The 230,686-nt window shown below is 53.3% G+C and carries 213 protein-coding genes, 4 tRNA genes, 2 pseudogenes, 2 riboswitches and 1 other annotated feature (1 of these 222 only partly in view); of the genes and pseudogenes, 89 read left to right on the top strand and 130 right to left on the bottom strand.

From position 1 onward, the window contains the following. Both mtfA and FD428_RS08585 read left to right on the top strand, forming a co-directional pair. Positions 1 to 523, top strand: partial view of a DgsA anti-repressor MtfA gene (mtfA, locus tag FD428_RS08590; RefSeq protein ID WP_012131863.1) — the 3' portion only. 275 nt of this gene lie to the left of the window's left edge; 523 of the gene's 798 nt are visible here — the last part of the coding sequence; its start codon lies beyond the left edge, outside the window; its stop codon occupies positions 521 to 523. 100 nt (positions 524 to 623) lie between these two features. Then, positions 624 to 699 (top strand) — tRNA-Asn (locus FD428_RS08585). A 37-nt stretch (positions 700 to 736) separates the two neighbouring features. Here the strand turns inward: FD428_RS08585 and cbl are convergent. Beyond that, entirely contained in the window at positions 737 to 1,687 is a 951-nt protein-coding gene (gene cbl, locus FD428_RS08580; protein WP_024130225.1) for an HTH-type transcriptional regulator Cbl, read from the bottom strand. A 101-nt stretch (positions 1,688 to 1,788) separates the two neighbouring features. After that, positions 1,789 to 2,706, bottom strand: coding sequence for a nitrogen assimilation transcriptional regulator NAC (gene nac, locus FD428_RS08575; RefSeq protein WP_047462844.1), 918 nt, complete (start codon positions 2,704 to 2,706; stop codon positions 1,789 to 1,791). Between the two features lie 327 nt (positions 2,707 to 3,033). On the opposite strand from nac, the gene FD428_RS08570 reads away from it, so the two are divergent. After that, positions 3,034 to 3,109 (top strand) — tRNA-Asn (locus FD428_RS08570). A 98-nt stretch (positions 3,110 to 3,207) separates the two neighbouring features. Here the strand turns inward: FD428_RS08570 and FD428_RS08565 are convergent. The 3 genes from FD428_RS08565 to FD428_RS08555 are packed head-to-tail and all read right to left on the bottom strand — an operon-like array spanning position 3,208 to position 6,024. Next, a complete protein-coding gene (locus tag FD428_RS08565) occupies positions 3,208 to 4,218 on the bottom strand; it encodes an iron ABC transporter permease (RefSeq protein ID WP_114848161.1) in 1,011 nt (336 codons plus the stop codon). After that, entirely contained in the window at positions 4,215 to 5,171 is a 957-nt protein-coding gene (locus FD428_RS08560) for an ABC transporter substrate-binding protein (protein ID WP_114848162.1), read from the bottom strand. The genes FD428_RS08565 and FD428_RS08560 overlap by 4 nt, the downstream gene beginning before the upstream one ends. 19 nt (positions 5,172 to 5,190) lie before the next feature. Then, positions 5,191 to 6,024: an ABC transporter ATP-binding protein gene (locus FD428_RS08555; RefSeq protein ID WP_223849104.1), complete on the bottom strand. Its 834-nt coding sequence runs from the start codon at positions 6,022 to 6,024 to the stop codon at positions 5,191 to 5,193. Positions 6,025 to 6,252: 228 nt separating this feature from the next. Between FD428_RS08555 and shiA the strand changes: the two genes are divergently transcribed. From shiA to FD428_RS08525, 6 genes are all read left to right on the top strand, one after another. Beyond that, positions 6,253 to 7,569, top strand: coding sequence for a shikimate transporter (gene shiA, locus FD428_RS08550; RefSeq protein WP_114848164.1), 1,317 nt, complete (start codon positions 6,253 to 6,255; stop codon positions 7,567 to 7,569). A 117-nt stretch (positions 7,570 to 7,686) separates the two neighbouring features. Then, positions 7,687 to 9,141 (top strand): AMP nucleosidase, encoded by a 1,455-nt coding sequence (locus FD428_RS08545; RefSeq protein ID WP_012131819.1) that lies wholly within the window; start codon positions 7,687 to 7,689, stop codon positions 9,139 to 9,141. A 15-nt stretch (positions 9,142 to 9,156) separates the two neighbouring features. Further along, positions 9,157 to 10,935, top strand: a complete 1,779-nt coding sequence (locus FD428_RS08540) for an aminopeptidase P family protein (protein WP_114848165.1) — start codon at positions 9,157 to 9,159, stop codon at positions 10,933 to 10,935. Positions 10,936 to 11,097: 162 nt separating this feature from the next. Next, positions 11,098 to 11,766 (top strand): epoxyqueuosine reductase QueH, encoded by a 669-nt coding sequence (locus tag FD428_RS08535; protein WP_114848166.1) that lies wholly within the window; start codon positions 11,098 to 11,100, stop codon positions 11,764 to 11,766. Between the two features lie 357 nt (positions 11,767 to 12,123). Beyond that, the gene (locus FD428_RS08530; protein WP_114848276.1) at positions 12,124 to 12,603 is read left to right on the top strand and encodes a GNAT family N-acetyltransferase; all 480 of its coding nucleotides are present in this window, start codon (positions 12,124 to 12,126) and stop codon (positions 12,601 to 12,603) included. Between the two features lie 154 nt (positions 12,604 to 12,757). Next, the gene (locus FD428_RS08525; protein ID WP_309544897.1) at positions 12,758 to 13,336 is read left to right on the top strand and encodes a GNAT family N-acetyltransferase; all 579 of its coding nucleotides are present in this window, start codon (positions 12,758 to 12,760) and stop codon (positions 13,334 to 13,336) included. A 286-nt stretch (positions 13,337 to 13,622) separates the two neighbouring features. Here the strand turns inward: FD428_RS08525 and FD428_RS08520 are convergent, their stop codons facing one another. The 3 genes from FD428_RS08520 to FD428_RS08510 all read right to left on the bottom strand — a co-directional run bounded on the left by FD428_RS08520 (position 13,623) and on the right by FD428_RS08510 (position 15,745). Beyond that, entirely contained in the window at positions 13,623 to 14,318 is a 696-nt protein-coding gene (locus tag FD428_RS08520; RefSeq protein WP_114848167.1) for a hypothetical protein, read from the bottom strand. Positions 14,319 to 14,639: 321 nt separating this feature from the next. After that, positions 14,640 to 15,419, bottom strand: coding sequence for an SDR family oxidoreductase (locus FD428_RS08515; protein ID WP_110494092.1), 780 nt, complete (start codon positions 15,417 to 15,419; stop codon positions 14,640 to 14,642). Next, positions 15,419 to 15,745, bottom strand: coding sequence for a nuclear transport factor 2 family protein (locus tag FD428_RS08510; RefSeq protein ID WP_047462801.1), 327 nt, complete (start codon positions 15,743 to 15,745; stop codon positions 15,419 to 15,421). Before FD428_RS08510 ends, FD428_RS08515 begins: the two co-directional genes overlap by 1 nt. Positions 15,746 to 15,835: 90 nt before the next feature. On the opposite strand from FD428_RS08510, the gene FD428_RS08505 reads away from it, so the two are divergent. Next, a complete protein-coding gene (locus tag FD428_RS08505) occupies positions 15,836 to 16,162 on the top strand; it encodes a helix-turn-helix domain-containing protein (protein ID WP_110494091.1) in 327 nt (108 codons plus the stop codon). Between the two features lie 174 nt (positions 16,163 to 16,336). Here FD428_RS08505 and FD428_RS08500 read toward each other — a convergent pair whose 3' ends face one another. After that, on the bottom strand, positions 16,337 to 18,070 hold the full coding sequence (locus FD428_RS08500; protein ID WP_162790481.1) for an ABC transporter ATP-binding protein: 1,734 nt from the start codon (positions 18,068 to 18,070) through the stop codon (positions 16,337 to 16,339). A 301-nt stretch (positions 18,071 to 18,371) separates the two neighbouring features. Between FD428_RS08500 and FD428_RS08495 the strand changes: the two genes are divergently transcribed. Continuing rightward, positions 18,372 to 18,845 (top strand): cold-shock protein, encoded by a 474-nt coding sequence (locus FD428_RS08495; RefSeq protein ID WP_047462794.1) that lies wholly within the window; start codon positions 18,372 to 18,374, stop codon positions 18,843 to 18,845. 127 nt (positions 18,846 to 18,972) lie between these two features. After that, a complete protein-coding gene (locus FD428_RS08490) occupies positions 18,973 to 19,512 on the top strand; it encodes a DUF2058 domain-containing protein (RefSeq protein ID WP_012131810.1) in 540 nt (179 codons plus the stop codon). A 101-nt stretch (positions 19,513 to 19,613) separates the two neighbouring features. On the opposite strand, the gene FD428_RS08485 is transcribed toward FD428_RS08490, so the two are convergent. The 3 genes from FD428_RS08485 to FD428_RS21825 all read right to left on the bottom strand — a co-directional run bounded on the left by FD428_RS08485 (position 19,614) and on the right by FD428_RS21825 (position 21,421). After that, positions 19,614 to 19,689: transfer RNA gene (locus tag FD428_RS08485), tRNA-Asn, on the bottom strand. Between the two features lie 87 nt (positions 19,690 to 19,776). Beyond that, a complete protein-coding gene (locus FD428_RS08480) occupies positions 19,777 to 21,267 on the bottom strand; it encodes an EmmdR/YeeO family multidrug/toxin efflux MATE transporter (protein ID WP_012131809.1) in 1,491 nt (496 codons plus the stop codon). A 1-nt stretch (position 21,268) separates the two neighbouring features. Beyond that, entirely contained in the window at positions 21,269 to 21,421 is a 153-nt protein-coding gene (locus tag FD428_RS21825) for a DUF5951 family protein (RefSeq protein ID WP_153257545.1), read from the bottom strand. 6 nt (positions 21,422 to 21,427) lie between these two features. Between FD428_RS21825 and FD428_RS08475 the strand changes: the two genes are divergently transcribed. From FD428_RS08475 to FD428_RS08455, 5 genes are all read left to right on the top strand, one after another. After that, positions 21,428 to 21,503, top strand: a tRNA-Asn gene (locus FD428_RS08475). Between the two features lie 225 nt (positions 21,504 to 21,728). Then, positions 21,729 to 23,816 (top strand): TonB-dependent siderophore receptor, encoded by a 2,088-nt coding sequence (locus FD428_RS08470; protein WP_110494089.1) that lies wholly within the window; start codon positions 21,729 to 21,731, stop codon positions 23,814 to 23,816. Continuing rightward, positions 23,816 to 24,829: an ABC transporter substrate-binding protein gene (locus FD428_RS08465; protein WP_110494088.1), complete on the top strand. Its 1,014-nt coding sequence runs from the start codon at positions 23,816 to 23,818 to the stop codon at positions 24,827 to 24,829. The genes FD428_RS08470 and FD428_RS08465 overlap by 1 nt, the downstream gene beginning before the upstream one ends. Then, a complete protein-coding gene (locus FD428_RS08460; RefSeq protein ID WP_110494087.1) occupies positions 24,759 to 25,508 on the top strand; it encodes a trans-aconitate 2-methyltransferase in 750 nt (249 codons plus the stop codon). The genes FD428_RS08465 and FD428_RS08460 overlap by 71 nt, the downstream gene beginning before the upstream one ends. Before the next feature lie 32 nt (positions 25,509 to 25,540). Continuing rightward, positions 25,541 to 26,518, top strand: a complete 978-nt coding sequence (locus tag FD428_RS08455) for an iron ABC transporter permease (protein WP_172958466.1) — start codon at positions 25,541 to 25,543, stop codon at positions 26,516 to 26,518. A gap of 86 nt (positions 26,519 to 26,604) precedes the next feature. Here FD428_RS08455 and FD428_RS08450 read toward each other — a convergent pair whose 3' ends face one another. Further along, entirely contained in the window at positions 26,605 to 27,168 is a 564-nt protein-coding gene (locus FD428_RS08450; RefSeq protein ID WP_110494086.1) for a flavin reductase family protein, read from the bottom strand. 243 nt (positions 27,169 to 27,411) lie between these two features. Here FD428_RS08450 and FD428_RS08445 point away from each other — a divergent pair, with 243 nt between their 5' ends. From FD428_RS08445 to FD428_RS08430, 4 genes are all read left to right on the top strand, one after another. Then, entirely contained in the window at positions 27,412 to 28,536 is a 1,125-nt protein-coding gene (locus tag FD428_RS08445; RefSeq protein ID WP_162790482.1) for a YbdK family carboxylate-amine ligase, read from the top strand. A gap of 337 nt (positions 28,537 to 28,873) precedes the next feature. After that, complete coding sequence (locus tag FD428_RS08440; RefSeq protein WP_024130212.1) at positions 28,874 to 29,242, top strand: NlpC/P60 family protein; 369 nt, start codon at positions 28,874 to 28,876, stop codon at positions 29,240 to 29,242. Beyond that, on the top strand, positions 29,242 to 29,745 hold the full coding sequence (locus tag FD428_RS08435; RefSeq protein ID WP_012131801.1) for a YbjP/YqhG family protein: 504 nt from the start codon (positions 29,242 to 29,244) through the stop codon (positions 29,743 to 29,745). Before FD428_RS08440 ends, FD428_RS08435 begins: the two co-directional genes overlap by 1 nt. A gap of 117 nt (positions 29,746 to 29,862) precedes the next feature. Beyond that, positions 29,863 to 30,135 (top strand): hypothetical protein, encoded by a 273-nt coding sequence (locus tag FD428_RS08430; RefSeq protein WP_049011709.1) that lies wholly within the window; start codon positions 29,863 to 29,865, stop codon positions 30,133 to 30,135. A gap of 88 nt (positions 30,136 to 30,223) precedes the next feature. Here the strand turns inward: FD428_RS08430 and dctP are convergent, their stop codons facing one another. Further along, positions 30,224 to 31,279, bottom strand: coding sequence for a TRAP transporter substrate-binding protein DctP (dctP, locus tag FD428_RS08425; protein ID WP_168190565.1), 1,056 nt, complete (start codon positions 31,277 to 31,279; stop codon positions 30,224 to 30,226). A 48-nt stretch (positions 31,280 to 31,327) separates the two neighbouring features. Continuing rightward, on the bottom strand, positions 31,328 to 31,918 hold the full coding sequence (locus FD428_RS08420; protein WP_114848170.1) for a nuclear transport factor 2 family protein: 591 nt from the start codon (positions 31,916 to 31,918) through the stop codon (positions 31,328 to 31,330). A gap of 110 nt (positions 31,919 to 32,028) precedes the next feature. On the opposite strand from FD428_RS08420, the gene FD428_RS08415 reads away from it, so the two are divergent. Continuing rightward, positions 32,029 to 32,931 carry a LysR substrate-binding domain-containing protein gene (locus FD428_RS08415; protein ID WP_114848171.1) on the top strand — a complete coding sequence of 301 codons (903 nt, stop codon included), beginning with the start codon at positions 32,029 to 32,031 and terminating at the stop codon, positions 32,929 to 32,931. Here FD428_RS08415 and ldtA read toward each other — a convergent pair. From ldtA to pduF, 23 genes are all read right to left on the bottom strand, one after another. After that, positions 32,906 to 33,838, bottom strand: coding sequence for a L,D-transpeptidase (gene ldtA / locus FD428_RS08410; RefSeq protein ID WP_137675735.1), 933 nt, complete (start codon positions 33,836 to 33,838; stop codon positions 32,906 to 32,908). The genes FD428_RS08415 and ldtA overlap by 26 nt on opposite strands. A gap of 109 nt (positions 33,839 to 33,947) precedes the next feature. Beyond that, a complete protein-coding gene (gene cobT / locus FD428_RS08405) occupies positions 33,948 to 35,006 on the bottom strand; it encodes a nicotinate-nucleotide--dimethylbenzimidazole phosphoribosyltransferase (RefSeq protein WP_047462767.1) in 1,059 nt (352 codons plus the stop codon). A 25-nt stretch (positions 35,007 to 35,031) separates the two neighbouring features. Next, complete coding sequence (cobS, locus tag FD428_RS08400; protein WP_114848172.1) at positions 35,032 to 35,775, bottom strand: adenosylcobinamide-GDP ribazoletransferase; 744 nt, start codon at positions 35,773 to 35,775, stop codon at positions 35,032 to 35,034. Further along, complete coding sequence (cobU, locus tag FD428_RS08395) at positions 35,772 to 36,317, bottom strand: bifunctional adenosylcobinamide kinase/adenosylcobinamide-phosphate guanylyltransferase (RefSeq protein ID WP_047462761.1); 546 nt, start codon at positions 36,315 to 36,317, stop codon at positions 35,772 to 35,774. The genes cobS and cobU overlap by 4 nt, the downstream gene beginning before the upstream one ends. After that, positions 36,314 to 37,834, bottom strand: coding sequence for a cobyric acid synthase (locus FD428_RS08390; RefSeq protein WP_114848173.1), 1,521 nt, complete (start codon positions 37,832 to 37,834; stop codon positions 36,314 to 36,316). The genes cobU and FD428_RS08390 overlap by 4 nt, the downstream gene beginning before the upstream one ends. Further along, positions 37,831 to 38,646, bottom strand: coding sequence for an energy-coupling factor ABC transporter ATP-binding protein (locus FD428_RS08385; RefSeq protein ID WP_012131791.1), 816 nt, complete (start codon positions 38,644 to 38,646; stop codon positions 37,831 to 37,833). The genes FD428_RS08390 and FD428_RS08385 overlap by 4 nt, the downstream gene beginning before the upstream one ends. Before the next feature lie 8 nt (positions 38,647 to 38,654). After that, a complete protein-coding gene (locus tag FD428_RS08380) occupies positions 38,655 to 39,332 on the bottom strand; it encodes an energy-coupling factor ABC transporter transmembrane protein (protein ID WP_047462753.1) in 678 nt (225 codons plus the stop codon). After that, positions 39,319 to 39,600: an energy-coupling factor ABC transporter substrate-binding protein gene (locus tag FD428_RS08375; protein WP_012131789.1), complete on the bottom strand. Its 282-nt coding sequence runs from the start codon at positions 39,598 to 39,600 to the stop codon at positions 39,319 to 39,321. The genes FD428_RS08380 and FD428_RS08375 overlap by 14 nt, the downstream gene beginning before the upstream one ends. Before the next feature lies 1 nt (position 39,601). Then, positions 39,602 to 40,339 carry a cobalt ECF transporter S component CbiM gene (gene cbiM / locus FD428_RS08370; protein ID WP_012131788.1) on the bottom strand — a complete coding sequence of 246 codons (738 nt, stop codon included), beginning with the start codon at positions 40,337 to 40,339 and terminating at the stop codon, positions 39,602 to 39,604. Then, complete coding sequence (locus FD428_RS08365; RefSeq protein ID WP_012131787.1) at positions 40,336 to 41,049, bottom strand: cobalt-factor II C(20)-methyltransferase; 714 nt, start codon at positions 41,047 to 41,049, stop codon at positions 40,336 to 40,338. The genes cbiM and FD428_RS08365 overlap by 4 nt, the downstream gene beginning before the upstream one ends. Then, positions 41,046 to 41,840 carry a sirohydrochlorin cobaltochelatase gene (locus FD428_RS08360; protein ID WP_012131786.1) on the bottom strand — a complete coding sequence of 265 codons (795 nt, stop codon included), beginning with the start codon at positions 41,838 to 41,840 and terminating at the stop codon, positions 41,046 to 41,048. Before FD428_RS08360 ends, FD428_RS08365 begins: the two co-directional genes overlap by 4 nt. Before the next feature lie 10 nt (positions 41,841 to 41,850). Continuing rightward, positions 41,851 to 42,636, bottom strand: coding sequence for a cobalt-precorrin-6A reductase (locus FD428_RS08355; RefSeq protein ID WP_049011681.1), 786 nt, complete (start codon positions 42,634 to 42,636; stop codon positions 41,851 to 41,853). After that, a complete protein-coding gene (locus tag FD428_RS08350; protein WP_012131784.1) occupies positions 42,633 to 43,358 on the bottom strand; it encodes a precorrin-3B C(17)-methyltransferase in 726 nt (241 codons plus the stop codon). The genes FD428_RS08355 and FD428_RS08350 overlap by 4 nt, the downstream gene beginning before the upstream one ends. Next, a complete protein-coding gene (gene cbiG, locus FD428_RS08345) occupies positions 43,358 to 44,413 on the bottom strand; it encodes a cobalt-precorrin 5A hydrolase (protein WP_047462746.1) in 1,056 nt (351 codons plus the stop codon). Before cbiG ends, FD428_RS08350 begins: the two co-directional genes overlap by 1 nt. Then, positions 44,394 to 45,167 carry a cobalt-precorrin-4 methyltransferase gene (locus FD428_RS08340; protein ID WP_114848174.1) on the bottom strand — a complete coding sequence of 258 codons (774 nt, stop codon included), beginning with the start codon at positions 45,165 to 45,167 and terminating at the stop codon, positions 44,394 to 44,396. Before FD428_RS08340 ends, cbiG begins: the two co-directional genes overlap by 20 nt. Next, positions 45,160 to 45,729: a decarboxylating cobalt-precorrin-6B (C(15))-methyltransferase gene (locus tag FD428_RS08335; protein ID WP_047462740.1), complete on the bottom strand. Its 570-nt coding sequence runs from the start codon at positions 45,727 to 45,729 to the stop codon at positions 45,160 to 45,162. Before FD428_RS08335 ends, FD428_RS08340 begins: the two co-directional genes overlap by 8 nt. After that, complete coding sequence (locus FD428_RS08330) at positions 45,719 to 46,324, bottom strand: cobalt-precorrin-7 (C(5))-methyltransferase (RefSeq protein WP_047462737.1); 606 nt, start codon at positions 46,322 to 46,324, stop codon at positions 45,719 to 45,721. The genes FD428_RS08335 and FD428_RS08330 overlap by 11 nt, the downstream gene beginning before the upstream one ends. Next, entirely contained in the window at positions 46,318 to 47,457 is a 1,140-nt protein-coding gene (cbiD, locus tag FD428_RS08325) for a cobalt-precorrin-5B (C(1))-methyltransferase CbiD (protein WP_012131779.1), read from the bottom strand. Before cbiD ends, FD428_RS08330 begins: the two co-directional genes overlap by 7 nt. Further along, positions 47,454 to 48,086 carry a cobalt-precorrin-8 methylmutase gene (locus tag FD428_RS08320; protein ID WP_012131778.1) on the bottom strand — a complete coding sequence of 211 codons (633 nt, stop codon included), beginning with the start codon at positions 48,084 to 48,086 and terminating at the stop codon, positions 47,454 to 47,456. Before FD428_RS08320 ends, cbiD begins: the two co-directional genes overlap by 4 nt. Positions 48,087 to 48,098: 12 nt before the next feature. Continuing rightward, positions 48,099 to 49,058 (bottom strand): adenosylcobinamide-phosphate synthase CbiB, encoded by a 960-nt coding sequence (gene cbiB / locus FD428_RS08315; RefSeq protein WP_047462732.1) that lies wholly within the window; start codon positions 49,056 to 49,058, stop codon positions 48,099 to 48,101. Beyond that, entirely contained in the window at positions 49,055 to 50,434 is a 1,380-nt protein-coding gene (locus FD428_RS08310) for a cobyrinate a,c-diamide synthase (protein WP_114848175.1), read from the bottom strand. The genes cbiB and FD428_RS08310 overlap by 4 nt, the downstream gene beginning before the upstream one ends. 98 nt (positions 50,435 to 50,532) lie before the next feature. Then, positions 50,533 to 50,707: riboswitch (cobalamin riboswitch) on the bottom strand. A 298-nt stretch (positions 50,708 to 51,005) separates the two neighbouring features. After that, positions 51,006 to 51,917: a regulatory protein PocR gene (gene pocR, locus FD428_RS08305; protein ID WP_047462728.1), complete on the bottom strand. Its 912-nt coding sequence runs from the start codon at positions 51,915 to 51,917 to the stop codon at positions 51,006 to 51,008. Positions 51,918 to 52,122: 205 nt separating this feature from the next. After that, entirely contained in the window at positions 52,123 to 52,932 is an 810-nt protein-coding gene (pduF, locus tag FD428_RS08300) for a propanediol diffusion facilitator PduF (RefSeq protein WP_047462725.1), read from the bottom strand. A 523-nt stretch (positions 52,933 to 53,455) separates the two neighbouring features. Here pduF and pduA point away from each other — a divergent pair. The 21 genes from pduA (at position 53,456) to FD428_RS08195 (ending at position 70,230) form a co-directional block, all read left to right on the top strand. Next, positions 53,456 to 53,740, top strand: a complete 285-nt coding sequence (gene pduA / locus FD428_RS08295) for a propanediol utilization microcompartment protein PduA (RefSeq protein ID WP_001183618.1) — start codon at positions 53,456 to 53,458, stop codon at positions 53,738 to 53,740. Then, positions 53,737 to 54,549, top strand: a complete 813-nt coding sequence (pduB, locus tag FD428_RS08290) for a propanediol utilization microcompartment protein PduB (RefSeq protein WP_112001953.1) — start codon at positions 53,737 to 53,739, stop codon at positions 54,547 to 54,549. Before pduA ends, pduB begins: the two co-directional genes overlap by 4 nt. 18 nt (positions 54,550 to 54,567) lie before the next feature. Then, positions 54,568 to 56,232 (top strand): propanediol dehydratase large subunit PduC, encoded by a 1,665-nt coding sequence (pduC, locus tag FD428_RS08285; protein WP_047462720.1) that lies wholly within the window; start codon positions 54,568 to 54,570, stop codon positions 56,230 to 56,232. 10 nt (positions 56,233 to 56,242) lie between these two features. Further along, positions 56,243 to 56,917 (top strand): propanediol dehydratase medium subunit PduD, encoded by a 675-nt coding sequence (gene pduD / locus FD428_RS08280; protein WP_047462718.1) that lies wholly within the window; start codon positions 56,243 to 56,245, stop codon positions 56,915 to 56,917. A gap of 14 nt (positions 56,918 to 56,931) precedes the next feature. Then, the gene (gene pduE / locus FD428_RS08275; protein ID WP_012131768.1) at positions 56,932 to 57,450 is read left to right on the top strand and encodes a propanediol dehydratase small subunit PduE; all 519 of its coding nucleotides are present in this window, start codon (positions 56,932 to 56,934) and stop codon (positions 57,448 to 57,450) included. Positions 57,451 to 57,465: 15 nt separating this feature from the next. Further along, on the top strand, positions 57,466 to 59,298 hold the full coding sequence (locus tag FD428_RS08270; RefSeq protein ID WP_114848176.1) for a diol dehydratase reactivase subunit alpha: 1,833 nt from the start codon (positions 57,466 to 57,468) through the stop codon (positions 59,296 to 59,298). Continuing rightward, positions 59,288 to 59,638, top strand: coding sequence for a glycerol dehydratase reactivase beta/small subunit family protein (locus FD428_RS08265; protein ID WP_114848177.1), 351 nt, complete (start codon positions 59,288 to 59,290; stop codon positions 59,636 to 59,638). Before FD428_RS08270 ends, FD428_RS08265 begins: the two co-directional genes overlap by 11 nt. Positions 59,639 to 59,657: 19 nt before the next feature. Then, positions 59,658 to 59,933 (top strand): propanediol utilization microcompartment protein PduJ, encoded by a 276-nt coding sequence (gene pduJ / locus FD428_RS08260; RefSeq protein WP_004853788.1) that lies wholly within the window; start codon positions 59,658 to 59,660, stop codon positions 59,931 to 59,933. Between the two features lie 24 nt (positions 59,934 to 59,957). Then, the gene (locus FD428_RS08255; protein ID WP_047462701.1) at positions 59,958 to 60,422 is read left to right on the top strand and encodes a BMC domain-containing protein; all 465 of its coding nucleotides are present in this window, start codon (positions 59,958 to 59,960) and stop codon (positions 60,420 to 60,422) included. A gap of 11 nt (positions 60,423 to 60,433) precedes the next feature. Beyond that, positions 60,434 to 61,066 (top strand): phosphate propanoyltransferase, encoded by a 633-nt coding sequence (locus FD428_RS08250; protein WP_012131764.1) that lies wholly within the window; start codon positions 60,434 to 60,436, stop codon positions 61,064 to 61,066. Continuing rightward, entirely contained in the window at positions 61,063 to 61,554 is a 492-nt protein-coding gene (gene pduM, locus FD428_RS08245; protein WP_114848178.1) for a microcompartment protein PduM, read from the top strand. The genes FD428_RS08250 and pduM overlap by 4 nt, the downstream gene beginning before the upstream one ends. Before the next feature lie 3 nt (positions 61,555 to 61,557). Next, positions 61,558 to 61,833, top strand: a complete 276-nt coding sequence (locus FD428_RS08240) for a EutN/CcmL family microcompartment protein (protein ID WP_047462697.1) — start codon at positions 61,558 to 61,560, stop codon at positions 61,831 to 61,833. A gap of 10 nt (positions 61,834 to 61,843) precedes the next feature. Then, positions 61,844 to 62,851, top strand: a complete 1,008-nt coding sequence (gene pduO, locus FD428_RS08235; protein WP_114848179.1) for a two-domain cob(I)yrinic acid a,c-diamide adenosyltransferase PduO — start codon at positions 61,844 to 61,846, stop codon at positions 62,849 to 62,851. Then, a complete protein-coding gene (pduP, locus tag FD428_RS08230) occupies positions 62,848 to 64,233 on the top strand; it encodes a CoA-acylating propionaldehyde dehydrogenase PduP (RefSeq protein ID WP_114848180.1) in 1,386 nt (461 codons plus the stop codon). Before pduO ends, pduP begins: the two co-directional genes overlap by 4 nt. A 10-nt stretch (positions 64,234 to 64,243) precedes the next feature. Continuing rightward, positions 64,244 to 65,356 carry a 1-propanol dehydrogenase PduQ gene (locus FD428_RS08225; protein WP_114848181.1) on the top strand — a complete coding sequence of 371 codons (1,113 nt, stop codon included), beginning with the start codon at positions 64,244 to 64,246 and terminating at the stop codon, positions 65,354 to 65,356. Beyond that, positions 65,353 to 66,708, top strand: a complete 1,356-nt coding sequence (locus tag FD428_RS08220; protein WP_071258874.1) for a 4Fe-4S dicluster domain-containing protein — start codon at positions 65,353 to 65,355, stop codon at positions 66,706 to 66,708. Before FD428_RS08225 ends, FD428_RS08220 begins: the two co-directional genes overlap by 4 nt. 2 nt (positions 66,709 to 66,710) lie before the next feature. After that, positions 66,711 to 67,265: a propanediol utilization microcompartment protein PduT gene (pduT, locus tag FD428_RS08215; protein ID WP_114848182.1), complete on the top strand. Its 555-nt coding sequence runs from the start codon at positions 66,711 to 66,713 to the stop codon at positions 67,263 to 67,265. Next, positions 67,265 to 67,615 carry a propanediol utilization microcompartment protein PduU gene (gene pduU, locus FD428_RS08210; protein ID WP_047462685.1) on the top strand — a complete coding sequence of 117 codons (351 nt, stop codon included), beginning with the start codon at positions 67,265 to 67,267 and terminating at the stop codon, positions 67,613 to 67,615. The genes pduT and pduU overlap by 1 nt, the downstream gene beginning before the upstream one ends. Positions 67,616 to 67,619: 4 nt before the next feature. Continuing rightward, positions 67,620 to 68,072, top strand: a complete 453-nt coding sequence (gene pduV, locus FD428_RS08205; protein ID WP_012131755.1) for a EutP/PduV family microcompartment system protein — start codon at positions 67,620 to 67,622, stop codon at positions 68,070 to 68,072. Next, positions 68,057 to 69,271 carry an acetate/propionate family kinase gene (locus tag FD428_RS08200; RefSeq protein ID WP_114848183.1) on the top strand — a complete coding sequence of 405 codons (1,215 nt, stop codon included), beginning with the start codon at positions 68,057 to 68,059 and terminating at the stop codon, positions 69,269 to 69,271. Before pduV ends, FD428_RS08200 begins: the two co-directional genes overlap by 16 nt. 92 nt (positions 69,272 to 69,363) lie before the next feature. Continuing rightward, positions 69,364 to 70,230 carry an L-threonine kinase gene (locus tag FD428_RS08195; protein WP_049009208.1) on the top strand — a complete coding sequence of 289 codons (867 nt, stop codon included), beginning with the start codon at positions 69,364 to 69,366 and terminating at the stop codon, positions 70,228 to 70,230. Between the two features lie 33 nt (positions 70,231 to 70,263). On the opposite strand, the gene FD428_RS08190 is transcribed toward FD428_RS08195, so the two are convergent. The 4 genes from FD428_RS08190 to dacD form a co-directional block, all read right to left on the bottom strand. Further along, complete coding sequence (locus FD428_RS08190) at positions 70,264 to 70,599, bottom strand: DUF496 family protein (protein WP_024130204.1); 336 nt, start codon at positions 70,597 to 70,599, stop codon at positions 70,264 to 70,266. A 172-nt stretch (positions 70,600 to 70,771) separates the two neighbouring features. Beyond that, positions 70,772 to 71,830: an FUSC family protein gene (locus tag FD428_RS08185; protein ID WP_012131751.1), complete on the bottom strand. Its 1,059-nt coding sequence runs from the start codon at positions 71,828 to 71,830 to the stop codon at positions 70,772 to 70,774. A gap of 143 nt (positions 71,831 to 71,973) precedes the next feature. Continuing rightward, complete coding sequence (sbmC, locus tag FD428_RS08180; protein WP_012131750.1) at positions 71,974 to 72,441, bottom strand: DNA gyrase inhibitor SbmC; 468 nt, start codon at positions 72,439 to 72,441, stop codon at positions 71,974 to 71,976. 248 nt (positions 72,442 to 72,689) lie between these two features. Further along, the gene (gene dacD / locus FD428_RS08175) at positions 72,690 to 73,856 is read right to left on the bottom strand and encodes a serine-type D-Ala-D-Ala carboxypeptidase DacD (RefSeq protein WP_114848184.1); all 1,167 of its coding nucleotides are present in this window, start codon (positions 73,854 to 73,856) and stop codon (positions 72,690 to 72,692) included. A gap of 230 nt (positions 73,857 to 74,086) precedes the next feature. Between dacD and sbcB the strand changes: the two genes are divergently transcribed. Then, positions 74,087 to 75,511, top strand: coding sequence for an exodeoxyribonuclease I (gene sbcB, locus FD428_RS08170; RefSeq protein WP_114848185.1), 1,425 nt, complete (start codon positions 74,087 to 74,089; stop codon positions 75,509 to 75,511). Between the two features lie 118 nt (positions 75,512 to 75,629). On the opposite strand, the gene FD428_RS08165 is transcribed toward sbcB, so the two are convergent. From FD428_RS08165 to FD428_RS08150, 4 genes and pseudogenes are all read right to left on the bottom strand, one after another. Further along, a complete protein-coding gene (locus FD428_RS08165) occupies positions 75,630 to 76,991 on the bottom strand; it encodes an APC family permease (RefSeq protein ID WP_024130202.1) in 1,362 nt (453 codons plus the stop codon). Then, positions 76,981 to 77,043, bottom strand: a complete 63-nt coding sequence (gene yoeI, locus FD428_RS08160) for a membrane protein YoeI (protein WP_099433339.1) — start codon at positions 77,041 to 77,043, stop codon at positions 76,981 to 76,983. Before yoeI ends, FD428_RS08165 begins: the two co-directional genes overlap by 11 nt. A gap of 161 nt (positions 77,044 to 77,204) precedes the next feature. Further along, a pseudogene (locus FD428_RS08155) lies at positions 77,205 to 78,189 on the bottom strand (LysR family transcriptional regulator). 41 nt (positions 78,190 to 78,230) lie between these two features. Next, entirely contained in the window at positions 78,231 to 79,055 is an 825-nt protein-coding gene (locus FD428_RS08150; RefSeq protein ID WP_114848186.1) for an SDR family oxidoreductase, read from the bottom strand. Between the two features lie 175 nt (positions 79,056 to 79,230). On the opposite strand from FD428_RS08150, the gene hisL reads away from it, so the two are divergent. From hisL to hisIE, 9 genes are all read left to right on the top strand, one after another. After that, positions 79,231 to 79,281, top strand: coding sequence for a his operon leader peptide (hisL, locus tag FD428_RS08145; RefSeq protein ID WP_001364200.1), 51 nt, complete (start codon positions 79,231 to 79,233; stop codon positions 79,279 to 79,281). Then, positions 79,257 to 79,381, top strand: a sequence feature (His leader region). (Overlaps the previous gene by 25 nt.) A gap of 46 nt (positions 79,382 to 79,427) precedes the next feature. After that, a complete protein-coding gene (gene hisG, locus FD428_RS08140; protein WP_024130200.1) occupies positions 79,428 to 80,327 on the top strand; it encodes an ATP phosphoribosyltransferase in 900 nt (299 codons plus the stop codon). Between the two features lie 5 nt (positions 80,328 to 80,332). Beyond that, positions 80,333 to 81,637 (top strand): histidinol dehydrogenase, encoded by a 1,305-nt coding sequence (gene hisD, locus FD428_RS08135; protein WP_114848187.1) that lies wholly within the window; start codon positions 80,333 to 80,335, stop codon positions 81,635 to 81,637. Further along, on the top strand, positions 81,634 to 82,713 hold the full coding sequence (hisC, locus tag FD428_RS08130; RefSeq protein ID WP_058669369.1) for a histidinol-phosphate transaminase: 1,080 nt from the start codon (positions 81,634 to 81,636) through the stop codon (positions 82,711 to 82,713). The genes hisD and hisC overlap by 4 nt, the downstream gene beginning before the upstream one ends. Then, positions 82,710 to 83,777 carry a bifunctional histidinol-phosphatase/imidazoleglycerol-phosphate dehydratase HisB gene (gene hisB / locus FD428_RS08125; RefSeq protein WP_047462654.1) on the top strand — a complete coding sequence of 356 codons (1,068 nt, stop codon included), beginning with the start codon at positions 82,710 to 82,712 and terminating at the stop codon, positions 83,775 to 83,777. The genes hisC and hisB overlap by 4 nt, the downstream gene beginning before the upstream one ends. Then, complete coding sequence (gene hisH, locus FD428_RS08120; protein WP_071258894.1) at positions 83,777 to 84,367, top strand: imidazole glycerol phosphate synthase subunit HisH; 591 nt, start codon at positions 83,777 to 83,779, stop codon at positions 84,365 to 84,367. Before hisB ends, hisH begins: the two co-directional genes overlap by 1 nt. Beyond that, complete coding sequence (gene hisA / locus FD428_RS08115; protein WP_012131736.1) at positions 84,367 to 85,104, top strand: 1-(5-phosphoribosyl)-5-[(5-phosphoribosylamino)methylideneamino]imidazole-4-carboxamide isomerase; 738 nt, start codon at positions 84,367 to 84,369, stop codon at positions 85,102 to 85,104. Before hisH ends, hisA begins: the two co-directional genes overlap by 1 nt. Then, on the top strand, positions 85,086 to 85,862 hold the full coding sequence (hisF, locus tag FD428_RS08110) for an imidazole glycerol phosphate synthase subunit HisF (protein WP_110494068.1): 777 nt from the start codon (positions 85,086 to 85,088) through the stop codon (positions 85,860 to 85,862). Before hisA ends, hisF begins: the two co-directional genes overlap by 19 nt. Continuing rightward, positions 85,856 to 86,467 carry a bifunctional phosphoribosyl-AMP cyclohydrolase/phosphoribosyl-ATP diphosphatase HisIE gene (hisIE, locus tag FD428_RS08105; RefSeq protein WP_114848188.1) on the top strand — a complete coding sequence of 204 codons (612 nt, stop codon included), beginning with the start codon at positions 85,856 to 85,858 and terminating at the stop codon, positions 86,465 to 86,467. Before hisF ends, hisIE begins: the two co-directional genes overlap by 7 nt. A 79-nt stretch (positions 86,468 to 86,546) precedes the next feature. On the opposite strand, the gene wzzB is transcribed toward hisIE, so the two are convergent. From wzzB to FD428_RS07950, 31 genes and pseudogenes are all read right to left on the bottom strand, one after another. After that, positions 86,547 to 87,530 carry an LPS O-antigen chain length determinant protein WzzB gene (wzzB, locus tag FD428_RS08100; protein ID WP_114848189.1) on the bottom strand — a complete coding sequence of 328 codons (984 nt, stop codon included), beginning with the start codon at positions 87,528 to 87,530 and terminating at the stop codon, positions 86,547 to 86,549. A gap of 146 nt (positions 87,531 to 87,676) precedes the next feature. Continuing rightward, positions 87,677 to 88,843: a UDP-glucose 6-dehydrogenase gene (ugd, locus tag FD428_RS08095; protein ID WP_047462643.1), complete on the bottom strand. Its 1,167-nt coding sequence runs from the start codon at positions 88,841 to 88,843 to the stop codon at positions 87,677 to 87,679. A gap of 236 nt (positions 88,844 to 89,079) precedes the next feature. After that, positions 89,080 to 90,486, bottom strand: a complete 1,407-nt coding sequence (gndA, locus tag FD428_RS08090; RefSeq protein WP_058669375.1) for an NADP-dependent phosphogluconate dehydrogenase — start codon at positions 90,484 to 90,486, stop codon at positions 89,080 to 89,082. A gap of 149 nt (positions 90,487 to 90,635) precedes the next feature. After that, positions 90,636 to 92,072 carry an undecaprenyl-phosphate galactose phosphotransferase gene (locus FD428_RS08085; RefSeq protein ID WP_012131730.1) on the bottom strand — a complete coding sequence of 479 codons (1,437 nt, stop codon included), beginning with the start codon at positions 92,070 to 92,072 and terminating at the stop codon, positions 90,636 to 90,638. A gap of 14 nt (positions 92,073 to 92,086) precedes the next feature. Further along, positions 92,087 to 93,235: a UDP-galactopyranose mutase gene (gene glf, locus FD428_RS08080; protein ID WP_047462637.1), complete on the bottom strand. Its 1,149-nt coding sequence runs from the start codon at positions 93,233 to 93,235 to the stop codon at positions 92,087 to 92,089. Between the two features lie 12 nt (positions 93,236 to 93,247). Beyond that, positions 93,248 to 94,237: an acyltransferase family protein gene (locus tag FD428_RS08075; protein WP_047462633.1), complete on the bottom strand. Its 990-nt coding sequence runs from the start codon at positions 94,235 to 94,237 to the stop codon at positions 93,248 to 93,250. A gap of 23 nt (positions 94,238 to 94,260) precedes the next feature. After that, entirely contained in the window at positions 94,261 to 95,022 is a 762-nt protein-coding gene (locus tag FD428_RS08070) for a DUF4422 domain-containing protein (RefSeq protein WP_012131727.1), read from the bottom strand. 13 nt (positions 95,023 to 95,035) lie between these two features. Then, entirely contained in the window at positions 95,036 to 96,316 is a 1,281-nt protein-coding gene (locus tag FD428_RS08065; protein ID WP_012131726.1) for an MATE family efflux transporter, read from the bottom strand. Next, on the bottom strand, positions 96,316 to 97,392 hold the full coding sequence (locus FD428_RS08060; RefSeq protein ID WP_114848190.1) for an EpsG family protein: 1,077 nt from the start codon (positions 97,390 to 97,392) through the stop codon (positions 96,316 to 96,318). Before FD428_RS08060 ends, FD428_RS08065 begins: the two co-directional genes overlap by 1 nt. After that, positions 97,380 to 98,690 carry a hypothetical protein gene (locus FD428_RS08055; RefSeq protein WP_012131722.1) on the bottom strand — a complete coding sequence of 437 codons (1,311 nt, stop codon included), beginning with the start codon at positions 98,688 to 98,690 and terminating at the stop codon, positions 97,380 to 97,382. Before FD428_RS08055 ends, FD428_RS08060 begins: the two co-directional genes overlap by 13 nt. A 363-nt stretch (positions 98,691 to 99,053) precedes the next feature. Continuing rightward, on the bottom strand, positions 99,054 to 99,947 hold the full coding sequence (gene galF / locus FD428_RS08050) for a UTP--glucose-1-phosphate uridylyltransferase GalF (protein WP_012131721.1): 894 nt from the start codon (positions 99,945 to 99,947) through the stop codon (positions 99,054 to 99,056). 165 nt (positions 99,948 to 100,112) lie between these two features. Further along, positions 100,113 to 101,516 carry a colanic acid biosynthesis protein WcaM gene (gene wcaM / locus FD428_RS08045; protein WP_114848191.1) on the bottom strand — a complete coding sequence of 468 codons (1,404 nt, stop codon included), beginning with the start codon at positions 101,514 to 101,516 and terminating at the stop codon, positions 100,113 to 100,115. Positions 101,517 to 101,527: 11 nt separating this feature from the next. Beyond that, positions 101,528 to 102,748 carry a colanic acid biosynthesis glycosyltransferase WcaL gene (gene wcaL, locus FD428_RS08040; RefSeq protein WP_114848192.1) on the bottom strand — a complete coding sequence of 407 codons (1,221 nt, stop codon included), beginning with the start codon at positions 102,746 to 102,748 and terminating at the stop codon, positions 101,528 to 101,530. Beyond that, the gene (gene wcaK, locus FD428_RS08035) at positions 102,745 to 104,025 is read right to left on the bottom strand and encodes a colanic acid biosynthesis pyruvyl transferase WcaK (protein ID WP_012131717.1); all 1,281 of its coding nucleotides are present in this window, start codon (positions 104,023 to 104,025) and stop codon (positions 102,745 to 102,747) included. The genes wcaL and wcaK overlap by 4 nt, the downstream gene beginning before the upstream one ends. Before the next feature lie 109 nt (positions 104,026 to 104,134). Beyond that, positions 104,135 to 105,613, bottom strand: a complete 1,479-nt coding sequence (gene wzxC, locus FD428_RS08030) for a colanic acid undecaprenyl disphosphate flippase WzxC (protein WP_110494065.1) — start codon at positions 105,611 to 105,613, stop codon at positions 104,135 to 104,137. Positions 105,614 to 105,622: 9 nt separating this feature from the next. Next, positions 105,623 to 107,017 (bottom strand): undecaprenyl-phosphate glucose phosphotransferase, encoded by a 1,395-nt coding sequence (gene wcaJ, locus FD428_RS08025; RefSeq protein WP_114848193.1) that lies wholly within the window; start codon positions 107,015 to 107,017, stop codon positions 105,623 to 105,625. A gap of 54 nt (positions 107,018 to 107,071) precedes the next feature. Continuing rightward, a complete protein-coding gene (gene cpsG / locus FD428_RS08020) occupies positions 107,072 to 108,442 on the bottom strand; it encodes a colanic acid biosynthesis phosphomannomutase CpsG (protein WP_012131713.1) in 1,371 nt (456 codons plus the stop codon). Between the two features lie 148 nt (positions 108,443 to 108,590). Then, positions 108,591 to 110,027 carry a mannose-1-phosphate guanyltransferase gene (gene cpsB / locus FD428_RS08015; protein ID WP_012131712.1) on the bottom strand — a complete coding sequence of 479 codons (1,437 nt, stop codon included), beginning with the start codon at positions 110,025 to 110,027 and terminating at the stop codon, positions 108,591 to 108,593. 3 nt (positions 110,028 to 110,030) lie between these two features. Then, the gene (wcaI, locus tag FD428_RS08010) at positions 110,031 to 111,254 is read right to left on the bottom strand and encodes a colanic acid biosynthesis fucosyltransferase WcaI (protein WP_047462609.1); all 1,224 of its coding nucleotides are present in this window, start codon (positions 111,252 to 111,254) and stop codon (positions 110,031 to 110,033) included. A gap of 86 nt (positions 111,255 to 111,340) precedes the next feature. Further along, positions 111,341 to 111,814, bottom strand: a pseudogene (locus FD428_RS08005) (GDP-mannose mannosyl hydrolase); the annotation flags it as partial. Between the two features lie 2 nt (positions 111,815 to 111,816). Next, positions 111,817 to 112,782: a GDP-L-fucose synthase gene (locus FD428_RS08000; protein ID WP_047462602.1), complete on the bottom strand. Its 966-nt coding sequence runs from the start codon at positions 112,780 to 112,782 to the stop codon at positions 111,817 to 111,819. A gap of 2 nt (positions 112,783 to 112,784) precedes the next feature. After that, complete coding sequence (gene gmd, locus FD428_RS07995; protein WP_114848195.1) at positions 112,785 to 113,906, bottom strand: GDP-mannose 4,6-dehydratase; 1,122 nt, start codon at positions 113,904 to 113,906, stop codon at positions 112,785 to 112,787. Positions 113,907 to 113,929: 23 nt separating this feature from the next. Further along, positions 113,930 to 114,484 carry a colanic acid biosynthesis acetyltransferase WcaF gene (wcaF, locus tag FD428_RS07990; protein ID WP_114848196.1) on the bottom strand — a complete coding sequence of 185 codons (555 nt, stop codon included), beginning with the start codon at positions 114,482 to 114,484 and terminating at the stop codon, positions 113,930 to 113,932. Positions 114,485 to 114,499: 15 nt separating this feature from the next. Continuing rightward, positions 114,500 to 115,246, bottom strand: coding sequence for a colanic acid biosynthesis glycosyltransferase WcaE (gene wcaE / locus FD428_RS07985; protein ID WP_012131706.1), 747 nt, complete (start codon positions 115,244 to 115,246; stop codon positions 114,500 to 114,502). 12 nt (positions 115,247 to 115,258) lie between these two features. Next, the gene (gene wcaD / locus FD428_RS07980; RefSeq protein ID WP_012131705.1) at positions 115,259 to 116,479 is read right to left on the bottom strand and encodes a colanic acid polymerase WcaD; all 1,221 of its coding nucleotides are present in this window, start codon (positions 116,477 to 116,479) and stop codon (positions 115,259 to 115,261) included. Beyond that, positions 116,454 to 117,671, bottom strand: coding sequence for a colanic acid biosynthesis glycosyltransferase WcaC (wcaC, locus tag FD428_RS07975; protein WP_047462595.1), 1,218 nt, complete (start codon positions 117,669 to 117,671; stop codon positions 116,454 to 116,456). Before wcaC ends, wcaD begins: the two co-directional genes overlap by 26 nt. Further along, positions 117,668 to 118,156 (bottom strand): colanic acid biosynthesis acetyltransferase WcaB, encoded by a 489-nt coding sequence (wcaB, locus tag FD428_RS07970; RefSeq protein WP_049011279.1) that lies wholly within the window; start codon positions 118,154 to 118,156, stop codon positions 117,668 to 117,670. Before wcaB ends, wcaC begins: the two co-directional genes overlap by 4 nt. 2 nt (positions 118,157 to 118,158) lie before the next feature. Continuing rightward, positions 118,159 to 119,001: a colanic acid biosynthesis glycosyltransferase WcaA gene (gene wcaA, locus FD428_RS07965; RefSeq protein ID WP_114848197.1), complete on the bottom strand. Its 843-nt coding sequence runs from the start codon at positions 118,999 to 119,001 to the stop codon at positions 118,159 to 118,161. Positions 119,002 to 119,115: 114 nt separating this feature from the next. Further along, complete coding sequence (wzc, locus tag FD428_RS07960) at positions 119,116 to 121,278, bottom strand: tyrosine-protein kinase Wzc (RefSeq protein ID WP_114848198.1); 2,163 nt, start codon at positions 121,276 to 121,278, stop codon at positions 119,116 to 119,118. Positions 121,279 to 121,280: 2 nt separating this feature from the next. Next, entirely contained in the window at positions 121,281 to 121,724 is a 444-nt protein-coding gene (wzb, locus tag FD428_RS07955) for a low molecular weight protein-tyrosine-phosphatase Wzb (RefSeq protein ID WP_012131700.1), read from the bottom strand. A 5-nt stretch (positions 121,725 to 121,729) separates the two neighbouring features. After that, entirely contained in the window at positions 121,730 to 122,869 is a 1,140-nt protein-coding gene (locus FD428_RS07950; RefSeq protein ID WP_012131699.1) for a polysaccharide export protein, read from the bottom strand. Positions 122,870 to 123,560: 691 nt separating this feature from the next. On the opposite strand from FD428_RS07950, the gene FD428_RS07945 reads away from it, so the two are divergent. Beyond that, positions 123,561 to 125,144: a TerC family protein gene (locus FD428_RS07945; protein ID WP_058669389.1), complete on the top strand. Its 1,584-nt coding sequence runs from the start codon at positions 123,561 to 123,563 to the stop codon at positions 125,142 to 125,144. Between the two features lie 84 nt (positions 125,145 to 125,228). On the opposite strand, the gene asmA is transcribed toward FD428_RS07945, so the two are convergent. The 3 genes from asmA to udk all read right to left on the bottom strand — a co-directional run bounded on the left by asmA (position 125,229) and on the right by udk (position 128,418). Beyond that, on the bottom strand, positions 125,229 to 127,082 hold the full coding sequence (gene asmA / locus FD428_RS07940) for an outer membrane assembly protein AsmA (protein WP_012131693.1): 1,854 nt from the start codon (positions 127,080 to 127,082) through the stop codon (positions 125,229 to 125,231). A 21-nt stretch (positions 127,083 to 127,103) separates the two neighbouring features. Continuing rightward, a complete protein-coding gene (gene dcd / locus FD428_RS07935) occupies positions 127,104 to 127,685 on the bottom strand; it encodes a dCTP deaminase (protein ID WP_012131692.1) in 582 nt (193 codons plus the stop codon). Between the two features lie 91 nt (positions 127,686 to 127,776). After that, on the bottom strand, positions 127,777 to 128,418 hold the full coding sequence (gene udk / locus FD428_RS07930; protein WP_024130192.1) for a uridine kinase: 642 nt from the start codon (positions 128,416 to 128,418) through the stop codon (positions 127,777 to 127,779). Positions 128,419 to 128,745: 327 nt separating this feature from the next. Here udk and FD428_RS07925 point away from each other — a divergent pair, with 327 nt between their 5' ends. After that, positions 128,746 to 132,075 carry a diguanylate cyclase gene (locus tag FD428_RS07925; RefSeq protein WP_114848199.1) on the top strand — a complete coding sequence of 1,110 codons (3,330 nt, stop codon included), beginning with the start codon at positions 128,746 to 128,748 and terminating at the stop codon, positions 132,073 to 132,075. On the opposite strand, the gene alkA is transcribed toward FD428_RS07925, so the two are convergent. Beyond that, a complete protein-coding gene (gene alkA, locus FD428_RS07920) occupies positions 132,043 to 132,912 on the bottom strand; it encodes a DNA-3-methyladenine glycosylase 2 (RefSeq protein WP_104868465.1) in 870 nt (289 codons plus the stop codon). The two genes, FD428_RS07925 and alkA, sit on opposite strands and share 33 nt — an antisense overlap. Positions 132,913 to 133,047: 135 nt before the next feature. Between alkA and yegD the strand changes: the two genes are divergently transcribed. Beyond that, positions 133,048 to 134,400, top strand: a complete 1,353-nt coding sequence (yegD, locus tag FD428_RS07915; protein ID WP_114848277.1) for a molecular chaperone — start codon at positions 133,048 to 133,050, stop codon at positions 134,398 to 134,400. A 99-nt stretch (positions 134,401 to 134,499) separates the two neighbouring features. Here the strand turns inward: yegD and FD428_RS07910 are convergent, their stop codons facing one another. Further along, a complete protein-coding gene (locus FD428_RS07910; RefSeq protein WP_114848278.1) occupies positions 134,500 to 134,559 on the bottom strand; it encodes a type I toxin-antitoxin system Ibs family toxin in 60 nt (19 codons plus the stop codon). A gap of 280 nt (positions 134,560 to 134,839) precedes the next feature. Between FD428_RS07910 and FD428_RS07905 the strand changes: the two genes are divergently transcribed. The 8 genes from FD428_RS07905 (at position 134,840) to yegS (ending at position 148,566) form a co-directional block, all read left to right on the top strand. Beyond that, on the top strand, positions 134,840 to 136,087 hold the full coding sequence (locus FD428_RS07905) for an MdtA/MuxA family multidrug efflux RND transporter periplasmic adaptor subunit (RefSeq protein ID WP_114848200.1): 1,248 nt from the start codon (positions 134,840 to 134,842) through the stop codon (positions 136,085 to 136,087). Then, positions 136,087 to 139,209 carry a multidrug efflux RND transporter permease subunit MdtB gene (gene mdtB, locus FD428_RS07900; protein WP_114848201.1) on the top strand — a complete coding sequence of 1,041 codons (3,123 nt, stop codon included), beginning with the start codon at positions 136,087 to 136,089 and terminating at the stop codon, positions 139,207 to 139,209. The genes FD428_RS07905 and mdtB overlap by 1 nt, the downstream gene beginning before the upstream one ends. Further along, positions 139,210 to 142,296, top strand: coding sequence for a multidrug efflux RND transporter permease subunit MdtC (gene mdtC / locus FD428_RS07895; protein ID WP_049008043.1), 3,087 nt, complete (start codon positions 139,210 to 139,212; stop codon positions 142,294 to 142,296). Next, entirely contained in the window at positions 142,293 to 143,708 is a 1,416-nt protein-coding gene (locus FD428_RS07890; RefSeq protein ID WP_114848202.1) for an MFS transporter, read from the top strand. The genes mdtC and FD428_RS07890 overlap by 4 nt, the downstream gene beginning before the upstream one ends. Further along, positions 143,705 to 145,108: a two-component system sensor histidine kinase BaeS gene (baeS, locus tag FD428_RS07885; RefSeq protein ID WP_114848203.1), complete on the top strand. Its 1,404-nt coding sequence runs from the start codon at positions 143,705 to 143,707 to the stop codon at positions 145,106 to 145,108. Before FD428_RS07890 ends, baeS begins: the two co-directional genes overlap by 4 nt. Continuing rightward, entirely contained in the window at positions 145,105 to 145,827 is a 723-nt protein-coding gene (gene baeR, locus FD428_RS07880) for a two-component system response regulator BaeR (RefSeq protein WP_012131679.1), read from the top strand. The genes baeS and baeR overlap by 4 nt, the downstream gene beginning before the upstream one ends. Positions 145,828 to 146,036: 209 nt before the next feature. Beyond that, positions 146,037 to 147,398 carry a tRNA 5-hydroxyuridine modification protein YegQ gene (yegQ, locus tag FD428_RS07875; RefSeq protein WP_012131678.1) on the top strand — a complete coding sequence of 454 codons (1,362 nt, stop codon included), beginning with the start codon at positions 146,037 to 146,039 and terminating at the stop codon, positions 147,396 to 147,398. A 268-nt stretch (positions 147,399 to 147,666) separates the two neighbouring features. Next, positions 147,667 to 148,566, top strand: a complete 900-nt coding sequence (gene yegS / locus FD428_RS07870; protein WP_012131675.1) for a lipid kinase YegS — start codon at positions 147,667 to 147,669, stop codon at positions 148,564 to 148,566. 78 nt (positions 148,567 to 148,644) lie between these two features. Here yegS and FD428_RS07865 read toward each other — a convergent pair whose 3' ends face one another. The 4 genes from FD428_RS07865 to dalD form a co-directional block, all read right to left on the bottom strand. After that, positions 148,645 to 149,307, bottom strand: a complete 663-nt coding sequence (locus tag FD428_RS07865) for an HAD family phosphatase (protein ID WP_114848204.1) — start codon at positions 149,305 to 149,307, stop codon at positions 148,645 to 148,647. 48 nt (positions 149,308 to 149,355) lie between these two features. After that, on the bottom strand, positions 149,356 to 150,633 hold the full coding sequence (locus tag FD428_RS07860) for an RbtT/DalT/CsbX family MFS transporter (RefSeq protein WP_012131672.1): 1,278 nt from the start codon (positions 150,631 to 150,633) through the stop codon (positions 149,356 to 149,358). Between the two features lie 67 nt (positions 150,634 to 150,700). Further along, entirely contained in the window at positions 150,701 to 152,164 is a 1,464-nt protein-coding gene (gene xylB, locus FD428_RS07855; RefSeq protein WP_012131671.1) for a xylulokinase, read from the bottom strand. Between the two features lie 9 nt (positions 152,165 to 152,173). Further along, a complete protein-coding gene (gene dalD / locus FD428_RS07850; RefSeq protein WP_114848205.1) occupies positions 152,174 to 153,541 on the bottom strand; it encodes a D-arabinitol 4-dehydrogenase in 1,368 nt (455 codons plus the stop codon). 210 nt (positions 153,542 to 153,751) lie between these two features. On the opposite strand from dalD, the gene FD428_RS07845 reads away from it, so the two are divergent. Continuing rightward, entirely contained in the window at positions 153,752 to 154,693 is a 942-nt protein-coding gene (locus FD428_RS07845) for a sugar-binding transcriptional regulator (RefSeq protein WP_012131669.1), read from the top strand. On the opposite strand, the gene FD428_RS07840 is transcribed toward FD428_RS07845, so the two are convergent. Beyond that, positions 154,690 to 155,721: a substrate-binding domain-containing protein gene (locus FD428_RS07840; RefSeq protein WP_114848206.1), complete on the bottom strand. Its 1,032-nt coding sequence runs from the start codon at positions 155,719 to 155,721 to the stop codon at positions 154,690 to 154,692. The genes FD428_RS07845 and FD428_RS07840 overlap by 4 nt on opposite strands. Positions 155,722 to 155,885: 164 nt before the next feature. Between FD428_RS07840 and FD428_RS07835 the strand changes: the two genes are divergently transcribed. Together FD428_RS07835 and FD428_RS07830 are read left to right on the top strand one after the other, a co-directional pair. Then, positions 155,886 to 156,635, top strand: coding sequence for an SDR family oxidoreductase (locus FD428_RS07835; protein WP_024130189.1), 750 nt, complete (start codon positions 155,886 to 155,888; stop codon positions 156,633 to 156,635). An 11-nt stretch (positions 156,636 to 156,646) separates the two neighbouring features. Then, complete coding sequence (locus tag FD428_RS07830) at positions 156,647 to 158,254, top strand: FGGY family pentulose kinase (protein WP_114848207.1); 1,608 nt, start codon at positions 156,647 to 156,649, stop codon at positions 158,252 to 158,254. A 61-nt stretch (positions 158,255 to 158,315) separates the two neighbouring features. Here the strand turns inward: FD428_RS07830 and fbaB are convergent, their stop codons facing one another. Further along, positions 158,316 to 159,368: a class I fructose-bisphosphate aldolase gene (gene fbaB, locus FD428_RS07825; protein ID WP_012131665.1), complete on the bottom strand. Its 1,053-nt coding sequence runs from the start codon at positions 159,366 to 159,368 to the stop codon at positions 158,316 to 158,318. A 252-nt stretch (positions 159,369 to 159,620) separates the two neighbouring features. On the opposite strand from fbaB, the gene FD428_RS07820 reads away from it, so the two are divergent. From FD428_RS07820 to FD428_RS07810, 3 genes are read left to right on the top strand one after another with little or no spacing between them, the layout of a single operon-like run. Further along, the gene (locus FD428_RS07820) at positions 159,621 to 160,898 is read left to right on the top strand and encodes a nucleoside permease (RefSeq protein WP_047462559.1); all 1,278 of its coding nucleotides are present in this window, start codon (positions 159,621 to 159,623) and stop codon (positions 160,896 to 160,898) included. Beyond that, complete coding sequence (locus tag FD428_RS07815; protein WP_047462557.1) at positions 160,895 to 161,899, top strand: ADP-ribosylglycohydrolase family protein; 1,005 nt, start codon at positions 160,895 to 160,897, stop codon at positions 161,897 to 161,899. The genes FD428_RS07820 and FD428_RS07815 overlap by 4 nt, the downstream gene beginning before the upstream one ends. Continuing rightward, a complete protein-coding gene (locus tag FD428_RS07810; RefSeq protein ID WP_071258943.1) occupies positions 161,896 to 162,861 on the top strand; it encodes a PfkB family carbohydrate kinase in 966 nt (321 codons plus the stop codon). Before FD428_RS07815 ends, FD428_RS07810 begins: the two co-directional genes overlap by 4 nt. Here the strand turns inward: FD428_RS07810 and FD428_RS07805 are convergent. The 3 genes from FD428_RS07805 to thiM are packed head-to-tail and all read right to left on the bottom strand — an operon-like array spanning position 162,835 to position 165,211. Continuing rightward, a complete protein-coding gene (locus tag FD428_RS07805; protein WP_012131660.1) occupies positions 162,835 to 163,581 on the bottom strand; it encodes a GntR family transcriptional regulator in 747 nt (248 codons plus the stop codon). The genes FD428_RS07810 and FD428_RS07805 overlap by 27 nt on opposite strands. A 44-nt stretch (positions 163,582 to 163,625) precedes the next feature. Then, positions 163,626 to 164,426, bottom strand: coding sequence for a bifunctional hydroxymethylpyrimidine kinase/phosphomethylpyrimidine kinase (gene thiD / locus FD428_RS07800; RefSeq protein WP_114848208.1), 801 nt, complete (start codon positions 164,424 to 164,426; stop codon positions 163,626 to 163,628). Beyond that, complete coding sequence (gene thiM, locus FD428_RS07795) at positions 164,423 to 165,211, bottom strand: hydroxyethylthiazole kinase (protein ID WP_071258948.1); 789 nt, start codon at positions 165,209 to 165,211, stop codon at positions 164,423 to 164,425. The genes thiD and thiM overlap by 4 nt, the downstream gene beginning before the upstream one ends. Positions 165,212 to 165,242: 31 nt before the next feature. Then, positions 165,243 to 165,340, bottom strand: a riboswitch (TPP riboswitch). 281 nt (positions 165,341 to 165,621) lie between these two features. Between thiM and rcnB the strand changes: the two genes are divergently transcribed. Further along, entirely contained in the window at positions 165,622 to 165,942 is a 321-nt protein-coding gene (rcnB, locus tag FD428_RS07790) for a Ni(II)/Co(II) efflux transporter accessory subunit RcnB (RefSeq protein WP_024130186.1), read from the top strand. Between the two features lie 73 nt (positions 165,943 to 166,015). On the opposite strand, the gene FD428_RS07785 is transcribed toward rcnB, so the two are convergent. From FD428_RS07785 to apbC, 6 genes are all read right to left on the bottom strand, one after another. After that, positions 166,016 to 166,996, bottom strand: a complete 981-nt coding sequence (locus FD428_RS07785) for a fimbrial protein (protein WP_114848209.1) — start codon at positions 166,994 to 166,996, stop codon at positions 166,016 to 166,018. Between the two features lie 12 nt (positions 166,997 to 167,008). Then, positions 167,009 to 169,495, bottom strand: coding sequence for a fimbrial biogenesis outer membrane usher protein (locus FD428_RS07780; RefSeq protein WP_114848210.1), 2,487 nt, complete (start codon positions 169,493 to 169,495; stop codon positions 167,009 to 167,011). Positions 169,496 to 169,509: 14 nt separating this feature from the next. Then, a complete protein-coding gene (locus FD428_RS07775; RefSeq protein WP_110494039.1) occupies positions 169,510 to 170,190 on the bottom strand; it encodes a fimbrial assembly chaperone in 681 nt (226 codons plus the stop codon). Positions 170,191 to 170,254: 64 nt separating this feature from the next. Beyond that, positions 170,255 to 170,788: a fimbrial protein YehD gene (gene yehD / locus FD428_RS07770; protein ID WP_112001920.1), complete on the bottom strand. Its 534-nt coding sequence runs from the start codon at positions 170,786 to 170,788 to the stop codon at positions 170,255 to 170,257. A 278-nt stretch (positions 170,789 to 171,066) separates the two neighbouring features. Further along, entirely contained in the window at positions 171,067 to 171,348 is a 282-nt protein-coding gene (locus tag FD428_RS07765; protein WP_024130185.1) for a YehE family protein, read from the bottom strand. Between the two features lie 274 nt (positions 171,349 to 171,622). Continuing rightward, positions 171,623 to 172,732 carry an iron-sulfur cluster carrier protein ApbC gene (gene apbC / locus FD428_RS07760; RefSeq protein ID WP_114848212.1) on the bottom strand — a complete coding sequence of 370 codons (1,110 nt, stop codon included), beginning with the start codon at positions 172,730 to 172,732 and terminating at the stop codon, positions 171,623 to 171,625. A 165-nt stretch (positions 172,733 to 172,897) separates the two neighbouring features. On the opposite strand from apbC, the gene metG reads away from it, so the two are divergent. Next, positions 172,898 to 174,931, top strand: a complete 2,034-nt coding sequence (gene metG / locus FD428_RS07755; RefSeq protein ID WP_012131649.1) for a methionine--tRNA ligase — start codon at positions 172,898 to 172,900, stop codon at positions 174,929 to 174,931. A 102-nt stretch (positions 174,932 to 175,033) separates the two neighbouring features. Here the strand turns inward: metG and FD428_RS07750 are convergent, their stop codons facing one another. From FD428_RS07750 to FD428_RS07740, 3 genes are read right to left on the bottom strand one after another with little or no spacing between them, the layout of a single operon-like run. Beyond that, positions 175,034 to 175,504 carry a DUF1456 family protein gene (locus FD428_RS07750; RefSeq protein ID WP_012131648.1) on the bottom strand — a complete coding sequence of 157 codons (471 nt, stop codon included), beginning with the start codon at positions 175,502 to 175,504 and terminating at the stop codon, positions 175,034 to 175,036. 46 nt (positions 175,505 to 175,550) lie between these two features. Next, a complete protein-coding gene (gene btsR / locus FD428_RS07745; RefSeq protein WP_012131647.1) occupies positions 175,551 to 176,270 on the bottom strand; it encodes a two-component system response regulator BtsR in 720 nt (239 codons plus the stop codon). Further along, positions 176,267 to 177,952: a sensor histidine kinase gene (locus FD428_RS07740; protein WP_012131646.1), complete on the bottom strand. Its 1,686-nt coding sequence runs from the start codon at positions 177,950 to 177,952 to the stop codon at positions 176,267 to 176,269. Before FD428_RS07740 ends, btsR begins: the two co-directional genes overlap by 4 nt. Positions 177,953 to 178,174: 222 nt before the next feature. Between FD428_RS07740 and mlrA the strand changes: the two genes are divergently transcribed. Further along, positions 178,175 to 178,906, top strand: coding sequence for an HTH-type transcriptional regulator MlrA (gene mlrA / locus FD428_RS07735; protein WP_012131645.1), 732 nt, complete (start codon positions 178,175 to 178,177; stop codon positions 178,904 to 178,906). Between the two features lie 109 nt (positions 178,907 to 179,015). Then, the gene (locus FD428_RS07730; protein ID WP_047462533.1) at positions 179,016 to 179,123 is read left to right on the top strand and encodes a protein YohO; all 108 of its coding nucleotides are present in this window, start codon (positions 179,016 to 179,018) and stop codon (positions 179,121 to 179,123) included. Here FD428_RS07730 and FD428_RS07725 read toward each other — a convergent pair. From FD428_RS07725 to bglX, 5 genes are all read right to left on the bottom strand, one after another. Beyond that, positions 179,104 to 179,835, bottom strand: coding sequence for an ABC transporter permease (locus FD428_RS07725; RefSeq protein ID WP_114848213.1), 732 nt, complete (start codon positions 179,833 to 179,835; stop codon positions 179,104 to 179,106). The two genes, FD428_RS07730 and FD428_RS07725, sit on opposite strands and share 20 nt — an antisense overlap. Further along, the gene (locus FD428_RS07720; RefSeq protein WP_024130184.1) at positions 179,819 to 180,766 is read right to left on the bottom strand and encodes an ABC transporter ATP-binding protein; all 948 of its coding nucleotides are present in this window, start codon (positions 180,764 to 180,766) and stop codon (positions 179,819 to 179,821) included. The genes FD428_RS07725 and FD428_RS07720 overlap by 17 nt, the downstream gene beginning before the upstream one ends. Next, entirely contained in the window at positions 180,759 to 181,916 is a 1,158-nt protein-coding gene (locus tag FD428_RS07715; protein ID WP_114848214.1) for an ABC transporter permease, read from the bottom strand. The genes FD428_RS07720 and FD428_RS07715 overlap by 8 nt, the downstream gene beginning before the upstream one ends. 24 nt (positions 181,917 to 181,940) lie before the next feature. Next, the gene (locus tag FD428_RS07710) at positions 181,941 to 182,858 is read right to left on the bottom strand and encodes an ABC transporter substrate-binding protein (protein WP_114848215.1); all 918 of its coding nucleotides are present in this window, start codon (positions 182,856 to 182,858) and stop codon (positions 181,941 to 181,943) included. A gap of 201 nt (positions 182,859 to 183,059) precedes the next feature. Beyond that, the gene (bglX, locus tag FD428_RS07705) at positions 183,060 to 185,357 is read right to left on the bottom strand and encodes a beta-glucosidase BglX (RefSeq protein WP_047462528.1); all 2,298 of its coding nucleotides are present in this window, start codon (positions 185,355 to 185,357) and stop codon (positions 183,060 to 183,062) included. A gap of 251 nt (positions 185,358 to 185,608) precedes the next feature. Here bglX and dld point away from each other — a divergent pair, with 251 nt between their 5' ends. Further along, positions 185,609 to 187,339: a D-lactate dehydrogenase gene (dld, locus tag FD428_RS07695; protein ID WP_024130181.1), complete on the top strand. Its 1,731-nt coding sequence runs from the start codon at positions 185,609 to 185,611 to the stop codon at positions 187,337 to 187,339. A 110-nt stretch (positions 187,340 to 187,449) separates the two neighbouring features. Here the strand turns inward: dld and pbpG are convergent, their stop codons facing one another. Further along, on the bottom strand, positions 187,450 to 188,385 hold the full coding sequence (pbpG, locus tag FD428_RS07690; RefSeq protein ID WP_012131638.1) for a D-alanyl-D-alanine endopeptidase: 936 nt from the start codon (positions 188,383 to 188,385) through the stop codon (positions 187,450 to 187,452). A 230-nt stretch (positions 188,386 to 188,615) separates the two neighbouring features. Beyond that, complete coding sequence (locus FD428_RS07685; RefSeq protein ID WP_012131637.1) at positions 188,616 to 189,203, bottom strand: Yip1 family protein; 588 nt, start codon at positions 189,201 to 189,203, stop codon at positions 188,616 to 188,618. Positions 189,204 to 189,366: 163 nt separating this feature from the next. Here FD428_RS07685 and FD428_RS07680 point away from each other — a divergent pair, with 163 nt between their 5' ends. Then, positions 189,367 to 189,936, top strand: a complete 570-nt coding sequence (locus FD428_RS07680; RefSeq protein ID WP_049011492.1) for a DedA family protein — start codon at positions 189,367 to 189,369, stop codon at positions 189,934 to 189,936. Between the two features lie 68 nt (positions 189,937 to 190,004). Here FD428_RS07680 and mdtQ read toward each other — a convergent pair whose 3' ends face one another. The 7 genes from mdtQ to FD428_RS07645 all read right to left on the bottom strand — a co-directional run bounded on the left by mdtQ (position 190,005) and on the right by FD428_RS07645 (position 197,722). Continuing rightward, positions 190,005 to 191,441 (bottom strand): multidrug resistance outer membrane protein MdtQ, encoded by a 1,437-nt coding sequence (gene mdtQ, locus FD428_RS07675; RefSeq protein WP_114848217.1) that lies wholly within the window; start codon positions 191,439 to 191,441, stop codon positions 190,005 to 190,007. 290 nt (positions 191,442 to 191,731) lie between these two features. After that, positions 191,732 to 192,670 carry a tRNA dihydrouridine(16) synthase DusC gene (gene dusC / locus FD428_RS07670; RefSeq protein WP_114848218.1) on the bottom strand — a complete coding sequence of 313 codons (939 nt, stop codon included), beginning with the start codon at positions 192,668 to 192,670 and terminating at the stop codon, positions 191,732 to 191,734. A 66-nt stretch (positions 192,671 to 192,736) separates the two neighbouring features. Continuing rightward, positions 192,737 to 193,930, bottom strand: a complete 1,194-nt coding sequence (locus FD428_RS07665) for a 3-hydroxybenzoate 6-monooxygenase (protein WP_012131632.1) — start codon at positions 193,928 to 193,930, stop codon at positions 192,737 to 192,739. Positions 193,931 to 193,944: 14 nt separating this feature from the next. Next, positions 193,945 to 194,589, bottom strand: a complete 645-nt coding sequence (gene maiA / locus FD428_RS07660) for a maleylacetoacetate isomerase (protein ID WP_114848219.1) — start codon at positions 194,587 to 194,589, stop codon at positions 193,945 to 193,947. A gap of 8 nt (positions 194,590 to 194,597) precedes the next feature. After that, the gene (locus FD428_RS07655) at positions 194,598 to 195,299 is read right to left on the bottom strand and encodes a fumarylacetoacetate hydrolase family protein (RefSeq protein WP_012131630.1); all 702 of its coding nucleotides are present in this window, start codon (positions 195,297 to 195,299) and stop codon (positions 194,598 to 194,600) included. Positions 195,300 to 195,314: 15 nt separating this feature from the next. Continuing rightward, entirely contained in the window at positions 195,315 to 196,352 is a 1,038-nt protein-coding gene (gene gtdA / locus FD428_RS07650; protein WP_114848220.1) for a gentisate 1,2-dioxygenase, read from the bottom strand. A gap of 11 nt (positions 196,353 to 196,363) precedes the next feature. After that, positions 196,364 to 197,722: an aromatic acid/H+ symport family MFS transporter gene (locus FD428_RS07645; RefSeq protein ID WP_058669418.1), complete on the bottom strand. Its 1,359-nt coding sequence runs from the start codon at positions 197,720 to 197,722 to the stop codon at positions 196,364 to 196,366. A 126-nt stretch (positions 197,723 to 197,848) separates the two neighbouring features. Here FD428_RS07645 and FD428_RS07640 point away from each other — a divergent pair, with 126 nt between their 5' ends. The 6 genes from FD428_RS07640 (at position 197,849) to FD428_RS07615 (ending at position 202,119) form a co-directional block, all read left to right on the top strand. Beyond that, the gene (locus FD428_RS07640) at positions 197,849 to 198,757 is read left to right on the top strand and encodes a LysR substrate-binding domain-containing protein (RefSeq protein WP_024130178.1); all 909 of its coding nucleotides are present in this window, start codon (positions 197,849 to 197,851) and stop codon (positions 198,755 to 198,757) included. A 129-nt stretch (positions 198,758 to 198,886) separates the two neighbouring features. Further along, positions 198,887 to 199,285: a CidA/LrgA family protein gene (locus FD428_RS07635; protein ID WP_012131626.1), complete on the top strand. Its 399-nt coding sequence runs from the start codon at positions 198,887 to 198,889 to the stop codon at positions 199,283 to 199,285. Next, positions 199,282 to 199,977: a CidB/LrgB family autolysis modulator gene (locus FD428_RS07630; RefSeq protein WP_071258980.1), complete on the top strand. Its 696-nt coding sequence runs from the start codon at positions 199,282 to 199,284 to the stop codon at positions 199,975 to 199,977. Before FD428_RS07635 ends, FD428_RS07630 begins: the two co-directional genes overlap by 4 nt. A 129-nt stretch (positions 199,978 to 200,106) precedes the next feature. Then, positions 200,107 to 200,991, top strand: coding sequence for a cytidine deaminase (gene cdd, locus FD428_RS07625; RefSeq protein WP_104868449.1), 885 nt, complete (start codon positions 200,107 to 200,109; stop codon positions 200,989 to 200,991). Between the two features lie 166 nt (positions 200,992 to 201,157). After that, entirely contained in the window at positions 201,158 to 201,877 is a 720-nt protein-coding gene (gene sanA, locus FD428_RS07620) for an outer membrane permeability protein SanA (RefSeq protein ID WP_012131623.1), read from the top strand. A gap of 2 nt (positions 201,878 to 201,879) precedes the next feature. Then, complete coding sequence (locus FD428_RS07615) at positions 201,880 to 202,119, top strand: DUF2542 family protein (protein WP_071258985.1); 240 nt, start codon at positions 201,880 to 201,882, stop codon at positions 202,117 to 202,119. Between the two features lie 59 nt (positions 202,120 to 202,178). On the opposite strand, the gene mglC is transcribed toward FD428_RS07615, so the two are convergent. The 6 genes from mglC to folE form a co-directional block, all read right to left on the bottom strand. After that, positions 202,179 to 203,189: a galactose/methyl galactoside ABC transporter permease MglC gene (mglC, locus tag FD428_RS07610; protein ID WP_012131621.1), complete on the bottom strand. Its 1,011-nt coding sequence runs from the start codon at positions 203,187 to 203,189 to the stop codon at positions 202,179 to 202,181. 15 nt (positions 203,190 to 203,204) lie between these two features. After that, on the bottom strand, positions 203,205 to 204,725 hold the full coding sequence (mglA, locus tag FD428_RS07605; protein WP_114848221.1) for a galactose/methyl galactoside ABC transporter ATP-binding protein MglA: 1,521 nt from the start codon (positions 204,723 to 204,725) through the stop codon (positions 203,205 to 203,207). A gap of 78 nt (positions 204,726 to 204,803) precedes the next feature. Further along, on the bottom strand, positions 204,804 to 205,802 hold the full coding sequence (mglB, locus tag FD428_RS07600; RefSeq protein ID WP_012131619.1) for a galactose/glucose ABC transporter substrate-binding protein MglB: 999 nt from the start codon (positions 205,800 to 205,802) through the stop codon (positions 204,804 to 204,806). A 279-nt stretch (positions 205,803 to 206,081) separates the two neighbouring features. Then, positions 206,082 to 207,122, bottom strand: a complete 1,041-nt coding sequence (gene galS / locus FD428_RS07595; protein ID WP_012131618.1) for an HTH-type transcriptional regulator GalS — start codon at positions 207,120 to 207,122, stop codon at positions 206,082 to 206,084. 152 nt (positions 207,123 to 207,274) lie between these two features. Then, positions 207,275 to 208,432 carry a DUF418 domain-containing protein YeiB gene (gene yeiB, locus FD428_RS07590; RefSeq protein ID WP_047462500.1) on the bottom strand — a complete coding sequence of 386 codons (1,158 nt, stop codon included), beginning with the start codon at positions 208,430 to 208,432 and terminating at the stop codon, positions 207,275 to 207,277. 14 nt (positions 208,433 to 208,446) lie between these two features. Beyond that, a complete protein-coding gene (gene folE / locus FD428_RS07585) occupies positions 208,447 to 209,115 on the bottom strand; it encodes a GTP cyclohydrolase I FolE (protein ID WP_012131616.1) in 669 nt (222 codons plus the stop codon). 337 nt (positions 209,116 to 209,452) lie between these two features. Between folE and fghA the strand changes: the two genes are divergently transcribed. Next, complete coding sequence (gene fghA, locus FD428_RS07580; RefSeq protein WP_114848222.1) at positions 209,453 to 210,289, top strand: S-formylglutathione hydrolase; 837 nt, start codon at positions 209,453 to 209,455, stop codon at positions 210,287 to 210,289. On the opposite strand, the gene FD428_RS07575 is transcribed toward fghA, so the two are convergent. After that, positions 210,290 to 210,667 carry a helix-turn-helix transcriptional regulator gene (locus tag FD428_RS07575; RefSeq protein WP_024130176.1) on the bottom strand — a complete coding sequence of 126 codons (378 nt, stop codon included), beginning with the start codon at positions 210,665 to 210,667 and terminating at the stop codon, positions 210,290 to 210,292. A gap of 4 nt (positions 210,668 to 210,671) precedes the next feature. Beyond that, positions 210,672 to 212,039 carry an L-serine ammonia-lyase gene (locus FD428_RS07570; RefSeq protein ID WP_114848223.1) on the bottom strand — a complete coding sequence of 456 codons (1,368 nt, stop codon included), beginning with the start codon at positions 212,037 to 212,039 and terminating at the stop codon, positions 210,672 to 210,674. A gap of 216 nt (positions 212,040 to 212,255) precedes the next feature. Between FD428_RS07570 and serB the strand changes: the two genes are divergently transcribed. The 3 genes from serB to FD428_RS07555 all read left to right on the top strand — a co-directional run bounded on the left by serB (position 212,256) and on the right by FD428_RS07555 (position 216,795). Beyond that, positions 212,256 to 213,143, top strand: coding sequence for a phosphoserine phosphatase SerB (gene serB, locus FD428_RS07565; RefSeq protein WP_047462487.1), 888 nt, complete (start codon positions 212,256 to 212,258; stop codon positions 213,141 to 213,143). A gap of 32 nt (positions 213,144 to 213,175) precedes the next feature. Beyond that, the gene (locus tag FD428_RS07560) at positions 213,176 to 214,498 is read left to right on the top strand and encodes an MFS transporter (protein WP_012131609.1); all 1,323 of its coding nucleotides are present in this window, start codon (positions 213,176 to 213,178) and stop codon (positions 214,496 to 214,498) included. A gap of 311 nt (positions 214,499 to 214,809) precedes the next feature. After that, on the top strand, positions 214,810 to 216,795 hold the full coding sequence (locus FD428_RS07555) for a ligand-gated channel protein (RefSeq protein ID WP_024130173.1): 1,986 nt from the start codon (positions 214,810 to 214,812) through the stop codon (positions 216,793 to 216,795). A 141-nt stretch (positions 216,796 to 216,936) separates the two neighbouring features. On the opposite strand, the gene lysP is transcribed toward FD428_RS07555, so the two are convergent. Both lysP and yieE read right to left on the bottom strand, forming a co-directional pair. Further along, the gene (gene lysP / locus FD428_RS07550) at positions 216,937 to 218,406 is read right to left on the bottom strand and encodes a lysine-specific permease (protein ID WP_012131607.1); all 1,470 of its coding nucleotides are present in this window, start codon (positions 218,404 to 218,406) and stop codon (positions 216,937 to 216,939) included. A 384-nt stretch (positions 218,407 to 218,790) separates the two neighbouring features. Continuing rightward, complete coding sequence (yieE, locus tag FD428_RS07545) at positions 218,791 to 219,654, bottom strand: DNA-binding transcriptional regulator YeiE (RefSeq protein WP_114848224.1); 864 nt, start codon at positions 219,652 to 219,654, stop codon at positions 218,791 to 218,793. A 119-nt stretch (positions 219,655 to 219,773) separates the two neighbouring features. Between yieE and FD428_RS07540 the strand changes: the two genes are divergently transcribed. From FD428_RS07540 to FD428_RS07530, 3 genes are all read left to right on the top strand, one after another. Next, on the top strand, positions 219,774 to 220,823 hold the full coding sequence (locus tag FD428_RS07540; protein WP_012131604.1) for a YeiH family protein: 1,050 nt from the start codon (positions 219,774 to 219,776) through the stop codon (positions 220,821 to 220,823). Between the two features lie 115 nt (positions 220,824 to 220,938). Beyond that, positions 220,939 to 221,796, top strand: a complete 858-nt coding sequence (nfo, locus tag FD428_RS07535) for a deoxyribonuclease IV (protein ID WP_012131603.1) — start codon at positions 220,939 to 220,941, stop codon at positions 221,794 to 221,796. 2 nt (positions 221,797 to 221,798) lie between these two features. Further along, the gene (locus FD428_RS07530) at positions 221,799 to 222,893 is read left to right on the top strand and encodes a sugar kinase (protein ID WP_024130172.1); all 1,095 of its coding nucleotides are present in this window, start codon (positions 221,799 to 221,801) and stop codon (positions 222,891 to 222,893) included. A 93-nt stretch (positions 222,894 to 222,986) separates the two neighbouring features. On the opposite strand, the gene FD428_RS07525 is transcribed toward FD428_RS07530, so the two are convergent. The 6 genes from FD428_RS07525 to fruB form a co-directional block, all read right to left on the bottom strand. Beyond that, positions 222,987 to 224,237 (bottom strand): NupC/NupG family nucleoside CNT transporter, encoded by a 1,251-nt coding sequence (locus FD428_RS07525; RefSeq protein ID WP_104868442.1) that lies wholly within the window; start codon positions 224,235 to 224,237, stop codon positions 222,987 to 222,989. Between the two features lie 86 nt (positions 224,238 to 224,323). Further along, positions 224,324 to 225,259: a pseudouridine-5'-phosphate glycosidase gene (locus FD428_RS07520; protein WP_012131595.1), complete on the bottom strand. Its 936-nt coding sequence runs from the start codon at positions 225,257 to 225,259 to the stop codon at positions 224,324 to 224,326. Continuing rightward, positions 225,247 to 226,188 (bottom strand): pseudouridine kinase, encoded by a 942-nt coding sequence (locus FD428_RS07515; RefSeq protein WP_012131594.1) that lies wholly within the window; start codon positions 226,186 to 226,188, stop codon positions 225,247 to 225,249. Before FD428_RS07515 ends, FD428_RS07520 begins: the two co-directional genes overlap by 13 nt. 358 nt (positions 226,189 to 226,546) lie before the next feature. Next, on the bottom strand, positions 226,547 to 228,238 hold the full coding sequence (gene fruA, locus FD428_RS07510; RefSeq protein ID WP_104868440.1) for a PTS fructose transporter subunit IIBC: 1,692 nt from the start codon (positions 228,236 to 228,238) through the stop codon (positions 226,547 to 226,549). 16 nt (positions 228,239 to 228,254) lie between these two features. Continuing rightward, positions 228,255 to 229,193: a 1-phosphofructokinase gene (gene fruK / locus FD428_RS07505; RefSeq protein ID WP_012131592.1), complete on the bottom strand. Its 939-nt coding sequence runs from the start codon at positions 229,191 to 229,193 to the stop codon at positions 228,255 to 228,257. Next, a complete protein-coding gene (gene fruB / locus FD428_RS07500) occupies positions 229,193 to 230,323 on the bottom strand; it encodes a fused PTS fructose transporter subunit IIA/HPr protein (RefSeq protein WP_110494021.1) in 1,131 nt (376 codons plus the stop codon). Before fruB ends, fruK begins: the two co-directional genes overlap by 1 nt. Positions 230,324 to 230,686: the final 363 nt, after the last annotated feature.

Genomic DNA, 230,686 nt, shown 5'->3' with positions numbered 1-230,686 from the left:
CTACCCTGTGCCTTTTGTTGTGGATGATGAATGGGAAGATGATATTGGTCTGGTGCATAACCAGCGCGTTGTCCAGTCCGGGCAAAGCTGGCAGCAAGGCCCAATAATTCTGAACTGGCTTGATATCCAGGACTCCTTTGATGCGTCCGGCTTCAATCTGATTATCCATGAAGTGGCGCATAAACTTGATATGCGCAATGGCGACCGGGCCAGCGGCATCCCGTTGATTCCTCTGCGCGAAGTGGCCAGTTGGGAGCACGATCTCCACGCGGCCATGAACAATATTCAGGATGAAATTGATCTTGTGGGTGAAACCGCATCCAGCATTGATGCTTACGCAGCAACCGACCCTGCTGAATGCTTTGCGGTTCTGTCAGAATACTTCTTCAGCGCCCCGGAACTGTTCGCCCCGCGTTTCCCGGCATTGTGGCAACGTTTTTGTCAGTTTTATCGCCAGGACCCCTTACTGCGACTGCGTGATAACCCAGAAGAGGACAATATACCGACATCACACGTCCATTAAATCGTGGTTTTGAAGATTAATTAACCAATTGAAATGACGTGCGAATTTTACTGTTGACACGTTACAGAGCGGTCAGTATTATTCGCCTCGTTCACACGATTCCTCTGTAGTTCAGTCGGTAGAACGGCGGACTGTTAATCCGTATGTCACTGGTTCGAGTCCAGTCAGAGGAGCCAAATTTAAAGAAGCCCGCTTTTTAGCGGGCTTTTTGCTTTATATCTGATAATCAATGACCGCCTCATCCGACTCCATCACCTGCCGCTTAATATCTTCGACAGACAGCCCCGCATTACACAACTCAATAAACCGCCAGACGTAGTTGCGCTGTAACTGTCCGCGCTTCAGCCCCAGCCAGACGGTATTGGCATCAAATAAATGTCGGGTATCAAGACGCGTCAGCGCCCCCTCTTCCTGCTCGCCGCTGGATTGCTCGGCGACCAATCCAATCCCCAGCCCCAGAGCAACGTACGTTTTGATCACATCAGAATCCTGAGCGCTCAGGACAATATCCGGCAACAACCCTTTGCGGGAGAAGGCTTCATCAATACGGGAGCGCCCTGTAATGCCCTGACGATAAGTGATTAGCGGCCAGTGCGCGATCGCTTCCAGCGTCAGTGGCGAGGTCTGCACCAGGGGATGATCGCGAGGTACTAATAAACTGTGGTGCCAGCGAAACCAGGGAAAGGCCACCAGCAACGGATCATTACTCAGACGCTCACTGGCAATGCCGATATCCGCGCCACCGTTTTGCAACAGCCCCTCTATCTCCTGCGGCGTGCCCTGAATAAGCTCCAGTCGGACTTCCGGGAAAATCTCGCGAAAGGCTTTGATCACTTCCGGTAAACTATATCGCGCCTGGGTGTGCGTCGTGGCAATGGTCAGTACGCCAGATGTATCATTGGTGAACAGGTCGGCCAGTCTGCGAACATTGCTGGCCTCATTCAGGATGCGCTCGGCGATGACCAGCAGCGCCTTACCCGGTTCTGTCATCCCGAGCAGGCGCTTGCCGCGCCGGATAAAAATTTCAATACCGAGCTCATCTTCAAGCTCGCGAATATGCCGACTCACTCCCGACTGAGAGGTATAAAGCATATTGGCGACTTCAGTCAGGTTGTAATCCTGACGGGCCGCCTCGCGGATGATTTTAAGTTGCTGGAAATTCACGCTTCGCTCCGAAGACATCAGACATGACGCTATTGTTAAAGTCTGAAGCCCGGCATAACAAATAATAAAAACCTGCATCTTATACCGCGATGGAATAACGCTTAGCTCACCAGCAGAAGCTCACGGTTTTCCAGCATAGGGCGGCTCACCAGCGACATCAGGATCTCTTTCACTGCCTGTGCCTGCGGCGTCAGACTCCCCCTCGCCGACATATTCAGCGACAGCGGTAAACTCATCGACGGCGTGGTGATACGCGCCATCCAGCCATTTGCCGCGCCGCTTAACGATCGGGCTGCCGACTCCGGTAACACCGTCACCCCCATCCCACTGGCGATAGCCGCTGTTAATGTCGCGATGGATTCGATTTCGCCAATCACTTTTGCGGTCAATCGGCGTAAGGAAAAGGCTTCATCCACGCGCGAACGAACGGCGCTATAGTCGCGAGGAAGGAAAAGGTTCATCTCCGCAACCGCCGTTAAATCCACGCTCGGCCCAGGGCAATCCCGGGTTCCCACCAGAAAAAGATCTTCTTTCAGCAGCGGCTGGCTGGTAATACCGGCCACCGGAGAACGTTCATAAAGAACCGCCATATCAAGTTGGCCGCTGAGTAATTTATCATTCAGCACCACCCCGCTGTTTTCATGCAGGTAGACCAACACCTCTGGCAATTCCGCCCGCACGGCCTGTAGCAGCGGCATCGTCACCGACGAGGCAGCCGTTCCCGGCGCCAGACCAATAGACACCTGCCCCCTCAGCGTTTGCCCGACGTTATTAACCGCCAGCTGTGCCTGTTCACACTGACGCAAAATCGTTCGCGCATGGGTATACAGGATTTTTCCTGCTTCAGTCGGCGTCACGCCGCGCTTTGTCCGAATCAACAATTGCTGATCCAGTTCCCCTTCCAGCGTAGCGACCTGCTGGCTGAGTGCGGGTTGCGCAATGTGTAATACTTCCGCGGCCTGCGTCAGGCTACCGATGTCGACGATTTTCACAAAGTATTTCAGTCGTCTGAAGTTCATTTTGCCTCCTGTCAGGAATACCAGTCATGATACTGGCTGTCATGTTATGGAGGATTTTGCAAAAGGCTTGCCAGTTTCTGGCCGACGCTGATTTTTATGCTAACCTGCTGTCAAATAAGAGAATGTGATTACAAGACAACGTTTTTAACGTTAACAACAGTTTCCGATCTGCCCCATAAGAGGTACGTTTGCACCAGAATGGCGCAAAATAGCGGCCGAATGAAAGATCATCGCTTTGTTGATTTTGTCAGCAAACGAACGCGCAATCGCATTTCACCCTTTGACAATGATCGTGAGCGTCGTTAATATGCGCCCCGTTCACACGATTCCTCTGTAGTTCAGTCGGTAGAACGGCGGACTGTTAATCCGTATGTCACTGGTTCGAGTCCAGTCAGAGGAGCCAAATTTAGAGAAGCCCGCTTTTTAGCGGGCTTTTTGCTTTTCTGTACTCCGAACAACCACAATCAGGTATACGTTCCAGCCGCTTACCGTTTCTGGCCGTCATATTGACGACGTTCTGGCGAGCAATACAATAATAAACAAACCGCCAATACCCGCCGTAATAATGCCGACAGGCAGTTCCTGCGAGGTCAGCAACGTTCGGCTGACAATATCGCCGCCGCACAACAGCACAGCCCCCCAGACACCACAAAGAGGCAGTAAAAGCAGATGCTTAACGCCAGAAAAGTACCGACACAGATGTGGCACCATCAGCCCAACAAAGCCGATCACTCCCGTCAGTGCCACTAAGAAAGAGGTCGCCAGCGCGCAGCACAAGAAAATTTCCATCCGCAGGCGGCTGACGTTAATCCCCAGCGATAACGCCGTCTGCTCACCGGCCAGCATGCCATCCAGCGCACGCCATCGCAGCAGAATAAAAGCGCTCAGTAATATCAGGCTCAGTAAGGCGAAAGGCAGATTGCCCCAACTGGCTAATCCCAGGCCGCCCAGTGACCAGAACAGCACGGAACTGGCGGCACGTTGATCGCCAGAAAAAATGAAATAGCTGGTCAACGCGCCAAACAGAAAGGAGATAGCAAGCCCACTGATAATTAACTGCTCAGCCCCGCGTTGCTTTTTGAAGTGGAACAGTAACATCACCGCCATAGCGGAGCAGATCCCACCAACAAATGCCGATACGGGGAGCGTCAGCGTGCCAAGCTGATTGCCGAATCGGGTAATGACCAGCACCGCGCCCGCCGATGCGCCCGATGACAACCCGAATAAAAACGGATCGGCAAGATCATTACGTGTGGTGGTCTGCAACAACGCGCCCACTATCGCCAGCCCTGCCCCTGTAAGTACAGAGAGGAGCGTCCTCGGCACGCGTAAATCAATCACAATTCTGCTGACCATATCCGATACCGGCACATCTGCAATCCCTATCGCCCCCAACACCTGCAACAGCGATAACGAAACAGCGCCTTTGGCAATACTGAGTAACATTAATCCTGCCAGTACCACCACCGCGCTCCACATCGCCCAGTAGTAACGGTACGAAGTGAAACTCATTGTGCAGCCGTCTGATACATGGCCCGAGCCAGTTTTTCTACTGCTTTGACATTCGCAGGGCCTGACGTCAGTTCAGCATATTGCAGCTTCAGATAACGTTGGTGTTTCACCGCTGGCGTGAGTTTCATCAACGGGTGATTTTCCAGGAAGTGACGAAGCTCATCAGCCCCACTTCCCGTTTGATAATCCAGCAGAATGATAAAGTCCGGCTCAGTGGCAGCCACACTTTCCCAGGAAGTTGTGCCCCAACTGATATCCAGCGCCTCCATCGCATTTTTACCACCAGCCGCTTCAATAATGGCGTCAGGCATCGCGTATTTCCCGCTGGTAAAAGGTTTATCCTCTCCTGAATCATAAACAAACACGCTTAATGGTCGGGTTCCTTTCGGCGGTTTGGGCAGCGCCTCCAGCGTCTTTTTCCAGCGATTAACCAGCGCCCGAGCTTCATCTTGCTTACCAAAAATCTTCCCCAGCGTCAGTACGTCATTATAAAGTAGATCCATACTGGCTTTACGCTTATGTGCGGCAGTAAAGACGCAACTTTCGCTCAGAACAAAAGTCTTGATGCCATATTTATTGAGTGAAGAAGGCGTCACTTCACCCCCTACTTTCATGCCATAATTCCAGCCTGCGAAAAAGAAATCTGGATTAACCGCCAGCAATGTTTCCAGAGAGGGATATTTCGGTGCCAGTTCAGGGATCGACCCCATTGCTTTTTTAAATTCCGGCGTCATTTTGTACCACCCGCTGATACCGGTCAGACCGACGATACGATCCTGTAAATTCAGAGCGAACGCCATTTCAGACATATTAAGGTCATTAATAATCGCTCGCTTTGGCGGTTCCGTGAACGTCACGGGGGTTCCACAACTTTCTATGGTGACAGGAAAATCCGCAGCCTCTACTGCCGATACCGACAAAATAGCAACCATGCCTGCAAGCAATTTTTTCATCACAATCCTCAGATAGTTATTATGCATAGCCAGGAACTTCAAAAATACGTAGCGCTTTCCCCGTATCAGGGTGTGGTACGGTAAAGCAGGTCAACCCAAAAACGGGATAAAGGTTTTCAGACACCAGCACACGCTCCGGTGTGTCGCAGAGCACCATTCTTCCCTGTGACAGAAGAAGAACGCGGTCAGCAAAAGATTCAATCAGCGACAGATCGTGCAATACCGCCACCACCGTTATCCCCTTGTTTTTCACCAACGAAAGCAGTTCCACCCGACCGGAGGGATCCAGATGGTTGGTTGGCTCATCAAGCAGCACCAGGCTCGGCATCTGAGCTAACACCCGCGCCAGCGCCGCCCGCTGCCTTTCTCCGCCAGAAAGCGCGGACAGCGACCGCTTTCGCAACGCCAGTAATCCCGTCTCTTTAATGGCCTTCGTCACGATGGCATCATGCCTGTCGCGTGGTGCATCCCCGGCGTGCGGGATACGCCCCAGCGCCACATAATCCTCAAGAGCCAGCCTCAGATCGGGCGTATCATTTTGCGCCAGAACGGCGATCTGCTTTGCCCGCTGCTGCCGCGACAGCGCCGAAACAGACCGGCCCAGTAGCTGAATATCGCCCTTCTGAAGGGGGAGTTCCTGACTTATCGCCCTCAGTAAAGACGTTTTACCGCTGCCGTTAGGCCCAATAACGGCCAGGCATTTCCCTTCCTCAACCTCAAAGCGAATTGCACAAAGCAGTTCTCCGCCTCCGGGTCGCTGTAGCGACGCAATATTGACGCTCAGAGCACTCGCCGGGTTATCACTGGATGCGACGAATTGCACAATACTTAACCTCTTCCATGATCGAACCATTAATTGGATATGTTATATCATAACAATTAACGTTAACAACCCTGAGATACAAGGCGATTTCAACCGGGCTCCGTACTATTTTTCATCTTGCCCCCGCGTGACGGATAAAATCATTTTCTCTTTCCGTCTGTCGCGGTAGTCTCATAAAAGCCGTTAATATGTCGGCAGCAATATGAGTCATCATTTCTCCATACTAATAACTAAAAAAACAGCACAGACAGGATAACTATGGATTCCACCCTCACCTCCACGCGTCCCCAGGATGAGACGCCTTCGCTTAATCGCGCGCGCCGCGCCGCATTAGGAAGCTTCGCTGGCGCAGTCGTCGACTGGTACGATTTTCTGCTCTATGGCATCACCGCTGCCCTGGTGTTTAATCGTGAATTCTTCCCGCAAATCAGCCCGGCGATGGGTACACTCGCGGCGTTTGCCACCTTCGGCGTTGGCTTTCTGTTTCGCCCGCTGGGGGGTGTGATCTTCGGCCACTTCGGCGATCGTCTGGGCCGTAAGCGTATGCTGATGCTGACCGTATGGATGATGGGTATCGCTACCGCACTGATTGGCATCCTCCCTTCTTTCGCCACTATAGGCTGGTGGGCGCCGGTACTACTGGTGATATTACGGGCTGTTCAGGGTTTTGCCGTCGGTGGCGAATGGGGTGGCGCGGCATTGCTGTCGGTTGAAAGCGCGCCGGAGAACAAAAAAGCGTTTTACAGCAGCGGCGTTCAGGTGGGTTATGGCGTAGGGCTGCTGCTCTCGACCGGTCTGGTCTCGCTGATCAGCACGCTGACGACCGATGAACAGTTTCTGAGTTGGGGCTGGCGCATCCCATTCTTGTTCAGCATTATTCTGGTGCTTGGTGCCTTATGGGTGCGCAATGGCATGGAAGAGTCCGCCGAATTTGAACAGCAAAAACAGGAAACACCACCGGCGAAAAAACGCTTGCCGGTTATGGAGGCGTTGAGCCGCCACCCTGGCGCATTTCTGAAAATCATCGGCCTGCGCCTGTGCGAGCTGCTGACGATGTATATCGTCACCGCGTTCGCCCTGAACTACTCCACCCAAAATCTGGGCCTTCCGCGTGAGCTTTTTCTGAATATCGGTCTGCTGGTGGGGGGACTAAGCTGCCTGACGATTCCCTGCTTTGCCTGGCTTGCGGACCGCTTCGGTCGTCGGCGCGTCTATATTACAGGTGCCTTAATCGGTACGCTCAGCGCATTCCCGTTTTTTATGGCGCTTGAAGCCCAGTCAATCTTCTGGATTGTGTTCTTCTCCATCATGCTGGCCAATATTGCTCATGATATGGTGGTCTGCGTACAGCAGCCGATGTTTACCGGCATGTTCGGTGCAGGTTATCGATACAGCGGTGCCGGAGTCGGTTATCAGGTCGCCAGCGTCGTGGGCGGCGGGTTCACTCCCTTTATCGCCGCCGCACTGGTCACCTTCTCCGATGGGAACTGGCACAGCGTTGCCATTTACCTGCTGGCAGGCTGCCTGATCTCTGCCGCTACGGCGCTGTTGATGAAAAATAAACCACACGTCTAATCCCTGTACGGGGGCCGTCTGGCCTCCGTCTGTTCTTACGCAACGTCTGACTTTTGTTTCACATTCCTGTGACATACTATCGGGAGAGCAGTACACCTGTGGAACAAGGAGACAGACATGAATAATAAGGGCGCCGGCCTGACCCCGTCTCAGGCGCTGGATAAACTGGACGAACTCTACGAGCAATCGGTTCAGGCTCTGCGTAACGCAATTGGTAAGTATGTTGAAAACGGGGAGCTTCCAGACATTACAGCCCGAAATAATGGCCTTTTTGTTTACCCATCGCTTTCCGTCTCCTGGAGCGGCAATGCGACGAATCCCCCCAAGACCCGCGCCTATGGCCGCTTTACCCATGCTGGCTGCTACACCACAACCATCACCCGTCCTGCGCTGTTTCGCCCTTACCTTGAAGAGCAATTAACGCTGCTGTATCAGGATTATGACGCGCATATCGCGGTTGAACCGTCCCATCATGAAATTCCGTATCCTTATGTCATTGACGGTTCCGAGCTGTCGCTTGACCGCTCCATGAGCGCCGGATTGACGCGCTTTTTCCCCACCACTGAACTGGCGCAGATTGGCGACGAGACCGCAGATGGTCTGTTCCACCCCGGTGAGTTTTATCCGCTCTCTCACTTCGACGCGCGCCGTGTCGATTTCTCGCTGGCGCGACTGCGTCACTACACGGGGACGCCGGTTGAACATTTTCAGCCCTTTGTTCTGTTTACCAACTACACCCGCTATGTAGACGAATTTGTGCGCTGGGGATGCAGCCAGATTCTGGACCCGGACAGTCCCTATATCGCACTTTCCTGTGCTGGCGGGATCTGGATCACCGCAGAAACCGAGGCTCCTGAAGAAGCCACCTCCGATCTGGCATGGAAAAAACACCAGATGCCAGCCTGGCACCTGATTACGGCTGATGGCCAGGGGATTACGCTGGTGAATATTGGCGTCGGGCCGTCAAACGCCAAAACTATTTGCGATCACCTGGCGGTACTGCGCCCGGACGTCTGGCTGATGATTGGTCACTGCGGCGGCCTGCGTGAAAGCCAGGCGATTGGCGACTATGTGCTGGCGCACGCCTACTTACGTGACGATCATGTGCTCGATGCCGTACTGCCGCCCGATATTCCCATCCCCAGCATCGCAGAAGTTCAGCGCGCACTGTATGACGCCACAAAAATGGTGAGCGGTATGCCTGGCGAAGAGGTTAAGCAGCGGCTGCGTACCGGTACGGTCGTCACCACCGATGATCGTAACTGGGAGTTGCGCTACTCCGCCTCCGCATTGCGTTTCAACCTGAGCCGCGCCGTCGCCATTGATATGGAAAGCGCCACAATTGCCGCCCAGGGCTATCGCTTCCGTGTACCTTACGGCACGCTATTGTGCGTCTCCGACAAACCGTTGCACGGTGAGATTAAACTTCCCGGCCAGGCTAACCGTTTTTATGAAGGTGCAATTTCGGAGCACCTGCAAATCGGCATCCGCGCCATTGATCTGTTACGCGCAGAAGGCGATCGCCTGCACTCACGTAAACTGCGCACATTCAACGAACCGCCGTTCCGTTAAGGCATGAAGGTGTCTATGAGCAACCCAACTCCCCTTTCCGCCCTGCGTAATCTCCTGATTGCGCAGGGGCTGGATGGCATGATCGTTCCTCGCGCCGATGCTCATCAAAGCGAGGACTGTACGCCACACGATAATAAACTGGCCTGGTTAACGGGCTTTAGCGGTTCTGCCGGACTGGCGTTAGTGCTTCGCGACCGCGCATTGCTGTTTGTGGATGGCCGCTACCAGGTTCAGGCCCGCGCCGAAGTCGATCGTAATGATTTTGAAATTCATCACCTGCATAACGAGCCGCTTGCGGAGTATTTGCAGGAACAGGTTGCCTCCGGCGCACGTATTGCCTTCGAACCTCTGCTGATGGTCAACAGCCAGTTTGAGACACTCTCAGCTACCCACTGCGAACTGGTGGCGTTAGACAGCGATCCGTTCGACGTTGTATGGCAAAACCGCCCCGCCGCCCCCTGCGGCATCATCCGGGAAATGCCCGTTGAAATCAGCGGTGAAAGCAGCGCGCAGAAACGCGCGCGCATTCTCGACGAACTGGCAAAACAGCAGGCGGATTACCTGCCGATCACCCTGCCGGATAATATCGCCTGGATGCTGAACGTGCGCGGCAGCGACCTCAACATGGTGCCTGTTCCCTTCTCGTTTGCGTTATTGCACCGCACGGGCGAACTGGAATGGTTCGTTGATGAAAAGAAAACTCAGCCGTTACCTGCAAGTTTGCTCAGCACGCTGACCATTTCCCCGCCGGGTGAGTTCCTTGCACGCTGTCAGCAACGCGCGGCCGGAAAGCGTTTCCTGGTTGATAAAGATTTCGCCCCGGTCGCCCTGCGCTTCGCTATTGAGCAGCATGGCGGTGACGTCATCTGGTCAGCAGATCCGATTACGCTAATGAAAGCGCACAAGAACGAAACCGAGCTGGCAGGATACCGCGAATGCCATGAGCAGGACGGCGCCGCCTGGGTTAATTTCCTCGCCTGGCTGGCGCACGAAGTGCCGCTGCGTGAAGCCGCAGGCAATCCGATAACGGAGCTGGAAGCCCAGGAAAAACAGCGGGCTTATCGCCAGCAACAACCGGGATTTCTTGAGCAGAGCTTTAACACCATTTCTGCATCGGCAGGCAATGCCGCCATGTGCCACTATCATTCAAGCGAGAAAACAAACGCGCCAGTCACAACCCAGGAGATGTACCTGAACGATTCGGGCGGTCAATATCAGAATGGTACGACAGACACGACCCGTACCCTCGCATTTGGGCCGCAGGAGCCGCAGCGTCGGTTACACTACACCGCTGTGTTGAAGGGCTTTTTGTCGCTGATTACCCTGCAATTCCCCAGCGGAACTCAGGGACACCAGCTTGACGCCTTTACCCGCCGGGCGCTTTGGGATCTTGGTCTGGATTACGATCACGGTGCGGGACACGGCGTAGGTCATCAGCTATTGATTCATGAGCAGCCGCACCGTATCGCCAAAAAAGTGAACCCCTGGCCGCTGGTGGCAGGCAACATCATTACGATAGAGCCGGGCTATTACCTCGCCGGACAATACGGTATCCGCATTGAAAATCAGGTCGAAATTGTCGAAAGCCGCCCAGGTTTCTGCAAATTCTCCACACTGACGCTGGTGCCGATCGACTTAAGTCTTGTGGAATTACATCTGCTTAGCGAGGCAGAAAAACTGTGGATTGATGAGTATCATCAGCAGGTAAGAGAAACATTATCCCCTCGCGTAGAAAGCAACGCCCGCCCGTGGCTGTTCGCCGCTACCGCTCCCATACGGGTGCGCGCAAGTTAACCCTGTATGCTGAAAACCAAAAGCCCGCTAAAAGTGGGCTTTTTGGGTAGAGGGTCGGGTTTGTGCCAGGAGCAGTCATTGCTAGATTTGTACCGCTATTCCCGATAGCACGGCTCTGATGCTACACTCCTTGCAAGTCTCATTTCTCCATCGAATACTTTTATGACCTCTGCTGATTTCAAACGCCCTAAACTTGAACTCCCTGACGGGGCAGACAAACTTCTGCTGCACTCATGCTGCGCTCCATGTTCCGGTGAAGTGATGGAGGCGATCCAAGCCTCGGGAATCGATTACACCATCTTCTTCTACAACCCGAACATTCATCCTCAGAAAGAGTATTTGATTCGTAAGGATGAGAATATTCGCTTTGCTGAACAGCACAGCGTACCGTTTATCGACGCAGATTACGACACGGACAACTGGTTTGAGCGCGCCAAAGGTATGGAATGGGAGCCAGAGCGTGGCATCCGCTGCACCATGTGTTTTGACATGCGTTTTGAGCGGACTGCGCTGTACGCCGCTGAAAATGGTTTCAGCGTGATCAGCAGTTCGCTGGGCATTTCGCGCTGGAAGAATATGCAGCAAATCAACGACTGCGGACAGCGAGCCGCCGCGCATTATCCGGGCATGGTGTACTGGGATTATAACTGGCGCAAGCAGGGCGGTTCGTCCCGCATGATTGAAATCAGTAAACGCGAGCAGTTCTATCAGCAGGAGTACTGCGGCTGCGTTTATTCACTGCGTGACAGCAACCTGCACCGCAAATCCCATGGCCGTCCTCTTATCAAAATCGGTCAGCTTTACTACGGTAAAGAAGAAGGGCAGGACTGATTTAATTTCATGTCTTCAGGGACATGGCAGCGCTTCTGTATACTGAAAATCACCGTAACCTACAGGCCATCAATGCTAGCAATTGCACGCTAATTTCGAGACTAACAGTGATTTTTGTAGTCATTAAATGGCTGAAAATAATGCTTCATTCTTTGACTAGGACGTCCGCTTTTCGCTCACAGCGGACCTTCGCCCCAGTTATCTCGTCCGCTTAGCGCCAGGAGGGGACATAGCTAACGCAACGGCGTACTAATCAGCGGAGTGCAGGTCAGTGCCATAAGAAATAGATATTAGACAAAGATACTGCCGCTTGTTTGTATGTTACAAATATGTAATCAACTTTTTTTTGGAAAAGTCTTGTTCACTATCAAAACTGACGATCTCTCCCATCCAGCAGTGCAAGCGTTAGTGGCCTATCATATTTCCGGCATGCTGGAGCAGTCCCCACCAGAAAGCAGCCATGCTTTAGATATTCGAAAACTGCGTGACCCAGCTGTGATATTTTGGTCAGCATGGGAAGGGGTACAACTCGCAGGAATTGGCGCGCTGAAAATACTGGATGATGAACATGGTGAGCTGAAATCAATGCGTACCGCGCCAAATTTTTTGCGTCGTGGCGTAGCGAATCAGCTTTTACAGCATATCTTGCAGGTTGCGCATATCAAAGGCCTACGACGTTTAAGTTTAGAAACCGGGACACAGCCAGGGTTTTCCGCTTGCCATCAACTTTATATCAAGCACGGTTTCGTTAACTGCGAGCCGTTTGCTGATTATCAGTCTGATCCAAATAGCCGTTTTATGACATTATTTTTATGTGAGAAAGATAAATTGTCATGACTAATGCAGAGAGAATGGTGCCATATTAGTTCAAAAAAATTCTGCTCCTTGCTCACTGTAGACGTGACGACCACTCAGCCCAGCCGCTGCGTGCCTGGAGGGGAAGTTGTATACTTTATACGTGCGCCAGTCAAAGTTGATCATTCAGGTGTGAATGATAAAGTTGTTAACTCCTCTCTCTAAAAAGGTGATTAAATCTAATGCATCATATCTCTTCTGTCAGTCTCAATTATCGCGGTCTCCAGCATACAGACTGGCCATTTTTTTGGCATTAAATCAGGATCGCCATGTGATGCATTTTATTAGTGATTCACGTACTGATGACGAGATTAGAACCCAGTCTTTTGAAAGCCGTCTACAGCCCTGGCATAAAGGCAGTGAACACTGGTTATGTATGATAATAAGTCGAAAGGATACAGATATACCAATTGGTGTAACTGGCTTTATTAATCGTGGTGAGGGCATCGCGGAAGTGGGGTTTATCCTAGCATCAGAATTTCACGGCAAAGGTTTTGGTACAGAATCGTTAAAAGATATTGCCCGCTTTGCTTTCGATGAGCATGGGTATCGTAAGCTCACTGCTACGGTAACAGCTGGCAACAATGCATCGCGGAGAATATTGCATAAAGTCGGGTTTCAGCAGGAGGGAACTCTAAGAAAAAACTATTTCCTGCATGGTTGCTGGCATGATGATTGGGTATTTGGATTGTTGAGAGAAGAATTTAGTTACTGAAAAATGAAACGGCAAAACATGCCCAATTCTGGAAATGTTGCAGCGAGGTTCTACACATACATTCATTTCAGAATGGCATTTGAGTCAACCGACATATATGTTGTACCAGGGGCATAGTCAATGCCCGCTTCTCGCTCATAGTAGACCTTCGCACTTGTCCGCTAAGTGCCAAGAGCGGATATTGCTTATATCGCGATATGCCGGTTTACGGGCAGAATGTCAGTCATATTCGGGGAACCAAAATTCGTGACATGAATTTTATCAATTATTCATATTGTTAAAAATTTTATTTTTTGAGATTATCCCAGAAATGGGCAAAGTTTTTTTCATCAATTGACTTAATCTTAGATTTTCTATCTTTTATTTTTTTAATTTTCTCCTCCACCTCTTCGGGAGTAATACTTATATTACCTTTAATCTCCATTATCTCTGAAAATCCATACATATAGTCATCAACTCGTTCCTCTTCTTTAATTCCTCGTAGTACCTCAGGGTGAATTTTCTCCGGAAAGTTAATATATTCATTAATTTGGACTATTAAAATTTCAATTTTTTCATCTGAGTCATATTCTTCTGCGATTTCATTTGCGCCTTCTTTTTTTGCTTTCTCGATAATCTTCTTGATTATAACTTTTACTAAATCATATGTAGCATTTCCAATAACACCGCTTAACGCAGCAACACCGATAAATATCAACCACTGTTCTGGTTGTATCAATGATGCAAAACAGTTAACCTTACCGTTTGATTTAACTTGCTCTTCAAAAAATTGTCTATACCTAACCCCCATTTCATACGTATGCTCCGAGCGTTCAAGTACAGCTTCATAATCATCAGGACAAGCCTCCCCACAAAAATGACATTTCTCGCCTACGTACAACTCTGCACACTTAAAACATAATTTTATTGGACTGTTCAATCTAAAACTCCTGTCAATGTCTTTTTGAAGGGCTGCGCCCACATTTTTCAAAACTAAAAACATAGATGAATATCATATAACCTCATAATCTATATGCAAAATAAAAATCACAACAATATATTGATTCGTGTCAGCATAATATGAATAACCATGGCATTTGAAGAAAAATAGTCAACATAGCTCATAACATGAGAATATTACGACGAGGGTAAGACTTATGCATAAGCCAGACAGCTCAGCCGCAGCTAAACTTCCGTTCCTCGCTCATAGCAGACTATTCACTTACATCAGACTGTGTTGCGTCAAAACAGACGCTACGATTAACCATTTTCTGCCTCTGACGATCTTAATCGGCTCATAATTCGGGCCGATTAAGATACATGATTACACCGTCGGGATGGTGCCGCCATCTATCACATATTCTGTGCCGGTGATGGCGGCAGCATGAGACGACGCGAGGAAAGCAATGAGCTTCGCCACCTCAATGGGCTTTGACGGACGACCAAGAGGAATACCCCCGAGTGCATTCATGATGATTTGCTTACCGCCTTCGTAATCCGTTCCCGCCTGCTTCGCCAGTCGCTCTGCCATCGCTACCGAAGCTTCGGTTTCGATCCAGCCGGGCGCAACACGAACCACACGAACCCCCTTCGGGGATACCTCTTTCGACAGGCTCTTGCTGTACGCCGACAGCGCAGCTTTTGCCGCCGCATAACCGGTGGTCGATTCCGGTAACGGCAGTTCACGCTGGATAGAGGTGACGTGAATGATAACCCCACTGCCCTGTGCCAGCATCCCTGGCAACAGCGCACGATCTAAGCGTACCGCTGGCAGCAGATTAAGGTTGAGTTCCTGCTGCCACTCCGTTTCGCCCAGTGCTGCAAAGCCACCACCAGGTGAGGTAGAACCGCCCGCAACATGGATGATGACGTCGACACCTCCCAGATGCTTCTGAACGGCTTCAGCTACTGAAGCACACCCGTTGACCGTGGTCAGGTCCGCCGCCACAAAGGCGTCGGCGATACATTCTGTGGGCGTATGACGCGCGGTGGTTAACACCCTGGCACCCAGTTGCTTTAATAATCCAACGACCGCTTTGCCGACGCCTTTGGTGCCGGCAGTAACCAGTATGCGTTTGTCCTGAAAATCAAGATCTAACGACATCAGATAATCTCCAGTGTATTGATCTTGCCGCCGACCAGGCCGAAAGCATGTTTAAGCACTATCGGGCTGCCAGGAAAATTACCGACGACGTTTGAGGTGACCGTCACCCGGTGACCTTCGGTGAGGAACTGAACCGGCTCAACGCTGTAGTCAAACGCGGCCTGTGCGGCACGTTGCCATGCCTCGATCGCTGCGTGTCCCTTATGCGTTTTACCTTCGTCTGTCACGACAGCATCGGCGGTAAAACAGTGCTTAACGTTGGCAATATCTGCTCCGTTGCTGATCGCAAAATAGTCAGAAATAGCGTGCGGTAGGGCTAATGACATGGCGCTTTACTCCCGTTGTTTACAGTACAGGAATTTTCAACATAGACTGTGAAATTGACAAGTACGCACGAAAAAGTGAGCAACTGAATTATGAGTAAGTTATACACTCCAGAATCTGCCGCAAGCGGCGTGGAGCATGTGCTGCGAATGCTGGAAGGTCGCTGGAAATTAATTATTCTTTTTCATCTGTTCGATGGAAAGGTACAGCGCTATTCCGATTTTGAAAAACTGATCCCGGGTATTTCACAGAAGATGCTGGCTCAGCAACTGCGACAACTGGAAGCCGACGGCATCGTATCACGCACGGTGTACCCTCAGGTGCCTCCGAAAGTGGAATATCGCCTGACCGAGTGGGGGCAAGAACTGTGCCCGGCCCTTGATGCGATGCTGAAATGGGCGGAAAAACGCGAGGATTAGTTGTCATCGGGGCCTTTTTGCCGTGAGCGAAAATCACTGATATCTGGTTTTCGCTCAAATCGGACATGGTTATGCAGAGCCTCTTGTCCGGCGTACACCGGGGGCAATGACGATATATTTGGATGGGTTACATCTGGAATGACGTGCAAATACCTGCGTACCATTCCCGTAGTATTAAACTGCCTGAGTCATCACCGATTTAAACTGCGCATGCCACATGTCGTAAAATTTTCCCCGACGGCTTATCAGCGCAGTGAAGTCCCCATTTTCGATGACCTCTCCAGCAGACATCACGATAATCCTGTCGAACTCTTTTATATTACCGAGCCTGTGCGTCACTGCGATCACGGTTGTGTTCAGGGCAAGAATATCATTAAACAGCCGGTGCTCAGTTTCAGGATCGAGTGATGAAGAGAACTCATCAAAAATAAACAGATTGGCCTTTCGGTATAGCGCCCGTGCAATCGCGAGCCGCTGCCACTGCCCTATGGAGAGTTCATCGCCGCCGAACTGCTTGCCCAGCCGGGTGTGCTGGTCATACGGAAATCCTACCTTTTTCAGCAATTCATCAATCGCTGACGACGGGGCTTCTGCATCATAATTATTCAGGGCAATGTTTTCGCCCACCGTGAACTCGTATTTTCCGTAATCCTGAAACACGGTGGCTATCTGGTTCCGGTAACTTTCAATATCCAACCTGTCGAGCGGCACGCCTGACACAGACACCGCCCCCTCACTGAAGGCGTACATGCGCAGGATCATTTTAATCAGAGTTGTTTTTCCGCTGCCGTTCTCACCGAGAATAGCGACCTTTTCACCGGGGGCAATTTCAAGGTTAACCCCATTCAGGGCTGGATGATTACGCCCCTCATACTGAAACCGAAGTTTGTGAATGCTGAGGGCAAAAGGTGTTTCGGCGGGTAAGGTAAGGTGCCCGTTTTTCACCGGTTCAATCTTATCCGTCATAAACGCATGGTAGCGGGTGAAAAAACTGCTCATGCTGACGAGATTCGAACCATAATTGGCTATCTCGTCGAGGTGCGATTTCATCATCACAATGGACTGAAACACCATCACCAGCGCGCTCACGGCAATATCACTGGTGCGTAAGTTGTTTAAAAAAAGAGTTACCCCGACGAACAGCATAGTCAGGCTCAGCATCATGGCCGGCACAGGCGTGATTAGCGCGCGGATGCGCTGTTTGTGCATGCGATTATAGGTATTGCTAGCGGACGCATTGAATTTAGTCAGCAGATATTTACCAAGACCGTAAAGCCGGATCTCCTGCAAAAAACTCTTGTCCATACTGACGCCATATACGTAGCGCATCGCAATTGCATCTTTAGACGTGAAGAATAAATCCCGCACGTATCTCTGCTGGATACGCATATTGATGGCAATCATCGGTATGGCGGAAAGCGCGCAAATGGCCGCCCCTGCTCCTGAATAGTTGATCAGAACCAGCAGCAGACTGCCGGCCATGACGATTGCCCGGATAACGTAAATGATACAGATGATGAAATTAAGCGGTCGATACGCCGCTTCTTTTTTCAAATATTCCAGTTGCTCGTAACGCTCCTTATTATCAAACAGGCTCAGGGAAAAGGAGTCGTTCATACGGCACATAATCTTAGCGCTGAAGTGATTGGTCGAAATCTCCGTGACATCCCCCTGAACAAGATTGACCAGGGGCTGCATAAGCTGCATGCCAAGGAGTGAAACACACCAGACCGCAACGCTCAGCATCAGATCGCCGTCGGTGGTTTGCACTGCATGCAGCGTGTTGATTATTTGGCCGGTCATAAAGATGTTGAGGGCCGGTATCAGCCCCTGAAGCAACACAACGACGATAAGTGCGGTAATACGAAGTGGGCATGACGCAAAGACGTACCTGATAGCCAGTAGCACTGACGACCTCCCTTGTTGCAGTAGCCATAGATCGTGTGAGTCGCAGATCATGATAGATGAGAATGGCACTCAATTGCATTAATGGAATGTAACAGTGAACTGGGTTGTGAAGTAGACGTTCTCTCCCATCTCTGGCCATCGGCCAAATGCAATCGCGACTTCCCCTCCCCCAACGGCCCCCTGGTCTGATGGACATTTATCACCCAAACTTAAGCCAAAGACATGGTCTGCGTGGGCATTGTGCTTTACACTGCGCGCTGTAAAAACTGAGTAGATAAACGATTAACCAGGCGGTAAGGCGATGAACGGAACAATCACAACGTGGTTTAAAGATAAAGGTTTTGGATTTATCAAAGATGAAAACGGTGATAATCGCTATTTTCATGTGATTAAGGTTGCCAACCCTGAGCTGATTAAGAAAGACGCGGCGGTGATTTTTGAACCCACCACCAATAACAAAGGCTTGTCCGCTTATGCTGTGAAAGTCATCCCGGAAAGCAAATACATCTATATCGCGGGCGAGCGCCTGAAGCTCACGTCGATCAAGTCTTATCTGGTTTACAGCGAAGAAGTGCCAGCCGATACCCGAATTGATAAAGAAAACGCGGTGCTGTCTGTGGGCGTGCTGATGAGTAGTATCAGACCCAAATCAGCCGCAAAGCCCGGTGAAATGCGCTCGCTGAGAAAACTGGCAATCACCACCTTCCAGGGAACGACGTTAATCTTCTCAGAAGATGAGATAGACATAGAGGCCACGGTGAAACTGCTCAAGTAATTCATCTGAATCCCGTGCCGGAATACTGCGCCAGTTATAAACAGAATTCCGGCTCGCGTGCGCCAGGTACAGACGCAAAAATTACGGGTATAATCACATACATTATTCAACGGTTTCAGAAACGAAGATGACAAAACTCACCTTACAAGAGCAGATGCTAAAAGCGGGATTAGTAACCAGTAAAAAAATGGCCAAAGTCCAGAGAACGGCTAAAAAATCACGAGTTCAGGCGCGTGAAGCAAGAGAGGCTGTGGAAGAAAATAAAAAAGCGCAACTTGAGCGTGATAAACAGCTAAGCGAGCAACAAAAACAAGCGGCTTTATCTAAAGAATATAAAGCGCAGGTGAAGCAACTTATTGAAATGAATAGAATCAGCATTTCAAAAGGCGATATTGGTTTTAACTTCACAGATAATAACTTAATTAAAAAAATAGATGTGGATAAGGCGACGCAAGCCCAGTTGATTAATGGTCGCCTCGCCATTGCGCGTTTGGTTGTTGATAACGGTGGGGAATGTGAATACGCGATTATCCCCGCAAGCGTAGCCGATAAAATTGCACAGCGAGATGCTAACAGTATCGTCCTAAATAGTGCGCTTAGTCAGGAAGAGCAGGACGAAGAAGATCCGTATGCTGATTTTAAAGTGCCTGATGATTTGATGTGGTAATCAACGTTTGTCGTTCAGCGTCCGGCGTGCCGGGCACTGAAAGAACTGAATGCCGATGACGGAAAGCAAAAAGCCCGCTAAAAAGCGGGCTTTTCTAAATTTGGCTCCTCTGACTGGACTCGAACCAGTGACATACGGATTAACAGTCCGCCGTTCTACCGACTGAACTACAGAGGAATCGTGTGAACGGGGCGCATATTAACGACGCCCACGAGCATTGTCAAAGCCTGAATGCACAAACACGTTCGTTTGCCGAAATATTCTTCATTTCGTTGGAGATTCAGGCTGAACGGGCGATTTTATGCGCTCAGGACGCGGGTATTTCCATAGCCAACGACCGCTGACCATACGCCAGTAAAACAGTGCGGCGCGCACCGCCCAGTCAAAGAACATCCCCAGCCAGACCCCGACAACGCCCCAGCCAAGCACGATCCCCAGCGTATAACCCGCAACCACGCGGCAGCCCCACATCCCCAGCATCGAAACCCACATTGCAAAACGTGCGTCCCGCGCCCCTTTAAACCCTGAGGGCAACACCCAGGACGCAGACCAAATCGGCATAAACGCCGCGTTCAGCCAAATCAGAACCACGACAACATCTTTTACATCCTGATCGTGGGTATAAAACGAGGCCATCAGTCCCGCAAACGGCGCGCTCAACCATGCAATCGCGGTCAGTCCAATGGTAGATAGCCAAAACACATGACGAAGCTGAATCTCTGCCTGGGAAATCTGACCATTCCCCAGCCGTCGGCCAGTGATGATTGTCGATGCAGAACCCAGCGCGTTTCCGGGCAGGTTGATCAGCGCGGCAATTGAAAAAGCGATGAAGTTACCGGCAATAACGCTGGTCCCCATTCCCGCTACGAACATCTGCGTTAACAATTTCCCACCGTTGAACAAAACAGATTCGATACTCGCAGGGATACCAATCCCCATCACTTCCCAGATAATGGTGAAGTTCAGCGGCTTAAAATAGCTCTTCAACGTAATGCGCAATGCCGGGTTAAAACCAATCATCAACACCCAGATAATGGCGACGGCTCCGATATAGCGAGAGATGGTCAGCCCGAGTCCCGCCCCGACAAAACCCAGCCCCTGCCAGGAAAAAACGCCATAAATCAGGACGCTGCTGATCATGATGTTAAGAATATTCATACCGCCATTGATCAACAGCGGAATTTTGGTATTTCCGGCTCCACGCAATGCGCCGCTGCCAATCAGGGCGATGGCCGCAGCGGGATAGCTGATCACCGTCAGTTCCAGGTATGTCAGCGCCAGAGCCTTCACCTCGGAAGACGCCTCCCCGGCCACGACATCAATAATCTGTTCGCCAAAATAGTGAATAACCGCCGCCAGCACGATGGCAAAAAGCGTCATGATCACCAGTGACTGTCTCGCGGCAGCCCTGGCGCGACGACGATCGCGTTTTCCCAGGCTAAACGCCACAACCACGGTCGTCCCCAGATCGATAGCAGCAAAAAACGCCATAATGACCATGTTGAAGCTATCGGCAAGCCCTACCCCGGCCATCGCCTCTTTACCCAACCAACTGACCAGAAAGGTGCTCAGCACCCCCATTAGCAGTACGCAGGTATTTTCCAGAAAGATAGGCACGGCAAGCGGGGTGATTTCACGCCAGAAAAGAACCTTATAACTCTTACGTTTGGCATACCAGGGCGTACGAGAGACGGCCTGGCGTAAGGCTGCGGAGACGTTCAAAGTGGACCTTAATGAAGAAAGTTGAAACCTCATTTCAAATAATGAGGGAGAATCCAAAAAGCTGCAAAGTTTTTTCCCTGTAAAATGTCTGCAATTGCAACAAACTGTTGAGAGAAGCAGCAATTGAACCGCCACCAGGGAAATGTGGTTTGACAAAAGATTTTTCGCCGCTAAGATAAGCCTCCACAACGATTCCTCTGTAGTTCAGTCGGTAGAACGGCGGACTGTTAATCCGTATGTCACTGGTTCGAGTCCAGTCAGAGGAGCCAGATTTTAGTCTCGAGATATCTCAGTGAGTCTTGAGGCGTTTTAAAAGCAGTAGTTAAATTGAACCGGTTGTCCTGATAAGGATTGCCGGTTTTTTGACGCCTGTCGTTTTTGGACAACCCCACAGACCTCTCCAGCCCCCTTCCCACTTGTTCTCATTTGTCTACTTTTTTTCTTTATGAAATATGTTATGTTATAACATATCCATTATAATGTAATGCCAACCTATGAAACTTAAGCCTTCTTTGATAGCTCTCGCAGTAGCAGTAAATACTTCGCCTCTGGCCTATGCAGCAGATGAAACCATCGTCGTCACCGGCGGTGACGTATCCGACTATTCCGCCGAATCCGACTCGGCACGTCTTTCATCCGGTTCAGCCTCACGTCTCGGTCTGACCGATAAGCAAACGCCACGCCATACTGAAACCATCAGCGCCAGAACCATTATGGCTAAGGGCAAACGCACGCTCACCGAAGTCGTTGAGACCGCCCCGGGCATGTCCGGCACCAGCTCACCTACGCTCTCAAACAGCGTTTCACTGCGCGGCTTCTCCGGCGTTTCCTGGCTGCTAAACGGCGTGGCCGTACCCGGTAGCACCATTCAAATCGCCGACCCGGTTCATTATGAAAACGTGGACATCCTGTATGGCACAGGCTCCGTTTTAAACGGTCTGAGTTCTGCCGGTGGCAGCGTCAACCTGATATCACGTAAAGCAACCTTTGGTCGACAGCCAGTAGAAGCTGACTATAGCTGGTCAAGCTATAACAGCCATCGCGCCCACATCGGCGCGGGCGGTACGCTTGTTGAGGGTATAGCTGCTGGCCGCGTGGATGTAAGCACATCAAATACCGGCACTCAGGTTGATAAAGATCGCAGTCGCCCGAAGCGCATCAGCGCACAGATCCTGCTGACGCCGACCGATAACACACAGGTTACTTTTGACATCGATCGTAGCTTAACGGATATGCGCAATCCCTATTTCGGGACGCCTGTCATCAACGGCAACGTTGATCGCGACTTGCGCCATGTAAACTACAACAACATTCAGGATGCGCATATCCGCAGCCAGGCAACCTCATTCCAGTCAACCCAGTCCTGGTATGCAACGCCTGATGTAACCTTTGATAACCAGTTCTATTATTACAAAGGATTCCGCGAATGGCAGAACGTTGAACGCTATTACCCGTCAAACAAAGCGGGCTATGTTACCCGTGATTCTTATGGCGATCTTGCTCATGATGACAAGCTGACGGGCAACCGTACAATGGTCACCTGGGATCACCCGATTGCATCATTCGCCAACCGCGTGACTGCGGGTGTCGATTTTTCAAAACGCGAATTCCAGTACTATTCTAACGGCTTCCCGGGGGGCGAAGAGGTTCTGCTGACCAACCCCGCCTCCAATGACTTTCGCACCGGTGCGGGTGGCAAGATGCGCTCACCTGTTCGTCACATCACTCAGAACCAGTATGCCTTGCTGCTGGAAGACAATCTGAATATCACTGATGCTGTCGCCCTGTTAAGCCAGTTGCGCTATACCAACCTGGACATGCACTGGAATTACCAGCAGGACAATAAAACCATCAATCATAGCTATAGCTTTATGAGCGTTGGTATTGGGCCGAGCTGGGCCATTAACGAAAACTGGACGGTATATGCCAACTATTCCACAGGTAAAGAGCCCGGCAGCGATATCTTCTTTATCAGCCCTGAACAAACGTCCCTGCCACTTACAGAAGTTCAGCAATATGAAGCCGGTGTAAAAGGGACATTCGACCACGGTGAAATGAAGCTGGCCGTTTACGATCTCCAGAAAAAAAATCTTTATCAGCAATCAGCTGTCCAGGCCGGTGTATGGAATGCGGTTGGCAAGCAGACTTCGCGCGGCATTGAGTTCAGCGGATTGATTAAACCGCTGGATAGCGTCACGCTGGCGGGAAATGTGGCTTATACCCATGCGCGCTTTGACAATTTCAAACAAGGTACGCAGGACCTTTCCGGCAATCAGCCGCGCTATATCCCGGAGTGGACGGCTAACCTTTCTGGCCGTTATATGCCGATTAGCAAACTGGGGCTGGGCGCGCAGCTCCACTATGTTGGCAGTAGCTATAACGATGATGCCAACAAAAACAAAATGGGCGATTACACGACTGTCGACCTGAACGCCGATTATGAAGTGATTAAGGATGTTACCGTAGGCACCCGCGTGCGTAACCTGACGGATCGCTTCTACACCTGGCAGCGTACTTATACAGGGCAAGAAATGATTGCGCCAGGTCGAACTTACGAAGCCTATGTCAACATGCGCTTCTGATGAAACGCCTGGCCTCTCTCGCATTGCTGGCAACCTTCGCCAGCTTTGCGCATCCCGTTACGTTACAGAATTGCGGAAGCTCCTGGACGTTTGAGCATGTACCACAGCGGGCAATCGTCTATATGCCGACCGCAATGGAAAACATGCTCGCATTACATCTGGGAGATTCCGTGATCAGTGCTGTCGGTTATCGGCCAGATGAAGATACCGCGCCCTCCCCCTGGTACAAACAGCTAAAAGCACGTCTCGACAGTTCGCCCTGGTCGGGAGAGGCCTTGCTGAGTTCCCGGCCAGATTTTATCTATTCCGGCAGCTACTACTGGTTTAACAGCCCGGAGACCGCCGGTCGTGAAAGGATGGCTGAATGGGGAATTGGAAGCTGGCTCATTGAAGGGATGTGCAATGGCCTGCAAAGTGGGCCTCCTGCGCCTGTAACCTTCGACAGCATCTACGACGAGTTGCGTAATATTGCGCGCATATATGGCGTGGAGCCGCGTGCAGAAGCGCTTATCAATGAACTGAAGCAACAGGTCGCGGCTGACAGCCGCATAAAACTGCCACGCAGAACGCTCATGTGGTGGTATTCCGGTACGGCAACACCTTATGTGGCGGGTGGTTATGGCGCTTCTGAGCTGTTAACCAAAACCATCGGCAGTAAAAACATCTTTGATAACAGTGCTGAACTGTGGCCCGCCATGAGCTGGGAGGTCATTGCCGAACGGGACCCTGACTACCTGATCCTGGGCGATCTGCAAAGGGGGGGAGATGGCGACAGCGCCCGGAGCAAAATCGATTTTCTTGAACGTAATCCCCTCACCGCAGGCATGAAGGCGGTTAGAGCAAAACGTTACATCATTTTACCTGGCTATGACATGGACGCATCTGCGCGTTCAGTTCTGGCCCTTCACCGACTAGTCACACAAATACACGCTAAGGAACAACATGACCTTTCCAGCCCGCGAATTACTGAAAAACTGGGACGAACAACAAAGCGCCTACATCGCTCACCGTGAAGAACGCTATAACGCCGCGCTGGATGTTCTGGCAATGCTATATGGCGAAGAATTCCATGTGGTGGATCTGGCCTGTGGTCCAGGCTCATTCAGCATGCGTCTTCTGAATCGCTTTCCGGCGATAAGAGTAACGGCTATTGACCTCGACCCGCTTCTGCTTACGCTGGCCAAAGAAGCCTTATCTGAATACAGTGACCGTATTCAGTTCTTCAGCGGCGATATTGCAACAGCGGATTGCTTTGCCGCCATGACCGACAAACCGCAGGCCGTTGTTTCCAGCACGGCCATCCACTGGCTGCTGCCGGAACAGCAGGTCGCGCTTTATCGCAACATCTTTAACCTGCTGGATGAACATGGCTTATTCATGAACGCCGATCATCAGCGATTTGATAATCGCAATCCATGCCAGAAACGGATTGCCCAGCTTCATGACGAAGATACGCAGAAAAAAGCCTGGACAGCGGGAGTGCAGGACTGGGATAGCTGGTTTGCATCGGCCACCCGTCATCATGAGCTGGCTGATTTGATGGACGCGCGCACCGCTATCTTTAAAGACCGCCCGACACCGCTGCCCACCACGGTCGAATTCCAGCTCGCTGCTCTGCGCCAGGCGGGTTTTAGCGAAACGGGTACTCTCTGGCAATTCCTGGATGATTATGTGATCGCTGGCTGGAAATAATCATGCTGCGTTCTCCTGTTTTTCGCCTTTCCATGCTGTTTCCGGCCCTGATGCTGGCGTTTTGCATTGCCATTATGTATGGCCCGGTGACCTTTTCCATGAAGGACGTGGCAAATGCCATACTGGCAGGCTACTGGCATAGCGATACAGCGGGAACGCTTCATCAGCGGATCGTATGGTCTCTGCGTATGCCGCGCACCCTGCTTGCTGCGCTGGCGGGTGCCGCATTAGCGCTGGCCGGAACGGTGCTCCAGTCGTTGACACGTAATCCTCTTGCCGACCCCTGGGTGTTGGGGATCTCATCCGGCGCAGGGTTTGGCGCGGTACTGGTCATTGCGCTTGGTCTCAGTGCGGGCTGGGCCGCTGTACCTGCCGGGGCGTTCTGCGGCGCGATGCTGGCTTTCGCACTGGTGCTTTTCATGGCGCGGAAATCGCTATCCGGCCAGTCCAGCCGTTTTATCCTGACCGGCGTCGCCGTGACACAGCTTCTCTCCGCCGCCACATCATTAACCACGCTCTGGAAAACGGATGCAGACACCACGCGAGGGGTGATGTTCTGGCTGCTGGGAAGCTTTGCACAGGCATCCTGGCTTCAGGTACTGCTTTGCGCACTGGTGCTGTTGCCGATATTTCTGCTCTGCTGGTGGCGGGCAATAGAGCTGGATGTGCTCACGTTTGGCAATGTGACGGCGGCATCGCTTGGTGTGGACGTTGGCGCAATCAGGCTCGCCCTGTATTGTTTATTGACCTTATTGACTGCGGTCATTGTGGCATGTTGCGGAGCAATAGGTTTTATTGGGCTGACCGTGCCTCATATCGCCCGCATATTCATTGGTCATCGCCATCGATCGCTGCTGCCGGCATCCATGCTGTGTGGCGCGACTTTTACCGTTCTGGCTGATACGCTTGCCCGAACGCTGTTTGCGCCCCGTGAATTACCCGTCGGCATCCTGACGGCGATGCTCGGGGTTCCGGTATTTCTGTTCCTGATTTCACGGACTTCCCGATAAAATACTGACGAAGGCGATCCCTGGCAGAAAGCCCGCTTTTTAGCGGACTTTCTGCCATTTACCCGTGACGAGCGCCACCGGAACGCTCAGATAAGCATTTCCGGCCTGAACAGCGCGCTCAGATTCATTGTCTTGCCCGACACCATGAACTCCCCCTTCCCTGTATAGTGAATCGTCTCAGGATGTTCCAGTGATGTGGCCACATGCGCCTTCACGACCTCGAAAATGAAAAAATTGTAGCGTTCCACCAGCACATCATCATACAAACAGCACTCAAAATTCGCATAACATTGCTGGATCAGCGGGGCATCAACCTCATCGGCTTCCTGTGCCGTAAGATTAAATTCGGCAAACTTATCGATGTCAGCGCCGGACGTGTTGCCGATTCGCACGACCGTCTCGGCCAAATCCGTCAGCGGAACGTTGATCACACATTCCCGGCTATGACGGATCATCTCAAAACTGTGGTTGCCGCCCGAAATCATCAGCCCGACCAGCGAGGGAGAAAATTCCAGAACGGTATGCCAGCCCAGCGTCATGATATTGGTCTTCCCGTTCCATTTGGATGACACCAACACAACCGGGCCCGGTTCTAAATACCGGCGAACCTGACTGACCGGATAATCAACTTTAGTGATAGCTAAGCTCATAAGATGACTCCTGTTAAAGTGTTCCACAAAAACAGGCCACACTGCTGCGGCAATACCTGAGCAGTTCTCGCGCTACAGCATACTCTCTCTCGTCATATCGCAAAAAATTAACCATACTAATAAAATGGTTTTATGACCGTAATCAGGGTTCCGCGATTCACCTCTGGCAGGCATGACCGTCTGACCTACACTTTTAACAATAGAATTTCAGGCAAACCACAACAACTCAGTGCAGAGGACATTATGGTATCTCTACCTTTTACCCGCTCACTGCGGTTTACGACGGGCACCGAGCTGGAACTCCAGTTAATCGACAGAAACGATACCAGGCTGGTGGATAAAGCGGATATCGTGCTGGCCGATATGGCGCACACTCAGCAAATAAAGCATGAGCTAACCAAGTCAATGATTGAACTGAACAGCTCAGTACACTCTTCGGTGTTTAAACTGCATGAAGAATTATCTTTATTAGCCTGTAACGTCAGGGAAGTCGCCAGAAAACACGGCTGCGATGTTACCGGCGGCGGCCGCCATTTAGATGGCGACTGGCGAGAACAGGTGATTAGCGATTTACAACGTCATCAAAATCTGGCCGTACGCTATGGCTACATCACCAAAATGGCCTGCGTATTTGGGCAACATATTCATATTGGCGTTCAGGATGGCGATGACGCCATTTATCTGTGTCATGCGCTTATTCCCTACCTGCCCCATTTAGTTGCACTCAGCGCCTCTTCGCCGTGGCTGGATGGCGTGGATACCTCTTTTTCAAGTTCCCGCTTTACCGGGCAGAACGCCTTTCTGAACAGTGAACTGATTGAAAACATCTATAACTGGGACGAGTTCGTCGTATTTTATAACGAGATGATCAATGTCGGGATCATTAAAAGTATCAAAGATATTTACTGGTACGTCAGGCCACAGCCTGCTCTGGGCACAATTGAAATCAGAATATGCGATATGCCGCTGACAATATTTCATGCCGCAATGCTCACAGGCTATAGCAAAATACTGGCTCAGTATCTGTTAGCCAACCGGACAAATATCGTCAAAAAACATCATGCTATTGAAAAATACAATATCTTTAACGCCCGGCGCGATGGCTTACAGGCCAGCTACGTCAACACGTTAACCAGACAGCGTCAGTCGCTGGCGGGTCAGATATTGCAGACCGTAGAGAACCTGTCATTACGCACCCACAGTGATGAGGATAAGTACGTTCTGCAATATATTGCCCGGTATGTCAAAAAGGGCATCAATGATTCAGACAGAATACGCAGTATGATTAAACGCGCGGTGGACTTAAACACCGTCATGGAACGTATGCGAAAGATGCTGCTATCAGCACCAAAGAATTATAAAAAATGATGCACGCCAGGGCCGAAAATGGTTATTCGGCCCTTTTATCAGGCAACTGTAGTAATACGTTCCCGATCGTTACGTTTTGCCTTCTCGCTTAAGGGGCCGGAGACATCATCTCGTCCAGAATGCTACTGACCTGTTTCCCGCTCATATTCCGATACCCGCATTCTTTTATTTTCGGAATTCGTTTAGGCAATCCCTTCGCTATTGATTCCGCCTGCTCTCAGCGTCAAGCGCACTTGCCTCGCTTATCACGTTACGCTTTCTGTGGCACTAAATGATTAACCCTCCTAACTAATTGGGTATCTATTAGCAATTTCTCTAACTGAAATGGATGATAATCATGGGATGGGACACAAGAAGCGCCGGAAACTGGGCAAAACATCACGCCGAACCGGGGCCAACGAATAACTGTGCATCGTATGTGCGCAAGGCCATAAAGGCAGGGGGCGTGACCGTAACAAACACGCAAAACGCCAAAGATTACGGCCCAATGCTGGAGTCTGCGGGGTTTAGAAAAATATCTTCAACGCAATCCCCCAGAGCTGGCGACGTGGTAGTGATTCAGCCTTACGCGGGAGGACACGCCGCCGGTCACATGGCTATTTACGACGGCCAGGATTGGTATTCAGACTTTAAACAGCGGGATTTTTGGGGCGGTCCTGGATACCGTTCGTCAAAGCCAGCGCATCAAATGTACAGGAAGGATTGATGAAAGCCCTTTATGTTGTTCTCATGATATTTGCAATTACCGCGTGCAGCTCAGGACGCGATAACGCAGAACGGCGTGTTTCAGATTTCTACACTTACTATCTAAACGTGTTTGCAAATAGTGAAGGGAAAATAAAGCCTGCGCCTGAAAAGATGGATGAATATATTTCGAAGGATACGCTAGCCCAACTAAATACTATCTCTCATATTTATGAGCAGGAGATTATCGACACCGATTACTATACATATGCGCAAGATTATTCAGCAGATTGGATCCCCTTATTGAAAGTTGGAAAAGCTAAAAACTGTTTTGGTGGTGAATACGTCGATGTTTGGTTGGGTCGACAAAACAATCAGACGTATCAAATTGGAGTCTACCTAAAAAGAGAGGGCGGCAAGTGGAAAATATACAGAGTGAAGAATGTTACCGCCGGTTATGAGCATTACATATTTGACGCGCACGCCATTGAGAAAGCGAAGCAACATGCTGCAACCACCAATTAAATAGGGAGATTATGACGGCCGCTAAATTAATCCCAATTCGCGGCCGACCTTAACAGTCATTATGCTTTTCTTTCGCTCTCCGGTGGATTCAACAACGTCAGCGCTACGGAATGTTTTATGATTCAGCCGTCGTTTAAGGATATAAGAGCCCACTCCCGCCAGCGTCAGTCGCTGGCGAGTCAGATATTGCAGACCGTAGAGAACCTGTCATTACGCACCCACAGTGATGAGGATAAGTACGTTCTGCAATATATTGCCCGGTATGTCAAAAAGGGCATCAATGATTCAGACAGAATACGCAGTATGATTAAACGCGCGGTGGACTTAAACACCGTCATGGAACGTATGCGAAAAATGCTGCTATCAGCACCAAAGAATTATAAAAAATGATGCACGCCAGGGCCGAAAATGGTTATTCGGCCCTTTTATCAGGCAACTGTAGTAATACGTTCCCGAGCGTTACGTTTTGTCTTCTCGCTTAAGGGGTCGGAGACACCATCTCGTCCAGAATGCTACTGACCTGGTTCATCACCCTTCCCGCCTCGGTAAGCCCGTTCTTTTCCTGCTCCTTCACCCACTCAGACTGAATCTCCTGGTATCGGGTGGCGGCTTTCCATTGCGCAACGTCTTCAGAGTGCAGGATTCTGACCGTCGCACCGCTTTTTTCCAGATCGGCGACTTGTGTGGTGAAGCTTTTATCCATTACGGAACCCAGGGATTGATAAGCGACGTCAGCGGCCCGCTGAATCGCCGCCCGATCGTCGCGGGAAAGGTTATCCCAGGTGTTTTTATTCATCACCAGCAGGTAAACATGCCCAAGCCAGAGATCCCGCGAAACCAGCACATCAGGCGCGAGTCGCTGAGCATTTAACGCATAGCCGCTATCCACATTCAACATTAATCCGTCGAGACTTCCGCTTTGTAAGGCTTTGTAGGTTTCATCTCCCCAGGGCATGGTCACGGCTTTAGCGCCGACATTTTTCAGAAACCCCTGGTGCCAGAAACTGGCGGAGCGCCACGTCCCCCCCTTAAGTCCTTCAGGATTATTCAGCGCGGTAGTGCTAAAAAAAGCCAGCGGATAGCCGGTCGCAATGAAAACATTCACCACATTTTCTTTCTTGAGTTCAGCCGAAAAATCCGGGATATCCGCATAAACGCGGCGAAAGAAAGCAACCTGCTTTTCCCCAGCAGGGCCGACGGGGAAGCTTTTAAAGATTTGCTGCAATGGTAATGCCTTAGCCGCATATTCAGGTACAACAACGGCCATATCCGCTTTGTCCCCCTTTCCCGCCATAGCCAGAGCCGTATAACCATCACTTAGCTCACCTCCCCAGTGCGCCTCTACCTTCAGGCGGCCATGCGACTCTTTTTCGATTGCGGGGAAAAATACGTCATTGATAAAACGAGTGCGCATTCCACCCAGCGGTTCATGGTCGCTGTAGATTAGGGTTTGCGCAGCCGAAGACGCACCGGGAAACATTAGCATCGCAAACAGAACGGCAATGCATTTTCGTCCTGGTATAGTGGTGGGCATTTCTCTTATCCTTTTGAGAATCATGATGATCGCAGTCGCTGATGAAGCTTAAACAACGGGTTCAGACAGCCAGCGCTGCCCTTCGGTTTTCATTTGCTGTTCGAGCGCACTACCGCGCGTTGCGAATACACGCGTGACCGGAAATCCGCTTTTTTCCAGCAGGTATGCCAGCGCGGCGTATTCTCGCGGGTATTTTGCTACCGTGCTTTGATCAATATCGACCACGCCCAGCGGGAAGGTAAAACTCCCCATGTCATAAATGCTCTGGCGTCTGAAGAGTTTCCACACGCCATCGCGTTTTTCTGCCATATCGTAAAAGCGATTATGGGTCACCATCCCCAGATTCAGCTTCACATTCTCGCCGATGATCATGGCATTGGTTTCTACAATGGCGCGGTTGACGCTGCTATTGAAGGTCACTACCGGCGTGCCAATCAAATGCTTGGTGCGGATATCAGAGGCGCCCATACGCATTGAGCCGTCAACAAAATCGCTCGCCAGCCCTTCAAACCAGGTTATCTCAATGGTACCATCCGGGTGAAACAGCCCGCGAAGTTGCTCCCATTCGCCCAGATCGCGATGCATCCAGCCAGTGAGAAGATCGGTAATTTGCTGACGATCCGCCAGGTGATTGTGCATGATTTTTACTCCAGCCAGTTAAGTGGATTCAGTTTCCTCGCCATTAACGTTAAAATCCAATAGATAAATCTTACAGATTATTCAGTTTAGATGAATGATGAGGCCATCGTATGGATCTGCGCCACTTACGCTATTTTCTTGCCGTTGCACAAGAAGGACACTTTGGCCGCGCCGCCGAAAAACTCAATATCGTTCCTCCCGCGCTGAGCATGCAGATCAAGGCGCTGGAAGAAGAGTTAGGCGGCCCGCTGTTTATTCGTACCAGCCGGAAAGTTGAGTTAACCGAAGCGGGAAAATTGTTGCAGACCGAAGCGCAACGCACGCTTGAGCAGGCGGAACATGCCCGTCTGACAGTACAACGGTCGATGCGCGGAGAAACGGGTCTTGTGCGCGTTGGCTTTGCTGGCAACGCGGTGTTCAGCGGCAAATTGACAGAAGATCTGCGCGCCTTTCGCCAGGCCTATCCCGATGCGGAACTGGTTGTGTGCGAAATCGCACCGTTGCTACAAGCGGATGCCATTTTGAGCGGCCAGCTCGACATTGGTTACACACCCGATCACCATAACGTACGCCAGCCAAAATTAGCGGCTGAAAAAATAGGCCTCTGGGGCCGGATGGTCGCCATCGCCGACGATCATCCGCTGGCTTGTGAAACCCATTTGACGGTAGATATGCTGGCTGAAGAGCCCCTCATTTTCTACGACACCCACCGTGCGGATGAGCCGCTTTATATGATGCTCACAGAGATTATGGGTCATGTTCCGCACGTCGCCCATTGCACCTCCAGCACGCTCAGCGTACTGGCTCTGGCCGCCGCCGGGCAAGGGCTGGCGCTGGTGCCTGAACCGCTGATGCACATCGCCATTCCCGGCCTGGTCTATCGCCCTCTCGACGCGCCGGAATTATCGGCCAATCTGATGCTGCTCAGCAGAAAGAACGACAATAACGGCGCGGTAAAGGCTTTTCTGGAGATTGCGCGGAGAAACGTCAGAACCCCGTCAGACCCGCGCTGATATTTGTCGGCATCCCGGAGCGGCGCTCCAGCGCCTCGTTGACGCGATGAATGTCAACGCCGTCGCCCTTCATAAAAGTACGCATCACCGGCGTGATCGGCAGCGGTACTTTTTTGTCAGATTCAAATTCAGTGCGATTACGCGATAACGGCTCATGCACTTCAATCCAGCGACTGCCGTCCGCTTCGACGGTGGTTTTCACCGGTTGATCGATAATCTGCACGCGAGTGCCCACCGGTACATTGTCAAACAGGTATTTGATGTCATCGTTACGCAACCGGATGCACCCCTGGCTCACGCGCAGCCCAATACCGAAGTTCGCATTTGTGCCATGAATGGCATACAGCTTACCGATATAAATTGCATACAGCCCCATCGGGTTATCCGGCCCGGCGGGGACAAACGCGGGCAGACTTTCGCCTCGTTTAGCATATTCACGTCGGGTATTCGCCGTCGGCGTCCAGCTCGGCGCCTCCTGCTTACGCTCTACCGCAGTCACCCAGTTACGTGGGGTTTCTCGCCCCGCCTCGCCAATGCCAATCGGCAGGACATCAACGGTATCGCCCCCTTTCGGATAGTAGTAAAGACGCATTTCCGCCACGTTAACCACAATGCCTTCACGCACGGTATCCGGCAAAATAAGCTGCTGCGGCACCACCAGCGTCGAACCGGACTTCGGCAAAAAGACGTCCACATCGGGATTCGCTTCGAGCATATTGCTCAGCCCTTGTCCGTACTGCGCCGCAAACGCTTCCAGCGGTTGAGTATTATTGTCCGGGACGGTTATCGTCAGCGGGTTACCGACCAGAAGACTCCCTTCTGGCGGTAGTGGATAACTTACCGCCAGCGCGCTCTGGCTTGCGAACAGCAGAATAAAAGAACAAAACAATTTCACACGAGGCACCATTTCCCTTTCCTCAAATCGCAGCAGATGTCGGTTAATTATAGCTTTTTTATCGCCTTTCCGACGTTAACAGCGAATGAGCGCCACCGAAGGGAAACGATACGGCTTATCTTTATTTACCATCCGGCAGGACAATATTACTTGCCGCCAGTTGCCCCATATTGCGGTACATCGCGCAGGCAGCTTCAACGATGGGCATTGCCAGCGCTGCGCCGCTGCCTTCGCCGAGACGCATTCCCATATGCAGATACGGCTCCAGCTCCAGGTGCTCCAGCGCAATCCGCGCCCCCTTCTCTGCTGAGAAATGCGACGGAATCAGATACGGTTTAATTTCCGGCGCAATCTGACACGCCGCCAGCGCCGCAGAATAGGAGAGAAAACCATCCAGCACAACCGGCAATCCACATGACGCGGCACCCAGCATCACGCCCGCCATACCGACCAGGTCAAAACCGCCCACCTTCGCCAGCACCTCAACGCCATCACGCGGATCGGGCCGGTTCACCGCAATGGCGCGGCGCACAACCTCAACTTTATTGCCAATTCTGGAGAGCGGAAGATTCGCGCCAATCCCCACCACATCTTCGGCATCGCTACCGGTCAGTACACTCACAATCGCCGCCGCAGGGGTGGTATTCGCCATTCCCAGTTCGCCAACGCCAAACAGCGTCACGCCGCTTTGCGCCAGTTCGCGGGTGTAGCGCATCACTTCCAGCAGCAGTTCTTCGGCCTGAACGCGGCTCATCGCCGGGCCTGTCGCAATATTCCCGCACCCACGCGCCACGCGCATATTCACCACGCCGGGGATCGGGTCGGCATCAATCCCGACGTCAATCACATGGACTTTTGCCCCGGCCTGAGCAGCCAGTACGCAAACACCGGTTGTTCCCTGCGTCATGTTGGCCGCCTGAATGGCGGTGACAACTTTCGGCGAGACCGCAACCCCTTCATCCCACACGCCATGATCGGCGCACATCACCAGCATCGCCTTCTTACCGACATGCGGAGTGCCGTTGAGACCGGGCATCCCCGCTAACTGTACGGCCAGCGCTTCCAGGCGCCCGAGGCTGCCCGGCGGTTTGAGCAAGCCGTCGATGTGCTGCCGGGCGTGCGCCATTGCGTCGCTGTCCGGTTTGGGAATGTCACGGAGTAAAGAGGTTAACGTCTGCATAAGGGTTCTCATCGTGTTGGCTGGCTCACAGCAGAGCCAGCAGGAAGATCAACTCGCCAAGTTCAATCGCCGCACCCAGCGTATCGCCGGTTTGCCCACCCAATGTGCGTTTTAATAATTGTCCAAGAATAAAAATTGCCGCCAGAGTGATCACCAGCGCAGCGACCCCGCGCATCCCCGGCATGAGTATCGCCGCGAGAATAGCGGTTAATCCCAGCGTAACGCAGGTTTGTCGCCCGGTAACTTTGCCGATAAACACGTTGCCCAGCCCTTCTTCACGGGCATAGCGATGACGATACATCAGCAATACGGCGACACCGCGCCCCGCCGCGCAGGCCATCGCCAGCGCCGCCAGCATCGGCGTGCCTCTCAGCGCCAGTTCGCTAATCACCAGCACTTTCGCCAGCAGGACAAAAATCAACGCCAGCCCGCCGTGGGTGCCCAGGCGGCTGTCACGCATAATTTCCAGCATCCGCTCCCGGCGGCGGGCGGAAAAAATACCGTCACAGGTATCCGCCAGACCGTCGAGGTGAAAACCGCCGGTCAGCAGCGCCAGCGTCAAAACGCAAAACAGGGCCGCCAGTGGAATGCCGCACCAGGACTGAAGCGCCACAAACACCAGGCCGCCAATCGCGCCCAGCAGCATGCCGATTAGCGGGAATGTCACAATACCGCGGGAATACTCCTCAAAATCCAGCCCCTGAGACCAACGGGTCGGAACAGGCAAACGCGAAATAAAAGCGAGCATCGCCCAGAACAACTTACTCATTTAATTTTGACTCCAATACCCGATACCACCAGCCAGACCTCATCCGCCGCCGCAGCCAGACGCTGATTGACGCGCCCGGCGATGTCGCGAAAATGTCGCGCCAGACGATTTTCCGGGACAATGCCCATGCCCACCTCATTGGTCACCAGAACCACCTGAGCCGGACAGCGCTGACAGGCGTCGATCAACGCGCGAATTTCGTCTTCAATCGCCTGCTCCATCGCCGCGTAATCCCAGTTGTCCGGGTCCGTATCGCCACCCATCGCGAACAATAAATTGGTCACCATGGTCGTGATACACTCCAGCAGAATGGCCTCTTCGGGGGCGTTATCTGGCGTAATCAGCGCATCAAGATGCCGCCAGCATTCCGCTGTTCGCCAGTGCGGCGGTCTGCCATCCCGATGGTGCTGAATTCGCGCCGCCATCTCCTCATCAAAAATCTGCGACGTGGCGATGTACAGTACCTGCGGCGAATCCGCGATTAACGCCTCCGCATGGCGGCTTTTCCCGCTGCGCGCGCCGCCAGTCACCAGAATCATCATACGGGCTCCCGGTGCTGTTGCATGATGGTATAAATTTTCTCAATATCGATGTGTTGTCGCATCGCATCCGCCAGCAGATCAAACTGCTGCGATTTATATTGCGCGTAATGGAAGGCGTGATCCAGCGGCGTCAGCCCCTTACGCACGCGCAGGCCATTGACCAGCGCCCGCGTGAACGCATCACTGTCGAACAAGCCATGAAGATAGGTGCCAAAGACCAGTCCGTCGTCCGTTACCGCGCCGTCAGCGATAGCGTTTTCGCCTTTGCGTAATGTCATGGCTGGCTGGCATTGTGCATTCAGTGTCGTCTCGCCCATATGAATTTCATACCCGCGCACCGCCAGGCCAGACGCCGCCGCCAGCCATCCCGGCAGCGCAGAGGCCATCTGCCCTTCAACCTGCGTGGTGGTTTTATCCTGCGCGAAATGCGTGACGGTATTAAGCAGCCCAAGACCGGGGAGCGTGCCCAGCCCGGACTCCACCTCATCAATAATGGTGTCGCCCAGCATCTGATAGCCGCCACAGATGCCTGCCACCGGTACGCCCTGACGATGCGCCTGCAACACGCCATGCGCCATTGCGCTTTCACGCAGCCAGACCAGATCGCCAAGCGTATTTTTGCTGCCCGGCAGGATTATCAGGTCCGTGCCCGCCAGTTCTTCAGGATGGCGCACATAGCGCACGCGAACATCCGGCTGCGCCGCCAGCGCGTTGAAATCGGTGAAATTCGAGATGTGCGGCACCTGAACAACGGCAATGTCGATATCACGCCTATCGGTACGCAGGTATTTGCCTTTTTGCAGCGCCACGCCATCCTCATCTTCAAGATCGACCTCCAGCCAGGGCATCACGCCCAGAACTGGCACGCCGGTCAGCGCTTCAATTTGTTCAATGCCGGAGTAGAGCAGCGTCACGTCGCCGCGAAACTTATTGATGATCACCCCTTTCACTCTGGCGCGTTCACTATCATGCAGCAGCGCCAGCGTACCGTAGATAGAGGCAAAAACGCCGCCGCGATCGATATCCGCCACCAGAATGACCGGGCATTGCGCCATTTCCGCCATCCCCATATTGACGATGTCGCGGTCACGCAGGTTTATTTCCGCCGGGCTACCGGCGCCCTCCAGCACCAGAACGTCATATTCTTGCGCCAGACTATTGTAAACCATGAGGATCTGCTCACGCAGACGCGGCTTATATTCATGGTAGCTAACCGCGTCCATATCGGTGGCGACTTTGCCCATCAACACCACCTGCGCTTTCCGATCGCTGGTCGGTTTCAGCAGAACCGGATTCATCCGCACATCCGGCGCAATCCCCGCCGCTTCCGCCTGGAAAATCTGCGCGCGTCCCATCTCTTTGCCGTCCGGCGTGATGCCGGAATTCAGCGCCATATTCTGTGACTTAAATGGCGCCGTGCGCAGGCCATCCTGATAAAAGATGCGGCACAGCCCCGCCACCAGCACACTTTTACCTACATCTGATGCCGTTCCCTGCAACATTACTGCCTGCGTCATGACGCCTCCTTCAGCGCGTTCTCTCGCATACGCCCAAAAAATTCTTCTTCCGTTTTACACAGCGGCAACCCCAGTTGCGCATGCAGTTTGACCAGCCACGGTTGCGTCAGCCCGGCTTGTTCGATCAGTTCAGTGCGTGCAAACACCTCCCCCGGCTCACCGTATGCCAGTACCTCGCCACGGCGCAGCACGTAAACGGCATCGCTGACTTCATAAATGAGATCAATATCATGGCTGGAAATAACCACATGATTCCCCTGCGCCACAATCCGCTTGATGATCGCGATCATCTGCGTGCGCCCGGCAGGATCAAGCCCGGCAGTGGGTTCATCCAGCAGCAGGTAGCGGGCCTGCAACACCATCGCGCCCGCAATCGCCACGCGTTTTTTTTGCCCGTGGCTTAAACACTGGATCGGCTGATGACGGAAATGCTGCGCATCAACCAGGGTCAACGCATCGTCCACGCGGCGGGCAATCTCATCCTCAGCCACGCCTAGATTTCGCAGACTAAAAGCGATATCGCTGTCGATATCGGTATAAAAAATTTGTTGATCGGGGTCCTGAAAAACGGTTGCCACCTGTTGGCGCAGCGCCAGCAGCCCGCGCTTACTGTAATCCAGCGCTTTTCCCTGCCACAAAACCTCGCCTTTTTGCGGGCGCAGTAAACCGCTCAGGTTCATAAATAGCGTCGATTTTCCGCAGCCGTTCGCGCCCACCAGCCCGGTAACCGCATGGGGGGAGAAATCCAGCGTTAGCCCCTTGAGCACCTGCTCATCCTGATAGCGAAACCAGAGACCGGAGGTGGCAAGCATACGAATCCTTACAGGTGAAAATCACCCTGATACAGTTTGATATCAAGCACGGTGGTCATTTGCTGATAGCGGATAAGCACACGCGTAAACAGCAAACCCACCAGCATTGCCAAAGAACGATAGCCTTTCGGCAAACTACGATAGCCAAAACGCAGCGTTTGCGCGCGATGAATGGCCAGCGCTTCGTCTAACAGGATAAAAATAAAGCGCCATGTCAGCAGGATCTGCTCGGTCAGCAGCCGTGGCACATGCGCGCGCTTAAGCAAAATAATCAGTTGCGGAAACGGCAGATTCAACACCAGCCAGAACGTCGCCGCCAGCGCGCTTAGGCTGCGCCAGAAGGTTTCATTGGCGGTATTCAACCCTGACGAAGTCACCCCCAGCCAGTAATCGCCAACCGGAACGCTTGCCAGTAACGAGTGAGGATCGCGGCTCACGCTGAATAAAATCGTCACCACGCCCACGCTTAAAAAGCCAAACGGTATCGCCATCCAGCGACACCAGCGCCAGAACGAAATCCGCAGCAGCCAGCAGCTCAGCCCGGCGATGAGCGCCAGTTCAATACCCTGCCCCAAAGGAGGCAGGGTAAAGGCCAGAATCATCATCAGCAACCAGAGCAAAAACTTACGCACCGGCGTAACATGAAGCCAGCGGCTCTGGTAGCTGAGTCGATCAAGCCCGGTCATCACGGCGCTGTCTGCCTTTGCTGTAACCGAGAATATAGAAAATCACCGCCGCGCCAAGCGAACCTTGCAGCGTAAACAGCAGGCTTTCAATTTCACCGCTGGCCGGTTCATACAATGGCTGGAACCACGGTTCATAGTGCGGCGCCACCACCTGGATCTGGCTTTCCGCTTCGCCGTCAGAGCCACCGAACTCACCGCCATGATCGATAAAAAACGGCAGGATCACCAGGGCAATCACCATAGCTAACAATATCAGCGTCTTTTTCATCTTAATGTCCTTGTGCGGTAATCAACCGGCGTTTGGTCAACTGGTCGTAAATCATGACGGTCAGCAGCCCCTCCGCGATTGCAATGGGGATCTGCGTCAGGCAGAAAATCCCCATAAATTTAATCACTGAACCCATTGCTCCAGCCTGCGGGTCCGGGAACGCCACCCCAAGCTGCACCGACGTCACGAAGTACGTCACCAGATCCGCCAGCATGGCGCAAAGAAAGACGCCGACATCGCGGCGCAGCCCGGCGCGGCAGGCCATTTGCCATACCAGATACCCGACAACGGGGCCGATAACCGCCATCGACATCCCGTTCGCACCCAGCGTGGTCAGGCCGCCATGCGCCAGCAGCAGCGCCTGAAACAGCAGCACAATCGCCCCGAGGATCGCCACAACGCCTGGGCCAAATAAAATCACCGCAAGCCCTACCCCTGTCGGGTGCGAGCAACTACCTGTAACAGAAGGAATTTTCAGCGCCGACAGCACGAAGATAAACGCCCCGCACAATGCCAGCAGCACCTTCTGGTTGTTATCTTCCTGCACGATACGGCGCAGGCGCACCAGTCCGTACCACAGGCACGGTAAAAACAGCACCCACCAGGCCAGCGCCCACATCGGCGGCAGGAATCCCTCCATGATATGCATGGCGAACGCCTGTTCCGGGACAACCATCAGCAATAACGCCGCAGCTAACCCGCTGAAAGACAGCTGTTTTAGCTGTTGTTCAAGTTTCATTCTGCATACTCCCACTGTTTGTTGACCAGAATGGTCGAAAAATAGGGCAGCGGCTGCTCGTCGCTGACCTCATTCAGGTGACGCCAGCACTGCTCACCGGGCAGCGTGGCTTCCGCCATCATCAGGGCGCACTCCAGCAAACCTTCCTGTTGCAGCAATGCTTTAATGCGCGCGAAGCGACCGTAGACCTTCATCAGCACCAGACTGTCATGCTGTCTTAACGCCTGCTGAATTGTCTCTTCCGCCGCAGTGCAGGAGATCACCGCCAGCGATTGTTGTTCCATCGCCAGCGGCGTTTTCGCGCGGGCGGCAATGGCGGCAAACGAGGTAACGCCAGGAACGATTTCCAGCCACGCCGGGTTGCCGATCCGCTGGAGTAAAAAGACCCAGGTGCTGAACAGCATGGCATCGCCAAGGGTGATAAATCCCACCTGTTTACCCGCCTCCACTTCCTGAACCAGCGCTGCGGCTACCTCATTCCAGACGGCTTCTTTTTCCGCGCTGTCGGCGCTCATCGGAAAGTGGCAGCAGCGGACTTCCGTCTGCTCACCCAGATATTCACGCACAATAGAGAGCGCCAGACTGTCGCCGCCTTTGCGCCCTGCCGGAGCGTAGAGGATATCGAGCGAGCCAAGTATTCGCGCCGCGCGCACGGTGATCAGATCGGCTGCGCCCGGCCCGGTGCTTAACGCATACAGCTTTCCGCTCATGCCGCTTCCTCCATGGCCGTATTCAGCGCCTGTTGCAGATGCGCCACGAACATGGCGCGTACCGCCGGATTCTCCCCCAGACCGCTCAGCCACGGCGTCGCCGGGATGCCTGCGGCGTTGAACTGCGTTTTCCAAGAGTCCTCTTCATCGGAAGCCATATCGTTAATGGCATGATCGCCGGCGACAAGCATCAGCGGCATCAGATGCACCGCCGTTACGCCTTCCTGACGTAAGCTCCCGATGAGAATATCCACCTCCGGGTAACTCTCGACCGCTCCCACACGCGCCGGAAAACGCTGCGCCGTCATCATATGGTCCAGACACGCATAGGCCGCAAACGCGTGATGGCTGGCGCCGTGCCCCATAAACACCACTTTCTCCGTCGCGCCAAGCGTCGGCATCTGCTGCTGTAAAGCCTGCATCAGCTGCGCGTAATCGGCATGGCTGCTCAACAGCGGCACGCCGAGCGTAAGACGGGTAAATAACGGGCGCAGAGTCTGAACTTCACGCACAATTTTTTCGTATTCGTCGCCGTTAATAATGTGCAGGGACTGAATCGCCACATCCTGATACCCCTGTTCAGCAAGCTTCTGCAATGCCTGAAGCGGCGTATCGATTTCAATGCCGTCACGCTGTTTGAGCTTGCGGATAATCATCCCGGAGGTGAACGCGCGAAACAGATCGCGATCCGGGCAGCTGGCTGCCAGATCGCGTTCGCAGGCCACAATGTTCTTCTCACAGGTGTCGTGATAGCTGGTGCCAAAACTCACCACCAGAAGCGCTTTTTTCATCTCTTACTCCTTAAGCAGCGGCCAGCCAGCGCGCCAAACGCTGCGCAAATGCGGCCTGACTTTCCAGTAACTCATCACCCGTTACAAGCGTCGCCGGGCGGGTAATCACGATGCAGGGGATACCGGCATCCAGACAGGGTTGAACTTTTTCCTGATAACCGCCCTCCGCCCCCGATGCTTTTGTCACCACGACATCGGCCTGGCACTGACGATAAAACGCCGCGTTAAATTCAGCGCTGAACGGCCCGCACAGGGCGAAAATCTCACCAACGCCGAATCCCAGGTCGGCACATTGCTGAATGACCTCAGGAACAGGTAAGACGCGGGCCAGCAGTTTTTTGTGCGGCAACCCGGCTCGCCAGGTCGCCAGATCTTTACTTCCGGTCGTTAACAGAACGCGTTCGCCAAAGCGCTGCGCCACATCGCAGGCCTCAGCAATCGTGTGGACATGGTGCAACAGCGGGTGCGTAAGCTCGCTGAGCTGTTCCGGGCGCTGATAGCGGCTCAGCAACACCCCCGCGCGTTCACAGGCGTGCATAATGTTGCGGCTGACGACCTCGGCATACGGGTGCGACGCATCAATGACCCAACGCGTGCGGTGCGCTTTCAGCCAGGCCACCATCTCCTCTGGCTCCAGGCGCCCGCAGCGGATCTGACCTTTAATGTCGCCAGCCAGCTGCTTTCCTGTCGGCGTGGCAACCGACAGGGTGTATGCCACCTTTGCCGCATCCAGTTGCTGACACAGCATCCGGGCATCGCTGGTGCCGCCCATAACCAGCACGTCGCCGTAATTCACAGTACGTAACCTCGCGGCGTGATCATCAGACCATCCTGTACGTAAGTGGCTTTGTTGCCGACAATCACCAGGCTGGTCATATCGACAGGCTCAAAATCCATATCGCCGAGCGTGGTCAGCCATTTTTCCTGCTTTTTACGCCCCGCCGATTTCACCACGCCAACCGGCGTTTGCGCGTTTTTGCTGGCGGACAGCAGTTCAAAAGCACGCGCCAGATGACCTTCACGGCCACGGCTGCGTGGGTTATAGAAACAGATCACGAAGTCTGCTTCTCCGGCGGCGATAATCCGTTTTTCGATGACCGGCCACGGCGTCAGGAGATCGCTCAGGCTGATATGACAGAAATCGTGCATCAACGGCGCGCCCAGCAGGGAGGCCGCCGCGATACTGGCGGTCATGCCGGGGATCAGCCGCACTTCAACGTCCAGCTTCTGTTTGCTGACCAGTTCCAGCACCAGCCCCGCCATGCCATAAATCCCCGCATCGCCGCTGCTGATCAGCGCCACATTGTGTCCGGCCTGCGCCAGTTCAATCGCCGCCTGACAGCGTTCGATCTCTTTGCACATTCCGGTTTTGATCACCTGCTTGTCGCCGGTAAAGGCTTTTACCAGATGGGTGTACGTTTTATAGCCAACGACAATTTCCGCCGCCTGTAAGGCTTCTACGGCTTCCATCGTCATCATTGCCTGCGAGCCAGGGCCAATTCCAATTACGCTTAACATCAGTGTGAAACTCCCAAAGTAATAGTGACGCCCTGTTCGCGCAGGGTTTCGCCAGACAGTTTTCCGTGACTTAACAGCCAGGCCGCCGGGCCGGATACGCTGCCCACACCGACGGTTTGCCGCACAAATCTGGAGGCCGGGAAGCGATGTTCATGCTCACGCAACGCGTCAGCGGTAAAGGTTTCAAAGGGAACGCGACAGCAGGAGGCAAGCTGGATTAATCCCTGCTCATCTTTTTTGAGCGAGACGCTGCCAATCGCTTTCAACGCCAGCGGATCAAATTTCTGCGCCTCCAGCTGTCGCGCCAGCAGCGCTGCCAACAGCGGGAACGGCGTATCGCGGCGACAGCCGATTCCGGCGACCACCCGCTGCGGCACCAGCTTCCAGTGCCGGACGGGGATTTCTGGCAATTCATTGCGCAAAGTGATGCAAATCAGCGCATCAAGCTCAGGAAGTTGATGCAGGTCGGTCACGGTGATGAACCCGCGTCGATCGCAGTGACTGACATCGTCTGCCAGCTCCTCATCCCACCACAGCCCGACGCGCTGGTGGCTGACCAGCATCTGGTTGACGATTTTTACCGCCGAGCGGAAATCGGTCATCCGGGCATTGAGCTGAAATGCCAGCGTATCAAGCGCCGCCATATCGTTAACGTCAGTCGCCGTCGTGATAACCGGATCGGCGCCGAGCATGCCCGCCAGATAGCGGGTCAGCGCATTGGCGCCCCCCGCATGACCAGAGAGCAGGCTGATCACATGCTGGCCCCGTTCGTCGATCACCACCACCGCCGGGTCGCTGAATTTGTCGTTTACCAGCGGTGCCAGCACGCGTACCGCTATGCCGGTCGCACCGATAAAAATCAGCGCCGAATAGTTAGCAAACGCATCGCGGGCCGATTGTGCAAATCCGCCTTCGAAGGGCATAAACCCGTCTTCCAGCAGTTTCTCACTGGTAAAGCAGGTTAACGGCAGCATCGCCGCCAGCCGCTTCGCAAGCTGTACGCCGCCGGGCGTCAGACAAAACAGGGCTATAGATTCAGGCTTTACGGTATTCATGGCTAAAGTCCGCCGCATAGAGTTTTGAGTAGTGATACTCATCCCCCAGGAAATTCCCGACCAGAATGAGCGCCGTTTTACGGATACCCGTCTCACGTACTTTATCGCCGATATCCGCCAGCGTGCCGCGCACGGTCTGGCTTTCCGGCCAGGTCGCTTTGTAGATAACCGCCACCGGCGTGGTGGTCGGATAGCCACCTTCAATCAGCCGCTCGGCAACCCGGTGAATACGCTGCACGGAGAGATAAATCGCCATTGACGTCTGGTGGCTGGCGAAGGACTCCAGCTGTTCACGTTCCGGCACCGGAGTACGCCCTTCCAGGCGGGTAATGATGAGGCTTTGCGAAACTTCCGGGACGGTATACTCCACCCCCAGCTCCGCAGCAGCGCCGAGAAACGCGCTGACGCCCGGCACCACCTGCCAGTCGATGCCGCGCCGGGTAAGTTCTTCGCCCTGCTCACGCACGGAGCCGTACAGCGACACATCGCCCGTTTGCAGGCGTACGACCGTTTTTCCGGCTTTCACGCCCGCTTCCATCAGATCCAGAATTTGCTCCAGATGCAGTTCGGCGCTGTCGTGGCACTCCGCGCCTGGCGGGCAATAGTCCAGCAGTTCAGTATTAATCAGCGATCCGGCATAAATAACGACCTGCGCCTGCTGCAACAGGCGATAACCTTTAAGCGTGATCAGTTCACGATCGCCCGGACCTGCGCCGACAAACCATACACAGCGGGGATCAAATGTCTCAGACATGGTTCTCTTCCTTCTGACAGGCGATAACAAAAACAGGATTATTCGGTTTGAAATAGTGGCCATTGCCGAGGGGAGTGAGTGACGACACCTGCACTTGCAGGCAATCCACCTCATGGATGCCAATCTGTGTCAGATATTCCAGCGCAGTATTCAGGTTTTCCTGAAGGATAAAGGTCATCACCAGACGGCCGCCGGGATGCAATTGCCGCATAGCCCAGTCAATCAGCGTCGTCAGATGGCCGCCGCTCCCGCCCATAAACACCGCATCCGCTTTTTCGGTCATCGTCATCGGCGCTTCACCCGGCAGAATGTCGATATTGCCGCAGGCAAAATGCTGGCGGTTTTCATCCAGCAACCGCAGCGCTGCCGGGTTACGTTCAATCGCCGTAACGTGCAGCGAAGGGTGCTGTAACGCCGCCTCTATCGACACACTCCCGGTCCCGGCGCCTACGTCAATCAGATGGCTGGCACGGTGCAAATCAAGTTTTGAGAGCGCGAGCGCGCGAACCGCTTCTTTGGTCATCGGCACGTTCTCACCACGTAGAAAAAGCTCATCTTTCATCAAGGATCACCACTGCGTTCATGTCATAGTCGGCATTGACTTCACTGACGCGCAGCCAGTGAATCCGCTCGTTTTCCATTGCCAGGTTTTCGCCTATCACCATCCAGCGATGCCCCTTGTCGCGCGCCATTAACTGCGTCGCAATTTCTCGCGGCCCGCAACGGGCATCCGTCACCATCGCGACCTTGCGATGACGCGCCAGCTCATCAAAACAGACGCTGCGACCGTGGCTGCTGGTCAGCCACATATCGTTCATATCGATACCCGATTGCGCGCACAGATATTGCACTGCGCTGATACCGGGAATAATGCGCACCCGCTCAATGCCAAAATGGGCCACCATGCGCGTCCCGATGCCGTAAAACAGCGGATCGCCGGACGCCAGCACCACGATGCGTTTGTCCTGCTGCCCGGCAATCCAGTTGAGCAATTCCGCAATATTGGCGCCCAGAACAAACTGTTCGCCGGTGAACGCAGGAAACTGCAATAAATGACGCTTTCCCCCCACCAGCACATCGGCATCCGCCACGGCCTCGCGTGCCGCTGGCGTCATCAAATGCAGCCCTGCCGGCCCCATGCCCACTACCGTTAGCATTGCATCTCCTCCACAATCTCTTCGATCGGACGATTGCTACCGAGGATCTGGTTATCAAAAGAGAACATGATGGCGTCGCAGGTAGGTGGCGTTTTCGTGAAGCGCAGCATCTGCATCACGCGCATACAGATGCGTTGCGCAAGATGGTTGTAAATATGTTGAAAACCGTATGCTTCAATGTGCTCCATTGCCGCTTCGGTGGTATCGCAGTCGCTGACCCGAGTCAGTAACTCAAGCGGCGCGCCAAGCAGCGCCAGATGCGCCACCAGGGTTTCCATGCGGGCATCTGCGATGTGGCTGTGAGTGTGGAAAATCCCCGCGGCTATTTTAATCAACTTACCGGGATGGCCGATCAACACGATATGGCGGTATCCCAGACGTACCGCTTCTTCAATCATGTAACCGACGAAATTGCTCATGGTGACGACAACCTGCGTGTCGATCCCCATCTGTTCGCGCACAAAACGCTCGCCGTGGTTTCCCGGCACCAGCACAACGCGCTCCAGACCGGCAGCGCGTTTGATTTCCAGCTCCAGCGACAGTGAGCGTTTCCAGCTCTCCTCCGACATCGGAGTGACAATGCCGGTGGTTCCAATGATCGAAATACCGCCCAGAATACCGAGGCGCGCGTTATAGGTTTTCTGCGCCCGTTCTTCCCCCTCCGGGGCAAAAATTTCAATGTCCGCTCCCCGCGCCGGGCCTATCGCTTCGCGTACTACAGACTCAATGGTATGGCGCGGAGTACGATTAATCGCCGCGCTGCCCACCGGCAGTCCAATTCCCTTACGCGTCACGGTTCCCACGCCTTCCCCGCCCTGCAACGTAATCTCGCCGCTATCGTTCAGCGTTACGCGGGCAAAAATCAGCATTCCGTGCGTGGCATCGACATCATCGCCGCCGTCCTTACGGATCGCGGCAATCGCCTGCCGCCCTTCGATGTGCGGCGACTCGACGTTCAGGCACAATGTCACCCCGGACGGCGTAACGATGGAGACCTGATGAATCAGATGCTGGCGTAACACCATCAACGCGGCGACCTTTGCCGCAGCGGTCGCGCACGATCCGGTGGTATACCCTTTTCGCAACGCTTTGCCGTTGTGCCAGACAGGCGCGTCGAAGGATTGATCGCTCATCGCGCCCCCTGCAAGTAATAGAGCATGGCGTTTACGATCGCGGCGGCGACGTTGCTTCCTCCTTTGCGCCCCAGCGCTGCGATAGCTGGCAACGCGCTTTTCGTCAGCGCATCTTTAGACTCCGCCGCCCCGACGAACCCGACCGGCACGCCTACCACGCCACTCACGGCAACGTCATGCTCAAGCAACCGGAACAGCGCCGTCGGCGCATTGCCGAACACAAACACCTTTTCACTCTCTTCCGTCACGGCAATATCCACCGCCGCCATTGATCGGGTAATCCCCTGCGCTTTTGCTTCCGCCACGACTCGCGGATCGCTGATATAGCAACGGCATTCACCGCCAAACGTCGCCAGCAATGTTTTATTGATGCCGGAAAGCGCCATTGTGGTATCGGTATAGATAATGGATGGGCGACTCAGCGCCGCGCAGAGTCGCTCCAGCGCGTCATCGGAAAACCAGAGAATATCCAGCCAGTCAAAGTCGGCGGTGGTGTGAATCACCCGCTTGATGATCGCTTCGTGAAGCGGGCTGGCAAACTGATACTCCGGGCGTGTCTCGCGAATGATCTCGCCAATGATGTCGAAACTTTTGGCCTCAATCGCCTGGGGCTGCTGAATATATTGCATCGTCTGTTATCCTCAGGCTGCGCCAACCAGCAGGCACCGTACGGCGATAAACAGCGCCAGTGCCAGGGTCGAGGCTACCCACATCAATCGAATCGTTCGGGAAATGTCATCTACTGAAATGCCGCGCTGCGCGTCGCCTATCCAGGGTTTTTCAACACGCTCGCCAAAGTAGTCATTCGGGCCGCCAAGACGAATACCCAGCGCACCGGCAACAGAGGCTTCTGACCACGCGCAGTTAGGACTGCTGTGGTTGTAGCGATCCCGCCAGCCGATATGCAGGGCGCGATAGCCGTCGTAACGACACAACGTCGCGGCAATGCTCAGCAGCAACCAGCTCAGACGCGCCGGGATAACGTTCGCAATATCATCCAGACGGGCGCTGACCATACCAATGGCGCGATATTTTTCGTGTTTATAGCCAACCATTGAATCGAGGGTATTTACGGCTTTGTACGCCATTGCCAGCGGCGCGCCGCCCAAAAAGAGGAAAAAAAGCGGGGCGATGATGCCGTCTACGGTGTTCTCAGCGACCGTTTCCACCACGGCACGATTAACCTGTTCAGGCTGTAACTGTGAGGTATCCCGTCCGACAATCCATGACAGCTTCTCGCGGCTTTCAGCTAAATCGCCCGCCCGCAGCGGGCGTTCAACATCGCGGGCAGCATTCGCAAGACAGCGGCCAGCCAGCACGGTAAAAATCATCCAGATCTCTACCAGCCAGCCAAACCAGGGATGGATCGCGCTCGCCAGCGCCAGCACGCCCCAGGAAACCGCCCACGTCACGCCGACCACCACCAGCCACATCACCGCTCCGCCAATGCGCAGCGATCTGTCGCTATGGCAGTAACGCCGCACAACACGTTGAGTTGCTGAAATTAAATTGCCAATCCAGCGTACCGGATGCGGCCAGTTCTGCGGATCGCCAATAACGAAATCCAGAAGCCAGGCGATACACCACGCAAGCACGGTCATAGCGCCTCCCTTCCTGCCGCCAGCCAGTGGTTCAGCATTGCAGGGCGTTGTGCGAAATGAACGTGAAGGTAGCTTGCGAAGGTATTCCCCACCTGCCAGCCGCCAGACCATTCCTGCAATGTCTTACCATCGCGGACTTTACGGCACGCCATCACCGCCGGGTTTTCCGGGAGAAAATCAGAATAGTGGAACTCATGTCCACGCAGCACTTCGCCTGCCGCCGCCAGCAGCGTTTGCTCTCTGGCCTGCGCTTCGCAGTAGCCGAAGCGGGTCAACCGTTTCCCCATTTTGCTGTGCCCCGGAATCACATCCACCATCCGGTGAATCTCTCCACTGGCGTCCTCCAGGGTACTGCCGAGGTACATCAGCCCGCCGCACTCTGCATAAATCGCCACGCCGCGCTGATGGGCGGCGCGCATTTGCGCCAGCATTGGGGTGTTCGCCGCCAGCGCGGCGGCGTGTAGCTCGGGGTATCCGCCTCCCAGCCAGATCATCTGGCATTCCGGCAGCGTGCTGTCATGCAGTGGACTGAAACGCGTCATCGTTACGCCGGTACGTTCCAGCAGTTTGATGTTATCGGGATAGTAAAAGTTAAACGCTTCGTCATCCGCGATAGCAACGGTAAGTCCTTTTCCCGCCTGCGGGTCGGGTAACGCTGGCCACTCGCCAGCAGGCAGCGCGGTTAGCTGACTCAGGGAAAGAAGCGCATCAATGTCCAGCGTTCGTTCAAGCGTATCGGCAAAATCCTGCCACGGCTGTTGATTAACGATGGACTCACGCGCGGTAATCAGCCCCAGATGACGCTCCGGCAACGCCACGCCTTCCACTCCGGGAACATAGCCAAGCACCGGTAGCGAACAATAGCGTTCAATCGCCGTTTTCAGGAGTTGGTAGTGAGTTTCGCTATTAACGCGATTAACAATCACGCCAGCGATATTGAGGTCAGGATCAAAGTGCTGAAATCCCATTACCGTCGCGGCAATGGAGGTAGAAACGGCTTTACCGTCCACCAGCAAAATCACGGGGCAGCCCAGCTGTTTCGCCATCGCCGCCGTACTACAGTAGTTCGGGTCGGTGCCATAGCCGTCATAGAGTCCCATCACGCCTTCGATCACCGCGACGTCCGCCTGCTGCATGTGTTCACAAAACAGCGCGTTAAGCACGGGCTCCGGGAGCATAAAGCTGTCGAGGTTACGGGACTCACTGCCGCATACTGCCGTATGCCAGCCGGTATCGAGATAATCAGGGCCGACTTTGCATGGCTGAACACGCATTCCACGTCTTTTCAGCAGACTCAGCAGACCAAGCGTGACGGTGGTTTTACCACAGCCGCTTCCGGTCCCTGCGAGAATAAATGCGTGAAGCTTTGCCGCCATACCCTGATCCTGTTCAGGGTGGTAGAGGTATTGTTTAGCTGCGTATTACCCCAGTCTTTCGACTGTACGCTACTGAGCAACCCACTTCCCACCGAAGTTGTTGGTAAATACCGACAGGCAGGTCTTCTGGCTTAGCGTCCTCCTCGCCCGTCCTTCCCAATCTTGCGATCAGTGGTCTTACGGGGTCGTCAGCATCACAGCAGCGGGGGCTGCGGGGGATTCTCACCCCCTTCCCTGACACAAATGTGCCAAACCTGTCGGCTGATGTTATGAGCATCACTTTCTCGCTCATAACGACAATTAAATTTTAATTACCTGTTACGCGCCATTATGCCAACGCAATGGTGTAATGACGCCTGTTTTGAATGAAACACTGCGCAAAAGAATAATGAAACCTATTCATAATGACACTGTATCTCATCACAAAAATAAAAACTGGCTCAGTTTATCCTTCAGATAACATTATTTTGTTGCGCTATGACAATTTATTGCTCTGCTATAGTTTTTTTCATTTTATAATGACTGGCATACAATACGATATCAAAAATCGGCAATAGCAAAATATTGCTATTTATGCAGACTCGGCGGACGAATTATCATTTATTTGCTGACGGAAAGCCTGTGGCGTGATCTGATAGGTCTGACGGAACACTTTGCAAAAATAACTGGTTTGAGAAAAGCCTAAATTACGTGCAATGCTGGCGATACTCCAGTCACTGTGACAAAGCAGCTCTCTGGCGCTGGCCATGCGCTGTTGGTTTACCCAGGCATTAAAACCGATTCCCTGATATTTCTTGAATAACTTACTAAAGTAGTACGGGCTGAGGTAGACGTGAGAAGCGACATCTTCAAGGCGAAGATCGTCCGATAAATGCGCGTCAATGTAGCGTAACGCTTTCTTCATTTTGCTGTCGTGGGGATTGGGCCCACGTTGCGAACGAGTAGGTTCCGCTTGCGGCGGATTGTCTTTGATAACAACAAAATTAAGTTGTTTTTTAAGGCAATTTTCCACAATCAGCTTCAGCAGATCCGCAGAGGCTATCACCCGCGCGTAGTCCATTTCGGGGACGTTTCGGAACTCATTCAACAGTTCAGGATCGGCCTGCCAGCGATCATCGACATTAAGAATATCAACCAGTCCAACATCATCGCTTAAACGTACCTGACCGCATAACACAAACCCCACCAGATGACCGGCAATCACCAAAGGAATGGAGAAATCGGTTAGCCCGGCATGGCAACGATAAATACAGGGCTGATCTGATTTTGACGCTTCCAGCCCCCCGCAGCGATCGCTCATACGGCAACGAATACTGTGTTGAGGATGTTGACGCATTAGCTGACAAAAAGGCGTGAAATTGAATAACTCAGAAATTTCATCACCGTGAATATTGACAACCACGACCGCCAGACTGGTGGCTTGTGCAAAATCCTGTGCGATTTTATTAATGAGTTCTGAGTTCAGGGCACTCGCAGAAATCATGATAAAACCCCTCAGTTAATTTATTGTTGCAAATAGAACATTTATTTCACATTTACCTTTCATCATCACCATACTGTATTAGTGATAAAAAAGTATAAGGGACAATAACAAAAGTCTCCCATCCGTGGGAGACGTTTTGACCAGTTCGTGAAACCAGATCACGAAATGATTTTACGTGTTTCAAAAATACATACGTCCCGTCGTGTTAACGTCCATTTTCCTCCAGCTTACAGGCATTGCACGGTAAATTTTTACCAATCAGGTAACGATAAACCGCAGCTCCGGCGCAAGCTCCGACAATCGGCGCAATAATCGGCACAATAAAATAAGGAATATCGCGCCCCCCGGTCATGGCAATGTCTCCCCAACCGGCAAACCACGCGAATAATTTTGGACCAAAATCACGCGCCGGATTCATCGCAAACCCCGTAAGTGGCCCGGTAGACGCCCCGATAACGGCAACCAAAATACCGATAAGCAAAGGCGCCAGCGGCCCTTTAGGAACCCCATTGCCATCATCGGTCAGCGCCATGATCATCCCCATCAGAATCGAGGTAATGACCACTTCGACCAGCGCCGCCTGCCATACGCTCAGCGCGGCTGCCGGGTAGGTACTGAAAATACTGGCAAGTTGCAGACTCTCCACGCTGCCGCGCACCATATGGTTCGCCGCTTCAAACTCGGTAAATAAACTACCGTAGAGCAGATAGGCCAACAGCGCGCCGCCGAACGCTCCGGCAACCTGAGCGATGGAATAAGGCAAGACCTTTCGCCCTGGGAAACAGGCAAACAACCACAGCGCAATGGTAATCGCCGGGTTCAAGTGCGCGCCCGATATCCCGGCCGTGAGATAAACGGCAAGCGAGATCCCAAGCCCCCAAATGATGCAGATCTCCCATAGCCCCAGACTCGCACCCGCAACCTTTAATGCACTCAGGCAACCGATACCAAAGAACAAAAACAGCCCGGTGCCCAAAAACTCGGCAATACATTGTGCTTTTAGTGAATCGTTCATTGTGACACCTTCTAAGCAGAGTTCGTGTCTTTACCAGCACAACGCCGTACTGGCAGTAGAGTACAACGAGCATCACTATAAAAAGCGGCACCTGTAAATTGTTGGCAATCTGCCGTTAACCTGCCCCGAAAAATCGTGTTGCTATAGCAAAATATTGCTCTCTGTTTATTCTCCAGGGCAATAATGGAGCGTACTCTAACGAATAAAATGCCAGATTAGGGATAATAAAAAATTGCGATCACCAGATATTCGTTTTCAAACAAATATCACAATTCCATTTTTCGCGTAGCAAAAGTTATTTATTTTGTCACCCTGTAAAATGTAAAAATGGAATAGCGAAAACGAAATAATCATATCAAAAACAACACGACCAACCTTTAAATTCAACGAGTTATAAAAAATCACAGCAATTTAGTGCTATTGACCACCCATTATTTTTTCATTCTCTTTTTAAAGTCAGCCATTCTTTTTCCTCGCTTCTTTTTATAGTCATCAACATCGGGACAACCCAGGCGAGGTCTTTATGCAACAAGAAGCATTAGGAATGGTAGAAACCAAAGGCTTAACCGCAGCCATAGAGGCCGCAGACGCAATGGTGAAGTCAGCCAATGTGATGTTAGTCGGCTACGAAAAAATTGGCTCCGGGCTGGTAACGGTCATCGTTCGCGGTGACGTTGGCGCAGTAAAAGCGGCAACCGATGCGGGCGCCGCTGCCGCACGCAACGTGGGAGAAGTGAAAGCCGTACACGTTATTCCACGCCCTCATACCGATGTAGAAAAAATCTTACCGAAGGGAATTAGCCAATGAGCAGCAATGAACTGGTGGAACAGATCATGGCGCAGGTGATTGCCCGTGTGGCAACGCCAGAACAAACGGCCATTCCTGAAGAAACCCACCCAATACGAGAGACGGCTATGGCAGAGAAAAGTTGCAGTTTAACGGAATTTGTCGGCACCGCGATTGGCGACACCGTCGGTCTGGTGATCGCAAATGTGGACAGTGCCTTACTGGAAGCGATGAAGCTGGAAAAGCGCTACCGCTCCATCGGAATCCTTGGCGCGCGAACTGGCGCAGGCCCACACATTATGGCCGCCGATGAAGCAGTAAAAGCGACCAATACCGAAGTGGTCAGCATTGAGCTTCCCCGCGATACCAAAGGCGGCGCAGGCCACGGTTCGCTGATTATTTTAGGCGGCAATGATGTTTCGGACGTGAAGCGCGGCATTGAAGTTGCGCTGAAAGAACTCGACCGGACGTTCGGCGACGTATACGCCAATGAAGCCGGACATATCGAGCTGCAATACACCGCCCGCGCCAGCTATGCGCTTGAAAAAGCCTTTGGCGCGCCAATTGGCCGCGCCTGCGGCGTGATTGTCGGCGCCCCCGCCTCCGTTGGCGTGCTGATGGCGGATACCGCGCTGAAATCCGCCAATGTTGAGGTCGTGGCTTACAGCTCTCCGGCACACGGCACCAGCTTCAGTAACGAAGCCATTCTGGTGATTTCCGGGGATTCCGGCGCGGTGCGTCAGGCGGTTATTTCAGCCCGTGAAATCGGCAAAACCGTTCTGTCGACCCTCGGCACGACGCCGAAAAACGATCGTCCGTCCTACATCTGATATCCGTGAGGCTGATTCATGAGATCGAAAAGATTTGAAGCACTGGCGAAACGTCCTGTGAATCAGGACGGCTTCGTTAAGGAGTGGATCGAAGAAGGCTTCATTGCGATGGAAAGCCCGAACGATCCCAAACCGTCGATTAAAATCGTTAACGGCGCGGTTACCGAGCTGGACGGCAAAGCCGCCAGCGAATTTGACCTGATCGACCACTTTATCGCCCGCTACGGTATTAACCTGGCGCGCGCGGAAGAAGTGATGGCGATGGACTCGGTCAAACTCGCTAATATGCTGTGCGATCCAAACGTCAAACGCAGCGACATCGTTCCGCTCACCACGGCGATGACGCCAGCAAAAATCGTTGAAGTCGTCTCACACATGAACGTGGTAGAGATGATGATGGCGATGCAAAAAATGCGCGCCCGCCGCACGCCTTCTCAGCAGGCGCATGTCACCAACGTGAAAGACAACCCGGTTCAGATTGCCGCCGATGCCGCAGAAGGCGCGTGGCGTGGGTTTGATGAGCAAGAGACAACGGTTGCGGTCGCGCGCTACGCCCCGTTCAATGCTATCGCTCTGCTGGTAGGCTCCCAGGTCGGTCGCCCAGGCGTATTAACGCAGTGTTCACTGGAAGAAGCCACCGAACTGAAGCTCGGTATGCTGGGCCACACCTGCTACGCCGAAACCATTTCCGTCTATGGTACTGAACCGGTCTTTACCGATGGCGACGATACCCCCTGGTCAAAAGGCTTCCTCGCCTCTTCCTATGCCTCTCGCGGCCTGAAAATGCGCTTTACCTCGGGGTCGGGTTCCGAAGTACAGATGGGCTATGCTGAAGGCAAATCAATGCTCTATCTGGAAGCCCGCTGTATCTATATCACCAAAGCCGCTGGCGTTCAGGGTCTACAGAACGGTTCTGTCAGCTGCATCGGCGTTCCTTCCGCCGTACCGTCAGGCATTCGCGCCGTACTGGCGGAAAACCTGATCTGCTCCGCGCTGGATCTGGAATGCGCCTCCAGTAACGACCAGACCTTCACCCACTCCGATATGCGTCGTACCGCGCGTCTGCTGATGCAGTTCCTGCCGGGTACTGACTTCATCTCCTCGGGTTATTCCGCCGTACCGAACTACGACAACATGTTTGCCGGTTCAAACGAAGATGCGGAGGACTTCGACGACTACAACGTTATCCAGCGTGACCTGAAAGTGGACGGTGGTCTGCGTCCGGTTCGCGAAGAAGACGTTATCGCCATCCGTAACAAAGCCGCGCGCGCGCTGCAAGCCGTGTTTGCCGGAATGGGGCTGCCGCCGATTACCGATGAAGAGGTTGAAGCCGCAACCTACGCTCACGGCTCGAAAGATATGCCTGAACGTAACATCGTCGAAGACATCAAGTTCGCGCAAGAGATCATCAACAAAAACCGTAACGGTCTGGAAGTGGTGAAAGCCCTTGCAAAAGGCGGTTTCACCGACGTCGCGCAAGACATGCTCAACATCCAGAAAGCCAAGTTAACCGGAGACTATCTGCATACCTCCGCCATTATCGTCGGCGACGGGCAGGTGCTCTCTGCGGTGAATGACGTCAACGATTATGCCGGTCCGGCAACAGGTTATCGCCTGCAAGGCGAACGCTGGGAAGAGATTAAAAACATCCCTGGCGCACTCGATCCCAACGAACTTGGCTAAGGGGTGAAAAATGGAAATTAATGAAAAGCTGCTGCGCCAGATAATCGAAGACGTGCTGTCCGAAATGCAAACCAGCGATAAGCCCGTCTCCTTTCGCGCACCGACAGCATCAACTTCGCCGCAAACCACAGCGCCGCAAGGCGACGGTTTTCTGACGGAAATTGGCGAGGCCAGACAAGGTACGCAGCAGGATGAAGTGATCATTGCCGTGGGCCCGGCATTTGGCCTGTCGCAGACCGTGAATATCGTCGGCTTGCCGCACAAAAATATCCTGCGTGAAGTGATCGCCGGTATTGAAGAAGAAGGCATTAAAGCCCGCGTGATCCGCTGCTTTAAATCCTCTGACGTGGCGTTCGTCGCCGTTGAAGGCAACCGCCTCAGCGGCTCCGGCATTTCAATCGGCATTCAGTCAAAAGGCACTACCGTTATCCATCAGCAAGGGCTACCGCCGCTCTCCAATCTGGAGTTATTCCCTCAGGCGCCGCTGCTGACGCTGGAAACGTATCGTCAGATTGGCAAGAACGCCGCGCGCTATGCGAAGCGTGAGTCACCACAACCGGTTCCGACCTTAAATGACCAAATGGCGCGCCCGAAGTACCAGGCGAAATCCGCCATTCTGCACATTAAAGAGACGAAGTATGTCGTGACGGGCAAAAACCCGCAGGAACTGCGCGTGGCGCTTTAACAAAGGATACCTCCATGAATACCGACGCAATTGAATCGATGGTTCGGGACGTGTTGAGCCGCATGAACAGCTTGCAGGGCAACGCACCTGCTCCGGCCGCAGCAAGCGCATCAACGCATACCGCAAAAGTGACGGATTATCCGCTGGCGAATAAACATCCAGAATGGGTAAAAACCGCCACCAATAAAACGCTGGATGAATTCACGCTGGAAAACGTCCTCAGCGACAAAGTGACCGCACAGGATATGCGTATCACGCCGGATACGCTGCGCATTCAGGCGGCTATCGCCAGAGATGCCGGACGTGACCGCCTGGCGATGAACTTTGAGCGCGCAGCGGAACTGACCGCCGTACCGGACGATCGAATCCTTGAAATTTACAACGCCCTGCGTCCATACCGTTCGACGAAAGAAGAGCTGATGGCTATCGCAGACGATCTGGAAAATCGCTATCAGGCGAAGATTTGCGCAGCTTTCGTGCGTGAAGCGGCAACGTTATACGTCGAGCGTAAAAAACTCAAAGGTGACGATTAATTTTAGGGAAATACGATGCGATACATAGCTGGCATTGATATTGGCAACTCATCAACAGAAGTCGCGCTGGCGCGGCTGGATGAGGCTGGCGCGCTGACCATTACCGACAGCGCGCTGGCGGAAACCACCGGAATTAAAGGCACATTACGAAATGTGTTTGGTATTCAGGAGGCGCTTACGCTTGCGGCAAAAAACGCAGGCATCAATGTCAGCGATATTTCGCTTATCCGCATCAACGAAGCCACACCGGTCATTGGCGATGTCGCGATGGAAACCATCACGGAAACCATCATTACCGAGTCCACAATGATCGGCCATAACCCTAAAACCCCAGGCGGGGTCGGTCTGGGTGTGGGAATGACCATTACGCCGCAAGAGTTATTAACCCGCCCGGCGGATACGCCTTATATCCTGGTCGTGTCATCGGCGTTCGATTTCGCCGATGTCGCCACTATGATTAACGCCTCCGTACGCGCCGGATATCAACTCACCGGCGTCATTTTGCAGCAAGACGACGGCGTCCTGGTCAGCAACCGCCTGGAACAGCCTTTACCGATCGTCGATGAAGTGCTCTATATCGACCGGATTCCGCTGGGCATGCTGGCCGCAATTGAGGTTGCCGTACCAGGGAAAGTGATTGAAACGCTCTCTAACCCTTACGGTATTGCCACGGTTTTCGGCCTTAATGCCGAAGAAACCAAAAATATCGTCCCTATGGCGCGCGCGCTGATTGGCAATCGCTCCGCCGTCGTCGTGAAAACGCCATCAGGGGATGTCAAAGCACGCGCCATTCCCGCCGGGAATCTGGAACTGCTTTCTCAGGGACGCACGCTCCGTGTAGATGTTGCCGCCGGTGCTGAAGCCATCATGAAAGCGGTGGGCGAATGCCGCAAGCTGGACAACGTGACCGGCGAAGCCGGCACCAATATTGGCGGCATGCTGGAACATGTACGCCAGACCATGGCGGAACTGACCAATAAGCCCAGCAACGAGATCTTCATTCAGGATTTGCTGGCTGTCGATACTTCCGTTCCGGTGAGCGTTACCGGCGGGCTGGCTGGCGAATTTTCTCTGGAGCAGGCCGTGGGCATCGCCTCAATGGTGAAATCCGACCGTCTGCAAATGGCGATGATCGCCCGCGAAATCAAACAAAAGCTGAGTATTGACGTTCAGGTTGGCGGTGCTGAGGCTGAAGCGGCGATTTTAGGCGCGTTGACGACTCCCGGCACCACGCGTCCGCTGGCGATTCTCGATTTGGGCGCAGGTTCGACAGATGCCTCCATCATCAATCCCAAAGGGGAGATCATTGCCACCCACCTCGCAGGGGCTGGCGATATGGTCACGATGATTATTGCCCGGGAGCTGGGTCTGGATGACCGCTATCTGGCAGAAGAGATTAAAAAGTATCCACTCGCGAAGGTGGAAAGCCTTTTTCATCTGCGTCACGAAGATGGCAGCGTCCAGTTTTTCCCCACCCCGCTGCCGCCAGCCGTATTTGCCCGCGTATGTGTGGTGAAGCCCGATGAACTGGTTCCATTACCCGGCGATTTAGCGCTGGAAAAAGTACGCGCCATTCGCCGCAGCGCCAAAGAGCGGGTTTTCGTCACTAACGCCCTGCGTGCGCTGCGCCAGGTCAGCCCGACCGGCAACATTCGTGACATTCCTTTTGTCGTGCTGGTTGGCGGATCGTCTCTGGATTTCGAGATCCCGCAACTCGTCACCGATGCGCTGGCGCACTATCGCCTGGTGGCCGGTCGCGGAAACATTCGCGGCACAGAAGGCCCGAGAAATGCAGTCGCAACCGGGCTGATTCTCTCCTGGCATAAGGAGTTCGCGCATGGACAGTAACGCCAGTACCCCGGCTATCGTTATTTCAACCATCAATGACGGTATCACGGTCTGGAAAGAGGTGCTTCTCGGTATTGAAGAAGAAGGCATCCCCTTTGTTATCCAGACGCAGACTGACGGTGACGTGACCCATTGTGCCTGGCAGGCGGCGCGTCGGTCTCCGCTACTCGTCGGCATAGCCTGCGACAAAGAAAAGCTGGTTGTGCATTACAAGAATTTACCCGCATCAGCGCCGCTTTTTACGCTGATGTATCACCAGGACAGCCATGCCCGGCGAAGTGCTGGTAACAACGCGGCAAGGTTAGTCAAAGGGATCCCCTTTCGGGATCTGAATACCTAAGCAACAGGAGAATCGCAGTATGAACAACGCACTGGGACTGGTTGAAACAAAAGGGTTAGTCGGCGCTATCGAAGCCGCTGACGCCATGGTGAAGTCCGCCAACGTGCAACTGGTGGGCTATGAAAAAATCGGCTCCGGCCTGGTCACCGTTATGGTTCGCGGTGATGTTGGCGCGGTTAAAGCGGCAGTCGATGCGGGAAGCGCCGCAGCAAGCGCCGTGGGCGAGGTGAAATCTTGCCACGTTATTCCACGTCCGCACAGCGACGTTGAGGCCATTTTACCCAAGTCAGCCTAAACGGCCGCAACCAAGGAGCACAGCGTGAAGCAATCACTGGGATTACTTGAAGTTAGTGGTCTGGCATTAGCCATCAGTTGCGCGGATGTCATGGCGAAAGCCGCTTCCATCACGCTGGTGGGGCTTGAGAGAACCAACGGTTCTGGCTGGACGGTGATCAAAATCACCGGTGATGTGGCCTCCGTGCAGTCCGCCATCATCACCGGTGCCAGTTTTGCCGATCAACAGCAGGGGCTGATCGCCCATAAAGTTATCGCCAGGCCTGGGGAGGGGATTCTTTCCCGCGCGACGGTTATTCCGCCCGCACCCATGCCAGCCCCGGAACCTGAAACAGAACCTGAATCTGAACCTGACGTCGTTGTTGTAGAAGAGTCAGTACCGGAAGCAGAACCCGAAGCCGGAATGGTCAGTTGCAATCTCTGTCTTGACCCTGCCTGTAAGCGGCAAAAAGGCGAGCCCCGGTCACTCTGCCTGCATTCAGGTAAGTGAGGTAAAGCGTAATGGATAAACAGCTTCTGGAAACAACCGTCAGCAAAGTGCTGGATGAAATGCGTGAGCGCCCTATTCCTCTGGGTGTTTCCAACCGTCATATCCATCTTAGCGCTGAAGACTATGCCCGGCTTTTCCCTGGTCAGCCAATCAGCGAGAAAAAAGCGCTGCTCCAGCCTGGGCAATATGCGGCCGACCAGACCGTCACGCTTATTGGCCCTAAAGGTCAGCTAAAGAATGTGCGCCTGCTCGGCCCCCTTCGCCGTACCAGCCAGGTTGAGATTTCCCGCACCGATGCCAGAACATTGGGCATCGCTGCGCCGCTGCGCATGTCGGGAGACCTTAAAGGAACGCCAGGCATTCGTCTTGTCAGCCCCTTCGCCGAGCTGGATCTCGCATCCGGCGTGATTGTCGCCCAACGCCACATTCATATGTCGCCGCTTGATGCGTTGATATTTCGCGTTGCGCATGGCGATAAAGTCTCTGTCGCTATTGAAGGCAATGCGCGCAGGCTGATTTTCGACAACGTCGCGATTCGCGTCTCTGCGGATATGCGTCTTGAAATGCACATCGACACAGACGAAGCCAATGCCGCAGGCGCCGACAGCCCGGACGCATTTGCCACTCTGGTTACACCGCGATGAACGGCGAGATGTTGCAGCGCATTATTGAGGAGGTCATCTCCCGCTTGCAGCGTCGGGCGGAAAGCACGGCCACGCTCAGTATTTCGCAACTGCGGGAGGCCGATTCCCGCGCGCTGTTTTGTCAGTATGCGGCGCTGCATATTGTGCAGGCAGATCTGCCTTCGCTGACGTATATCGCAGAGCAGGATGTCGACGACCCTGTAGCGAAGAAAGTCCATGACGCACTGGCATCAGGTATTCGTCTACAGATATCCCTGCACCATCGCCTGTTGCCGTCGCTGCCGGTGAAAAAGCTGGCGCGTCTGCCCATCAGGCTGGTCGATGAACGAGGGCAAACAATCTGCCTGCATCCGACCACTCTTTTGAGTTACGCCGACGTCGCCCTACTCGCTGGGCAATCACTGGTGCTGCGTCGTCGCTGTGTCGTCACCGCTCTGGCCCGTGAAGCCGCCAGCGCGCGGAATATTCAACTTATTAAGCAGGAGTGAACCATGCATCTGGCACGAGTCACAGGCGCGGTGGTATCCACGCAAAAATCGCCCTCTCTGGTTGGGAAAAAACTTTTGCTGGTACGTCGGGTAAGTGCCGATGGAGAGCTTCCCGACCCGCCTATTACCGGAGATGAGGTTGCCGTCGATTCCGTCGGCGCTGGCGTGGGTGAACTGGTTTTACTCAGCAGCGGCTCCAGCGCCAGACATGTTTTTTCCAGCCCGAACGAGGCCATCGATCTGGCCATTGTCGGCATCGTAGACACGCTTTCTCATTAAGGAGCGGATGATGGCGATTTATACCCGAACAGGAGATACCGGCACTACGGCCTTATTTACCGGCCAACGGGTCAGTAAAACGCATCCACGCGTCGAAACCTACGGCACGCTGGATGAACTCAATGCAGCGCTAAGTTTATGCGTTTGCGCCACAACCTGCGCGCAACACCGCACGTTGCTCGAATCTATTCAGATGCAGATATTCTGGTTTAGCGCCGAACTCGCCAGCGAAAGCGAGCAGCCGTCGCCGGAGCAGCGCTATATCAGCGCGGAAGATATTGCCGCGCTTGAAGCGGCTATTGATACCGCGATGGGACGCGTTACGCCTTTACACAGTTTTATTTTACCTGGCCGTTGCGAAGCCGCGAGTCGCCTGCACTTTGCCCGCACGCTTGCCCGCCGGGCTGAAAGACGTCTGGTCGAGCTGTCGGCAACCGCCAGCGTCAGGCACGTCCTGATGCGCTACATCAACCGCTTATCTGATTGCCTGTATGCGCTGGCGCGCGCCGAAGATCATGACGCTCATCAGAGCAACATCATTCGGGAGGTCACTGAGCGCTACCTGGCCTCAACCCCGGCCTCTGTCGTCAAGGAGCCCTCTATGGCCCTCTCTTTTCACGAGCTTCATCAGTTAACTCGTTCAGCGGTGGCGCGGGCGGAGGCGCTTCAGGTTCCTGTGGTCGTCAGCATTGTGGATGCCAATGGCACCGAAACCGTGACCTGGCGTATGCCGGACGCTCTGCTGGTGAGCAGTGAACTGGCGCCGAAAAAAGCCTGGACCGCCGTCGCTATGAAAACAGCCACCCACGAACTGGCTTGCGCCGTTCAGCCGGGCGCTTCGCTCTACGGTCTGGAAAGCCATATGCAGGGGAAAGTCGTCACTTTTGGCGGCGGATTCGCGTTATGGCGTGATGGTCTGCTCATTGGGGGTCTTGGCATCAGCGGCGGGAGCGTTGAACAGGACATGGATATTGCACAAGCCGCCATAGCGGCAATTAACGTGAGAACACATCAATGAATACTTCTGAACTGGAAACCCTCATCCGTAATATTTTAAGCGAACAGTTGGCGCCTGCGCAGGCCGAAACGCAAGGACACGGTATTTTTCAGTCCGTCGGCGAAGCGATAGACGCGGCGCATCAGGCTTTCTTACGTTATCAGCAGTGTCCGCTCAAAACGCGCAGCGCCATTATCAGCGCCCTGCGCCAGGAGCTTACGCCGCATCTTGCCACGCTGGCGGCGGAGAGCGCAGCGGAAACGGGGATGGGAAACAAAGAAGATAAATTCCTTAAAAACAAAGCCGCGCTGGATAACACGCCAGGCATTGAGGATTTGACAACCACGGCCCTCACCGGCGATGGCGGCATGGTGCTGTTTGAATATTCACCGTTCGGCGTCATTGGTTCCGTCGCGCCCAGCACCAACCCTACCGAAACCATTATTAACAACAGCATCAGTATGCTGGCTGCGGGCAACAGCGTTTATTTCAGCCCGCATCCTGGCGCGAAGAACGTCTCACTCAAATTGATCGGCATGATCGAAGATATCGCTTTCCGCTGCTGCGGCATCCGTAATCTGGTCGTCACCGTCGCAGAACCGACTTTTGAGGCAACCCAGCAAATGATGGCGCATCCCAATATTGCGGTGCTGGCTATTACTGGCGGCCCCGGCATTGTTGCGATGGGAATGAAAAGCGGTAAAAAGGTCATTGGCGCCGGGGCGGGCAATCCACCCTGCATCGTTGATGAGACCGCCGATATCGTCAAAGCGGCCGAAGATATCATCAACGGCGCAGCGTTCGATTACAACCTGCCCTGTATCGCAGAAAAAAGTCTGATTGTCGTAGAGAGCGTCGCTGAGCGCCTGATTCAGCAAATGCAGGCTTTCGGCGCATTGCTGTTAAACGCTGCGGATATCGATAAATTACGCGCCGTCTGCCTCCCGGAAGGTCACGCGAATAAAAAACTGGTCGGGAAAAGCCCTACCGCCATGCTGGAAGCCGCCGGTATTGCCGTTCCCGCAAAACCGCCGCGTTTGCTTATCGGTATCGTCAGTGCCGACGATCCGTGGGTAACCAGCGAACAGTTGATGCCAATGCTACCCGTCGTGAAGGTCGATAATTTCGACAGCGCGCTGGCACTGGCGCTAAACGTTGAAGAAGGTCTGCACCATACCGCCATTATGCACTCGCAGAATGTCTCTCGCCTGAATCTGGCGGCGCGCACCTTACAGACCTCTATTTTTGTGAAAAACGGCCCTTCCTATGCCGGTATCGGCGTTGGCGGCGAAGGGTTTACCACCTTTACCATCGCCACCCCGACCGGCGAAGGGACAACCTCGGCACGCACATTTGCCCGTTCCCGTCGCTGTGTACTGACCAACGGCTTTTCAATTCGCTAATGAGGTCGTTATGAATACGTTTTCACTACCAACCCGATTGTACAGTGGCAGAGGAAGTCTGGATGTGCTGACGCGTTTTACAAACCGTCATATCTGGATTATCTGTGATGGATTTCTGGCGCAATCACCGCTGATCAATACGCTGCGCGACGCCCTTCCAACGGATAATCGCATCAGCATATTCAGCGACATCACCCCGGACCCTACCATCGGTACGGTAGTGCAAGGTATTGCGCAAATGCATGCCCTGCGACCGGATGTGGTCATCGGCTTTGGCGGGGGATCGGCGCTCGACGCGGCAAAAGCCATCGTCTGGTTCAGCCGTCAGTTCGGCATCGAAATTGAAACCTGTGTTGCAATTCCCACCACCAGTGGCACCGGTTCCGAAGTCACCAGCGCATGCGTCATTAGCGATCCAGAAAAGGGCATTAAATATCCGTTATTTAATAAAGCGTTGTATCCAGATATGGCTATTCTCGACCCGACGCTGGTTGTCACCGTTCCGGCAAATATTACCGCCAACACGGGGATGGACGTCCTGACACATGCGCTTGAAGCATATGTGTCTCCGCACGCCAGCGACTTCACTGACGCGCTGGCGGAAAAAGCCGCGCAAATCGTCTTTCAGTATCTGCCCGTTGCGGTCAGGAAAGGGGATTGTCTGGCTACCCGTGGGAAGATGCACAACGCCTCAACGCTGGCGGGAATGGCGTTTAGTCAGGCTGGACTGGGGCTGAACCATGCTATTGCCCATCAGTTAGGCGGCCAGTTTCATCTGCCGCACGGGCTTGCCAATGCGCTGCTGCTGACATCGGTCATCCGCTTTAACGCCCACGATCCCCGGGCGGCAAAACGATACGCAAGACTCGCGAAAGCCTGTCAACTCGGCCCCGCCAGCGCAAACGAGACGTCATGCCTCAATGCGCTGATTCATCAGATTGAGCAGCTCAAAACGCAGTGTGCAATTCCTTCATTCGCCCAGGCGCTTAAAGAGGGACGACAGGCGTATTCACAACGAATCCCGGTCATGGTTCAGGCGGCGCTGGCTGATGTGACGTTAAGAACCAACCCGCGTACCGCCGATGCCAGCGCGATCCGGGAACTTCTTGAGGCGTTGTCATGAATACCGTCAGCGCCATTGAACAGGATAGCTATGATGCGCAAACCATACGCGATCGAGTACGTGCTGCGGGCGTGGTTGGCGCCGGGGGGGCGGGTTTTCCCGCCCACGTCAAACTACAGGCGCAGGTTGAGATCTTTTTGGTTAATTCTGCTGAATGTGAACCGATGCTCAAGGTTGATCAGCAATTAATGGCGCAGCAGCCCGCGCGCCTGATTCGCGGCGTGCAGTACGCCATGAAGGCAACCGGCGCACGCGAGGGGATTATTGCGTTAAAAGAAAAATACCGCGATGCGATTGAGGCATTAACCCCCCTGCTACCTTCCAGTATCAGGCTGCATATTTTACCGGATGTCTACCCGGCCGGGGACGAAGTGCTGACCATCTGGATGGCGACAGGCCGACGCGTTCCGCCTGCGGCGTTACCGGTGAGCGTCGGCGTGGTGGTCAATAATGTTCAGACCGTACTGAATATCGCCCGTGCGGTAGAACAACAGTATCCCGTAACGCGCCGCACTCTTACCGTTAACGGCGCGGTTGCGAGGCCGCTGACCGTCACCGTTCCTGTCGGTATGTCTTTACGCGACGTTTTAGCACTTGCAGGCGGCGCCACCGTTGATGACCCCGGATTGATTAACGGCGGCCCCATGATGGGAAGCCTGGTGACATCGCTGGATTCACCGGTGACAAAGACCACCGGCGGCCTGCTGGTGTTACCAAAAAACCATCCCTTGATTCAGCGGCGAATGCAGGATGAACGCACCGTTTTGTCTGTTGCAAAAACCGTTTGCGAGCAATGCCGGTTATGTACTGATTTATGCCCCAGGCATTTGATCGGCCATGAGTTATCTCCCCATTTGCTGGTACGCGCGGTGAACTACCAACAGGCCGCGACACCGCAACTCCTGCTTAGCGCGCTGACGTGTTCAGAATGCAATGTTTGCGAAAGCGTGGCATGCCCGGTGGGGATCTCCCCCATGCGCATTAACCGCATGCTGAAACGTGAGCTACGGGCGCAAAACCTTCGTTACGAAGGCCCGCTGAATCCTGCCGATGAAATGGCGAAATATCGGCTGGTGCCGGTTAAGCGATTGATTACCAAACTGGGGCTCAGCGACTGGTATCACGACGCACCGTTAACGGACGTCGCCCCTTCAACAGACAAAACGACGCTGCTCTTGCGTCAGCATATTGGCGCCAGCGCCGTTCCCTGCGTGCAAAAAGGTGAACGCGTTGTCCGTGGGCAGTGTGTCGCCGATATGCCATCTGGCGCGTTAGGCGCTCCCGTTCACGCCAGTATTGACGGCATTGTCAGCGACATTACTGAACACGCCATCACGGTTGTAAGAGGTTAACCATGTCTCAGGCTATAGGTATTTTAGAACTCACCAGCATCGCTAAAGGAATGGAAGCAGGCGATGCCATGCTGAAAAGCGCCAGCGTCAATTTACTGGTCAGTAAAACAATCTGTCCGGGTAAATTTTTACTGATGCTGGGCGGCGATGTCGGTGCGGTACAGCAGGCCATCGAAACGGGCACATCGCTGGCCGCAGACATGCTCGTGGATAGTCTGGTGCTACCGAATATTCATGCCAGCGTGCTGCCTGCGGTCAGCGGGTTGAACAGCGTTGATCAACGTCAGGCCGTAGGGATCGTGGAAACCTGGAGCGTAGCGGCCTGTATCAGTGCCGCCGATCGCGCTGTTAAAGCCTCCAACGTGACGCTGGTGCGTGTCCATATGGCGTTCGGTATTGGCGGAAAATGTTACATGGTGGTGGCAGGCGATGTCTCCGATGTCAACGACGCCGTTACGGTAGCCAGTGAAAGCGCAGGCGAAAAAGGACTGCTGGTTTACCGCGCCGTGATCCCCCGTCCGCATGAAGCCATGTGGCGACAGATCGTGGAGGGATAATGGAAAAGCAACCGACAACGGAACGCATGATTCAGGAGTATGTTCCCGGGAAACAGGTAACGCTGGCGCATCTGATTGCTAACCCAGGCAAAGATCTCTTTAAAAAACTGGGTCTGCCGGATGCGGTGTCCGCTATTGGGATCCTGACCATTACGCCCAGCGAAGCCTCGATTATTGCCTGCGATATCGCCACCAAATCCGGCGCGGTCGAGATTGGTTTTCTTGACCGTTTCACCGGGGCCGTCGTGCTGACCGGCGATGTATCAGCCGTCGAGTATGCGTTAAATCAGGTGACCAGAACATTGGGAGAAATGATGCGTTTTACCGCCTGCCCAATTACCCGGACATAACGCCATGAAACGCATTATGTTAATCGGCCCCAGCCAGTGCGGGAAAACCTCTCTTACACAGAGTCTGAACGGCGAAGCGCTTCATTACCAGAAAACACAGGCTATTGTCTGGTCGCCCGGTACGATCGATACGCCAGGCGAATATCTGGAGAACCGCTGTCTGTATAGCGCGCTGCTGGCAAGCGCCTGTGAAGCCGACATTATCGCGCTGGTTCTTAATGCCGATGCGCCGTGGTCGCCCTTCTCCCCCGGTTTTACCGGCCCAATGAACAGACCCGTTATCGGGATCGTCACCAAATCTGATTTGGCGGATTCGTCACGTATCTCATGCGTGGAGAACTGGCTGATTCAAGCCGGCGCGCAGAAAATTTTTGTCACCAGCGCGCTGATGAAATCCGGGATTGATGAAATGTTTGTTTTTCTGAGTGCTAAGGAACCCTTATGTCTCACAAAATAATGGCGATTAACGCCGGTAGCTCGTCGCTAAAATTCCAGTTGCTGGCAATGCCGCAGGGCGAAATGATCTGCCAGGGATTAATCGAACGTATCGGAATGGCGAACGCCAGAGTCACAATGAAAACATCCGCGCAAAAATGGCAGGAAACGGCACCCATCGCCGATCACCGCGAAGCCGTTACCCTGCTGCTGGATAAGCTCCTCAGTCATCACATCATTAATACCTTACAGGATATTGACGGCGTGGGTCACCGCGTGGCGCACGGCGGAGAGTTCTTTAAGGATTCGGCGCGCGTGACCGATGAAACGCTCGCTCAAATTGAGCGCCTTGCCGAACTGGCCCCGTTGCATAACCCGGTTAACGCGCTCGGTATTCATATTTTTCGCCAGCTGTTACCCTCAACGCCTTCTGTGGCCGTATTCGATACCGCCTTTCATCAGACGCTGGACGAGTCGGCCTATATTTACCCCTTGCCCTGGCGTTATTACGCCGAGCTGGGTATTCGCCGCTATGGTTTTCACGGTACCAGCCATAAATATGTCAGCACGGCATTAGCTGAAAGACTGGGCGTCCCGCTCAGCGCCTTACGCGTTATTTGCTGCCATCTGGGTAATGGCAGCAGCATTTGCGCTATCAAAGGGGGGCAATCCGTCAATACATCAATGGGATTTACGCCGCAATCAGGCGTGATGATGGGAACCCGTAGCGGAGACATCGATCCCTCCATTCTGCCCTGGATTGCAGAACGTGAAGGGAAGACGCCCCAGCAGCTTAATTATTTATTAAACAATGAGTCGGGGCTGCTGGGCATTTCCGGCGTTTCGCATGATTACCGCGACGTTGAGCAGGCCGTCGATGGCGGAAATCGCCGGGCGGCGCTTGCGCTTACGCTATTCGCTGAGCGCATTCGCGCGACAATCGGCAGTTATATCATGCAAATGGGCGGTCTGGATGCGCTCATTTTTACCGGTGGAATCGGCGAAAACTCCGCCCGTGCCAGAGCGGCAGTCTGTCATAATCTGCATTTCCTGGGGCTGAGTATTGATGAGGAAAAAAACCTGCGCAACGCTACGTTTATTCAGGCAGAAAACGCAGTGGTTAAAGTGGCGGTCATTAATACCAATGAAGAGCTTATGATCGCGCAAGATGTGATGCGGATTGCGTTAAGTGACAAGGTCACATTTGACGTTTCCGCCTGATTTTGCCCGACTGCAACTTGCGGAAAATCATGGTAATAGCGCAATCGCCGTGACACTATGCGCCGAGGATTGCTGACCAGAAAGGTGAAAACGTGGCTGTTGCGCAATGCCCCGCGTCATGCGGAGAACTTATCCAGGGCTGGATTCTGGGCAGTGAGAAACTGGTCTCCTGCCCTGTCGAATGGTACAGCACAGTGGAAGTAAGCTCGGGCGCTCCCCTTGCGGATGAGCGCCCCCTTTCACGCGCAATGGTCAATCGGCTACTGGAATACTGGCGCTACCCTGCGCAGTGGAGCCAGGAGATTCGGATCGCAGTGCATTCCACCATTCCCGTCGCCAAAGGAATGGCCAGCAGTACCGCAGATATCGCGGCAACGGCGGTCGCAACCGCACACCATCTGGGGCATACGCTGGATGAACCCACGCTTGCACATCTGTGTGTTTCGCTTGAACCCACCGACAGCACCATTTTCCGTCAACTGACGCTTTTCGATCACAATGACGCCTCTACGCAAATGGCTTGTGAAGCGCAGCCACAGCTTGATCTTTTAGTCCTCGAAAGCCCAATAACGTTGCGCACGGCGGATTATCACCGCATCCCCCGACTGGAACGTCTGCATGCGGGGGCGGCGATGTTGCAGCAGGCATGGGAGAGAGTGCAGGAAGCCTGCATAACGCAAAACCCTCGTCGGATGGGGGAAGCCGCCACGCTCAGCGCTATCGCCAGCCAACAACTGTTACCAAAGCCAGGCTTTGATGCCCTGTTGGCGCTGGTGGAAACATGTGATTTATACGGTCTGAATGTGGCGCACAGCGGAAGCGTTGTCGGGCTGATGCTGGACAGGCAGCGCCATGACGTTGACCATATTAAGTGGGAACTCGCACAACGAAAACTGACGGAACACTGGCCCGATCAGCATTTGCTGAAGATGGTCACTGGCGGGGTTGAATTGCAGTGAGGAACTCGCGGTGTTCCCCACTGCCACAGGCTGTTACTCTGCTTTTGCGTCGCCGTTTTTCATTTCGCCCATCGCTTTCAGCTTTTTAGAAATGTCGCGGCGTTCTTTAGAAATTTCTGCGTTTTTGATGATGTAATCATCAACGCGGTCCTCATAGTCGCTCTTCATGCTGGCGATGATGCCCTGGATCGCTTCAACGCTCATACCTGGCTTGATGTAATCGCTCAGATTGTCCAGCAGCAGAACACGCTTCTGGTTGTCACGGATCTTTTTCTCAACGTCCTGGATTTCACGTTGCAGTTTGTTCTTACGGCGGAACAGACGAACAAATTCCAGTACGTCCTGGAAAGAAGGCTTGTTGGTTTCCATTTTTACACCCCTGATAATGTGAGATTCGGATTCGTTTAAGCAACCGCTATACGTTAGGGTAAACATTACTTTTAGCCGTTGCAGATGACAATGGTTTTATCCTTTTTCAGTATCATACCCTTAATCGGTGCTGAATCGAAGCAGCAGCCGAATCACGAGCGTCATCTGCTTTTTATTTGCGCAATGCCCGGCAGATCAAATGGGAGAGCAGCTCCAGTTGCCGCGCCGTCTCCATACTTAGCCAAACATAGCCATGAATAGGCGTTTCAGCCACGGTATTACCATGATGCTCGTTTATCAACTGGCGCAGCTCCGCGACAATCTCATTGAGTTTTTCCGTGTTTGCCAGTACCGGTTGTGGGTTGCCTTCGAACAGCGCATGGGCGATGGTGAGCAACGTTTGCTGCGTCATTTGCTGCGTTTCGCGCAGCGTATGCGCATTCAGCATCACAAAATGGCTGGCACGAGATGCCCAGTGCGCATTAATTTGCAGCTCAAGCATACAGACCAGATTGCGGTTCACGGTTTGAATCGCTTCGAATATCGACTTTTGAATGCGGGTTTCTTTGCTGGCTGGCGTAATCAGCCCACGCATTTTGACGACGTCGCTCAGCAGTTTCTGTAAATGCTTCTCCAGCCGGGGACGCTCTAACAAATTTGGCGACAACGCGGCCTGATAGACCCGATTGTACGCCGTCACACAATGCGCCATCTGAATGCGCCAGTGTAAAAATGCGCGTTGCGGCCAGATGCCGGTGAACAGCATCGCCAGCAGCGAACCTAAAATAACATCCCCGCCGCGCCACAATGCCGTGTTCATGTCGCCTGCCGGCGCGCCTACCACCACGGCGAGCGTGATGCCGATCAACAGAGCCTGATACGGCTTTTTCCCTAACGCCAGCCAACCGCACAAGAACATTGCCGCAGCGCACCAGATCAACATCAGCGGGAGGGAAAAAAGCTCCAGACGTAACGCTACAAGACCTAATACCGACCCCAGAATCGTGCCGCCGATGCGCTCAAACGCACGGGGAACCACGTTCCCCCAAAAGGAGATCGGCCCCATAATGACGACCAGTGTGATCAGCGGCCAGGTGCCTTCCGGGATGTTGAACAGTCGAACCAGCAGGAAAGTGAGAATAAACGCCAGCGCAATGCGAATGCCGTGTACAACACGATAATGGCGATATAAACGAATTTCAAAGGGACTCAGCGATTTATCGGCCCGCACTCACGCACTCCGTCTGGAAATGACCAAAAAACGAATTGTACCCGCTTTTGCAGCGAAAATATCACCATAGCGGACAGGACTCGCACGTAAACTGCCCCGTCACGACGCCTATCCGCCGGGTACTGCGTACAATTTACACAGGGCTATTTCGACTGTACGGGTACATACATTTCAATGTCCCAGTACCCGTCTTCCGTTCCATTGTTAAGATAGACCTCAAAACACGGTTTAGCCGCTATCTGGTAGTGATTGTCCTGTAACAGGCTATTGAAGAACTGATACCAGGGCGTCGCGAAATCATGATTCTCAACGCGCGCCACCGCTGTCGCATACTGCCCGCCGGCGATCTCCGTCAGGATGACGCCTTCGCTATTTTTCGGAATGGTGAAATTATCCGGGACAGACACCACCGTATCGCAGCGGAGTTTTTCCGCCGGAACCTCATCTGGATTATCGTAGTAAACCGCGATCCATTCGAGCGGAACAACCTGATTCCCGTCAACCCACATCATGAGTTGTTCAAAACCTTGCTTCACCGTTTTTTCCCACGGGCCGACCATGTGAAAACCGGCGATATTACGCTTCTCTGCCTGCCTGATTTCGTAGTCCATACTGCCTCCGATAGTTTCACTGAGACTGATAGCACACCGTCGACCTGATGGCGCTGCGCGTATCAGGTCGACGGTGTTCCATAATGCATTGAAGTCAGCGCCGGATAAGGAAGCGATGTCCCCTCCGGCAAATCTTATACTGTATATAAACACAGCATAAGATTTTGCATATAAAGGTCACAAGGAAATCATGATGAGTATGTGAGCAGACTCGCACTCTTACCAGTCTGCCGTGTCAGAAAAGGGGGTTACGCCTTATGGTGGAAGTAATCGCTCAGTCGGGAAAAAACGCCGCCTTTGCCAACAGACTCCAGCGTCACCAGAGGCCAGTGCGCCACCAGTTTATCCCGATCGTATAGCTCAATTTCACCGACCCGCTGATGTGCGGCAATAGGGGCTTCAAGTTCTTTTTTATCAAGGGCATACCGGGCCTTAATATGCGGAATTTCAGTTTTCGGCAGCGCCATCCAGAAATCCTGCTCGGTGCCCAGAGCAATATTTTCTTTATCGCCGTACCAGATACGTTCCGTGCCAACCTGTTTGCCACTGCGTAAAATTTGTACCGTATCGAAATTTTGCTGTCCCCATTGCAACAACTTACGTGCCTGATCTTCGCGCCCTTTCGCGCTTTCCGCGCCCATCACAACGGCGATAAGACGACGCTGCCCGTCCACGGCTGAGGCAATCAGGTTAAAACCCGCGCCGGAGGTATGGCCGGTTTTCAACCCGTCGATATTCATGGTTTTATCCCACAGCAGTCCGTTACGGTTCTGCTGGGTAATACCGTTCCATGTCAGGCTCTTTTCACTGTACATATGATAAAACTCAGGCTCACCGTGAATAATGGCGCGGGACAATACCGCCAGATCATAGGCTGAGCTGTGCTGGCCTGGCGCATCCAGTCCGTGTACCGTTTCAAAATGGGTATCCTGCAATTTCAGGGTTTCAACGTAGTGATTCATCATGGCGACGAACTGCGGTTGCCCTCCGGCAATGTAATCCGCCAGCGCAACGCAGGCATCGTTTCCAGAGTCAACAATCAGCCCCCGGCTGAGATCCCGAACCGAAACGCGCTCCCCTTGTTTCAGAAACATTAATGAAGATCCCACAAACACCGGGTTGTCTTTGGCCCAGGCATCACGTCCAACGGTTACGATATCGTCCGGGCTAATACGATGGCTGTCGATAGCGCGATCGACAACATAGCCGGTCATCAGCTTGGTCAGGCTGGCCGGGTTACGCCGCTGATGTTCATTACCTGCGGTCAGAATTTGACCCGTGGTGTAATCCATAAGTACCCATGACCCTGCCTGAATGGCCGGAGGCTGGGGAGAAAAATCTGGCACATCGGCAGCCAGAGCGGAAGAAAGATTCATCGCGAGAAGTGAAGCGGCAATAAACAAACGGCATTTCAACACTAATTCCTCAGGAAAGTCATAATTTGCCGTTCTTTTTACGGAAGTTCTGATAAACAAACAGGGATAAATTGCAAGAAAATGTGACATAACGCACGTTTTTCTATGCAGTGCCGGGCAGCGTAACCTTAACGCTCCCAATAACGACTCAGAAGCTGATAACACCGCCAGGATTTGATACCCTGCTGCGCAGAACCGCGCAAACGCACAGTAACGGATAGAACTGAACAATGAATGACGGCAAGCAGCACCCTACCTTCCTGTTCCATGACTACGAAACCTTCGGGACTCACCCGGCGCTGGACAGACCCGCACAGTTTGCCGCCATCCGCACGGATAGCGACTTTAACATTATTGGCGAACCTGAAGTCTTTTACTGCAAGCCCGCCGATGATTACCTGCCTCAGCCAGGCGCTGTGCTCATCACCGGGATTACGCCGCAGGAAGCGCGCGACAAAGGAGAGAACGAAGCCGACTTTGCCAGACGTATTCATTCGCTGTTCACCGTGCCAAAAACCTGTGTCATCGGCTACAACAATGTCCGTTTTGATGATGAAGTCACGCGAAACATTTTGTATCGCAACTTCTACGATCCCTATGCCTGGAGCTGGCAGCACGACAACTCGCGCTGGGATTTGCTGGATGTGATGCGCGCCTGCTATGCCCTGCGCCCGGAAGGCATAAACTGGCCGGAAAATGACGACGGATTGCCCAGCTTCCGCCTTGAGCACTTGACCAAAGCCAACGGGATCGAACATGCCAACGCGCACGATGCAATGGCAGACGTGTACGCCACCATCGCTATGGCGCAACTGGTGAAGTCGCGCCAGCCGCGTCTGTTTGACTACCTTTACACGCATCGCAACAAACATAAACTGGCGGCGTTGATCGATGTGCCGCAAATGAAACCGCTAGTACATATCTCCGGTATGTTTGGCGCCTGGCGCGGCAACACCAGCTGGGTTGCGCCGCTGGCCTGGCATCCAGAAAACCGCAACGCGGTCATTATGGTGGATCTGGCGGGCGATATGTCGCCATTACTGGAGCTGGACAGCGATACCCTGCGCGAGCGGTTATATACCGCTAAAGCCGATCTCGGCGATAACGCCGCGGTTCCAGTAAAACTGGTACACATCAATAAATGCCCGGTGCTGGCTCAGGCTAATACACTCCGCCCGGAGGATGCCGATCGCCTGGGGATTAACCGTCAGCACTGTCTCGATAACCTGAAAGTGCTGCGCGATAATCCGCAGGTACGCGATAAGGTTGTGGCAATCTTCGCTGAGGCCGAGCCGTTTACGCCGTCTGAAAACGTCGATGCGCAGCTATACAATGGCTTTTTCAGCGACGCCGATCGTGCCGCCATGAAAATCGTGCTGGAAACCGAACCGCGCAATTTGCCCGCGCTGGATATTACGTTTGTCGATAAGCGGATTGAAAAACTGCTGTTCAACTATCGCGCCCGTAACTTCCCTGGGACGCTGGATGAAACCGAACAGCAACGCTGGCTGGAGCATCGTCGTCAGGTGTTTACGCCAGAGTTTTTGCAACGGTATGCGGAAGAGTTACAGATGCTGTATCAGCAATATGCTGACGATAAAGAGAAACTGGCATTGCTGAAATCACTCTGGCAGTACGCAGAAGAGATTGTCTGAGGAGCCACGCGTCGCTTTTGCCGGATGGCGGCGTAAACGCCTTATCCGGCCTACAGATTTTTGCATAAAAAAACCGGAGAACATGTCTCCGGTTTTTTACCTGTGAAAGGTCATTTCATTACTGTGCGATATCTTCGTACTGCGGTACCGGATTGCGGAAGCTTTTGGTCACGCAAGCCAGATACACCAGGCCAATACCCGCCCAGATCAGACCCAGAGTCATTGAGCTTTCTTCCAGGTTGATCCACAGTGCGCCAACAGTCAGCGCGCCGCACACTGGCAGAACCAGATAGTTGAAGTGGTCTTTCAGCGTCTTGTTGCGCTTCTCACGGATCCAGAACTGGGAAATCACGGAGAGGTTCACGAAGGTAAACGCCACCAGCGCACCGAAGTTGATCAGCGCCGTCGCCGTGACCAGATCAAAGTTAATCGCCAGCAGTGCGATCGCGCCAACCAGCAGCACGTTCCACGCCGGAGTACGCCATTTCGGATGAACGTAGCCGAAGAAACGCGTCGGGAATACGCCGTCACGACCCATGACGTACATCAGACGGGAAACGCCCGCGTGTGCCGCCATACCGGATGCCAGTACGGTCACGCTGGAGAAAATCAGCACGCCCCACTGGAAGGTTTTACCCGCAACGTACAGCATGATTTCAGGCTGTGATGCATCCGGGTCTTTAAAGCGCGAAATATCCGGGAAGTACAATTGCAGGAAGTAAGACGCCGCGATAAAGATCAGGCCGCCAATCAGCGCCGTCAGGAAAATCGCGCGCGGAATAACGCGCTCCGCATCCTTGGTCTCTTCAGACAGAGAAGAGATACCGTCAAAGCCGAGGAACGAGAAGCACAGGATTGTCGCACCGGTAATCATCGGCACAACGTGCGCGCCTTCAGACCAGAATGGACGGGAACTTACCAGCGTACCCGCACCTTCGCCGTGAGACACGCCGTAGATAATCAGGCCGACGATCACCGCTACAATCCCCATTTGCAGAATAACAATCAGGGTGTTGAAGTTAGCGACGGTCTTGATGCTGCGCAGGTTAGAGATGGTCATAAAGGCCACCAGCGCCACCACAAAGATCCACGACGGCACTGTCGGCACCAGCGCTTCAAAGTAAATTTTCGCCAGCAGAATGTTGATCATCGGCATGAACAGGTAGTCCAGCAGCGATGACCAGCCCACCATAAAGCCTACGGTCGGACTGATGGATTTCTGAGCATAGGTGTACGCAGAGCCAGCGGACGGGAAACGACGCACCAGTTTACCGTAGCTCAACGCAGTAAAAAGAATCGCGATCAGCGCAAAGGCATATGCCGTCGCAACGTGACCGTCAGTGAGGCCTGAGACGATACCAAATGTATCGAACAGCGTCATCGGCTGCATATAGGCAAGACCCATCATTACAACCGGAATCAACGTAAGCGTCTTACGCAATTCCACGCGAGAGGTGTTTGGAGTAACGTTATGCGACATGGTCATTCCCCTTTACGGCGAATGCCGTCGCGTAAGCAAAAAATTGCCCCATTTTCTGGATTCCTCAGCGACAACAACTGTCGGTTTTTAGTAAGTATCTATCCGGTACGAAGCCCGGCCTCTTTTATTGAATGATTGGTTTGATGCAAAAAAATAACCGACGCGTATTAAAACGTCGGTTAATGTCATTTTTTGCAAGCGGCGCATTGTGCACTAAATTAAGGCGAAATGACAAGAGAATGAGAGCCCCGTCAAAAAATATTTTTTATTAACTGTTTGATTTCCCAGCATCCCCCATTGTATAGACGCCAGCAATAGCACTATTTGCTAAAATTTTATCTCGCCACCACGCGCTGGCCAGTCCGGCTGTCTGTTCGTTCCAGCCCATCCACACCGGCTCCGACACGATCTGCGCCGCCACGTTCTTCTCAATAAGCGCACCGCTGTCCAGAAAGCGTTGCGCCAGATAGCGCGGTAAATACCCACATCCCAGGCCGCTGATTTGCAGTTCCAGTTTGGTTTTAAAATCAAAAACCGTTATGGCTTCCTGATCATCAAGCAATTGCGCGCTTGCCGAACATGCCGGATGCGTCTCATCGCCGACCACAATCGCGCGGAACCGTTTTATTGTGCGCCGACTCAACGGCTCTTCTTCCTGCACCAGTGGATGATGCGGGGCAATCGCAAAAACCTGCTCAAGCTCTCCCAGACGCGCAAAACCGAAACCACTGGCGTAGGGCGGATCGTGCATTGCGCCAACGATGATATCCGCCCGCCCCTGCGTCAGCGCCTCCCAGGAACCGCCCAGTACGCCGTTTATGAATTTCAGGCGCGTTACACTGTGATGTTGGTAGAAGGATTCAATGAGGGGAGTAAGGAGAGAAAAAGGAAACGTATCGTCCACACCGATGACCAGTTCGTTCTCCCAGCCTTCGTGAAGTTTGATGGCCTGCTTTTCCAGTTCGCGCACGGTATGCAGAACTTCCCGGCCTTTTTCCAGCAGCATCTGACCGGTGCGGGTAAACTTAGCCCGATGCCCGCTGCGATCCAACAGTTGGATATTCAGATCGCTTTCCAGTTTATGAACGGTATAGCTGAGCGCTGACGGCGTCTTAAACAATTTTGCCGACGCCGCCGCAAAGCTCCCCTCTTTCTCTAACGCATCGAGAATCATCAGAACGTCCAGCAGTGGTTTCATACTCGCCCCCTTGCGGTGTATGGCGGTAGTCTGCTGGCGCGTCACTCCATCGGCATCACCAGCGGGTCGGGATACTGGTATTCAAACCCGAGTTCATTACAAATCCGGCTGCCATCAATAATCTTACCTTTATCGTTACTCTGGCTTTCCAGAAAATGCGGCGGTTCCATACCCAGCAAACGCGCCATCTGCGGATAAAACACATTACGCGCCGGATGCGAAGGCGCACATATATTATAGATGTGTCCCCCTTTAGGTGCCTGTAACAGCAGAGTAATAGCGGCAATCACATCTTCCAGGTGGACCAGATTCACACCTTGCTGGCCGTCAGGCGCGGTTTTACCGGCAAAGAAACGCCCCGGATGTCGTCCTGGCCCTACCAGCCCGGACAGACGCAGAATATCGACGGAGGTGCCGGGCAGATTGTGCAGCCAGTCTTCGAGTTCCTTCAGGATGCGCCCACTCGCCGTGACGGGATTACGCGGCGTATTCTCTTTCACAATGCCGTGCACATCGCCGTACACTGACGTGGAACTGGTAAAAATGATACGCGAAACGTGATACGCCAGCGCGCTGTCGACCACCTCCTGTATTGCCTGGCGGTAAAAATCTTCCCCCGGCCCGCTACGGCGAGCGGGCAGCGTAATGACCAGAGCATCCACATCCATCAGCGCATCAAGATCGTCCGTTTCGCAAACCAGTTCAGGTTCCAGGCGCAGCGGATAGCTCTCAATGCCGCTCATGCGGGCCGCTTCCACGCCATCCTGCGTGGTTTTCGTGCCAGTAACCTGCCAGCCTCTTGCCGTCAGCGACATCGCCAGCGGCATTCCTAACCATCCTAAACCGACAATTGCGACCTTTTTCATGCGTTCTCTCCTGACTTTAACGCCATCTTATCTAAGGCTACGCCAGCCCGCCGGGACTGACAATTCATACCTTCAATATGAAATGAATTAATGATGAAAAAAAGCCCTTGCTTTCCAGCGCTAAAGTGGTTTAGGTTAAAAGGCATCAAATGAATAAGCATTCATCGAGAATTTTATGACACGCGTTCAATTTAAACATCACCATCATCACCATCATCCTGACTAGTCTTTCAGGCGATGTGTGCTGGAAGACATTCAGATCTTCCAGTGGTGCATGAACGCATGAGAAAGCCCCCGGAAGATCATTCTTCCGGGGGCTTTTTTTTGGTGCGCGATTCAGACCGGTTCAGACAGGATAAAGAGGAAAAAAGAATGTTAGATAACACCCGTTTACGCATAGCTATTCAGAAATCAGGCCGTTTAAGCGATGATTCACGCGAATTACTGGCCCGCTGCGGTATTAAAATCAACCTGCACACCCAGCGTCTGATTGCGATGGCGGAGAATATGCCGATTGATATTCTGCGCGTGCGTGATGACGATATTCCCGGTCTGGTCATGGATGGCGTTGTCGATCTGGGGATCATCGGGGAAAACGTTCTGGAAGAAGAGCTGTTGAGCCGCCGCGCGCAGGGCGAAGACCCGCGCTACTACACCCTGCGCCGTCTCGACTTCGGCGGCTGCCGCCTCTCGCTGGCCACCGCCGTCGATGAAGCCTGGGACGGCCCGGCTTCCCTTGACGGTAAGCGCATCGCCACCTCTTACCCGCACCTGCTTAAGCGTTATCTGGATCAGAAAGGCGTGTCGTTTAAATCCTGTCTGTTAAACGGTTCTGTTGAAGTCGCTCCGCGTGCGGGTCTGGCCGATGCCATCTGCGATCTGGTGTCTACCGGAGCGACGCTGGAAGCCAACGGTCTGCGTGAAGTCGAGGTGATTTACCGTTCTAAAGCCTGCCTGATCCAGCGTGACGGTGAAATGGCCGAAGCCAAACAACAGCTTATCGACAAACTGCTGACCCGTATTCAGGGCGTTATTCAGGCGCGTGAATCCAAATACATCATGATGCATGCGCCAAGCGAGCGTCTGGAAGAAGTCATCGCGTTACTGCCGGGCGCAGAGCGTCCGACCATTCTGCCGCTGGCGGGCGATCAGCAGCGCGTCGCCATGCACATGGTCAGCAGCGAAACCCTGTTCTGGGAAACGATGGAAAAACTGAAAGCGCTCGGCGCCAGCTCTATTCTGGTGCTGCCAATTGAAAAGATGATGGAGTGACGGCCATGAGCTTTAATACAATCATCGACTGGAATAGCTGCAATACTGAACAGCAGCGTGCATTGCTGATGCGTCCGGCTATTTCCGCCTCCGACAGCATTACCCGTACCGTCGCAGAGATCCTGGATAATGTGAAATCACGCGGTGACGACGCCCTGCGCGAATACAGCACAAAGTTTGATAAAACGAACGTCGCAGCGCTGAAAGTGTCCGCCGAAGAGATTGCCGCAGCCAGCGCGCGTCTGAGCGACAATCTCAAACAGGCGATGGCGGTAGCGGTAAAAAACATCAAAACCTTCCACAATGCGCAAAAACTACCGGCGGTAGATGTTGAAACCCAGCCCGGCGTTCGCTGTCAGCAGGTGACGCGCCCCGTCGCATCTGTCGGCCTGTATATCCCGGGCGGCTCTGCCCCGCTCTTCTCCACCGTATTAATGCTCGCCACGCCCGCGCGTATTGCCGGATGCAAAAAAGTGGTGCTGTGCTCGCCACCGCCTATCGCGGATGAAATCCTTTACGCTGCGCAGCTGTGCGGCGTGCAGGAAATCTTCAACGTCGGCGGCGCCCAGGCCATTGCCGCTCTGGCGTTCGGCAGCGAGTCCGTGCCAAAAGTGGACAAAATTTTTGGCCCCGGCAACGCGTTTGTCACCGAGGCGAAACGCCAGGTCAGCCAGCGTCTCGACGGCGCGGCAATTGATATGCCTGCCGGCCCTTCTGAAGTGCTGGTGATCGCCGACAGCGGCGCCACGCCAGATTTCGTGGCGTCTGACCTGCTCTCTCAGGCGGAACACGGCCCGGATTCTCAGGTCATTCTGCTGACCCCGGATGCCGGTATTGCGCAGAACGTCGCGGAGGCCGTCGAACGCCAGTTAGCGGAGTTACCGCGTGCAGAAACGGCGCGTCAGGCATTAAGCGCCAGCCGTCTGATCGTGACGAAAGACTTAGCCCAGTGCGTCGCCATCTCGAACCAGTATGGGCCGGAACACCTGATCATTCAGACTCGTAAGGCACGCGATCTGGTGGAGGATATTACCAGCGCGGGTTCCGTTTTTCTCGGTGACTGGTCACCGGAATCCGCAGGCGACTATGCTTCCGGCACCAATCATGTGCTGCCGACCTATGGTTATACCGCCACCTGCTCCAGCCTCGGTCTGGCGGATTTCCAGAAACGCATGACCGTTCAGGAATTGTCGCAGGCGGGTTTCTCCGCACTGGCATCCACCATTGAAACGCTGGCTGCGGCAGAACGGCTGACCGCCCACAAAAATGCTGTCACCCTGCGCGTTAACGCCCTTAAGGAGCAAGCATGAGCACTGAAAATACCCGCAGCGTCACCGACTTAGCCCGAGAAAACGTTCGCAACCTGACGCCGTACCAGTCCGCTCGCCGTCTGGGCGGTAATGGCGATGTGTGGCTGAATGCCAATGAGTTCCCGACGGCTGTGGAGTTTCAACTGACTCAGCAAACGCTCAACCGCTACCCGGAATGCCAGCCAAAAGCGGTTATTGAAAATTATGCGCAGTACGCCGGAGTGAACCCCGGGCAAGTGCTGGTCAGCCGTGGCGCAGACGAAGGTATTGAACTGCTGATTCGCGCATTCTGCGAACCGGGGAAAGATGCGATTCTCTATTGTCCGCCAACGTATGGCATGTACAGCGTCAGCGCGGAAACTATTGGCGTTGAATGCCGGACGGTTCCGACGCTGGAAAACTGGCAGCTGGATCTGCGGGGCATCGCCGATAAACTCGATGGCGTTAAAGTGGTGTTTGTATGCAGCCCCAACAACCCGACCGGGCAGCTTATCAATCCACAGGATTTACGTACTCTGCTGGAAATGACGCGCGGCAACGCCATTGTGGTGGCGGATGAAGCCTATATTGAATTCTGCCCACAGGCGACGCTGGCTGGCTGGCTCTCTGAATACCCGCATCTGGTGGTGTTACGCACGCTCTCCAAAGCCTTTGCGCTCGCCGGTCTGCGCTGCGGATTTACGCTGGCGAATGAAGAGGTCATCAACCTGCTGCTGAAAGTCATCGCCCCCTACCCGCTCTCTACGCCGGTCGCCGATATTGCCGCTCAGGCGTTGACGCCGCAAGGCGTCAACGCGATGCGCGAACGTGTGGCGCAGATTCTGCTGGAACGTCAGTATCTGGTTAATGCGCTGAAAGAGATTGCCTGCGTAGAACAGGTGTTCGATTCAGAAACCAACTACATTCTGGCACGTTTTACCGCGTCAAGTAGCGTGTTTAAATCTCTGTGGGATCAGGGCATTATCTTACGTGATCAGAATAAACAACCTTCTTTAAGCGGCTGTCTGCGTATCACTGTTGGAACCCGCGAAGAAAGCCAGCGCGTCATTGACGCCTTACGTGCGGAGCAAGTATGAGCCAGAAGTATCTTTTTATTGACCGTGATGGAACCCTGATTGCCGAACCGCCGAGTGATTTTCAGGTGGATCGTTTTGACAAACTCGCCTTTGAACCGGACGTGGTGCCGGTTCTGCTGAAGCTGCAAAAAGCCGGCTTTAAGCTGGTGATGATCACCAACCAGGATGGGCTGGGAACGCAGAGCTTCCCGCAGGCAGACTTCGACGGCCCGCACGACCTGATGATGCAGGTTTTCACCTCCCAGGGCGTACTGTTTGATGAAGTGCTGATCTGCCCGCACCTGCCAGCGGATGAGTGCGACTGCCGTAAGCCGAAGGTAAAGCTGGTTGAACGTTATCTGGCTGAACAGGCGATGGATAGCGCCAACAGCTACGTGATTGGCGATCGCGCTACCGACATCCAGTTGGCCGAAAACATGGGCATTAACGGGTTACGTTATAACCGTGAAACCCTGAACTGGACGATGATTGGCGAACAGCTGACAAAACGCGACCGCTATGCCCATGTTGAGCGCAATACCAAAGAAACACAGATTGACGTCAAGGTGTGGCTGGATCGCGAAGGCGGCAGCAAGATCAATACCGGCGTGGGCTTTTTTGACCATATGCTCGATCAGATCGCCACGCATGGCGGTTTCCGTATGGAGATCGCGGTCAAGGGCGACCTCTATATTGACGATCACCACACGGTAGAAGATACCGGTCTGGCGCTGGGCGAAGCGCTAAAACTGGCGTTGGGCGATAAGCGCGGCATCAACCGCTTCGGTTTTGTACTGCCGATGGACGAATGCCTGGCGCGTTGCGCACTGGATATCTCCGGGCGCCCGCACCTGGAATATAAAGCCGAGTTTACCTATCAGCGCGTAGGCGATCTGAGCACCGAGATGGTTGAACACTTCTTCCGCTCGCTCTCCTACACCATGGGCGTGACGCTGCACCTGAAGACCAAAGGTAAAAACGATCACCACCGTGTAGAAAGCCTGTTTAAAGCGTTTGGCCGCACGTTGCGCCAGGCCATTCGGGTAGAAGGCGACACGCTGCCGTCTTCTAAAGGAGTGCTGTGATGAACGTCGTCATCCTTGATACCGGCTGTGCCAACCTGAACTCGGTGAAATCCGCCGTGGCGCGCCACGGTTATGATCCGCAGGTCAGCCGCGACCCGGAGGTCGTCTTAAAAGCTGACAAACTCTTCCTGCCCGGCGTGGGAACCGCCCAGGCGGCGATGGATCAGTTGCGCGAGCGTGAGCTTGTCGAATTGATTAAGGCTTGTACTCAGCCCGTTCTGGGAATTTGTTTAGGCATGCAGATCCTCGGGCGCCACAGTGAAGAGACAAACGGCGTCGACCTTCTGGGCATTATTGACCAGGACGTCCCGAAGATGACCGATTTTGGCCTGCCGCTCCCGCATATGGGCTGGAACCGCGTTTACCCGCAGGCGGGTAATCGTCTTTTCCAGGGCATTGAAGATGGCGCCTGGTTCTACTTTGTTCACAGCTACGCTATGCCCGTAAATCCGTGGACCATTGCTCAATGCAACTACGGCGAACCCTTCACTGCGGCGGTGCAAAAAGACAATTTCTTCGGCGTGCAGTTCCACCCGGAACGTTCCGGCGCCGCTGGCGCGCAGTTGCTGAAAAACTTCCTGGAGATGTGATGATTATTCCGGCATTAGATTTGATCGATGGCACCGTAGTGCGTCTCCATCAGGGCGACTACGCCCGGCAGCGTGATTACGGTAACGATCCCCTTCCCCGTCTGCGGGATTATGCCGCCCAGGGCGCCGAAGTGCTGCATCTGGTCGATTTGACCGGGGCGAAAGATCCGGCCAGACGGCAGATCCCGCTGATTAAAACGCTGGTCGCGGGTGTGAACGTGCCCGTGCAGGTTGGCGGCGGCGTGCGTACTGAGGACGATGTTGCGGCGCTGCTGGACGCAGGCGTTGCCCGCGTGGTGGTCGGCTCCACGGCGGTCAAATCTCCCGAGGTGGTCAAAGGCTGGTTTGAGCGCTTTGGCGCTGACGCGCTGGTGCTGGCGCTGGATGTGCGTATTGATGATCGGGGCAACAAACAGGTTGCCGTCAGCGGCTGGCAGGAAAACTCCGGCGTTTCGCTGGAAGAGCTGGTCGAGACTTATCTGCCGGTTGGCCTGAAGCATGTACTGTGCACCGATATCTCCCGTGACGGCACGCTGGCGGGTTCCAACGTCTCGCTGTATGACGAAGTGTGCGCGAAATATCCGCAGGTCGCCTTTCAGTCTTCCGGCGGAATTGGCGGGATTGAGGACGTGGCCGCTCTGCGCGGCACGGGCGTTCGCGGCGTGATTGTCGGCCGCGCCCTACTGGAAGGTAAATTCACCGTTAAGGAGGCCATCCAATGCTGGCAAAACGTATAATCCCTTGCCTGGACGTACGCGATGGTCAGGTGGTAAAAGGCGTACAGTTCCGCAATCATGAAATCATCGGCGATATCGTCCCGCTGGCAAAACGCTATGCCGATGAAGGCGCAGACGAGCTGGTGTTCTATGATATTACCGCTTCCAGTGACGGGCGCGTGGTTGATAAGAGTTGGGTGTCGCGCGTCGCGGAAGTGATCGACATTCCATTCTGTGTCGCGGGTGGCATCAGGTCTATTGATGACGCCGCTAAAATCCTCTCTTTCGGCGCCGATAAAATTTCCATCAACTCCCCTGCGCTGGCCGATCCAACGCTGATCACCCGTCTTGCTGACCGCTTTGGCGTACAGTGCATCGTCGTGGGCATTGATACCTGGTTTGATGCCGAAACCGGCAAGTATCACGTCAACCAGTATACCGGCGATGAAAGCCGTACCCGCGTGACGCAGTGGGAAACTCTCAACTGGGTGCAGGAAGTGCAAAAACGCGGGGCCGGTGAAATCGTGCTTAACATGATGAATCAGGACGGCGTGCGTAACGGTTACGATCTGGAGCAACTGAAAAAAGTCCGTGACATCTGTCATGTACCGCTGATTGCCTCCGGCGGCGCGGGCACGATGGAGCACTTCCTTGAAGCCTTCCGCGATACCGATGTCGACGGGGCGCTTGCTGCCTCCGTCTTCCACAAACAGATTATTAATATTGGTGAATTAAAAGCGTACCTGGAAGCACAGGGCGTGGAGATCAGGATATGTTAACAGAGCAACAGCGCCGCGAACTCGACTGGGAAAAAACCGACGGATTAATGCCGGTTGTCGTGCAACATGCGGTATCCGGTGAAGTGTTGATGCTGGGTTACATGAGCCCGGAAGCGCTGGATAAAACAATCGAAAGCGGCAACGTCACTTTCTTCTCACGAACCAAACAGCGTTTGTGGACCAAAGGCGAAACATCCGGCCACTTCCTGAAGGTAGTCCGCATTGCGCCGGATTGTGATAACGACACACTGCTGGTGCTGGCCAATCCAATTGGACCAACCTGTCACAAAGGCACCAGCAGCTGCTTTGGGGATGCCAACCATCAGTGGTTATTCCTGTATCAACTTGAGCAACTGTTAGCCGAGCGTAAAACCGCCGATCCGGCAAGCTCTTACACGGCGAAACTTTACGCCAGCGGCACCAAGCGTATCGCGCAGAAAGTGGGTGAAGAAGGTGTCGAGACCGCGCTGGCCGCAACGGTACATGACCGTTTTGAGCTGACCAATGAAGCCTCCGACCTGATGTACCACCTGCTGGTGCTGCTACAGGACCAGGACCTTGATTTAACGACCGTCATTGAGAATTTACGTAAGCGTCATCAATAGCTTCTGATGCGAAAAAACCGGGCAATGCCCGGTTTTTTGTAGGTCGGATAAGCGTAGCGCCATCCGGGATACCAATAAATTACTGCGCTTTCGGCTTATAGTTACGTAACGCATTACGTCCCAGCACCACACCCGCACCAATCATCCCGCCCAGTAATACCGCCAGAACCAGCGTAATTGCCTTTTTCGGACTGTCACGACGAATCGGTAGCGTCGGCTTCATGACGTAACGGTAGGCGTGAATGGATGCGGTTTCGATTTTCAGATTTCCGATATCCAGCAGATTTTGCTTGGTCTGATAGTAGGCCCCAGAGAAAACCAGCGGACGCGTGGCCTCGTGTTCGATCATTGATTTCAACGCATCACTACCAAGAAGGAACATACTGTCCTGGGTAACATCCTGAGTTTGCTGAATTTGTGGCTTTATCACATTCGCCTGTTCCGCATAACGCAATGCTTCCTGAATTTGCCTGATACGCAAATCTTTTTGCTCCTGCGCGACCACTTCCTGCGTTTTTAACGAGTCCTCAAGCGTAGTTGTCTGCAACTTGATGTTATCTTTTAGATCCGCGTCCAGTTCTTTCGCAACGCTCTCATCTACCTGCTGGATATACTCTGCCAGCTGGCGTTGCGCTCCTTCCGCAGACTCTCCAACGTAAGAAACAGCCAACGGCAATGATTGACCCTTAACAGAAGGGGTAATAGTTAATTCTTCAGGTTCTTCCTGATTATCCAGAGCTGCTGACAATGCGGAAAAGGCGGAGCTAAAGCGACCGATAAAGCCAGTCTGGATATCCGCAACTTTCGGAGCGTTATCGCCATACAAAACGCTCATCGCATTATTATAAGTGGCAATCTGCCCCACATCCGGCTGGGTGATGATGGCGGTAGAGGTCCATTTCTCTTTCGCTACCAGGATGTAACCAACAGCCAATAGAATTGCGACAATGACACACACAAAGATTGTCATTTTTCCGCGCCACAATTGCATCACTAAATCAATCAAATCAATCTGTTCCGGGTCATTACTGCGCCCGGTAGCATTGTTATTGTTCACTGTCATCAGTACCCTAACTAAGAAAATGCTTAAGCTGGAGACAGTGTAGTCATAAACATCGTTAATGCTATAGGATTATTGATAAAATTTACGGATTATTTCAAACACTTTGATAGCCAATCAGGGGCTATTGTAGCCCCAATAACAGAAGGTTAATCACTGCCAAAGAGATCGCGTGTATAAACTTTGTCCTGAACATCCAGCAGTTCAGACGCCATGCGGTTGGAGATAATCACGTCGGACTGCTGTTTAAACGTATTCAAATCACGTTCAAGGCGGGAATTAAAGAACGACGCTTCCTTCATAACCGGTTCGTAAATAATAACTTCCACACCTTTAGCTTTGATACGCTTCATAATCCCCTGAATTGAAGACGCACGGAAATTATCAGAACCGCTCTTCATAATCAGACGATAGATGCCCACCACTTTGGGTTTTCTGGACAGGATGGCATCTGCAATAAAATCTTTACGCGTCCGGTTCGCATCCACGATCGCGGAGATAATATTGTTTGGCACTGACTGATAATTCGCCAGAAGTTGCTTCGTATCTTTCGGCAGACAATAACCGCCATAACCAAATGAAGGATTGTTGTAATGATTGCCAATACGAGGATCCAGACACACACCTTCAATAATTTGTCGGGTATTCAGTCCTAAACTTTCCGCATAGCTATCAAGTTCATTAAAGTAAGCAACGCGCATCGCAAGGTAAGTATTAGCAAAAAGCTTAATCGCCTCTGCTTCCGTCGAATCGGTAAACAGGGTTGGAATATCCTGTTTTATGGCGCCTTCCTGTAGCAAAGCAGCGAATCGCTCCGCACGCTCAGAGCGTTCACCAATCACAATCCGCGAAGGATGCAAATTATCATAAAGCGCTTTACCTTCGCGCAGGAACTCAGGGGAGAAAATGATATTCTGCGTATTAAATTTTTTACTCATCGTTGCGGTGAAGCCAACCGGCACCGTTGACTTGATCACCATCACTGCCGATGGGTTAATCTCTGTCACATCCTGAATAACTGATTCTACACTTGATGTGTTGAAATAATTTGTTTTTGGATCATAGTCGGTTGGTGTTGCAATAATGACATAATCAGCATTTTGGTAGGCGGATACCTTGTCTAAGGTTGCTTCAAAGTTAATATTCCCGGACGCTAAAAATTGCTGTATTTCTTTATCAACAATCGGAGATATCCGATCATTTAGCATTTCCACACGTTCGGGAATAATGTCTAACGCGGTAACCTGGTGATGCTGTGCGATAAGCAAACCGTTTGACAGACCAACGTACCCGGTTCCAGAAATGGTGATTTTCATTTCACGCTCTCAGAATTAACTTAATTATGCATCATGATGTTTATACATCCTGATAAGATATAAAAGTTTTAACGCCTGAATGAATATTGTGTCAATGAAGGCTAAAACAATTCAGATTTTCTTTATCAGGTTAAACATTAATTATTAAGTTAATATTAAGAAGTAAAAATAAATCAATCAGATTAGGGACAAAAAAAAGCCCGGTGAATCACCGGGCTTTTGATGCGAATCAGAAATTATTCCAGCCATTCGGTATGGAAAACGCCTTCTTTATCAGTACGCTTATACGTATGCGCCCCAAAGTAGTCACGCTGCGCCTGGATCAGGTTCGCAGGAAGAACGGCTGCGCGATAGCTGTCGTAGTAGGCAACAGCGGCAGAGAACGTCGGAACCGGGATACCATTCTGCACGGCATACGCAACCACATCACGCAGCGCTTGCTGATAATCGTCCGCGATTTTCTTGAAGTACGGTGCCAGCAGCAGGTTAGCGATACCCGCATTTTCTGCATATGCGTCGGTGATTTTCTGCAAGAACTGTGCACGAATAATGCAGCCTGCACGGAAGATCTTCGCAATTTCGCCGTAGTTCAGATCCCAGTTATATTCGTCAGAAGCGGCACGCAGCTGGGAGAACCCTTGTGCGTAAGAGACGATCTTACCGAGGTAGAGCGCGCGACGGACTTTCTCGATAAATTCCGCTTTGTCACCCGCAAGCTGCGCTTTAGGTCCCGACAACACTTTAGACGCTGCGACACGCTGCTCTTTCAGAGAAGAGATATAACGTGCAAAAACGGATTCCGTGATCAGCGACAGCGGCTCGCCCAGATCCAGAGAACTCTGGCTGGTCCATTTGCCGGTGCCTTTGTTTGCCGCTTCATCCAGAATCACATCAACCAGATATTTACCCTCTTCATCCTTTTTGGTGAAGATGTCTTTGGTGATGTCGATCAGGTAGCTGTTCAGCTCGCCTTTGTTCCACTCAGTGAAAGTCTCTGCCAGCTCTTCGTTAGACAGATTCAGACCACCTTTCAGCAAAGAATAGGCTTCTGCGATTAGCTGCATGTCGCCGTATTCGATACCGTTGTGAACCATTTTCACATAGTGACCGGCACCATCGGCACCAATATAGGTCACGCAAGGTTCGCCATCTTCTGCAACTGCGGCAATTTTAGTCAGAATCGGCGCAACCAGTTCGTAGGCCTCTTTCTGACCGCCAGGCATGATAGATGGGCCTTTCAGCGCCCCTTCTTCACCACCGGAAACGCCGGTACCAATGAAGTTAAAGCCTTCAGCAGAAAGTTCGCGATTACGACGGATAGTGTCCTGGAAGAACGTGTTACCACCATCAATGATGATGTCGCCTTTATCCAGATACGGCTTCAGGGAATCGATAGCAGCATCAGTGCCCGCCCCTGCTTTCACCATTAACAGGATACGACGAGGCGTTTCAAGGGATTCAACAAACTCTTTTACCGTGTAGTAAGGCACCAGTTTTTTGCCTGGGTTCTCGGCAATCACTTCTTCGGTCTTTTCACGGGAGCGGTTGAAAACGGAGACGGTATAACCACGGCTCTCGATGTTGAGCGCCAGGTTGCGCCCCATCACTGCCATACCGACGACGCCGATCTGTTGCTTGGACATTACATACTCCTGTCAGGTGTGGATACCCCGCCGTAAAATGGCGGCGAGTAAAGTGAAGAACATGTTAACTCAGGTTAGAGGCCAGAAGGTAGCAATAGATGTCCTCTTCAGAATGAACTTAATGCACATAAAATGCAGTTTCTGCTACATCAATATGCACCATCTCTATGGAGGACTACCTTCACAGTTTTGAAAAGAATAGCGATGTCATTCCACAGCGACCAGTTCTTGACATACCAGGAGTCAAAGTAGACTCGGGTATCGTAATCCACATCGTTACGTCCACTTACCTGCCACAACCCTGTCATTCCCGGTTTCGCCATTAGATAGTAATCAACATTCTCATCATAGCGTGGTAACTCTTCAGAGATAATCGGACGCGGGCCAACCAGACTCATTTGACCTTTCAGCACATTAAATAACTGAGGCAATTCATCAAGACTGGTTTTACGAATAAATCGACCGACAGGAGTGATTCGCGGATCGTTTTTCAACTTGAAGTCACGCTCCCATTCTTCCCGTGCGGCAGGATCGGAATCAAGGAGCTTTTGTAAAACCTCCTGCGAATTCATCACCATTGAGCGAAACTTATAGCAAGGGAAAAGCTTACCGTGACGCCCTACTCGCATATGACCGTAGATTGCCGGACCACCATCACGGGTAACTTTGTACCAAAGATAAATGAGCAGTGGCGAAGAAATTAAGATAATCAGTGATGAACAGACAATATCGAAAGTCCGTTTAAGGAAACGAGATGTCCGTTTTGCCAGATTATTATGAATACGCAGCAACATGACTTCATGACTAAAGATGAAAGACATATCGGTATTATAAAGTGGTAACCCGCGCAGGGACGGAATAACCGTGACAGAACGGCAGTCCTTCTTCGATAGTTCGCGCAACCAGTTAATGGTCTTATCGCTGTTTTCCATTTCAAAAGCTACAATGAAATGAATATCGCCTGTTTTCTTCATTTCCCAAAGAATATTGGGGTCCTGAAGAACCGGCAATCCCTGTAGCGTTGCCTCTGTACACTCTTCGTCATAAAATGCGACAACATCAAAGCCAAGCATTTCCTCACTTTGCAGTGCATAATAAGCTTCCACTGCATTACTTCCGCTACCCATAATGACAGTCTTTTTCTTCCAAATCCCAAGACGATTAAGAAGCTGTTTGGTCATTGCTCGGAAAAGCGGCAGCAGAATTAATGCAAACGTCCAACAAAAGACCCATACATACCGAGAAAATTGCCATTTAGAAAAAGCGACCAGCGCCAGATCAAAAACAGCAAAGATCACAATAGTGCGGATAATCTCCTTCAATTCAAACCAAAAGGGTTTGCGATAGGAATAATGTCGCAACCGAACCCAGAACCATCCCACACATATCAAACTCAGGATGACATGAGAAATTATACGCATCTCCAGTTGAGCATCGGGGATAAAACGATAAAGATCGTTAAAAATCCAGTATACACAACCAATAGAGAGGGCCAGTGATAAGTTAAAAAATATAAAATCCGATGCTGCGAGAAAAACCTTGCATAGCAATGGATTATATTTATTCAAAAAATTATCCGTATCCATGACAACACCTGACGTTAGCGAGGATTTATATTAAATACAGGCATTGGCTCCTGACTCTTTTGACATTCAAGGAATTTATTTGCAACATCAATAGCTTCACGAATAGTGACATCCATATCCAGATAGCGGTAGGTACCAAGACGCCCGACAAAAGTGGTATTGCTTAATTCCATCGCTTTATCCAGGTAGCGATTGAGCAGTTCTTTTTCCTTAACCATACGGATCGGATAATACGGAATATCATCTTCGGTGCAGAAGCGACTAAATTCACGATAACATGTTGTTTTTTCGTGTGACTCCCAGGGTGAGAAATGCTTATGCTCAGTGATTCGGGTATAAGGTACATTTTCTTCGCAGTAGTTGATAACAGCCGTTCCCTGGTAGTCACCTTCTGCTGAGAATTTTTCGAAATCCAGCGTGCGATAACCCAGACGCCCCTCACTAAAGTTAAAGTAACCATCCAGCGCGCCTGACCAAAATACATGCTGGTAGGCCCCACTCTCGGTAGCTGAAAACTCAGTATCTGTTCTTATTTCAATCAGTTCGTGATCAAGAATTTTTCCAACCATATCGGTATAGCCATCTCTGGGCATCCCCTGATACTGGTGGTTAAAATAATTGTCATTATAGTTAAAACGAAGCGGCAAGCGTTTCAAAATACTGGCTGGTAACTCCGTCGGCTCACAACCCCATTGTTTACGCGTATAGCCTTTAAAGAATGCTTCATACAGTTCCCGACCAATCATGCTGATGGCCTGTTCTTCAAAGTTTTTCGGTTCGACAATAGATTTGTCAGCTTTAGATTCGATGAAAGCACGGGCTTCATCCGGACGCATTGTTTTATTGAAAAACTGATTAATCGTATGCAGGTTTACTGGTAGTAAGTAAACATTGCCTTTGTAAATGGCCTTCACACGGTTGGTGTAAGGCATAAACTCTGAATACTGATTAACGAAATCCCAAACTTCTTTATCATCTGTATGAAAAATATGGGGACCATAAACGTGCAACATGACGTTGGTCTGCGGATCACGTTCTGAATGACAGTTACCAGCAATATGAGAACGTTTGTCGAAAACAACAGACTCAATCCCTTCCTCTGCTAATAATCTTGCAATAACCGCACCAGAAATACCCGCACCGACAATAGCAACAGATTTCATCAATGACCTCAATTATTTTGCTTCTTTATAAGTTACAAACATTTTCCCATTCACCAGGGAATTAAGAGCTGGCCAGCATGCAATTATTTTCACAAGAATAGCGAGCAATATGATCTGAATAATAAAACTTAATATGACATAGTATTCCATATGTGCAAAAGTTAATATATTTTTCGCTATGGCATTAATATAATAATTAAACCCCAATATAACTAAGGTATTTTTACCCAACCAAGAGATAAATTCCGAATTAATATAACCCGCAATATAATAGAGCAGATAACTTCCTGCTAAAGCAGAAGCAAGATTTATAAAAGCCCATACTCCATTCCCCACCTGTAATGCAGACATATCAACCTCAGTGGGAGTTAAATACGAAAATCCCAAAAGCAGTACAACAGAAATCATCGCATAATTAATATGTCTGGTTATGACAATACTTTGCAATATGTATCCAATTAAAAAATATGGCATAGCGATAAAAGCTATATTCACATTAAAAAAATGGAAAATATCTACATTTTTCGCAATTAAATAAAAGGAAATTACAATCAAGGCAATAATATATTTATTTGAAGAGATTTTCATTATTAAATAAAACATAGCCTCAACTATAAACAGGCAATATAAAAACCAAATGGGAGTAACAAAGAAATTATTTGCTACTTTTGTTGCACCTGTTAATGTTCCATATAGTTTCATAAGGAAATCACTACCAGATATATTACTCATCAATAACATAGCAACAAACGGCAAGCCACAAATTACTCCAATCGTCCATGCAGGAATAATCAATCTATAAAATCGCTGGATGATAAATATCCAAGGTTTCAACTCCAGATTTTTAACATTTACCAGATAACCAGAAAGAATGAAAAAAGCAGGCATATGAAAACTATAAATAATCTTATGCCAAGATGGACTGAGGAAGGATACATGTCCTAACACAACCAACAATATCCCCAGTCCACGATATATATCTATATCCGTACGTCGAGTCATTGAATACTCTCGCTGCTTATATTTTATTTTAGGAAATGCCTAACCAAGAGTGCACTTCCTTTTTTTATTAAATTTTCACCTTCAATATTTACAACCTTTCTGTATCCAACTTTAATATTTCTTTTATTATGTTCAATCCATACATTAAATAATCTTTCTGCCATGAATCCCAAAATTCTTTTTTGATAAGAATCATAACCAGAGAAATCAATCTGTTTATTCACTTCGTCTAATAGAGGGAAAAGCCACTGGCAATACTGATTGACCACATCGGCCTTACCTACGAACATATTATACAGACTTATTTTCCGACCATGCATAACCGTATCGAAGGCTTGATTATAATCAGGATACATAGCCTCCACGATAGAGCGTAATATATTCAAATCACCTTCTGAATGAGCTCGGCAGTAATGATTTTTTATATTCGTAACATAGTAATTACGTTTACGAGCGACAATTAAATCATATTTATTTAGGTCAAAATCATTACTAGAAGCAATGCCCTTACCATGGAGCGGTATAATATTATGAACGCCAGCGAAATAACGACGATAATGAACTAAACCAACAATATCTTCATCTGAATTTTTCCAGATCCAATATAATGCAGTCAATTCACAATATGATGGATTTAATTCTGATATATTATCTCCTTCATTATCACCGATAACACTTATACCTAAATCTGATGTACTATTCTTCTTACCTACATGGATAGGTTGATAACCTTCATCTACAGGAAAATCATATTGCTTATGTGTTGCGATATATATTCTAATCATGATATTACCAATTTTACTTCAAATAAAAATAATCAAGGATATTGATATCCAGTTTTCTTTTCACAAAATAGACAGCAATGACATTCTGTATAATCACAGAAAGAGCAACAGCGCAGGCAATTCCTTTTATGCCGAATCCCCCCCCCATGAAGTTAAGGTTGATAATCATCATAAATGCATTAAAGAAAATAATATTTCTAAATATTTTCTCATTACCTGTCATTGTTAATAAGAAAGCGACCGACCCTGTCAGGACATTAATTAACTGACCAATGCAAACTATTCTAAGTATGATAGATGCTTGAGTATATTCACGCCCAAAAATTGAAAGCACAAACTCAGGGAATAGTAAGAGAAACGCTACTCCTGGCAATGACAAAATAACGACAAGACGGGTGCTACTTCTTACCATTAATTTAAGCTCATCAAATTTCCCTTCAGTATACAGCTTGGAAAAATTTGGTGCAAAAACAACATTTAATGAAATAAGGAAGAAACTGATAACTAAACCAATCCGCAAGCAAACAGAGATAAGAGCAACGTCTTCACTTGAAATATAGTAGTTAGAGATGATAGGTGTAATCCATTGTATAATGGTATTACATATTAATATTAGCAAGAAAGATAGTAATGTTGTAATTATATATTTATATTTAAGCTTCTTCAAATAAACAACAGCATTTATATTAGTAAATATATATTTTTTCCACAAAACAGCACAAAAGATAAAACTAAGTATAATTGATAAAAATAAAAACCTTACTAAATTTAATGCATTAGCTTCCATATGCAGAACGGCACATACTAAAACAATAAACGAAAATATCAGCGGATAGGATATATTAATTATAATAACAGATAATAATGATCTCCCATTAGTCTGAAATATATATCCCGTATATTGGATCATGGAAAGAAGAGGGATGCTCGCACAAATATATAAAGCACCATAGACCTTTAATGACTCTCCGTAAGTCAGAAAAAGATATATAGCGCCTGATAACAGACATGATATAACTATAATTATTAATGCTCCAAACAATGCCAATGAACTTGCCTGGATATAATTTCTTGTGGCTATAAGTTGCGGTCGCATTCTAAGAATGGCATCACAAAACCCTGATGTACCGATAAGTCCCCACAACATAATAATAGAGAAGGAGGTGAAGAATATTCCGGCTTCATTTACATTGACCCAGCGAGTAACAAGTATATTCATCAAAAAACTAATGGATACACCAATTACTCTCGCTGCGATAACAGCAAACAATGCCTTAGTTTTTTTTCTAGTCATTAGATAAATCGAGTCACTAATTCAGATAACCAGTTATGTGATATAACCCCATAAAGCATAAAAATAATAACCATTAGTAATAATATTACCCTTCGTTGAGTTTTAACAAAAACGTGTTCTATACTCATAATATAAAAAGGGATTAAAAAAATATTTACTACAAACAAATATCTGATCGATGATTCTTTGGTGAAAAATAAGATGGCAGAGAAAACATATGCTAACAGAGCATATTCTAAAATAAGAGATGCACTTTTATTTTTTATTGTTTTATCCAATAAGAATAAAGGAATAAATACAAATATTGAAGAGTATAAAAACTTATATATATATATGGCGTGTTCATTATTTCGATCTGAATACTCAAATGCTCGAATTATTTTATTAGCAAACACACTTCCCGGGGGTAATGCTTTGAGCACAAAACCAACAATATATTCTGATGCCAAAGCAAAAATAAGTGATAGCAAAATAATTATATATTTTTTATGAAAATCAAGTCGTCTCCATATAGGCATAACCAAAAATATTAAAGCAGAGAAATGTAGACTGATAGCTATAATAATAGTGATAAAAGATTTAATCGATGCATTTCTTGATTGGTATGCTATTGATAAAAGAATAAAACTAAAACTGATAGCTTGTCGCATTCCTCCCATATAGAGATACATGAAACTTATCATACTTGTCAGACAAAAAGCAATTATAGTTGTCTGTACATATTCATTTGTTAGCTTCAGTATTGCTATAAAAGATAACCATGTTGTAATTAATATTGTTATTACAGGAAATAACTCAGATGGTATACCTATTGTTCGCAATATATAGACTAATAAAGTAAATCCTGGCTCAAACTTTCTGGAGGTATCACCCTCATAAAAAGGTATATAATAGTGAATAGAATCATATCCCCAACGATTAGCTATACCAAGATATAATCCAATAAGTGTTATGTTAATAGCCAATAAAAAAAAGGAAAACTTGCTTCTTTTTAAGAAAGATATTATAGAAACAAAAAAAATCTGTAAAACAGAGAATGCTGCAAAACCAATTGGTGAAAATATTACCTGCAGCATATTTTTTCTACCGCATTGTTGAGATCATAATAATTGCTATTTTTATAATTATCTTTAACCATATAGTTTTTAAATAAATAAGCTATATAAAGTTTCACTTCTTCCTGGGTAGCTTTATTATCGATGGCTTTAACTATTTCAGTTTTTAACGATTCTCGAGATGTTAGATTATTTACTATTTGAGGATAATATATATCACCAAGTGTTAATACAGCAGCACCTCTTACAGCAGCCTCAAGTCCTACAGTTGAGTTTATTACAATTACTAACGAAGAGTTATCGATTAAATGATCAATTGGAGTATTATTATCAATATGTACATTCACATTTTCATTAATTAACTTATACAGTGATTTATTATATCTCCCTTTATTCATTGGATGTTCACGAACAATAAGATCATATCCCTCAGGTAATGATTTAATAACTGAAGTTAACATATCATCAATTGATGAAAATAATTTACAATTTGAGATAATCTGGACATCATTTGGCACTTGTAACGCAACAAAAATATATTTCCCTTGTTTTTCTATATCAATCTTATTTGCTTTACTATTCTTTTTAAATGGCAGACGTCCTAATAAATAAGGAATAGACTCCCAAAAACCCTCCCCTGTATATAGCTCGACAGCACATACTTTCCTAAAAATAGATGGAGGGACACTTTGAAGGACATCTTTTATCTTTCGGAAATAAGAACCAATATTCTTTTCATAAAATTTCTTTTCACTGACAGATGTAATGCATTTATTATATAAATATTCTATTTCATCTTCATTTACATTATTCCGCATCATATCGAGACTAGCAGTAGTGATGCTCATATTACAATTGACGCCTTTCGGATCAAAAATCATCGTCCCATATGGGCCAGGTTCAAAATAGAATACTTGAACCTCTTTTAATTTTGCAAAATAGCCACCAATAGAAGAATATAAACGTTTATCTCCAATAAATACCACACTGTGGAAATCTTCCCATGGGAAATAATTCTCATAAAAATCCCAATATTTTCTAGAGATATCTAAAAAATATTTTTCTAATTCAGGGAAAAGAGAGACATGAAACTCATAAAAATGACGAGGTATTGTAATATTTTTTTCTGACTTATATTTACGAACATTTCCAGGTAAATCAATATATTCTAATGAGTTTTTGATGCAATAGTTAGTCGAAGAAGCATACATACACAACTGGACAGTATCTCTACCAGTCACCTCTTTTATCTGTTTTGATAGTTGATGTATATATCTTGAATTACTCTCATAAAAGGACATTATTGCTATTTTTTTCATTTCTACAAAAATCTTTTTTGATGACAAAATTAAAAATCGCGTCGAATTTTTGATATGCTGTCCACGCTACCGCCCTTGGCTCTACAGCTACCAATACACTGAGAAACAAGGATTCAAAAATCCATGTAATTAATACCCCAGTCAACCTCTTCTGAAATCAATCTCAACTTCCGTTTCCGTGTGAGACACAACCTCACGACAGTTGTTTGTGATTGCCCTAAGAAAGAGTTTGGCAGGGGTTGTTTGTTGATCATTTTACACTAAAGTGCAAAACAAAACGGCAATAAGCATCAACTTTCCACAGTCGAGCTTATTGTCGAGTGATAACTGTCTATGGTTCTAATGACAGTATCCTGGCTTAGCTTACTCGTTAAGCAACGCCTCAATTCCCTTCCGAAACTTCGCTCCTTCCTTCAGGTTGCGCAGCCCGTACTTAACGAACGCTTGCATATAGCCCATTTTCTTACCGCAATCGTAGCTATCGCCTGTCATCAGCATGGCGTCAACAGACTGTTTTTTCGCCAGTTCTGCAATTGCATCCGTCAACTGGATGCGGCCCCAGGCGCCGGGTTCTGTTCTTTCCAGTTCTGCCCAGATATCTGCCGACAACACATAGCGACCTACCGCCATCAGATCTGAGTCCAGCGTCTGCGGTTGATCCGGCTTTTCAATAAACTCAACAATACGGCTGACTTTCCCCTCATTATCCAGAGGTTCTTTGGTCTGGATAACGGAATACTCTGAAAGGTCGCCTTTCATGCGTTTTGCCAGCACCTGGCTGCGTCCCGTTTCGTTGAAACGCGCTACCATTGCCGCAAGATTATAGCGAAGCGGATCGGCCGTCGCGTCATCAATGATGATATCAGGCAGCACCACCACAAACGGGTTGTCGCCAATCACAGGACGTGCGCATAAAATGGAATGCCCCAGACCCAGCGGTTGAGCCTGGCGAACGTTCATAATCGTCACGCCTGGTGGGCAAATGGACTGCACTTCCGCCAACAACTGACGTTTCACGCGTTGCTCCAGAAGTGACTCTAATTCGTAGGAGGTGTCGAAGTGGTTCTCTACCGCATTTTTGGAAGCGTGAGTAACCAGAACGATTTCTTTGATCCCAGCAGCAACAATTTCGTCAACAATGTACTGTACCATCGGTTTGTCAACAATCGGCAGCATCTCTTTGGGGATTGCCTTGGTGGCAGGCAACATGTGCATACCCAGACCAGCTACCGGAATAACTGCTTTCAAATTAATCATTATTTCATCCACCTATAAAATGGTTGCTGAATTATAGCTCTTTAGCATGTTTTAGCCAGCATGAATTACATTATGGCGTTGGATGTGATGGTACGCCGCTTATCCGCAGATTGCAGTAGCCATAATCTTAAGTATGAGTAACTTTCGCCAGGAATGGTCGCAAAACTACCTCCCCCGCTCCGGCAACCTGAAATTGACCGCTTCCACATTCACCACCTTGTGGTTAATCCTGTCGATATCGACCGAGCTCTGCCCCTTCTCATTGACTGCATGAACGTTCGCCAGCGACAGCAAAGTGTCCTGTTTCGCCATAAACTTGCCGCGTATATCTTTACGCAGATCAAAGTGCATCTTCAGCGCGGGCCCTGTCGCAGACTCCTGCATTACCTTGATATTACGCAGGAAAAGATGCTGCGGCTGGTTGTGTAGTTCAAGCGTAGCGCGCTTCATATCCAGATTGGTGATCGCCACAAAGGAGGTCGCATTCCCTGAAGAGATCTGAATGCCGCGCAGTTTATAGTCCAGGCGAGTGTTATCAAGATGAATATCATTTAATTTGAAGTTTTGCGGAATGGATAAATATTTGCCTTTGACGACGCCATAGCCAATAAGCATCCCCGCACAATTCACCATATCGATATTATCAATCACGAAATTATCACACCCATAAATTGCTACCGTCGCATTATCAATGCCCGCTTTCTTACTGAAATCAGGCGTGATATTCCGCGCTTTTACATTACGAATGATAAAGTGTTTTCCGTTCTCCACATGAACCAGTTGTCGGCAATCCGATCCGGTAATATTGGCCACGACAAAGTTCTTTACGGTTTGTTCTTCCGGGTAGGCATTATCGTAGGTGCTGCCCGCTAGCCCGATGCCAATCCCCCAATTGATTTTCCCGTTGGTGCAGTCGATGCGTTCTATAACATGGTCAGAGATCAGAATGTTACGATCGTTAATCGCCACGTTCCATTCGATGGCATCCCCTTGCAGATCGCTGAATCGGCTGTTGGTGATGCGCGCGCCGTCCACCTGGTTGTGGAATCCCTGGCGCAGAATGGCGTAATTTGCATGGCTGACCGTAATATCATCAATGGTGAGATTACGCATCACTCGCGGCTTTTTGCCGCCAATGTAGATCTGGGTAACGGGGCCGAACCCGCTCATGGCAATCCCCCTGATGGTGCAATCTGAACCGCGCACATCCAGGGTGATATTGTGCAGGCTGCCGCCCTGCTCCCCTGTTACCTGGCAGCCATCCTGCAACACAAACCGACCGCGACCATTGCCGCTTAAGCGCCCACGCACATGCAGCGTTTTTCCTGCCGGGATAAAGATGCCGGTATTGACGTTCTCGCAGACCAGCCCCGCAGGAACAACAACCGTCTGCGCTTCGCTAAACGCCTGTTTAAACGAGGCTATCCAGTCTCGGGGGTTATAATCCTGAATATTGACGGTTTGCCGGGGTTCAAGCGCGCGGGCAAAGGGGGAATGGAGGACAGGAAGTGCGGCAAGCGCAGAGCCTGCCGTCAGGAAGGTGCGACGGGAGAGTTTATTCTCTGGCATACAACCTCGGTTTACATCGTTTGCAGCAGGCTGGCTAACTGTTGATTAATCACCTGCTGATTAAAATCAGCCTCAACTTTTTCACGGGCGCGTTGTACCACAGGCCGCAACGACTCGGTGTCAATGCGACTGAATGCCGCCAGTTGCTCCGCCAACGCCTCAGCATCATTTTCAGGCACCAGCCAGCCCGACTTGCCGGCATCCACCAGTTCAGGAATTCCGCTGTGAACGGTTGAAACCACCGGCAGCCCGACTGCCATCGCTTCCATCAGCGCCACCGGAATACCTTCCATATCGCCATCCGTACCGGTGATGGACGGCAGCAGAAACACATCCGCGTCATCCAGCATCTTTTTCACTTCATGGCTGGGCTTAAAGCCGGGCATCTCAATCACATCATCAAGCTGGTACTGCTCAATCAATGTGCGCAGGCGTCTCTCCCACGGCCCCATGCCCAGGATGCGATAACGGAACGCCACCCCCTGCGCTTTGAGCTGTCGGCAGGCCTCAATCGCTACGTGCAGTCCTTTCTTCTCGGTTAATCGCGCCACGGAGATAATCTCCAGCGGCGTACCCGGCGCTTTTACCGGACGGTGAGTAAAGCGCGTCATATCGACGCCCATCCGCGAGACCGCAATTTTCTCGGGCGGGCACCCCATCGTTTTAAGGCGTCCCGCCCATAATTCACTGATGGGCAGCATGAGATCGCCACGCTGGAACAGGCGTTGATATTCAGGCGTATAGTGATTGAGCACATCGCGGTGCGATACATCAATACCGTGAAAAACGGTGGAGATTTTGCCTTTGATCACGCCAAGTTCCCGCAACTTCGCCGCCGTTACGCCCGCCGGGCCAAAATGGGCGATAAAAACATCCGCCTGGAATATTTTTGGCGTCAGCCCGCAGATTGCGGACAGAATCAGGTTGCGCGCTTCATCACCGTAACGCGAAACATTCAGCGCCTTCCAGGTCGATGCGCGCGTACCGCCACGCAAAGACGCAATGGCGCGATAGCGCAGCTTCGCCAGCTTGCCTTCCGGCTCATCCAGCAGCCAGTGCGTTTTTTCACCCAGGCGGTAGGTGTCATACGCCGCATGCGTGTTCTCAAGGTCGCCTTTATGCAACGCGACAATTTCCACCTCAAACCCCATATCGATAAACGCGGTGATCTGGTTCAGCACGAAGGTCTCTGACGACAGTGGGAACTTCAGTAAAAAGAAGCTGACCTTCATTTCCCCTCCCCGATACGGGTTAACACTGACTGCACCATGCGAAAGCCCTGTTCACGCTCGCGGTTTACGGCGTCCGCCAGTCGCGCGTTGAGCGCGGGCAACTGCCCCAGCGTATCGGCCACCATCGCTTCCAGGCTGCCGTCCAGCAAATGACGAATGTCGATCGCCATTTCAGGCAATCCCAGCTGTTGCATAATTCCGGCAGATTTGTGCTCATAATTAATGGCAATCGCAGGGGTCGCAAAATTCATGGAAATAATGGCGGAATGCAGACGCGTGCCCACCGTCAGCTCACAGGCGCCGAGGATTTTACCCATTTCAAGATCGTTGAGTTCGTCCATTACCACATGGTAACGATCCGGATCGCTGACGTGCTGGCGCAGGTTTAACGCCACCATGCGATCGTCTTTGTTATAGCTGTCGATACCGGTACAGGTTGACAGCGCAATAACCTGATAGCCTTCCTCAAGGATACGGTTCACCACGCCAGCAAACGCCTTCTCGTAAGCCTGTTGGGTGGTTCCCAGACGCTTATCGAATGGCGCCAGTTCACGCAGCGTAATCGCAACCGTCTTTTGCTTTCCGGCAAGGGCTAACCAGTGCTGAACGGCATAGCCCGGTTCAAAATCATCATTGTGATGATCAACCAGCCAGGCGGTATCGACCCCCGCTTCAACTTTCGTCGTGGTGATATCGCTACGCTTCATCAGCTCCAGACTGACTGATTCACGCAGAATCAACGCATCACAATGACCAAAGACATAATTCGCCAGCGTGTTGAACTGCTCGTCCTGGAAGGGGCCGACGCTGTGACCAATCATATACAGCGGCTTCTTCGCCATAAAAGTACACAACGCATGTTCAAACTGTGGCACACCGTACAGATCGACGAAAAACGAGCCCCCGACCTGGATAATGGCGTCATAACCGGATAACAGACGCACGAAGTCGGTAAACCCTTGCGCAATGGCAATATTGCGCAGCTTGCCGGTATCGGTGACGCGGGAGAGCAGTACCTGATGCTGATAGCGGCGACGCAGCACTTTTTTCACGCGCCCCATCACGCCCGCCGCATTATTGTGCTGTTTCATCTGCGAATAGAGCGGATCGCCCATCACCGGGCGATTCAATAACCAGGATGAGCTCACCGGATAGCGACTCATCACATCCACTTCTGCGTCAGGCTCAAGACGGTTAATGGCATCCAGCAGGCCGCGCAAAATTGCGCTGTCGCCACGGTTGCCGCAGGTGTGGTTGCCCAGGATCAGTAATTTCATATTTGCCCCTTAAAATCGTTGCCGGCTGGCGGCTGTCGCCTTATCCGGCCTACAGCAAAATCAATTCATAGGCCGGATACGACGCGTAAACGTCGCCATCCAGCAAAAGTTATCCTGCGCGAAGCAGTGTTTTCATTTTTTCGCTACGGCAAAACTGGCGCTTCATCTCCACCACCAGCGGATGGCGCGAAAGCACAATCATCACGGCGAAGGCCAGCGCGCCCGCCACGATTTGCGTTGCCAGCAGTACGCTCAGCGGCAGATGTCCATTCAGCGCAATCCCCAACCCATAGCTCACCGCCAGGGTAGGTAAAGAGAGATAAAACGGTAGCCACAGGCTAAGGATGTACTGGCGGTAGCTCGACCCCAGCACCGGTTTAATCATGACAAAATAGCTCAGAACGGTATTGATGATCTGCACCAGCAGGAAGCCCAGCGTCACGCCTGTCGCCCCCGCCAGATGGCCGCCAACGATAATTGCCGGAATGAACAGAAAGGTTTTGAACACATTGAATTTGAAGCTGATATCGACGCGCGCTTTCGCCATCAGCAACGAACCAATCGGGTTGCCGACAGAGCGCAACAGCCCCACCACGCACAGCAGTTGCAGCACCGGAATGATGCTGTTCCACTTCTCGCCAAAAACCAGCGGTACAAAATTATTCGATACCACCATCAGACCGAGCAACGCGGGAAAATTAATAATCCCCACGACCGACAGCAGCTTGTAGAAATTGACGCGCAGCTTCTCCGTATCATCCTGAATTTTGGCGAACGCCGGGAACAATACGCGGGTAATGATCGGGTTAAGCTTCATTGGCGGAACCACCGCCACGTTATAAGCAAGGTTATATCCCCCGGCGACGCTCGCGCCGAGAATACGCGCCAGCACCAGCGTCGACAGGTTAGTATTGACGTAATTGATGATGCTGTCCGCCGTCAGCCATGCGCCAAAGCGCAGGTTCGACGAAACAGACGCCAGCGAAAAATGCAGGCCGGGGCGGTAGATCTTCCGGCCAAAATAGCCGAACAGCAGCGTACGGACGGCGCTGTTGACCAGATAGCCGAGGATAGCCGTCATTGCCAGCGGCCAGAAATGGGCGCTGACCACGGTAAAGGTGAACCCTGCCAGCACCGAGCTGGTCTCGATCATGCCTATTTTGTTAAATTCCAGCTCCTTTTGCATCAACGCGCGAAACTGTTGCCCGTGAGGGATCACCACAAACGCCAGCGACAGGGTTTTAATCAGCGGCGCCAGATCGGGGTTATGCAGCACGTTGCCGATCACGTCGCTAAGCAAAAACACCACGACGCACACCGCCAGCCCTAAGCCAACGTTCAGCCAGTACAGGGTGGTGAGCTCGAGGTGGCTTATCGTTTTACGCTGGATAATGGAGTTGGCAATACCGAAGTCCGACAGCGTATCGGCGAGGGCGATAATCACCAGCGACACGGTCAGCAGACCAAACTGGTGATTATCAATAATCCGCGCCAGCACGGTCATCTGAATCAGTCCCAGCCCGATAATGATAACCGTAGCGATCGCCGACCACTTCGCCCCACTGATGGTTTTTTCTCGTAAGCTCATGATCGTTCCTCAGTACGCCGCTTTATTCACAAAGCCTTTGAACACCGTCAGAAAAACAATCTTGATGTCAAACCACACGCTCCACTCGCGGATGTACTCCAGATCAAACTCCACGCGCTTTTCCATTTTCTCCAGCGTGTCGGTCTCGCCGCGCCAGCCGTTGATCTGCGCCCACCCCGTAATGCCGGGTTTGACTTTATGGCGCAGCATGTAGCCTTCGATAAGCTGGCGATACTGCTCGTTATGCGCCACCGCGTGCGGGCGCGGCCCGACGATAGACATGCCGCCGGTCAGAACGTTGATAAACTGCGGCAGTTCATCAAGCGAGGTACGGCGCAGAAAATTCCCCACGCGGGTTACACGCGGGTCATTTTGCGTCGCCTGCGTCACCACTTTGTCGTTTTCCATCACCTTCATGGAGCGGAATTTCCACACTTTGATCGGCTTACCGTCCATGCCATAACGGGTCTGACGGAAAATGATCGGCCCTGGCGAACTGAATTTGACCGCCAGCGCAATGCAACACAGCACCGGAGAGATCAGCAGCAGAATCAGCGACGCCAGCACGATATCTTCCGCGCGTTTCAGCAGACGATTGACCCCTGACAGCGGCGTGTCATACAGCGGCACGACCGGCACGCCGCTTACCTCTTCAATACGCGAGTGCAGAATATTGAAGGTAAAAACATCCGGGATGAGGATTACCGAGCAGGTAGTGTCCGCCAGAGCGCGCACCAGTTTTTTTACCTGCGCCCCATCACTCATCGACATGGCGATATAGACGTTATGAATGCGTGAGGCTTTAGCATCCTCAACCAGTTGTTGCAGATTTCCGGCCCAGTCAGAAGAGACGCCGCCCGGTTTCGGATCGTAGTAAACGCCGACCACTTCAAAACCCAACCACGGCTCCTTGCGGAAGCTGTCCAGCAGCGACTGACCGGCAGGAAGATCTCCCGCCACCGCCACCCGGCGCGTGTTGTACCCACGGTTACGCAGCCATCCGGCTCCGTAGCGAATGAACGAGCGGCAGACCACCAGACCCACGCTGGAGAGCGCATACCACGCCAGCCAGACGGTAAGACGGTTATCGAAGTCGTTATTGAAGGCAATCAGGCCCGCGCTGAAGACCAGACTCAGCGTCCAGTTTTGCAGCAGTAGCGCCAGTTCCGTCGAAATCTTCACGCCGCGCCAGGAACGGTAAAAATCAGTTATGCCGCCCAGCATCTGAAAAACCACCAGCGTGATCAGCGCCACCAACAGATGCATATACAGGAAAGGCAATCCGCTCAGCTTGCAGACAACCCATAACCCGCCAAACATGATGGTGATATCCGAAAAGCGTTGCACCATAGAGATTAACGATGCATTGGTTTTGGCTCGCTCGCGCTTTTTTAGATTTGTCATCGTTGTTCCTGTTATTAGCCCCTTACCCGTCGCCGGGTAAGGGAAGAACCGACATTACTGATTCAGCAACGTCAGCAGGGTTCGCGTTCGCGCTTCCATCAGCGGAATGTCGCCGCGTGATTCCACGTTCAACCGCACCACCGGTTCGGTATTGGAAGAACGCAGGTTGAAGCGCCAGTCGGCAAACGACATGCTGATGCCGTCAGTTCTGTCCACCGTCAGCGCTTCGCGCGCAAAGTGTGCTTCCACCCGGCTGATGGCGGCCGCAGGCTCTGCCAGTTTGCTGTTGATTTCACCGCTGGCCGGGAACGCCGCCATCCGGTCACGCACCAGTTCCCCCAGCGACTGCCCTTTCAGACATACCAGCTCCGCCACCAGCAGCCACGGGATCATCCCGCTGTCGCAGTACGCAAAATCACGGAAGTAGTGATGGGCGCTCATTTCGCCGCCGTAGATAGCATCTTCATGGCGCATACGTTCTTTAATAAAGGCATGGCCGGTTTTCGACATCACCGGCGTGCCGCCCGCCGCCGTCACCACATCAACGGTGTTCCAGGACAAACGCGGGTCGTGGATGATCTTCGCTCCCGGGTGTTTCTCCAGAAATGCCTCCGCCAGCAGGCCGACAATGTAGTAGCCCTCAATGAACTGCCCTTTCTCATCGAACAGGAAGCAGCGGTCGAAATCCCCGTCGAAGGCAATGCCCATATCTGCGCCGTGTTCAATAACGGCGTTGCGGGTGTCATCGCGACACTCCGGCAGCAGCGGATTAGGGATGCCGTTCGGGAAGTTGCCGTCCGGCGTGTTGTGGATTTTGATGAAGTCAACCGGCACGCCCTGCGCCTTAAAGCGGGCTTCAATGGCATCCACCACCGGGCCTGCCGCGCCGTTGCCGGAGTTGATGACCAGCTTCAATGGCGTGAGATTGTTGACGTTGATGTAGCCGAACAGGTGGTCGATGTAGGCGTCACGCAGATTGATCTGCTTATAGCTGCCGCGTCTGGCTTCGTTGACCGGTGGAAAATCATTGGCTTCCGCCAGACGCTGCACGTCGCGCAGGCCGGTGTCGCCGCTGATGGGGCGCGCGCCCTCGCGCACCAGTTTCATACCGTTGTAGTCCATCGGGTTATGGCTGGCGGTCACTTCAATACCGCCATCGACGCCCAGATGGAAGGTCGCAAAATAGATCTCTTCCGTGCCGGAAAGGCCGATATCCAGTACGTCAACGCCCGCATCCTGCAACCCTTTCGCCAGCGCCAGTTTCAGCGACTCGCTTGTCAGGCGCACATCGCCGCCCAGCACAATGGTTTTCGGTTGCAGGAACTCGCCGTAAGCGCGGCCAATACGCCACGCGATATCCTCATTCAACTCTTCGCCCAGCCTGCCGCGAATATCGTAGGCTTTAAAACAGGTTAATTTCGTCATGTTTTTACCCTTCTTCAGGCAACAGTTGGCCCTGACTCTCGTAAGAGCCTTTTTCAATTTTTGTTTTATTGCCCGGTGACGCTACGCTTACCGGGACTACGGACCTGTAGGCCGGATAAGCAACGCGCCATCCGGCAACTTACCAGGCTTACACCCGCCCGTAGCGATCGGCGAAGCGCACCACGTCGTCCTCTTCAAGGTACGAACCGGAGCGGACTTCAATCAGGTCGAGCGGAATTTTTCCCGGATTCTCCAGGCAGTGGGTCGCCCCCAGAGGTATGTAGACAGACTCGTTTTCACCGAGCAGTTTGATTTCGCCGTTGATGGTGACTTTTGCCGTCCCTGCAACCACCACCCAGTGCTCCGCCCGATGGTGATGCATCTGCACGGAGAGCCCCTCGCCGGGTTTAACGGTAATACGTTTCACCTGATAACGGTCGCCGGCGTCGATAGAGTCGTATTTGCCCCACGGCCGGTAGACTTCACGGTGGATATGGTGCTCATGACGCCCGTCAGCTTTAATCTGCTCCACCACTTTTTTCACATCCTGCACCGCATTGCGATCGGCAATCAGCACCGCATCTTTGGTCTGTACAACCACCAGGTCTTTCACCCCGACGGTCGTCACCAGGCCCGACTCCGCATAAACGTAGCTGTTTTCCGTTTTATGGCTAATAACGTCGCCGTGATGCACGTTTCCCTCGGCGGTGTGCGCGCTGATTTCCCACAGTGAAGACCAGGAACCCACGTCGCTCCAGCCGGCATCCATCGGCATAACCACCGCATCCGCCGTGCGCTCCATCACCGCGTAGTCCACCGACTCTTCCGGGCAGGCGAGGAACGCCTCTTCATCCACGCGGATAAAGTCGAGGTCGGGGTCAACGATGCTCATCGCGTTTTCGCAGGCGTCCAGAATATCGGGACGGTATTTTTTCAGTTCTTCCAGATAACGCCCGGCGCGGAACAGGAACATCCCGCTGTTCCAGTAGTAGTCGCCGCTCGCCACGTAGGCCTGCGCGGTTTCAAGATTGGGTTTTTCGACAAACTGCGCGACGTCAAAAGCAACCGCGTCTTGCTCGCCGGGAGAGACATCGCCGCGACGAATATAGCCGTAGCCGGTTTCCGGCAGATCCGGCACGATACCGAACGTGACCAGCTTGCCCGCTTCGGCATACGGAATGGCGTTACGCACCGCGTCGCGAAACGCTCCTTCATCAGCGATGACGTGATCGGCCGCCAGTACCAGCATCAGCGGATCGCCTTCCGGGCTATGGCGTTTCGCCGCCAGCGCCGCCAGCGCAATCGCTGGCGCGGTATTGCGCCCGGCAGGTTCGAGAATAATGTTCTCCGTCAGTTTGTTTAGCTGGCGCAACTGTTCGGCGACAATAAAGCGGTGCTGCTCATTGCAGATCACCACCGGGCTTTCGCACTCCACGCCGTTCAGACGACAAATAGTCGTTTGCAGCATGGTGAGATCGCCCTTCAGGCAGAGAAACTGTTTTGGATAAAGTACACGAGAAAGCGGCCATAAACGGCTACCCGAGCCACCCGCCATCACGACCGGATAAAGTTTACGTTGACCCATGATTTATCCCCGAATATCTGTAATAAATTGACGTAACACGTTCTCTTTATCGAGCGTGCGTTCGGCATATTCGCATGCCACCGTGTTGTTCTCAGGCATGGCAAGCGCCTGGGTAATCCCCGTCACCAGCGCGTCGACCGACTCCGGCTCCACGCAAACGGCAATGCCGGGATAGTCGCGACAAAGCTGACCGAGTTCGGTTTCCGGTTCAGCGGTAATCACCGCGTTGCCGCCCACCGCCAGAATATTGGTCAGTTTCGACGGCAAAACGGCATCCGCCGCGCCGCGCTTTTGTACCACCAGATGGCAATCGCCCATCTTCAGCAGCGCAGGTAAGGCTTCATAAGGCTGAAGCGGATAAAATTTGACGTTATCCAGGCCGCGCTCACGGGCCATTTTTTCCAGCCGCGCTTTGCCGCCGCCCTGCCCGACAATGACAAACAACCAGGGGCGATCGGTAAGACGCTCAGCAGCGTCAATCACGTTCTCAAGCCCTTGTTTTTCACCAATATTGCCAGAGTACAGAATGATTTTTTTATCATCCGGCAACCCCAACGTCTGGCGTAAGCGGGCCGCATCGCTAGCGGTCACGTCACGAAAACGCGCCACTTCCGACCAGTTAGGGAAGAAAATCACCTTGTCTGCCGCGACCCCTTTCTCCTGCGCTTTATTCATCATTGAACGGGAGATGGTGGAGACGTTATCGACGTTGTGCAGACCGCTGCGCTCGAACGCGGCGGCCAGTCGGGCAACCTTACCGCTCTTGCCTTGCCCGGCCAGCCCCAGACCGAGCATCGCATCCACCTCGTAGTCCTGAATATGCAGCAGCGTGCGCGCGCCGGAGAGTTTCGCCAGCAAACGCATACCCGGCGTGCAAAACAGCGTCGGCACCACGCCGATAATCCGATCCGGCTTCCAGCGTCGCTGCGCCATCAGCGGGAAGAAACTGCTCAGGGCGAAACTGCCCAGGTGCAGCAAGCGTTTCAGCGTCGATGGCTGCGTCGGAACATATAACGGGCAGCGCCAGACGGTGGCCGCCCCCTCTTCCCGGCGATAACGCCAGGAGGAATACTGCTCGCCCACTTTCCACTGCGGGTAATAAGGCGGCGCGGTGATCACCCGAACTTCATGCCCTTCACGCGCCATCCACTCCACCATCTCGCCGGTGTATTTACCGATGCCGGTTAGCTCCGGCGAGTAGTTGATGCCGTACACAAGGATTCTCATACGCTTCATCCTTCAACCTGACTCTGCGTTGGCTGCATCTGCTCACCCCTGCCGCCTTGATTCAGGCTGAATGATTTCGTGTAACATCCAGGCGCCCCGGACTGACGATCCGCGAGGAAGTACGCCCGACTGTTGTCGTGAACGCTGGCGCTTGCCAGAAGCCGCTCAGGCGTCTGCCAGCGATAATCTTCATGTTGTTCATCAGGCAGATGCAGATCCGCCTGATTCACCTTCAGGCGAAAACCAAGCACAACGTAATGAGTGGTAAAGTCTTCGCCGGAGAAGTTATCGTCATAGAAGTGCTGCCAGACGCCATAAAACGCGCCTGCGGACAGCGGTAAACGCAGCCCCAGTTCCGCCTGAGTGAGACGCTCAAACGCTTTTTCCAGCGTCTCATCCTTCTGCACGCGCCCGCCCGGTACGAACCAGTAACCCTGCGCAGGGCGATTGGTGCGCTTGCCCAACAGGAACTCGCCGCGCTCATTCTCCACGATCAAATCAATGGAGATCAGCGGCGTAGAGCGCACGACGGTAGCGAAATCTTCCTGACGTAAAAACATGTTTACCCCCGGAACCGGTGCTGGTTCTCAAGGAACCACTGGTAAGTGCTGGCAAGCCCGGCCTCCAGCGACACCTCGTGATACCAGCCAAGCTGATGCAGGCGCGTTACGTCGAGCAGTTTGCGCGGCGCGCCGTCCGGTTTCGTGGCGTCAAACACCACCCGCCCTTTGTAGCCCACGACCTGAGCGATCGTTTGCGCCAGCTCCCGAATGGTGCAATCCACACCAGTACCGACGTTGATGTGCGAGAGCATCGGCTGCGTGTTCTCTTGCCACACTTCGCGATCCAGCTCCATCACATGGATGCTGGCGGCAGCCATATCATCCACATGCAGGAACTCGCGCATCGGTGTCCCGCTACCCCATACCACTACATCCGGCGCGTTCTGTTCGGTCGCTTCATGGAAGCGACGCAGCAGCGCGGGAATGACGTGCGAATTACTCGGGTGGAAGTTGTCATGCGGCCCGTACAGGTTGGTCGGCATGACCGAGCGGTAATCGCGGTCAAACTGGCGATTCCAGGACTCGCACAGTTTGATCCCGGCAATTTTGGCGATGGCATACGGCTCGTTGGTTGGTTCAAGCGACCCTTGCAGCAGTTCGCTTTCCGCCATCGGCTGTTTTGCCAGTTTGGGGTAGATACAGGAGGAACCGAGGAACAACAGCTTGTTCACGTTGTGCAGATGCGCGGCGTGAATGATGTTGCTCTCAATCATCATGTTTTCGTAGATGAAATCGGCCGGGTACGTATTGTTGGCGACAATACCGCCCACCTTCGCCGCCGCCAGATAAACCTGGTCAATGCGTTCTTCAGCGAAGAATGCCTGTACTGCCCGGCTGTCCAGCAAATTCAGCTCGTCGCGGGTGCGGAGCACCAGCTCCACATCCTCGCGCTGCGCCAGCTGTCTTACGATGGCGGAACCCACCATCCCGCGATGGCCCGCCACAAAAATACGTTGTTTCATCATCCTCAGGACTCCAGCGCGATGGCAACCTCGTAGCCATGAGATTTCAGCAAGGAATGTTTCTTCGCCGCTTCCAGGTCTTTCGCAACCATTTCAGACACCATCTCCTGGAGTGTGATCTCCGGTTTCCAGCCCAGCTTCTCGTGCGCTTTTGACGGGTCGCCCAGCAGGGTTTCCACTTCCGCAGGACGGAAGTAGCGCGGGTCAACGGCGATAATCACATCACCCGGCTTCACGCCCGGCGCGTCATGACCGGTGACAGAAACGACCATCCCTTTCTCTTCCACGCCTTCCCCTTCAAAGCGCAGTTTGATTCCCAGCTGTGCCGCCGCCATTTCGACGAACTGACGCACGGAGTACTGTACGCCGGTCGCGATCACGAAATCTTCCGGCGTCTCTTGTTGCAGCATCATCCACTGCATCTTGACGTAGTCTTTGGCATGGCCCCAGTCACGCAGGGAATCCATGTTGCCGAGGAACAGGCAGGACTCCAGCCCCTGAGCGATATTGGCAATCGCGCGGGTGATTTTGCGGGTCACGAAGGTTTCGCCGCGACGCGGAGATTCATGGTTGAACAGAATGCCGTTACAGGCGTAGATGCCGTAGGATTCGCGGTAGTTAACGGTGATCCAGTAGGCGTACAGTTTGGCGACGGCATACGGAGAGCGCGGATAGAACGGCGTGGTCTCTTTTTGTGGAATTTCCTGCACCAGACCGTACAGCTCAGAGGTGGAAGCCTGATAGAAACGGGTTTTCTTTTCCAGGCCCAGGAAGCGGATTGCCTCCAGCAGACGCAGCGTACCCAGCGCATCTACGTCGGCGGTGTATTCCGGGGACTCAAACGAAACCGCAACGTGGCTCATTGCCCCCAGGTTGTAGACTTCATCCGGCTGCACTTCCTGCAAAATGCGGGTCAGGTTGGATGAATCGGTCAGATCACCGTAGTGCAGGTGGAATTTCGGGTTGCTGGCATGCGGGTCCTGATAGATATGATCCACGCGTTCGGTATTGAACGAAGACGCGCGACGCTTGATACCATGAACCTCGTAACCTTTCTCCAGCAGAAGTTCCGCCAGGTAAGAACCATCCTGCCCGGTTACGCCAGTAATGAGAGCGACTTTTGACATTTTATTTTCCTCAAATAGTCCCGTTAGGGAGTAACTTTCTCAACGCGCTCGCGCGTTACCACTGCGGGATTGCCACGGCAGATTGTGTTTGCCGGTAGCGATTTAAAAACACTGCTTCGCGCACCAACGACGGTGCCGTCGCCTATCGTTACGCCGGGAGCGACAAAGACATCCGTCGCCAGCCAGCATTTCTCGCCAATCACAATTGGCGTGGCGTTAATATCAAAATGGGCGCTGGCATAATCATGGCTGCCGGTACATAAATAGCTTTTCTGCGAAATAACAGAGTGTGCGCCAATCGTAATCTCACCCAGCGTATATAAAACGGCGTCATCGCCGACCCAGGCGTAATCACCTAACGTCAATTTCCACGGATACGTAATTTTTACAGAAGGTCGGATGACTGCGTTTTTTCCTATTTTTGCGCCAAACATCCGTAATAAAAATGCGCGCCAGCGATACATCACCTGCGGCGACCAGCTAAATAACGTCGCCTGCACCGCCCACCATAATTGCACTTTTATTGCATTGCCGCCCCGGAACCCTTTCGGCACCGAGAAGCCGCTTAAATCCTGCATCATTTTTCCTTATATTCAGGCTTTGTTATATAAGGCTTTTGCTTTGCCTGTCGTTTTCAGACGTAATAAATAAGATAATTCCGCCCAGAACCCGGGGACACGTAATATTTTACGCTGCACGTTTTTTGCATCCCGGCATAATTCCAGATTGTTTGAGGTTGACACGCCGCCCATAGAAAATTCAGACACCAACCCTTTGATTCGACGGAAAGGATAGCCTGATTTATAAAGACTGGCTGCCAGCGCGTAATCAGATGACACCTTATATTGCAGATCGTATGGATGTTTTTTCAGCCCTGCGGTCGGGAAGAAAATAGCCTGATGGCTGGCGGGTAAGCTGTGGTAGATATACCAGCCATGTTTGGCGCTTCGTCGGGTTTTATTTCCTTCACCAAAATCCAGCAACGCGTCGCCAATGTACATCGCGTCATCATTTTTTCGCCCCAGTTGACGGACAAAATCGGTGACATCTTCATGAAACACATCGCCGGAATTGAGGAAAAGAGTATAGCGCCCTTGCGCCATCGCAATGCCTTTGTTCATCGCGTCGTAAATGCCGCGATCTTTTTCACTCACGAAGCGTAAGTTAAACTCACCGTTGAGTTTTTCCAGAAACTGGGCGGTGCCGTCATCCGAACCGCCGTCCACGACAATCCATTCAAAGGTCAGGCTGGGATCGCGCGCCAGGTTGCGCAGCGAGCGCCAGGTGTTTACCACGCCGTCGTAATTACGAAAGGCGACAGTAACGACGCTAAGTAACATAAAACCACCTCGTCATGAATTCGTAATATTTAGCGCTTTGCGCAAAATAAAAGGACAAACGATTAAAAATGCATATTCCGGGCTAAATATCGAACCGGTAAAAAACAACGATACCGGCGTAAAGAGATAAAGCTGCACCCGAAAATTCTGATTATCGCCAAACGCATTCAGCGTCATTTTTAAGATTTTCCACATGTACCATGCGGTCAATAACACCGCGAACCATGAGAAATAAATAATCAGCAGATACAGGCCATTGTCTATTGTTTTCCCGACATCCGCACCGTTAAAAATTCCGAATGATGCGACATATTCATAAAGTGAGCCAAATCTGACTACGCCATCAATATGGGTCAACGAATAACCGACCATCACTAATGGCCCAACGATACGATAATACGATGACGAACCTTCCGTTCCTAAATCTCCAAGACGTTCAGCGATATAAGGAAACGCAAAAACCACACCGACTAAAAATACGCCCAACGAAATAATCGCCAGTGGCAATTTTTTCCTTATCGCATCCTTATTCAGATACTGAAATGCCCACTCCAGTAAGTAAAACAGGATAAAGGTCATTACCCCTGAAAATGATCCTGATAATATTATCCCTGCCAGAATCATAGCATCGGTCTTAGGGGTTTTGATACCAAACTGTTTGATGCTGAGCCAAATTGAGATTAACGCCAGAGCAAAAAACGCCGGTTCAAAATAGAGCGCAGTGGTTCGCTTACCGCCAAATTTAATAAAATTCAGCACATAGCTATTACTGTAAATAAGATATTTCGAAATTCCTTCCATTAAGCTGCTGCCGCCGGTAAGAATGATCTGCGCCATCTCAACTGCCGCCAGCGCCACCACAAACGCCACCACCATATAGAAAAAACGTAATATCTTGCGGTAGTTATGCGGGGAAACGGTTTTAAAGCGAATACTCCACACCATGCCGATAATGATGACGATGTAAACAAACAGCATCGTCGAGGTGACATATTTGCTGGCATCCAGCGACTGACCGAACAGGTAGTTAAACGCCGTCAGCCCTGCCCCCACGCCCAGCGCAATCATCAATTTTTTAATGCTGATGCGCTCAATGAACAACAACAGCAAAACGGGTAAAAAGGTGACGATGGTGATGGGGAAGCTTTCGCCCAGTTGGGCAATTTTGACGTTGACCAGCAGGTAGATCAGCGGCAGCAGCAGGTAACTACAGATTCTGATAGAACGAGACATACTCCTCCAGCATCTGTTGTCCGCTGTATGCGGTGCGGCTACGCTCGCAAAAGGCCTCCAGCGAGGCGCCAAATACGGCCTGGGCAATGTCGGATTTGCTCATCTGCACCAGGTTCAGCACCTCGTCTTCACTGAACGTTCGCCCGCCCGATTTTGCCAGCACCTCCTGCGCCGCGTCGCTGTGCGTGGCGATCACCGGCACGCCGATAGATAACGCTTCACACAAAATCAGCGGGTAATTATCGACCCGGGAGCTGAACACCAGCGCATCCATCTGGTTAAGGGCGCTCATCAGCTTGCGTTTATCGGTTTCAAAGCCGTGATTCACCACGTTCTCACCGTCGAAGGGGGAAAACTTACCGAAGGTGTGCAGCTCAATGTTGTTGCCTGCCGCCATCATGTCGCGCACCAGTTGCTGGTTTGTTTTGCCGTCATAGCGCAGATCGTGCGCCACCACGGCAATTTTCGGTTTGCCCTGGCGCTCGCTCACCGGTGACAGTTCGGACAGAATCGCTTCGGTCGCCACATCAATGCCATTATTGATAATGCGACAACGCCCTGCCCCGTACAGGCTGTTAAACGCCTCCGCCACATGCTGGCTGGGCGAGATAAACTGACAGCCCAGCGAGAGCATCTGCTGAAACAGCTGCCGCTTGCCCACCACCAGCTGGTGCGCTCTGTCCACTTTTACCGGCGGATAATTGGTCAGCGTCGGGCATTTCTGACAGCCGCTTTTCCAGCCTTCACAGCCGTCAGTAAAGGCACAGCGTCCGGTTACGCTCCAGTGATCGTGCAGCGTCCAGACCAGCCTCACGTCCGGCTTATGGTTTTTCACCTTCTCGCAGAAAGCGACAACCTCTGCCAGATTCAGCCAGTAGCTGTGCAGCACATGAAAATGCAGCACCAGCGGGCCGGGTGTCCGGGTCACTTTGCGGTACAGGTTATCGAGATTGCCAAAGAGGTCGCGGTTAAACAGACGAAACAGCGCGATATTGGCGACCGATGTCAGACGCGGCGTCTGTTTAATCACATGCGGATAGTTGCTGTGGCTGACGCTTTTCTTCCCGCCTTTGCCGTAGCCATAGACAAAGTGCGAGGTCAGGCCTTTTTGTAGCGCGCGCAGGTGCAGGTCTAATGCCACGCCCGCCGCGCCGCCTTCCGCCAGTCGAACATTAAATTGCAGAATATTCATTTAATTACCTTCACTCGCGCCTTCTCTCCCACTACCAGCGCGTTATCGGGAACCGTGTCGAGCACCACGCTGCCCGCCCCGATAGTCACGTTATTGCCGATGGTGATATCCCCCAGCAAAATGACGTTAGCGCCCAGCTCAACGCCGTTACCAATGACCGGGCACGCCAGGCTGTCGCCGCCCCGGTTGCCGATGGTGACGCCATGACGCACGGTGAAGTCGTCGCCCGCGACGACATGCTTATTGATCACGACGGCATAACCGTGATGGATGGTGAAGCGTCGGCCAATGGTTGCGGCAGCCTGAATTTCGTAACCAAACAGGCATTCGGTCATCAGGCGGTACAGCACCAGCACCGGCGCGGCCCACAGGTTATTCAGCACATTTTTTTTGCGCCAGACGGAACAAAAATGGGCGACGCGGTAGGCCAGCACCATGCAGCACGGGCGCAGACTCCAGCTGTTTGCGCGTAGATCCTCCAGCATCCTTAACGCCCCCGCAGTCCGTCGGCCAGGCGTTTGCCGTTACGCACAGAAAACAGCGTCAGCAACGTGCGCCAGGTCATTCGCTTATTGCGGATCTGGTACAGCGTAAACAGCTGATACTTTTTGCTGGCGCGGTCGAATTTGTCTTTATGCTTGCGGTAGAAATGGAAGTAGCCGGAGAACTTTTTCGGCGAGGAGGTGATCTGCATTTCACCGTGATTGATGTGCAGAATCTGCGTCGCCTCTTCCACTTTCCACGGTTCGCCGTACTCAACCACCATACGCAGGAAAATATCGTAGTCCTGCGCGGCTTTCAGTTCGGTATCAAACAGGCACTCTTTAAAACGCCAGGCCCAGGTAAAGACCTGATTGCCAATGATATTGCGTTTATAAAAAAGACGGCGTGAGTACGGCGATTTCGGGTACAACGGCAGACTGGCCGGCTGCGAGTAAACCTCGCCTTCGCAGACATAGTCATTGGCGTATAAAAACGCGTGCGTTACCAGCTGATGCTTATGTTCAAGGAACACGCTCAGACGATTCGGCATCCATTCATCATCATCATCGATCCCGGTGATGTACTGCCCTTTTGCCTGCATAATGGCCTGATTACGCACCGCGCAGGCGCCGGAATTGATCGCATTGTGGGTGTAGCGCACGCGCGGGTCGTTTAACCCTTCAACAAACTGCTGCAACTGCTCATACGATGAGGAGCAGTCATCCACAATGATCATTTCCCAGTGGGTATAGTCCTGGCGCAGCACCGATTTAATCGCGCGAATCGCCAGTTGCTGCCGATTCCAGGTTGGCATGTAGATCGAAATCAGTGGGTTGTCTATTGTCATTCTCATTCCCCGGATAGTGTCGGATGGCGGCGTAAACACCTTATCCGGCCTACAGTCACCAGCAATTTTGTCGGCCCTGTAGGCCTGATAAGCGCAGCGTCATCAGGCGACTTATTATTTTGAATCCGACTTGTATTCGTACTCGTAGTAACCGTAATCCTGATAACCGGTCGCCCGTCGGAAGATGGAGTTAAGGATTACGCCTTTTACCGGAATGCCGTTCTGCTCAAAGCGGCTCAGGCTGGTTTCCACCTCTTTTAATGTGTTAACAGCGTAACGCGCCACCATCAGCGTGGTGCCGACATGCCGTCCGACGATCGCCGCATCGGTCACCGCCAGAATCGGCGGCGTATCGATTAAGACCAGGTCATAGTGCGTGCTGGCCCAGGCAATCAGTTCGCCAAAGCGCTCGCTCATCAGCAGTTCCGACGGGTTAGGCGGCACCTGTCCTCGCGGCACCAGATCGAAATGCGGGATGGAAGTGGGTTTGGCGCAGGAGGCGATATCCCCTTTGCCCACCAGAATGTCGGACAGACCATTCACGTTGTTGGTGCCCAGCAGCTCGTGGGTATAGCCTTTACGCATATCGCAGTCGATCAGCAGCACGCGTTTATTGGTCTGGCTGATGACCGCCGCCAGGTTGGCGCAGACAAAGGTTTTGCCGATAGACGGGCTAACCCCGGTCAACATCAGCACATTGTTTTGCGCCTGCATCATGGCGAAATGCAGGCTGGTACGCAGGCTACGCACCGCCTCAATCGCCAGATCGGTTGGATTCCCCACCGCCAGCAACTGGCTCTGTTTGTAGCGTTTAACGCCCTTAATCGTTTTGACGTTATCGCGCGCTTTCTGCCACTCCGACAGCGGAATGCTGGCATAGACGCTGATGCCGTGTTCTTCGAGCACCTGCGGACTTTCAATCCCACGGTTAAACAGCGAACGCAGCAACACGCCGACGATAGAGAGCATCAGGCCAAGAATAATGCTGCCAAGAATAATCAGCGCTTTTTTCGGCTTCAGCACGCCCGGCTGGGCAATCGCCGGGTCAACAATACGCACATCCCCGACGGTGCTGGCCTCGGTGATCTTCAGCTCCTGCTGCTTGTTCAGCAGTTGCATATAAACCTGCTGACCGGATTCGACGTCGCGCGTCAGACGCACAATTTCCTGCTGCGTTTTCGGCATTGCCGTCACGCGCCCGTTCAGTTTGGCTTTTTCGTCTTCCAGCGCTTTACGTTTTTCCAGCAGCGTGCGGTAAGCCGGATGCGCTTTAGTAAACAGCTTGGAGATTTCCGCCTCTTTGAAGGTCAGTTCGTTAAGCTGAGCGTCGATATTCACCATCGAATCCAGCACCGCCTTGGCCTCCAGCGGTAAGTCCACGGAGTCTTTATCCTGACGGAAGGCGTTGAGTTTGTTTTCCGCGACGTCCAGGCGACTGCGCACTTCCGGCAACTGTTTCGCCAGGAACGCCAGGCTTTTCGCCGCTTCCGCAGATTTCCGCTCAACGTTCTGTTCGAGATAGTTGCGGGTGATGCTGTTGAGAATATCGCGGATCTGATCCTTGTCTTCACCGGTGAAGGCCAGGCTCAATACGCCGGTATCTTTGCCGTTTTCCGTCACGGTCAGGTTGTTTTGCAGATTGTTGATCATCCCAAGCGTGGAGAATTTAGTGACGGTAAATTCACTGTCCGGGCGGGCATGGATAGCGCTCACCATCATCGTCACGCCGTCTTTACTCAGCAGTTGCCCGGCCTGACCGCGCGCGCTAAAGCCGCCGTCGCTGGTCAGTTCGTAGGTTTTGTCACTCAGCACGTTAAGCGTGAAAACCTGCTCGCCCATCTCTTTTGGACGGGTGAACGTTGTCACTTTCACCGTCTCATTCTGCCGCCCCATCAGGCGCTCCCAGCCTGCGCCAAACAGCGGGAAGGTGTTTTTGGTGACGGAGATATCCAGGTCGAGATCGTCAACGGTTTTCCCCAGAACCAGACGCGACTGAATCAGCTGAATTTCCGCTTCCGATGCCGGCGGTTTATTGGCCAGCGCAGAGCCAATATCCTGCACCAGCGAGTTACCGGTATTTTGCTCGATTTGCACCAGCGCGTCGGCGCTGTAAATCGGCGTGGCGAATAGCGTGTAAATCACCGCGCACAGCGCAAATACCGCCGTAATGCCAAGCACCCACCAGCGCGCTTCAATGACGGTTCCCACCAGGCGACCGATATCGATTTCATCACTGCCCGTTACCGGAGCGGCAAGCTGTTTTACTTTTTCTGTCATTGTTATACCTGCTCTGCGTTCAATGCCTGCGCCCATTGGCGAGCAGACCTTTCAAGTAATGTGTACACCGCTTCAAACGCCTCGCGACTTTTGCGATACGGATCGGGTATTTCACGCTCGCTGTCCCAGTGGCCGAACAACATCACTTTCCCGCGCATCTCTGGCGCCATCTCGCACAGTCTGGCGATATGGCGTTTTTCCATCGCCAGAATCAGGTCATAATCCCGGCACATACGCCCGGAGATCTGGCGAGCGCAATGACCTTCAAGAGAGAGGTTATGCGCCGCCGCCACGCTGACCGCCGACCGGTCGGCGCCCCTTCCCACCAGCGCGCCCAACCCGGCGGACTCCACCGTTAACGACGGGTGATAACTTTTCAGCAAGCGCTCTGCCGTTGGGGAACGGCAAATGTTCCCCACGCAAACAACTAAGATTTTGTTAAACATGACGTTTACCAGTTATGAATGTCGCTGGCCGTATCCGTCATATAACGGACACCGCTGATGGTCGGCAGCAACTGATTGATCAGACGGTTCCAGCGCGCAACCGGTGCGGTCGTGACGTACACCACATCGTAAGGTTGCAGTCGGAACTCCGTCGCCATCACCAGAGAAGTGGCATCAGACATATCAAGCTGATAAATATTGGCGATCTTGCCATTGCGTCCGCCCTCGCCTTTCAGCGGTCGAATCACGAAGATGCCGCTGGCATTGGAGGTGGTCAGGTCGATACCTTCCGCCGTACCCAATGCTTCGGTGAGCGTCATACCGCTGAAGTCCATTTTGAGGGTGCTCTGTTTCTTCACTTCACCCATCACGAAGACTTTCAGATCGTCATTACGCGGTACAAACAGGATGTCTCCAGGGTAGAGCAACCGGTTCTGGCTGAGATCGCCGTTTTGCATCAGCGCCTGCAAAGAAATTCGCTGCTCCTGGCCATTGTGCGTCAGCACGACGTTGCGCCAGTCGGCGTTTTCGGTCAGACCGCCTGCGGCGTTGATGGCATCAAGAACGGTGAGCGGCACGTTGGTGATCGCCTGCTGGCCGGATTTATTCACCTGCCCGGAGACATACGCCTTCTGCGAGCGGAAAGCGGCGATATTAACGTCCACCTGCGGGTCAGCAATGTACTTCGCTAAGCGCCCGGTAATATCACTGCGAATTTCACCCAGCGTTTTGCCTACCACAGTCACTTTGCCGATGTAGGGATAAAACATGGTGCCATCAGGTTGAACCCAGTTGCCGGTATCACTGGAGCTGCGGTACTGCCCGGCGGGCGTGGTCAGTTCCGGGTGATCCCAGACCGTCACATTCAAAACATCGCCTGGGCCGACGCGGTACTGGTAGCTTGAGATCTCCTGGTCCAGTGACATATTGGGCTGCGCCACATTTGGACGTGGTCGTAATTGCTCCACCAGGCGCGGCGTCAACGGATAGACATTCACCATACGGTCGAGATCAAAATCAGCGTCTTGCTGTTTGATCACGTCTTTACCCATCGTAGACATATTGCTGCCCGGAAGTACTGTGCAACCACTTATCAAGGTTACCGACACCAATAATGGCATCAATTTCATTTTGGATTTCATCATTGATTATTTATCACTTTGGCAGAGTAATTATCCCGTGCAATTTAAATAGCGACTTCGCCTGTACACATTTACATTGCAGTTAATTGAAAAGAAATTTAACTGGCATCAGTCCTAAAAAATTTGGATTCATCCGTAGGCTATTGACAGAATAATTCAGACTTGTCACCAGGTTATCAGACACGCTACCGCCCTTGGCTTTTTAGCTACCAATACACTGATTAATTTAGGTTTTTATAATCCTCTTTATTTCCTCTTCTTCGCGACAGAGAAACATCACAGGAAATAAGAAAGTTACTCAGTAATGGCCTGCTTGACGGCGACAGGATATTTTTGTTGCCCACCATTAATGCTGCAAGAATTGTTGCAGTTAACGTAATAGCAGGCAAGGCAACAAGCCTGTACTTCACCCTTTTTAAGATTAATATTAAGCGTGGCGAAATTATAATTTTAGGATTTTATTGATGTTGACAAATTCTATATTTAACGCCCAACCTGCGATATTTCCGAAATATGTCCACATTAAAAAAACCGTACCATATGGAAACTTTATGGTTATTTTTCCGCCACGTTTTCAGCATAAAAGCCTGATATAAAAGAAAGAGAAATGACGTTATGTCATTGCATTTTGCGCCAGCTTTATCCATGATCGAATTGTGACAACTGTCATATAACGAAAGGTATTATTCTCACTATGGAATGGATTGCCGATCCATCAATCTGGGCCGGACTCGTCACGCTTATCGTCATCGAGTTAGTCCTCGGCATTGATAACCTGGTCTTTATTGCCATCCTCGCTGAAAAACTGCCGCCTGCGCAGCGCGATCGTGCGCGCATTACCGGGCTGCTGTTAGCGATGATCATGCGCCTGCTGTTGCTGGCGTCTATCTCGTGGCTGGTCACGCTGACGAAGCCTCTCTTCAGCATACGCGACCTGAGCTTCAGCGCCCGGGATCTGATTATGCTGTTTGGCGGTTTCTTCCTGCTCTTTAAAGCCACGATGGAGCTCAACGAGCGGCTGGAGGGGAAAGACAGCGATAACCCCACCCAACGCAAAGGGGCGAAATTCTGGGGCGTGGTGGCGCAAATTGTGGTGCTGGACGCCATCTTCTCCCTCGACTCGGTCATTACCGCCGTGGGGATGGTCGAACACCTTGCGGTGATGATGGCGGCGGTGATTATCGCCATCAGCCTGATGCTGCTGGCCAGTAAATCCCTGACCCGGTTTGTGAACAGCCACCCAACCATCGTGATCCTCTGCCTCAGCTTCCTGCTGATGATCGGCTTCAGCCTGGTGGCGGAAGGGTTTGGCTTCCATATTCCGAAAGGCTATCTGTACGCCGCGATCGGCTTCTCGGTGATGATTGAAGCGCTGAACCAACTGGCGATCTTCAACCGCCGTCGCTTCTTATCCGCCAACCATACGTTGCGCCAGCGCACCACCGAAGCGGTGATGCGTTTGCTCAGCGGGAAAAAGGAGGATGCCGAGCTGGATGCTGACACCTCCGCCATGCTGGCGGATCATGACGACAGCCAGATTTTCAACCCGCAAGAGCGGCAGATGATTGAGCGAGTGCTGAACCTCAACCAGCGCACCGTCAGCAGTATCATGACCTCGCGCCATGATATTGAGCACATCGATCTCGACGCGCCTGAAGAGGAAATTCGCGCCCTGCTGGAAAAAAACCAGCATACGCGTCTGGTAGTGACCGGAGAGGACGAACAGGAAGAGTTGCTTGGCGTGGTGCATGTCATCGACCTGCTACAGCAATCGCTGCGCGGCGATCCGCTCGATCTGCGGGCGTTGATCCGTCAACCGCTGGTGTTTCCTGAAACGCTGCCGCTGCTTCCGGCGCTGGAGCAGTTCCGTAACGCCCGCACGCATTTTGCTTTTGTCGTGGATGAGTTTGGTTCCGTTGAAGGGATCGTAACCCTGAGCGACGTCATGGAAACCATCGCCGGTAATCTGCCGAACGAAGTGGAAGAGATCGACGCCCGTCACGATATTCAGAAAAACCCGGACGGCTCCTGGACCGCCAACGGCCATATGCCGCTGGAAGATCTGGTGCAGTACGTTCCGCTGCCGCTGGATGAGAAACGCGAGTACCACACCATCGCGGGGTTGTTGATGGAATACCTGCAACGCGTGCCGAAAACCGGAGAAGAGGTTCAGGTGGGAGATTACCTGTTGAAAACCTTGCAGGTTGAGAGTCACCGCGTACAGAAAGTGCAGATTATTCCGTTACGTAGCGATGACGAGTTAGATTACGAGGTGTAAGGCTGAACGACATGCCGGGTGGCGACTGACGCCTTACCCGGCCTACACATGCTGTCTGTTTTCACAGCCGGCATTCAGATTCGCTTACAGCTTATCCAGCAGCTTCTTCACGTCTTTACCGTTGCGGGTCTCTTTATTACGATCCGCCCAGTCGCTCAGACGACGTTTTGCTTCATCCTGCAAATGCTTACGCAGAATCTGGTCAACCTGGAGATTGTAATTCAGCGCCTGCCACTTACCGTATACGCGCAGCGGAACCGGCGTCTCTTTCAGGAAATCAATCAGCTTGCTTTCACCTGTCCAGCCGCCCAGCACGCGCACGTTAAACTGCGTGTCGCAGGTCTGCTCAACAAGATTCAACGCGCCATTACCGGAAACCGCCAGTATTGCAGACTGCCCTTCCATGCTGCCCAGCGTGAGCTTACCGTTATCCAGCGTCAGGTCGGTGACAAAGCGATCCAGGCGGGTCGCGTTATCAAAATTCTGCTGCGATTGCTGCACATCGCCACCGCTACGCGTTACCGCCTGCTGCACCAGTTGCTGGAAGTTCATCCCTTCCATACGCGTGTCGCGCATTTCAACATGCGCCTGCCCTTGCCAGCTGTGACGAAACGCCTGGGCGTCAATATCCGCGCCGGAAAAATCACCCGCCAGCGACATTTTGCCGGTCAGCGCGATGGGATAGTCAAACGCGTTCAGAATCGTGCCAATTTCCACATCTTCAAGGCGCGGCTGGAACACGGCGCGCGGATTTGCCGCTCTCGCGTCCAGCGTACCGGGCAGAGAAATCTCACCGCCGTCGAGTTTCCCCTGCAACTCGACGATATTCAGCAAACCGGCCTGATTCGTCATTTTCGCCGACACGTCGGTAAACGCCATGCCACGCCACTGCGCGTTATCCGCCCGCAGAGAGAGGGCCGCAGAAAACCCTTTTAGCCCCTGATAAGCGGGTTCATCAACGCGGGACGCGATAACCGGCCGCGGCCGCGTCGACTGCTGCCCCGTTTGCGCCACGTTTTTGGATGTGCTTGCCACGTCATTTCGCGGAAGAAGGTTATCCAGATTCAGCTTGCCAAATTGCAGATCGATCGCCCATTCCGGCTCATCGCTCAGCGTCACCTGAGCCTGTCCGGTCAGGGTGCTGTCGTTGGCGGTTAAACTGAGCTGACTGAAAGAGAGCCTTTTTTGCCCTTCCTGCCACTGCGCCTGTAATTGCCCCTGGCCCTGAATACCCTGTTTCGGTAAATCGGCTCCCTGCAACTGCCAGTTGAGCTGCTCGATACCGGCCGTTAAGTTGTGCGGATAGTCAGACGCATCGACCGTTCCGTTGAAGGAGAGCGAGAGATCGCGCTGATCGCGGTTCACCCGCCCGGAAAAATCAAACGTCCCGCGATGCTGTTCATCCTGCTCCATTTGCAGGCGAATATCGCGAACCGTAATTTGCTCGTCGTCTTCATGCTGGAACACCAGCACGCTGTCAGCAACGCGTAAGCTGCTGATATCAAAAGACCAGCCACGGTCTTCCGGGACATCCGGCAGCGTATTGTCTTTTGGCGCAACAGGCGCGTCTTCCCGGCGCGCCGCTTCCGTCTGCGGCGTCAACTGGATGACCGCGCCTTTGAGCATCACCTGTTCAACCTTCAACTGATGACTAAGAAGCGGCCACAGCGCAACGTCCAGGCGCATATTGTCGGCCCGAACCAGGGGTTCGCTGGCGCCTTCCGCCGTCAGCGCCATCCGTCCAGAGAGGATGCTGAGTTGAGGCCATACGTGCCAGCGCAGAGGGCCATCCAGTTGCAGTTGATATCCGCTACGCGCAGCGACCTGCTGCACCATATACGCGCGGAAATCATTCGGATTCACCAACATCACCAACGCCGAGAAACCGGCCACCAGCACGACCAGGAGAATCATCAGCGTCGTCAGAAATCGTCTCATGCTATCCTCAGTGGAGCAGACTCAGTCTTTGTCAATCCGGCTGGCAACAGCGCCTTGCTGATCGCGGTATTTCGCATCCTGGCGACGGTTATAAGGGCGTGCGGCAGGGCCGGAGAGCGGCTCAAAGCTCAGGGCGCCAATCAGCATTCCCGGACGCAGGGCCAGCGGTAATTTCCCGGAGTTGTAGAACTCCAGAACGATGCAACCGGACCAGCCGGGATCGATACGGTGCGCGGTAACGTGCACCATCAGCCCAAGACGCGCCAGCGAGGAACGGCCATCCAGCCACCCCACGAGATCCGGCGGCAGCGTGACGGACTCAAAGGTCACGGCCAGCGCCAGCTCGCCCGGATGAAGATAAAACGCGTCGCCTTCATCCAGCACGATTTCATCGCTCATCACGCGATCCAGCGCAGCGCTGACCTCATCCTTCGGGCCGCTTAAATCAATAAACGCAGCCGTATGGCCACGAAATGTACGAAATTTATTGCCAAGGCGCACATCCACCGTCGCGCCATTAATGCGCTCAACAGGAGGACGCGGGTTGATCGACAAGCGGCCTTCATCCAGCCAGGCTTCAATATCTCGGTCACACAAACGCATGGCACTTTCTCCTTTCGTGCATCAGGCCCTTAACGTTCAACGCGTCAAGGGCGAACCAGGTTATCACTGAACGGTACACAATTCGCTGGGCTTATTCAAAGAACTGACTGATTTTCGCTTTCAGAATATCAATCGCGATGCGGTTCTTACCGCCGCGCGGTACGATAATATCGGCGTATTGCTTGGAAGGTTCAATAAATTGCAGGAACATCGGGCGTACGGTTTTCTGGTACTGCGCCATCACCGAATCCATTGAACGCCCACGCTCGTTGACGTCGCGCTTAATACGGCGCATCAGGCAGATATCCAGCGGGGTATCGACAAAAATGGAGAAGTTCATCTCTTCACGCAAACGCGCGTCCGTCAGCAGCAAAATCCCTTCAAGAATAATGACTTTTTTGGGCTCGACGCGAACGGTTTCCTGCATGCGGGTATGTTCAACATAGCTGTATACGGGCAATTCAATCGCCGAACCGCGCTTGAGCGCTTGCAGATGCTGGAACAGCAAACTGTGATCCATCGCATTAGGATGGTCGTAGTTGGTTTTTACACGCTCTTCCATCGACAGATGGCTTTGATCTTTGTAATAGCTGTCTTCGGGAATAACGCCGATATGTTCATCACCCACTTGTTCACGCAATTCGCGATAAAGGGTACTGGCAATAAGACTCTTGCCGGAAGCCGATGCGCCAGCAATACCGATAATGACGCACTGATGAGACTGAACAGTCATAAATTTAGCGACCTGATTAACCTGGATGTTAGGGAGGGCGACGCCGAAGCGTCAAACGCGGCAATTATAGGGATTTCAGCGGCACGATACCAGTCGAGATAACAGAACGCTAAATTGCCGTCCATCTCTCCTTGTCGCAAATTAAAATGCTTATTTTTAAAGCAGCTGCCGGATTTATTCGTTTATGCCGGAATTAATCCCCCGGAGATGTCAAATTATGAGCCGCTGACGTATAAATCGTAAATTGTTTGTACTAGCATGATCCTGAATGAAAACTGACGCGTCCGGGCCCTCCGCGACGGCAAGGGCTATTCGGATAACGTGGTAATGAGTAAACAAACCCAACATGTTTTAGTTACCTTGCCTCACCCTCTACTGCGTCTCGTCAGTTTAGGTCTGCTCACCTTTATCTTTACACTCTTCTCGCTGGAGCTGTCGCGTTTCGATACGCCGCTGGCGCCACTGTGGTTCCCGACGTCAATCATGATGGTCGGTTTTTATCGCCACGCAGGACGGATGTGGCCGGGGATCGCACTGGTCTGTTCCCTCGGCAGCATAAGCGCGTCACTCGTTTTTTCTCCTGCCGGTTCGCTGAATTTTGGCTGGACGGCGATCAATATTATTGAAGCGGTGGTCGGCGCAATCCTGTTACGTAAGCTACTGCCCTGGTATAACCCCTTACAAAATCTGAATGACTGGCTCCGCCTGGCGACGGGCAGCGCGGTGATTCCACCGCTACTGGGAGGCGCGCTGCTCTGGCTGCTGATGCCCGAAGGGACGCCAGTAAAAACATTTTTGATTTGGATTCTGTCCGAGTCTATCGGCGCGCTGGCGCTGGTGCCATTAGGCTTGCTGTTTAAACCGCGCTACCTGCTTCGCCATCGCGATCCCCGTTTACTGCTTGAAACGCTGCTTACGCTGACGATAACGCTGGGGCTAAGCTGGCTCTCTATGCTGTACGTCCCGTGGCCTTTCACCTGCATTATCGTTCTGCTGATGTGGAGCGCGATACGTCTGCCGCGTATGGAAGCGTTTCTGATCTTCCTCGCCACCGTCATGATGACGTCGCTGATGCTGGCATCCGACCCGGCGCTGCTGTCAACGCCCAAAACATACGCCATGATGAACGTTCCCTGGCTGCCGCTTTTAATGATCCTGCTGCCCGTCAACATCATGACAATGGTGATGTATGCGTTTCGGGCGGAACAAAAAAATATCACGGAAAGCGAATTACGCTTTCGTAACGCGATGGAATATTCCGCGATCGGCATGGCGTTAGTGGGCACCGAAGGCCAATGGCTACAGGCCAACAAGGCATTGTGTCAGTTTCTTGGCTACAGCCAGGATGAACTGCGCGCCCTCACCTTTCAACAGCTTACCTGGCCTGAGGATCTGCATAACGACCTTGAACAGCTGAATATGCTGGTGCGCGGCGATATCAACAGCTATTCCATGGAGAAACGCTATTACACCCGCGACGGCGATGTGGTCTGGGCATTACTGGCCGTTTCACTGGTTCGCCATAGCGACAACACCCCGCTCTATTTCATTGCGCAAATTGAAGATATCAACGACCTGAAACATACCGAACGGGTAAACAAGCGCTTGATGGAGCGGATTACGCTGGCGAACGAAGCGGGCGGTATCGGCATCTGGGAATGGGAACTGCGGCCTGACGTGATCAGCTGGGATAAGCGCATGTTTGAGCTGTATGAGGTTCCGCCGCATATCAAACCCACCTGGCAACTCTGGCACGACTGCCTGTTGCCGGAAGACCGCGCGCCGACGGAAAAGATCATCCGCGAGTCTCTGGCGGCGCGTCTCCCCTTTAAGCTCGAATTCAGGATTGGCGTAAAAGATGGCATCCGGCATATCCGCGCCCTGGCGAACCGGGTGCTGGATAAAGACGGCGACGTGGAGCGCCTGCTTGGCATCAACATGGACATGACCGAAGTCAAGCAGCTTAACGAGGCGCTGTATCAGGAAAAAGAACGCCTGCACATTACGCTGGACTCCATCGGGGAAGCGGTTGTCTGTATTGACGTCGATATGAACGTGACCTTTATGAACCCTGTCGCCGAAAAGATGAGCGGCTGGCAGCAGGAGCATGCGATCGGCGTCCCGCTGCTGACGGTATTACGCATCACTTTTGGCGATAACGGCCCGCTGATGGAAAATATCTATAGCGCGGATATGTCGCGTTCCGCCATTGAGCAGGATGTGGTGCTTCACTGTCGCAACGGCGGTCGCTACGACATTCATTACAGCATTACGCCGCTCAGTACGCTGGACGGCGGGAATATCGGCTCCGTACTGGTCATTCAGGACGTCACGGAATCGCGGAAAATGCTGCGCCAGCTCAGCTACAGCGCCTCTCATGACGCCCTCACCCACCTGGCTAACCGGGTCAGTTTTGAAAGCCATCTGAAAGAAATCCTGCTTACGGTACGCGATACGCGCCAGCATCATGCGCTGGTCTTTATTGATCTTGACCGCTTTAAAGCCGTTAACGACAGCGCCGGGCATGCCGCAGGCGATGCGCTGCTTCGCGAACTGGCCGCCTTAATGCTCAGTATGCTGCGTTCCAGCGATATGCTGGCCCGCCTGGGCGGGGACGAATTTGGCCTCCTGCTGCCGGATTGCAATATCGACAGCGCGCGCTTTATTTCTACGCGGATCGTCAACGCGATTAATGAATACCGCTTTACGTGGGAAGACCGTGAACACCCCATTGGCGCCAGCGCCGGGATCACGCTAATCAATAACGCCAATCGCCTTGCGGCAGACGTGATGTCCCAGGCAGATATCGCCTGCTATGCCTCTAAAAACAACGGTCGGGGACGTGTCACCGTGTACGAAGCGCAGCAGGAACAGGCGCACAGCGAGCGGGAAGTCACGCCTCAGGATGAGCAATGGCGCATAATCAAAGATAACCCTCTATTGATGATCGCCCGCGGGGTTGCGTCGCCGCGCATCCCTGAAACGTGCGGTTTTTGGCTGATCTCGCTGCGGCTGTGGACCAGCGATGGCGAAATCATGGAGGAGCAGGCATTCCGCGCAGGGCTAACCGATCCCGAACTCAGCCACGCTCTCGATCGTCGCGTGTTTCAGACATTTTTCCAGCACGCGGCATCCACCGTCGCCAGTAAGGGGGTGAGCATCGCCCTGCCGCTTTCCGCCGCCGGACTCAGCCGCGCAACATTCATTGATGAGCTGCTCGAACAGCTGGAGCGCAGCCCACTTCCGCCGCGCTTATTGCATCTGGTTATCCCCGCATATGTCCTGATGCAAGAGTCCGATAAGGCCATACCCGCGATACAGATACTGCGTCAGGCGGGCTGTCGCATTGTTCTCAGCCAGGTCAACCGTGACCTGGCGCTTTTCGATTGCTTAAGCGCCCACATGGCTGACTACCTGTTGCTTGATAGCGAACTCTGCGCCAGCCTTCACGGCAATTTAATGGATGAAATGCTGGTATCGATTATTCAGAGCCATGCGCAGCGGCTGGGCGTCAGAACCATTGCCGGCCCGGTACAAATGCCGCTGATCATGGATGCGCTTTCCGGTATTGGCATCGATCTGATTTACGGCGACGTCATTGCCGATGCCCAGCCGCTGGATCTGTTACTGAACACCAGTTATTTCGCCATCAACTGACGGCTGCCAGCCATCCGTATACCAGATATGCAGCAACGCGTAGGAGCGCCAGGGTTTCCAGCGCTCCGCATAACGGCGGATTTGCGCGGGCGTCATTCCCGAAAACCGCTGTTTAATCAGATAATCATCCGGCAAAAAGATATCTTTCGCCTGCCAGCCGCGCAGCGCGAAGTAGTTGGCCGTCCAGCGCCCAATCCCAGGAAAGGTTTGCAGGTTTTTCACCCCCAGCGCAATATCCGGCGGCGCGGACGTCTCTAACGTTCCATCCAGCGTCGCACGCGCCAGATGGATCAGCGCTTCCGCGCGTTTCAGCGGCATCCCCAGTGCTTTAAGCGCGAATGGGTCCGCCGCCGCCAGCGTTTGCGGCGTGGGGAAACAGACATACTCCGGCGCATCGGCAAGCACATCGCCATAACGACGGGCGACTTTCGCCGTCAGCTTTGCCGCCATCGCCACGCTGACCAGTTGCCCGAGTATCGCCCTTACGCCCTGTTCGAAGGCATCCACCGAGCCGGGCAGGCGCAATCCCGGTCGCGCAGCCCCCAGACTGCCGAGCGCGTCGGCAATCTGATCGGGGTTACAGCGCAGATCGAACAGGCGTTCAATTTTTGCCAGACATTCTTCGGCGACGGGCAACAAGCCCGCGCTCAGGGTTACGCGCAGCGTATGCGTCTGGTGCTCCGGTACAACGGCGATCAGTCCCCGATGTTCTCCCGTCGCCAGACTGCGAACGTAACGCGCGGGCTCAACCGTTTCGACGCCGCTCACCGCACGCGCGGCGAGAAAACCCAACATCCAGGACCAGTCATAAGGCGGCTGCCAGCTTAGGATATACATTGCGACTCCTGTTTTTATTCTCCTTCAGCATAAACGCTATTCAAACGCCGCGCCTTGCTTTCATATTCCAGTTGTCGGGATTACAACATTTCGTTAAAGTCACGCCCCTTCTTCACTGGCATGGGGATTATTAAGGTGTTTATTGGTTTTGACTACGGCACGGCAAACTGTTCCGTTGCCGTCATGTGCGACGGGCAACCGCAGCTGCTAAAAATGGAAAATAACAGCACGCTGTTGCCCTCAATGCTTTGCGCCCCGACGCGTGAAGCCGTCAGCGAGTGGCTGTACCGCCATCACGCGGTTCCGGCGACGGATGACGAAACGCAGGCGCTGTTGCGGCGCGCAATGTGCTACAACCGTGAAGAAGATATTGAGGTCGGCGCAGGCAGCGTGCAGTTCGGGCTGGCTTCGCTGAGCCACTACATTGACGACCCGGAAGAGGTTTACTTCGTTAAATCGCCAAAATCCTTCCTCGGCGCTAACGGCCTAAAACCGCAGCAGGTTGCGCTGTTTGAGGATCTGGTTTGCGCGATGATGTTGCACATCCGTCATATGGCGCAAACGCAGTTGCCGGAAAGCATCACGCAGGCGGTGATCGGTCGACCAATTAACTTTCAGGGGCTGGGTGGCGATGAGGCCAACCGCCAGGCGCAAGGCATTCTGGAGCGCGCGGCAAAACGCGCCGGTTTTCAGGATGTCGTCTTCCAGTTTGAACCGGTTGCGGCGGGTCTGGATTATGAAGCCACGTTGCAGGAAGAGAAGCGCGTACTGGTGGTGGATATTGGCGGCGGGACGACCGACTGTTCATTGCTGCTGATGGGGCCGCAGTGGCATCAGCGCGCTGACCGCGCCTCCAGCCTGCTCGGGCACAGCGGCTGTCGCGTGGGCGGTAACGACCTGGACATCGCGCTGGCGTTTAAACACCTGATGCCGTTGCTGGGCATGGGCGGCGAAACCGAAAAAGGCATCGCATTGCCGGTTCTGCCGTGGTGGAACGCTGTCGCGATCAATGATGTTCCCGCACAGAGCGATTTCTACAGCAGCGCTAACGGTCGCCTGCTCAACGAGCTGGTTCGGGACGCCCGCGATGCGGATAAAGTCGCGCTGCTGCTTAAAGTCTGGCGTCAGCGCCTCAGCTATCGTCTGGTACGCAGCGCGGAGGAGAGCAAAATCGCCCTGTCCGGGCAGCCCGATATCCTCACCACGCTGCCGTTTATCAGCGATGAGCTGGCGACGTCTGTCAGTCAGCAGGGGCTGGAAGCCGCGCTGAGCCAGCCGCTGGCGCGTATTCTGGAGCAGGTACAGCTGGCGCTGGACAATGCGCAGGAAAAACCGGATGTCATCTATCTGACCGGCGGCAGCGCGCGCTCACCGCTGATCAAAAACGCGCTGGCGGAGCAGTTGCCGGGCATTCCGATTGCTGGCGGCGATGACTTCGGTTCCGTCACCGCCGGTCTTGCGCGATGGGCGGACGTCGTATTTCGTTAACCGCCTCGCAAGCTGAGCGGCTTGCAGATTGACATTATTTTTGCTGTGGCTTATTTTCAGGAGTGAGGGTTAGGGAGGGTTTCCCCTCCCCCTGGTGTCTTAGTCAGTCTGAAAGCTAATCACTAAGAGTATCACCAGTATGATGACGCACTTCATCATAACCCTTTCCTTATTTTGGCCCCTTCCTCGGGAGGGGCTTTCCCGTTCCAGCGTCCTGCTGAAAGCTGTGGCTTACCTCCTTTTTTTGCCGTGCCGCCACTCTAACGTAAGAGTAAATATCCGTGTTTTTCATGGGTGATTGTTGCGTAACGCCTCGCAAAGGCCGACGTCATTCAGACGAATCCAGACAGTGTTTCATAATTCCTCCATTTTTCTCCCGTTATGGATGACTAAACTAGTATCATTCCGCGAAACGTTTCAGGATGAGAAACTTATAACGATGAAAGGCAGTAAAAAATCCCGCTGGGTGATAGCAATCGTGGTCGTTGTGGCGGCCATTGCCGTGTACGGGTTCTGGCATAGTCGCAGCGAAACCCAGGGGAATGCGCCGGGCGCTAACGAACATGCGCAACGTCAGGCTGGCGCAGGACGTCGCGGCATGCGTTCCGGCCCGCTGGCGCCGGTTCAGGCGGCGACCGCAACGGAACAAGCCGTACCACGCTATCTGACCGGGCTGGGCACGATCGCTGCCGCCAATACCGTCACGGTACGCAGCCGCGTGGATGGTCAACTGATGGCGCTGCACTTCCAGGAAGGACAACAGGTCAAAGCGGGCGATCTGCTGGCGGAAATCGATCCCAGCCAGTTTAAAGTCGCCTTAGCGCAAGCGCAGGGGCAGCTCGTGAAAGACAAAGCCACGCTGGCGAATGCCCGTCGCGATTTAGCGCGCTATCAACAGTTGGTGAAAACCAATCTTGTCTCCCGCCAGGAGCTGGACGCGCAACAGGCGCTGGTCAGCGAAACAGAAGGCACCATTAAGGCCGATGAAGCCAGCGTCGCCAGCGCGCAGTTGCAGCTTGACTGGAGCCGCATCACCGCACCGGTAGAGGGTCGCGTGGGGTTAAAACAGGTGGATGTCGGTAATCAAATTTCCAGCGGCGATACCACAGGCATTGTCGTTATCACCCAGACGCACCCAATCGATCTGATTTTTACCTTGCCGGAAAGTGATATCGCCACCGTCGTACAGGCGCAAAAAACGGGCAAAACATTGACCGTTGAAGCCTGGGATCGCACTAACTCACAGAAATTAAGCGACGGCGTACTGCTCAGCCTGGACAACCAAATCGACGCCACGACCGGCACCATCAAAATCAAAGCCCGTTTTAACAACCAGGATGACGCGCTGTTCCCTAACCAGTTTGTTAACGCCCGCATGCTGGTCGACACGCAGCAAAACGCGGTGGTGATACCGACAGCAGCCGTGCAAATGGGTAACGAAGGCCACTTTGTCTGGGTGCTAAATGATGAGAACAAAGTCAGCAAGCATCTGGTTAAACCGGGTATTCAGGACAGTCAGAACGTGGTAATCAGCGCCGGGCTGTCGGCAGGCGATCGCGTCGTGACGGACGGGATCGATCGTCTGACGGATGGGGCGAAAGTCGAAGTGGTGGAAGCGCAAGCGCCTGCGGCGAAAGAAGATAAAGCCACAAATCGGGAATACGGTAAGAAAGGAGTACGCTCCTGATGCAGGTGTTACCTCCGAGCAGCACAGGCGGCCCGTCGCGCCTGTTTATTATGCGCCCTGTCGCGACCACGCTGCTGATGGTGGCGATTTTACTCGCCGGGATTATCGGTTACCGCTTCCTGCCCGTCGCCGCATTGCCGGAGGTGGACTACCCCACCATTCAGGTGGTAACGCTCTACCCCGGCGCCAGCCCGGATGTGATGACCTCCGCCGTCACCGCGCCGCTTGAACGCCAGTTCGGGCAAATGTCCGGCCTGAAACAGATGTCGTCACAAAGTTCCGGCGGCGCATCGGTTGTAACGTTGCAGTTCCAGCTGACTCTGCCGCTGGATGTCGCCGAGCAGGAAGTACAGGCCGCCATTAACGCGGCCACAAACCTGCTGCCGAGCGATCTGCCTAACCCGCCAGTATACAGCAAAGTTAACCCGGCAGATCCACCGATCATGACGCTGGCCGTCACCTCAACCGCCATGCCCATGACGCAGGTGGAAGATATGGTGGAAACCCGGGTGGCGCAGAAAATTTCCCAGGTTTCCGGCGTAGGGCTGGTCACGCTGTCCGGCGGCCAACGCCCGGCCGTGCGTGTGAAGCTGAATGCGCAGGCGATAGCCGCGCTGGGGCTTACCAGCGAAACGGTTCGCGCCGCCATCACCAGCGCTAACGTCAACTCGGCGAAAGGGAGTCTTGATGGCCCAACTCGCGCGGTCACGCTCTCTGCTAACGATCAGATGCAGTCCGTCGATGAGTATCGCCAGTTAATCATCGCCTGGCAGAACGGCGCGCCGGTACGTCTGGGCGATGTGGCAACGGTCGAACAAGGCGCGGAAAACAGCTGGCTCGGCGCGTGGGCCAATAAAGAACAGGCCATTGTGATGAATGTGCAGCGCCAGCCCGGCGCCAACATTATCTCCACGGCGGACAGCATTCGTCAGATGCTGCCGCAGCTTACGGAAAGCCTGCCAAAATCGGTCAATGTCACCGTGCTGTCGGATCGCACCACCAACATTCGCGCTTCCGTTACCGACACCCAGTTCGAACTGATGCTGGCGATTGCGCTGGTGGTGATGATCATCTACCTGTTCCTGCGTAATGTCCCCGCCACAATCATTCCGGGCGTCGCCGTGCCGTTATCGCTGATCGGCACTTTTGCGGTAATGGTCTTTCTCGATTTCTCGATCAATAACCTGACGCTAATGGCGCTGACCATCGCCACCGGCTTCGTCGTGGACGACGCGATTGTGGTGATTGAGAACATTTCGCGTTACATCGAGAAAGGGGAAAAACCGCTGGCGGCGGCGCTCAAAGGCGCTGGCGAAATCGGCTTTACCATTATTTCATTAACCTTCTCGCTGATTGCGGTACTGATCCCGCTGTTATTCATGGGCGATATCGTCGGGCGTTTGTTCCGCGAATTTGCGGTCACGCTGGCGGTAGCGATCCTGATCTCCGCCGTCGTGTCGCTGACCCTGACGCCCATGATGTGCGCCCGGATGCTCAGTCAGGCGTCGCTGCGCAAGCAAAACCGCTTCTCCCGCGCGGCGGAAAAAATGTTTGATCGCGTCATTGAGAAATACGGTCAGTGGCTGGCAAAAGTGCTCAACCATCCGTGGCTGACGCTGAGCGTGGCGCTCGGCACCCTGCTTCTCAGCATCATGCTGTGGGTCTTTATCCCGAAAGGGTTCTTCCCGGTGCAGGATAACGGCATTATTCAGGGCACATTGCAGGCTCCACAATCCAGCTCGTTCGCCAGTATGGCCCTGCGCCAGCGCCAGGTGTCTGATGTGATTTTAAAAGACCCGGCGGTAGAAAGCCTGACCGCCTTTGTCGGCGTTGATGGCACCAACCCGGCGCTGAACAGCGCGCGTCTGCAAATTAACCTTAAACCGCTGAATGAACGTGACGATCGGGTGCAGAAAGTCATCGCCCGCCTGCAACACGCCGTGGCGAAAGTGCCCGGTGTCGATCTCTACCTCCAGCCAACGCAGGATCTCACCATTGATACTCAGGTGAGCCGCACGCAGTACCAGTTTACGCTACAGGCCACCTCACTGGATGCGCTCAGCACCTGGGTGCCGCAGCTGATGGAAAAACTCCAGCAGCTTCCGCAGCTTTCTGACGTCAGCAGCGACTGGCAGGACAAAGGTCTGGTGGCGTATGTGAACGTTGACCGCGACAGCGCCAGCCGTCTTGGCATCAGCATGGCGGATGTCGATAACGCCCTGTATAACGCCTTTGGCCAGCGCCTGATTTCGACCATCTACACCCAGGCGAATCAATATCGCGTCGTGCTGGAACATAACACCGACACCACGCCGGGGCTGGCGGCAATGGACACCATCCGTCTGACCAGCAGCGACGGCGGGATTGTGCCGCTTAGCGCCATCGCCAAAATCGAGCAGCGTTTCGCGCCGCTTTCCATTAATCACCTGGATCAGTTCCCGGTAACGACCTTCTCGTTTAACGTGCCGGATAATTATTCGCTCGGCGATGCGGTACAGGCCATTCTGGACACGGAGAAAACGGTCAACCTGCCAGTCGATATCACCACCCAGTTTCAGGGCAGCACGCTGGCCTTCCAGGCCGCGCTCGGCAGCACCGTCTGGCTGATCGTGGCGGCAGTGGTGGCGATGTATATCGTGCTTGGCGTGCTGTACGAAAGCTTTATCCACCCAATCACGATCCTCTCCACCCTGCCGACGGCGGGCGTCGGGGCGCTGCTGGCGCTCATGATTGCCGGTAGTGAACTGGACGTGATTGCCATCATCGGGATCATTTTGTTGATCGGTATTGTGAAGAAGAACGCCATCATGATGATCGACTTCGCCCTGGCCGCCGAGCGCGAGCAGGGAATGGCACCGCGTGATGCGATTTTCCAGGCCTGTTTGCTGCGTTTTCGCCCGATTCTGATGACCACGCTGGCGGCACTGTTAGGCGCGCTGCCATTGATGTTAAGTACCGGCACAGGCGCGGAATTACGCCGCCCGTTAGGGATTGGCATGGTAGGCGGCCTGCTGGTCAGCCAGGTCTTAACCCTGTTCACCACGCCCGTCATCTATCTGCTGTTTGACCGCCTGTCGCTGTATGTGAAAAGCCGCTTCCCCCGCCAGGAAGAGGAGGCGTAAATGAAATTTTTCGCCCTTTTCATTTACCGCCCGGTGGCGACCATTTTAATCTCCATCGCCATTACGCTCTGCGGCGTGCTGGGTTTCCGGTTATTGCCGGTCGCCCCGCTGCCGCAGGTGGATTTTCCGGTCATTATGGTGAGCGCATCGCTTCCGGGCGCTTCGCCGGAAACCATGGCGTCGTCGGTCGCCACGCCGCTGGAGCGTTCGCTCGGACGCATCGCGGGAGTCAGTGAGATGACCTCCAGCAGCTCGCTGGGCAGCACGCGAATTATTCTTCAGTTTAACTTTGACCGTGATATCAACGGCGCGGCGCGTGACGTGCAGGCGGCAATTAATGCCGCACAGAGTCTGCTGCCCAGCGGGATGCCCAGCCGCCCGACCTACCGTAAAGCCAACCCGTCCGACGCGCCGATTATGATTCTGACGCTCACATCGGACACCTGGTCGCAGGGAGAGCTGTATGACTTCGCCTCAACGCAGCTGGCGCAGACAATCGCGCAAATTGACGGCGTCGGCGATGTGGATGTCGGCGGCAGTTCGCTGCCCGCCGTGCGCGTGGGGCTTAACCCGCAGGCGTTGTTTAATCAGGGCGTATCGCTGGATGACGTGCGCAGCGCCATCAGCAATGCCAACGTGCGTAAGCCACAGGGCGCGATCGACGACAAGACTCATCGCTGGCAGGTTCAGACAAATGATGAACTGAAAACGGCGACGGAATACCAGCCGTTGATTATCCACTACAACAACGGCGCCGCCGTGCGTCTGGGCGATGTCGCCACGGTAACTGACTCGGTACAGGATGTGCGTAACGCCGGGATGACCAACGCCAAGCCGGCGATTTTGCTGATGATTCGCAAGCTGCCGGAAGCCAATATCATCCAGACGGTAGACAGCATTCGCGAGAAGCTCCCGGAATTACAAACGCTGATTCCCGCCTCAATTGACCTGCAAATCGCTCAGGATCGTTCCCCGACGATTCGCGCCTCGCTGGAGGAAGTGGAGCAGACGCTGGTTATTTCCGTCGCGCTGGTCATTCTGGTGGTCTTTTTATTCCTGCGCTCCGGGCGCGCAACGTTGATTCCTGCCGTTGCGGTTCCCGTGTCGCTGATTGGCACCTTCGCCGCAATGTACCTGTGCGGTTTTAGCCTGAACAACCTGTCGCTGATGGCGCTGACTATCGCCACCGGGTTTGTCGTCGATGACGCCATTGTGGTGCTGGAAAATATCTCCCGCCATCTTGAAGCCGGCATGAAGCCCTTGCAGGCGGCGCTTCAGGGAACGCGCGAAGTTGGCTTTACGGTGCTCTCCATGAGCCTCTCCCTGGTGGCGGTATTCCTGCCGCTCTTGCTGATGGGGGGATTGCCCGGAAGATTATTACGCGAGTTTGCCGTCACCCTTTCGGTGGCGATCGGCATCTCGCTGCTCGTCTCGCTCACGCTAACCCCCATGATGTGCGGCTGGATGCTGAAGTCCAGCAAGCCTCGCGAGCAGACGCGAAGCCGCGGCTTTGGCCGTCTGCTGACTGGCCTGCAACAGGGGTACGGCACATCGTTGAAATGGGTGCTAAACCATACGCGGCTGGTGGGCGTCGTCTTGTTGGGCACCATTGCGCTGAATATCTGGCTCTATATTTCCATCCCCAAAACCTTCTTCCCCGAACAGGATACGGGCGTACTGATGGGCGGCATTCAGGCTGACCAGAGTATTTCGTTTCAGGCGATGCGCGGCAAACTTCAGGACTTTATGAAGATCATTCGCGACGATCCGGCGGTCGACAACGTGACCGGGTTCACCGGCGGTTCGCGGGTCAACAGCGGGATGATGTTTATTACGCTGAAATCACGCGGCGAGCGCCATGAAACGGCGCAGCAGGTTATCGACCGGCTGCGGGTCGCGCTGGCAAAAGAGCCGGGCGCAAACCTGTTTCTGATGGCGGTGCAGGATATCCGCGTCGGCGGGCGGCAGGCTAACGCCAGCTACCAGTACGCTCTGCTGTCTGATGATTTAAGCGCGCTGCGGGAATGGGAGCCGAAAATCCGTAAAGCGCTGGCGGCGCTCCCCCAACTGGCGGACGTTAACTCCGATCAGCAAGATAACGGCGCGGAGATGAACCTGATTTACGACCGCGAAACCATGTCCCGGCTGGGGATCGACGTGCAGGCCGCCAACAGTCTGCTGAATAATGCCTTCGGTCAACGGCAAATTTCCACCATCTATCAGCCGATGAACCAGTACAAGGTTGTGATGGAGGTCGACCCACGCTATACCCAGGACATCAGCGCGCTGGAGAAGATGTTCGTCATTAACAGCGACGGGAAGGCGATTCCGCTCTCTTATTTTGCAAAATGGCAGCCCGCCAATGCGCCGCTGTCAGTGAATCACCAGGGGTTGTCCGCCGCCTCGACTATCGCGTTTAACCTGCCTACGGGCACGTCGCTGTCCGAAGCGACGGAAGCCATCAACCGGGCGATGACACAGCTTGGCGTACCGTCAACGGTGCGCGGCAGTTTCGCCGGAACGGCACAGGTTTTCCAGGAGACGATGAATTCGCAGGTAATTCTGATCCTGGCGGCGATCGCGACGGTCTATATTGTGTTGGGGATATTGTATGAAAGTTATGTTCATCCGCTGACCATCCTCTCTACCCTCCCCTCCGCAGGCGTGGGGGCGCTACTGGCGCTGGAGCTGTTCAATGCCCCGTTCAGCCTAATCGCGCTCATCGGGATCATGCTATTAATTGGCATTGTGAAGAAAAACGCCATCATGATGGTCGATTTTGCGCTTGAGGCACAGAGAAACGGCAACCTGACGCCGGAACAGGCGATTTTCCAGGCCTGCCTGCTGCGTTTTCGCCCAATCATGATGACCACGCTGGCGGCGCTGTTTGGCGCGCTGCCGCTGGTTATCTCTGGGGGCGATGGTTCAGAGTTACGTCAACCATTAGGGATTACGATCGTGGGCGGACTGGTGATGAGCCAGCTGCTGACGCTCTATACCACCCCGGTGGTCTATCTCTTTTTCGACCGTCTGCGGCTGCGTTTTTCACGTAATAATAGCCAACCGGAACCCATAACAGAGCCATGACAGAACTTCCTGACAGCACACGCTGGCAACTCTGGATTGTGGCATTCGGCTTTTTTATGCAATCGCTGGATACCACAATCGTCAACACCGCGCTTCCCTCTATGGCGCTCAGTCTGGGGGAAAGCCCGCTGCATATGCACATGGTCGTGGTTTCCTATGTACTGACCGTGGCGGTAATGCTGCCTGCCAGCGGCTGGCTGGCAGATAAAGTCGGCGTGCGTAATATCTTCTTTACCGCCATTGTGCTGTTTACGTTGGGATCGCTATTTTGCGCCTGGTCCAGCACGCTGAATGAACTGGTGCTGGCGCGGGTTTTACAGGGCGTGGGCGGCGCCATGATGGTGCCGGTCGGCAGACTGACGGTCATGAAGATCGTTCCGCGCGAGCAATATATGGCGGCGATGACCTTCGTCACGCTGCCCGGTCAGGTCGGGCCGCTGCTCGGCCCGGCGCTGGGCGGCATTCTGGTCGAGTACGCCTCCTGGCACTGGATTTTCCTGATTAACATTCCGGTCGGCATTGTCGGGGCGATTGCGACGCTCATGCTGATGCCGAACTACACCATGCAAACCCGGCGCTTCGATCTTTCAGGGTTCCTCCTGCTGGCCGTCGGCATGGCGGTACTGACGCTAGCGCTGGACGGCAGCAAAGGCACAGGGCTCTCGCCTCTCTCACTGGGCGCACTGGTGTTGTGCGGCATCTTGGCGATTGCGCTCTACCTGAAACACGCCAAAAACAATCCGCGCGCGCTGTTTAGTCTGGCGCTGTTTCGCACCCACACCTTCTCGCTGGGCCTGTCTGGTAGCTTCGCCGGGCGCGTCGGGAGCGGCATGCTGCCCTTCATGACGCCGGTCTTTTTGCAGATTGGTCTGGGGTTTTCGCCGTTTCATGCCGGGTTGATGATGATCCCGATGGTACTCGGCAGCATGGGAATGAAACGTATCGTCGTACAGGTGGTAAACCGTTTTGGCTATCGTCGCGTACTGGTCGCCACCACCCTCGGTCTGTCGCTGGTCAGCCTGCTGTTTATGAGCGTTGCGATGCTTGGCTGGTATTACGCCCTGCCCTTTGTGCTGTTCCTGCAAGGCATGGTCAACTCCACCCGTTTTTCATCCATGAACACCTTAACGCTCAAAGATCTGCCCGATGAACTCGCCAGCAGTGGCAACAGCTTGCTGTCCATGATCATGCAGTTGTCGATGAGTATTGGCGTGACCATCGCCGGGCTGCTGCTGGGCATGTTTGGTCAACAACATATCGCGGCCGACAGCGGCGCGAGCCACACGGTGTTTATGTATACCTGGCTGTGCATGGCCCTGATTATCGCGCTGCCCGCACTCATCTTCGCCCGGGTGCCGAACGACACGCATAAAAACGCCGTCATTTCACGACGCAAAAGGAGCACGCAATGAAGTTCTGGCGGCCCGGTATTACCGGCAAATTGTTTCTGGCGATTTTCGCCACCTGCATTGTCTTGCTGATCAGCATGCACTGGGCCGTACGCATCAGCTTTGAGCGTGGGTTTATCGACTACATCAAACATGGCAACGAACAGCGGTTGCAGATGCTCGGCGACGCGCTGGGCGAGCAGTACTCGCTGCACGGCAACTGGCGTTTTTTACGCAATAACGATCGCTTCGTTTTCCAGATCCTGCGCTCTTTTGAGCATGACAACGACGATAACAAACCCGGCCCCGGGATGCCGCCGCATGGCTGGCGAACCCAATTTTGGGTCGTCGATCAACACGCCAATGTGCTGGTCGGCCCGCGAGCGCCAGTCCCGCGAGACGGCACCCGCCGGGCTATTCACGTAAACGGTGTGGAGGTTGGCGCGGTGATTGCCTCTCCCGTTGAGCGACTGACGCGCAATACCGATATTAATTTTGATAAGCAACAGCGCCGTACCAGCTGGCTGATCGTGGCGTTGTCGACTCTGCTGGCGGCGCTGGCGACGTTTCCGCTGGCGCGCGGGTTGCTGGCGCCCGTTAAGCGGCTGGTGGAAGGCACGCACAAACTGGCCGCAGGCGACTTCACGACGCGCGTAACGCCGGCCAGCGCGGATGAACTGGGTAAACTGGCGCAGGATTTTAACCAGCTCGCCAGCACGCTGGAAAAAAATCAGCAAATGCGCCGCGATTTTATGGCGGATATCTCCCACGAACTGCGCACGCCGCTGGCGGTATTGCGCGGTGAGCTGGAGGCTATCCAGGACGGAGTCCGCCAGTTTACGCCCGAATCGGTGGCCTCGCTCCAGGCTGAAGTCGGCACGCTCACCAAGCTGGTTGACGATCTGCATCAGCTTTCTATGTCAGATGAAGGCGCGCTGGCGTACCAGAAAACATCGGTGGACCTGATTCCCCTGCTGGAGGTGGCGGGCGGCGCGTTTCGCGAGCGCTTCGCCAGCCGTGGGTTGACGTTACACTTTTCCCTTCCTGACAGCGTGATGGTATTCGGCGATCCGGATCGTCTGATGCAGTTATTCAATAATCTGCTGGAAAATAGTCTGCGCTACACCGACAGCGGCGGCAGCCTGCACATTTCCGCCGAGCAGCGCGACAACATGCTGCTGTTAACGTTCGCCGATTCCGCGCCCGGCGTTCGCGATGAGCAGTTACAAAAACTGTTTGAACGTTTCTACCGCACGGAAGGCTCCCGCAACCGCGCCAGCGGTGGGTCCGGTCTGGGACTGGCGATTTGCGACAATATCGTACAAGCGCATAATGGTCGTATTCGGGCGTCCCATTCGCCTTTTGGCGGGCTTAGCATTACAGTAGAGTTACCGCTGGAACGCGATTTACAGAGAGATGTATGACTGAGTTACCCATTGATGAAAACACGCCGCGTATTTTAATCGTGGAAGATGAACCCAAGCTGGGACAACTGCTGATCGACTATCTGCGCGCCGCAAGCTATGCCCCCACGCTAATCAGTCATGGCGATCAGGTATTGCAGTATGTGCATCAAACACCGCCAGACCTGATCCTGCTGGACTTAATGCTGCCAGGTACGGACGGTCTGACGCTGTGCCGGGAAATTCGCCGTTTTTCTGACGTGCCCATCGTGATGGTCACGGCAAAGATTGAAGAGATCGACCGCCTGCTTGGGCTGGAGATTGGCGCCGATGATTACATCTGCAAACCTTACAGCCCCCGTGAGGTGGTCGCCCGCGTGAAAACGATTTTGCGCCGCTGCAAGCCGCAACGTGAGCTGCAACAGCTGGACGCGCAAAGCCCGCTGATTGTCGATGAAGGCCGTTTTCAGGCATCCTGGCGCGGCAAGATGCTCGACCTGACCCCCGCAGAGTTTCGCCTGTTGAAAACGCTGTCTCACGAGCCGGGGAAAGTCTTCTCCCGCGAGCAGCTGCTTAATCATCTCTACGATGATTATCGCGTGGTGACTGACCGCACCATTGACAGCCACATCAAAAACCTGCGCCGCAAGCTGGAATCACTGGATGCCGAACAGTCGTTCATCCGTGCGGTATACGGCGTCGGGTATCGCTGGGAAGCGGATACCTGCCGGATTGCATAAGTCACGCCTGCAATAGCCGGATGACGCTCCGCTGATCCGGCCGACAAATAAGAGCGTTGTCGGCCAGAGAAGGCGCTACGCCGCCATCCGGCGTTTTTCTTTACCTGCCTCCCCCACAGCGCTACAATGCCCGCCCTTAACGTAGGGGCACTCCCCTAACCGCCTCATTCAGTGAAGCGGATCTGACCTGTCATCAGAACGAGAAAATTATGTTTAAACCGGAACTCCTTTCCCCGGCGGGAACGCTGAAAAATATGCGTTACGCTTTCGCTTATGGCGCAGATGCCGTGTATGCGGGCCAGCCGCGTTACTCCCTGCGCGTGCGCAACAACGAATTTAACCACGAGAATTTGCAGCTCGGCATTAACGAAGCCCACGCACTTGGCAAAAAATTCTATGTGGTCGTGAACATTGCGCCGCATAACGCGAAACTGAAAACCTTTATTCGCGATCTTAAACCGGTTGTGGAAATGGGGCCGGATGCGCTGATCATGTCCGATCCCGGGCTTATCATGCTGGTACGTGAAAACTTCCCGGAGATGCCGATTCACCTTTCGGTGCAGGCCAACGCCGTAAACTGGGCAACGGTGAAGTTCTGGAACCAGATGGGGCTGACCCGCGTTATTCTTTCTCGCGAACTGTCGCTGGAAGAGATTGAAGAGATTCGTCAACAGGTGCCGGAAATGGAGATCGAAATCTTCGTACACGGCGCGCTGTGCATGGCCTACTCCGGTCGTTGCCTGCTCTCTGGCTACATCAACAAACGCGATCCGAACCAAGGAACCTGCACCAACGCCTGCCGTTGGGAATATAACGTGCAGGAAGGGAAAGAAGACGTCGTGGGCAACATCGTCCATAAATACGAACCGATTCCGGTACAGAACGTCGAGCCGACGCTGGGTATCGGCGCACCAACCGACAAAGTGTTTATGATCGAAGAAGCTCAGCGTCCGGGCGAATACATGACCGCGTTCGAAGATGAACACGGCACCTACATCATGAACTCGAAAGATCTGCGCGCCATTGCTCACGTTGAGCGCCTGACCAAAATGGGTGTGCACTCACTGAAAATCGAAGGCCGTACCAAATCCTTCTACTACTGTGCGCGTACCGCTCAGGTTTATCGCAAAGCGATAGACGATGCTGCTGCGGGCAAGCCGTTTGATCCACAACTACTGGAAACGCTGGAAGGCCTGGCGCATCGCGGTTACACCGAAGGCTTTCTGCGTCGCCACACGCATGATGACTACCAGAATTACGAGTACGGTTACTCTGTTTCTGAACGTCAGCAGTTCGTGGGTGAGTTCACCGGCGAGCGTAAAGGCGCCCTTGCCGCCGTTGCCGTGAAGAACAAATTCTCCATCGGCGATAGCCTGGAGCTGATGACGCCGCAGGGGAACGTCAACTTCACTCTGGAACATATGGAAAACGCCAAAGGTGAAGCAATGCCGGTGGCGCCTGGCGATGGCTACACCGTCTGGATGCCGGTGCCGCAGGATATGGATCTGAATTATGCGTTGTTAATGCGTAATTTTTCCGGCGAATCCACGCGGAACCCACACGCTAAGTAGTTAATCCACGTTATTTTTTCATTATGGGAAGATTCTTAGAAATCGATCACATACCGCCTCGTTCATTACGGGTATTATCCGAGGCGCTGAAAAACATAACCCATAAATGCTAGCTGTACCAGGAACCACCTCCTTAGCCTGCGTAATCTCCCTTACGCAGGCTTATTTTTTTGTGCTGCACAAACCTTCCATTTTCAGCCTGTTCTGACCTTTCCGCGCCTTTTCTGCTATACACTTTCAACAGGTTAACGACAGAGGCAAATAAAGGATGGCTACGTTTCCCGCCAGCTTACTGATTTTAAATGGCAAAGGCGCTGATAATCAGCCCCTGCGCGACGCGATAGGGCTACTTCGCGATGAGGGCGTGGAGATTCACGTCCGGGTCACCTGGGAAAAAGGCGATGCCCAGCGTTATGTTGATGAAGCCAGACAGCTTGGCGTTGAGACAGTTATTGCGGGCGGCGGCGACGGCACCATCAATGAGGTTTCCGCCGCGCTGATTCAGTGTCAGGGCGGCAACGTTCCCGCGCTTGGCATTTTGCCTCTGGGCACGGCCAATGACTTCGCCACCAGCGCTGGCATCCCGGAAGCGCTGGATAAAGCCTTAAAACTGGCGATTGCCGGTAACGCGGTTGCGATCGATATCGCCCAGGTCAACGATAAAACCTGCTTTATTAATATGGCGACAGGGGGTTTCGGGACGCGCATCACCACCGAAACACCGGAAAAACTCAAGGCCGCGCTGGGCGGCGTCTCTTACTTTATTCATGGGCTGATGCGCATGGACACCCTCAAGCCCGATCGCTGTGAGATTCGCGGCGAGAATTTTCACTGGCAGGGCGATGCGCTGGTGATTGGCATTGGTAATGGTCGTCAGGCCGGTGGCGGACAACAGCTCTGCCCTGGCGCACTCATTAATGACGGGCTGCTGCAACTGCGGATCTTCACCGGTGAGGAGCTGCTTCCGGCGCTGTTTTCTACATTGACGCAGCCGGAAGAGAACCCCAACATTGTCGATGGTGCATCCGCCTGGTTTGATATTCAGGCTCCGCATGAGATCACTTTTAACCTTGATGGCGAGCCGCTCAGTGGTCAGGAATTTCATATTGAAATACTTCCCAACGCGCTGCGTTGCCGTTTGCCGCCAGACTGCCCGTTACTGCGCTAATGAAAAAAGAAAGTAAGCGCAGAGAGGGATAATCAGACCGGCGACATCCCGGAACCTCTGCACTCACAAACGGGTCATTTACCCTGCGGCCCTAACCGGCGGGGCCAGCGTCTCCAGGAGTTGCGGCATTGACGTGTAGCGCCCGATGGCCTCGCTAAAGCAGGGGTGCTGGCAGCCGTCAGACACCACGATGGTATCAATTCCGGCGGCCTGCGCGGCGCGAAAACCGCTCAGGCTGTCTTCAATCACCAGACACTCTGCGGCGGGCAGGCTCAGCTTTTTCAGCGCGGAGAGATACACCGCCGGGTGCGGTTTGCCGTAGCGTTCATCGTCGGCGCTGCAAATGACGTCAAAATGCCCCCGGAGATTAAGTTTAGAGAGAACAGCCTCAATAACCTGATGGGATGATGACGTAGCCAGCGCAATCCGATACCCCCCGTGGCGAAAATGATGCAATACCGCGTAGACGCCGTCCATCGCTTCGCCTTCCGTTGCAATAAGTCCGGTAATGCGTTTGCGAATGGCCGACTCCAGCACCCCGGGGTCTGTCTGCAACGGGCAGTATTCGCACCAGACGCGGGCAATCTCATCCAGTCGCTTCCCTTTGGTTAACGTTTCACACTCCTCGTCATTAACCGTCACTCCCCAGCCTGCCAGCGCGTCTTTTTGCGCCTGACGCCACAGCCCTTCGGAGTCAATGATGACGCCATCCATGTCGAAAATTACCGCTTTACTCTTCATCATTTGCCGCCTTAAAAAGACCCGGCAGCGCAGCCGGGCCCGACATCATTAAGAAATACCGACCGTTTCGCCTTCACATGCCTCCTGACGCGTGAATCCGGGTTGTTCAACACGAATAAACGGACACAGAATAAACGCCACAATATAGAGCAACGTATACGCAATCACGACGCCAATGGTGCTGAAGTGCGGTAACAACACCACGGCGATCGCCGGGGCGAGGAAGTTGGAAAGCCCAGCCGACAGGTTGTAGACCGAAATCGCGGCCCCTTTGTGTTTTGGCTCAAGCGCAGGAAAGACGGCGGCCATCGGCACAAACGCGGCAACGAAGATCCCCAGCGCGATTGCCGGAACCAGCGCCATCGCGAAGTTATGGCCAAAGTGCTGCGGAATGTAATAAAACGCGAGGCTGGAGAGCGCCATCCCGATACAGCCAAACCAGCGTACAACCTTCATCCAGCCCATTTTCTCTGCCAGTACGCCCCAAAAGACGTTGGAGAAGATGGTTGTGAAGAAGAACGCCGCCCATACCTGTAGCCATTCAGAGGTGGTGAAGCCCAGTTCATCCACAAACATCATCGGCATGACCACCGCAAAACCGAACAGCGATAACGTATTGATAATACGCACGATGCTGGACAACATAATGCTACGGTTGGTGTAAAGCAGCGTGACCGCACGCCCCAGTTCGCTGAACTTTTCACGGGTGGTGAGGTTTTGCATATGGCGCGGCGTTTCAATTTTACGCAGCGAAACCAGCGCGATAACACCGCCGGTCAGACAGAACGCCAGCGCCAGCCACAGGGTGCCCATTTCGCCAATATGCGGAATGGTAAAACTCGGGATATAACTGCCGAAAACGCCAATCCCAATAGAGTAGACCGCCCAGAACCAGCCCAGCGCGGCGCTGGTGCTGTCGCTACGGACGTTATGCACAATGGCGACGATAAACGCATAAAGGAACAGCGGATACGCCAGACCGCGAATACCGTAAAACAACAGAATTAAGGCGTAGTTGGACTGACCCAGTCCAAAAACGAGGAACAATACGTGGAATACGCACCACAGCACAAAGCCGATCATCATGGTTTTTTGCGGCGTGATGATCTCCGCCACTACGCCGGATACCCAGGCCGACAGCGCCGCCGCCAGGCCATATAGCGTAAAGGCGAAGGAGGCTTCCGCCGGGGTAAAGCCCAGCGCTTTGATGTAGTGCGACAAAAATGCCAGCTCGAAACCATCACCAGTCATGAATACGGCGATGGCGATATACCCCCAGACCAGACTTAAGGGTAATCCCAGCCATTGTTTGTTAGTTAACGACATATTGACCTCGTTTTAGGGTGCAGGGAGCCACTCCGGTACATTCACCGGAGGGCTTTTGTTATAGAAATTATTGATTTCGATAGTTCAGGTCGTTTCGGTACAGTGCGTTAAACTGCTGATAACGCTGCATCAGCGCCGTGTGACGAACCGGATCGCCATACCAGGTTTTGTAGACTTCCGGTTTTTCGCAAACGGACGCCAACGGTTTACCTGCCGCAAGGCACGCCAGTCGCGCCGCGCCCAGCGCGCCGCCGGTTTCTCCGCCTTTGTGCGTCACCACGGGCATATCCAGAATATCTGCCAGCAGTTGCGCCCAGAACGGACTTCGGGCGCCGCCGCCCACCAGCGAACATTGTTCGATATTTGTACCGCTCTCCTGCAAAACACGGAGCCCGTCAGCGATGCCGAAACTGACGCCTTCCAGCACCGCATAACCCATCAGCGCGCGCTGGCTGGAGTGCGTCAGCCCCCAGAACATGCCCCGGGCGTCAGGATCGTTATGCGGCGTGCGTTCGCCGGAAAGGTACGGCAGGAACATCGGCGCGCTGGCTTTTTCCGCATCGCTTAACTGCGCGATTTCTTCCAGCAGTTCCGTTTCCGTTGTCCCTACCAGGCGGCAGAACCATTGCAGACAGCTGGCGGCGCTGAGCATTACGCTCATCTGGTGCCACAAATTCGGCAGGACGTGGCAAAAAGCATGTACTGCGGATTGCGGCGCGGGACGGTACGCGTCCGTCACCACAAACAGCACGCCGGACGTCCCCAGTGAAATAAACGCATCGCCGGGCGATACCGCGCCAACGCCAATAGCGCTGACCGCGTTGTCTCCACCGCCCCCGGCGACCACCACCGAAGGGGTTAACCCCCAGCGTTGCGCGACGACGGGATCGAGCGTGGCAGAAATATCGCAGCCTTCCACCAGCTCCGGCATATTGGCCCGCGTCAGCCCGCATTTCTCCAGCAGCGCATCCGACCAGTCGCGCTTCTCGACGTCAAGCCACAGCGTCCCTGCTGAATCGGACATGTCGGAGACTTTTTTACCCGTCATTTTGAAACGCAGATAATCCTTCGGCAGCAGCACCGTTTCGATGCGGGCAAAATTCTGCGGTTCATGGCGACGCACCCACAGCAATTTCGGCGCGGTAAACCCCGGCATCGCCAGATTACCGGCAACCTGATGCAGCTCTGGGGCAATTTCTTCCAGCTCCGCACACTCCTGGGCGCTACGGGTGTCATTCCACAAAATCGCCGGGCGGATCGTATTCCCGGCGGCATCAAGCAGTACCGCGCCATGCATCTGACCGGAAAGACCGATCGCCTTAATCGCCTGCCAGTGATGACCACATTTCTCCCGCAGGGTGGACATCAGATACTCCGTCGCGTCCCACCAGGCTTCCGGTGATTGCTCTGACCAGTGTTGATGGGGCCGCTGAATCGTCAGCGGCGCGCTATGGGTGGCGACAATGTCATTGTTTTCATCAATGACCAGCGCCTTCACTTCAGATGTGCCGAGATCGATACCCAGATACATAGCCACCTCTCAGTTAATCAGCGTGTGAACAGCGGCGATTTTCTCGCGCAGCAGCGCGGCGAAATCATCACATTCCGTCAGGTCGCCAAACAGCGCTTTATCACTGGCATACGCCGCGATCGGATCGGCGGATTCAAACATGGCATGTACCGCTGGCGCATCCAGAATGCCGTCCTGGTACTCATAAGGCAGCGTGCCCTTGTGCCACTGCTCCATAAAGACGTAAAACAGTGCGGGCAGCATAGCGGTAGCGTTCGGCCGTGCACCGCGCTGATAGCACTCGCGCAGCGTCGGCGCAATCATCGCCGGGATTTTCGAGAATCCGTCGGCGGCAACGCGCTGGTTGGTATCCTGAATATGCGGGTTGGTAAAACGCTTAAGCACCACATCACGATAGGTCGGGAGATCGATGCCGTTATCTCCCAGGCAAGGGATCACGTCTTCCGTCACGTAGCGGTCGGCAATCTGGTAGATAAAGTCCGTCAGGGTGCTTTCATGAATATACTGCTGGCCGATTAACGTACCCGCCCACGCAATGCAGCTATGTGATGAGTTGAGGATGCGGATTTTCGCCTCTTCATACGGGATAACAGACGTCACCAGCTCCACACCGACATTTTCCAGCGCAGGACGCACATCGCGGAAACGATCTTCAACCACCCACTGGATAAAGGTTTCGCCCATTACCGGCGCTTTATCATCAATGCCCGTCTGCGCTTTGATACGCGCCGGAAGATCGGCTGCCGGACGCGGCGTGATGCGGTCCACCATCGTATTCGGGCAGGTCGCATTGGCGCTAAGCCAGTCAATCACCGCCTGTTTGCCGGTCAGTTGTAAAAACTCAACCAGACCATCGTGGAACCGTTCACCGTTGTGACGCACGTTGTCGCAGTTGAGCAGCGTCAGCGGCCCTGCGTTATTGGCCATACGCGCTTCCAGAATGCGGGTAATGACGCCGTAAATCGTTTTACAGCCGCCGTTGAGATCGCTCGCCAGATCGGGGTTATTCACTTCCAGCTTGTGGCTGGTGTTCAGGTAGTAGCCCCCTTCCGTCACGGTAAAAGCAATCACTTTGGTCTGCGCTCTGGCGCCTTCGGCAATCAGCGGCTGCAAATCCGCCTGCCACGGCAGCAGTTTCTGAATCGACGTGATCTCTTCGTACTCACGTTCGCCCTCCGGGCTGACCGTTTCCAGCACATAACGACCGTTTTGCGCCGCCAGCGCCTGCACAACGTGCTCGGCGTCATTGCGAATATTGCCGGCGGCAATGTGCCAGCGCGTATCGCCGGAAGCGATCAGACGATGCAGATACCACGCCTGATGGGCGCGGTGAAAAGAACCTAAGCCAATATGAAGCCATGTGTATTGATCGTTCATTGTTCTGCTCTCCAGTGAGGTTATGTCTGCACTCTAGTCGATCATTTGTATTAAATAAGAGCCGTAGATCACAAAAGAGCAATTGCTCTATAAAATTACAAATGACCACAAAAGAGCAAAGAGCTTGCCTCAATCCTGAGCACCCGCCAGAATGACCTTATCGGTTGAGGGAAATTAACGCCCCCAACGCCACTCTTAAGGTAGGGAAACGTGAGCAAAGAAGATGACATCAGGCTGGATCAGAAAGTCCGGGCCGCATGGATGTATTACATTGCGGGTTTAAACCAAAGTGAGATAGCCAGCCAGCTTGGGACGTCAAGACCGGTGGTACAACGCCTTATCGCTGCGGCGAAAGAGGAAGGCATTGTTTCGATTGGTCTGCACCATCCTGTCGCGAACTGCCTCGATTACGCGCAGCTTTTGCAGGAAAAGTATCAGTTAATTAACTGCAATATTGTTCCCGCCTACAGCAGCGAAAGCACCCTCGACAGCGTAACCTTCGGCTGTTATCAACTGATGGCCCGCTACTTACAGGGCGACAAACCGACGGTAGTCGGCATTGGTTCCGGGTTGACGCTGAAAAAAACCATCAAACGCATTGATTTCGACAGTCGCAATACGCGCTGCGTGGCGTTGATCAGCGCCATGAACGAACACGGACAATGTAACTATTACGACGACGTCCCACTGTTGCTGGCGCGTAAAATTCAGGGCAAATATTACCAGTGGCCCGCGCCACGCTATGCGCAATCCTGTGATGAATACGAGATGTGGTGCACCAGCCGTCTGTTTCGCAACGTCTCTGCCGTCGCCGAAGCGTCGGAGGTCATTTTTGTCGGCATCGGCGCGCTGGGGAAACAGAGCCCTATCTTCAAAGACGGTTTTATCAATGAGGCGCAACTGGACGAATTGACCGCGCGCGGCGGCGTAGGAGAAATACTTGGCCGCTTTATTGACGCAGACGGCAACGTAGTGGATAGCCTCATCAACCGCTACATCACCAGCTACGATATACGCCAGAGCCAGTGTCCGCGTATTGCGGCGGCCTGCGGTGAAGATAAGCGCCCTGCTATCCTCGCCGCACTGAAAGGCGGCTGGATCAACGGTCTGGTCACCGATGAACATACCGCGCGCTGGTTGCTGACGCGCTAACGCGCCATGTTCTGGCTGGCGATCAATTCCGGCGGGATCTCAATACGACGTATTGTGGTGTCGCCGGAATCCACAATCTCAAACACTTTGTCCAGCATGGCTGGCACATCCTGGCGCACCATATCGATATCATGCCCCAGCAGAGAGACAAACGGGTCCCAGTCAAAACAGCCCATTGGCGGCTGATGGCTTCCCGTCTGCCCGTTCTGCGCCAGCCAGCGCACCACCCCTTCGAGCGAAATTGTCGAATTAACAAACAGCCCCGGCAGCGGAATATCAGGCGACGGATAGACCGATTTCAGTAACCCTTCCACCCTTGCGGAAGAATACCCCGTAACCAGTTGCTGCGTTTCCGGCACCGTCAATCCACACGCTTTATGCGCGTCGAGGAAGCCGCGCAAACGTTCGGCGGTGTTATTGTCGGTGATTCGCCCCCCCACAAACGTCAGCGGAGCCAAAACGCCATACCGCTTTTGGCTGCTGGCGAGAATGCTTTCCGTCAGCGCTTTAGCCCCCGCATAGTTATCCGAAATAATCGACGGCGCCAGCGTTCCGGGCAGATCGAGGTTCAGCGTGGGCACACCCGCCTGATGACACATCTGCGCGATCTTATCCGGGTGCGTCGCCCCGGTGGCGATAACCCAGTCCACCTGCCAGGAGAGCATCGCCCTCGCCGCTTCAACCTCCAGCTCCGGTTGACGCCGCGTACAGGTAATGATGGGCAGCAGCCCCCTGGCACGCGCCATCTCTTCAAACTTTTCAGCAATGGAGCCAAAGTAGCGGTTGTCGTATTTCGGGACAATCATCCCGATGACATTCGATTTCTTACTGCGAAGCAGACTGGCCTGTCGGTTCACCGCATATCCCTGCTCTTCAGCAATCCGGGTCACCTTCTCCGCCAGCTTTGCGCTAATGCGTCGCTTCTTCCAGTTGCCATTCAAAATTGCGCTCACCGCGCTGGCGGAAACCCCGGTTAACTCAGCCAGGTCGTAGATGGTTGTTTTCTTCGTTTTCTCAACGCGCGTCACAAAATCGCCTCTTCATTTTGAATGTCTCTTGCTGAGGAAATAAACAAGTGCTAGATCAGCTTCATCGATTGAGCAATATGCTTCACACGCCAGTCAGAACGCCCCCGTTCTTCGCGCAGAAGCAAATACACCTTAAAAATCACCTATGCATAAAGGATTATAAAATGAATCACTCTGTCCCCTCCATGAATACTTCCCTCAACGGCAAGGTTGCAGCCATTACCGGCGCAGCCTCCGGTATCGGCCTTGAGTGTGCGAAAACCCTGCTTGCCGCAGGAGCAAAAGTGGTCCTGATCGACCGCGAAGGCGAGAAGCTGAAGAAAATCGTCGCGGAACTGGGCGATAACGCGTTTGCGCTGCAAATCGACTTGTTCAATACCGGGCAGGTCGACAACCTGCTGGCAGGCATTATCGAGCTGGCCGGTGGGCTGGATATTTTCCATGCTAACGCAGGCGCTTACATTGGCGGGCCGGTCGCCGAGGGCGATCCTGACGTCTGGGATCGCGTACTGAACCTCAACATCAATGCCGCATTTCGCTGCGTCCGCGCCGTATTGCCGCATATGATTGCGCAAAAATCCGGCGATATCATTTTCACCAGTTCTATCGCTGGCGTTGTACCGGTCATCTGGGAACCTATTTACACGGCCTCCAAATTTGCCGTTCAGGCCTTTGTCCATACGACCCGCCGTCAGGTGTCCGAACATGGCGTACGCGTCGGAGCGGTGCTGCCGGGGCCGGTAGTGACCGCACTGCTGGACGACTGGCCGCAGGCGAAAATGGAAGAAGCGCTGGCAAATGGCAGCCTGATGCAGCCGATCGAAGTCGCAGAATCGGTGCTGTTTATGGTCACTCGTTCGAAAAACGTCACTGTTCGCGATCTGGTTATCCTCCCCAACAGCGTTGATCTGTGAGGAAAAGCGCCATGAACAGCTTACAGAAAACCGTTATCGGCGTGGATGTTGGTTCAGGCAGCGTCCGCGCAGGTATCTTCGACCTGAGCGGCACGTTGCTCTCTCATGCCACGCAAAAAATCACGACCACTCACCGGAGCGGCAGCCGCGTGGAGCAGTCCAGCCAGGAGATCTGGCAGGCCGTTTGTCACTGCATCCGGGAAGCGCTCAGGCAGTCTGGCGCGGCGCCGGAAAGCGTGGCGGGGATCGGTTTCGACGCCACCTGCTCGCTGGTGGTTCTGGATAAAAACGGCGCGCCGCTCCCCGTGAGCGCCGAAGGCGATGCGGCGCAAAACATCATCGTCTGGATGGACCATCGCGCGACTGAACAAGCTGAACGCATTAACGCCAGCCAACATCCGGTGCTGAACTATGTCGGCGGGAAAATCTCACCGGAAATGGAAACGCCTAAGATTTTATGGCTGAAGGAAAATCGCCGCGAGGTGTACGAAAACGCATGGCAATTTTTCGACCTTGCAGACTTCCTGACCTGGCGCGCCACCGGCGACCTTGCCCGCTCCATCTGTACAGTCACCTGCAAATGGACCTGGCTTGCTCATGAAAACCGCTGGGACCCGGACTATTTCCGCACGATCGGGCTGGCAGAACTGGCTGATGACGAGTTTGCCCGCATCGGACAGCGCATCGTGCCGCCGGGTACGCCCTGTGGCGACGGCTTAACCGCGCAGGCGGCGCAGGAGATGGGCCTGCCTGCGGGCACGCCAGTCGCCGTGGGTCTGATTGACGCCCATGCGGGCGGCATCGGGACTGTCGGCGTTGAAGGCGGCGCCCTCAATAATATGGCATATGTGTTTGGCACCTCATCCTGCACCATGACTTCAACGAACGATCCCGTTTTCGTTCCCGGCGTCTGGGGGCCGTATTACAGCGCGATGGTGCCAGGGCTCTGGCTTGTTGAGGGAGGGCAAAGCGCCGCGGGCGCGGCTATCGATCAGCTATTGGCGTTTCATCCCGCCGCCGAAGACACGCGGAAACTGGCGCAGGAGGCAGGATTACCGCTGCCGGTTTATCTTGCCGATCGGGTGTCAGAAAAAGCGCCGCAGGCATCGGACGCCATCACGCTGGCGGCGGGTATTCATGTTGTACCGGAGTTTTTAGGCAACCGCGCGCCGTTTGCCGACCCGCACGCACGCGCCGTTATTTGCGGATTGGGTATGGAACGCGACCTGGACAATTTACTGGCGTTGTATGTGGCGGGACTGTGCGGTATCGGTTACGGTTTACGGCAAATTATTGATGCGCAGAATGCCTGCGGCGTACGGAATAAAAATATCGTGATTAGCGGCGGCGCGGGTCAGCACCCTCTGGTGCGGCAACTATTAGCCGATACCTGCGGACTTCCGGTATTAACCACCCAGTGCAGCGAGCCCGTTTTATTAGGTTCCGCAATCCTTGGCGCCGTCGCCGGAAATATTTCCCCCTCGGTTGCCGAGGCCATGACGCAGTTTACGCATGTGGATACCTGTTATTACCCACAGACAGCGTATCAGCCATTGCATCATCGTCGTTACGAGGCCTATAAGCAGTTGCAACACATGGCGAAAATGCTCAGAGAGTGATTTTTGCGCCGTCCTGATAACCAATACCCCTCCCCGAAAACCTGGGGAGGGGTACGTGACATCAGGCAATCGTCACTTTATTGTCCAGGTAGACGTCCTGCACAGCGTTAATCAGTTTCACGCCATCCGCCATTGTTTTCTTGAAGGCTTTACGCCCCAGAATCAGGCCCATGCCGCCCGCGCGTTTGTTGATAACCGCAGTACGCACAGCGTCGCTGAGATCGGTCTCACCGCCCGCCGCGCCGCCGGAGTTAATCAGCCCCGCGCGCCCCATATAGCAGTTGGCTAACTGGTAACGCACCAGATCGATAGGGTTATCGCTGGTCAGCTTGCTGTAAACACGATCGTCGGTGTAGCCGAAATTCACCGCCTTATAGCCGCCGTTATTTTCCGCCATTTTTTGTTTGACGATATCTGCGCCAATCGTCGCCGCCAGGTGGTTAGCCTGCCCGGTCAGGTCGGCGGAAACGTGGTAATCCACGCCGTCTTTTTTAAATGCAGAGTTACGCAAGTATGCCCACAGGACGGTCACCATCCCCAGCTCATGCGCACGTTCAAAAGCGGCGGAAATCTCTTCAATCTGACGACGCGACTGCTCAGAACCAAAGTAAATGGTCGCGCCAACGGCCACGGCGCCCAGATTGAACGCCTGCTCAACGCTGGCATAGAGCGTTTGATCGTACTCCGTTGGGTAGCTCAACGTCTCGTTGTGGTTCAGTTTGACGAGGAACGGAATGCGGTGCGCATAACGGCGTGAAACCGATGCCAGTACCCCATACGTCGAGGCCACGCAGTTACAGCCTGCTTCAATAGCCAGTTCGACGATATTCTTTGGATCAAAATAAAGCGGGTTTGCGGCAAACGACGCCCCGGCAGAATGTTCAACGCCCTGATCGACGGGCAGAATGGAGAGGTAGCCCGTTCCGGCCAGACGTCCGGTATTATACAGCGTCTGCATGTTACGCAGTACGGCAGGCGGACGGTTGTTATCAACCATCACGCGGTCTACGTAGTCATGTCCGGGTAAATAAAGTTGGTCAGAAGGAATGGTCATACAACGATGCTGTAAAAGGCTGTCGGCGTCTTTGCCAAGCAACTGCGCAATATCAGTCATAGCTATGCTCCCGTAAGTTCCGATTGAATACCGGAATGTGGATTGTCCTGACCCGCGTTTTGCGGGCAGCAATAAGCCTGGTACTGACCGGCCATTTTTTCCATCTGTAGCGCATTTTTCAGCGCTATCGGCTGGCACGTTTCAGGTACGAAAAAGTGTTACAGCAGTCAAATTTACGCCTCAAAGGTATTTAAAAGGTATTATTAAGTGGTACTGTCATCGCGTACCTTACCTGTCATGAAGGATTTAACGATGAAAACTACAGTGAAACTGTCGTTCATGATGTTCGTGGAGTGGTTTATCTGGGGCGCCTGGTTCGTCCCCCTCTGGCTTTGGTTGAACAAAAGCGGTTTTAGCGCCGGAGAAATCGGCTGGTCTTACGCATGTACCGCGATTGCCGCCATTCTCTCGCCGATTCTCGTCGGCTCACTGACTGACCGCTTTTTCTCCGCACAAAAAGTGCTGGCGGTGCTGATGTTCGCAGGCGCAGTCCTGATGTATTTCGCCGCGCAGCAAACGACATTCGCCGGGTTCTTCCCGCTGCTGCTGGCCTACTCCTTAACCTATATGCCCACGATTGCGCTGACGAACAGCATCGCCTTCGCCAACGTGCCGGACGTCGAGCGCGATTTCCCACGCATTCGCGTGATGGGCACCATTGGCTGGATCGCATCCGGGCTGGCATGCGGCTTCTTACCGCAAATGCTGGGCTATAACGATATTTCGCCAACCAATATTCCGCTGTTGATCACCGCAGGCAGTTCCGTCCTGCTGGGCGCCTTTGCGTTCTTCCTGCCGGATACGCCGCCAAAAAGTACCGGCAAGCTGGACATTAAAGTTATGCTGGGGCTGGATGCGCTGATCCTGCTGCGCGATAAAAACTTCCTGGTCTTTTTCTTCTGCTCGTTCCTGTTTGCGATGCCGCTGGCGTTCTACTACATCTTCGCGAATGGCTATCTGACGGAAGTCGGCATGAAAAACGCCACCGGCTGGATGACGCTGGGCCAGTTCTCCGAAATCTTCTTTATGCTGGCGTTACCCTTCTTCACGAAGCGCTTTGGCATTAAAAAGGTCTTACTGCTTGGTCTTATCACTGCGGCAATCCGCTACGGTTTTTTTGTTTACGGCGGCGCGGAAGAATATTTCACCTATGCCCTGCTGTTTCTTGGCATTTTGCTGCACGGCGTCAGTTACGACTTCTACTATGTTACGGCCTATATCTATGTCGATAAAAAAGCGCCTGTGCATATGCGTACTGCCGCTCAGGGGTTGATCACCCTCTGCTGTCAGGGGTTTGGCAGCCTGCTGGGCTACCGTCTCGGCGGCGTGATGATGGAAAAAATGTTTGCCTATAAAGAGCCGGTAAACGGCCTCACCTTCAACTGGGCGGGCATGTGGACATTCGGGGCGGTGATGATCGCCGTGATTGCCGTGTTGTTTATGATTTTCTTTCGCGAATCCGACAAAGAGATCACTGCGATTAAAGTGGACGATCGCGATATTGCGCTGACACAAGGGGAAGTTAAATGAAAGCTGAACGTATTCTCGGTGCCCTTTATGGGCAGGCGTTAGGGGATGCGATGGGAATGCCGTCGGAGCTATGGCCCAGAACGCGCGTAAAAGCGCATTTTGGCTGGATTGATCGCTTTCTGCCCGGCCCTGCGGAAAATAACGCGGCCTGCTATTTTAACCGCGCTGAATTTACTGACGATACGTCGATGGCGCTGTGTCTGGCGGATGCGCTGCTGGAGCGCGACGGGCAGATCGACCCGGACCTGATTGGCCGTAACATTCTGGACTGGGCGCTGCGCTTTGACGCCTTTAATAAGAACGTTCTTGGCCCGACGTCGAAAATTGCGCTAAACGCCATTCGTGACGGCAAGCCCGTTGCTGAACTGGAAAACAACGGCGTGACCAACGGGGCGGCCATGCGCGTTTCCCCACTGGGGTGCTTGCTTCCGCCACGCGATCTGGATGCGTTTATTGATGATGTAGCCCTGGCCTCCAGCCCGACGCATAAGTCAGACCTGGCTGTTGCTGGTGCGGTCGTTGTGGCATGGGCTATCTCACGCGCGATTGAAGGTGATTGCTGGTCTGATATTGTCGATTCGCTACCGGCTATCGCCCACTATGCGCAGCAAAAACGCATCACGACCTTTAGCGCCTCGCTCTCGGCTCGCCTGGAGATCGCACTGAAGATCGTCCGTGACGCGAACGGCATTGAATCCGCCAGCGAGCAGCTTTACCAGGTGGTTGGCGCGGGCACCAGCACCATTGAATCGGTGCCCTGCGCCATCGCAATGGTCGAGCTGGCCAACACCGACCCTAACCGCTGCGCCATTCTGTGCGCCAATCTCGGCGGCGACACCGACACCATTGGGGCGATGGCAACGGCGATTTGTGGCGCGCTGCACGGCGTGGAGGCCATCGAGCCTGCGCTGAAAGACGAGCTGGACGCGGTAAACCAACTGGACTTCATGCGCTATGCCACTGCGCTGGCGCGCTATCGCCAGCAGCGGGAGGCGGTATGAACACAACGCGCCTGCGGGCGTTGCTGCCCGATTTAACCCGCCGCCAGCCGGTGACGGTCGTGGGCGCTGCGGTCATTGATGTGATTGCCGATGCTTACGCGCTGCCCTGGCGCGGCTGCGATATTGAGCTTAAGCAGCAAGGCGTCAACGTCGGCGGCTGCGCGCTCAATATCGCCGTCGCCTTAAAGCGTCTGGGGATTGAGGCCAGTAATGCCCTGCCCCTCGGTCAGGGCGTATGGTCAGACATTATTCGTCATCGCATGGCGAAAGAGGGGTTACACAGCCTGATCGACAACGCAGAGGGAGACAACGGCTGGTGTCTGGCGCTGGTAGAACCGGATGGCGAACGCACGTTTATGTCGTTCAGCGGCGTTGAGAACCAATGGAATGCCGACTGGCTGGCACAGCTGACAATTCCGCCCGACAGTTGGATCTACTTTTCCGGTTATCAACTCGCCTCGCCATGCGGCGAACTGCTGGTGAGCTGGCTGGAAGGGTTAGAGCGCGTGACGCCGTTTATCGACTTCGGGCCGCGAATCGGCGACATTCCCGACCCGCTAATGGCGCGGATTATGGCCTGCCATCCGCTGGTATCGCTGAACCGTCAGGAGGCAGACATTGCTGCCGAACGGTTTGGCTTTAGTCATGAACCTAACGCGTTTGGCGCCGCCTGGCTTGCGGCGTTTGCCTCACCGGTTATTGTCCGCCACGATAAAGACGGAGCATGGTATTTCAGCCAGCAATCATCCGGTTGCGTGCCGGCATTTGCCACAACGGTCGTCGATACCATTGGCGCGGGAGACAGCCACGCGGGAGGCATGCTGGCCGGGCTGGCATCCGGCTGGGCGCTTGCAGACGCGGTGCTGCTGGGGAACGCGGTCGCCTCCTGGGTGGTAGGCCATCGCGGCGGCGATTGCGCGCCAACGCGCGAGGCGCTACTCCTCGCACACAAAAACGTATAGATCGCTGCGACAGTAGCTGATGCTGTATTCAATGGGCCGCTGTTGCTGGTCAAGCGCCACCTGCTTGATCACCAGCACCGGCACTTTGCTGTCCATCTGAATATGTGACTGAAATTCCGCATCCGGCATACGCGCGCTGACGCGAGAGCGTGTACGTTGCGGAAAGATATGCTGGCTGCGGAAATAGTCATACAGCGAGATCCCGATGGCGTCCGCATCATGAATCAGGTGCGCAGGCACCCAGGACTCCTCAATGGACACCGCATCCTCATCCACATAACGGATACGTTTGAGCAAGAACACATCGCTGCCTGCGGCGATCGCCAGCTGCTGCGCCACCTCATCCGGGCATTTCACTACCCGCTTGTTGACCCACAGGGTATCCGGCTTTTTACCGCGCAATACCACCTGCTGCGAAAAACCGCGCGCCTCTTTCAGGGAATATTCGAAGATGTTGTTAATCTGCGTTCCGTAGCCACGGGCGCGGGTCACGACGCCTTCTTCTTCCAGCGCCTGCATTGCCTTGCGCACCGTAATACGCGAAACGCCGGTCAACTGGCTGAGATCGCGCTCGCCGGGCAAAATGTTGCCATGCTCAAGAATCCCGCTGCGAACGGCATTTTTGACCGTCTCGGCAAACTTCCTGTACAGCGGCGTGTTATCCACCGCGGCAATTCGTTCATTCAGTTGCGCGATAAGCCGGGTATGCGCTTGTTCCATTTATCTTTTTCCAGGCCGACAAGTCTGGGATCAGTATACTACCATTACCACCACGCGTGGAAATGATGTACCGGGCCAATCCCCTCGCCTACCTCCAGCGTATCCGCCAGGGCTAACGCCGCCGAAAGCCAGGTTTTTGCTTCCTGCACCGTATCGGCCCAGTTGCTATGGCGCGGGCGCAGCGCCGCCAACGCCGCCGACAGCGTACACCCGGTGCCGTGGGTATTTTTGGTCATCACCCGTGGGGCGGTAAAACGCTGCTCCCCTTCACGGGTAAAGAGCCAGTCCGGGCTTTGCGCATCATCCAGATGACCACCTTTCATCAGCACGGCGCCACAGCCCAGCGCCAGTAGCGCACGTCCTTGTTCCAGCATTTCCTGTTCCGTGCGGGCGTGCGGCGCATTCAGCAATGCCGCGGCCTCCGGCAGATTCGGCGTGATAATCGACACCTGCGGCAATAGCCGGCTACGCAACGTCTCCACCGCCGACGGAGAAAGCAGCGGATCGCCGCTTTTCGCCAGCATCACCGTATCCAGCACCACGTTTTGCACCTGGTGACGCTGTAAACGCTCTGCAACAGCTTCAACAATATCCGTTTCCGCCAGCATGCCGATTTTGGTGGTGTCGATACGCACATCGCTGAAGACAGAATCCAGCTGCGCTGCGACAAAATCGGGCTCAATGCGGTACACCGACTGCACGCCTCGGGTATTTTGCGCCACCAGCGCCGTAATGACGGAGCAACCATACGCGCCCAGCGCCGAAAAGGTCTTCAAATCGGCCTGAATCCCGGCGCCGCCGCTTGGGTCAGTGCCTGCAATGGTTAACGCGTTAATCCGTTTCATACCTGCTCCTCCGCATTAAGGTGATACAGCGCATCAAGAAAAGCCGGAATAAAGCTCCCGGGCCCCTGACTGCGTTCGGCAGCAGACTGCCCGGCCTGTTTCATCCAGCTACAGGCTGACGCCACATTGTCCAGCGTATTTCCCGGCAACGCGCAACTGGCCGCCACAACCGCAGATAAGGCGCATCCCGTCCCGACAACGCGCGTCATCAGCACATCGCCGCCGGTAACGCTGACGGTACGCTGCCCGTCGGTGACATAATCCACCTCCCCCGTTACCGCAACGACGGCCCCCGTCTGACGCGCCAGCGCCTGAGCGGCCGGTAACGCCGATACCGCCGTATCGGTGGTATCCACTCCACGCCCGCCCGCCGCTAATCCAGCCAGGGCGAGGATCTCCGAGGCATTGCCGCGTATTGCCCTGGGCTTAAGAGACAGCAGTTCCAGACAGAAACGGCGGCGATAATCGAGCGCGCCAACCGCCACGGGATCAAGCGTCCAGGGGGTTTTCGCTATATGGGCCTGCTCTGTCGCAGCGTGCATGGCCTCCGCGCGCGACCGGGTCAGCGTGCCGACGTTAATCAGTAACGCACTGGCGATAGCAGCAAACTGGCGCGCCTCTTCGGGCTCAATCACCATCGCCGGTGAGGCGCCTGATGCCAGTAATGTATTGGCGGTAAAGTTCTGTACGACGTCGTTCGTCATACAGTGGGTCAGCGGAGAAAGGATACGAAATTGTTGTAAGGTATGAGCCGCAAGCGTGCGGCTGTGCAGGTCAGGCTGCATGGTTCAGCTCCTGCCCGCGTGAAGAAGGGACACGAGCTGTGTCAGACTTCCCTACGCTGGCATTATCCAGATCAGGTAATACGGGTATGTCTCAGCCCTTCGTGAAAAGGGGCACCCCGAGTCGTTGAAACCGAAGCATTTATTATGCATGTTTCGCCAACAGGATACTGGGTGCGTCAGGGGATGTAAATCAGCGAAATGCCGATATCGCAGGCTCCAGCTCAGGTCAGATAGTTCCCAAAACCGTCATTCGTGATGTGAACTGCCTACGGCATGTGTTGCTTGCGCGCGCTTTCGTTTACACTTTTTACGAAATTATTGGCGTGATAACAAAATAGTTCTTGTCAGACTTGCTACACAGTGAGAATGATACACGACTGATTTTTATGACCCGAATACGTGGAGAGTTTATGGGTATGAAGAATAAATTTTTAATGGGCGCACTGCTGCTGGCAACCAGCGCAGTCTGGGCCGCACCCGCCGCAACGGGGATTGATCAGTACGAATTGAGCAGCTTTGTTGCCGACTTTACCCATTTCAAACCTGGCGATACCGTTCCTGAGCTGTACCGCACCGACGAGTACAATATTAAGCAATGGAAGCAACGCAATCTGCCAGCGCCCGACGCAGGAACCCACTGGACCTATATGGGCGGCGCTTATGTACTGATTAACGACACCGACGGCAAAATTATCAAAGCCTACGACGGCGAGATTTTTTATCATCGGTAAATGCTTTACTGTAAAAACAACAGACAAAACACGTCCTTTCATTCAGAAAAGGACGCGTTTTCAGAGAAATGACTTAATCATATGAAACAGCAAATATTACTTTGCTTTGCAAATTTCCAGGTCGTAATGGTTCGTTGCTGACTCTGACATATTTTGCGGTGATCGGGATAGTATACTTATCCTCAATACTGGTCATTTTTACCATTGTTCTTAGTATATCACCCTGCATTAAAGGCGTAGTACCTGAGCCACTGTATATCTGAAACCCCACACCTTTTGCACCCTCCGTCAGCGTATTTTTAAGTATCGTGCCGTTTTCATTCCAGTCACCATGAGAAACGTTGAAACTCACTGGATTAGTCGTAACATTATATACGCTATCACAGTTTAAAATCAGATTCGTGGTTCCTGTTTTCGTATTATTTCCAGTTATTATCTCATTTAATGTTGTTTCTGGCATCGCAATAACATATTGATTCTGTGAAAAATGGCAGGTCGTAGGTTTATGTTTTACTGTAAAAATAATGTTTTGTGAATAAGAAACATTACTGTTTAGCTTTCCCGTTATCCAACAAAGAATCCATGAGAAAAGATTATTATTACAGGTATTATCAGTAAGAATGCTGATAGCAGGACGGTTTAAGTTAATGCTATTACCTGAAACGGTTAAATCCGCAGTTCCAGACTTTATATAGTTCGCTTCAAGCGTAAACGACTTCGTATTGATCACATTATCTGTTGTAGTCTCCTGGTTACCAATCGTAACGGGAAACCCATTTCCAGTCAGCTTTAATTGCATAAAAATGGATTTCTGCGACCCTGTCCCTTTAAACTCAACGATATAATTTTGTAAAGGCGTCGCATAGTACATCTTGTCGCTTGACGCATTACAGGTAAACGTATCATGTAAATTAGTTTTGACAGGAATCACCGCAGCACCTGATGTCATATCTATTTCAATAGATTGTTGTGCGGTTGTGTTATTCCCTAGTGAACATTTAGCCTGTAATAAGACAGGGAATAACAGTAATAATATTAACCAATACTTATTCATAGCAAGTCCTTTTCATCGGCAAATATAGGTCTTGTTCTCATCAATTACGCCATCAAAAGTAATAATGCAAAACAATCCTTGCTGTTTGTTTGTCGCGACTTTCAAAGAGGCAGGAACATTATCTGTACGGATAAAAAGGCGACTTCCTTGCCCAACTAAGCCAACATTTTTCCCGGAATGATCTTCTACTTCATAACCGAAGGTTAATGGAGAACCATCTGGACGTCGCGCCAGAAAATACCAGGGCTTGCGCCTGTCGGTTTCAAACTCAGCTAACACAACCGCACCACGATAAGGCACAATCCCCTTACGATTACCGCGTAGTTCGACATCACTGTAGGTATGGGAAAGATCCAACGTTAAAAAGTTTTCACGATATGGCGTCAGACTGTCATATATGGCATACCCATTCTTATCCGTGGTCAGATAACGGTGACCTTGCACAGCGGCCCCTTCTAACCCAGGCGCTTTAATAATGGCAAGTGTATCTGAGAGGCGGTTGGTTAAATGTATGCCATCAGACCAGGCGACAATTCCCCCCTGGATATTCCCACCAGCCTGCCGGTATTTATTAGACTGGCTATAGCTGGCGCCTACCGTCGCAACCGGCGCTCGCCACGTCAGGTTTCCACCTGCGCTTGTTTCATTATTTTGCCGCTGATGCGCAAGATTCGCGCCATAGCTAAATTGATCTCGACCACCCGCAATGCTGCTTAGGCTGGTATTATTCGACTGATAGCCTTCGTTATCAAACGTCGTTGAGTTTGAAACAAAGAGATCGCGTTTCGTTGCCGTGACGCCATCGCCCCAGGAGAATGGGATGGAAATATAAATATTAAGACGCTTATCCTCCCGATTATCCTCATCATAACTCTGACTCGCAGACAAGGTATAACTGATACGCCGCCAGTCATTAGAATAACTCAACTGATAATCCTTTCCGCTGCCATTGCGTCCCCAATAATCACGCCATAATCCGCTCAGGGCCAGGTATCCCCATCCCTCTGGTAACCCCTGGTTTATATTGACAGAAAAACTATTCTTACGACCAAAATCATTTTGGTAATAATCAGTGATGTCATACACATCATTGTTATCCCGATGATAGCTGTTTTTATTATTCGCCCAGACATGATCATTAAATGAACGGTAATCACGTGAAGAATAACGATAGGCCGCTAACGCAAACTGTGTACCTGTTTGTGAAACATATTTATTCCACGCTATCTGATAACTTTGACCATTAAAAACATCACCATTATCCTGTTTACTATGAGACTGAGTGGCATCCACAGAAACAGCACCAATATGTGTATTCCACCCTGTGCCTAATGTAAAGGCCTGGTAATGGTCAGACAGCATAGTGCCACCATATAATGTCAGTAGATTATTTAATCCATACTGATAATTGGCTTGCAAAAAATCCGTCTGCTTTGTCGCGCCTTCTATATGGCTACGCCCTGCCGCAATATCGTATTTTGATACGCCAGACTGTAGCATATTAGGTACAGATGAATAAGGCACAAGATAATGGGAAACTGAACCATCAGCTTCTTTTACACTGACATCCAAATCGGCACCACCTCCAGCAAGCTGTAGATCGGCAATCGCAAATGGGCCAGGCGGAACCTCTTTTTGATAGACAATAAAGCCATTCTGTTCAATGGTTACTAAAGCATGACTTTGTGCAATACCACGAACAATGGGTGTAAAGTTTTGTTTCGAATTGGGCAGCATTTGCATATCACGCCAGATACGTATCCCGGTGAAACGTACAGAGTCAAACAGATCGGTTCCGGTATACATATCCCCGGCACGTAGCGTTCCTAATATTTCAGGGATGCCACGTTCCATATACAATGTATTATTTCTCCATTCTCCGCTGTCATCATTACTTTTCGTGAAGTTTGCATTCGAATGTAACTGCCAGCCAAACAGATTTAGCCCACTGTTCAGACTTACGTAGCTGCTTTCATCATTACCACCACTTTTATAATTACTGTAATACTGACTGGCATAATAAGACATGTATAGAGCATTAATGCCCCGATCCCAGGTTTCAGGTAACATATAACCCGGCTCGTATTCATTCACGTAGGCATGAGGCACCGTCAAATTTAGAGCAAACTGACTGATATCATAGCTAATATCCCCCCCCTGAACTGCGGCTCGTAGCGATACACAATCAACTTTCTTATCCACTTGAAGACCATCGGACTTAATACCAATCTGATGCAACTGAGCTATAGACAAGCAAGTATCATCAGGATCATCCTGGATATTTAATTCGTAACGGCCACGCCACTGATTGTTAAGATAAACATCCATATCGTAAAGACCCGGCATCGGTTTATCTCCGTCGATCTGATAACGGGAAATCTTTTCACCTTTTAATCCGCCAAACATAAAGTGTGTGTCAAATGTTTCGGTTTCTCCCCATACCGGGGATATCACCAGCACAGAAAGGATCGCTAACGTAATGGAGTTTATCTTTAACATAACCAATCCTTGGGCTATCTATCCGTTTTTACTTTCTCACTCAAATAATTACCATGATCATCAATAAGTGTGACAGTATAATGATTAACGCCAACAGAAGTGCTTACTAATTTATCTGACCAGGGTGCAAGCACATAAGTTTCTTTATTAATTTTGGTTTTTCCAACAATTTCAGGGATGGTAATCCAGTTTGCTGAATTATTTTTGATGTTTATGCCGTTGTATGATTTACTAATCCGCAGACGAGAAAAGCTATTTTTATCTACAGAAGAAATTCCTTGTGGACGGTAGATAAACTTCACACGGTTTTGCATCGCAAATTTGATTACATTTTTCCCTTCCGTTTCTGCTGAATTTGGCGGGATATCCAACACATTGAGAAAGAACAGACTTTCACGATCACCCGGCAATCTATTCTCAAGTAATTTAATCTTCAGTTGTTGGCCAGAACCCGCAATCACTCGGGCGACTGGCGGTGACAGAACAAATGGCACCTGAATTTTTTCAGGTGGCAAACTGGTATCGCCATCATCAATCCATGACTGCACCAACGCGCTACGCGTACCTTCATTCATTAACTGTACAGTAATTTCTTTTTTCTGGGCTGGATAAATAATCCGTGTGCCGTAAATATAAATACCTGCCCACGCAGGCATTACAGCACCAGCCAATAATAATACCATTATCTTTCTCATGGTTAACTCACCTTATTATCAGAGAAATCGGCGGCGACAAAACGCCGCCGACTAAAAGGGTGTGTTAATCAGTTACTACCGTCAGCGTCAAAGAGGAGCTCACCTCACCCGCAGTTACATTATTTTGTCCAGCCAGATTAGCATAACGCGCTGAGAAGCTAAGCTCATATTTCCCATCATCACTTTTATCCAGGGAAATACCATTATCTGCATTAACCTTATTCCCGTCATAATAGACAGAGAAACCAGCGCCATTGTTTGATGCAGTATTCCGTGTAACAGAGGTATGTGAACTATCAAACTGTGAACGGGAGAAGGTAATACGAGGTGCATTATCACCCGTACACTCAACTTTCAACGGCGTGATAGTGGAGTTAGAATATCCATCATAAACGCCGCCAGCATTCAGTATATTTAAACGGTCCACCCCCACCTGGTTCATATCAATCTTTGCGGTTGCATCACCAACAAATTTACATGTTGTGCCAACAACTTTACCCGTAATAATCAGTTCGCCATAATCTGCATCCGCCGCAAAAACCCCGGCACTCATAAAAATAGCAGACAATACGGAGGCAGCAATAATTGAACGTTTCATAGTATCTTCCTTAATAAATGAATTTCTATTTGTTAAGAGGGATTAACTCTTGAAACTAAATTCGCACACACAAAACGTTATCGCAATGTAAACGTGTTGTTTTGTTGATTTAAAACAATTTACAGAATGCAATATAATTACAACAAATAAGTTGTACTAATTATCATTTTTAGAATTTATTAATAATCGTGATTTATCATTAAATATATTCAAAGTATAAATAGAAAAGCCCACATCATTCATGAAAATGATGTGGGCTTTCTCGTATTCACGTTATTTTAGTCGTAGCGGTTTAAGACTATCTGGCGAGCAGAGCCTCCAGGCAGAGTGATAACTTCCGTTACAACGCCTCTGACCGGCATTGAAGCCGTTTCTCCTGCGTTTGCCAGATAGGTGTTATTACCGCAACGCTGTTGCAACTGAGTATCCACAACGTCAGCGTGACAGGTTGGGGTCGTGACGCTTCCGCTAATCGTGAGCGTCGCGGTATCAGAAGCAAAAACAGGAGAACTCATTCCATAAGCCAGAACTATAATTCCCATCAGCAAAGGATTCTTCATGTTTAGCGTTAATCCTGTCGTAAAAGAGAGCGCAGCACAGTTTATCTTCATGGGAAATTATGCTCGCTGGTTCAGCGTAAGACCAATCGAGATAATAAATTAATAAGATAGCTATGATCAATTCAAATGATGTATTTGGCGATTTTTTAAGAAAAGCGCCCAATTAATGAAGGGAAAATAAATAATAGCGTGATGATTATTTCATTAATATATTCACCGCATCAATATATTTCTGATGCGGTGAATAGCCGTCATCCTGACGGTTCAGGCGAAATTAAACCGCGCGGAAAGCTATTTCTCCGGGAATAACCTCACCCTGCCAGTACAGTTGCGCCGCAACGCGCCCTGCCAGCTCGCGGTATATCGCGGTAAACTCACTGTCGGGACGGCTGATTACCGTCGGCGTTCCGCGATCGAGATCTTCACGCAGGCTGATATGCAACGGCAGCTGCCCCAGCAGTTGGGTGCGGTACTGCTCGGCCAGTTTCTGTGCGCCGCCGGTACCGAAAATCGGCTCATGGTGACCGCAGTTGCTACAGATATGCATACTCATGTTTTCAACAATCCCGAGCACCGGTACTTCGACCTTCTCGAACATCACTATGCCTTTTTTGGCGTCAATAAGCGCGATGTCCTGCGGCGTGGTAACGACAACCGCGCCTGTAACCGGAATGTTCTGCGCCAGCGTCAATTGAATGTCACCGGTTCCCGGCGGCATATCCAGTACCAGGTAATCCAGATCCGGCCACAACGTTTCCTGCAACATCTGCATCAACGCTTTGCTGGCCATCGGGCCGCGCCATACCATCGCATTGTCATCCGTCACCAGATAGCCGATGGAGTTGGTCGCCAGACCGTGAGACATAATCGGCGCCATATGGGTGCCGTCCGGCGAAGTTGGGCGCTGATTCTCAGCCCCCAGCATAGTCGGGATAGACGGGCCGTAGATATCGGCATCCAGAATACCGACTTTCGCCCCTTCCGCCGCCAGCGCTAACGCCAGGTTAACAGCGGTAGACGATTTTCCCACGCCGCCTTTACCGGAACTGACGGCGATAATGTTCTTCACGCCGTTAATGCCAGGCTGATTTTTAACGCGCTTCAGCGTCGCGATGTTATGCGACAGCTTCCAGTCAATGGCTTTCGCGCCCGTAATCCGCAGTAAATCGGCGCTGCATTGCTCTTTTAACACCTCAAACGCGCTGTGCCAGACAAACGGCATGACCAGCTCAACGTGCAGCGTGTCATCCAGCCAGGCGACATGGTGCAACGCTTTCAACGTCGTCAGGTTATGCTTCAGGGTTGGGTGCTGAAAATTCGCCAGCGTCCCGGCGACCATCGCGCGCAGGGTCTCTGGTGATTTAGCCTGGGATTGTGCGTTCATCCCGACTCCTTTTTATCGTTATGAAAAGTACAATTGTAACTTTCTAGTTTACTCCTGCGGTAATAATTATTCATTTATGGATTAATGCCCTTATCACTTGGCGTAGTTATTCCCTTTCAGGTAACATCAGAACCCCCTTTTACTAGAGAAGAAGTAATACCTACTATGACTCAAGTCGCGAAGAAAATTCTGGTAACGTGCGCGCTGCCGTACGCCAACGGCTCCATCCACCTCGGCCATATGCTGGAGCACATCCAGGCTGATGTCTGGGTCCGTTACCAGCGAATGCGCGGCCACCAGGTCAACTTCATCTGCGCGGACGACGCACACGGCACCCCTATCATGCTGAAAGCACAGCAGTTGGGTATTACGCCAGAGCAGATGATTGGTGAAATGAGTCAGGAGCATCAGACTGATTTCGCAGGCTTTAACATCAGCTATGACAACTACCACTCAACGCACAGCGAAGAGAACCGCGAGCTGTCCGAGCTGATTTACACCCGCCTGAAAGAGAACGGTTTCATTAAGAACCGCACCATCTCTCAGCTCTACGATCCAGAAAAAGGCATGTTCCTGCCGGATCGTTTTGTAAAAGGCACCTGCCCGAAATGTAAGTCTCCAGATCAGTACGGCGATAACTGCGAAGTGTGCGGCGCGACCTATAGCCCGACCGAGCTTATCGAGCCGAAATCCGTGGTTTCCGGCGCTACGCCAGTGATGCGCGACTCTGAGCACTTCTTCTTTGACCTGCCCTCTTTCAGCGAAATGTTGCAGGCGTGGACCCGCAGCGGCGCGTTGCAGGAGCAGGTGGCGAACAAAATGCAGGAGTGGTTTGAATCCGGCCTGCAACAGTGGGATATCTCCCGTGACGCGCCATACTTCGGTTTTGAAATCCCGAATGCGCCGGGCAAATTTTTCTACGTCTGGCTGGATGCGCCGATCGGCTACATGGGTTCATTCAAGAATCTGTGCAACAAGCGCGGCGATCTGACCAGCTTTGACGACTACTGGAAGAAAGATTCTGACGCCGAGCTGTACCATTTCATCGGCAAGGATATCGTCTACTTCCACAGCCTGTTCTGGCCGGCCATGCTGGAAGGCAGCGGTTTCCGCAAGCCGACCAACCTGTTCGTTCACGGCTATGTGACGGTGAACGGCGCGAAGATGTCTAAATCGCGCGGCACCTTTATTAAGGCCAGCACCTGGCTGAACCATTTTGACGCCGACAGCCTGCGCTATTACTACACGGCGAAGCTCTCTTCCCGCATCGATGACATCGACCTGAATCTGGAAGACTTCGTGCAGCGCGTCAACGCGGATATCGTCAACAAGGTCGTCAACCTGGCTTCCCGTAACGCGGGCTTTATCAACAAGCGTTTCGATGGCGTACTGGCTGCTGAACTGGCCGATCCCGCGCTGTACAAAACCTTCACCGACGCAGCAGCGGTCATCGGCGAAGCGTGGGAAAGCCGCGAATTCGGTAAAGCGATCCGTGAAATTATGGCGCTGGCGGACATGGCTAACCGCTATGTTGATGAACAAGCGCCGTGGGTTGTCGCGAAACAGGAAGGCCGCGATGCCGACCTGCAGGCGATCTGCTCGATGGGCATCAACCTGTTCCGCGTGCTGATGACGTACCTGAAGCCGGTTCTGCCAACGCTGAGCGAACGTGTGGAAGCGTTCCTGAACACCGAGCTGAGCTGGGATGCAATCGCGCAACCGCTGCTGGGCCACAAGGTTAACGCCTTCAAAGCGCTGTATAACCGCATCGACATGAAACAGGTCGATGCGCTGGTTGAAGCCTCGAAAGAAGAGGTGAAAGCGGCGGCGGCGCCAGTTACCGGCCCGCTGGCAGACGACCCGATTCAGGAAACCATTACCTTTGACGATTTCGCTAAGGTCGATCTGCGCGTGGCGCTGATTGAAAACGCTGAGTTCGTTGAGGGTTCTGACAAACTGCTGCGTCTGACGCTGGATCTGGGCGGCGAAAAGCGCAACGTCTTCTCCGGCATCCGTTCCGCGTACCCTGACCCGCAGGCGCTGATTGGTCGCCATACGGTGATGGTCGCCAACCTGGCCCCGCGTAAAATGCGCTTCGGCATCTCTGAAGGGATGGTGATGGCCGCCGGTCCTGGCGGGAAAGATATCTTCCTGTTAAGCCCGGATGACGGTGCGAAGCCAGGCCAGCAGGTGAAATAAACAAAAAAGCCGGAGACATTCTCCGGCTTTTTTATTCCAGTACGCCAGCGAACCACGCCGGATGACGGTGCAAACACCTTATCCGGCCTACCGCTTATCTTATTACGCTTTCTTCTCGTGCTGACGCGCCGCCAGCCCGCGCAGGAAATAACGCAAGAACTGATCGCCGCACTCACGGAAGTTTTTATGCTCCGGGGCGCGCATCATCGCCGTGATTTCCGGCATCGAGACGCGGAATTTTTGCTCCGTCAGAATCGCAAGGATATCGTCGGTTTTCAGCGAGAACGCGATACGCAGCTTTTTCAGCACAATATTATTGTTAACGCGGCGCTCCGGCTCCAGCGCTGGCGCGGACTCATCTTTACCACGCTTTTCGTAAATCAGCCCATTCAGGAAAGCAGAGAGGATGATATCCGGGCAACGTTGAAAGCCCTCTTCCTCTTCTTTACGCAACCAGACAGCAATCTGTTCCGCAGTGGCTTCGGCATTACCCAGCGCCAGAATGCGCACCAGATCGTTATTGTTTGCTTTCAGGATGTAGCGCACGCTACGCAGAATATCGTTACTCAGCATGGGGCCTTCGGGTGTTAATGAGGCAAAAAATCATTTTAGCAGTCTTTTACAGCCCAATCGCCTCTTTTAAACTTTTCAGGTAGCGACGGCTGACAGGAACCGTTAAGCCGTTGCGCAAAATCAGCTCGGCCTGACCATTATCCTCCAGACGAATTTCCTGCAACTGCGCCATATTCACCAGATACTGACGATGGCAGCGCAATAACGGTGTGCGGCTCTCCAGCGTTCGCAGCGTCAATTCGGTAAACCCTTCCTTCCCCTCGCTGCTGGTTACGTACACGCCGCTCATCCGGCTGCTGACAAACGCCACGTCATCCATTTGCAACAGATAAATACGGCTGTGTCCGGTGCAGGGAATGAATTTCAACGCTTGTTGATTTTCCGGCAGTACCGAAACGTCCTGCATGTTTCGTTCCTGTCGCAGACGCGCCAACGTTTTCTCCAGCCGCTTCTCTTCAATGGGCTTAAGCAGATAGTCAAAAGCGTGCTCTTCAAACGCTTTAATGGCGTATTCGTCAAAAGCGGTCAGAAAAACAATGTACGGTCGATGTTCTGGATCGAGCATCCCGACCATTTCCAGCCCGCTGATGCGCGGCATCTGGATGTCGAGAAACAGCACGTCCGGGTGCAGCTTATGCACCGCGCCAATCGCCTCTACCGCATTCGAGCACTCACCCACAATCTCAATATCACTTTGTTCCTGTAACAGAATCCGCAGATTTTCCCGCGCTAACGGCTCATCATCCACAATCAGCACTTTAATCATGCGTTTTCCTCCAGGGGAAGTCGTAAGGTTATCCGGGTAAAGAGATCGGGTTCGCAGGCCACGTTGATGCCGTAATCATCGCCAAAGCGTTCGCGCAGCCGCTTATCCACCAGATTCATCCCCAGGCCGCTGGCATTGGTCGTGGGCTGGTACAATCCGGCGTTATCCTCAATGTCCAGCATCAGGTGCTGCCCGTCCTGTCTGGCCGTAATGGAGACTTCGCCAGTGCCGAGCAGTTGCGACGTGCCGTGCTTAATGGCGTTTTCCACAATCGGTTGCAGAGTGAACGCGGGCAGTTGCTGGTGCGAAAGTTCCTCCGGCACGTTTAAATTCACCTGCAACCGCGCCTGGAAGCGCGCCTTCTCAATTTGCAAATAGGCATTCACATGCTCAATTTCATCGGCAAGGGTCACAATTTCCGAGGGGCGCTTTAAGTTCTTGCGAAAGAAGGTCGAGAGATACTGCACCAGTTGGCTGGCCTGTTCGCTGTCGCGGCGTACCACCGCTTTAATGGTGTTAAGCGCGTTAAACAGGAAATGAGGATTCACCTGCGCATGCAAAAGTTTAATTTCCGACTGTGTGAGCAGCGCTTTCTGGCGTTCATACTGCCCGGCCAGAATCTGCGCCGACAGCAGTTGCGCAATCCCCTCGCCCAGCGTTCGGTTGATGGAGCTAAAGAGCCGGTTTTTGGCTTCATACAGTTTGATGGTGCCCATCACGCGTTGGTTTTCGCCGCGCAGCGGAATCACCAGCGTTGAGCCTAATTTGCACTGCGGATGCAACGAGCAGCGGTAAGGCACTTCGTTACCATCGGCATACACCACTTCGCCGGTCTCAATCGCTTTCAGCGTGTAGCTTGATGAAATAGGTTTCCCCGGCAGGTGGTGATCGTCGCCAATGCCGGTAAATGCCAGCAGTTTATCGCGATCGGTGATCGCCACTGCGCCGATGTCCAGTTCCTGATACAACACCTGGGCCACCTTCATGCTGTTCACTTCGTTAAAGCCCTGACGGAGGATACCCTCCGTGGAGGCCGCCACTTTCAGCGCGGTGGCGGAAAACGCCGAAGTGTATTTTTCAAACATGGCGCGTTTGTCGAGCAAAATGCGCATAAACAGCGCCGCCCCGACGGTGTTAGTCACCATCATGGGCGCGGCAATACTGCTTACCAGATGCAACGCATCTTCAAAAGGTCGGGCGATCAACAAAATGATCAGCATTTGCACCAGTTCAGCGACGAAGGTAATCGCCCCGGCCGTTAACGGGCTGAAGACTTTATCGGTGCGCCCGCGACGGATCAGCACGCTATGCACCAGGCCGCCTAACAACCCTTCAACAATGGTGGAGATCATGCAGCTCAGCGCCGTCATCCCGCCCATCGAATAACGGTGTAAACCGCCGGTGAGTCCGACCAGGCCGCCGACCACAGGCCCGCCCAGCAAGCCGCCCATCACGGCGCCAATCGCACGGGTATTGGCAATGGAATCTTCGATGTGCAACCCAAACCAGGTGCCCATAATGCAGAAAATAGAGAAGACGATATAACAGAGAAATTTATGCGGCAGGCGAACGGTAACCTGCATTAACGGGATGAATAAACGTGTTTTACTCATTAACCACGCAATGACCAGAAACACGCACATCTGCTGAAGCAGCAGCAACACCAGATTAAACTCGTACATACCCGCAAACCACACATCTCTTAAAAACGCGTAACATACATTGGCTGCGCTTATCTTTCTTTGAACTGTTGCAAAAAAACATGAATTCGTGAGAACGATCACTCAAAAGCGCACGTCAGGCCACAATCTCACCCGCGCACTGATTAAAAAACAGACAAAACTACCTGGTTCGTAAAAGAGCGTCTAAAGTAAAACTGGGATCTCGCGAGCAAGGGTGAAACGATGGCGCTTTACACAATAGGTGAAGTGGCTTTGCTTTGTGATATCAACCCTGTCACGTTACGTGCGTGGCAGAGGCGTTACGGATTATTAAAGCCCCAGCGAACAGACGGGGGGCACCGCCTGTTTAATGACGCCGATATCGACAGGATTCGGGAGATTAAACGCTGGATTGATAACGGCGTGCAGGTCAGTAAGGTCAAAGTGCTGCTCAGCAACGATAACATCGATGTACAAAACGGCTGGCGCGAACAGCAGGAGACGTTGCTGCACTATTTGCAAAGCAACAATCTGCATAGCCTCAGGCTATGGATTAAAGAACGTGGGCAGGATTACCCCGCCCAGACGCTCACCACGCACCTGTTTACTCCTCTGCGACGACGCTTACAGTGCCAGCAACCCACTCTCCAGGCGCTGCTCGGCATCCTTGACGGCATCTTGATCAATTACATTGCGATTTGTCTTGCCTCCGCGCGCAAAAAACAGGGGAAAGACGCGCTGGTGGTCGGCTGGAATATTCACGATACCACCCGGCTGTGGCTGGAAGGCTGGGTCGCCAGCCAGCAAGGATGGCGCGTCGATGTGCTGGCTCACTCGCTGAACCAGCTTCGCCCGGAGCTGTTTGACGGCAGGACGCTGCTTATCTGGTGCGGCGAGACGCAGACGCCCGCGCAGCAGCAGCAACTCAATGCCTGGCGCGCGCAGGGGCACGATATTTACCCGCTGGGCCTGTAGCCTTACCAGATGACAGCACCAATGCGTGATCAGACATTCTGCGCATTTAATGATTCATTAACAAACGTGCTTTACGGTACAATCCTTTTGTTAACATAAGGAGTGCACAATGCGCGCAGCTAAAATCGGTGTGATTACCCTCTTCCTGCTGATGGCTATCGGCGGTATCGGCGGCGTGATGCTCGCTGGCTATACGTTTATTTTACGTGCCGGTTAAGGCGCAGCACCAGACGCTCGAACAGGCGATCGACAATGATCGCCGCCAGCGCGACCAGTAAAGCCCCCTGAATCACATAGGCGGTGTTAAAGCCGCTCAGCCCGATGATAATTGGCGTGCCGAGCGTGCTGGCGCCCACCGTCGAGGCGATCGTCGCAGTCCCAATATTGATGATCACCGAGGTGCGAATCCCCGCCAGAATCACCGGCGCGGCCAGCGGCAGTTCGACTTTCCACAGCTGCTGTCCCCGGCTCATTCCCATCCCGCACGCCACGCTCATGACGCTGGCGGGAATCGCCCCCAGCCCGGCGAGCGTGGCCTGCAATATCGGCAAAACCCCGTAGAGGATCAGCGCGATAATGGCTGGCTCCTGACCAAACCCCATCACCGGAACGGCTATCGCCAGCACCGCGACCGGCGGAAAGGTCTGCCCGACGGCGGCGATGGTTTCCACCAGCGGGCGAAACTCTGCCCCCCATGAGCGAGTGACCGCAATCCCCGCCCCGACGCCAACCGCCACAGCAATCAGGCTTGATACGCCCACCAGCCAGAAATGGGCCAGCGCCAGCGCCATAAAGCTTTCTTGCTGGTAAACCGGTCGTGGCAGCTGCGGAAACAGCGCGCCAAACACCGCCTGGCTGTATGGCAGCCCCGCAAGCAGCGCCAGAAAAGCGACAATAAGCCAGAGCAGCGGATCAGACAGTCGTTTCACCGGGCAGCGCCTCCGAAAGCAGATCGCGAAAATGGAGCGTCCCGCAGGGAGTGCCCTGCTGATCCACCACCGGCAATACGTCGCACCCTCGCGCCACAAAGACAGACAGCGCATCGCGCAGCGTCATCTCTTCCGCCAGCGCGTCACCGCCCACTTGCTCATGGCGACGCACATAATCCCCCACGCTGCGCAGCGACAGCAGCCGCACGCCCAGTTCGCTGCGCCCAAAAAACGCCTGCACAAAATCATTCGCCGGCGCGGTCAGCATTTCCAGCGGCGTGCCCTGCTGTACCACTTCGCCGCCATCCATCAGCACCAGATGCTCCGCCAGACGCAGCGCCTCGTCGATATCGTGCGTCACCAGCACGATGGTGCGGCCAAGCAGCCGGTGAATACGGGTCATCTCCTGCTGAAGCGCCCCGCGCGTCACCGGGTCCAGCGCGCCAAACGGCTCATCCATCAGCAATACCTGCGGATCGGCAGCCAGCGCGCGGGCCACCCCAACGCGCTGCTGTTGCCCGCCAGAGAGCTGGTGCGGATAACGGTGACGCAAATTCACGTCCAGCCCCAGCAGCGCCATCAGTTCTTCCGTGCGGTCATCAATACGCGAGCGCGACCACTTTTGCAGTTGCGGTACGGTGGCAATGTTTTGCGCCACCGTCCAGTGCGGGAAAAGGCCGATCGACTGGATGGCGTACCCCATGCGACGACGCAGTTCCAGCACCGGCAAGCTGCGGATCTCTTCCCCGGCAAAACGGATCACCCCGCTGTCATGCTCCACCAGGCGGTTAATCATCTTCAGCGTGGTGGATTTTCCCGACCCCGATGTGCCAATCAGCACTGAAAAGCTGCCTTCGCGAAAATGCAGATTGAGGTCGTTGACGGCCTTCTGCGCACCGAAGGTTTTGCTGACATGGCTAAATTCAATCATCATTCGTTACCTTCAGGAGTGCGATCCATAAATCAAACAGCGCGTCGATCAGCACGGCCAGCGCAATGACCGGGATCACCCCCAGCAGAACCAGATCAACGGCGCTGCTGAGCAGTCCCTGAAAGACCAGGGCGCCAAACCCTCCCGCCCCAATCAGGGCGGCGATGACCGCCATCCCCACCGTTTGCACCATGACCACGCGCAGGCTGCGTAAAAAAACCGGCAACGCCAGCGGCAGTTGTACATGGATAAAGCGTTGAGAAGCGCTCATCCCCATCGCCCGCGCGCTTTCCAGCACGTCTCGCGGCACCTGGTTAAGCCCGGCAACCACGCCGCGCACCAGCGGCAGTAACGCATAGAGCACCAGCGCAATCAGGGCGGGTGTTAACCCGGTTCCCGCCACGCCAAGCGTTCCCAGCCAGGGCCACGCCTTCACCAGCCCGGCAAGCGGGGCAATCAGCAGGCCAAACAGCGCAACGGAAGGGATGGTCTGGATAACATTCAGAACGGCAAAGACCGGCCCCTGCCGCGCCGTTGCAAACGAGCACCAGATGCCCAGCGGTACGCCAATCAGCAACGCGGGCAACACGGTTCCCGCCAGCAGCGTCAGGTGCTGAACCAGCGCATTATCAAAAATATCCTGCCGGTTCGCGTACTCTTTGAGTAAAGAGAGATCGTTGAATGAGCCGGTGAGCAGCAGCGCCAGCGGTAAGAGCGCAATTTGCGCATGCAGAAGCCAGCGCCAGAGCGGTTGGGTGGTGATACGGCGAATGGCATCGCTACAGGCCAGCAGGGTAAGCCCAAGACCCAGCCACAGGCCGCTCCCCAGGCTGGTGCGCGCCAGCGGGCTGCCGGCCTGCGCCAGATGCGTTGCCGCTTTCCCCACGCTCCAGAGCATAGCGATCACCAGCGCCTGCGCCAGCACAAGCGTCAGCACGCTGCCCTTTTTTCCAGGGACAAAGCACAACACCAGCAATGCACACCCGGCGCCCGCCAGCAGAGAAACCGAACCCGGCCAGATATCCCAGATCTGACGCCCCGCCCCTGACACCAGGCGATTGGGGGCGTAATTGACGAAAGGCAGCGCGGCGGCAACCCCCGTCAGGATCACCAACAGCAGCAACACACGGTTAAGACTGACTTTTGACACCTTACTGACCTGATACAAAATGTGTTACTTCACCCAGCCTTTTTGCTTCAGGTAATCTGCCGCGACTTTTTTCGCATCCAGCCCTTCAACGGCGATACTGGCATTCAACTGTTGCAACGTTTTTTCATCCAGGCTGGCAAAGACCGGCTGCAACCATTCCGCCATCTGCGGATATTCTTTTAGCACCGACTCACGAACCACCGGAGCAGGCGCATAGATAGGCTGGACGCCTTGCGGATCGCTCAGTGTTTGCAGCCCCAGCGCCGCGACCGGGCCATCGGTGCCATAGGCCATTGCCGCGTTTACGCCGGACGTTTGCTGAGCGGCCGCTTTAATGGTCACCGCCGTATCGCCGCCAGCCAGCGACAGCAACTGGTTCTGATTCAGTTTAAAATCGTAGGCTTTTTCAAAGGCAGGCAGCGCATCGGCGCGTTCAATAAACTCGGCAGAGGCGGCCAGCTTGAACGTTCCGCCCTCTTTCAGATAGCGTCCGAGATCCGCAAGCGAAACCAGTTTATTATTTTCCGCAACATCCTGGCGCACCGCAATCGTCCAGGTATTGTTTGCAGGCGCTGGCGTTAACCAGACCAGCTTGTTCTGCTCAGCATCCAGTTTTTTGACTTTTTCAAACCCCGCCTGTGCATTTTTCCATGCCGGATCGTTTTCGTCTTTAAAGAAGAATGCGCCGTTTCCGGTATATTCCGGGTAAATATCCAGCTCGCCGGAGGTAATCGCGCCGCGTACTACCGGGGTTGTACCCAGTTGCACTTTATTCACCGTTTTAACGCCGTGGCTTTCCAGCACCTGTAAAATCAGGTTGCCAAGCAAGGCGCCTTCCGTATCGATTTTTGATCCGACCGTTACGGGTGATGCGGCCTGCAACGGCAGACTGACCGCCGCTAACAGCAGCAGCGCCCCCGCCCCTGTTTTTGAAATTGTCATGCTGCTTTCCTCATTCTTTTACATCCCTTTTCAGAGACTTGAGGAAAAAGCATAGTTGAAAAATAGCAGAGCGACAAAAGGCAGGGGCAATTCGCAGGCCGGATAAGCGCAAGCGCCATCCGGCAATCAGGCGCACCGGTGCCGGATAGCGACGCTAACGCGTCTTATCCGGCCTACGGAGCTGACAGGCATGGCGCGTGGCTACAGCAGTTCAAACTCGCCCTGCTTCACACGGGCGGAATCAACGCCAATAAAGACGTTAAACTTGCCGGGCTCCGCGTCATACTTCATGCGCTGGTTCCAGAATTTCAGCGCCTCAATATCAATCGGGAAGCTAACGGTCTGCGTTTCTCCCGGTTTCAGCGTTACCTTCTCAAAGCCTTTCAGCTGTTTTACCGGACGACTCATCGATGCCGTGACATCCTGCAAATACATCTGGATTACCGTCGCCCCCTCGCGCTTGCCGGTATTCGTCACCCGCACGCTGGCCGTTACCGCGCCATCGCGCTTCATGGTGGGCGCAGAGAGCGTCACATCGGAAACGGTAAACGTGGTGTAGCTCAGACCATAACCAAACGGATACAGCGGGCCATTCGCCTCGTCAAAGTAGCGGGAGGTGTACTTGTTCGGCTTGTCGGCGTTATACGGACGACCGGTGTTGAGATGGCTGTAGTAAACCGGGATCTGCCCGACAGAGCGCGGGAAGGACATCGGCAGTTTACCCGACGGGTTATAGTCGCCGAACAGAACGTCAGCAATGGCGTTACCGCCTTCCGTACCGGCAAACCAGGTTTCCAGAATGGCGTCAGCCTGCTGATCTTCTTTCACCAGCGCCAGCGGACGACCGTTCATCAGCACCAGCACCAACGGTTTACCCGTCGCCTTCAACGCCGCGATCAGATCGCGCTGGCTTTGCGGGATCTGAATGTCGGTGCGGCTGGAAGCCTCATGCGCCATACCCTGCGCTTCCCCGACAACGGCCACAACCACATCGGACTGTTTCGCGGCATTAACGGCCTCGTCAATCATCGCTTCTGGCGAACGAGGGTCTACTTTCACCGCCTCCTCATACTGATTGAGGAAATCAACAATGCCTTTGTCATTAGTGACATTCGCCCCTTTGGCGTATATCACTTTGCCTTTGTCGCCCAGCGCGTTTTTAATCCCCGTCAGCACCGTAACGGACTGGCTGGCGACGCCAGCGGCAGACCAGCTTCCCATCACATCACGCTGACTGTCGGCCAGCGGCCCCACCACCGCAATGGTGCCGGATTTATTCAACGGCAGCGTTTCCAGACGGTTCTTCAGCAGCACCAGACTTTCGCGCGCAACGTCGCGCGCGTCTTTGCGATGCAGGCGGCTCTCGGCGTTCGTGTCCTGCGGATCGGACTCTTTTGCGCCCAGGTGGCTGTACGGATCGTTAAACAACCCCATGTCATATTTCACGTTCAGCACATGGCGCGCGGCATCGTCCAGTTCCGCCATCGTTACTTTGCCTGATTTGACCAGCCCCGGCAGGTATTTGCTGTAATACTCATCGCTCATACTCATGTTGATGCCGGACTTGAGCGCCACGCGCACCGCGTCTTCCGGGTCGGATGCCGTGCCGTGTTTAATCAGCTCTTTGATCGCGCCGTGATCGGAAACGGTGATGCCTTTAAAGCCCCACTCGTCGCGCAGCACCTCTTTCAACAGCCATGAATCTGACGTCGCAGGCGTGCCGTTCAGTGAGTTGAGCGCCACCATCACCGCGCCGCTGCCCGCGTCCAGCCCGGCTTTATACGGCGGCATATAGTCGTTGAACAGGCGCTGCGGGCTCATATCGACGGTGTTGTATTCCTTCCCGCCCTCAACCGCGCCATAGGCGGCGAAATGTTTCACGCTGGTCATCACCGAATAGCGATCCGCCGGGCTTTTGCCCTGCATCGCCTCGACCATCGTTTTGCCCATAATCGCCGTCAGATACGTATCTTCACCAAAGCCTTCCGACGCGCGTCCCCAGCGCGGATCGCGGGACACATCCACCATCGGCGCCCAGGTCATGTTCAGGCCATCGTCAGCCGCCTCATACGCCGAGACGCGACCCACGGTTTTTACCGCCTCCAGATTAAACGAGGAGGCCAGGCCGAGGCTGATAGGGAAAACGGTACGCTGCCCGTGCAGCACGTCATAGGCGAAAAAGAGAGGGATTTTCAGGCGGCTCAGTTCCATCACCTGATCCTGCATTTTTCGGATATCCTGGCGGGTGACGGTGTTAAAAATCGCCCCGACCTGCCCGTTTTTGATCATCTCCCGGATGGCTTCTTTCGGGTTGTCGGGCCCAACGCTTATCAAACGCAGCTGACCGATTTTCTCATCAACGGTCATTTTCGTGAGCAATTCAGTGACAAACGCATCCCGAGCTTCAGGCGTCAGCGGATGGTTGCCAGACAACGCTTCCGCCAGCGCTGGCTGCAACGCAAGGCTTACCGCAACACCTACAGAACATAGCCATTTCATCTTGATTCTCTCTTTTTCTTTAGCCCGACGTGGCAGCAAAAATATAACAAAAACCGCAGTTTGCCATAAGCCTAATCGGGAGAGGAGAAGAAAGCTAAGGTTATTCTCTGATTTTTTTAACGTCCCCTGCGCAGGGAGGAGGATCAGGAATACGCTAAGCCAGCACCGAGACAAGTTGCATGAGAAAGCGTATTGTCATACAAAGCGCTATGCTTAGTTCCGATAGTTTGTCCCACCACAAGGAGTGGAGAATGTCTTCCATTACAACGACAGATAATAAAGCCTTTCTTAATGAGCTCACCCGTCTGGTGGGTCATTCGCACCTGCTCACCGATCCTGCAAAAACCGCCCGCTACCGCAAGGGGTTCCGTTCCGGTCAGGGCGAAGCGCTGGCCGTGGTCTTCCCCGGCTCGCTGCTGGAATTGTGGCGCGTACTGAACGCCTGCGTAAACGCCGATAAAATCATTCTGATGCAGGCCGCCAATACCGGCCTGACTGAAGGTTCCACGCCGAACGGCAACGATTACGATCGCGAAATTGTCATCATCAGCACGCTACGCCTCGACAAGCTGCACGTCCTCAGTAAAGGCGAACAGGTGCTGGCATACCCTGGCACCACGCTGTACTCACTGGAAAAAGCGCTTAAACCTTTTGGTCGCGAACCGCACTCGGTTATCGGTTCCTCCTGTATCGGTGCGTCAGTTATTGGCGGCATCTGCAATAACTCCGGCGGGTCGCTGGTACAACGTGGCCCGGCGTATACCGAAATGTCGCTGTTTGCGCGCATTGATGAACAGGGTAAATTACAGCTGGTGAACCACCTGGGCATCGAACTGGGCCAGACCCCGGAACAGATCCTCAGCACACTCGATGATGAACGCATCAAAGATGAAGATGTGCGCCACGATGGCCGCCACGCCCACGATTACGATTACGTGACTCGCGTCAGGGACATTGAGGCCGATACCCCTGCCCGCTATAACGCTGACCCGGATCGCCTGTTCGAATCCTCCGGCTGCGCGGGTAAGCTGGCGGTGTTCGCCGTGCGGCTGGACACTTTCGAGGCGGAAAAAAACCAGCAGGTCTTTTACATCGGCACCAATCAGCCCGACGTGCTGACCGAGATTCGTCGTCATATCCTGGCGAAGTTCGACAACCTGCCGGTTGCCGGTGAATATATGCACCGCGATATTTACGACATCGCGGAGAAATATGGCAAAGATACGTTCCTGATGATCGACAAGCTCGGCACCGACAAAATGCCGTTCTTCTTTACGCTCAAAGGCCGTACCGACGCGATGCTGGAAAAGGTAAAAATCTTCCGCCCGCATTTCACCGACCGCGCGATGCAGAAGTTCGGCCATTTATTCCCTAACCATCTGCCGCCGCGCATGAAAAGCTGGCGCGACAAATATGAACATCATCTGCTGTTAAAAATGGCGGGAGACGGAGTGGCGGAAGCGCAAAGCTGGCTGACCGAGTTTTTCAAAACCGCCGAGGGCGATTTCTTTGCCTGTACCCCGGAGGAAGGCAGCAAAGCGTTCCTGCACCGTTTTGCCGCGGCAGGCGCGGCAATCCGTTATCAGGCGGTGCATGCCGATGAGGTGGAGGATATTCTCGCACTGGATATCGCCTTACGGCGTAACGACACCGAATGGTATGAGCATCTGCCGCCGGAAATTGACAGCCAGCTGGTGCATAAACTCTATTACGGTCATTTCATGTGCTATGTCTTCCATCAGGATTACATCGTGAAGAAAGGCGTCGATGCCCATGCGCTGAAAGAGCAAATGCTGGAACTGCTGCGCCAGCGCGGCGCGCAATATCCGGCAGAGCATAACGTTGGGCATTTGTACAAAGCGCCGGAGACGCTGGCGCGTTTTTATCGTGAAAATGACCCCACCAACAGCATGAATCCGGGTATTGGTAAAACAAGTAAGCTGAAATTCTGGAAAGAAGCGGCGTCCGACGAGACGCATTGATTTCTCGTATTTACAGCGATGGAGCTGTTTTAAATATCGTGCCGGATGGCGGCGCAAGCGCCTTATCCGGCCTACAAACTGTAGGCCGGATAAGGCATATATCAAAAAATTCAATCGTTTTGCGCGGTCTGCTCGCCTGCTGCGGCCATCTGCGCGGCTTTCTGCTTTTTGTAACTCAACGCGGCGGCCGGAACGGGCATCGCTTTGCCGGTTTCAATCCAGGTGCGTAAACGGCTGGCATCGGCAAAATGGGTATATTTGCCAAAGGCATCCATCACCACTAACGCCACCGGTTTGTTGTTGATCATCGTGCGCATCACCAGGCAATGACCGGCAGCGTTGGTAAACCCGGTCTTGGTCAACTGAATATTCCAGTTATCGCGGTACACCAGGTGATTCGTATTGCGAAACGGCAAGGTGTACGCCGGGTTTGCAAAGGTCGCCATATCCTCACGCGTGGTGCTTAACTGACCAATCAGCGGGTACTGCTTGCTGGCAATCAACAGTTTCGTCAGGTCACGGGCGGTCGATACGTTATGAATCGACAGTCCCGTCGGCTCCACAAAACGGGTGTGGGTCATGCCCAACGCTTTGGCTTTAGCATTCATCGCTTTAATAAAAGCGTTATAGCCCCCCGGATAATGATGCGCCAGGCTTGCCGCCGCCCGGTTTTCCGAAGACATCAGCGCCAGCAGCAACATATTTTTACGGCTGATTTCACTGTTCAGACGCACGCGTGAGTAAACGCCTTTCATTTCCGGCGTCTGGCTGATATCGACTTTCAGTTTTTCATCCAGCGGCAGTCGCGCATCAAGCACCACCATCGCCGTCATTAATTTGGTGATCGACGCAATCGGACGCACAAGATCCGGGTGGTTCGAATAGATCACTTTGTTGGTGTTCAGATCAACAATCATCGCGCTTCCAGAAGCAATTTCCGGTTGAGACGCTACGGCGGCAGCCGCGGTTTTCGCCACAGCGTGTGGCGCAAAAGGGACAGCCAGCATCAGGGCAAGGCTAAATAATGAAACTCGGAATTTCAGCATGATGAGATTTCTGATAATGATTCACGCACGTAGAACGTACACCGCCTGAGCCAGGATTTTACTCAAGCTAGCTCCGGCATCATAGCGACCCGACAGCGTTGTCGCCATAAGAGAATCGTCACGAAATGCTGCATGCTGGCTTTTACACCCGTCTCTTCCCTGTTTCGGGGCGCAGGCGCGCTGCTATTGTCCATTTATCGCCCTCCTGCGACCCGAATTCTTTTCATATCTCAGAATAACCGGTATCCATATCCCCACAGGATCACCGTCATCGCCAGCAGCACTTCCAGTACCAGCACGCCGATAGCCAGCGTCGAACTGGAAAAGCTCAGACCTTCCTCTTTACTGATATTCAGGAATGTCGGGATGCCGAGATACAGCAGATAGCCGGTATAAAACAGTGCGACAGTACCGACTAACGCACAGAGCCACACCAGCGGATAAAGCGCCACCAGACCACTTAAAAACAGCGGCGTTGCAACATACCCGGCAAAGACCATACAGTGTCCCAGGGAAGGCCGTTGCGGGTAGTTGCGCGCCATCCACCAGATGACCCGCCCCATCACGGCAACCCCAGCCAGCATCATGCCGTAAAACAGAACCGCGAACGCCAGCCCCGTAAACAGAGACAAGCGCAGCACATTGCCATCACCAAAATTCCAGCCAATTTGCGTGGTGCCGATAAAGGCGCAAATCACCGGGATCGCCGCCATCAGCAGCACATGGTGAGTATAGTGATGCGACACCGTTTCGTTTTCGCTTTTGATCACGCGCATTTCACGATCGGGATGGGAAAATAGCCCCCAGACATGGTTCATACCGCCCCCCTGCTTGTCAGCTCTGGATCTCAACACTTCAAGTATAATTCAGCTTTCGATTATTTTATGTACAGCGCATAAAAACCGATGCGCTAACGTCGCGCCTTTTCCGGCCATAAACATTGATAGGGTGTATGCTAAAGGCGGGAGGTCGTTTTCACGTATGGATATCAACAGTCTTATCACGCATTACGGTTACGCCGCGCTGATTATTGGCAGTATGGCGGAAGGCGAGACCATCACCCTGTTAGGCGGCGTGGCAGCCCATCAGGGATTGCTTAAATTCCCTCTGGTGGTGCTCTCTGTCGCACTCGGCGGCATGATTGGCGATCAGGTGCTCTATTTGTTGGGTCGTCGCTATGGCGGCAAAATTTTGCGGCGCTTTTCCCGACATCGCGCCAAAATTCATCTGGCGCAGAAAATGATCCAGCGCCGCCCGTACCTGTTTGTGATCGGTTCCCGATTTATGTACGGCTTTCGCATTATTGGGCCGCTATTGATTGGCGCCAGCCATCTGCCGCCTAAAATCTTTCTGCCGCTGAATATTCTGGGAGCGATGATCTGGGCTTTGCTGTTTACCACCCTGGGCTATATTGGCGGCGAGGTGATCGCGCCGTGGCTGCACAGTTTCGACCAGCATATAAAGCATGTGATTTGGCTGGCGCTGGTGGTTGGGCTGGTTTTTGGCGCTCGCTGGTGGTTAAAACGGCGCAATAAGCCTGATGCGCCGTAGCGCTTCACGCCGGATGGCGGCGTGAACGCCTTATTTGGCCTGCATTAAAGCGCCATCCGGCACGACGCTCAAAGATGATAACCGCCGCCCAGCGCGCTGGTGAGCTGGATGGACGCATCCAGCCATTGCCCTTGCAAAATCAGGCCGTTGCAATGTTCCCGCAGCGCCGGGATCTTCGCCTGGCTGACGCGGGAGCCCGCAATAATTCCGGCATTAAACCGCGCCTGTGCCAGACCAACCACCCGCTGTGCGTCATGCTCAATCTGCCGTTGGTGCTGATTTTTTTCAGCCATCGTTTCAACCTGACTGGCGGCGCGCGCCACATCATTCACCGCATCCACCACCGCTTTGTTGTAATTCGCGACAGAGAGATTATTTTGCGCTTTCGCGATATCAAGACTGGCGTTCAGCCTGCCGCTGTCAAAGATCGGCAGCGTCAGCCCGGCGGTGACGCCCATCTGCTGTGCGGAATGGCGAAACAGATCGCTCAGGTGCAGGGCGTCCTGTTGCAAAAACGCCATCAGGTTGATATCGGGATAAAACGCTGCTTTTGCGGCGTCAACGCTGCCTAAAGAGGACTCAATGTACCAGTGCGCCGCCTGTAAATCGGGTCGGCGAGCCAGAAGTTCATAGCTCAACTGAGCGGGCAACTGGCTTTCAGTCACTGGCAGAGCAACCGTATGCAGGGTCAGCGAGGCCGATTGCGCATTGGTCAGCGCACTCAGACGCGCCTCAATAATCTTCATTTTACCGGCCACATCATTTAGCTGCTGCTGCGTTTTACCGGCATCAATATCGGTTTCCCCCCCTTCGACCGAGGAGGTAATACCGTTTTGATACAGCTGGCGATCAACCGTAATGACGTTTTGCTGTTCATGTTCGATTTGCGTCAGCACCGCTTTAAGCGCCACCTGCGTCTGCCATTCCCAGTATAAACGCGCGACGCCGCTTGCCAGCAGTTGCCGGGTTTGCGCCTGTTCCGCTTCACGCGCTTTCACTACGCCGATTCTCGCGCTGACTTCAGCCCGATTCTTGCCCCAGAGATCCAGATCCCAACCGGCGGTTAAGCCGAACGTCCCGTTGGTGTACCACGGCCCGGTGGTTCCCGCCGCCGGATCGGTGATGGCAAACGGCCCCATCAACCCTTCCGCAGACATTTTCTGGCGCTCAACATCCGCAGAGAAATCCAGCCGGGGGCCATCCTGCGCTTCAACCGCCTTCGCCTGCGCCTCGGCGAGTTGTATACGCTGTTCAGCCACCTGCATATCAGGAGAATGCTGTAATGCGTTGTCAATTAAGGCATCAAGCTGGGGATCGTGGTACGCCTTCCACCACTGGCTGTCCGGCCAACCGTTTTTTATTGCCGTCGGTAATGGTGAATCAACCTGTGCAGCAGGCGTTTGTCGCGTCAGCGACTGGCGGGTATCGTGCATCGGCGCGCAACCCGCCAGCAGCGTAAAAAGAGACAGGCACACCGTTGTGGCCAGGAGAGAATCGCGGTTCATGGAGACGTTCTGGTAAGAAAAGGTGCGCAGAGATTACGTGGTGTTGCGTCCTGTTTTTTAGTTACGCGTGGCAATACATCTTTGGAAAAGGAAAAATATAATTAGAAAATTATAATTGAAACAGATGATTATGGTTAAAGCATTTCATGAAATGATATTTACCCTTTGCGTAATTCCCTGTCGAACCGCTGACCGCTGCCGGATGGCGACGTACCGTCTTATCCGGCCTACACAGACTGTGTAGGCCTGATAAGCGAAGCGCCATCAGGCACGCGGCCAGATAAGGCGATTTAAATATCAATGGACTGAATGGCGCGAGCAATATCAGGGGAATTATTAAGCGCTCGGATTTCCTGAAATAGCGCGGTGGCTTCCGTATATTCCTTACGCAAATACCCCAGCCACTGCTTAATACGCGCGACATGATACAGCCCGGTATCCCCCTGCTTTTCCAGCCGGGTGTATTTTTGCAGCAGTAAAACCACTTCCGGCCAGGGCATACGCGGTTCGTTATATTTCACCACGCGGCTGAGATTCGGGATATTTAACGCTCCACGTCCCATCATCACCGCGTCGCAGCCGCTGACCGCCACACACTCTTGCGCGCTCTGCCAGTCCCAGATTTCACCATTGGCGATAACCGGAATAGTGAGTCGCTGGCGGATCTCGCCAATCGCCTGCCAGTCAATATGTTCGGCTTTATAACCCTGCTCTTTGGTGCGCCCATGCACGACAAGCTCTGTCGCCCCTGCCTGCTGGACGGCATCGGCAATTTCAAATTTTCTTTCGCCGCTGTCCCAGCCCAGACGCACCTTCACCGTGACCGGTAAATGCGCAGGCACGGCTTCGCGCATCGCTTTTGCCCCCTGATAGATAAGCTCAGGATCTTTGAGCAACGTCGCCCCGCCTCCGCTGCCGTTCACCATTTTAGACGGACAGCCGCAGTTTAAATCCACGCCGTATGAGCCCAGCTCCACCGCGCGGGCGGCGTTTTCCGCCAGCCACTGCGGGTATTGCCCCAGCAGTTGAATACGCACGACTGTGCCGGACGCCGTGCGGCTGGCATTGTGCAGTTCCGGGCAGATGCGATGAAACACTTTTACCGGCAGAAGCTGATCCACCACGCGCAAAAACTCCGTGATGCACAGATCGTAATCATTAACCTCGGTCAGTAGCTCGCGCACCAGAGAGTCGAGCACGCCTTCCATCGGCGCCAGTAAAACACGCATAGCATTTCGTTACCTGCAAAAAAAGAGGCGCTATGGTAGCGCCTCTGTGGTGCGGTTTAAAGTCTCTCAGCGCGGCTCAAGGCAGTTATCTTCCTTCCAGCCATACAGCCACTCAATGCCGCGATAAAACTCCTGCTGGGATTTGCCTTTCCACAGCAGATTACGCACCTGTCGCTCCACGCCTGCGGCATGGTAGACGCGCCCCATCTCGCGGGTTGACCAGACAATTCGCGCCGTGCGGGGAATACGCACCGACTCATACAACGCAAAGGCCTGCTGCGCATCGCCATGACAACGCTCCAGCGCTTTACCCAGCGTAACGGCATCTTCCAGCGCCATGCAGGCGCCCTGCGCCATATATTGCGCAACCGGGTGCGCGGCGTCGCCCACCAGCGTGATGCGGTCGGTTCCCCATTTCTCTACCGGTTCCCGGTCAGCGGTCGCCCAACGGCGCCAGGAGGTGGGTTTGTCGAGCATTTGACGCGGACGCGGGTGAATCCCGGCAAAATAAGAGAGCACCTCTTCTTTGCTTCCGTCTTTCACGCCCCACTCCTCCTGCTGACGGCTATGGAACGTCACCACCAGATTGTACTGTTTCCCGCCGCGCAACGGATAATGCACCAGATGGCAGTGCGGCCCGGCCCACAGTACCGGCGCGTTGATGCGCAAATCTTCCGGCATGTCGTCGCACTCCACCACGGCCCGGTACACCACATGCCCGGTCACGCGCGGCGTATCGCCAAGTAGACTCTGGCGCACGACCGATTTCACACCATCGCAGCCCAGCAGAATATCTGCCGTCCAGCTATTCCCCTGCTCGTCAAACACCGTTACATCATCCGGCGTCTGGCGGATATCGACAATATTCGTTGAAGTCCGGTACTCCACGCCCGGATGGGTCAGCGCCGCTTCCCAGACGGTGGCATGAATATCCACCCGGTGAATCACGGCATACGGGCCGCCAAAATGGTCGCGAAAGGCCTGGCCGGTTTCAATGCGCACGACCTCTTCGGCATTCACGGCGTCCATCATCGTAATATGATCGGTAAAGACCGCGCGCTGGCGAGCCACTTCGCCAACGCCGAGGCTGTCCAGCGCGGAAAACGCATTCGGCCCGAGCTGAATCCCCGCCCCAATCTCACCAATTTCATGAGCCTTTTCCAGCAGCATCACTTTAATGCCCTGGCGCGCCAGCGACAGCGCGGTCGCTGCGCCGCCAATACCGCCACCCACGATAATTGCGCTTGTCACTTTAGCCATTGTCGTTCTCCTTATCAGGCTGAAATTTTGTCTTGTTGATTTTCGGGGGCAGCGGCGATAAAGGCCGGAAGCCGGGTGCAGGCGTCATAAACCGCCTTGCAGCGCGGATAACCGCTCAGGTCGCATCCCATTCGCAGCGCATTGGCCCATTGTGGAATCAGGCAGCAATCCGCCAGCGTGGGCGCATCCCCCACGCAAAACTGCCCGGACTGCCCCTGGCGCAACAGCTGTTCCACCGCGCTAAGCCCTTGTTGCACCCAGTGGGCGTACCAGCGTTTCTTGTCTTCTTCGCCGATCTTCAGCTCGTCAGTCAGGTAGCGCAGTACGCGCAGGTTGTTCACCGGGTGAATATCACAGGCAATGGCATAGACAATTTCCAGCGCCTGGCTGCGCGCCGGATCGACCTGCGGCAGCAACGGCGTCTTCGGGAAGTGGCGATCCAGCCAGTCGATGATTGCCAGCGATTGCCCGAGAGATTCACCGTCATCAGTCACCAGCGTCGGCACCAGCCCGATCGGGTTCATCCGTCGGTAGCTCAGCGCATTCTGCTGGCCGATACGAATGTTGACGCCCACCGTCTCATAATCGATGCCTTTTAATGCCAGCGCGATACGCACGCGATAAGACGCCGAGCTATTAAAAAAACTGTACAGCTTCATCATTCACCTCAGACAATCTTCACGGCGATCGGCGTTAACCCTTCCACATTGCCGGTAATCACATCCCCTTTCACCACTGCCCCAACCCCTTCCGGCGTGCCGGTGAAAATCAGGTCGCCCGGTTGCAGTTCAAAAAAGCCGGACAGGTAGCTGATGGTTTCATTGACGGACCAGATCAGATGGCGAATATCGCTGCGCTGATGATCTTCCCCGTTTACCTGTAACCAAATCGGCGCGTTGTTGACGTCTGCCACATCGGTCGCTTTATGCAGCGGCGCAATCGGCGCGGACAAATCAAACGCTTTGCCGATTTCCCACGGGCGCCCCATCTGACGCATTTCCATCTGGCGGTCGCGGCGGGTCATATCCAGCCCGGTGGCATAGCCCCAGACATACTCATGCGCCTGCTCAAGCGGAATATCGCTGCCCTGCTTGCCTATCGCCACCACCAGTTCAATTTCATAGTGATAGTTATCGGTCTGCGACGGATAGGCCAGCGCCAGCGTTTCGCCAGCCGCAACCGGTACGACCGCATCGGCCGGTTTGCAGAAGAAGAACGGCGGCTCACGATCGGGATCGAATCCCATCTCACGGGCATGGGCGGCGTAGTTACGGCCAACGCAGTAGACGCGGCGAACCGGGAATTGCTCATCGCTGCCAACAACCGGCACCGCGACTGGCGCCTGAGGTTCGAATACATATTTGCTCATTTTTTCTCTCCCAATTTAATCACGCGCTTCGCGGAACAAGCCGAGGGCTTCCTGAACCGGTTTGTCCGAAAAACTGAATAAAACGGTATCTTCCGTGGTCTGGAACGACACCCCGTGCCATGTCGGCACCACAAAGATATCTTTCGCCGTGAAGTGGAACGTCTCATTGCCAATGGTGACCTGCCCGGAACCTTCCACAACGTGATAAATGGTGCTGTCGGTCGTGCGCGCCACGCGCGACGCAAACCCTTTCGGCACCAGTTGCAAAAACGCGCCCATCGAAGGCATCGGATAGCCCCCGGTGACCGGGTTGACATAGCGCATCTTGTAGCCATCCCACTCGTCAGGTTCCCCCATCCGGGTCAGGTCATGCAGCGCTTCACGGCTACGGTCGTAGCGGTAGTTGAAAATCGGCGAGGAATTGCCGACCTGGTGGCGTAGCGGCAGCATGTTGGCGGCGTAGCGCGGCAGGTAATCACCTTCTTTGCGCGTCACCGGCTGCTGTTCTTCCGGGTAATCTTCCGCAAACCCGCAGCCCAGCATATTCACCAGCGGCAGATCCAGACCGTCCAGCCATACCACCGGCTCGTCGCCAGGGTTGCCGTGATCGTGCCAGCGCCACTGCGGCGTCAGAATAAAGTCGCCCGGGTGCATCTGCGTCCGCTCGCCGTCAACGGCGGTGAACGCGCCTTGCCCTTCCACAATAAAACGCAGCGCTGACTGGTTGTGGCGATGACTCGGCGCCACCTCGCCCGGTAAAATCAATTGCAGCCCTGCGTACAGCGTCGCGGTAATTGACGACTGTCCGCGCAGCGCCGGGTTTTCCAGCACCAGCACCCGGCGGACAGCCTCTTTCGCGCCAATCAGGTTGCCGCTTTCCAGCAACAGCGGGCGGATCTCCTGATAGTTCCAGTACGCAGGCGCGCAATTGGCGTTCGGCGTTTGCGGCACCAGGTGGTGCAGCGACTCCCAGAGCGGCGTCAGGTTTTGCCCGGAAATGTGCTGATAAAACTGCTGACGGTTGTGTTTAACATCCTGATTCACTTCAGACATGGAGGTTCTCCTTATTCGTTCACGACGCCTGCCCGGGGCAGCACGTCAGGTTCAGAGGCAGAGTGGCGGACAACCGCCGTCAACATGGCGAGCATCACCGCGCTAATGGCTGCCGGAATCGCGATGACGAAAAACAGCGTATCGAAAGAGAAATTCATCGCCATCATCATGCCGCCGGAGAGCGAACCGACAATGGCGCCGCAGCGCCCGACGGCATTAGACCAGCTCACGCCGGTTGCACGGCTTTGAGTCGGGTACAGCGTCGCAGTTAAGGCATTCAACCCCACCTGCGATCCGCTGATGCCAATGCCCGTACCAAAAATCGCCAGCGCCATCAGCCACAGTCCGTTTTCGCTCAGGCCAATCATCACGATGCAGACCGCGCCCAGCGCGTAGCTCACGGCCAGCACCCGGAACGGATTGTGTTTGTCCATCAGTACGCCGAGTAACAGCGCGCCGAGCGTACCGCCGACCTGGAATGCGGCAGTGACCCAGGAGGCATGCTGCAAATCGATTCCCCGGTGATTCAGGAGCGTCGGCATCCAGCTGGAGAGCAGGTAGATAATGAGCAGGCTCATGAAGAACACGACCCATAACATCAGGGTAATGGGAAGCTGACGCCCGACAAAAAGCTGGCGGATACTGCCTTTTGAAATGGCGGCGGCCTCATGAAGATAGAAATGCGTATTGTCGTAGCGTTCACCGGTGATGGCGCTAACCGTTCTGGCAATCGCCGCCTGCGGGCGCTGACGACGCACCTGCCAGCGTGGCGACTCGGGCAGAACAAACAGCAAGGCGAAGAACAGCATTAAGGGCAATACGCCGCCGAGCACCAGAATGCCGTGCCAGCCAATCAGCGGCACCAGTTGCGCGCTGACGATGCCGCCCATCGCCGAACCAAGGGTAAACCCGCAGAACATCAGCGTCACCAGCGCCCCGCGACGGCGGGCGGGAAGATATTCCGACGTCATCGTGATGGTATTCGGCATCGCGCCGCCCAGCCCTAGCCCGGTTAAAAAGCGCAGTACCACCAGCGTTTGCAAATCCGGCGAGAAGGCGGAAAGCAGGCTCAAGGCGCCAAACAGCGCCACGCACAGTTCAATCACCCGTTTACGGCCAAAACGGTCTGACAGCGGGCCGCACAATAGCGCCCCTGCCGTCAGCCCCAGCAGACCCGCGCCGAACAGCGGAGCCAGATCGCTGGCGCTCAATTGCCAGTGCGTACGGATATCCGGCGCAATAAAGCCAATTGCGGCCGTATCAAAGCCGTCGAGCATTACCACCAGAAAGCAGCAGATGATAACGCGCCACTGCATTTTGCCGACGGGGGCGGCGTCAATCAGTGCTTGTAGATCACGTCGTTGAGTCATAGTGAATGCCTCGGTGCAGGTAAGGTAGATGTCATTTTTGTTTTTTGTATGTTGCAAGTTTGTAATCATGGCGATGAAATGTACAATGGCATTTCGGGCAGAGGCATAACCTGGGGGTTATATCAAATGGCGAATTGGGCGCAAAAATTGAAGCTGCACCACCTGCAAATGCTGGTCGCGCTGGGGGAACAAGGGAATCTGACCCACGTTGCGCGAATGATGAACATCACCCAGCCCGCGCTGTCGAAGTGGCTGTCACAGCTTGAAGATGAGATCGGAATCACGCTTTTTGAACGCCACAGCAAGGGATTACGCCCTTCAGAAGGGGGCAAGCTGTTGCTCCAGCATGCGCAGCGGCTCATCAACGATATGGAACGTTCGCAGTATGAGATCGCGCGCTTTAAGCAAGGTGGGCTGGTGGGAAGCCTGAAAATCGGCTGTTCACCGGTCGCGACAGACTGCGTGTCGCAGGCGATCCTCTGCCTGCTCAATGAGATGCCGACGCTGCACCTGAATATTGAAGAGAAAGTCATGACCCCGCTTTTACACGATCTGCTCGCCGGGTCGCTGGACGTGGTGGTAGGCCGCGTGGGCGGTCGGGCACTCCAGCTGCCGTTAAACTATCAGGTGCTCTACACCGAACCGGTCTGCTTTGTCGCCCGCCCCCATCATCCTCTGGCCTCACACGCCACGCTTTCCTGGAACGACCTCGCCCACTGGCGCTGGATTGTCTGGCCGACCGGTACGCCAATTCGCATCAGCATTGATAACGCCCTGGTGGACAACGGCGTGATGCTGCCGGAAAACACCATCGAATCCGCCTCGATGAACGTCAGCACCAATTTGCTGCAAAGCAGCGATATGATCTCTATTCTTTCTCTACGCCTGGCGCAACGCTATGCCAGCCAGGGCCAGTTGGCTATCTTAAACCTGCCGAAAATAGAACAGAAAGGCAGCGTGGGCATGTTCTGGCGCAAGAACGAGACCCCTTCTCTCGCGTTGAGTCGTTTTCTGCATTTTCTGGCGCAGGTTTAGCGCGGGCAACGGGGCGTTGCCCGATGTTCCCGTTGTCTATTTCCACTATGCTCAGAATTCATGATGTGATCGGTAGCACGTTTTAAAGTTTAATTGTATGATGAATCTGTTTCATCAAGGGCTTTTACCATGAGTAAATCACTGAATATCATCTGGCAGTATTTACGCGCATTTGTACTGATATATGCCTGTTTGTATGCGGGTATTTTCATTGCATCGCTGCTTCCTATTACGATTCCCGGCAGCATCATCGGCATGTTGATTCTGTTTGTTTTACTGGCGCTACAAATTCTGCCAGCGAAGTGGGTAAACCCGGGGTGCTATGTCCTGATCCGTTACATGGCGCTGCTGTTTGTGCCGATTGGCGTCGGCGTCATGCAGTACTTCGATTTGCTGCGCGCGCAGTTTGGCCCGGTGGTGGTCTCCTGTGCGATCAGTACGCTGGTTGTTTTCCTGGTCGTGAGCTGGAGTTCGCATATCGTACACGGTGAACGAAAAGTGTTAGGGCAGAAAGGATCGAAAAAATGATGTCGTATATCTGGTGGTCGTTACCCCTGACGCTGGCGGTCTTTTTCGCCGCCCGCAAACTGGCTGCGCGCTTTAAGATGCCGTTGCTTAACCCGTTGCTGGTTGCCATGGTGGTCATCATCCCGTTTCTGATACTGACCGGCATTCCTTACGATCACTATTTCAAAGGCAGCGAGGTGCTCAACGACCTGCTGCAACCCGCCGTCGTGGCGCTGGCGTACCCTTTATATGAACAACTGCACCAGATCCGCGCCCGCTGGAAATCCATCATCACGATCTGCTTCGTCGGCAGCGTGGTCGCCATGGTGACCGGAACCACTGTCGCCTTACTGATGGGCGCCACGCCGGAAATCGCCGCATCGGTATTACCGAAATCGGTCACAACCCCAATCGCAATGGCGGTGGGCGGCAGCATCGGCGGCATTCCCGCCATTAGCGCCGTCTGCGTTATTTTCGTCGGGATACTGGGTGCCGTATTTGGTCATACCCTGCTCAACCTCATGCGTATCCGTACCAAAGCCGCACGCGGTCTGGCAATGGGAACCGCCTCGCACGCCCTGGGCACTGCGCGCTGCGCCGAGCTGGATTACCAGGAAGGGGCGTTCAGTTCGCTGGCGCTGGTGATCTGCGGGATCATCACCTCGCTGCTGGCGCCATTTCTCTTCCCGATTATTCTGGCGGTAGCGGGTTAAAATTTGCGATGCGTCGCGCATTTTTAATTTAAGTTTCACAAGTTGCAATCACAATGAGATTTGGATCACATATAAAGCCGTAACAGCTCCGTAAACTACGATTCCATTACATTGTTATGAGGCAACGCCATGCATCCACGTTTTCAAACTGCTTTTGGCCAACTTGCGGATAATCTGCAATCAGCGCTGGCGCCGATTCTGGCAGATGAGCATTTTCCCGCCATGCTGACTGCGGAGCAGGTCTCGACGCTTAAGCGTGAATCGGGGCTGGACGAAGACGCGCTGGCTTTCGCGCTCCTGCCGCTGGCTGCCGCCTGCGCACGCACCGACCTTTCCCACTTCAACGTTGGCGCTATCGCGCGCGGCATCAGTGGAGCCTGGTATTTCGGTGGGAATATGGAGTTCCTGGGCGCGACGATGCAGCAAACCGTTCATGCCGAGCAAAGCGCGATCGGCCATGCCTGGCTGCGCGGTGAAAAAGGGCTCGCCGCCATCACGGTTAACTACACCCCTTGCGGTCATTGCCGTCAGTTTATGAACGAACTGAACAGCGGCCTGGATCTGCGTATCCACCTGCCGGGGCGCGTACCGCATACCTTACGCGACTATCTGCCTGACGCTTTCGGCCCGAAAGACCTGGAGATCAAAACGCTGCTGATGGACGAGCAGGATCACGGTTTCGCGCTGGAGGGCGACGCGCTGACTCAGGCAGCGATTGCCGCCGCCAATAAATGTCATATGCCTTACAGCCACTCCCCAAGCGGCGTGGCGCTGGAATGCAAAGACGGGCGTATTTTCACCGGCAGCTATGCCGAGAACGCCGCCTTTAACCCTACGCTGCCGCCTTTGCAGGGCGCACTGAATCTGCTGAACCTGAACGGGTATGACTATCCAGATATTCAGCGCGCAATTCTGGCGGAGAAAGCCGACGCGCCGTTAATCCAGTGGGATGCCACCGCCGCCACGCTGAAAGCATTAGGCTGCAATAATATCGACCGCGTACTGCTGGGTTAAGCCCTGGAACACGCAATGTGCGTAGGCCCGATAAGCACAGCGCCATCGGGCAACATGCAAATGGCAAGAATGTCTAAAATCCCCCCAATCAGACTGCTGTTTCTTGCGCTTCGACAGCGGGTACAGTAGCCTGATTGAAATTTCATCCCTTTATCGAGTTCTCTGCATGTTAAAGCGCGTGTTTTACAGCCTGTTAGTCCTGATCGGCTTGCTGCTGTTGACTGTGCTTGGTCTCGACAGATGGATGAGCTGGAAAACCGCGCCCTATATTTACGACGAATTACAGGATCTCCCCTACCGCCAGGTGGGAGTGGTATTAGGCACCGCAAAATACTATCGCACCGGCGTCATTAATCAGTATTACCGCTACCGCATTCAGGGCGCGTTAAACGCCTACAACAGCGGCAAGGTCAATTATCTGCTGCTCAGCGGCGATAACGCGCTGCAAAGCTATAACGAACCGATGACGATGCGTAAGGATCTGATCGCCGGGGGCGTTGATCCTGCCGACATCGTGCTCGATTATGCCGGTTTTCGCACGCTGGACTCCATTGTGCGCACGCGCAAAGTGTTTGATACCAACGACTTCATCATCATTACCCAGCGTTTCCACTGTGAACGCGCGCTGTTTATTGCGCTGCATATGGGAATTCAGGCTCAGTGCTATGCGGTGCCGTCGCCAAAAGATATGTTAACGGTACGCGTACGTGAATTTGGCGCCCGATTCGGCGCGCTGGCGGACCTCTATATTTTCAAACGGGAACCTCGCTTCTTAGGCCCGTTAGTTCCCATTCCAACAATGCATCAGGTGCCGGATGACGCCCAGGGCTACCCGGCAGTAACGCCTGAGCAATTGCTGGAACTGCAAAAGAAACAAGGAAAATAAGCGTGGAAGGGAAAACGATCTTTGTGGTCATCGCCGTCCTGATGGTGATGCTGTTTAGCTTACGGGAAGCCTACAAAGGCTGGCGCTCTGGCGCCGTGGATAAAATCGTCAGGAACGCCCGCGAACCCGTATACGCCTACCGTGCAGAAACCCCTCTCCTTTACTGGAGCTACATCGGGTTATATCTGTGCATGTCGGTTTGTACGCTCGCCGCAGGCATTTATTTTATGTTCTTTAGATAACGCGCAGAAACAAAAAAGCCCGAAACAGTTGCCTGCTTCGGGCTTTTTCATGCCGGTAATTACTTCTTACGGGCGTATTTCAGCGAGTCCAGCGCCACCGCGAAGATAATGATGCCGCCTTTAATGATGTACTGCCAGTAAGGGTTCACGCCGATATAGGTCAGACCGTAGTTGATGACGGTAAAGATAATCACACCGGTCACAACGCCGAATACCGTCCCGACGCCGCCGCTAAACGACACGCCGCCGACCACGCAGGCGGCAATCGCATCCAGCTCATACATAAAGCCGAGGTTGTTGGTCGCAGAACCGATACGCCCCGCTTCCAGCAAACCGCCGAATGCGTAGAACACACCGGACAACGCATAGATCATCAGCAGGTTCAGCCCCACGTTAACGCCGGACACTTTTGCCGCTTCCGGGTTGCCGCCGATAGCGAAAATGTTCTTACCGAAACGGGTTTTATTCCACAGGATCCAGACAAACGCCACCGCAATCAGCGCATAGAAGGTAATGTAGGAGAGCCGGAAACTGCCCAGCGCAATAAAGCCCTGCGCAAACGTCGAGAACCCGCTATCAAACCCCGAAATCGGCGACGCCCCGACGAAGTCGTAATACAGGGAGTTGATGCCATAAACGATAATCATCGTGCCCAGGGTCGTGATGAACGGCGTCACATTAAGGTACGCAATGATAATGCCGTTAAGCAGACCAATGACGGCCCCAATTGCGCAGACAATCAGGATCACCAGCGGAATCGGCATGGTGGCCATTTCCGGGAAGACCTTATTGGCGTTTTCCACGGACTGCAACAGCGTTGCGGCGACCACGGCCGCCAGGCCAACCTGACGCCCCGCAGACAGGTCAGTCCCCTGGGTGACAATCAACCCTGCCACACCCAGCGCGATGATAATACGCACGGAGGACTGCGTCAGAATGTTACTTAAGTTCAGCAGACTTAAAAATGTAGGGTCCTGGAAAATAATAATGGCCAGCAAGACTAAAAGAACAACGTAAATTCCGCCTTCTTTCAGATAAGTAAGAAAACTTTTCTTATTTAACGCACTCATGAGGAGCCCCTGATCTTAAAGGTGCAAAGACGCAAGACGCAGAATTTCGTTTTGCGTTGTTGTTTTTGTGTCAACAATCCCGGCAACAAGGCCATTGCTCATTACCAGAATACGATCTGTAATCCCTAACAATTCCGGCATTTCGGAAGAAATGATAATAATCCCCTTCTCTTTTTTCGCCAGTTCCGCAATCAGTTGATAGATTTCAAATTTTGCGCCGACATCAATACCGCGCGTTGGCTCATCCAGCATTAATATTTCTGGCTGCGTTAACAGCCACCGGCCGATAATGACCTTCTGCTGGTTGCCCCCCGAAAGAGAGCCAATTTGCGTGCGATGACCTGGCGTTTTCACGCGCATTGAGTCAATAACCCACTGGGTATCGCTCTTCATGCGGGAATTATCCAGTAAACCGACTTTATTTCTGTAATTGCGGATGTTGGAAATTAAAGAGTTAAAACCAATATCCAGATACGCGTAGATCCCAGTTGAACGACGTTCTTCCGTTACCAGCGCGAAACCGTGATTAATGGCTTCATTCGCGTTGTGGTTATTAATCTTTTTGCCGTGCAGCGTAATCGTACCCGATGATTTTTCCCGGATACCAAAAAGCGTTTCAACAATATCGGTACGCTTTGCCCCTACCAGACCCGCAATCCCGAGAATTTCCCCTTTATGCAGATCAAAAGAGACGTCGCGGATCGACGGCTGGCGCAGAGACGTCAGGTTACGCACTTCCAGAATGACCTCTCCCGGCTTGTTTTGCTTGTCCGGGAAACGCTGGTTCAGGGAACGACCCACCATCATGGCGATGATCTTGTCCATATTCAGCCCTTCCAGCGGCTGCGTCGCAATCCACTGGCCGTCGCGCAAGACGGTGACTTCATCGCACAGCTGGAAAATCTCTTCCATTTTATGCGAGATATACACAATACCGCAGCCGCGCTCCTTCAGTTTGCGAATAATAGTGAACAGATGGTTAACCTCTTTTTCCGTTAATGAAGAGGTCGGCTCATCCATGATCACAATTTTGGCATTGTAGGAAAACGCCTTCGCAATTTCGATCATCTGCATTTGTGAAACGGATAATGTCCCGACACGCGCACGCGGATCGATATCAATATCCAGCTCATCAAATATCGCTTTGGTATCCCGGTACATTTTATCCTGATCGACAAACATACCTTTGGTTGGGTAACGCCCTAACCACATGTTATCCATGACGGAGCGCTGTAACACCAGGTTTAGCTCCTGGTGAACCATCGAAATACCATTCTCCAGAGCTTCTTTGGCAGAATGAAAATCGATCTCTTTCCCCTGAAATAAAATGCTACCGGAATCTTTTTGATAGATCCCAAAAAGGCATTTTAATAATGTTGATTTTCCTGCGCCATTCTCCCCCATTAAGGCGTGAATCGAGTGCGGGCGGACTTTTAAATTAACATTATCAAGTGCCTTTACGCCGGGAAAAGACTTGTTGATGCCGCTCATTTCCAACAAGTATTCGCCTGACGACGGAGTAGTAGTGCTGACCATAATTATACCTTGTTGGCCTCGCAGAGTGCGTTAATAAAGGGCGCAATGTTATTGCGCCCAAAGAAAACGATATACGAATTACTTGTTGGTAAACTCAGCCAGATTGTCTTTATCAACACCTACGTACGGAACGCGAACAATTTTGTTCTCGATTTTCCAGTCGGTGCCGTCAGCCGCGCCTTTACCATCGGCCAGGTTTTTCGCCAGATCAAAGGTGGCTTTCGCCTGGTTGTTGGCATCATTCAGCACGGTACCTGCCAGCGCGCCGGATTTCACCAGCGCCAGCGCTTCAGGTAACGCATCCACGCCGAATACCGGAACGCTGGTTTTATTGTGCGCTTTCAGCGCTTCTACCGCGCCCATCGCCATTGCGTCGTTATTCGCGATAACCACTTCAATTTTGTTGGCGTTCGGGCCGGACAGCCATGCGTCCATCTTGTCTTTCGCCATTGCGGTATCCCACATTGCGGTATCCATTTGCAGCTGCTCAGTTTTGATGCCTTTGTCGTTCAGCTCTTTGATAACATAGGTGGTACGCGCTTCAGCATCCGGGTGGCCCGGCTCGCCTTTCAGCAGTACGAACTGGATTTGGCCATCTTTGTTCAGATCCCAACCCTGGTTAGCCTGCCAGTGTTTAGCGATCAGATCGCCCTGGATGATACCGGATTCTTTGGAGTCAGTGCCGACGTAATAGGCTTTGTCATAGCTATCCAGCGCTTTGCGGGAAGGTTCTTTGTTGAAGAACACAATCGGGACATTCTGACCACGCGCTTTCTCAATTACCGTACCTGCCGCAGCCGGGTCAACCAGGTTGATCGCCAGCGCTTTTACCCCTTTTGCCAACAGCACGTCGATCTGGTCGTTTTGCTTGGACTGATCGTTCTGCGAGTCATTCATCAGCAACTGCACATCAGGCGCCGCCTGGGCGTCTCTTTCGATAGCCTTACGCACGACGGACATAAAGTTATCGTCATATTTATAAATCGTCACACCAATGCGAGTATCAGCAGCGTGCGCAGCCGCGCCAAATAACATGCTTGCCATCACAGCAGACAGAGTTAACGCCTTCTTATTCATGGTATCTCCGGTTTTATTATGCAGGGTAGTACTTGAGAAAAATGCTCGGCAGGGCAGAACGTTAATGAAGTGTTACTGAACGCCGAAGCTCACTGTTAAAAAATCTTTCTTCCGTGCCCGGTAACGCTCCAAAAATATGCTTTAATTGCTGTTTAATGCCCTGACGATGCGTTAAAAGTGATTATTCACCGTTACATAGTATTTACAGTGCTTCAAACGGTGCCATCATAGCTATCGTATTGTTAAGATACTGTGAATTTACTCACATATTGAAAGCGGTTACATCCCCTGACGTTGCTGGTTAGTGATCGGGGCCGCATTCTGTCTTAGCGCAACCGAATGACGACGCACCAGCGTTGGCATAAAACAGTGCGTCGCCGTTGAATCCAGCGTGCCGGCCGCGCCCTGCAACGCCAGTTCCGTTGCCATTTTCGCCATAGAAGCAATGGGATAACGCACCGTGGTCAGTTGCGGGTCGGTGTAACGGGCAATAGGAATATCATCAAAACCGATGATGGAAAGATGTAACGGGATGGCAATGCCATTGTCTTTTAACGCCGTGAGCGCGCCAGCGGCCATGCTGTCGTTATAGGCGAATACGGCGGTCAGTTGCAGGTTTCGCCCCAGCAGTTCCACCATCGCCGCTTCACCGCCCTGCATGTCCGGGGAACCCGTGCCAATCCAGCTTTCTGGCGGCGTAATCCCCTGCTCCTGCAACGCGCTCAACCACCCTTCTTTACGCATCGTGTCATCTTCAATGCGGTGGCTGGAAGCCAGATAACCAATCCGTTGATGACCATTATTGAGCAGCATGCGGGTCGCCATTTTTGCGCCGCTGATATTGTCCAGGCACACGCAACGGTGGGCATAACCCGGCACAATACGATTGATCAGCACCATGCCTGGGATCTGGTCCATAAACGCCCCCAGTTCCTGGTCACTTAATGCTTTCGAGTGAACAATCAATGCGTTACAGCGCTGGCGAATCAGAACCTCGATGGCATGACGCTCTTTTTCAGCCTCATGATAACTGTTGCCGATCAGCACATATTTGTTGTGCTGTTGGGCAACCACATCCACCGCTTTGACCAGTGCGCCAAAAAACGCATCTGACACGTCCATCACCACCACGCCGATGGTGTCGCTTATCTGCGTCGCCAGCGCTTGCGCATTAGCATTAGGACGGTAACCCAGCAGCGTGACCGCCTTCATTACCGCTTCGCGCGTATCGGGACTGACCAGCGCACTGTTATTCAGCACGCGAGAAACGGTCGCTACGGAAACGCCAGCCTGACGTGCCACATCACGAATGGTTACCATATTCACTACCCTGTTTGAGATTGCCGTTGCTCACAGACACCCTGTGTTTAGCAGGTGGGTATTTTGTCAGCGCTTCGTTCAGGACTACGTGAGTAAGGTCACAGGGCTGGAAACGGTTACATGCGTTTTGTTAATGAATGTGATCCAGATCGTTATCTGGATGTTCCCGATAATGACGTCCCGGAAGCACGGAGGGTTAATTGCCGCCATAGCCATTCCACCGGCCCTTGCCGATAGAAACGCAGCCAAATCCAGGAGAAAAGCAGGTTCGCCAGCCAGACAGGAATGACGAATATCAGCAGCGTCAGTCGGTCGAATTTCATAAATAAACCGAACTGGTAGAACAGCGTGGTGCAGATCAGCGTCTGCAACAGATAGTTGCTCAACGCCATCCGCCCTACGCAGGCAATGGCAATGACCAGTTTAAAACGGCTGAGCTGCGGCCAGAATCCCAGCATCAACGCGGTGTAACCTATAGTCTGAAACGGCGCGCTCAATTCACGCGGCGCCTGTAACAGAAAAGCGCACCAGCGATACGCCCAGTCCAGCCGCCACTGTACAATAATGGCCGGAAGGTTAATCAGCACGCCGACGACGACAAGCAATACGCCCGTACGCCGGTAGTGTTGCAGGCTGTACTGACCCTTCAGCCAGCCGCTGCGCATCAGCGCCGCGCCCAGCAGCATCATTCCCGCCAGCTGCCAGCCATACTGCGCTCCCAGCGCCAGCAGACTGTTCGACAGCAGATCGACCCGGTTGCTGACCGCCTCCATGCCGCCGTTAATCTTCCAGTATTTTTCATACAACAAGGCAGAGGCATCCGGCGTCCAGGCGCGGCTGGTTTCACTCGCCGAGATGGACCCTAACAGCAGCAACACGCCGATCCCCGCCAGATAGAGCAAAATACCGGTATTAAATAAACTTTTTACCGACGGCGCGTCGCGTACCAGCCGCCAGCAAATCAGGCCGACAAGGCCATACGCCAGCAGAATGTCGCCATCCCAGAACAGCAAACCGTGGATAAAGCCCAACAGGACGAGCAGCGTCAGACGCGACTGAATCCAGCGTTTGCCGCGCGGCAGCAGCATTTGCAGACCCGCGCCGAATAACAGCGCAAAAAGCGTAAGGAATTTTACCTGCGCGAACAGGTCGAGGATCGCCCACGTCCATGCGTCAGACGCGGTGATCTTGCCATACCAGGCGGGATTAAGGTAAGCCGCCTTTGGCAAGCCAAAGGCGCTGATATTAAGAAGCAGGATACCGAGGATGGCGACGCCACGAATAAAATCCAGCGTGACATTACGCTCCATACTCCCTGCCCTGATCAGTTGTGGTGACGCACGGCGCGCAGGAACTCCTGGCGCGTGTTCTGGCTGGATTTAAACAATCCGCCGAGTGAAGTCGTGGTGGTGGCGCTGGTCGCATCGCGAATGCCGCGCGCTTTCACGCAGTAATGCACAGCGTCAATTGAGACCGCGACGTTATTGGTGCCAAGCAGCGTTTGCAGCGCGGTCAGAATCTGTTGGGTCAGACGCTCCTGAACCTGCGGGCGCTGCGCAAAAAACTGCACAATACGGTTAATCTTCGACAGGCCAATCACCGAATCTTTCGGGATATAGGCCACCGTCGCTTTCCCGTCGATCGTGACGAAATGGTGTTCGCAGGTGCTGGTAAGCGTGATATCGCGCACCGTCACCATTTCATCCACTTTCATCTTGTTTTCAATCACGGTGATCTTCGGGAAATTGGCGTAATCAAGGCCGGAGAAAATCTCATCGACATACATTTTAGCGATGCGATGCGGCGTTTCCATCAGACTGTCATCGCTCAAGTCGAGATTCAGCAACTGCATAATCTCGGTCATATGCCCCGAAATAAGACGTTTGCGCGTTTCGTTATCCATCTCATGCACGGGCGGGCGCAGCGGCGTTTCCAGACCACGCGCAACCAGCGCTTCATGAACCAGGGCCGCTTCTTTACTGAGTGATGACATTTATTCTTCTCCTGCAGGTGTGGCGCCTCTGCCCTGCGTGGGGCAAAGTTTTTAGGCTGTTGGCAGCCCGTTTATTGTGCGTGAGGCGGCGCACATAATCCAGTATTCACAACGATAATTATTGAAATCGCCGCTGCCTTTCATGTCCCGGATTCCCCACGGCGGTTCCGCGCGCTAAATCTGACGGGCCATGACGCCAGGTGTTAATGTAAAGTTGTGTAGATGATGAAGCATGTTAGATAAATGCGGAAGTGAAAGTTACTCACAGCACAATGAATAATCTGTATTATGGGGAAATTGCACGACTCATTCAGGTTCAACACAAAAGGAGCCACGCATGGATATGCTCGAAGAGCACCGTTGTTTTGAAGGCTGGCAGCAACGCTGGCGACACGACTCCACCACGCTGAATTGCGCCATGACATTCAGCATCTTTCTCCCGCCGCCCCGCAGTACAACGCCACCTCCGGTGCTGTACTGGCTGTCAGGGTTAACCTGTAATGATGAGAACTTCACCACCAAAGCCGGTGCGCAACGCATTGCCTCCGAACTGGGCATTGTGCTGGTGATGCCGGACACCAGTCCGCGCGGCGAACAGGTCGCCGATGACGAAGGTTATGATTTAGGTAAAGGCGCGGGATTCTATCTCAACGCGACGCAGCAGCCCTGGGCCGCGCATTTCCGCATGTACGACTACCTGCGCGATGAACTCCCGGCGCTGATCCAGTCGCAGTTTAACGTGGGTGAACGTTGCGCGATCAGCGGACATTCAATGGGCGGGCACGGCGCATTGATCATGGCGCTGAAGAATCCGGGGAAATACACCAGCGTTTCCGCCTTTGCGCCCATCGTGAATCCGTGCCGCGTACCGTGGGGAGAAAAAGCGTTTACGGCCTATCTGGGGGAAGAGAGATCGGCCTGGGCTGAATGGGACAGTTGCGCGCTGATGCTCGCCAGCCAGCCGGAACACGCCATTCCAACGCTGATTGATCAAGGCGATAACGATCAGTTCCTCGCCGATCAGCTACAACCGGCGGTACTGGCCGAAGCCGCGCGCCAGAAGGACTGGCCGATGACGTTACGTATTCAACCGGGCTACGACCACAGTTATTACTTTATCGCCTCGTTTATTGAGGATCATCTGCGCTTCCATGCACAGCATCTGCTGAGCTGATCACCAGTAAACGGCTTTTTCCAGCGCCGCAATATCGTTATTGTCATCGGCTTGCGGCGCAGACGATTTCCGGTTTAAATCAGCAACCTGCTGGCGAATCTGAAGTCGCCCGGCACTCTCGCTCTCGCTAAAATTGCGCATTTCTGATTCAAACAAAATCGCATCCAGATTGTGCAGTTTATCAAGCGCGCGCAGGAGAGAAATCAGCGTATCGAGGTTCAGGCCAGCGCCTTTCTCAATACGCTTGATCGTCGCGATGCCTACCTGCGCGCGATCGGCAAGCTGCTGTTGCGTCATAGACAGGGAAATCCGCGTTTCCTTGATACGCGCGCAGAGCGACCAGACGATCTCGTCATTATTCATTGTTTGGTATTTCAATGTACTAGCACCTTTTTCTTGGCTGAATTTTTCCGAGGCATCCGTGGTAAGTCTCGCGATATTTTGCGCTCATGTCTTTGCCGGTTTCATACATGGCGGCAATAATTTCATCCAGAGAAATACAAGGCTCGCTGATGCGGCTCATCGCCATCGTCGCCGCATTAATGGCTTTTACGGCAGAGATGGCGTTTCTTTCTATACAGGGAATTTGCACCTGCCCGCCAACCGGATCGCAGGTCAACCCCAGATGGTGCTCCATCGCAATTTCCGCAGCGCTTAATACCTGCCCGACGGATGCGCCCATCAGCTCCGCCAGCCCTGCCGCCGCCATCGAACATGCGACGCCGATTTCCCCCTGGCATCCCACTTCCGATCCTAAAATCGACGCATTCTGTTTAAACAACAGCGCGACGGCACCTGCCGTAAGAAAAAAACGGGTGATGGCGCCCGCGTCCAGCGGACAAACAAACTTATCGTACCAGCTTAGTACCGCCGGAATAATGCCGCTTGCGCCATTCGTCGGCGCCGTGACAATCTGCCCGCCTGCCGCATTCTCTTCACTCACGGCAATAGCAAACACGTTAACCCAGTTCAGGGTCGTCAGAAAATCCGCTGCCGAAGGCTTCATACACAACGATTTATGCAATGCGCAGGCCCGACGCGGGATCTGATAAGGGCCGGGAAGCAGCCCTTCGGTATGCAGGCCACGGTGAACGGCCTGCTTCATAATCTCCCAGACCTGCGTTAAATAGCGCTGTAATGAGGGCTGAGAATGGCTGTTCAGCTCATTTTTCATCATCAGCGCCGCAACGGAAAGCCCGTTGCGTTGGCACAGCGTCTGCAACTGCGCGGCGTTGCGAAAGGCAAAGGGAGAGGCGCGTGTCTGATCTGTCGCCACGGGCGCAGACTCACCGTATTTTCGTACCTGCCCGGCGCCGGTCGAAAACCACGTCTCCTCGTATAACGTAAAGTAATCATCTTTGGCGCGAAAGGTCATCGCATAAGGATGTCCGGGATGCGCATGGTGATTCGCAATAATTTTCACCGCCACTGTCACCGTACTGTTCGCCGGGGCTGGCACGTCAAGCATACCGTCATTTTCCGCACGCCTGATGGCGGTCAGTTGCATACGTAAATCCACCTTCTCCGGCTGATTTCCCAGCAACCCCAGATAAAGCGCGGCATCAACATTGTGGCATTTACGGCTTAACGATAATGCGCCAAACAATTCAATTTCAATATTCCTGAGTAACGGCAGCGTATCCTGCCGTTTTAGCTGCGAAATGAAATTGCAAGCCGCACGCATTGGCCCCACGGTTCTTGAACTGGATGGACCTATCACAATTTTGAATATATCAACGCAACTTTCCATTTTTATATATGTATTCCTAAAAAAAGCGCAGGGTGGGATGGCGATAATATACCGTAATCAACATATTAAAAATGATACTTTTCATGCTTATTCATTATCAGGTATTAAAAACAATACCATTTTATCTTTTCTTTAACATTCATATCTGTGATAGCACGACGCACAAGAAACAAACGCCGCCCATTATAATAAAGCGCAATGTAAAGGAGCAACATGATGGCAATAACTTACTTCGTCACATCAACAAACACAGAGCAACTTCAGGCATGGTTATATAATGATTTTCTTCGTTCTCACGCAATGCAATGTCATTATTTATTAGAGCGTCGGCATCTGGCATTAATCAATAAGGATTATTTAAAACTTACGCTACCCGATGAAATGCTGACGCAGGCTATTTATCAGAAATTACGCGCTGCATCACTGCAATTGCAGTTTGATTTTTTTGTCAAACCTCAGAGCATCCCCACAAAGGGACTGATTGCATTTGATATGGACTCAACGTTTATTGAAGAGGAAGGCGTGGATGAAATCGCTCACACGCTTGGCATCTCTGCGCAAATCGCGGAGATGACCCAACAGGCGATGGAAGGGAAAGTAGATTTCGACACCAGTTTTACCCGCCGTATTCGCATGTTAAAAGGCACGCACTGTGATGTCCTCAATGCCGTTTGCGATCGAATGACGATTTCCCCCGGCCTTGCCGCTATGTTGCCGGTACTGAAAAACAAAGGGTTTAAAACGGCCATTATTTCCGGTGGTCTGGATATTTTCACTCAACGACTGAAAGAAAAGTATCAGCTCGACTACGCCTTTTCCAACACGGTTGAAATAAAAGATAACGTCCTGACGGACAATATTACCTTCCCGATCATGAATGCCGGGAAAAAGCGGCAAACGCTCTCTGCGCTGGCAACACAACTCAACCTCGCTGTACACAACATTATTGCCTGCGGCGACGGCGCAAACGATCTGCCGATGCTAACGTACGCGGGAACAGGTATCGCGTGGCGGGCAAAACCCGTTGTCAGAGAAACAATCCATCACCAGATTAATTTTCATGGATTCGAATCACTTCTGTTCTTTATTGAAGATGAATTATAACCACATTTCCGTCGCCGGAAGGGAAACTCACGATGAACATAAAAGCATTTATTTTCAGTCAGGCCGATCGGCCTGTTATGAACGCGAAAAAAGAGATTGATCATACTTATAAAAAATTTCGCACAGAGATCATCACCTCGGTATTTATCTCTTATGCCGTATTCTATCTGACCCGTAAAAACTTTTCTGCTGCGATGCCAGCCATGCTGGCGGATACGTCGCTAACCGCAGAAGATTTCGCCATCATGTCCTCCATTTTTTACATTCTTTATGGTTCCATGAAGTTTGTTGGCGGCATGCTGGTTGATAAAATTAACCCTAAAGCCATGACCGGCCCGGTGCTGATTGGCGTCGGCATCGTCAATATTCTTTTTGGCTTTTCCGATAGCGTCGCGGCATTCTACGTATTGTACAGCCTCAATGCGATTCTCCAGGGCACCAGCTTCCCACCAATGGCGAAAATTATGGCCTCCTGGTTCTCAAAAAACGAACGCGGGCGCTGGTGGGCAATCGTTGAAGCAGCGCATAACATTGGCGGCAGCCTTGCCCCGCTGCTCACCAGCTTCGCCATTGCCTTTAGCGGCAGCTGGAAAATGGGCTTCTATGTCCCTGGGGTCATTTCCCTTCTGATGGGGGTTGTCGCGCTGTTTACGATTCAGGATCGCCCCGGTACCCTCGGGCTACCCAATGTCGGCGAATGGCGTAACGACCCTACCGAGCTTGCACAGGTAAAAGCCAGCCCGGTCAATCTGAGCTTCTGGCAGGTGTTCGTTAAATACATTCTGACCAACCCACTGGTATGGATCATCATCGTGGGCGATATGTCCGTGTATATTGCGCGCACTATTCTCAATGACTGGCCGCAAATCTATTACTCGCAGGTACACGGCTGGAGCCTGATTAAAGCAAACTCCATTATCTCGTGGTTCGAAGCTGGCGGGCTGGCAGGGGGACTGCTGGCCGGATATTTGTCAGACTTTATGTTTAAAAGCAACCGCTGGATGACGGGGTTAATTTTCGCCTTAATGCTCTGCGTATGCATCGTGCTTATCCCACTGGTGCAGGATACCTCTTACACCATCACCGCCGTACTTTTCACCATCATGGGATTTGCACTGTACGGGCCGCATATGCTTTTTGCCGTCGGCTGCCTGGACGTTACTCACAAAGATGCTGCGGGTTCTATTACCGGTTTCCGGGGATTATTCAGTTATGTTGGCGCGGCAATGGCCGGCGTACCGGTCATTCTGGTGAAAAATAGCTGGGAATGGTCTGGCGTCTATATTTACGCCTTCATCGCTATTTTATTAACCACGCTCTCCCTGGCGCTACTTTCTCGTCTCCATCGTCTGTAAAAAACGATAATCTATTGCCATAACGTAACAACGGAGGGTATCCGCCCTCCTTTTCATCCTTCATTTCTCCATTTTTTCTTCAATATTTCCTCACATTTACGATCCGCCATCTTATTGATTTGAAATCCCTTTCCGTAAAAAACAAATAAACACAAATGATTTCAATTATCATTTGTGTTTACAAATATTCATTCTTTTGTACAATTCGTCCCGCTTATTCACCGCAAAGAGTACTTAAAAGACAAATACATACCGTTGTCATGGCCTTTTTTCATGGCTCGCAGTTTTACTCATTTAATGGAATGACAAAAATGACCATACCTCACGTTAAGGCTATCGCTGCCGCAGTATGCGCAGCGTGTCTCCCATCGCTCGTCTATGCTGCCGATCAGGACACCGTCGTTGTAACCGCCACGGGATTTGAGCAGAAAATCCAGAACGCCCCCGCGTCTATCTCCGTTATCACCAAACAGCAGATCGAAGACAAAGCCTATCGCGATGTCACCGATGCGCTGAAAGATGTGCCCGGAGTCGTCGTTACCGGCGGCGGCAGCAGTAGCGATATCAGCATCCGCGGGATGGCTTCGCAATACACGCTGTTCCTGGTCAACGGTAAGCGCATCAGCACGCGCGGCACGCGTCCGAACAGCGATAACTCCGGGATCGAGCAAGGCTGGCTGCCGCCGCTGGAATCGATCGAGCGTATTGAAGTTATTCGCGGGCCAATGTCATCGCTTTACGGTTCAGATGCGATGGGCGGCGTCATTAACGTGATCACCAAAAAAGTGTCCAACACGAAAGGCTGGACCGGCTCCCTGCATGGCGACGCCACCTTCCAGGAAGACAGGGACTCCGGTGATTTGTACCAGACCAACGCTTATGCGTCCGGCCCGCTGATTGACGGATTGCTGGGGGCGAAAGTGACCGGGCTGCTCTCTCGCCGTGCGGAAGACAAAATCGTCAATGGCTACAACGAGCAGCGCCTGCGCAACGGGGCTTTAACGCTTAACTTTACGCCGGATGATAAAAACGATTTTGACTTCGACATCGCGCGTGAATTGCAGGATCGCGACAGTACGCCAGGCAAGTCAATGGCAGAAGAAAGCTGCCGCAACGGTAGCTGTAAACCAAATAGCAAAAGCGAAAACCGCTATGAGCACACCACTTATTCCTTAACCCACAGCGGTTATTACGACGACTTCAACACCACCAGCTACATTCAGCAGGAAGAGACCAACAACCCCGGTCGCCAGATGAAGTCTTACAACACCATCTTTAATAACCAGAACCAGATCTTCCTCGGCGCGCATACCCTGACATTAGGTGGGCAGTATCGTTACGAGAAACTGAGCGATAACGGCAACCAGTTAAAAGCCTACGAAGACGTGAACAAGCTGACCCGCTGGAGCTGGGCGCTGTTTGCTGAAGATGAGTGGGCGATGACCGACAGCTTTACGCTGACCGGCGGTATCCGTATGGATAAAGATGAAAACTATGGCGACAACTGGACGCCGCGTGGCTATGGCGTATGGCATCTTACCGATCAGTGGACCTTAAAAGGCGGCGTCTCTGCGGGCTACCGCGCACCGGATCTGCGCCAGTCCTCCCCGACCTGGGGACAGATTACCGGCGGCGGTCGTCTGAACGGTATTATTGTCGGTAACGCAGACCTGAAACCAGAAAAGAGCCTGAGCGAAGAGTTGGGCCTGCTGTGGGATAACGGAGATAACCTTAACGCTGGCGTGACGCTGTTCAATACCGACTTCAAAGATAAGATAACTGAAGTGCGTCGCTGCAACAGCAGTTCAGATCCGGCCTGTACTATTGGTGGTGAGAAATACGACTTTGTCAGCGATCGCGTCAACGTTGATAAAGCCAATATGCGCGGCGTGGAGTCCACCTTTGGCTGGAAGATCACCCGCGATCTCAACTGGACGGCGAACTACACCTATACCGAATCTGAGCAGAAAAGCGGCCAGTTCTCTGGCAAGCCGTTGAATAAAATGCCGAAGCATATGTTCAATACCACGCTGGACTGGCAGGCAACGCAGGATGTTGGCTTCTGGAGCCGTCTGAACTTCCGCGGCAAGACCTCCGAATACCTGAGCCGTACTTCAATGGCCCAGGGAACGCCGTCTTATACGCAGGTTGATGTTGGTGTGCGTTATTACGCGTACAAAAATCTACTGTTAACCGCGGGCGTGTATAACGTTCTGGACAAACAGATCGATTACGAGACTTACGATACCATTCTCGACGGTCGTCGTTACACGGTTGGCCTGACTTATAACTTCTAAGTTCAGTACAACAAAAAGCCCCGGCATGATGAATGTCGGGGCTTTTTTATTTTACCTGCCGGATGGCGGCGTAAACGCCTTATCCGGCCTACAAATGTCGCTCCTGTAGGCCTGATAAGCGCAACGCCATCAGGCACCAGGTTATTTCTTCACACGCTCCGGGAAGTGCATTTCACTGTAGCGAACAAAGTGCGTTCCCTTTGTCAGCTTGTAGCCAAACCAGATAGCCAGGAACAGCGGAATCCCGATATAGGTTGCCGCTACGCCGCCCCAGTCAATGGTGTCTTTCAGGAAGGCTTCATAGTTCTGCCCCAACGTGATGGTCAGACACAGCACAAACGCAAAGATCGGCCCCAGCGGGAAGAATCCAGAACGGTACGGCAGATCTTTCACATCGTTACCCTGCAACACATAGCCACGGCGGAAACGATAATGGCTGATGGCAATCCCCAGCCAGGCGATAAAGCCCGTCATCCCGGAGGTATTCAGCAGCCACAGGTATACCGTCTGGTTGCCAAACATCGACGTCAGGAAGCAAAGCCCCGCGATTACCGTCGTCGCATACAGCGCGTTACGCGGAACGCCGCCGCGTGACAGCTGCGCGAAAATACGCGGCGCTTTACCGTCACAGGCCAGGGTATAGAGCATACGGGTAGACGCGTACATCCCGGAGTTACCCGCCGACAGCACCGCCGTCAGGATAACCGCGTTCATTACCGCCGCAGCGGAAAGCAGACCCGCATGCTGGAACACCAGAGTGAACGGGCTGACGCTGATGTCTTTCACATCGTTACGCAGCAGGCTCGGGTCGGTATACGGGATAATCAGGCTGATAATCAGGATCGCGAACACATAGAACAGCAGGATACGCCAGAATACCTGACGCACCGCGCGCGGAATGTTTTTCTCTGGATCTTCAGACTCACCCGCCGCGATACCAATCAGTTCCGTCCCCTGGAAGGAGAAGCCGACAATCATCGCCACGCCAATCATCGCCGCAAAACCCCCGGCAAACGGCGCATCGCCGGTCGTCCAGTTGCTCCAGCCCACTGGCTGCGCCCCTTTGAAGATGCCGACGATCATCATGACGCCCACGATGATAAAGATAATGACGGTCGCCACTTTGATCAGCGAGAACCAGTATTCTGCTTCGCCAAAGCCTCTGACCGAGATGTAGTTCAGCAGGAAGATCACGCCGAGGAACAGCGCACTCCAGATCCAACCCGGCGTATCCGGGAACCACCAGTTCATCACCAGCTGTGCGGCCACGAGGTCTACGGCGATGGTCACCGCCCAGTTGTACCAGTAGTTCCAGCCGAGCGCGAAGCCAAAGCCTTCTTCAACATAGTTCTGACCGTAAGTCGCAAATGAACCGGATACCGGCATATACGCCGCCAGTTCGCCGAGACTGGTCATCAGGAAGTAGACCATCAGACCGATCAGGATATAAGAAAACAGCGCGCCGCCTGGACCCGCCGCAGAAATGGTTGCACCAGATGCAACGAAAAGACCCGTACCGATGGAACCGCCAATGGCGATCATTGTCAGGTGACGCGCCTTTAATTCGCGACGTAACGCGGGCGCTTCTGTGGTTTTAGTTTCGGAAACCATGTGAAAATGCTATCCATCCAAAAAATGAGGCGCGATTGTAGCAGACGAAACGCCATCCTTCCGGCACAAATGCGCAGTTATAAGAGACCTTCATGACTGGCCGTGGATTATAAGTAAAGTGTAGATCGGATAGACGTTAAGACATTCGCCTGATGGCGCTACGCTTATCAGGCCTACAGGATCGACATTTGTAGGCCGGATAAGGCGTTTACGCCGCCATCCGGCAAAAGCGTTGAATTTGTAGGCCGGATAAGGCGTTTACGCCGCCATCCGGCAAAAGCGTTGAGTTTGTAGGCCGGATAAGGCGTTTACGCCGCCATCCGGCAAAAGCGTTGAGTTTGTAGGCCGGATAAGGCGTTTACGCCGCCATCCGGCAAAGGACGCTTATTCGCAGTAGCGCAAAAAACGCTGTAAGGCATTGGAAAGGTGTTTCTGGCGATGGTGGATTCGCCACAGGGTTCGCACCAGGCGCGGCAAAGGCACCGCGATTTCACTCAACGTTCCCGCCTGAAGCTGTTCCTCAATAACCCGCCGCGACAGGCAACTGATGCCCAGACCATGACGCACGGCGTGTTTGATCGCTTCGGAGTTACCCAGTTCCATCGCCATTTCGAATTTTGGCAAGTGCGAAAGCAACAGGTAGTCAACAATCTCACGCGTACCGGAACCGCGCTCGCGCAGTATCCAGGGCGCGGCGGCAAGTTGTTCAAGCGTTACCGGCCCTTGCGCCAACGGCGAGGACGGTGCGGCAAACACCACCAGCTCATCGTCCAGCCACGGCTCAGAAATAATCTCAGTATTGTGGCACGGGCCTTCAATCAGGCCGATATCCACCCGAAAATCGAGCACCGCCGTAATGACATCCTGGCTGTTGCCCACGCTAAGTTCCAGCGGCAGATCGGGAAAGTCTTTCCTGTAACGGGCAATTACCGCAGGCAGGATGTAATTACCGATGGTGCTACTGGCATAAACGCGGATTGCGCCGTTGTCTTCCCGAAACAGTTGCTCAATTTCGACAGCCTGCTCCAGCAGCGCCAGCGCGCGCGGGTACAGCAAGCGCCCGTGTTCATTGACCACCAGCCGTTTTCCAACGCGGTCAAATAGCTGTACGCCAAGCTGACCTTCCAGATCGGTCAATGCCGCGCTTACGGCCGACTGCGACAGTGACAGTATGACAGATGCCTGGGTCGTCGAGCCGCTTTTTAGCACCTCAGTAAAAACTTCTAGTTGTCGTAGCGTGATATGCATTGTTGTTTTCCACTGGCAGGCCGTCGCTTACCACTTATAAAGATTAATTATAAATATATAATCAATTTTATTTTTAAACCAGTTCGCCATAACATTTTACCCATATAGAGGAGAAGGTTATGACAGAACTCACCTTACAGAATCACCATCGTACAGTGTGGCATTTTATACCGGGGCTTGCCCTGAGCGCAGTTATCACAGGGGCCGCCCTGTGGGGTGGATCTATTCCTGCCGTCGCGGGAGCCGGGTTCAGCGCCCTCACCTTAGCCATCTTACTGGGAATGGTCATCGGCAATACGGTGTATCCGCAAATCTGGAAAAGCTGTGACGGCGGCGTGCTGTTCGCTAAACAACATCTATTACGCCTGGGGATCATTCTCTACGGTTTTCGCCTCACCTTCTCACAGATTGCAGACGTGGGCGTCAGCGGGATTGTGATTGATGTACTGACGCTCTCCAGCACTTTTTTACTCGCCTGTTTCCTCGGGCAGAAAGTGTTTGGTCTGGACAAGCACACCAGTTGGCTGATTGGCGCCGGAAGCAGCATTTGCGGAGCGGCGGCAGTGCTGGCAACGGAGCCCGTCGTTAAAGCGGAGGCCAGTAAAGTTACGGTGGCCGTCGCGACGGTGGTGATTTTCGGTACGCTGGCAATCTTCCTCTACCCGGCAATGTATCCGCTGCTGGCGCACTGGTTCAGCCCGGAAACCTACGGCATCTATATTGGTTCGACCATGCATGAAGTAGCCCAGGTCGTTGCCGCCGGACACGCCATTAACCCGGACGCGGAAAACGCCGCGGTGATTGCCAAAATGTTGCGCGTAATGATGCTGGCGCCGTTTCTGATTCTGCTGGCCGCCCGTGTGAAACAACTTTCTCCGGCGACGGGCGCGGAGAAAAGCAAAATCACCATCCCGTGGTTTGCGGTGCTGTTCATCGTAGTGGCAATCGTTAACTCGTTCCATCTGCTGCCGCAGGCGGTGGTAAACATGTTGATTACGCTGGATACGGTTCTGCTGGCGATGGCAATGGCCGCGCTGGGTCTTACAACGCACGTCAGCGCGCTGAAGAAAGCCGGAGCGAAACCGTTACTGATGGCGCTGGTGCTGTTTGTCTGGCTGATTGTTGGCGGCGGCGTGATTAACGTACTGATTCACCATCTTATCGCATAAAGCACTACATTTTGCCCCTGTTAACCCGCTATCATTGGAGAGTATTTTTTTCGAATACACGACATTATTCAAACCTGAAGAATAATGTGTATAGCGGGTTTAACAGGAGTCTTCCATGAAATATATCGGAGCGCATGTCAGCGCCGCTGGCGGGTTAGCCAACGCTGCAATTCGCGCCGCAGAAATTGACGCAACCGCATTTGCGCTGTTCACGAAAAATCAGCGTCAATGGCGCGCCGCGCCGCTCACTGCCCAAATCATTGATGACTTTAAGGCCGCCTGCGAGAAATACCACTATTCGCCTGCGCAGATCCTTCCCCACGACAGCTATCTGATCAACCTCGGGCACCCTGTCAGCGAAGCGCTGGAAAAATCGCGCGATGCGTTTATTGATGAAATGCAGCGTTGTGAGCAACTGGGGCTATCGCTGCTCAATTTCCACCCGGGTAGCCATTTACAGCAAATCCCGGAAGAGGAATGTCTGGCGCGAATTGCAGAGTCGATCAACATTGCCCTTGAGAAAACCCAAGGGGTCACGGCAGTCATTGAAAACACTGCGGGTCAGGGGAGCAATCTGGGATTCAGGTTTGAGCATCTCGCCGCCATCATCGACGGCGTGGACGATAAGTCCCGCGTGGGCGTCTGTATTGATACCTGTCACGCGTTCGCGGCCGGTTACGATCTGCGTACCACCGACGAATGTGAAAAAACATTCGCCGACTTTGAGCGTGTTGTGGGCTTTACATACCTGCGCGGCATGCACCTGAACGACGCGAAAAGCGCCTTTGGCAGCCGCGTTGACCGTCACCACAGTTTGGGCGAAGGCAACATTGGTCATGATGCATTTCGCTGGATCATGCAGGACGATCGTTTTGACGGTATTCCGCTGATTCTGGAAACCATCAACCCGGATATCTGGGCAGAAGAGATCGCCTGGCTGAAAGCGCAGCAAACGGCAAAGGTGGTTGCGTAATGATGAACGACAGGGAAAAGCAGATCCTCAAGATCCTGCGCCGCAATCCGCTCATTCAGCAAAATGAAATCGCTGATATTTTGCAGATCAGTCGCTCACGCGTGGCGGCCCATATTATGGATCTGATGCGCAAAGGGATGATCAAAGGCAAAGGCTATATCCTCACCGAGCAGGAGTATTGCGTGGTGGTCGGGGCGATCAATATGGATATTCGCGGCGTGGCGGATATCCATTATCCGCAGGCGGCTTCCAACCCTGGCAGCATTCACTGTTCTGCTGGCGGCGTGGGGCGCAATATTGCGCATAATCTGGCGCTGCTGGGTCGCGATGTGCATTTGCTCTCTGCGGTCGGTAGCGATTTTTATGGTGAAACGCTGCTGGAGCAGACTCGTCAGGCTGGCGTGAACATCTCCAGCTGTATCCGTCTGCATGGGCATAACACTTCAACCTATCTGTCCATCGCCAACCAGCAGGAAGAGACGGTGCTGGCGATTAACGACACCCACATTCTGCAACAGCTGACGCCGCAGTTGCTGAATAGCTCGCGGGATCTTATCCGTCACGCTGGCGTGGTGCTGGCGGACTGCAACCTGACGCCGGAAGCCATCGAATGGGTCTTTACCATTGCGGATGAAATCCCGGTCTTTATTGATACCGTTTCAGAGTTCAAAGCGGAAAAAATCAGGACCTGGTATTCACGCATTCATACGCTAAAACCCACGCAAAAAGAGCTGGAGATTCTGTGGGGGAAAGCGGTGCGTTCCGATGCCGACCGTGTACAGGCCGTCAATGACCTGCATCAGCAAGGCGTACAGCGAATCTTCGTTTGCCTGGAAGATGAAGCGGTCTTTTGTAGCGAGAAAAATGGCGAGCAGTTTTTACTCACCCCGCCGTCTCACACCCGCGTGGACAGCTTCGGCGCGGATGATGGCTTCATGGCCGGGTTGCTCTACAGCTTTCTGGAGGGAAGTGATTTTCGCGATAGCGCGAATTTCGCGATGGCCTGCGCGGCGTTATCGCGCGCCAGCATCAGTATTAACAACCCCACCCTCTCCGCCGATAACGCGCTTTATCTGCTGAAAACAACCCTGGCATAATGCCTGATGGCGCTGCGCTTATCAGGCCTACGGAGTGCGTTACTGTAGGCCGGATAAGGCGAAGCCGCCATCCGGCAAAATCGTCTACTACAACTACGCCAGCCCGATAAAGAACCCCGCGATAGTAGCGCTCATCAGGTTAGAGAGCGTTGCCGCCGCCAGCGCACGCATTCCAAGCTGGGCGATTTCCGGCGCACGCTGCGGCGCAATCGCAGAAAACGCGCCCACCACCACGCCAATCGAACCAAAGTTGGCAAAGCCACACAGCGCGAAAGAGATAATCGCTATCGTCTTCACATCCAGCGTACCGGCAGCTTGCAGATACGGTGAGAAGTTGAGATAAGCAACAAACTCGTTAATCGCCAGTTTTTGCCCAATCAGGCTACCGGCAAGCGTCGCATCGCTCCAGTCCACGCCCATAATCCAGGCCAGCGGCGCTAAAACCCAGCCGAAGATCCCTTCTAGCGTGGCGTGACCAAAGCCGAACCAGCCGCCAACGCCGCCGATGATGCCGTTAATCAGCGCGATAATGGCAACAAACGCCATCACCACCGTCGCCACACCGGCGGCGATTTTCAGCCCGGTCATCGCGCCGCTGGCCGCCGCTTCGATGATGCTTTTTGGCGGCGTTTCGGTAAATGACAGGTTTTCAAACGTCACCTTCGATTCTTCCGTCGCCGGGCTCAGCATACGGGCAAACAGAATGCCGCCAGGGATCGCCATTAAGGACGCCGCCAGCAGATAATCAATCGGCACCCCCATTCCGGCATAGCCGATCATCATCGAACCGGCGATTGAGGCCATGCCGCTACAAATGGCGGTAAACAGCTCATTACGATTTAGACGGTCGATAAATGGCTTAACAATCGCCGGGATCTCGTTTTGCCCGAGGAAAATGGTAGTGACCGCAACAAACGACTCGATCTTGCTGATGTTCAGCGCTTTCTGGAAAATACCGCCGAGGATACGGATCAGCAGTCCCATCACGCCAATGTAGTAAAGCAAGCTGATCAGCGCAGTCACAAAGATGATGGCCGGCAACACGCGAAAGGCAAAGATAAACCCGGCGCCGTCAAACAGCACATCCATTTTTGGCCCTACTAATGAGCCAAAGATAAATGCGCTACCCGCGTCGCTGTAGGACATCACCTTGTGGACACCGAGCGCGGCCTGCTCCACCAGCCATTTCCCCGGCGGGAAATAAAGCATGATCCCACCGATGGCGATTTGCAGCACCAGCGCCGCCCCAACGGTACGCAGGCTGATACGTTTTTTATTCACTGACAGCAGAAATGCGATTGCCAGTAGTACCACCATACCCACAACACTTCTCATTATATCCATAATGATTTTCCCTTCATGCCAGGAAACCCGGCGTGAAAGCCAGGTTTTGATATCGCGGGCGACCGCTCTCTGCCCGTGCGTTTTTATCAGGCGAGGCGTTGATATTCCTTCGCTATTTCACAGGCCAGTACAGCGTTGTTGAACACCAGTTGGATATTGGATTTCAGGCTATCGCCGCCGGTCAGTTCCGCCACGCGCGCCAGCAAGAATGGCGTACTTTCTTTCCCCACGACGCCCTGCTCTTCCGCTTCTTTCACGGCCTGATCGATCGCCGCGTTGATTTTCTCTTCCGCCATCGCAAACTGTTCCGGGATCGGGTTTGCCACAACCAGACCACCGTTCAGGCCGGTTTGCCATTTCACCGCCATTGCGCGGGCGATGTCTTGCGCGCTGTCCAGGCGGATACTGACGTCAAACGGACTGGTACGGCAGAAAAATGCCGGTAATGCCTGGGTCTGATAGCCAATTAACGGCACGCCAAAAGTCTCTAAATATTCGGTGGTTAATCCCAGGTCGAGAATTGATTTCGCCCCCGCACAAACTACCGTGACATTGGTATGCGCCAGCTCCTGCAAGTCAGCAGAAATATCAAACGTATGTTCTGCGCCACGATGTACGCCACCGATACCGCCGGTTGCAAATACTTTAATTCCGGCCAGTGCGGCAATAATCATGGTGGATGCGACCGTCGTTGCGCCATTTTTTCCAGCGGCAACCACAAATGGTAAGTCACGACGACTGACTTTTGTAACGTTATGTCCTTCACGACCTAATAATTCAATTTCTTCTTTATTCAGGCCCACTTTCATTACACCGCCAATAATGGCAATGGTTGCGGGCACGGCGCCATGCTTACGAATGGTTTCTTCAACTTCAATTGCCGTTTGCGCATTTTGCGGAAAAGGCATGCCGTGGGAAATAATGGTTGATTCCAGCGCAACAATGGGTTTCTTACTCTTTAATGCGTCCTGTACTTCTGGCGAAATTTGTAATAATTCAGAGGAAAGAGTTAATTCAGACATTCTGTGTTCTCCACTAACGATGTAACATTCGCGACAGATAAATCAGGGTTATTGGTATATTCACAGGCAAGCGCCATTGATGAACAACCCTGTGCAAATCGAACCGAATCTATAAAGGGTAAGCCGTCCATCCAGCAGGCGGCGAGTCCCGCCATCATGGCGTCGCCAGCGCCGGTCACATTGACGACGTTGGTTTTAATGGGGAGCGACCAGCCGTTTTCGCCGTTGATATCGCTGTAATAAACGCCGTCGCCACCCATACTAAGCACCAGACGGTTCAGGCCATGTTCATGAAACCATGCCGCAACGCTCCCGACATCTTCCCGCCCGGAGAGGGGAATGCCGCTAAGGGTTTCAGCTTCAAGCCGGTTGGGTTTCAGCGTGTGAATTTTGCCAAGTCGCTCGCGAATTTTGACACACTTCCAGGCAGAAACCGGATCAACAAATACCGGCACATCGCCTGCATTTTCCAGCACCCAGTTCAGTGCCTCTTCGCTGATATTACAATCGGCGACAATCACTTTTGCCCCACGAATAAAATCAGCATGCTGTGATAAAAATTCAGCCGAAATAAAGTCGGTAATGCTCATGTCATTTATGGCGACCAGCATTTCTCCGGTATTGTCGAGCAGGGATAAGTAACTTGACGTATTTTCTCCCGGCACAATCAGACATTTATCAACGTGCACACCGGATTGATTCGTTTGCGCCATTAATGACTGCCCATAGAAATCACTCCCGACCGCCGTCAGTAACCATGAGTTTTTTCCCAGCAGCGCCAGATTATGCGCAATATTGCGCCCCACGCCGCCGGGGGTAAATTTTATTTTTCCCGGATTGGAGTCCGCATAATTTAAAGAAGCATGCGAATACCCGGCAACATCCATATTGGCTGAGCCAATCGTCACTATGTATTCCGTTTCACGCATAGAACGTCCTCTGGCATTAAGCTGCCATAACAATGAGTTCGTTAAGAATAACCACCGCCACAATCTAGATTATTAGAGCACATGTTCATATTAAAACATATGTTCATGATATGCGTGTTTTTGATAAAGTAAATCCATCCGCAAGCCCTAAAGCGAATAGATATGAACAGAGTCACAATTTTTTATAGATACAGTTTGCAAGGGGGGAAAAAGTTGCGAGCCAGGACACAAAATGGGGGGGATAAAAAAGGCAGAAAAATGCCGGATGGCGACGCTAATGCGTTTTATCCGGCCTACAGGATCGGTATCCGCAGGCCGGATAAGGCGCTCACGCCGCCATCCGGCACAAGGTTTTACATTATGCCGCTTTCGCGATAACTTCAGCTTCCGGGCGTTTCAGGAACGCATAGGCCAGACCGGCAACCAGCGTACCCGCAACAATCGCCAGCAGATAGCCCAGCACCGGTGTAATCGCGCCAGGAATCAGCAGCACAAACAGACCGCCGTGCGGCGCCATCAGTTTCGCGCCAACCCACATTGAGATTGCGCCTGTCAGCGCGCCGCCGACGATACAGCATGGCAGGACACGCATCGGGTCGCGCGCCGCAAACGGGATCGCGCCTTCGGTAATGAAGCACAGCCCCAGCACCAGCGCGGCTTTGCCCCCTTCCTGCTGCGCCTTGTCAAACTTACGACGCGCAACCAGAGTTGCCAGCCCAAGAGCCAGCGGAGGAACCATGCCTGCCGCCATAATGGCCGCCATCGGCGCATAAGTCTGGGTACTCAGCAGACCAACACCGAACGCATACGCCGCTTTGTTAACCGGGCCGCCCATATCAGTACACATCATACCGCCGAGGATCGCGCCCAGCAGTACCGCATTCGCCGTCCCCATCGTTTGCAGCCAGTGAGTCAGCCCTTCCAGAATGCCGGCAACCGGTTTACCGATAAGGTAAATCATCGCCAGACCGACAATCAGACTGGAAATCAGTGGAATGATCAGGATCGGTTTCAGCGCTTCCATACTCTGCGGAAGTTTCAGTTTAGTGCTGATAAGTTTCGCGACATAACCGGCCAGGAAGCCCGCGATAATACCGCCGATAAAGCCAGATCCGGTGCTCACCGCCAGCATACCGCCGATAAGACCCGGCGTCAGGCCTGGACGATCCGCGATGGAAAACGCGATATATCCCGCCAGCACTGGCACCATTAGCGCGAAGGCGGAACCGCCGCCGATCTGCATCAGCGCCGCAGCCAGCGTACCTTCTTCTTTAAACGCCTCAATACCAAACGCAAAGGAGAGCGCGATACACAACCCACCTGCAACCACCATTGGCAGCATGTAGGAAACGCCCGTCAGCAGATGGCGATATGCGCCAGCGCTCTCTTTTTTTCCTTCTGTCGCGGCGGCCTGCGCTTTGCCCGTAGGCGCATACGGCGTCGCTTCCGCTACGGCTTTGTCCAGTTCCTGCGCGGTTTTCTTCAGCGCCAGGCCGGTTGACGTACGGTACATCGGTTTTCCGGCAAACTTCGCCAGATCCACTTCGATGTCAGCCGCCACGATCACCAGATCCGCTTCCGCAACCTCTTCCGGCGTGATGGCATTGCCTGCGCCCACGGAGCCACGGGTTTCGACCTTCACCCACCAACCACGTTTTTTCGCTTCGGTTTCAATCGCTTCAGCCGCCATAAAGGTATGCGCAACGCCTGTCGGACACGCCGTCACCGCCACGACGCGTTTCGGGCCGCTGGCCGCTACCGGGGCGGCAACCGCTGTCGGCGCGCTGTATGGCGTCGCGTGTCCTTTCGCTTCATTGAGGAACAGTTCCGGGTGCGCCACGGCACGGGCAATATCGCCCAGCCAGACTTTCTTACCGTTCAGCGCGCTGTCGTTCGGCACAGCGTCAGCCAACACAATGGCCAACTCTGCGTCATTCGGATTGTCGATAATTTCCAGATTTGCTTTATGTGCCGCCGCGCCGAGCAGGGTCTTCGCCATGTAAGCGCGAGCCTGGCCGAGATTGGCGTCAATAATCAGCAGCGTTTTCATTATGCCTCTCCTGCTGTCAGTTAAACGGTTTTAAGTCGACGCGCGCCATCATTGCGGCCAACTGAGGACGATCGGTAATGCCCACATTGCTCTGGCTTACCGCAAGCGCGGCAACGGCTGTCGCCAGACGCAACGTATGTTCACTGGATTCACGCATCAGCAGGCCGTAAATCAGACCGCCAACCATAGAATCCCCTGCACCTACGGTACTCACCACATCAACGGACGGTGGCTTCGCGATCCATTCGCCGGATGCGTTCACCCACAGCGCCCCTTCCGCACCGAGAGAGATCACCACATGCGCAATACCTTGCTCACGCAGGGCGTGCGCCGCGTCGATCACATCTTTCATTTCCGGCAGCTTACGGCCTGCCCAGATTTCTAATTCACGACGGTTCGGTTTCACCAGCCACGGCGCCGCTTTCAGACCCGCCACCAACGCTTCACGACTACTATCAAAGATAATGCATGGGCACTGGCTACGCAGACGCGTCATCCAGTCGGTAAACGCTTCCGGGCTGACGCCTGTCGGCAAGCTGCCGCTGACGCAGACCATATCGAACTGACCCAGCCAGCTCAGCGAATCGTTCACAAAACGTTCCCAGTCAGCCGGAGTCACGTCAAAACCGGAGAAGTTAAAGTCGGTCACTTCACCGTCTTTTTCCGTCAGCTTAACGTTGATGCGGGTGCGCCCCTGCACCACCTGAAAACGGTTGGCAATGCCCAGCTCGCTGAACAACTGCTGGAAACCGTCCTGGTTGTCTTTACCCAGGAAACCGCCAACCGTGACATCAATACCTAAATCTTTCAGAACCCTGGCAACGTTGATGCCTTTACCCGCCGCATGCAGACCCGTGGTTTTCACCAGGTTCACTTCGCCGCGTTCAATCTCCGGGCAGAAACCGACCAGGTCGTATGCCGGATTAAGGGTGATAGTAGCAACACGTCTGCTCATTACGCGCCCTCCCCAAGACCAGCGGCAATGGCGTCGCCAATCGCTTTCAGCGCCTGTTCAGCATCTTCGCCCTGCGCCGTAAAGCGCAGGCGATGGCCTTTCTTCACGCCTAACGCCACCACTTTCATCAAACTGCGTCCATTTGCCGGTTTTCCGGTTCCATCAAGGTTTGCCACGGTAATTTCGCTATTAAATTGTTTAATGGTATTCACCAGCATGGTGCCCGGACGGGCGTGTAAGCCATGCTCATTGCGCACGACAAATTCGGCGCTCAGCACGTCGTCAGTCAATGCTTCATCACTGGTCAGCAGCGCCAGCACGGTGGCGGCATCCGCTTTCAGCAAACGGTCAGCTTTATTGTTCAGCAGCAGATCGCCAAGGCGCTTCAGCACGGCGACGGGCTGATCGTCATTCATCGCGACGGTCACCAGCAGCGCAGCCGCTTCGCCCTCTACGTCAAACGCCGTAGCCGCACGGCTCACAGCGATAGCGCTGCGCAGGTTGCCGTCCGCGCTGTCGTTCAGCCAGATGCCCTGGCCGAGATTCATCGGCTGTTCATTGATGGTTCTGGCGACAAACGCGGCATCCACAGCGCCTGCTTCTTTCAGGCGCGCGGCGTTCAGCGCCTGTAGCGTCACCAGGTCGCTGGCCGTCACATCCAGCGTCAGGGTGTCGTTATCCAGCTTCAGCTGTTCGCTCTGCTTTTCACCCATCAGCAACGCGCGCAGTTCTTCTGCCGTCGTGGCGGATTTCAGCTGTTCAGCCACAGCGTCATCGCTTAATACGTGCGTCAGCTGACGCAGCAACCCGAGATGCTCATCGGAGCTGGCGGCAATACCAATCGCCACATAGGCCACTTGCCCTTCGCCCCAGGTTACGCCCTGCGGAAACTGGAACACCTGCACGCCAGTTTTCAGCACCTGATCGCGCGTGTCGGTCGTTCCGTGCGGAATGGCGATACCGTTGCCAAGGAAAGTGGATGTCTGTTGCTCACGCGCCAGCATGCCGTCGACGTAGCCGTCTGCGACGTTGCCCGCCTGCACTAACGCAGCGGCAACCTGACGAATGGCCTCTTCTTTGTTTCCGGCCTGTTCGCCCGGATGAATGTCCTGAACCGATAACTGGAACATAGTTCTCCTCTCCTGCTGAACCTGAAACGATTCAGCTAACATGAGAAAAAAGGCGCTAATCTGACTTGTAACCAAAAACAAAATAGCGCTGAAACGTTTCAAGAAGTCTTGCGCTTTCTGCTTCAGCACGCAAGTAAAGTCGTAAAATTGATGACAGAATTTAGAGATAAAGCACACTTTTCATTCAGGCAGGTAATAAATGCTGAAATGAATTGCCCGTAAAACGATCTGTTTCAGCACCGTCAGCATCTTCCCTTCATAGACTGAAATGCTATTTTGATTTTTTGTGGCGATTTTGATTTGGGCACCTGTTTATTTCCTGACGAGCAGCGTAAACTCCGCGTCTCTTCACACCACTGATAC

The organism is Citrobacter sp. TBCP-5362, from assembly GCF_005406305.1.
GTDB classification, from domain to species: Bacteria; Pseudomonadota; Gammaproteobacteria; order Enterobacterales; family Enterobacteriaceae; genus Citrobacter_B; species Citrobacter_B koseri.
The sequence above is the reverse complement of the archived record's forward strand: the minus strand, read 5'-3'. Positions and strand labels throughout refer to the sequence as shown.

What these genes read in the sequence shown, in the direction of transcription:
- nac (WP_047462844.1), bottom strand. Translation starts at nt 2,706, where the DNA reads ATGAACTTCAGACGACTGAAATACTTTGTGAAAATCGTCGACATCGGT.
- FD428_RS08565 (WP_114848161.1), bottom strand. Translation starts at nt 4,218, where the DNA reads ATGAGTTTCACTTCGTACCGTTACTACTGGGCGATGTGGAGCGCGGTG.
- FD428_RS08560 (WP_114848162.1), bottom strand. Translation starts at nt 5,171, where the DNA reads ATGAAAAAATTGCTTGCAGGCATGGTTGCTATTTTGTCGGTATCGGCA.
- FD428_RS08555 (WP_223849104.1), bottom strand. Translation starts at nt 6,024, where the DNA reads ATGGTTCGATCATGGAAGAGGTTAAGTATTGTGCAATTCGTCGCATCC.
- shiA (WP_114848164.1), top strand. Translation starts at nt 6,253, where the DNA reads ATGGATTCCACCCTCACCTCCACGCGTCCCCAGGATGAGACGCCTTCG.
- FD428_RS08545 (WP_012131819.1), top strand. Translation starts at nt 7,687, where the DNA reads ATGAATAATAAGGGCGCCGGCCTGACCCCGTCTCAGGCGCTGGATAAA.
- FD428_RS08540 (WP_114848165.1), top strand. Translation starts at nt 9,157, where the DNA reads ATGAGCAACCCAACTCCCCTTTCCGCCCTGCGTAATCTCCTGATTGCG.
- FD428_RS08535 (WP_114848166.1), top strand. Translation starts at nt 11,098, where the DNA reads ATGACCTCTGCTGATTTCAAACGCCCTAAACTTGAACTCCCTGACGGG.
- FD428_RS08525 (WP_309544897.1), top strand. Translation starts at nt 12,758, where the DNA reads ATGATAAAGTTGTTAACTCCTCTCTCTAAAAAGGTGATTAAATCTAAT.
- FD428_RS08520 (WP_114848167.1), bottom strand. Translation starts at nt 14,318, where the DNA reads ATGTTTTTAGTTTTGAAAAATGTGGGCGCAGCCCTTCAAAAAGACATT.
- FD428_RS08515 (WP_110494092.1), bottom strand. Translation starts at nt 15,419, where the DNA reads ATGTCGTTAGATCTTGATTTTCAGGACAAACGCATACTGGTTACTGCC.
- FD428_RS08510 (WP_047462801.1), bottom strand. Translation starts at nt 15,745, where the DNA reads ATGTCATTAGCCCTACCGCACGCTATTTCTGACTATTTTGCGATCAGC.
- FD428_RS08505 (WP_110494091.1), top strand. Translation starts at nt 15,836, where the DNA reads ATGAGTAAGTTATACACTCCAGAATCTGCCGCAAGCGGCGTGGAGCAT.
- FD428_RS08495 (WP_047462794.1), top strand. Translation starts at nt 18,372, where the DNA reads ATGAACGGAACAATCACAACGTGGTTTAAAGATAAAGGTTTTGGATTT.
- FD428_RS08490 (WP_012131810.1), top strand. Translation starts at nt 18,973, where the DNA reads ATGACAAAACTCACCTTACAAGAGCAGATGCTAAAAGCGGGATTAGTA.
- FD428_RS08480 (WP_012131809.1), bottom strand. Translation starts at nt 21,267, where the DNA reads ATGAGGTTTCAACTTTCTTCATTAAGGTCCACTTTGAACGTCTCCGCA.
- FD428_RS08470 (WP_110494089.1), top strand. Translation starts at nt 21,729, where the DNA reads ATGAAACTTAAGCCTTCTTTGATAGCTCTCGCAGTAGCAGTAAATACT.
- FD428_RS08465 (WP_110494088.1), top strand. Translation starts at nt 23,816, where the DNA reads ATGAAACGCCTGGCCTCTCTCGCATTGCTGGCAACCTTCGCCAGCTTT.
- FD428_RS08460 (WP_110494087.1), top strand. Translation starts at nt 24,759, where the DNA reads ATGACCTTTCCAGCCCGCGAATTACTGAAAAACTGGGACGAACAACAA.
- FD428_RS08455 (WP_172958466.1), top strand. Translation starts at nt 25,541, where the DNA reads ATGCTGTTTCCGGCCCTGATGCTGGCGTTTTGCATTGCCATTATGTAT.
- FD428_RS08450 (WP_110494086.1), bottom strand. Translation starts at nt 27,168, where the DNA reads ATGAGCTTAGCTATCACTAAAGTTGATTATCCGGTCAGTCAGGTTCGC.
- FD428_RS08445 (WP_162790482.1), top strand. Translation starts at nt 27,412, where the DNA reads ATGGTATCTCTACCTTTTACCCGCTCACTGCGGTTTACGACGGGCACC.
- FD428_RS08440 (WP_024130212.1), top strand. Translation starts at nt 28,874, where the DNA reads ATGGGATGGGACACAAGAAGCGCCGGAAACTGGGCAAAACATCACGCC.
- FD428_RS08435 (WP_012131801.1), top strand. Translation starts at nt 29,242, where the DNA reads ATGAAAGCCCTTTATGTTGTTCTCATGATATTTGCAATTACCGCGTGC.
- FD428_RS08430 (WP_049011709.1), top strand. Translation starts at nt 29,863, where the DNA reads ATGATTCAGCCGTCGTTTAAGGATATAAGAGCCCACTCCCGCCAGCGT.
- dctP (WP_168190565.1), bottom strand. Translation starts at nt 31,279, where the DNA reads ATGCCCACCACTATACCAGGACGAAAATGCATTGCCGTTCTGTTTGCG.
- FD428_RS08420 (WP_114848170.1), bottom strand. Translation starts at nt 31,918, where the DNA reads ATGCACAATCACCTGGCGGATCGTCAGCAAATTACCGATCTTCTCACT.
- FD428_RS08415 (WP_114848171.1), top strand. Translation starts at nt 32,029, where the DNA reads ATGGATCTGCGCCACTTACGCTATTTTCTTGCCGTTGCACAAGAAGGA.
- ldtA (WP_137675735.1), bottom strand. Translation starts at nt 33,838, where the DNA reads ATGGTGCCTCGTGTGAAATTGTTTTGTTCTTTTATTCTGCTGTTCGCA.
- cobT (WP_047462767.1), bottom strand. Translation starts at nt 35,006, where the DNA reads ATGCAGACGTTAACCTCTTTACTCCGTGACATTCCCAAACCGGACAGC.
- cobS (WP_114848172.1), bottom strand. Translation starts at nt 35,775, where the DNA reads ATGAGTAAGTTGTTCTGGGCGATGCTCGCTTTTATTTCGCGTTTGCCT.
- cobU (WP_047462761.1), bottom strand. Translation starts at nt 36,317, where the DNA reads ATGATGATTCTGGTGACTGGCGGCGCGCGCAGCGGGAAAAGCCGCCAT.
- FD428_RS08390 (WP_114848173.1), bottom strand. Translation starts at nt 37,834, where the DNA reads ATGACGCAGGCAGTAATGTTGCAGGGAACGGCATCAGATGTAGGTAAA.
- FD428_RS08385 (WP_012131791.1), bottom strand. Translation starts at nt 38,646, where the DNA reads ATGCTTGCCACCTCCGGTCTCTGGTTTCGCTATCAGGATGAGCAGGTG.
- FD428_RS08380 (WP_047462753.1), bottom strand. Translation starts at nt 39,332, where the DNA reads ATGACCGGGCTTGATCGACTCAGCTACCAGAGCCGCTGGCTTCATGTT.
- FD428_RS08375 (WP_012131789.1), bottom strand. Translation starts at nt 39,600, where the DNA reads ATGAAAAAGACGCTGATATTGTTAGCTATGGTGATTGCCCTGGTGATC.
- cbiM (WP_012131788.1), bottom strand. Translation starts at nt 40,339, where the DNA reads ATGAAACTTGAACAACAGCTAAAACAGCTGTCTTTCAGCGGGTTAGCT.
- FD428_RS08365 (WP_012131787.1), bottom strand. Translation starts at nt 41,049, where the DNA reads ATGAGCGGAAAGCTGTATGCGTTAAGCACCGGGCCGGGCGCAGCCGAT.
- FD428_RS08360 (WP_012131786.1), bottom strand. Translation starts at nt 41,840, where the DNA reads ATGAAAAAAGCGCTTCTGGTGGTGAGTTTTGGCACCAGCTATCACGAC.
- FD428_RS08350 (WP_012131784.1), bottom strand. Translation starts at nt 43,358, where the DNA reads ATGTTAAGCGTAATTGGAATTGGCCCTGGCTCGCAGGCAATGATGACG.
- cbiG (WP_047462746.1), bottom strand. Translation starts at nt 44,413, where the DNA reads ATGAATACCGTAAAGCCTGAATCTATAGCCCTGTTTTGTCTGACGCCC.
- FD428_RS08340 (WP_114848174.1), bottom strand. Translation starts at nt 45,167, where the DNA reads ATGTCTGAGACATTTGATCCCCGCTGTGTATGGTTTGTCGGCGCAGGT.
- FD428_RS08335 (WP_047462740.1), bottom strand. Translation starts at nt 45,729, where the DNA reads ATGAAAGATGAGCTTTTTCTACGTGGTGAGAACGTGCCGATGACCAAA.
- FD428_RS08330 (WP_047462737.1), bottom strand. Translation starts at nt 46,324, where the DNA reads ATGCTAACGGTAGTGGGCATGGGGCCGGCAGGGCTGCATTTGATGACG.
- cbiD (WP_012131779.1), bottom strand. Translation starts at nt 47,457, where the DNA reads ATGAGCGATCAATCCTTCGACGCGCCTGTCTGGCACAACGGCAAAGCG.
- FD428_RS08320 (WP_012131778.1), bottom strand. Translation starts at nt 48,086, where the DNA reads ATGCAATATATTCAGCAGCCCCAGGCGATTGAGGCCAAAAGTTTCGAC.
- cbiB (WP_047462732.1), bottom strand. Translation starts at nt 49,058, where the DNA reads ATGACCGTGCTTGCGTGGTGTATCGCCTGGCTTCTGGATTTCGTTATT.
- FD428_RS08310 (WP_114848175.1), bottom strand. Translation starts at nt 50,434, where the DNA reads ATGGCGGCAAAGCTTCACGCATTTATTCTCGCAGGGACCGGAAGCGGC.
- pocR (WP_047462728.1), bottom strand. Translation starts at nt 51,917, where the DNA reads ATGATTTCTGCGAGTGCCCTGAACTCAGAACTCATTAATAAAATCGCA.
- pduF (WP_047462725.1), bottom strand. Translation starts at nt 52,932, where the DNA reads ATGAACGATTCACTAAAAGCACAATGTATTGCCGAGTTTTTGGGCACC.
- pduA (WP_001183618.1), top strand. Translation starts at nt 53,456, where the DNA reads ATGCAACAAGAAGCATTAGGAATGGTAGAAACCAAAGGCTTAACCGCA.
- pduB (WP_112001953.1), top strand. Translation starts at nt 53,737, where the DNA reads ATGAGCAGCAATGAACTGGTGGAACAGATCATGGCGCAGGTGATTGCC.
- pduC (WP_047462720.1), top strand. Translation starts at nt 54,568, where the DNA reads ATGAGATCGAAAAGATTTGAAGCACTGGCGAAACGTCCTGTGAATCAG.
- pduD (WP_047462718.1), top strand. Translation starts at nt 56,243, where the DNA reads ATGGAAATTAATGAAAAGCTGCTGCGCCAGATAATCGAAGACGTGCTG.
- pduE (WP_012131768.1), top strand. Translation starts at nt 56,932, where the DNA reads ATGAATACCGACGCAATTGAATCGATGGTTCGGGACGTGTTGAGCCGC.
- FD428_RS08270 (WP_114848176.1), top strand. Translation starts at nt 57,466, where the DNA reads ATGCGATACATAGCTGGCATTGATATTGGCAACTCATCAACAGAAGTC.
- FD428_RS08265 (WP_114848177.1), top strand. Translation starts at nt 59,288, where the DNA reads ATGGACAGTAACGCCAGTACCCCGGCTATCGTTATTTCAACCATCAAT.
- pduJ (WP_004853788.1), top strand. Translation starts at nt 59,658, where the DNA reads ATGAACAACGCACTGGGACTGGTTGAAACAAAAGGGTTAGTCGGCGCT.
- FD428_RS08250 (WP_012131764.1), top strand. Translation starts at nt 60,434, where the DNA reads ATGGATAAACAGCTTCTGGAAACAACCGTCAGCAAAGTGCTGGATGAA.
- pduM (WP_114848178.1), top strand. Translation starts at nt 61,063, where the DNA reads ATGAACGGCGAGATGTTGCAGCGCATTATTGAGGAGGTCATCTCCCGC.
- FD428_RS08240 (WP_047462697.1), top strand. Translation starts at nt 61,558, where the DNA reads ATGCATCTGGCACGAGTCACAGGCGCGGTGGTATCCACGCAAAAATCG.
- pduO (WP_114848179.1), top strand. Translation starts at nt 61,844, where the DNA reads ATGGCGATTTATACCCGAACAGGAGATACCGGCACTACGGCCTTATTT.
- pduP (WP_114848180.1), top strand. Translation starts at nt 62,848, where the DNA reads ATGAATACTTCTGAACTGGAAACCCTCATCCGTAATATTTTAAGCGAA.
- FD428_RS08225 (WP_114848181.1), top strand. Translation starts at nt 64,244, where the DNA reads ATGAATACGTTTTCACTACCAACCCGATTGTACAGTGGCAGAGGAAGT.
- FD428_RS08220 (WP_071258874.1), top strand. Translation starts at nt 65,353, where the DNA reads ATGAATACCGTCAGCGCCATTGAACAGGATAGCTATGATGCGCAAACC.
- pduT (WP_114848182.1), top strand. Translation starts at nt 66,711, where the DNA reads ATGTCTCAGGCTATAGGTATTTTAGAACTCACCAGCATCGCTAAAGGA.
- pduU (WP_047462685.1), top strand. Translation starts at nt 67,265, where the DNA reads ATGGAAAAGCAACCGACAACGGAACGCATGATTCAGGAGTATGTTCCC.
- pduV (WP_012131755.1), top strand. Translation starts at nt 67,620, where the DNA reads ATGAAACGCATTATGTTAATCGGCCCCAGCCAGTGCGGGAAAACCTCT.
- FD428_RS08200 (WP_114848183.1), top strand. Translation starts at nt 68,057, where the DNA reads ATGTCTCACAAAATAATGGCGATTAACGCCGGTAGCTCGTCGCTAAAA.
- FD428_RS08190 (WP_024130204.1), bottom strand. Translation starts at nt 70,599, where the DNA reads ATGGAAACCAACAAGCCTTCTTTCCAGGACGTACTGGAATTTGTTCGT.
- sbmC (WP_012131750.1), bottom strand. Translation starts at nt 72,441, where the DNA reads ATGGACTACGAAATCAGGCAGGCAGAGAAGCGTAATATCGCCGGTTTT.
- sbcB (WP_114848185.1), top strand. Translation starts at nt 74,087, where the DNA reads ATGAATGACGGCAAGCAGCACCCTACCTTCCTGTTCCATGACTACGAA.
- FD428_RS08165 (WP_024130202.1), bottom strand. Translation starts at nt 76,991, where the DNA reads ATGTCGCATAACGTTACTCCAAACACCTCTCGCGTGGAATTGCGTAAG.
- FD428_RS08150 (WP_114848186.1), bottom strand. Translation starts at nt 79,055, where the DNA reads ATGAAAAAGGTCGCAATTGTCGGTTTAGGATGGTTAGGAATGCCGCTG.
- hisG (WP_024130200.1), top strand. Translation starts at nt 79,428, where the DNA reads ATGTTAGATAACACCCGTTTACGCATAGCTATTCAGAAATCAGGCCGT.
- hisD (WP_114848187.1), top strand. Translation starts at nt 80,333, where the DNA reads ATGAGCTTTAATACAATCATCGACTGGAATAGCTGCAATACTGAACAG.
- hisC (WP_058669369.1), top strand. Translation starts at nt 81,634, where the DNA reads ATGAGCACTGAAAATACCCGCAGCGTCACCGACTTAGCCCGAGAAAAC.
- hisB (WP_047462654.1), top strand. Translation starts at nt 82,710, where the DNA reads ATGAGCCAGAAGTATCTTTTTATTGACCGTGATGGAACCCTGATTGCC.
- hisH (WP_071258894.1), top strand. Translation starts at nt 83,777, where the DNA reads ATGAACGTCGTCATCCTTGATACCGGCTGTGCCAACCTGAACTCGGTG.
- hisA (WP_012131736.1), top strand. Translation starts at nt 84,367, where the DNA reads ATGATTATTCCGGCATTAGATTTGATCGATGGCACCGTAGTGCGTCTC.
- hisF (WP_110494068.1), top strand. Translation starts at nt 85,086, where the DNA reads ATGCTGGCAAAACGTATAATCCCTTGCCTGGACGTACGCGATGGTCAG.
- hisIE (WP_114848188.1), top strand. Translation starts at nt 85,856, where the DNA reads ATGTTAACAGAGCAACAGCGCCGCGAACTCGACTGGGAAAAAACCGAC.
- wzzB (WP_114848189.1), bottom strand. Translation starts at nt 87,530, where the DNA reads ATGACAGTGAACAATAACAATGCTACCGGGCGCAGTAATGACCCGGAA.
- ugd (WP_047462643.1), bottom strand. Translation starts at nt 88,843, where the DNA reads ATGAAAATCACCATTTCTGGAACCGGGTACGTTGGTCTGTCAAACGGT.
- gndA (WP_058669375.1), bottom strand. Translation starts at nt 90,486, where the DNA reads ATGTCCAAGCAACAGATCGGCGTCGTCGGTATGGCAGTGATGGGGCGC.
- FD428_RS08085 (WP_012131730.1), bottom strand. Translation starts at nt 92,072, where the DNA reads ATGGATACGGATAATTTTTTGAATAAATATAATCCATTGCTATGCAAG.
- glf (WP_047462637.1), bottom strand. Translation starts at nt 93,235, where the DNA reads ATGAAATCTGTTGCTATTGTCGGTGCGGGTATTTCTGGTGCGGTTATT.
- FD428_RS08075 (WP_047462633.1), bottom strand. Translation starts at nt 94,237, where the DNA reads ATGACTCGACGTACGGATATAGATATATATCGTGGACTGGGGATATTG.
- FD428_RS08070 (WP_012131727.1), bottom strand. Translation starts at nt 95,022, where the DNA reads ATGATTAGAATATATATCGCAACACATAAGCAATATGATTTTCCTGTA.
- FD428_RS08065 (WP_012131726.1), bottom strand. Translation starts at nt 96,316, where the DNA reads ATGACTAGAAAAAAAACTAAGGCATTGTTTGCTGTTATCGCAGCGAGA.
- FD428_RS08060 (WP_114848190.1), bottom strand. Translation starts at nt 97,392, where the DNA reads ATGCTGCAGGTAATATTTTCACCAATTGGTTTTGCAGCATTCTCTGTT.
- FD428_RS08055 (WP_012131722.1), bottom strand. Translation starts at nt 98,690, where the DNA reads ATGAAAAAAATAGCAATAATGTCCTTTTATGAGAGTAATTCAAGATAT.
- galF (WP_012131721.1), bottom strand. Translation starts at nt 99,947, where the DNA reads ATGATTAATTTGAAAGCAGTTATTCCGGTAGCTGGTCTGGGTATGCAC.
- wcaM (WP_114848191.1), bottom strand. Translation starts at nt 101,516, where the DNA reads ATGCCAGAGAATAAACTCTCCCGTCGCACCTTCCTGACGGCAGGCTCT.
- wcaL (WP_114848192.1), bottom strand. Translation starts at nt 102,748, where the DNA reads ATGAAGGTCAGCTTCTTTTTACTGAAGTTCCCACTGTCGTCAGAGACC.
- wcaK (WP_012131717.1), bottom strand. Translation starts at nt 104,025, where the DNA reads ATGAAATTACTGATCCTGGGCAACCACACCTGCGGCAACCGTGGCGAC.
- wzxC (WP_110494065.1), bottom strand. Translation starts at nt 105,613, where the DNA reads ATGAGCTTACGAGAAAAAACCATCAGTGGGGCGAAGTGGTCGGCGATC.
- wcaJ (WP_114848193.1), bottom strand. Translation starts at nt 107,017, where the DNA reads ATGACAAATCTAAAAAAGCGCGAGCGAGCCAAAACCAATGCATCGTTA.
- cpsG (WP_012131713.1), bottom strand. Translation starts at nt 108,442, where the DNA reads ATGACGAAATTAACCTGTTTTAAAGCCTACGATATTCGCGGCAGGCTG.
- cpsB (WP_012131712.1), bottom strand. Translation starts at nt 110,027, where the DNA reads ATGGGTCAACGTAAACTTTATCCGGTCGTGATGGCGGGTGGCTCGGGT.
- wcaI (WP_047462609.1), bottom strand. Translation starts at nt 111,254, where the DNA reads ATGAGAATCCTTGTGTACGGCATCAACTACTCGCCGGAGCTAACCGGC.
- FD428_RS08000 (WP_047462602.1), bottom strand. Translation starts at nt 112,782, where the DNA reads ATGATGAAACAACGTATTTTTGTGGCGGGCCATCGCGGGATGGTGGGT.
- gmd (WP_114848195.1), bottom strand. Translation starts at nt 113,906, where the DNA reads ATGTCAAAAGTCGCTCTCATTACTGGCGTAACCGGGCAGGATGGTTCT.
- wcaF (WP_114848196.1), bottom strand. Translation starts at nt 114,484, where the DNA reads ATGCAGGATTTAAGCGGCTTCTCGGTGCCGAAAGGGTTCCGGGGCGGC.
- wcaE (WP_012131706.1), bottom strand. Translation starts at nt 115,246, where the DNA reads ATGTTACTTAGCGTCGTTACTGTCGCCTTTCGTAATTACGACGGCGTG.
- wcaD (WP_012131705.1), bottom strand. Translation starts at nt 116,479, where the DNA reads ATGTCTCGTTCTATCAGAATCTGTAGTTACCTGCTGCTGCCGCTGATC.
- wcaC (WP_047462595.1), bottom strand. Translation starts at nt 117,671, where the DNA reads ATGAATATTCTGCAATTTAATGTTCGACTGGCGGAAGGCGGCGCGGCG.
- wcaB (WP_049011279.1), bottom strand. Translation starts at nt 118,156, where the DNA reads ATGCTGGAGGATCTACGCGCAAACAGCTGGAGTCTGCGCCCGTGCTGC.
- wcaA (WP_114848197.1), bottom strand. Translation starts at nt 119,001, where the DNA reads ATGACAATAGACAACCCACTGATTTCGATCTACATGCCAACCTGGAAT.
- wzc (WP_114848198.1), bottom strand. Translation starts at nt 121,278, where the DNA reads ATGACAGAAAAAGTAAAACAGCTTGCCGCTCCGGTAACGGGCAGTGAT.
- wzb (WP_012131700.1), bottom strand. Translation starts at nt 121,724, where the DNA reads ATGTTTAACAAAATCTTAGTTGTTTGCGTGGGGAACATTTGCCGTTCC.
- FD428_RS07950 (WP_012131699.1), bottom strand. Translation starts at nt 122,869, where the DNA reads ATGATGAAATCCAAAATGAAATTGATGCCATTATTGGTGTCGGTAACC.
- FD428_RS07945 (WP_058669389.1), top strand. Translation starts at nt 123,561, where the DNA reads ATGGAATGGATTGCCGATCCATCAATCTGGGCCGGACTCGTCACGCTT.
- asmA (WP_012131693.1), bottom strand. Translation starts at nt 127,082, where the DNA reads ATGAGACGATTTCTGACGACGCTGATGATTCTCCTGGTCGTGCTGGTG.
- dcd (WP_012131692.1), bottom strand. Translation starts at nt 127,685, where the DNA reads ATGCGTTTGTGTGACCGAGATATTGAAGCCTGGCTGGATGAAGGCCGC.
- udk (WP_024130192.1), bottom strand. Translation starts at nt 128,418, where the DNA reads ATGACTGTTCAGTCTCATCAGTGCGTCATTATCGGTATTGCTGGCGCA.
- FD428_RS07925 (WP_114848199.1), top strand. Translation starts at nt 128,746, where the DNA reads ATGAGTAAACAAACCCAACATGTTTTAGTTACCTTGCCTCACCCTCTA.
- alkA (WP_104868465.1), bottom strand. Translation starts at nt 132,912, where the DNA reads ATGTATATCCTAAGCTGGCAGCCGCCTTATGACTGGTCCTGGATGTTG.
- FD428_RS07905 (WP_114848200.1), top strand. Translation starts at nt 134,840, where the DNA reads ATGAAAGGCAGTAAAAAATCCCGCTGGGTGATAGCAATCGTGGTCGTT.
- mdtB (WP_114848201.1), top strand. Translation starts at nt 136,087, where the DNA reads ATGCAGGTGTTACCTCCGAGCAGCACAGGCGGCCCGTCGCGCCTGTTT.
- mdtC (WP_049008043.1), top strand. Translation starts at nt 139,210, where the DNA reads ATGAAATTTTTCGCCCTTTTCATTTACCGCCCGGTGGCGACCATTTTA.
- FD428_RS07890 (WP_114848202.1), top strand. Translation starts at nt 142,293, where the DNA reads ATGACAGAACTTCCTGACAGCACACGCTGGCAACTCTGGATTGTGGCA.
- baeS (WP_114848203.1), top strand. Translation starts at nt 143,705, where the DNA reads ATGAAGTTCTGGCGGCCCGGTATTACCGGCAAATTGTTTCTGGCGATT.
- baeR (WP_012131679.1), top strand. Translation starts at nt 145,105, where the DNA reads ATGACTGAGTTACCCATTGATGAAAACACGCCGCGTATTTTAATCGTG.
- yegQ (WP_012131678.1), top strand. Translation starts at nt 146,037, where the DNA reads ATGTTTAAACCGGAACTCCTTTCCCCGGCGGGAACGCTGAAAAATATG.
- yegS (WP_012131675.1), top strand. Translation starts at nt 147,667, where the DNA reads ATGGCTACGTTTCCCGCCAGCTTACTGATTTTAAATGGCAAAGGCGCT.
- FD428_RS07865 (WP_114848204.1), bottom strand. Translation starts at nt 149,307, where the DNA reads ATGAAGAGTAAAGCGGTAATTTTCGACATGGATGGCGTCATCATTGAC.
- FD428_RS07860 (WP_012131672.1), bottom strand. Translation starts at nt 150,633, where the DNA reads ATGTCGTTAACTAACAAACAATGGCTGGGATTACCCTTAAGTCTGGTC.
- xylB (WP_012131671.1), bottom strand. Translation starts at nt 152,164, where the DNA reads ATGTATCTGGGTATCGATCTCGGCACATCTGAAGTGAAGGCGCTGGTC.
- dalD (WP_114848205.1), bottom strand. Translation starts at nt 153,541, where the DNA reads ATGAACGATCAATACACATGGCTTCATATTGGCTTAGGTTCTTTTCAC.
- FD428_RS07835 (WP_024130189.1), top strand. Translation starts at nt 155,886, where the DNA reads ATGAATCACTCTGTCCCCTCCATGAATACTTCCCTCAACGGCAAGGTT.
- FD428_RS07830 (WP_114848207.1), top strand. Translation starts at nt 156,647, where the DNA reads ATGAACAGCTTACAGAAAACCGTTATCGGCGTGGATGTTGGTTCAGGC.
- fbaB (WP_012131665.1), bottom strand. Translation starts at nt 159,368, where the DNA reads ATGACTGATATTGCGCAGTTGCTTGGCAAAGACGCCGACAGCCTTTTA.
- FD428_RS07820 (WP_047462559.1), top strand. Translation starts at nt 159,621, where the DNA reads ATGAAAACTACAGTGAAACTGTCGTTCATGATGTTCGTGGAGTGGTTT.
- FD428_RS07815 (WP_047462557.1), top strand. Translation starts at nt 160,895, where the DNA reads ATGAAAGCTGAACGTATTCTCGGTGCCCTTTATGGGCAGGCGTTAGGG.
- FD428_RS07810 (WP_071258943.1), top strand. Translation starts at nt 161,896, where the DNA reads ATGAACACAACGCGCCTGCGGGCGTTGCTGCCCGATTTAACCCGCCGC.
- FD428_RS07805 (WP_012131660.1), bottom strand. Translation starts at nt 163,581, where the DNA reads ATGGAACAAGCGCATACCCGGCTTATCGCGCAACTGAATGAACGAATT.
- thiD (WP_114848208.1), bottom strand. Translation starts at nt 164,426, where the DNA reads ATGAAACGGATTAACGCGTTAACCATTGCAGGCACTGACCCAAGCGGC.
- thiM (WP_071258948.1), bottom strand. Translation starts at nt 165,211, where the DNA reads ATGCAGCCTGACCTGCACAGCCGCACGCTTGCGGCTCATACCTTACAA.
- rcnB (WP_024130186.1), top strand. Translation starts at nt 165,622, where the DNA reads ATGGGTATGAAGAATAAATTTTTAATGGGCGCACTGCTGCTGGCAACC.
- FD428_RS07785 (WP_114848209.1), bottom strand. Translation starts at nt 166,996, where the DNA reads ATGAATAAGTATTGGTTAATATTATTACTGTTATTCCCTGTCTTATTA.
- FD428_RS07780 (WP_114848210.1), bottom strand. Translation starts at nt 169,495, where the DNA reads ATGTTAAAGATAAACTCCATTACGTTAGCGATCCTTTCTGTGCTGGTG.
- FD428_RS07775 (WP_110494039.1), bottom strand. Translation starts at nt 170,190, where the DNA reads ATGAGAAAGATAATGGTATTATTATTGGCTGGTGCTGTAATGCCTGCG.
- yehD (WP_112001920.1), bottom strand. Translation starts at nt 170,788, where the DNA reads ATGAAACGTTCAATTATTGCTGCCTCCGTATTGTCTGCTATTTTTATG.
- FD428_RS07765 (WP_024130185.1), bottom strand. Translation starts at nt 171,348, where the DNA reads ATGAAGAATCCTTTGCTGATGGGAATTATAGTTCTGGCTTATGGAATG.
- apbC (WP_114848212.1), bottom strand. Translation starts at nt 172,732, where the DNA reads ATGAACGCACAATCCCAGGCTAAATCACCAGAGACCCTGCGCGCGATG.
- metG (WP_012131649.1), top strand. Translation starts at nt 172,898, where the DNA reads ATGACTCAAGTCGCGAAGAAAATTCTGGTAACGTGCGCGCTGCCGTAC.
- FD428_RS07750 (WP_012131648.1), bottom strand. Translation starts at nt 175,504, where the DNA reads ATGCTGAGTAACGATATTCTGCGTAGCGTGCGCTACATCCTGAAAGCA.
- btsR (WP_012131647.1), bottom strand. Translation starts at nt 176,270, where the DNA reads ATGATTAAAGTGCTGATTGTGGATGATGAGCCGTTAGCGCGGGAAAAT.
- FD428_RS07740 (WP_012131646.1), bottom strand. Translation starts at nt 177,952, where the DNA reads ATGTACGAGTTTAATCTGGTGTTGCTGCTGCTTCAGCAGATGTGCGTG.
- mlrA (WP_012131645.1), top strand. Translation starts at nt 178,175, where the DNA reads ATGGCGCTTTACACAATAGGTGAAGTGGCTTTGCTTTGTGATATCAAC.
- FD428_RS07730 (WP_047462533.1), top strand. Translation starts at nt 179,016, where the DNA reads ATGCGCGCAGCTAAAATCGGTGTGATTACCCTCTTCCTGCTGATGGCT.
- FD428_RS07720 (WP_024130184.1), bottom strand. Translation starts at nt 180,766, where the DNA reads ATGATTGAATTTAGCCATGTCAGCAAAACCTTCGGTGCGCAGAAGGCC.
- FD428_RS07710 (WP_114848215.1), bottom strand. Translation starts at nt 182,858, where the DNA reads ATGACAATTTCAAAAACAGGGGCGGGGGCGCTGCTGCTGTTAGCGGCG.
- bglX (WP_047462528.1), bottom strand. Translation starts at nt 185,357, where the DNA reads ATGAAATGGCTATGTTCTGTAGGTGTTGCGGTAAGCCTTGCGTTGCAG.
- dld (WP_024130181.1), top strand. Translation starts at nt 185,609, where the DNA reads ATGTCTTCCATTACAACGACAGATAATAAAGCCTTTCTTAATGAGCTC.
- pbpG (WP_012131638.1), bottom strand. Translation starts at nt 188,385, where the DNA reads ATGCTGAAATTCCGAGTTTCATTATTTAGCCTTGCCCTGATGCTGGCT.
- FD428_RS07685 (WP_012131637.1), bottom strand. Translation starts at nt 189,203, where the DNA reads ATGAACCATGTCTGGGGGCTATTTTCCCATCCCGATCGTGAAATGCGC.
- FD428_RS07680 (WP_049011492.1), top strand. Translation starts at nt 189,367, where the DNA reads ATGGATATCAACAGTCTTATCACGCATTACGGTTACGCCGCGCTGATT.
- mdtQ (WP_114848217.1), bottom strand. Translation starts at nt 191,441, where the DNA reads ATGAACCGCGATTCTCTCCTGGCCACAACGGTGTGCCTGTCTCTTTTT.
- dusC (WP_114848218.1), bottom strand. Translation starts at nt 192,670, where the DNA reads ATGCGTGTTTTACTGGCGCCGATGGAAGGCGTGCTCGACTCTCTGGTG.
- FD428_RS07665 (WP_012131632.1), bottom strand. Translation starts at nt 193,930, where the DNA reads ATGGCTAAAGTGACAAGCGCAATTATCGTGGGTGGCGGTATTGGCGGC.
- maiA (WP_114848219.1), bottom strand. Translation starts at nt 194,589, where the DNA reads ATGAAGCTGTACAGTTTTTTTAATAGCTCGGCGTCTTATCGCGTGCGT.
- FD428_RS07655 (WP_012131630.1), bottom strand. Translation starts at nt 195,299, where the DNA reads ATGAGCAAATATGTATTCGAACCTCAGGCGCCAGTCGCGGTGCCGGTT.
- gtdA (WP_114848220.1), bottom strand. Translation starts at nt 196,352, where the DNA reads ATGTCTGAAGTGAATCAGGATGTTAAACACAACCGTCAGCAGTTTTAT.
- FD428_RS07645 (WP_058669418.1), bottom strand. Translation starts at nt 197,722, where the DNA reads ATGACTCAACGACGTGATCTACAAGCACTGATTGACGCCGCCCCCGTC.
- FD428_RS07640 (WP_024130178.1), top strand. Translation starts at nt 197,849, where the DNA reads ATGGCGAATTGGGCGCAAAAATTGAAGCTGCACCACCTGCAAATGCTG.
- FD428_RS07635 (WP_012131626.1), top strand. Translation starts at nt 198,887, where the DNA reads ATGAGTAAATCACTGAATATCATCTGGCAGTATTTACGCGCATTTGTA.
- FD428_RS07630 (WP_071258980.1), top strand. Translation starts at nt 199,282, where the DNA reads ATGATGTCGTATATCTGGTGGTCGTTACCCCTGACGCTGGCGGTCTTT.
- cdd (WP_104868449.1), top strand. Translation starts at nt 200,107, where the DNA reads ATGCATCCACGTTTTCAAACTGCTTTTGGCCAACTTGCGGATAATCTG.
- sanA (WP_012131623.1), top strand. Translation starts at nt 201,158, where the DNA reads ATGTTAAAGCGCGTGTTTTACAGCCTGTTAGTCCTGATCGGCTTGCTG.
- mglC (WP_012131621.1), bottom strand. Translation starts at nt 203,189, where the DNA reads ATGAGTGCGTTAAATAAGAAAAGTTTTCTTACTTATCTGAAAGAAGGC.
- mglA (WP_114848221.1), bottom strand. Translation starts at nt 204,725, where the DNA reads ATGGTCAGCACTACTACTCCGTCGTCAGGCGAATACTTGTTGGAAATG.
- mglB (WP_012131619.1), bottom strand. Translation starts at nt 205,802, where the DNA reads ATGAATAAGAAGGCGTTAACTCTGTCTGCTGTGATGGCAAGCATGTTA.
- galS (WP_012131618.1), bottom strand. Translation starts at nt 207,122, where the DNA reads ATGGTAACCATTCGTGATGTGGCACGTCAGGCTGGCGTTTCCGTAGCG.
- yeiB (WP_047462500.1), bottom strand. Translation starts at nt 208,432, where the DNA reads ATGGAGCGTAATGTCACGCTGGATTTTATTCGTGGCGTCGCCATCCTC.
- folE (WP_012131616.1), bottom strand. Translation starts at nt 209,115, where the DNA reads ATGTCATCACTCAGTAAAGAAGCGGCCCTGGTTCATGAAGCGCTGGTT.
- fghA (WP_114848222.1), top strand. Translation starts at nt 209,453, where the DNA reads ATGGATATGCTCGAAGAGCACCGTTGTTTTGAAGGCTGGCAGCAACGC.
- FD428_RS07570 (WP_114848223.1), bottom strand. Translation starts at nt 212,039, where the DNA reads ATGGAAAGTTGCGTTGATATATTCAAAATTGTGATAGGTCCATCCAGT.
- serB (WP_047462487.1), top strand. Translation starts at nt 212,256, where the DNA reads ATGGCAATAACTTACTTCGTCACATCAACAAACACAGAGCAACTTCAG.
- FD428_RS07560 (WP_012131609.1), top strand. Translation starts at nt 213,176, where the DNA reads ATGAACATAAAAGCATTTATTTTCAGTCAGGCCGATCGGCCTGTTATG.
- FD428_RS07555 (WP_024130173.1), top strand. Translation starts at nt 214,810, where the DNA reads ATGACCATACCTCACGTTAAGGCTATCGCTGCCGCAGTATGCGCAGCG.
- lysP (WP_012131607.1), bottom strand. Translation starts at nt 218,406, where the DNA reads ATGGTTTCCGAAACTAAAACCACAGAAGCGCCCGCGTTACGTCGCGAA.
- yieE (WP_114848224.1), bottom strand. Translation starts at nt 219,654, where the DNA reads ATGCATATCACGCTACGACAACTAGAAGTTTTTACTGAGGTGCTAAAA.
- FD428_RS07540 (WP_012131604.1), top strand. Translation starts at nt 219,774, where the DNA reads ATGACAGAACTCACCTTACAGAATCACCATCGTACAGTGTGGCATTTT.
- nfo (WP_012131603.1), top strand. Translation starts at nt 220,939, where the DNA reads ATGAAATATATCGGAGCGCATGTCAGCGCCGCTGGCGGGTTAGCCAAC.
- FD428_RS07530 (WP_024130172.1), top strand. Translation starts at nt 221,799, where the DNA reads ATGAACGACAGGGAAAAGCAGATCCTCAAGATCCTGCGCCGCAATCCG.
- FD428_RS07525 (WP_104868442.1), bottom strand. Translation starts at nt 224,237, where the DNA reads ATGGATATAATGAGAAGTGTTGTGGGTATGGTGGTACTACTGGCAATC.
- FD428_RS07520 (WP_012131595.1), bottom strand. Translation starts at nt 225,259, where the DNA reads ATGTCTGAATTAACTCTTTCCTCTGAATTATTACAAATTTCGCCAGAA.
- FD428_RS07515 (WP_012131594.1), bottom strand. Translation starts at nt 226,188, where the DNA reads ATGCGTGAAACGGAATACATAGTGACGATTGGCTCAGCCAATATGGAT.
- fruA (WP_104868440.1), bottom strand. Translation starts at nt 228,238, where the DNA reads ATGAAAACGCTGCTGATTATTGACGCCAATCTCGGCCAGGCTCGCGCT.
- fruK (WP_012131592.1), bottom strand. Translation starts at nt 229,193, where the DNA reads ATGAGCAGACGTGTTGCTACTATCACCCTTAATCCGGCATACGACCTG.
- fruB (WP_110494021.1), bottom strand. Translation starts at nt 230,323, where the DNA reads ATGTTCCAGTTATCGGTTCAGGACATTCATCCGGGCGAACAGGCCGGA.